This window comes from Nitrosospira sp. Nsp13 (genome assembly GCF_900101945.1).
GTDB lineage: Bacteria > Pseudomonadota > Gammaproteobacteria > Burkholderiales > Nitrosomonadaceae > Nitrosospira > Nitrosospira multiformis_D.
The window spans coordinates 1-230686 of record NZ_FMVD01000002.1; the positions used below are offsets into that span (position 1 = coordinate 1).

The 230686-nt window shown below is 53.3% G+C and carries 201 protein-coding genes, 2 tRNA genes, 1 other RNA gene, 3 pseudogenes and 1 riboswitch (1 of these 208 cut by a window edge); of the genes and pseudogenes, 117 read left to right on the forward strand and 90 right to left on the reverse strand.

All coding sequences use genetic code 11. The features are described from left to right. The 7 genes and pseudogenes from BLO43_RS17215 to BLO43_RS03595 form a co-directional block, all read left to right on the forward strand. Nucleotides 1-94: pseudogene (locus BLO43_RS17215) on the forward strand (methane monooxygenase/ammonia monooxygenase subunit C); the annotation flags it as partial. A 234-nt stretch (nucleotides 95-328) separates the two neighbouring features. Beyond that, nucleotides 329-1153 (forward strand): methane monooxygenase/ammonia monooxygenase subunit A, encoded by an 825-nt coding sequence (locus BLO43_RS03570; protein ID WP_074630673.1) that lies wholly within the window; start codon nucleotides 329-331, stop codon nucleotides 1151-1153. Next, nucleotides 1153-2400, forward strand: coding sequence for a methane monooxygenase/ammonia monooxygenase subunit B (locus tag BLO43_RS03575; protein WP_090905878.1), 1248 nt, complete (start codon nucleotides 1153-1155; stop codon nucleotides 2398-2400). Before BLO43_RS03570 ends, BLO43_RS03575 begins: the two co-directional genes overlap by 1 nt. Nucleotides 2401-2565: 165 nt before the next feature. Then, nucleotides 2566-3141: a hypothetical protein gene (locus tag BLO43_RS03580; RefSeq protein ID WP_090905879.1), complete on the forward strand. Its 576-nt coding sequence runs from the start codon at nucleotides 2566-2568 to the stop codon at nucleotides 3139-3141. Nucleotides 3142-3241: 100 nt separating this feature from the next. Next, on the forward strand, nucleotides 3242-3781 hold the full coding sequence (locus BLO43_RS03585; protein WP_090905880.1) for a hypothetical protein: 540 nt from the start codon (nucleotides 3242-3244) through the stop codon (nucleotides 3779-3781). 103 nt (nucleotides 3782-3884) lie between these two features. Then, complete coding sequence (locus BLO43_RS03590) at nucleotides 3885-4295, forward strand: copper resistance CopC family protein (protein ID WP_074630677.1); 411 nt, start codon at nucleotides 3885-3887, stop codon at nucleotides 4293-4295. Then, entirely contained in the window at nucleotides 4292-6388 is a 2097-nt protein-coding gene (locus BLO43_RS03595; protein ID WP_090905881.1) for a CopD family protein, read from the forward strand. The genes BLO43_RS03590 and BLO43_RS03595 overlap by 4 nt, the downstream gene beginning before the upstream one ends. A gap of 112 nt (nucleotides 6389-6500) precedes the next feature. Here BLO43_RS03595 and BLO43_RS03600 read toward each other — a convergent pair whose 3' ends face one another. The 7 genes from BLO43_RS03600 to BLO43_RS03630 form a co-directional block, all read right to left on the reverse strand. Continuing rightward, a complete protein-coding gene (locus BLO43_RS03600; RefSeq protein WP_368086129.1) occupies nucleotides 6501-7220 on the reverse strand; it encodes an AAA family ATPase in 720 nt (239 codons plus the stop codon). A gap of 21 nt (nucleotides 7221-7241) precedes the next feature. After that, nucleotides 7242-7859: an SMC-Scp complex subunit ScpB gene (gene scpB / locus BLO43_RS03605; protein ID WP_090905883.1), complete on the reverse strand. Its 618-nt coding sequence runs from the start codon at nucleotides 7857-7859 to the stop codon at nucleotides 7242-7244. Next, complete coding sequence (locus BLO43_RS03610) at nucleotides 7825-8631, reverse strand: segregation and condensation protein A (RefSeq protein ID WP_090905884.1); 807 nt, start codon at nucleotides 8629-8631, stop codon at nucleotides 7825-7827. Before BLO43_RS03610 ends, scpB begins: the two co-directional genes overlap by 35 nt. 185 nt (nucleotides 8632-8816) lie before the next feature. Next, nucleotides 8817-10019: a tryptophan--tRNA ligase gene (locus BLO43_RS03615; protein WP_074634038.1), complete on the reverse strand. Its 1203-nt coding sequence runs from the start codon at nucleotides 10017-10019 to the stop codon at nucleotides 8817-8819. A 26-nt stretch (nucleotides 10020-10045) separates the two neighbouring features. Beyond that, nucleotides 10046-10693 carry a site-2 protease family protein gene (locus BLO43_RS03620; RefSeq protein ID WP_074634037.1) on the reverse strand — a complete coding sequence of 216 codons (648 nt, stop codon included), beginning with the start codon at nucleotides 10691-10693 and terminating at the stop codon, nucleotides 10046-10048. After that, nucleotides 10686-11318, reverse strand: a complete 633-nt coding sequence (locus BLO43_RS03625) for an L-threonylcarbamoyladenylate synthase (protein ID WP_074634036.1) — start codon at nucleotides 11316-11318, stop codon at nucleotides 10686-10688. Before BLO43_RS03625 ends, BLO43_RS03620 begins: the two co-directional genes overlap by 8 nt. Before the next feature lie 308 nt (nucleotides 11319-11626). Beyond that, complete coding sequence (locus BLO43_RS03630) at nucleotides 11627-12469, reverse strand: 3',5'-nucleoside bisphosphate phosphatase (protein ID WP_090905885.1); 843 nt, start codon at nucleotides 12467-12469, stop codon at nucleotides 11627-11629. 427 nt (nucleotides 12470-12896) lie between these two features. On the opposite strand from BLO43_RS03630, the gene cysG reads away from it, so the two are divergent. Then, nucleotides 12897-14336: a siroheme synthase CysG gene (gene cysG, locus BLO43_RS03635; protein WP_090905886.1), complete on the forward strand. Its 1440-nt coding sequence runs from the start codon at nucleotides 12897-12899 to the stop codon at nucleotides 14334-14336. Between the two features lie 268 nt (nucleotides 14337-14604). Here cysG and BLO43_RS03640 read toward each other — a convergent pair whose 3' ends face one another. Together BLO43_RS03640 and mltF are read right to left on the reverse strand one after the other, a co-directional pair. Continuing rightward, nucleotides 14605-15243, reverse strand: coding sequence for a peroxiredoxin (locus BLO43_RS03640; protein WP_090905887.1), 639 nt, complete (start codon nucleotides 15241-15243; stop codon nucleotides 14605-14607). Between the two features lie 213 nt (nucleotides 15244-15456). Continuing rightward, the gene (gene mltF, locus BLO43_RS03645) at nucleotides 15457-16881 is read right to left on the reverse strand and encodes a membrane-bound lytic murein transglycosylase MltF (RefSeq protein ID WP_090905888.1); all 1425 of its coding nucleotides are present in this window, start codon (nucleotides 16879-16881) and stop codon (nucleotides 15457-15459) included. Between the two features lie 72 nt (nucleotides 16882-16953). Between mltF and BLO43_RS03650 the strand changes: the two genes are divergently transcribed. The 3 genes from BLO43_RS03650 (at nucleotide 16954) to BLO43_RS03660 (ending at nucleotide 17938) form a co-directional block, all read left to right on the forward strand. Next, a tRNA-Ser gene (locus BLO43_RS03650) sits at nucleotides 16954-17046 on the forward strand. A gap of 52 nt (nucleotides 17047-17098) precedes the next feature. Further along, the gene (locus tag BLO43_RS03655) at nucleotides 17099-17341 is read left to right on the forward strand and encodes a hypothetical protein (protein WP_090905889.1); all 243 of its coding nucleotides are present in this window, start codon (nucleotides 17099-17101) and stop codon (nucleotides 17339-17341) included. A 315-nt stretch (nucleotides 17342-17656) separates the two neighbouring features. Continuing rightward, complete coding sequence (locus BLO43_RS03660) at nucleotides 17657-17938, forward strand: DUF927 domain-containing protein (protein ID WP_302847670.1); 282 nt, start codon at nucleotides 17657-17659, stop codon at nucleotides 17936-17938. A gap of 559 nt (nucleotides 17939-18497) precedes the next feature. Here the strand turns inward: BLO43_RS03660 and BLO43_RS03665 are convergent. Continuing rightward, nucleotides 18498-18734 (reverse strand): helix-turn-helix domain-containing protein, encoded by a 237-nt coding sequence (locus tag BLO43_RS03665; RefSeq protein ID WP_090905891.1) that lies wholly within the window; start codon nucleotides 18732-18734, stop codon nucleotides 18498-18500. An 855-nt stretch (nucleotides 18735-19589) separates the two neighbouring features. On the opposite strand from BLO43_RS03665, the gene BLO43_RS03670 reads away from it, so the two are divergent. The 6 genes from BLO43_RS03670 to BLO43_RS03695 all read left to right on the forward strand — a co-directional run bounded on the left by BLO43_RS03670 (nucleotide 19590) and on the right by BLO43_RS03695 (nucleotide 30036). Further along, nucleotides 19590-21962: a sigma-70 family RNA polymerase sigma factor gene (locus BLO43_RS03670; RefSeq protein WP_090905892.1), complete on the forward strand. Its 2373-nt coding sequence runs from the start codon at nucleotides 19590-19592 to the stop codon at nucleotides 21960-21962. A gap of 107 nt (nucleotides 21963-22069) precedes the next feature. Then, complete coding sequence (locus tag BLO43_RS03675; RefSeq protein ID WP_217628023.1) at nucleotides 22070-23578, forward strand: ATP-binding protein; 1509 nt, start codon at nucleotides 22070-22072, stop codon at nucleotides 23576-23578. Nucleotides 23579-23597: 19 nt separating this feature from the next. Continuing rightward, a complete protein-coding gene (locus tag BLO43_RS03680; protein ID WP_090905894.1) occupies nucleotides 23598-26456 on the forward strand; it encodes a Z1 domain-containing protein in 2859 nt (952 codons plus the stop codon). After that, nucleotides 26440-27444 (forward strand): PD-(D/E)XK motif protein, encoded by a 1005-nt coding sequence (locus BLO43_RS03685; RefSeq protein ID WP_090905895.1) that lies wholly within the window; start codon nucleotides 26440-26442, stop codon nucleotides 27442-27444. Before BLO43_RS03680 ends, BLO43_RS03685 begins: the two co-directional genes overlap by 17 nt. A 53-nt stretch (nucleotides 27445-27497) precedes the next feature. Continuing rightward, complete coding sequence (locus BLO43_RS03690; RefSeq protein ID WP_217628024.1) at nucleotides 27498-29228, forward strand: AIPR family protein; 1731 nt, start codon at nucleotides 27498-27500, stop codon at nucleotides 29226-29228. Nucleotides 29229-29577: 349 nt separating this feature from the next. Then, nucleotides 29578-30036: a very short patch repair endonuclease gene (locus tag BLO43_RS03695; RefSeq protein WP_090905897.1), complete on the forward strand. Its 459-nt coding sequence runs from the start codon at nucleotides 29578-29580 to the stop codon at nucleotides 30034-30036. Here the strand turns inward: BLO43_RS03695 and BLO43_RS03700 are convergent. Further along, nucleotides 30002-31768, reverse strand: a complete 1767-nt coding sequence (locus tag BLO43_RS03700; protein ID WP_217628025.1) for a DNA cytosine methyltransferase — start codon at nucleotides 31766-31768, stop codon at nucleotides 30002-30004. The two genes, BLO43_RS03695 and BLO43_RS03700, sit on opposite strands and share 35 nt — an antisense overlap. A 929-nt stretch (nucleotides 31769-32697) precedes the next feature. Between BLO43_RS03700 and BLO43_RS03705 the strand changes: the two genes are divergently transcribed. After that, on the forward strand, nucleotides 32698-33831 hold the full coding sequence (locus tag BLO43_RS03705) for an exonuclease/endonuclease/phosphatase family protein (protein WP_139149234.1): 1134 nt from the start codon (nucleotides 32698-32700) through the stop codon (nucleotides 33829-33831). 289 nt (nucleotides 33832-34120) lie between these two features. After that, nucleotides 34121-35986: a S9 family peptidase gene (locus BLO43_RS03710; RefSeq protein ID WP_090905900.1), complete on the forward strand. Its 1866-nt coding sequence runs from the start codon at nucleotides 34121-34123 to the stop codon at nucleotides 35984-35986. A gap of 36 nt (nucleotides 35987-36022) precedes the next feature. Here BLO43_RS03710 and BLO43_RS03715 read toward each other — a convergent pair whose 3' ends face one another. From BLO43_RS03715 to BLO43_RS03725, 3 genes are read right to left on the reverse strand one after another with little or no spacing between them, the layout of a single operon-like run. Then, complete coding sequence (locus tag BLO43_RS03715) at nucleotides 36023-36832, reverse strand: hypothetical protein (RefSeq protein ID WP_090905901.1); 810 nt, start codon at nucleotides 36830-36832, stop codon at nucleotides 36023-36025. A 10-nt stretch (nucleotides 36833-36842) separates the two neighbouring features. Further along, complete coding sequence (locus tag BLO43_RS03720; protein ID WP_090905902.1) at nucleotides 36843-37244, reverse strand: ExbD/TolR family protein; 402 nt, start codon at nucleotides 37242-37244, stop codon at nucleotides 36843-36845. Nucleotides 37245-37246: 2 nt separating this feature from the next. Next, nucleotides 37247-37879, reverse strand: a complete 633-nt coding sequence (locus tag BLO43_RS03725) for a MotA/TolQ/ExbB proton channel family protein (protein ID WP_004174284.1) — start codon at nucleotides 37877-37879, stop codon at nucleotides 37247-37249. Between the two features lie 519 nt (nucleotides 37880-38398). Between BLO43_RS03725 and BLO43_RS03730 the strand changes: the two genes are divergently transcribed. From BLO43_RS03730 to BLO43_RS03750, 5 genes are all read left to right on the forward strand, one after another. Further along, nucleotides 38399-40354 carry a PAS domain-containing sensor histidine kinase gene (locus BLO43_RS03730; protein WP_254773314.1) on the forward strand — a complete coding sequence of 652 codons (1956 nt, stop codon included), beginning with the start codon at nucleotides 38399-38401 and terminating at the stop codon, nucleotides 40352-40354. 386 nt (nucleotides 40355-40740) lie between these two features. Continuing rightward, entirely contained in the window at nucleotides 40741-41169 is a 429-nt protein-coding gene (locus tag BLO43_RS03735; RefSeq protein ID WP_090905904.1) for a response regulator, read from the forward strand. Nucleotides 41170-41284: 115 nt separating this feature from the next. After that, nucleotides 41285-44350 carry an EAL domain-containing protein gene (locus BLO43_RS03740; RefSeq protein ID WP_175443849.1) on the forward strand — a complete coding sequence of 1022 codons (3066 nt, stop codon included), beginning with the start codon at nucleotides 41285-41287 and terminating at the stop codon, nucleotides 44348-44350. Nucleotides 44351-44689: 339 nt separating this feature from the next. Then, a complete protein-coding gene (gene pbpG, locus BLO43_RS03745; RefSeq protein ID WP_090905906.1) occupies nucleotides 44690-45520 on the forward strand; it encodes a D-alanyl-D-alanine endopeptidase in 831 nt (276 codons plus the stop codon). A 104-nt stretch (nucleotides 45521-45624) separates the two neighbouring features. Next, a complete protein-coding gene (locus BLO43_RS03750) occupies nucleotides 45625-45927 on the forward strand; it encodes a LapA family protein (protein ID WP_090905907.1) in 303 nt (100 codons plus the stop codon). Between the two features lie 66 nt (nucleotides 45928-45993). On the opposite strand, the gene BLO43_RS03755 is transcribed toward BLO43_RS03750, so the two are convergent. The 3 genes from BLO43_RS03755 to glnA form a co-directional block, all read right to left on the reverse strand. Continuing rightward, nucleotides 45994-47250 carry a putative Na+/H+ antiporter gene (locus tag BLO43_RS03755; protein ID WP_090905908.1) on the reverse strand — a complete coding sequence of 419 codons (1257 nt, stop codon included), beginning with the start codon at nucleotides 47248-47250 and terminating at the stop codon, nucleotides 45994-45996. 215 nt (nucleotides 47251-47465) lie between these two features. After that, a complete protein-coding gene (locus tag BLO43_RS03760; protein ID WP_254773315.1) occupies nucleotides 47466-48215 on the reverse strand; it encodes a tetratricopeptide repeat protein in 750 nt (249 codons plus the stop codon). 102 nt (nucleotides 48216-48317) lie between these two features. Then, nucleotides 48318-49727 carry a type I glutamate--ammonia ligase gene (gene glnA / locus BLO43_RS03765; RefSeq protein WP_090905909.1) on the reverse strand — a complete coding sequence of 470 codons (1410 nt, stop codon included), beginning with the start codon at nucleotides 49725-49727 and terminating at the stop codon, nucleotides 48318-48320. Nucleotides 49728-49993: 266 nt separating this feature from the next. On the opposite strand from glnA, the gene BLO43_RS03770 reads away from it, so the two are divergent. Continuing rightward, complete coding sequence (locus BLO43_RS03770) at nucleotides 49994-50446, forward strand: rhodanese-like domain-containing protein (RefSeq protein ID WP_090905910.1); 453 nt, start codon at nucleotides 49994-49996, stop codon at nucleotides 50444-50446. Between the two features lie 53 nt (nucleotides 50447-50499). Here the strand turns inward: BLO43_RS03770 and BLO43_RS03775 are convergent, their stop codons facing one another. Together BLO43_RS03775 and thiC are read right to left on the reverse strand one after the other, a co-directional pair. Beyond that, complete coding sequence (locus tag BLO43_RS03775; protein WP_090905911.1) at nucleotides 50500-51324, reverse strand: undecaprenyl-diphosphate phosphatase; 825 nt, start codon at nucleotides 51322-51324, stop codon at nucleotides 50500-50502. A gap of 335 nt (nucleotides 51325-51659) precedes the next feature. Beyond that, the gene (thiC, locus tag BLO43_RS03780; RefSeq protein WP_090905912.1) at nucleotides 51660-53567 is read right to left on the reverse strand and encodes a phosphomethylpyrimidine synthase ThiC; all 1908 of its coding nucleotides are present in this window, start codon (nucleotides 53565-53567) and stop codon (nucleotides 51660-51662) included. Between the two features lie 40 nt (nucleotides 53568-53607). Continuing rightward, nucleotides 53608-53714, reverse strand: a riboswitch (TPP riboswitch). A gap of 63 nt (nucleotides 53715-53777) precedes the next feature. Between thiC and BLO43_RS03785 the strand changes: the two genes are divergently transcribed. From BLO43_RS03785 to hpnA, 4 genes are all read left to right on the forward strand, one after another. After that, entirely contained in the window at nucleotides 53778-54443 is a 666-nt protein-coding gene (locus BLO43_RS03785) for a protein-L-isoaspartate O-methyltransferase family protein (RefSeq protein ID WP_090906081.1), read from the forward strand. Between the two features lie 109 nt (nucleotides 54444-54552). Continuing rightward, nucleotides 54553-55974 carry a TolC family outer membrane protein gene (locus BLO43_RS03790; protein WP_175443850.1) on the forward strand — a complete coding sequence of 474 codons (1422 nt, stop codon included), beginning with the start codon at nucleotides 54553-54555 and terminating at the stop codon, nucleotides 55972-55974. 282 nt (nucleotides 55975-56256) lie between these two features. Next, nucleotides 56257-57909, forward strand: coding sequence for a MutS-related protein (locus tag BLO43_RS03795; protein WP_175443851.1), 1653 nt, complete (start codon nucleotides 56257-56259; stop codon nucleotides 57907-57909). Between the two features lie 182 nt (nucleotides 57910-58091). Then, the gene (hpnA, locus tag BLO43_RS03800; protein WP_254773316.1) at nucleotides 58092-59090 is read left to right on the forward strand and encodes a hopanoid-associated sugar epimerase; all 999 of its coding nucleotides are present in this window, start codon (nucleotides 58092-58094) and stop codon (nucleotides 59088-59090) included. A 133-nt stretch (nucleotides 59091-59223) separates the two neighbouring features. On the opposite strand, the gene lysS is transcribed toward hpnA, so the two are convergent. From lysS to BLO43_RS03820, 4 genes are all read right to left on the reverse strand, one after another. Beyond that, nucleotides 59224-60756, reverse strand: a complete 1533-nt coding sequence (gene lysS / locus BLO43_RS03805) for a lysine--tRNA ligase (RefSeq protein WP_090905915.1) — start codon at nucleotides 60754-60756, stop codon at nucleotides 59224-59226. A gap of 8 nt (nucleotides 60757-60764) precedes the next feature. Continuing rightward, a protein-coding gene (gene prfB / locus BLO43_RS03810; RefSeq protein WP_139149235.1) for a peptide chain release factor 2 occupies nucleotides 60765-61869 on the reverse strand; the annotation gives its coding sequence in 2 pieces (ribosomal slippage) (nucleotides 60765-61787 and nucleotides 61789-61869; 1104 coding nt in all). A gap of 149 nt (nucleotides 61870-62018) precedes the next feature. Further along, a complete protein-coding gene (gene fghA, locus BLO43_RS03815; RefSeq protein WP_090905917.1) occupies nucleotides 62019-62885 on the reverse strand; it encodes an S-formylglutathione hydrolase in 867 nt (288 codons plus the stop codon). A gap of 110 nt (nucleotides 62886-62995) precedes the next feature. Continuing rightward, a complete protein-coding gene (locus BLO43_RS03820) occupies nucleotides 62996-64120 on the reverse strand; it encodes an S-(hydroxymethyl)glutathione dehydrogenase/class III alcohol dehydrogenase (protein WP_090905918.1) in 1125 nt (374 codons plus the stop codon). Nucleotides 64121-64354: 234 nt separating this feature from the next. Here BLO43_RS03820 and BLO43_RS03825 point away from each other — a divergent pair, with 234 nt between their 5' ends. After that, nucleotides 64355-64864 (forward strand): DUF1269 domain-containing protein, encoded by a 510-nt coding sequence (locus BLO43_RS03825; RefSeq protein ID WP_090905919.1) that lies wholly within the window; start codon nucleotides 64355-64357, stop codon nucleotides 64862-64864. A 24-nt stretch (nucleotides 64865-64888) separates the two neighbouring features. Here BLO43_RS03825 and BLO43_RS03830 read toward each other — a convergent pair whose 3' ends face one another. Beyond that, nucleotides 64889-66043: an FAD-dependent oxidoreductase gene (locus tag BLO43_RS03830; protein ID WP_090905920.1), complete on the reverse strand. Its 1155-nt coding sequence runs from the start codon at nucleotides 66041-66043 to the stop codon at nucleotides 64889-64891. A gap of 77 nt (nucleotides 66044-66120) precedes the next feature. On the opposite strand from BLO43_RS03830, the gene BLO43_RS03835 reads away from it, so the two are divergent. The 5 genes from BLO43_RS03835 to BLO43_RS03855 all read left to right on the forward strand — a co-directional run bounded on the left by BLO43_RS03835 (nucleotide 66121) and on the right by BLO43_RS03855 (nucleotide 73069). Then, on the forward strand, nucleotides 66121-66537 hold the full coding sequence (locus BLO43_RS03835; protein ID WP_090905921.1) for a gamma-butyrobetaine hydroxylase family protein: 417 nt from the start codon (nucleotides 66121-66123) through the stop codon (nucleotides 66535-66537). 54 nt (nucleotides 66538-66591) lie between these two features. After that, nucleotides 66592-67326 (forward strand): bifunctional demethylmenaquinone methyltransferase/2-methoxy-6-polyprenyl-1,4-benzoquinol methylase UbiE, encoded by a 735-nt coding sequence (ubiE, locus tag BLO43_RS03840; RefSeq protein WP_090905922.1) that lies wholly within the window; start codon nucleotides 66592-66594, stop codon nucleotides 67324-67326. Between the two features lie 295 nt (nucleotides 67327-67621). Beyond that, on the forward strand, nucleotides 67622-68533 hold the full coding sequence (locus BLO43_RS03845; RefSeq protein ID WP_090905923.1) for a carbohydrate kinase family protein: 912 nt from the start codon (nucleotides 67622-67624) through the stop codon (nucleotides 68531-68533). After that, nucleotides 68530-70695 carry an HAD-IIB family hydrolase gene (locus tag BLO43_RS03850; RefSeq protein WP_090905924.1) on the forward strand — a complete coding sequence of 722 codons (2166 nt, stop codon included), beginning with the start codon at nucleotides 68530-68532 and terminating at the stop codon, nucleotides 70693-70695. Before BLO43_RS03845 ends, BLO43_RS03850 begins: the two co-directional genes overlap by 4 nt. Next, entirely contained in the window at nucleotides 70679-73069 is a 2391-nt protein-coding gene (locus tag BLO43_RS03855; RefSeq protein ID WP_090905925.1) for a sucrose synthase, read from the forward strand. The genes BLO43_RS03850 and BLO43_RS03855 overlap by 17 nt, the downstream gene beginning before the upstream one ends. 396 nt (nucleotides 73070-73465) lie before the next feature. Here BLO43_RS03855 and BLO43_RS03860 read toward each other — a convergent pair whose 3' ends face one another. Further along, nucleotides 73466-73888: a hypothetical protein gene (locus BLO43_RS03860; protein ID WP_090905926.1), complete on the reverse strand. Its 423-nt coding sequence runs from the start codon at nucleotides 73886-73888 to the stop codon at nucleotides 73466-73468. A 285-nt stretch (nucleotides 73889-74173) separates the two neighbouring features. Here BLO43_RS03860 and BLO43_RS03865 point away from each other — a divergent pair, with 285 nt between their 5' ends. From BLO43_RS03865 to BLO43_RS03880, 4 genes are all read left to right on the forward strand, one after another. After that, the gene (locus tag BLO43_RS03865; protein ID WP_090905927.1) at nucleotides 74174-76051 is read left to right on the forward strand and encodes a serine hydrolase domain-containing protein; all 1878 of its coding nucleotides are present in this window, start codon (nucleotides 74174-74176) and stop codon (nucleotides 76049-76051) included. Nucleotides 76052-76589: 538 nt separating this feature from the next. After that, nucleotides 76590-77036 carry a hypothetical protein gene (locus BLO43_RS03870; RefSeq protein WP_254773317.1) on the forward strand — a complete coding sequence of 149 codons (447 nt, stop codon included), beginning with the start codon at nucleotides 76590-76592 and terminating at the stop codon, nucleotides 77034-77036. 100 nt (nucleotides 77037-77136) lie between these two features. Beyond that, nucleotides 77137-77526 carry a RidA family protein gene (locus BLO43_RS03875; protein ID WP_090905928.1) on the forward strand — a complete coding sequence of 130 codons (390 nt, stop codon included), beginning with the start codon at nucleotides 77137-77139 and terminating at the stop codon, nucleotides 77524-77526. A gap of 80 nt (nucleotides 77527-77606) precedes the next feature. Continuing rightward, the gene (locus BLO43_RS03880; protein ID WP_074633982.1) at nucleotides 77607-77996 is read left to right on the forward strand and encodes a TIR domain-containing protein; all 390 of its coding nucleotides are present in this window, start codon (nucleotides 77607-77609) and stop codon (nucleotides 77994-77996) included. A 281-nt stretch (nucleotides 77997-78277) separates the two neighbouring features. Here the strand turns inward: BLO43_RS03880 and BLO43_RS17005 are convergent, their stop codons facing one another. The 6 genes from BLO43_RS17005 to BLO43_RS03905 form a co-directional block, all read right to left on the reverse strand. Then, nucleotides 78278-78859 (reverse strand): YfiM family lipoprotein, encoded by a 582-nt coding sequence (locus BLO43_RS17005; protein ID WP_254773318.1) that lies wholly within the window; start codon nucleotides 78857-78859, stop codon nucleotides 78278-78280. 97 nt (nucleotides 78860-78956) lie between these two features. Then, nucleotides 78957-79529: a hypothetical protein gene (locus tag BLO43_RS17010; protein ID WP_254773320.1), complete on the reverse strand. Its 573-nt coding sequence runs from the start codon at nucleotides 79527-79529 to the stop codon at nucleotides 78957-78959. 170 nt (nucleotides 79530-79699) lie between these two features. Beyond that, a complete protein-coding gene (locus BLO43_RS03890; RefSeq protein WP_090905929.1) occupies nucleotides 79700-80266 on the reverse strand; it encodes a Slp family lipoprotein in 567 nt (188 codons plus the stop codon). A 185-nt stretch (nucleotides 80267-80451) separates the two neighbouring features. Beyond that, nucleotides 80452-81318 carry an alpha/beta fold hydrolase gene (locus BLO43_RS03895; protein WP_217628026.1) on the reverse strand — a complete coding sequence of 289 codons (867 nt, stop codon included), beginning with the start codon at nucleotides 81316-81318 and terminating at the stop codon, nucleotides 80452-80454. Nucleotides 81319-81447: 129 nt separating this feature from the next. Continuing rightward, entirely contained in the window at nucleotides 81448-82101 is a 654-nt protein-coding gene (locus tag BLO43_RS03900; protein WP_254773321.1) for a DUF3047 domain-containing protein, read from the reverse strand. Nucleotides 82102-82103: 2 nt separating this feature from the next. Continuing rightward, nucleotides 82104-83492, reverse strand: a complete 1389-nt coding sequence (locus BLO43_RS03905) for a hypothetical protein (protein WP_090905931.1) — start codon at nucleotides 83490-83492, stop codon at nucleotides 82104-82106. A gap of 646 nt (nucleotides 83493-84138) precedes the next feature. On the opposite strand from BLO43_RS03905, the gene ovoA reads away from it, so the two are divergent. The 8 genes from ovoA to BLO43_RS03950 all read left to right on the forward strand — a co-directional run bounded on the left by ovoA (nucleotide 84139) and on the right by BLO43_RS03950 (nucleotide 97777). Next, complete coding sequence (ovoA, locus tag BLO43_RS03915) at nucleotides 84139-86259, forward strand: 5-histidylcysteine sulfoxide synthase (RefSeq protein ID WP_090906085.1); 2121 nt, start codon at nucleotides 84139-84141, stop codon at nucleotides 86257-86259. After that, the gene (locus tag BLO43_RS03920; protein WP_254773322.1) at nucleotides 86256-87485 is read left to right on the forward strand and encodes a MalY/PatB family protein; all 1230 of its coding nucleotides are present in this window, start codon (nucleotides 86256-86258) and stop codon (nucleotides 87483-87485) included. Before ovoA ends, BLO43_RS03920 begins: the two co-directional genes overlap by 4 nt. A gap of 232 nt (nucleotides 87486-87717) precedes the next feature. Then, nucleotides 87718-88605 (forward strand): DMT family transporter, encoded by an 888-nt coding sequence (locus tag BLO43_RS03925; RefSeq protein WP_090905934.1) that lies wholly within the window; start codon nucleotides 87718-87720, stop codon nucleotides 88603-88605. A 174-nt stretch (nucleotides 88606-88779) separates the two neighbouring features. Continuing rightward, nucleotides 88780-91125: a cyanophycin metabolism-associated ABC transporter gene (locus BLO43_RS03930; protein WP_090906086.1), complete on the forward strand. Its 2346-nt coding sequence runs from the start codon at nucleotides 88780-88782 to the stop codon at nucleotides 91123-91125. Next, nucleotides 91122-91595, forward strand: a complete 474-nt coding sequence (locus BLO43_RS03935; RefSeq protein ID WP_090905935.1) for a cyanophycin metabolism-associated DUF1854 family protein — start codon at nucleotides 91122-91124, stop codon at nucleotides 91593-91595. The genes BLO43_RS03930 and BLO43_RS03935 overlap by 4 nt, the downstream gene beginning before the upstream one ends. 708 nt (nucleotides 91596-92303) lie before the next feature. Next, nucleotides 92304-94580 (forward strand): cyanophycin synthetase, encoded by a 2277-nt coding sequence (cphA, locus tag BLO43_RS03940; RefSeq protein ID WP_090906087.1) that lies wholly within the window; start codon nucleotides 92304-92306, stop codon nucleotides 94578-94580. A 138-nt stretch (nucleotides 94581-94718) separates the two neighbouring features. Further along, nucleotides 94719-97289, forward strand: a complete 2571-nt coding sequence (gene cphA / locus BLO43_RS03945; RefSeq protein ID WP_090905936.1) for a cyanophycin synthetase — start codon at nucleotides 94719-94721, stop codon at nucleotides 97287-97289. Nucleotides 97290-97543: 254 nt separating this feature from the next. Beyond that, nucleotides 97544-97777, forward strand: coding sequence for a dodecin family protein (locus BLO43_RS03950; protein ID WP_074633969.1), 234 nt, complete (start codon nucleotides 97544-97546; stop codon nucleotides 97775-97777). 63 nt (nucleotides 97778-97840) lie between these two features. Here the strand turns inward: BLO43_RS03950 and clpA are convergent, their stop codons facing one another. Both clpA and clpS read right to left on the reverse strand, forming a co-directional pair. Beyond that, nucleotides 97841-100099 (reverse strand): ATP-dependent Clp protease ATP-binding subunit ClpA, encoded by a 2259-nt coding sequence (gene clpA, locus BLO43_RS03955; RefSeq protein ID WP_090905937.1) that lies wholly within the window; start codon nucleotides 100097-100099, stop codon nucleotides 97841-97843. A gap of 1 nt (nucleotide 100100) precedes the next feature. Continuing rightward, nucleotides 100101-100409, reverse strand: coding sequence for an ATP-dependent Clp protease adapter ClpS (gene clpS / locus BLO43_RS03960; RefSeq protein ID WP_074633967.1), 309 nt, complete (start codon nucleotides 100407-100409; stop codon nucleotides 100101-100103). 299 nt (nucleotides 100410-100708) lie between these two features. On the opposite strand from clpS, the gene BLO43_RS03965 reads away from it, so the two are divergent. Then, nucleotides 100709-100912 (forward strand): cold-shock protein, encoded by a 204-nt coding sequence (locus tag BLO43_RS03965; protein WP_004174375.1) that lies wholly within the window; start codon nucleotides 100709-100711, stop codon nucleotides 100910-100912. Nucleotides 100913-101029: 117 nt separating this feature from the next. Here the strand turns inward: BLO43_RS03965 and icd are convergent, their stop codons facing one another. Continuing rightward, nucleotides 101030-102280: an NADP-dependent isocitrate dehydrogenase gene (icd, locus tag BLO43_RS03970; RefSeq protein ID WP_090905938.1), complete on the reverse strand. Its 1251-nt coding sequence runs from the start codon at nucleotides 102278-102280 to the stop codon at nucleotides 101030-101032. Between the two features lie 471 nt (nucleotides 102281-102751). Here icd and BLO43_RS03975 point away from each other — a divergent pair, with 471 nt between their 5' ends. Next, nucleotides 102752-103198 carry an NUDIX hydrolase gene (locus tag BLO43_RS03975; protein ID WP_090905939.1) on the forward strand — a complete coding sequence of 149 codons (447 nt, stop codon included), beginning with the start codon at nucleotides 102752-102754 and terminating at the stop codon, nucleotides 103196-103198. 20 nt (nucleotides 103199-103218) lie between these two features. Further along, a complete protein-coding gene (gene mnmA / locus BLO43_RS03980) occupies nucleotides 103219-104301 on the forward strand; it encodes a tRNA 2-thiouridine(34) synthase MnmA (RefSeq protein WP_090905940.1) in 1083 nt (360 codons plus the stop codon). A gap of 33 nt (nucleotides 104302-104334) precedes the next feature. Here the strand turns inward: mnmA and BLO43_RS03985 are convergent, their stop codons facing one another. Then, a complete protein-coding gene (locus tag BLO43_RS03985) occupies nucleotides 104335-104943 on the reverse strand; it encodes a glutathione S-transferase (protein ID WP_090905941.1) in 609 nt (202 codons plus the stop codon). Nucleotides 104944-105121: 178 nt separating this feature from the next. Here BLO43_RS03985 and purB point away from each other — a divergent pair, with 178 nt between their 5' ends. The 5 genes from purB to BLO43_RS04010 all read left to right on the forward strand — a co-directional run bounded on the left by purB (nucleotide 105122) and on the right by BLO43_RS04010 (nucleotide 111412). After that, a complete protein-coding gene (gene purB, locus BLO43_RS03990) occupies nucleotides 105122-106498 on the forward strand; it encodes an adenylosuccinate lyase (protein ID WP_090905942.1) in 1377 nt (458 codons plus the stop codon). Between the two features lie 169 nt (nucleotides 106499-106667). After that, nucleotides 106668-107237, forward strand: a complete 570-nt coding sequence (gene grpE, locus BLO43_RS03995; protein ID WP_074633961.1) for a nucleotide exchange factor GrpE — start codon at nucleotides 106668-106670, stop codon at nucleotides 107235-107237. An 86-nt stretch (nucleotides 107238-107323) separates the two neighbouring features. After that, entirely contained in the window at nucleotides 107324-109258 is a 1935-nt protein-coding gene (gene dnaK / locus BLO43_RS04000; RefSeq protein ID WP_090905943.1) for a molecular chaperone DnaK, read from the forward strand. A 137-nt stretch (nucleotides 109259-109395) separates the two neighbouring features. Beyond that, a complete protein-coding gene (dnaJ, locus tag BLO43_RS04005) occupies nucleotides 109396-110490 on the forward strand; it encodes a molecular chaperone DnaJ (RefSeq protein ID WP_090905944.1) in 1095 nt (364 codons plus the stop codon). A gap of 73 nt (nucleotides 110491-110563) precedes the next feature. Beyond that, nucleotides 110564-111412 (forward strand): peptidoglycan-binding domain-containing protein, encoded by an 849-nt coding sequence (locus tag BLO43_RS04010; RefSeq protein WP_090905945.1) that lies wholly within the window; start codon nucleotides 110564-110566, stop codon nucleotides 111410-111412. A gap of 46 nt (nucleotides 111413-111458) precedes the next feature. Here the strand turns inward: BLO43_RS04010 and BLO43_RS04015 are convergent, their stop codons facing one another. The 5 genes from BLO43_RS04015 to uvrA form a co-directional block, all read right to left on the reverse strand. After that, entirely contained in the window at nucleotides 111459-112016 is a 558-nt protein-coding gene (locus tag BLO43_RS04015; protein WP_090905946.1) for an NUDIX domain-containing protein, read from the reverse strand. Between the two features lie 257 nt (nucleotides 112017-112273). Further along, entirely contained in the window at nucleotides 112274-113596 is a 1323-nt protein-coding gene (gene phoR / locus BLO43_RS04020; protein ID WP_090905947.1) for a phosphate regulon sensor histidine kinase PhoR, read from the reverse strand. 37 nt (nucleotides 113597-113633) lie between these two features. Continuing rightward, on the reverse strand, nucleotides 113634-114344 hold the full coding sequence (gene phoB / locus BLO43_RS04025) for a phosphate regulon transcriptional regulator PhoB (protein ID WP_090905948.1): 711 nt from the start codon (nucleotides 114342-114344) through the stop codon (nucleotides 113634-113636). A 139-nt stretch (nucleotides 114345-114483) separates the two neighbouring features. After that, entirely contained in the window at nucleotides 114484-115806 is a 1323-nt protein-coding gene (locus BLO43_RS04030) for a glycerate kinase type-2 family protein (protein ID WP_090905949.1), read from the reverse strand. A gap of 19 nt (nucleotides 115807-115825) precedes the next feature. Continuing rightward, the gene (gene uvrA / locus BLO43_RS04035; protein ID WP_090906088.1) at nucleotides 115826-118645 is read right to left on the reverse strand and encodes an excinuclease ABC subunit UvrA; all 2820 of its coding nucleotides are present in this window, start codon (nucleotides 118643-118645) and stop codon (nucleotides 115826-115828) included. A 126-nt stretch (nucleotides 118646-118771) separates the two neighbouring features. Here uvrA and BLO43_RS04040 point away from each other — a divergent pair, with 126 nt between their 5' ends. The 9 genes from BLO43_RS04040 (at nucleotide 118772) to rlmD (ending at nucleotide 127098) form a co-directional block, all read left to right on the forward strand. Further along, nucleotides 118772-120130, forward strand: a complete 1359-nt coding sequence (locus BLO43_RS04040) for an MFS transporter (RefSeq protein ID WP_090905950.1) — start codon at nucleotides 118772-118774, stop codon at nucleotides 120128-120130. Beyond that, complete coding sequence (ssb, locus tag BLO43_RS04045) at nucleotides 120131-120592, forward strand: single-stranded DNA-binding protein (protein ID WP_090905951.1); 462 nt, start codon at nucleotides 120131-120133, stop codon at nucleotides 120590-120592. Nucleotides 120593-120621: 29 nt separating this feature from the next. Next, on the forward strand, nucleotides 120622-120918 hold the full coding sequence (locus tag BLO43_RS04050) for a ComEA family DNA-binding protein (RefSeq protein WP_090905952.1): 297 nt from the start codon (nucleotides 120622-120624) through the stop codon (nucleotides 120916-120918). A 214-nt stretch (nucleotides 120919-121132) separates the two neighbouring features. Next, a complete protein-coding gene (gene cysM, locus BLO43_RS04055) occupies nucleotides 121133-122020 on the forward strand; it encodes a cysteine synthase CysM (protein WP_090905953.1) in 888 nt (295 codons plus the stop codon). A gap of 163 nt (nucleotides 122021-122183) precedes the next feature. Continuing rightward, nucleotides 122184-124214, forward strand: a complete 2031-nt coding sequence (locus BLO43_RS04060) for an intermembrane phospholipid transport YdbH family protein (protein WP_090905954.1) — start codon at nucleotides 122184-122186, stop codon at nucleotides 124212-124214. Nucleotides 124215-124221: 7 nt separating this feature from the next. Then, nucleotides 124222-124431 (forward strand): hypothetical protein, encoded by a 210-nt coding sequence (locus BLO43_RS04065; RefSeq protein ID WP_090905955.1) that lies wholly within the window; start codon nucleotides 124222-124224, stop codon nucleotides 124429-124431. 36 nt (nucleotides 124432-124467) lie between these two features. Further along, complete coding sequence (locus BLO43_RS04070) at nucleotides 124468-124890, forward strand: YdbL family probable chaperone protein (RefSeq protein WP_090905956.1); 423 nt, start codon at nucleotides 124468-124470, stop codon at nucleotides 124888-124890. 66 nt (nucleotides 124891-124956) lie between these two features. After that, nucleotides 124957-125730, forward strand: coding sequence for a 3'-5' exonuclease (locus tag BLO43_RS04075; RefSeq protein WP_090905957.1), 774 nt, complete (start codon nucleotides 124957-124959; stop codon nucleotides 125728-125730). Nucleotides 125731-125781: 51 nt separating this feature from the next. Continuing rightward, the gene (gene rlmD / locus BLO43_RS04080) at nucleotides 125782-127098 is read left to right on the forward strand and encodes a 23S rRNA (uracil(1939)-C(5))-methyltransferase RlmD (RefSeq protein WP_090905958.1); all 1317 of its coding nucleotides are present in this window, start codon (nucleotides 125782-125784) and stop codon (nucleotides 127096-127098) included. Between the two features lie 82 nt (nucleotides 127099-127180). Here the strand turns inward: rlmD and BLO43_RS04085 are convergent, their stop codons facing one another. Further along, the gene (locus BLO43_RS04085) at nucleotides 127181-127876 is read right to left on the reverse strand and encodes a Bax inhibitor-1/YccA family protein (RefSeq protein ID WP_090905959.1); all 696 of its coding nucleotides are present in this window, start codon (nucleotides 127874-127876) and stop codon (nucleotides 127181-127183) included. 135 nt (nucleotides 127877-128011) lie between these two features. Here BLO43_RS04085 and BLO43_RS04090 point away from each other — a divergent pair. Continuing rightward, nucleotides 128012-128101, forward strand: a tRNA-Ser gene (locus tag BLO43_RS04090). Nucleotides 128102-128210: 109 nt separating this feature from the next. Here BLO43_RS04090 and BLO43_RS04095 read toward each other — a convergent pair. The 4 genes from BLO43_RS04095 to BLO43_RS04105 form a co-directional block, all read right to left on the reverse strand. Then, nucleotides 128211-128420 carry a hypothetical protein gene (locus tag BLO43_RS04095; protein ID WP_090905960.1) on the reverse strand — a complete coding sequence of 70 codons (210 nt, stop codon included), beginning with the start codon at nucleotides 128418-128420 and terminating at the stop codon, nucleotides 128211-128213. Between the two features lie 519 nt (nucleotides 128421-128939). Further along, nucleotides 128940-129260, reverse strand: a complete 321-nt coding sequence (locus tag BLO43_RS04100; protein WP_090905961.1) for a terminase small subunit-like protein — start codon at nucleotides 129258-129260, stop codon at nucleotides 128940-128942. After that, entirely contained in the window at nucleotides 129175-129435 is a 261-nt protein-coding gene (locus BLO43_RS17220) for a terminase small subunit-like protein (protein WP_368086130.1), read from the reverse strand. Before BLO43_RS17220 ends, BLO43_RS04100 begins: the two co-directional genes overlap by 86 nt. A gap of 401 nt (nucleotides 129436-129836) precedes the next feature. Next, complete coding sequence (locus tag BLO43_RS04105; protein ID WP_175443852.1) at nucleotides 129837-130547, reverse strand: GNAT family N-acetyltransferase; 711 nt, start codon at nucleotides 130545-130547, stop codon at nucleotides 129837-129839. Between the two features lie 24 nt (nucleotides 130548-130571). Here BLO43_RS04105 and BLO43_RS16365 point away from each other — a divergent pair. The 7 genes and pseudogenes from BLO43_RS16365 to glgX all read left to right on the forward strand — a co-directional run. Next, a pseudogene (locus tag BLO43_RS16365) lies at nucleotides 130572-130718 on the forward strand (IS3 family transposase); the annotation flags it as partial. An 86-nt stretch (nucleotides 130719-130804) separates the two neighbouring features. Next, nucleotides 130805-131161 carry a hypothetical protein gene (locus tag BLO43_RS04110; RefSeq protein WP_139149237.1) on the forward strand — a complete coding sequence of 119 codons (357 nt, stop codon included), beginning with the start codon at nucleotides 130805-130807 and terminating at the stop codon, nucleotides 131159-131161. 28 nt (nucleotides 131162-131189) lie between these two features. Beyond that, nucleotides 131190-132467 carry an acetate/propionate family kinase gene (locus tag BLO43_RS04115; RefSeq protein WP_254773323.1) on the forward strand — a complete coding sequence of 426 codons (1278 nt, stop codon included), beginning with the start codon at nucleotides 131190-131192 and terminating at the stop codon, nucleotides 132465-132467. Beyond that, entirely contained in the window at nucleotides 132464-132610 is a 147-nt protein-coding gene (locus BLO43_RS16715; RefSeq protein WP_175443853.1) for a hypothetical protein, read from the forward strand. Before BLO43_RS04115 ends, BLO43_RS16715 begins: the two co-directional genes overlap by 4 nt. 21 nt (nucleotides 132611-132631) lie before the next feature. Then, nucleotides 132632-135016, forward strand: coding sequence for a phosphoketolase family protein (locus BLO43_RS04120; protein ID WP_090905965.1), 2385 nt, complete (start codon nucleotides 132632-132634; stop codon nucleotides 135014-135016). Nucleotides 135017-135052: 36 nt separating this feature from the next. Continuing rightward, complete coding sequence (locus BLO43_RS04125; RefSeq protein WP_090905966.1) at nucleotides 135053-137572, forward strand: glycogen/starch/alpha-glucan phosphorylase; 2520 nt, start codon at nucleotides 135053-135055, stop codon at nucleotides 137570-137572. Nucleotides 137573-137591: 19 nt separating this feature from the next. Beyond that, nucleotides 137592-139673, forward strand: coding sequence for a glycogen debranching protein GlgX (gene glgX, locus BLO43_RS04130; protein WP_090905967.1), 2082 nt, complete (start codon nucleotides 137592-137594; stop codon nucleotides 139671-139673). Between the two features lie 147 nt (nucleotides 139674-139820). Here glgX and BLO43_RS04135 read toward each other — a convergent pair whose 3' ends face one another. Then, nucleotides 139821-140153 (reverse strand): hypothetical protein, encoded by a 333-nt coding sequence (locus tag BLO43_RS04135; protein WP_254773324.1) that lies wholly within the window; start codon nucleotides 140151-140153, stop codon nucleotides 139821-139823. Between the two features lie 163 nt (nucleotides 140154-140316). Here BLO43_RS04135 and BLO43_RS04140 point away from each other — a divergent pair, with 163 nt between their 5' ends. Then, nucleotides 140317-141060 (forward strand): Mut7-C RNAse domain-containing protein, encoded by a 744-nt coding sequence (locus BLO43_RS04140; protein WP_090905968.1) that lies wholly within the window; start codon nucleotides 140317-140319, stop codon nucleotides 141058-141060. Nucleotides 141061-141137: 77 nt separating this feature from the next. Continuing rightward, nucleotides 141138-141425 (forward strand): encapsulin-associated ferritin-like protein, encoded by a 288-nt coding sequence (locus BLO43_RS04145; RefSeq protein ID WP_090905969.1) that lies wholly within the window; start codon nucleotides 141138-141140, stop codon nucleotides 141423-141425. A 64-nt stretch (nucleotides 141426-141489) separates the two neighbouring features. Here the strand turns inward: BLO43_RS04145 and BLO43_RS04150 are convergent, their stop codons facing one another. After that, complete coding sequence (locus tag BLO43_RS04150) at nucleotides 141490-141840, reverse strand: nuclear transport factor 2 family protein (protein ID WP_090905970.1); 351 nt, start codon at nucleotides 141838-141840, stop codon at nucleotides 141490-141492. A 288-nt stretch (nucleotides 141841-142128) separates the two neighbouring features. On the opposite strand from BLO43_RS04150, the gene BLO43_RS04155 reads away from it, so the two are divergent. Further along, nucleotides 142129-142392 carry a hypothetical protein gene (locus BLO43_RS04155; protein ID WP_074633935.1) on the forward strand — a complete coding sequence of 88 codons (264 nt, stop codon included), beginning with the start codon at nucleotides 142129-142131 and terminating at the stop codon, nucleotides 142390-142392. Between the two features lie 240 nt (nucleotides 142393-142632). Here the strand turns inward: BLO43_RS04155 and BLO43_RS04160 are convergent, their stop codons facing one another. From BLO43_RS04160 to gyrA, 7 genes are all read right to left on the reverse strand, one after another. Continuing rightward, entirely contained in the window at nucleotides 142633-143523 is an 891-nt protein-coding gene (locus BLO43_RS04160) for a prephenate dehydrogenase (protein WP_090906090.1), read from the reverse strand. Nucleotides 143524-143742: 219 nt separating this feature from the next. Next, on the reverse strand, nucleotides 143743-144759 hold the full coding sequence (gene aroF, locus BLO43_RS04165) for a 3-deoxy-7-phosphoheptulonate synthase (protein WP_090905971.1): 1017 nt from the start codon (nucleotides 144757-144759) through the stop codon (nucleotides 143743-143745). Further along, nucleotides 144756-145868: a histidinol-phosphate transaminase gene (gene hisC / locus BLO43_RS04170; RefSeq protein ID WP_090905972.1), complete on the reverse strand. Its 1113-nt coding sequence runs from the start codon at nucleotides 145866-145868 to the stop codon at nucleotides 144756-144758. The genes aroF and hisC overlap by 4 nt, the downstream gene beginning before the upstream one ends. Before the next feature lie 115 nt (nucleotides 145869-145983). Next, entirely contained in the window at nucleotides 145984-147051 is a 1068-nt protein-coding gene (gene pheA, locus BLO43_RS04175) for a prephenate dehydratase (protein ID WP_090906091.1), read from the reverse strand. Nucleotides 147052-147187: 136 nt separating this feature from the next. Continuing rightward, a complete protein-coding gene (locus BLO43_RS04180; protein ID WP_090905973.1) occupies nucleotides 147188-148387 on the reverse strand; it encodes a phosphoglycerate dehydrogenase in 1200 nt (399 codons plus the stop codon). Beyond that, nucleotides 148380-149474, reverse strand: a complete 1095-nt coding sequence (serC, locus tag BLO43_RS04185) for a 3-phosphoserine/phosphohydroxythreonine transaminase (protein ID WP_090905974.1) — start codon at nucleotides 149472-149474, stop codon at nucleotides 148380-148382. The genes BLO43_RS04180 and serC overlap by 8 nt, the downstream gene beginning before the upstream one ends. A 198-nt stretch (nucleotides 149475-149672) precedes the next feature. Continuing rightward, nucleotides 149673-152234, reverse strand: coding sequence for a DNA gyrase subunit A (gene gyrA / locus BLO43_RS04190; protein ID WP_090905975.1), 2562 nt, complete (start codon nucleotides 152232-152234; stop codon nucleotides 149673-149675). A gap of 332 nt (nucleotides 152235-152566) precedes the next feature. Between gyrA and BLO43_RS04195 the strand changes: the two genes are divergently transcribed. From BLO43_RS04195 to BLO43_RS04225, 7 genes are all read left to right on the forward strand, one after another. Continuing rightward, the gene (locus BLO43_RS04195) at nucleotides 152567-153238 is read left to right on the forward strand and encodes an OmpA family protein (protein ID WP_090905976.1); all 672 of its coding nucleotides are present in this window, start codon (nucleotides 152567-152569) and stop codon (nucleotides 153236-153238) included. Nucleotides 153239-153311: 73 nt separating this feature from the next. Beyond that, entirely contained in the window at nucleotides 153312-154646 is a 1335-nt protein-coding gene (locus tag BLO43_RS04200; protein WP_090905977.1) for a TRZ/ATZ family hydrolase, read from the forward strand. Continuing rightward, entirely contained in the window at nucleotides 154646-155362 is a 717-nt protein-coding gene (gene ubiG / locus BLO43_RS04205) for a bifunctional 2-polyprenyl-6-hydroxyphenol methylase/3-demethylubiquinol 3-O-methyltransferase UbiG (RefSeq protein ID WP_074633926.1), read from the forward strand. Before BLO43_RS04200 ends, ubiG begins: the two co-directional genes overlap by 1 nt. A 162-nt stretch (nucleotides 155363-155524) precedes the next feature. Continuing rightward, entirely contained in the window at nucleotides 155525-156172 is a 648-nt protein-coding gene (locus tag BLO43_RS04210; protein ID WP_090905978.1) for an HAD-IA family hydrolase, read from the forward strand. A gap of 216 nt (nucleotides 156173-156388) precedes the next feature. Then, nucleotides 156389-156750: a transfer-messenger RNA gene (gene ssrA / locus BLO43_RS04215) on the forward strand. Nucleotides 156751-156913: 163 nt separating this feature from the next. Then, complete coding sequence (locus BLO43_RS04220) at nucleotides 156914-158125, forward strand: tyrosine-type recombinase/integrase (RefSeq protein ID WP_090905979.1); 1212 nt, start codon at nucleotides 156914-156916, stop codon at nucleotides 158123-158125. A gap of 8 nt (nucleotides 158126-158133) precedes the next feature. Then, the gene (locus BLO43_RS04225) at nucleotides 158134-158697 is read left to right on the forward strand and encodes a hypothetical protein (RefSeq protein ID WP_090905980.1); all 564 of its coding nucleotides are present in this window, start codon (nucleotides 158134-158136) and stop codon (nucleotides 158695-158697) included. Nucleotides 158698-158714: 17 nt separating this feature from the next. On the opposite strand, the pseudogene BLO43_RS04230 reads toward BLO43_RS04225, so the two are convergent. Further along, nucleotides 158715-159936, reverse strand: a pseudogene (locus tag BLO43_RS04230) (IS3 family transposase). A gap of 28 nt (nucleotides 159937-159964) precedes the next feature. On the opposite strand from BLO43_RS04230, the gene BLO43_RS04235 reads away from it, so the two are divergent. The 3 genes from BLO43_RS04235 to BLO43_RS04245 all read left to right on the forward strand — a co-directional run bounded on the left by BLO43_RS04235 (nucleotide 159965) and on the right by BLO43_RS04245 (nucleotide 166565). Then, nucleotides 159965-161248, forward strand: a complete 1284-nt coding sequence (locus BLO43_RS04235; RefSeq protein ID WP_090905981.1) for a DUF927 domain-containing protein — start codon at nucleotides 159965-159967, stop codon at nucleotides 161246-161248. A 665-nt stretch (nucleotides 161249-161913) separates the two neighbouring features. Continuing rightward, a complete protein-coding gene (locus BLO43_RS04240) occupies nucleotides 161914-163014 on the forward strand; it encodes a hypothetical protein (protein WP_090905982.1) in 1101 nt (366 codons plus the stop codon). Next, nucleotides 163014-166565: an AAA domain-containing protein gene (locus BLO43_RS04245; RefSeq protein ID WP_090905983.1), complete on the forward strand. Its 3552-nt coding sequence runs from the start codon at nucleotides 163014-163016 to the stop codon at nucleotides 166563-166565. The genes BLO43_RS04240 and BLO43_RS04245 overlap by 1 nt, the downstream gene beginning before the upstream one ends. Nucleotides 166566-167137: 572 nt before the next feature. On the opposite strand, the gene BLO43_RS04250 is transcribed toward BLO43_RS04245, so the two are convergent. After that, entirely contained in the window at nucleotides 167138-167632 is a 495-nt protein-coding gene (locus BLO43_RS04250; RefSeq protein WP_090905984.1) for a hypothetical protein, read from the reverse strand. Nucleotides 167633-167873: 241 nt separating this feature from the next. Between BLO43_RS04250 and BLO43_RS04255 the strand changes: the two genes are divergently transcribed. Both BLO43_RS04255 and BLO43_RS04260 read left to right on the forward strand, forming a co-directional pair. After that, nucleotides 167874-169001 (forward strand): SLC13 family permease, encoded by a 1128-nt coding sequence (locus tag BLO43_RS04255; RefSeq protein WP_090905985.1) that lies wholly within the window; start codon nucleotides 167874-167876, stop codon nucleotides 168999-169001. An 819-nt stretch (nucleotides 169002-169820) separates the two neighbouring features. Then, the gene (locus BLO43_RS04260; protein WP_004179697.1) at nucleotides 169821-170006 is read left to right on the forward strand and encodes a CsbD family protein; all 186 of its coding nucleotides are present in this window, start codon (nucleotides 169821-169823) and stop codon (nucleotides 170004-170006) included. 112 nt (nucleotides 170007-170118) lie between these two features. On the opposite strand, the gene BLO43_RS04265 is transcribed toward BLO43_RS04260, so the two are convergent. Continuing rightward, entirely contained in the window at nucleotides 170119-171099 is a 981-nt protein-coding gene (locus BLO43_RS04265; protein WP_090905986.1) for an isoaspartyl peptidase/L-asparaginase family protein, read from the reverse strand. Between the two features lie 311 nt (nucleotides 171100-171410). Between BLO43_RS04265 and BLO43_RS04270 the strand changes: the two genes are divergently transcribed. Together BLO43_RS04270 and BLO43_RS04275 are read left to right on the forward strand one after the other, a co-directional pair. After that, entirely contained in the window at nucleotides 171411-171674 is a 264-nt protein-coding gene (locus tag BLO43_RS04270) for a hypothetical protein (RefSeq protein WP_090905987.1), read from the forward strand. Nucleotide 171675: 1 nt separating this feature from the next. Further along, a complete protein-coding gene (locus BLO43_RS04275; protein WP_090905988.1) occupies nucleotides 171676-173163 on the forward strand; it encodes a DVUA0089 family protein in 1488 nt (495 codons plus the stop codon). On the opposite strand, the gene BLO43_RS17225 is transcribed toward BLO43_RS04275, so the two are convergent. Beyond that, nucleotides 173153-173359, reverse strand: a complete 207-nt coding sequence (locus BLO43_RS17225) for a YpsA SLOG family protein (RefSeq protein ID WP_090905989.1) — start codon at nucleotides 173357-173359, stop codon at nucleotides 173153-173155. The two genes, BLO43_RS04275 and BLO43_RS17225, sit on opposite strands and share 11 nt — an antisense overlap. Before the next feature lie 192 nt (nucleotides 173360-173551). Between BLO43_RS17225 and BLO43_RS17230 the strand changes: the two genes are divergently transcribed. From BLO43_RS17230 to putA, 3 genes are all read left to right on the forward strand, one after another. Continuing rightward, the gene (locus BLO43_RS17230; RefSeq protein ID WP_368086132.1) at nucleotides 173552-173983 is read left to right on the forward strand and encodes an EndoU domain-containing protein; all 432 of its coding nucleotides are present in this window, start codon (nucleotides 173552-173554) and stop codon (nucleotides 173981-173983) included. After that, the gene (locus BLO43_RS04290) at nucleotides 173980-174300 is read left to right on the forward strand and encodes a YacL family protein (RefSeq protein WP_090905991.1); all 321 of its coding nucleotides are present in this window, start codon (nucleotides 173980-173982) and stop codon (nucleotides 174298-174300) included. The genes BLO43_RS17230 and BLO43_RS04290 overlap by 4 nt, the downstream gene beginning before the upstream one ends. Nucleotides 174301-174458: 158 nt before the next feature. Then, the gene (gene putA, locus BLO43_RS04295) at nucleotides 174459-178124 is read left to right on the forward strand and encodes a trifunctional transcriptional regulator/proline dehydrogenase/L-glutamate gamma-semialdehyde dehydrogenase (protein ID WP_090905992.1); all 3666 of its coding nucleotides are present in this window, start codon (nucleotides 174459-174461) and stop codon (nucleotides 178122-178124) included. A gap of 44 nt (nucleotides 178125-178168) precedes the next feature. Here the strand turns inward: putA and BLO43_RS04300 are convergent, their stop codons facing one another. From BLO43_RS04300 to BLO43_RS16370, 5 genes are all read right to left on the reverse strand, one after another. Further along, nucleotides 178169-179635 (reverse strand): DUF3526 domain-containing protein, encoded by a 1467-nt coding sequence (locus BLO43_RS04300; protein ID WP_175443854.1) that lies wholly within the window; start codon nucleotides 179633-179635, stop codon nucleotides 178169-178171. A gap of 17 nt (nucleotides 179636-179652) precedes the next feature. Further along, the gene (locus BLO43_RS04305; RefSeq protein ID WP_090905994.1) at nucleotides 179653-181134 is read right to left on the reverse strand and encodes a DUF3526 domain-containing protein; all 1482 of its coding nucleotides are present in this window, start codon (nucleotides 181132-181134) and stop codon (nucleotides 179653-179655) included. Further along, nucleotides 181131-181847 carry an ABC transporter ATP-binding protein gene (locus BLO43_RS04310; RefSeq protein WP_090905995.1) on the reverse strand — a complete coding sequence of 239 codons (717 nt, stop codon included), beginning with the start codon at nucleotides 181845-181847 and terminating at the stop codon, nucleotides 181131-181133. The genes BLO43_RS04305 and BLO43_RS04310 overlap by 4 nt, the downstream gene beginning before the upstream one ends. A gap of 28 nt (nucleotides 181848-181875) precedes the next feature. Next, nucleotides 181876-184080, reverse strand: coding sequence for a TonB-dependent receptor (locus tag BLO43_RS04315; RefSeq protein ID WP_090905996.1), 2205 nt, complete (start codon nucleotides 184078-184080; stop codon nucleotides 181876-181878). A gap of 377 nt (nucleotides 184081-184457) precedes the next feature. Next, nucleotides 184458-184658 (reverse strand): hypothetical protein, encoded by a 201-nt coding sequence (locus tag BLO43_RS16370; RefSeq protein WP_139149238.1) that lies wholly within the window; start codon nucleotides 184656-184658, stop codon nucleotides 184458-184460. A gap of 234 nt (nucleotides 184659-184892) precedes the next feature. Between BLO43_RS16370 and BLO43_RS04330 the strand changes: the two genes are divergently transcribed. From BLO43_RS04330 to BLO43_RS04340, 3 genes are all read left to right on the forward strand, one after another. Next, nucleotides 184893-185201 (forward strand): hypothetical protein, encoded by a 309-nt coding sequence (locus tag BLO43_RS04330; protein WP_090905999.1) that lies wholly within the window; start codon nucleotides 184893-184895, stop codon nucleotides 185199-185201. Between the two features lie 418 nt (nucleotides 185202-185619). Then, on the forward strand, nucleotides 185620-185973 hold the full coding sequence (locus tag BLO43_RS04335; RefSeq protein ID WP_090906000.1) for a hypothetical protein: 354 nt from the start codon (nucleotides 185620-185622) through the stop codon (nucleotides 185971-185973). A gap of 371 nt (nucleotides 185974-186344) precedes the next feature. Continuing rightward, complete coding sequence (locus BLO43_RS04340; protein ID WP_090906001.1) at nucleotides 186345-187283, forward strand: YihY/virulence factor BrkB family protein; 939 nt, start codon at nucleotides 186345-186347, stop codon at nucleotides 187281-187283. A 48-nt stretch (nucleotides 187284-187331) separates the two neighbouring features. Here BLO43_RS04340 and BLO43_RS04345 read toward each other — a convergent pair whose 3' ends face one another. Together BLO43_RS04345 and BLO43_RS04350 are read right to left on the reverse strand one after the other, a co-directional pair. Then, nucleotides 187332-187691 carry an EF-hand domain-containing protein gene (locus BLO43_RS04345; protein ID WP_090906002.1) on the reverse strand — a complete coding sequence of 120 codons (360 nt, stop codon included), beginning with the start codon at nucleotides 187689-187691 and terminating at the stop codon, nucleotides 187332-187334. Between the two features lie 197 nt (nucleotides 187692-187888). Continuing rightward, nucleotides 187889-188863 (reverse strand): CHAD domain-containing protein, encoded by a 975-nt coding sequence (locus BLO43_RS04350; protein WP_090906003.1) that lies wholly within the window; start codon nucleotides 188861-188863, stop codon nucleotides 187889-187891. 350 nt (nucleotides 188864-189213) lie between these two features. Here BLO43_RS04350 and BLO43_RS04355 point away from each other — a divergent pair, with 350 nt between their 5' ends. Further along, nucleotides 189214-189510, forward strand: a complete 297-nt coding sequence (locus tag BLO43_RS04355; RefSeq protein WP_090906004.1) for a hypothetical protein — start codon at nucleotides 189214-189216, stop codon at nucleotides 189508-189510. A gap of 213 nt (nucleotides 189511-189723) precedes the next feature. Next, nucleotides 189724-190890, forward strand: coding sequence for a DesA family fatty acid desaturase (locus tag BLO43_RS04360; RefSeq protein ID WP_090906005.1), 1167 nt, complete (start codon nucleotides 189724-189726; stop codon nucleotides 190888-190890). Between the two features lie 125 nt (nucleotides 190891-191015). Here BLO43_RS04360 and rpmG read toward each other — a convergent pair whose 3' ends face one another. The 3 genes from rpmG to radC form a co-directional block, all read right to left on the reverse strand. Then, a complete protein-coding gene (rpmG, locus tag BLO43_RS04365) occupies nucleotides 191016-191171 on the reverse strand; it encodes a 50S ribosomal protein L33 (protein WP_004176237.1) in 156 nt (51 codons plus the stop codon). 47 nt (nucleotides 191172-191218) lie between these two features. Continuing rightward, nucleotides 191219-191455, reverse strand: coding sequence for a 50S ribosomal protein L28 (gene rpmB / locus BLO43_RS04370; protein WP_074633897.1), 237 nt, complete (start codon nucleotides 191453-191455; stop codon nucleotides 191219-191221). A gap of 62 nt (nucleotides 191456-191517) precedes the next feature. Further along, nucleotides 191518-192192: a RadC family protein gene (radC, locus tag BLO43_RS04375; RefSeq protein ID WP_090906006.1), complete on the reverse strand. Its 675-nt coding sequence runs from the start codon at nucleotides 192190-192192 to the stop codon at nucleotides 191518-191520. Between the two features lie 149 nt (nucleotides 192193-192341). Between radC and coaBC the strand changes: the two genes are divergently transcribed. From coaBC to BLO43_RS04390, 3 genes are read left to right on the forward strand one after another with little or no spacing between them, the layout of a single operon-like run. After that, nucleotides 192342-193550, forward strand: a complete 1209-nt coding sequence (gene coaBC, locus BLO43_RS04380; protein WP_090906007.1) for a bifunctional phosphopantothenoylcysteine decarboxylase/phosphopantothenate--cysteine ligase CoaBC — start codon at nucleotides 192342-192344, stop codon at nucleotides 193548-193550. Between the two features lie 16 nt (nucleotides 193551-193566). Continuing rightward, nucleotides 193567-194016 carry a dUTP diphosphatase gene (dut, locus tag BLO43_RS04385; RefSeq protein ID WP_090906008.1) on the forward strand — a complete coding sequence of 150 codons (450 nt, stop codon included), beginning with the start codon at nucleotides 193567-193569 and terminating at the stop codon, nucleotides 194014-194016. A gap of 20 nt (nucleotides 194017-194036) precedes the next feature. After that, on the forward strand, nucleotides 194037-194546 hold the full coding sequence (locus BLO43_RS04390) for a DUF192 domain-containing protein (RefSeq protein ID WP_254773326.1): 510 nt from the start codon (nucleotides 194037-194039) through the stop codon (nucleotides 194544-194546). A gap of 11 nt (nucleotides 194547-194557) precedes the next feature. On the opposite strand, the gene ffh is transcribed toward BLO43_RS04390, so the two are convergent. Continuing rightward, entirely contained in the window at nucleotides 194558-195907 is a 1350-nt protein-coding gene (ffh, locus tag BLO43_RS04395; protein ID WP_090906009.1) for a signal recognition particle protein, read from the reverse strand. 65 nt (nucleotides 195908-195972) lie between these two features. On the opposite strand from ffh, the gene ccsA reads away from it, so the two are divergent. The 8 genes from ccsA (at nucleotide 195973) to thpR (ending at nucleotide 203158) form a co-directional block, all read left to right on the forward strand. Then, nucleotides 195973-196800 (forward strand): cytochrome C assembly family protein, encoded by an 828-nt coding sequence (ccsA, locus tag BLO43_RS04400; RefSeq protein WP_090906010.1) that lies wholly within the window; start codon nucleotides 195973-195975, stop codon nucleotides 196798-196800. A 304-nt stretch (nucleotides 196801-197104) separates the two neighbouring features. Then, nucleotides 197105-198400, forward strand: a complete 1296-nt coding sequence (locus tag BLO43_RS04405) for an HlyC/CorC family transporter (RefSeq protein ID WP_175443866.1) — start codon at nucleotides 197105-197107, stop codon at nucleotides 198398-198400. Nucleotides 198401-198422: 22 nt separating this feature from the next. After that, on the forward strand, nucleotides 198423-199283 hold the full coding sequence (locus BLO43_RS04410) for a prepilin peptidase (RefSeq protein WP_090906011.1): 861 nt from the start codon (nucleotides 198423-198425) through the stop codon (nucleotides 199281-199283). Nucleotides 199284-199527: 244 nt separating this feature from the next. Further along, nucleotides 199528-200133, forward strand: a complete 606-nt coding sequence (gene coaE, locus BLO43_RS04415; RefSeq protein WP_090906012.1) for a dephospho-CoA kinase — start codon at nucleotides 199528-199530, stop codon at nucleotides 200131-200133. 127 nt (nucleotides 200134-200260) lie between these two features. Then, entirely contained in the window at nucleotides 200261-201016 is a 756-nt protein-coding gene (zapD, locus tag BLO43_RS04420; protein WP_074633890.1) for a cell division protein ZapD, read from the forward strand. Between the two features lie 94 nt (nucleotides 201017-201110). Next, nucleotides 201111-201806 (forward strand): 2-C-methyl-D-erythritol 4-phosphate cytidylyltransferase, encoded by a 696-nt coding sequence (gene ispD, locus BLO43_RS04425; protein ID WP_090906013.1) that lies wholly within the window; start codon nucleotides 201111-201113, stop codon nucleotides 201804-201806. A gap of 298 nt (nucleotides 201807-202104) precedes the next feature. Further along, entirely contained in the window at nucleotides 202105-202602 is a 498-nt protein-coding gene (gene ispF, locus BLO43_RS04430; protein ID WP_090906014.1) for a 2-C-methyl-D-erythritol 2,4-cyclodiphosphate synthase, read from the forward strand. Next, nucleotides 202589-203158, forward strand: coding sequence for an RNA 2',3'-cyclic phosphodiesterase (gene thpR / locus BLO43_RS04435; protein WP_090906015.1), 570 nt, complete (start codon nucleotides 202589-202591; stop codon nucleotides 203156-203158). Before ispF ends, thpR begins: the two co-directional genes overlap by 14 nt. Before the next feature lie 12 nt (nucleotides 203159-203170). Here the strand turns inward: thpR and BLO43_RS04440 are convergent, their stop codons facing one another. Beyond that, a complete protein-coding gene (locus BLO43_RS04440; protein WP_090906016.1) occupies nucleotides 203171-203611 on the reverse strand; it encodes a host attachment protein in 441 nt (146 codons plus the stop codon). Nucleotides 203612-203742: 131 nt separating this feature from the next. Between BLO43_RS04440 and tsaB the strand changes: the two genes are divergently transcribed. The 6 genes from tsaB to BLO43_RS04470 all read left to right on the forward strand — a co-directional run bounded on the left by tsaB (nucleotide 203743) and on the right by BLO43_RS04470 (nucleotide 207924). Further along, on the forward strand, nucleotides 203743-204414 hold the full coding sequence (tsaB, locus tag BLO43_RS04445) for a tRNA (adenosine(37)-N6)-threonylcarbamoyltransferase complex dimerization subunit type 1 TsaB (protein WP_090906017.1): 672 nt from the start codon (nucleotides 203743-203745) through the stop codon (nucleotides 204412-204414). Further along, nucleotides 204411-204872, forward strand: a complete 462-nt coding sequence (gene rimI, locus BLO43_RS04450; protein ID WP_074633884.1) for a ribosomal protein S18-alanine N-acetyltransferase — start codon at nucleotides 204411-204413, stop codon at nucleotides 204870-204872. Before tsaB ends, rimI begins: the two co-directional genes overlap by 4 nt. Further along, nucleotides 204869-205615 (forward strand): uracil-DNA glycosylase, encoded by a 747-nt coding sequence (locus BLO43_RS04455; protein WP_090906018.1) that lies wholly within the window; start codon nucleotides 204869-204871, stop codon nucleotides 205613-205615. The genes rimI and BLO43_RS04455 overlap by 4 nt, the downstream gene beginning before the upstream one ends. A gap of 212 nt (nucleotides 205616-205827) precedes the next feature. Continuing rightward, nucleotides 205828-206433 carry a LemA family protein gene (locus BLO43_RS04460; RefSeq protein WP_090906093.1) on the forward strand — a complete coding sequence of 202 codons (606 nt, stop codon included), beginning with the start codon at nucleotides 205828-205830 and terminating at the stop codon, nucleotides 206431-206433. Nucleotides 206434-206514: 81 nt separating this feature from the next. Continuing rightward, nucleotides 206515-207417 (forward strand): TPM domain-containing protein, encoded by a 903-nt coding sequence (locus BLO43_RS04465; RefSeq protein WP_254773327.1) that lies wholly within the window; start codon nucleotides 206515-206517, stop codon nucleotides 207415-207417. Further along, nucleotides 207418-207924 (forward strand): TPM domain-containing protein, encoded by a 507-nt coding sequence (locus tag BLO43_RS04470; protein WP_090906019.1) that lies wholly within the window; start codon nucleotides 207418-207420, stop codon nucleotides 207922-207924. A gap of 19 nt (nucleotides 207925-207943) precedes the next feature. Here the strand turns inward: BLO43_RS04470 and lplT are convergent, their stop codons facing one another. After that, nucleotides 207944-209218 (reverse strand): lysophospholipid transporter LplT, encoded by a 1275-nt coding sequence (gene lplT / locus BLO43_RS04475; RefSeq protein ID WP_090906020.1) that lies wholly within the window; start codon nucleotides 209216-209218, stop codon nucleotides 207944-207946. A gap of 189 nt (nucleotides 209219-209407) precedes the next feature. Between lplT and alr the strand changes: the two genes are divergently transcribed. Further along, complete coding sequence (alr, locus tag BLO43_RS04480; protein ID WP_090906021.1) at nucleotides 209408-210484, forward strand: alanine racemase; 1077 nt, start codon at nucleotides 209408-209410, stop codon at nucleotides 210482-210484. A 174-nt stretch (nucleotides 210485-210658) separates the two neighbouring features. Here the strand turns inward: alr and BLO43_RS04485 are convergent, their stop codons facing one another. From BLO43_RS04485 to BLO43_RS04545, 11 genes are all read right to left on the reverse strand, one after another. Beyond that, nucleotides 210659-211453 carry a peptidyl-prolyl cis-trans isomerase gene (locus BLO43_RS04485; protein WP_175443855.1) on the reverse strand — a complete coding sequence of 265 codons (795 nt, stop codon included), beginning with the start codon at nucleotides 211451-211453 and terminating at the stop codon, nucleotides 210659-210661. Nucleotides 211454-211483: 30 nt separating this feature from the next. Next, a complete protein-coding gene (locus BLO43_RS04490; protein WP_175443856.1) occupies nucleotides 211484-211750 on the reverse strand; it encodes a BolA family protein in 267 nt (88 codons plus the stop codon). Between the two features lie 8 nt (nucleotides 211751-211758). Continuing rightward, nucleotides 211759-212058: a YciI family protein gene (locus tag BLO43_RS04495; RefSeq protein ID WP_074634344.1), complete on the reverse strand. Its 300-nt coding sequence runs from the start codon at nucleotides 212056-212058 to the stop codon at nucleotides 211759-211761. Continuing rightward, entirely contained in the window at nucleotides 212058-212603 is a 546-nt protein-coding gene (locus BLO43_RS04500) for a septation protein A (RefSeq protein WP_074633878.1), read from the reverse strand. Before BLO43_RS04500 ends, BLO43_RS04495 begins: the two co-directional genes overlap by 1 nt. 196 nt (nucleotides 212604-212799) lie before the next feature. Next, the gene (locus BLO43_RS04505) at nucleotides 212800-214017 is read right to left on the reverse strand and encodes a DUF2863 family protein (protein WP_090906022.1); all 1218 of its coding nucleotides are present in this window, start codon (nucleotides 214015-214017) and stop codon (nucleotides 212800-212802) included. A gap of 296 nt (nucleotides 214018-214313) precedes the next feature. Further along, entirely contained in the window at nucleotides 214314-214631 is a 318-nt protein-coding gene (gene smr / locus BLO43_RS04510) for a multidrug efflux SMR transporter Smr (protein WP_090906023.1), read from the reverse strand. Between the two features lie 116 nt (nucleotides 214632-214747). Further along, entirely contained in the window at nucleotides 214748-215170 is a 423-nt protein-coding gene (locus tag BLO43_RS04515) for a hypothetical protein (protein WP_090906024.1), read from the reverse strand. A gap of 286 nt (nucleotides 215171-215456) precedes the next feature. Further along, nucleotides 215457-215678 (reverse strand): hypothetical protein, encoded by a 222-nt coding sequence (locus BLO43_RS04520; RefSeq protein WP_090906025.1) that lies wholly within the window; start codon nucleotides 215676-215678, stop codon nucleotides 215457-215459. Beyond that, the gene (locus BLO43_RS16720) at nucleotides 215647-215820 is read right to left on the reverse strand and encodes a hypothetical protein (protein WP_175443857.1); all 174 of its coding nucleotides are present in this window, start codon (nucleotides 215818-215820) and stop codon (nucleotides 215647-215649) included. The genes BLO43_RS04520 and BLO43_RS16720 overlap by 32 nt, the downstream gene beginning before the upstream one ends. A gap of 192 nt (nucleotides 215821-216012) precedes the next feature. Further along, the gene (locus tag BLO43_RS04530; RefSeq protein ID WP_090906027.1) at nucleotides 216013-216435 is read right to left on the reverse strand and encodes a hypothetical protein; all 423 of its coding nucleotides are present in this window, start codon (nucleotides 216433-216435) and stop codon (nucleotides 216013-216015) included. Nucleotides 216436-217850: 1415 nt separating this feature from the next. Next, nucleotides 217851-218153, reverse strand: coding sequence for a putative quinol monooxygenase (locus BLO43_RS04545; protein ID WP_090906028.1), 303 nt, complete (start codon nucleotides 218151-218153; stop codon nucleotides 217851-217853). Between the two features lie 104 nt (nucleotides 218154-218257). Between BLO43_RS04545 and BLO43_RS04550 the strand changes: the two genes are divergently transcribed. Next, nucleotides 218258-219241, forward strand: a complete 984-nt coding sequence (locus BLO43_RS04550) for a GlxA family transcriptional regulator (RefSeq protein ID WP_090906098.1) — start codon at nucleotides 218258-218260, stop codon at nucleotides 219239-219241. Here the strand turns inward: BLO43_RS04550 and BLO43_RS04555 are convergent. From BLO43_RS04555 to BLO43_RS04585, 8 genes are all read right to left on the reverse strand, one after another. After that, the gene (locus tag BLO43_RS04555; protein ID WP_090906099.1) at nucleotides 219220-222399 is read right to left on the reverse strand and encodes an efflux RND transporter permease subunit; all 3180 of its coding nucleotides are present in this window, start codon (nucleotides 222397-222399) and stop codon (nucleotides 219220-219222) included. The two genes, BLO43_RS04550 and BLO43_RS04555, sit on opposite strands and share 22 nt — an antisense overlap. A gap of 59 nt (nucleotides 222400-222458) precedes the next feature. After that, complete coding sequence (locus BLO43_RS04560) at nucleotides 222459-224060, reverse strand: efflux RND transporter periplasmic adaptor subunit (RefSeq protein ID WP_368086131.1); 1602 nt, start codon at nucleotides 224058-224060, stop codon at nucleotides 222459-222461. Further along, nucleotides 224057-225499: a TolC family protein gene (locus BLO43_RS04565; RefSeq protein ID WP_090906030.1), complete on the reverse strand. Its 1443-nt coding sequence runs from the start codon at nucleotides 225497-225499 to the stop codon at nucleotides 224057-224059. Before BLO43_RS04565 ends, BLO43_RS04560 begins: the two co-directional genes overlap by 4 nt. A 231-nt stretch (nucleotides 225500-225730) precedes the next feature. Beyond that, complete coding sequence (locus tag BLO43_RS04570; protein WP_175443858.1) at nucleotides 225731-226108, reverse strand: hypothetical protein; 378 nt, start codon at nucleotides 226106-226108, stop codon at nucleotides 225731-225733. Between the two features lie 100 nt (nucleotides 226109-226208). After that, nucleotides 226209-226646 (reverse strand): hypothetical protein, encoded by a 438-nt coding sequence (locus BLO43_RS17020; protein WP_254773328.1) that lies wholly within the window; start codon nucleotides 226644-226646, stop codon nucleotides 226209-226211. A 51-nt stretch (nucleotides 226647-226697) separates the two neighbouring features. Further along, the gene (locus BLO43_RS04575; protein ID WP_254773329.1) at nucleotides 226698-228056 is read right to left on the reverse strand and encodes an alpha-amylase family glycosyl hydrolase; all 1359 of its coding nucleotides are present in this window, start codon (nucleotides 228054-228056) and stop codon (nucleotides 226698-226700) included. 74 nt (nucleotides 228057-228130) lie between these two features. Further along, entirely contained in the window at nucleotides 228131-228487 is a 357-nt protein-coding gene (locus tag BLO43_RS04580) for a cupin domain-containing protein (protein ID WP_090906031.1), read from the reverse strand. A 126-nt stretch (nucleotides 228488-228613) separates the two neighbouring features. Continuing rightward, nucleotides 228614-228925 (reverse strand): hypothetical protein, encoded by a 312-nt coding sequence (locus BLO43_RS04585; protein WP_090906032.1) that lies wholly within the window; start codon nucleotides 228923-228925, stop codon nucleotides 228614-228616. Nucleotides 228926-229576: 651 nt separating this feature from the next. Between BLO43_RS04585 and lon the strand changes: the two genes are divergently transcribed. Beyond that, nucleotides 229577-230686, forward strand: partial view of an endopeptidase La gene (lon, locus tag BLO43_RS04590; protein WP_090906033.1) — the 5' portion only. Its footprint extends 1266 nt past the window's final position; 1110 of the gene's 2376 nt are visible here — the first part of the coding sequence; its start codon is at nucleotides 229577-229579; the stop codon falls past the right edge of the window.

The window sequence follows — 230686 nt, forward strand, 5'->3', positions numbered from 1 at the left end:
TGCGGCACAGATCATCACCCGCTACTCCAACCTGACCGACGTCATCTGGAACGGACAGAGCAAAGTCATCCTCAACAACCGGATCGTCCCGTAAGCGGCAGATCCTGACAGACCTGGCCGGGCGGCTGCCCGCTCCCGCAACACCGGAGAGCGGGGGGCGGCACCGGCCAAACACCTTCGAACCTGCGGCGAAGACCGGAAAAGGCACCCGGAAGGCAGAAGGCGGATCACAAACAGCGTGCCACGGCACCTGAGTGGCAACGGGATTGAGCAGCAGCGGCACCCATTTTTCACGTTAAAGATCGTACATATTTGAGGGGAGGGCACGATGAGCAGAACAGACGAAATATTAAAGGCGGCCAAGATGCCGCCGGAAGCGGTAAAGATGTCGAGGATGATAGACGCAGTCTATTTCCCGATTTTATGCATACTGCTGGTAGGCACCTACCACATGCACTTCATGCTGCTGGCGGGCGACTGGGACTTCTGGCTTGACTGGAAAGACCGCCAATGGTGGCCGGTGGTAACCCCGATCGTGGGCATCACCTACTGTGCCACCATCATGTACTACCTGTGGGTCAACTACCGCCTGCCGTTTGGCGCGACACTGTGTATCGTGTGCCTGCTGACCGGCGAATGGCTGACCCGCTTCTGGGGCTTCTACTGGTGGTCGCACTACCCGATCAACTTCGTGCTACCCTCCACCATGATACCGGGCGCTTTGGTCATGGACACCGTCATGCTGCTGACGCGCAACTGGATGATCACGGCACTGGTCGGCGGCGGCGCATTTGGACTATTGTTCTACCCGGGCAACTGGCCGATATTCGGACCGACGCACCTGCCGCTGGTAGCCGAAGGCGTCCTCTTGTCCCTGGCTGACTACACCGGCTTCCTGTATGTCCGCACGGGCACCCCGGAATACGTACGGCTGATCGAACAAGGCTCACTACGCACCTTTGGTGGCCACACCACCGTGATTGCGGCCTTCTTCTCCGCGTTCGTCTCCATGCTCATGTTCTGCGTCTGGTGGTACTTTGGCAAACTCTACTGCACCGCGTTCTACTACGTCAAAGGTCCTCGCGGCCGGGTCACCATGAAAAACGACGTTACCGCCTATGGCGAAGAAGGGTTTCCGGAGGGGATCAAATAATGAACGCAAAAAACCTGTTCAAACTAGGGGTCGTTGGCCTCTACGGCATGGCCACACTGGCGCTGAGCACGCTTGACATCTCGCCGGCGGCAGCGCATGGCGAACGCTCGCAAGAACCGTTCCTGCGCATGCGTACCATCCAATGGTACGACATGAAATGGGGTCCTGACACCACCAAAGTCAACGACTTTGCCACCATGACCGGCAAATTCCACCTGGCCGAAGACTGGCCGCGTGCGGTGGGCAAACCGGGACGCGCGTTCTTCAACGTTGGCAGCCCCAGCCCGGTGTTCGTACGGCTCTCCACCAAGCTGAACGGCGAACCGACCTACATCTCGGGCCCGCTGGAAATTGGCCGCGACTACGCCTTTGAAGTCAAGCTGAAAGCCCGCATCCCGGGTCGCCATCACATGCACGCCATGGTCAACATCAAGGACGCAGGCCCGATTGCCGGCCCTGCCGCCTGGATGAACATCACCGGCAGCTGGGATGACTTCACCAACCCGGTCAAACTGCTGACGGGCGAGACCATTGACACCGAGACCTTCAACTACAACAACGGCGTCTTCTGGCACTTGCTGTGGCTGGGCCTGGGCATCTTCTGGATTGGCTACTACGTTGCGCGGCCCATGTTCTTACCGCGTAGCCGGGTACTGCTGGCCTATGGAGACGAACTGCTGCTGGACCCGATGGACAAGAAGGTTGCCTGGATCGTACTGATCGCCACCTTCGGCATCGTCTGGGGCGGCTACCGCTATACGGAAACCAAACACCCGTACACGGTGCCTATTCAAGCGGGTGAATCGAAAGTGCAACCGATGCCGGTGAAACCCAACCCCATCGCGATCAAAGTGGTGCATGCCAACTATGACGTACCGGGACGGGCGCTGCGCGTGACGATGAACATCACCAACAGTGGCGACACCGCTTATCGCATAGGCGAATTCACCACCGCGGGTGTACGTTTCATCAACAAGGTGGGCCTCAAGCACCTGGACCGCAACTACCCGAAAGAACTGGTAGCCACGGGCCTGTCGATGGACAACGACGCGCCGATCCAGCCTGGCGAGACGCGTGAAGTCAAGATGGAAGCCAAGGACGCACTGTGGGAAGTCCAGCGGCTGATGGCGCTGCTGGGAGATCCGGAAAGCCGTTTTGGCGGATTGCTGATGACATGGAGCGATGCAGGTGATCGCAACATCAACAGCATCGCCGGCGCAGTGATACCGGTCTTCACCAAGCTCTAAGCAACCAAAGCATGACACCGGTCCGCCGCCGTCGCCAGACGGAAGGGTGGATCGGTGTTTTTTAATGTGCCAGTGAAATGAAACCACCCAACCTTCGCATCGGAGTTGTCGGGGGACGAAAGAAAAAAGTGAATCATCGTCATATCCAAACGGGAGGACCCGCTCGTGGTTAGGCAAGTGAGACAGGCGGGTACTGCGGTTCTCATCCTGGTGACGGCGCTTTACGCCGGCGCGGTGGCGGCGCATGGGAAAGTCTCATTGGAAGAGGACAACTGCGTGCGCCGGATCGGCGACAGCATGGTGCATTTAAGCGCCTACCAGCCCCAATTTGAACCGAGCGCGCAATACTGCACGGAAATTCCCAAGAGCGGAGACACCTATCTGGTGGTGGACCTGGTGGACCTGGCGCTGCGCGACATGCCGATCGGCATGCGGGTAATCAAAGGCACCAGCGAGACCGACGATGAAACCGTGACCTACCTGCGCCCGAGCATCCACCCGGATGGCGTCATCAGGGGAGAAACCAGCCTGGACCAGGGACTGTACACGGTCATCATCATCGCGGAAGGGCAGCCCCCGCTACGCTACCAGTATCCCCTGCGGGTACAGATGATCAACTATGCACACATATTCCGCACCGCGGTGGGGCCCTTGATCGCCCTGCTGGTACTGACCCTGCTGGGGTACAAGCTCATGAAATCCAAGCGCATGCAGCGCTGGCGCGCCTCGCGCCGCTCCTAGGCGAACCCAGGCGGACGGCAAGAATACACGATTCAACATTCCTTTATAGGTGATTTTGATAATGTCCTTACAAACTCTGAAACCTGCCCTGATAGGGCTAATGCTCACGATGATCGGCCTGCCATTTTCCACCTCGGTACAGGCGCACGGCGGACTGTCCCTCGCGGACGACATCTGCAAACTCACGATCGGCCCGTTTACCATGCACTTTACCGGCTACCAGCCGGAAGCCACGCAAGAGAAAGAATTCTGCGAAGACATCCCGGCGACGGGACGCACCGTAGTCGCCCTCGACTATATCGAAGAAGCGCTGCGCCCCCTGCCGACGGAAGTGCGCATCATCCGTGATACCGGTGCGCAGGCGGGCGCCGAAGGCAACCTCGACGCCATCACCATCCTGCACATCCCGGCCAAGGTTTACCCCAATGGCTCGATCAACTTTGAATACGACTTCATGCAGCCTGGCAAGTTTGTCGGCCTGGTGACCGTACGCGACAAGGAAGAATATGTCTCGCGCTTCCCCTTCTCGGTGGGTGAGCCCAAAGGCACCTCGCCCTACCTGATCGTCGCCATCGCGGCCCTCATCGGTGCGGCGGCGGTGTTCTTTTTACGCGGCCGGAAAAAATCCGCGCCTGCCTGAGCCCCGGCCGGGCCGGAGGTCAAGCCGAACCATACGCCGGCAATACAGTCAAATGAATACTGTCGCCCCCCTTTGGGGGCGACAGACTGAATGAGGAGTCAGAATGGAATCATGGATGGTTTCCGCCCTCAAGCGGATCATGGCGGGCAGTGTACTGCTGATGGCCATGGCGGCGAGCCTGCACAGCGCGCCCGCCCTGGCGCATGCGATGCTGGTCAAGGCGGAACCGCCGCGCCGGGCGGTACTCACCGTCACGCCGGGGCAAGTGCGGCTCTGGTTCAATGAAGAAGTCGAAAAGGACTACGCGGCGCTGACCGTACTCGACGCCGGCAAGACCCCCGTCACCGACGCCAAGCCCACGATTGCGCCCGATGACCCCCGAGCCATCGTCCTGCCCCTGCCGGAACTGGCTGCTGGCAAGTACACGGTCAAGTTCCGGGTATTATCGGTGGACGGCCACGTGGTTGACTCGTCCTACGACTTTACCGTAAAGAGCAAAGCGCAAGAGAAATGATCGAGGTCATCGCGACGCTCCTGCGCTGGTTACAGCTTGCGTCCAACATGATCCTGGTCGGCAGTTGCATCTTCCTCGCCATCGCCGGATCGTTCCACTCCCCCTGGGTGACCCGGCTGCAACGCGCCCTGCCGTGGCTGGGCCTGCTGCTGCTGCTGGGCCTGCTGGGCATCCTCGCCACCACCACGGCGCAGGCCACCGGCATAACCGAAAATGCCTGGCGGCCGGATGCCTGGCTCGCCCTCCTGCAGAATACCCGCATGGGCCACATCTGGGTGGGCCGCGCGCTCCTGGCCCTCCTGGTTGCCGCTATCGCCCTCTACATCCGCTACACCCCCGCAGCGCGCTGGCGCTACCTCCTGTGCGCGACGGTCGCCTCCCTCACGCTGGTAGTGGGCTCACTCGCGAGCCATGCCGCGGCCGAAGAACTCTCGGTGGTATCGATCCTGCCCTACGCCCTGCACATCATCCTGGCCAGCGTCTGGTTCGGTGCCCTGCCGGCTTTCCTCGTCGTCTGTTTCGCCTGCACCGCCCCGGCGGCCCATGCGGCGGCCGCCCCCTCCGGCCTCCAGAGCGACGCCATCGCCCGCATCCACGAACTGTTCCAATCGCGCGAAGAAGCGGTGCAAGCCGGCGCCCAGGCGCTCAAACGTTTCTCGGTCATGGCGCTGCCGGTCATGCTGGCCGTCATCGCCACCGGCATCCTCATCACCGACCGCATGGTCGACACCACCTACGCCGCCATGGTCTCCACCCAGTACGGCTGGCTGCTCAACGCCAAGATCGGCCTGCTCATCGTGGTACTGCTGATTGCCGCGCGTGCGCGCGCCACCTGGCTGCCGCTGCTCTCCCAGATCTCGCCGCAGAATACGGATAAAGCCCTGGCGGCGGGGCAACGCCTGCGCAAATGGGTCAGCTTCGAATTCATCCTGGCGCTGGGCATCGTGCTCCTGGCCACCATCGTGGCCAATACCGTCCCGGCCAAGCACGCCATCATCCAGAACTGGCCCTACACCTTCCGCTTCTCCCTGGCTGCCACCTGGGGCGAGCAGAGCGTCATGCTGCGCGCCTGGGCCGGGGTCGCCCTGCTGCTCCTGGCCGGCGGAGCGATCGCCCTCGGCCGCGCCCGGCACTGGGACAAGAAGCGGCGCATCGGCCTGCCGGCGCTGGCCGCGGTGCTGGCCCTGGCGGTGGGACTGCCGCCGCTGGCCATCGATGCCTACCCGGAAACCTACCGCAAGACCCCGGTCCCGTTCGACACCATCTCCATTGCCAACGGCTCGACCCTGTTCGCCGAGAACTGCGTGGCCTGCCACGGCCTGCAGGGCAAGGGCAATGGCGTGCTGGCCAAGACCTTTGCCAAGCCGCCGGTGGACATGCTGACCGAACCGCACACCGCCAAGCATACCGCGGGCGACTTCTTCCACTGGCTGACCTTCGGCATTCCCGATACCGGCATGCCGGTATTCGCCGACAAACTCTCGGAAGAAGAGCGCTGGGACGTGGTCAACTTCCTGCACGCCATGTCGCGCGGCTACCAGGCGCGCCTGATGAGCCCGCGCGTCGTGCCCGACCAGCCCCAGCCCTCCCTGGGCCCGCCCAACTTCTCCTACACCGCGCACGACGGCTCCAGCGGCACCCTGAAAGACTTCCGCGGCCAGAAGAACGTGCTGCTGGTCATGTTCTCCTGGCCGGCCTCGCGCGAACGGATGGAGCAGCTGAGCGCGCTCAACGCCCAGCTCAATACCGCCAACACCGTGCTACTGGCGGTGCCGGAGGATGATCCGGATTCGCAGGAAATCGCGCAAATGACCGCCCAGGTTCCCTTCCCGGTGATCACCCAGGGCGCGGCCGAGATCGTGCGCAGCTACACCCTGTTCCGGCGCACGCTGAACAAGCCCGACCTGCTGGGCGAGGGCAGCCTGCCCCCGCACCTGGAATTCCTGGTCGACCGCTTCGGCTACCTGCGCGCGCGCTGGATCCCTGAAGCCGACGGCCCCGGCTGGGACAATACCGGCATGCTCATGCAGCAGCTCGCCCAGCTCAACCGCGAAAAGGAAATCCTCCCCCCGCCCGGCGATCATGTGCATTGAGGCGCTCAATATATACCCGGATCTTAATCCGGAGTGCTATTGCAGCGCCTCTCTTGCGAGTGCATTGTGGATGAATTTCAGGATTTATTAGACGGCGAAGTCCCGCAGGCAGCTAGGCATTTACCCATTCAATAATCGGCTGCCATTGCAACAAGTCGCGCTCAGCCTGATAGGGTGGCAAATCAAAAATACCTTTGCCATTGAAGGCTGCATTGACATACACCATCGTGTCACGTAAATAAGTAAGAATCGGCAGATCATACTGTTCAAGAAATTGTTCCAGGGTAGCTGCGGCGCGAGTGCGGGAGTCCACCCGCATACCAATAATACCAATGAATGCTTTGTGCTTCCGCACGGATTTTTCTTCCATTAGCTGATCCAGAAAATTTCGCGTGGCGGCCATGTCGAATACCGAAGGCTGCACCGGCACCACAACTTTATCTGCAAGCTTCAATGCATGGGCAAGATTCTTGCCGTGCATACCCGCCGGGGAATCCAGCACAAGCCAATCGTAGTTTTCCGGAATATCCGGATGGATCTCATTGCGATCCGCATCTAGGCTGGTAATCGTCGGCAATTCAGCGGGGCGCAATGCGAGCCAGTCCAGTGATGACTTCTGGCGATCCAGATCCCACATGACAACCCGCTGATTTTGTCCGGCCAGATAAGCGGCCAGGTTGGTTGACAGCGTCGTTTTTCCGCACCCCCCCTTGGGGTTTGCCACCAGAATCGTTCGCATCGCTTGCTCCATAAGCTCGCTCTCCTTCGCTCTTTCCCGTCGGTCCCAAGCGCTACCGCCAGCTGCTATCGAAACGCTATGCAAGATTCGCATGGGTGGGATCATTCCCCACCATTATGAAGATGATAGTAATTCCATGCTTCCCATTTTCTCGCTGGGCTCGAGTAGCGTACCCAGTTCCTCCAGCGGAGGCAACTCCTCCAGAGCGCGCAGATTTAGATCATTGAGAAAACTCATGGTCGTCGCATATAAGACCGGTCTGCCGGGAACATCGCGATGTCCGATAGCACTGATCCAACCACGCGACTCAAGCGCTTTAAGTACCGGACCCGAGACTGCGACACCCCGGATTTCCTCAATATCGCCGCGCGTTACCGGTTGACGATAGGCAATAATGGCAAGCGTTTCAAGCACTGCACGTGAATAGCGCGGGGGTTTTTGAGGATTAAGCCGATCCAGGAATTCCTGCATCTCCGGCCTGGCTTGAAAACGCCAGCCGCCGGCAACTGTTACCAGCTCTACTCCTTTTCCCTCCCAGTCCTCGCGCAATTCTTCAAGCAGCCTGCGTAGAATTTCCGCGCTCAGCTCATCGTCAAACAATTTCCTCAATTCCGATAGCGGCAGCGGTTCCTGGTTTGTAAGCAATGCCGTTTCCAGAATTCGTTTTATCTCGCCGGGGCTGAACGCGCCGGTGAAGCTAGACAGCGGCAAGGAAACTGATGGGTCTGACATAAATAATTCCAAAAGCCTGAGATTGTGCTACTTCCACCTGATTCTCCCTGACCAACTCCAGCAACGCAAGAAAAGTTACCACCACTTCCGCTACGCTAGCGGTTGCGCTGAATAATTCATTGAACTCGATAAACTGATGGCCCTGGAGATGGCGCAAGATGCGGCTCATATGTGCACGAACTGAAAGCTCATCCCGGGTGATACGATGCCGGCGGTTCGCTTGCGAGCGAGCCATTAGCGCAAGCCAGGCGTTACGCAGGTCATCCATGTCGATATCCGGCAGACGTTTAACCACGGTCTGATTGATCCATACCTGCGTCAGCGCAAAATCACGTTCAGCCTGCGGCAATTCGTTAAGCTGCTGTGCTGCGACTTTCATCTGCTCATATTCCAGCAAACGGCGTACCAGCTCAGCGCGCGGATCACCCTCTTCCTCAGCTCTATTGACAGGGCGTGGCAGCAACATGCGCGATTTGATTTCGATCAGCACCGCGGCCATCAGGAGATATTCCGCCGCCAACTCCAATTGATTGGCTCGCATCATTTCGACATAGGCCATGTATTGCCGCGTAAGTTCCGCCATGGGTATATCCAGCACGTCCAGATTATGTTTGCGAATAAGATAGAGCAGCAAATCAAGAGGCCCCTGGAAAGTGTCAAGAAACACTTCCAGCGCATCCGGCGGGATGTACAAATCCCGTGGTAACTCCTTGAGTGGTTCACCATGGATCTTCACCACCGGATGGCTTCCGGGATGAAGCGAGTCATTCATCCCGGAAGCCATCTTCCGTCACCCCAAAAACCATTGCAGGCTCGATCGGCATTCGTTTGTCTTCAATCGGTAAATGAGCTGGTAAATGAGTCGATAAGTGAGTTGGCTAGCGAGTCGATAGATGACTGGCATGAGTAGGCAGATGGGCGGGCGAATAAGCCCACGTTGAATTTCCAGGGATCACCCTAAAAATAATTCAAGCCCATCGCCTCCCTGACGTCACGCATCGTCTCTTGAGCCAGTTTGTCTGCTCTCTCACATCCGTCAGCGATGATATTACGTACCAGCGTGGGATCCTCTTCGTACATTCGGGCACGCTCGTGCATGGGTTTCTGTTCCGCCAGTATTGCGTCAATAACGGGTTGCTTGCATTCCAGACAGCCGATACCGGCGGTCGTGCAGCCCTGTTGTACCCATTCCCTGGTCTCCGCATTCGAGTAAACCAGGTGGAATTGCCATAGCGGACACTTGGCGGGATCACCCGGGTCACTGCGCCGGACGCGCGCCGGATCGGTTGGCATCGTGCGGATCTTCTTTATGACGCTGGCCTCATCCTCCCGCAGATTAATGGTGTTATTGTAGGATTTGGACATTTTCTGGCCATCCAGCCCCGGCATCTTCGACGCCGGCGTAAGCATGACCTCAGGTTCGGAGAGTATCATCTTGCCGCCGCCTTCGAGGTAGCCGAATAATCGTTCCTGGTCGCCCATGCTCAAGTTCTGCTGTTCATCAAGCAGCGATTTCGCGGCGGCCAGCGCCCCATCGTCGCCCTGCTCCTGGTAACGATTTCGTAGTTCGCGGTAGACCTTGGATTTTTTAGAGCCGAGTTTTTTTATCGCCAATTCGGCTTTTTCCTGGAAGCCGACTTCCTTGCCGAAAATATGGTTGAAGCGTCGCGTGATCTCGCGGGTAAATTCGATATGCGGGGCCTGATCCTCGCCTACGGGTACACGAGTAGCCCGGTAAATAAGGATATCCGCGCTCTGAAGCAGGGGGTAACCCAGGAAGCCGTAGGTGCTTAGATCCTTTTCAGTCAATTTTTCCTGCTGATCCTTGTAGGTGGGAACGCGTTCCAGCCAGCCCAGCGGGGTAATCATGGAAAGCAGGACATGCAACTCGGCATGGGCCGGCACCCGCGATTGAATGAATAAAGTCGCCTGCGCCGGGTCCACACCGGCGGCAAGCCAATCTATCACCATGTCCCAGACATGTTGTTCGATGACCTCCGGGGTGTCGTAATGCGTGGTGAGAGCGTGCCAGTCGGCAACAAAAAACAGACATTCGAATTGGTGCTGCAGCTCCACCCAGTTTTTTAGCACTCCGTGGTAATGCCCTAAGTGGAGGCCGCCAGTGGGGCGCATCCCCGACAAAACGCGATCAGTGAACATGTTGCTTGCCCTTAGCTAATCCTTGATTAAACTTCCAAACCAAAAAACCATACCACCAATTGTATCGTGATACTAATAAAAGGCCCGATGATGGCGCCGAGTACGCCAGTGATCAACAACAATAGCAGGATCATAAAGCCATAAGGCTCAATTTTCGAAAAACCATATGCCATGTTGTGGGGCAGCAGGCTTACCGCAATGCGTCCGCCATCCAGCGGTGGCAAAGGCAGGAGATTCAGCACCATGAGTATCACATTGATTTTGATGCCTGCTTCACCCATCAGTATCATGGGTCTCGCCAGATCGCTTTCCGGCAAGCTGATCCCCAGCTTGATTACGAACGCCCAAAGCAATGCCATGAAGAGATTCGCGCCCGGTCCGGCCAGCGCCACCCAAAGCATATCCTGTTTCGGATGGCGCAGCGCCGAAAAATTAACCGGCACCGGTTTTGCCCAGCCAAACAGGATGCCGCCCAGCAGCAGCGTTAACAATGGAAGCAGAATCGTACCCACCGGATCGATATGCCGGATTGGATTCAGGCTGACGCGTCCCTGCGCGTAGGCTGTGAGATCGCCGAAATGCTTGGCTACATATCCGTGTGCGGCCTCATGCAGGGTAATGGCAAAAATTACCGGCAGTGCATAAATGGCGATATTCTGGATAACACTATCCATGCACAATTCCGAATGGCGCGAGACTGCCCTTTCCTTGCCGTACAAGTTCCGGCTCGTCACCCGTCAGATCGATCACGGTACTCATCTCCAGACCGCAGGCACCGCCATCCAGTACCAGTTCCACATGGTGTTCGAGGCGATCGCGGATTTCCTCCGCATCATTGAGAGGGAACTCATCTCCCGGAAGCATCAAGGTGGAACTCAGCAGCGGTTCATTCAACTCGGTCAGAAGTGCCTGCACGACCGGATGATCGGGTATTCTCAGGCCGATAGTGTTGCGCTTCGGATGTTGCAAGCGGCGTGGCACCTCGCGCGTGGCCTGAAATATGAAAGTATAGCTACCGGGCGTGCTTGCCTTGAGTAACCGGTATTGGCGATTATCGACTTTTGCGTAATGCGAAATCTCGGCCAGGTTCCGGCACATCAGCGTAAAGTGGTGGTGCTCATCCACTTGCCGTATGGCGCGAATGCGCGTCATGATCGTCTTGTCCCCCAGGTGGCCGCCCAGCGCATAACAGGAGTCGGTTGGATAAGCGAGCACGCCGCCGGCGCGTACGATGGCCGCGGCTTGTCTTATCAAGCGCGACTGCGGATTAGCCGGGTGAATGGAAAAGAATTGAGCCACGCGAGGAACAGTTTCTGATTGTAGTTTTGGTTTTTAGGGTACTTCTAAAATTTCAAGGTATAAGCCAGTTGACTCATCACTCATTTACCGGATGAGGGGACACCATGCAAAACGCGGGTCGATCGCTATTGGATATCCAGCAACCCGTACATCAAAATTGTCAAAATTTGACCTCGCCAGTTACTTTTCCACTCCGCTTCTCAAGTCAGCAGGCTTCCATGGAAATAATTCGTTTGCAACACCACAGTAAAGTGACGGCCTGATAGCCAGGGGATTGGAGATTGTGGAGGTGGGACATACTCCCTCTACTACATCACCTGCTTCCAATCATGCCATACCGGCGTGCAATTGGCCGGTAATTCCGGCATTCGGCCCAAGTCAAAATAGCTCTCACCCGGGCCGTGGAAATCCGAGCCGCGTGAAGCCAGCAAACCCATGCGCTGGCTATGATTTGCGAACAGCAACGATTGCTCCAGCGTGTGACTGGCGGTGACGACCTCGATAGCCTGGCCGCCCAGGGCGCGAAACTCCAGCATCAACTCATCCAGTGCACCTCTGCCCAATTTATAACGTGCTGGATGAGCGATTACGGCTCTGCCACCGCTACCGCATATCCAGTTGACCGCGTCGCTTAACGGCGCCCACTGATGCGGCGCATAACCGGGTTTTCCTTTGACCAGATATTTCTTGAACACGGATCTTACATCCTTGGCGTAACCTTGCTGAACCAGAAAACGGGCAAAATGCGTACGGCCTATCAACCGTCCATTCCCGGCGTGAGCGAGAGCCCCTTCAAAACTGCCACGGATACCAAATTTATCAAGTTGCGCGGCAATATTGCGTGCGCGCATGGTGCGTCCGTCGCGAATGGACTTCAGCCCCCCGGCTAGCTGCGGATGCATGGGGTCTATACCGAGCCCGACAATATGCAAGGTCTGTCCACGCCAGTCAGCGGAAATTTCCACACCGTTGATAAACGTAATATTCTTCTCGGCGGCGACCCGGCGCGCCTCCTCCAGTCCGGCAACGTCGTCGTGATCGGTTAGCGCCAGTACATCCACTCCGCACGCGGCTGCACGTTCCACCAATAGTGTGGGCGTCAGCAAGCCGTCGGAAACTGTCGAATGGCAGTGGAGGTCAATATTGGGCATGAAAGAAGCTGTTTCGCGCTAAGCAAGAGACGCATCATAGCAAATAAGCGGCACCATGAAAAATGAACCGCCTGGACGAAGAGCGAATTTCTTACTTTTCAATACATTGGGTGATGCGCTATCGGGCTAAGGCACAATGCATGCTGCCGGTTTGCCGGGGAGTGATGGCGGTTTCCTCGCCTGCTGCGATCGGATCGGGTGCAGCCTTGGCGTTGGCCAGGGTCATGGTTCGAATTTCGCACCTTTCGTGCCTATTTGACCAATTTGTTCTAATACATTTTCGGGTAAAGTAGTACGAAATGCAAAATCGTTATTACGAATCCAGTAGTTGTAGCGAGCTTGCCAAAATCACCGAAAGAGCGATGGTCAAGCGGTTAAACTGAGTTACAGCTCTTTTTAAATGGAATAAATGGAATAAATGGGATAAATGGATTTTCTGCCAATTTTCGTTAACATTAAACATCGCAATTGCCTGGTGGTTGGTGGCGGGGAAGTCGCCGCGCGCAAGATTGCATTGCTATTGCGCGCAGGTGCTCACATCACAATCATAGCGCCGGAGCTATGTACCGAATTGAGTGAGCAATTGCGTGAACAACTTCCCCGGGGAGCGATTACTCATCGCGCCGAAGCCTTTCGTCCCGATCACATGGGCGATGCTGTTCTGGTTATTGCCGCTACCGGCGACCCAGTGGTCAACCGGGAGGTTTCCGAAGCTGCCGGACAATTGCACATCCCTGTCAATGTCGTGGACAATCCAGCGCTTTGTTCCTTCATCATGCCTTCCATTGTAGACCGCTCCCCTGTTCTGGTCGCGGTTTCGAGTGGCGGCGCATCGCCGGTATTGGCGAGGCTGCTGCGGGCTCGTCTGGAAACCATGATACCGGCGGCGTATGGACGTCTTGCGGCTTATGCCGCAGGTTTCCGTGAGCGGGTGAAATCGCATTTCTCGCATCCGGGGAAACGGCGCATATTCTGGGAAAAGGCATTGCAGGGACCATTTGCCGAGATGGTCTTCGCCGGACGGGACCGGGCGGCACAGGATTACCTGGAGCGTTCGCTGGAAAGCGAAGCGGACGAAGCTGTACAGGGAGAGGTTTATCTCGTGGGGGCCGGGCCGGGAGATCCCGAGTTGCTGACTTTTCGCGCGATGCGCCTGATGCAGCAAGCGGATGTGGTCGTGTATGACCGGCTGGTATCGCCTGAGATCCTCGACATGGTGCGCCGCGATGCATCCCGTATCTATGCCGGCAAGGAGCGCAGCAAGCATGTTATGCCGCAGGAATCCATCAACGAATTACTCGTGCGGTTGGCGAAAGAAGGCAAGCGTGTGCTGCGGCTGAAAGGAGGAGACCCCTTTATATTCGGCCGTGGCGGTGAAGAAATCGAAACGCTGGCCGGCCAGGGTATTCCTTTCCAGGTGGTGCCGGGCATTACAGCCGCATCCGGGGCGGCATCCTATGCCGGTATTCCGCTTACCCATCGCGATTATGCCCAGTCCTGCATCTTCGTGACCGGCCATCTCAAGGACGGCAGCGTCAATCTGGATTGGCTCATGCTGGCACGGCCAAACCAGACCATCGTGATCTATATGGGGCTGCTTGGATTACCTGTACTGTGCCGGCAACTGATCGCGCATGGCCTGTCCGCTACGACGCCAGCGGCCATCGTGCAGCAGGCGAGTACCCGCAATCAGCGGGTACTGACCGGTACGCTGGAAACCCTTCCGGATCTGACCGAAACGGCCCATCTCACGCCCCCCACTCTTATTATCGTTGGCGAGGTTGTTAAGCTGCACCAGAGACTGGCGTGGTTCGAGCCGGAGGGAGATCTGCGCGCTGGCGAACCCGCGGCAAGTAAAAAAGTGTAGGACTTACGCTGATTCACAGCACGCTGGCACCTGCGACAAATAAAAACTGTAGGGTGCTAATAAGCGAAGCGCATTACGCCGTATGAAGTAGTGCCGTCCACTTTATTGGAACATTCGTTGGGATGTAATTTCAGATCATTAAGCCATATGAAAATCTCTCAATGCCATTGCTAGACATGCGGCGCAATGCGCTTCCCTTATTGACGCCCTACTAAAAAAGCGCCCCGGAACCTGGGCGCTTTTGTGTTTCCGAGCGAGTAACAGGCTTCTATTTGTTCGGCTGCGGCGTGATGCGTAGATAGGGGCGCGGCGCCTCATAACCTTTCGGGAATTTTTGCTTGATGACTGCTTCGTCCTGAATTGTCAGCGGGATAATCACGTCATCTCCATCTTTCCAATTGGCCGGTGTGGCCACCGAATAATTATCGGTCAGTTGTAGTGCATCGAGAACGCGCAGTATTTCCTCAAAATTTCGACCGGTGCTCATGGGATACGTGATCATGAGGCGCACTTTCTTTTTTGGATCGATGATGAACAGCGAGCGGACCGTCATGGTTTCAGATTGATTTGGATGAATCATGTCGTAGAGGGTCGCGACCTTTCTATCCACATCCGCAACAATAGGGAAGCCGATGTTGCAATTCTGTGTTTCCTCAATGTCCTTGATCCATCCCGAGTGCTTCTCCACCGGATCAACCGATAAGCCGATCGCCTTAACATTGCGCTTGTCGAATTCGGATTTAAGTTTCGCAGTCATCCCCAGTTCTGTCGTGCAAACTGGCGTGTAATCGGCAGGGTGCGAAAACAGCACGGCCCAGGAATCTCCGATCCATTCGTGAAATTTAATCTTGCCGATTGAGGAATCTTGCTCGAAATCAGGTGCAATATCGCTTAAGCGTAAAGTCATGGCATCCTCCCTAAGTTGAAGTTGGTTAGAAATGGGTTATAAATTGACAGCCTCAATATAGCCCGACTGCTTCAATGACTCAACCATTATTATTTTGCGCATGGATGGATGATGACGCATGATCGTCATATGTGACAGGGCGTCAATAAGCGCAGCATATTGCGCCGTATGTCATCAAATTGGCAAGATCGAGGAGACTTGCTTAGAGGGTTCTCAGGATGGCGAGTCAATTTCATCGGCAACCGGAAATCCCCAGGAATGCGGACGTTCATATTTCAGGAGAATGTTGTGATACGTCCGTACGGATTCTGTCAGGATCACCGCTTCGCCGCCGCGCGCATAGCCGTGTTTCAAATTTTGGAAGTATTGGCTGAGGCTCAATAGCGGCAATGTCTTTTTCAGATCCACCCATGAATCCGGGTTCAACCCCAGGCGTTGTGCCAGAATGCGTGCATCTTCGATATGGCTGGAACCCTGATTGTATGCCGCCAGTGCAATCCAGGTGCGATCGGGTTCCAGAATGCGCGTGGGTAACCTGTCCTTGAGCAATCGCAGGTAACGCGCACCAGCAAGTATATTCTGCCGGGTGTCCAGCCGATCGGTTACTTTCATCCGGTCGGCGGTCGTCTCCGTTAACATCATGATGCCCCGTACATTGGCGGGTGAAACCGCGAAGTGGTTCCAGTGGGATTCCTGATAAGCCAATGCCGCTATCAGGCGCCAGTCGATCCCCGTTATCTCCTCGGCCTCGTAAAAATGCTCGCGCAGATCCGGTAGCAGCGTGCGCCTTTTATTTAGAATGCCACTCACATCTGCCTGTTCAAGCCGCTGGATGTGACCGTAATACCGGTCCAACAGACGCATCAAGGTGCCATCTTGTTCGATCCGGTTAAAAAATTTCTGCGTCTTTTCCAATAACTCCCGCTCCGCGTAGGGTGAAAACGCCCACGCCTTACCGACAGGCTCGCCCAAATCGAAGGCGGCATCCAGATTAGGGTAGAAATTCTTGGCTTGATTTATTTGCGTGGAGTCGGCCACCACATAGTTGATTTTGCCTTCCGCGAGTTTTGCCAGCAGATCTTCACTCGTGATATCCACCTCACTCCATTTCAGGCCCGGGGCCTGCTGTACTGCTTTATTGAGCTGCTCAGCGTAGGTGGTGCCGTTTGCGATCTCGATAGTTCTTCCCACAAGTTGATGGATATTTTTGGGTCTGCGGTAGTCGGTATTGTAGGCCACCTGAGGTTGTATGGTCTGATAGACTGGGCCAAAATGCGCGTGCAGTTCATGCTTGGTGCTAATGCTTAAACCGGCGGCGAAATGCCCCTTATGCTCCTCCAGCTTTGCCAATACCTGATCCATCCTGGGCGCAATCCTGAATTTTACGTTCATGCCCAAGTCTCGCGCGAATTCTGAAGCGAGATCAAACTCCAGTCCAGCATAGCGGCCTTCGGCATCCTCATAATAAGTATCAGGGCTGTTAACGGTAATGACCACCAGTTCATCGGTTTTGTCGAACGGTAACACCGGCTTCTCAAACGAATCGCAGGCGGCAAGCATGAGGCCGCAAACAATAGGAATAGCAAACGGGAGGGGGAAGTCGCGCATGGATGAGAGGCGGGCGGAATACAGGAGCATTCTGCCATGTTTTTGCGCTGAACGAGCGCAAGATAAACGCGGGATAAACTGGTAAAATACCCCCCGCGTAATGGAGAGGTACCGAAGTGGCCATAACGGCGCTGACTCGAAATCAGATGGTCAGGGTAACCTGGCACGTGGGTTCGAATCCCACCCTCTCCGCCAATTTAGCATCCACAACCATTATTCAATAAAGGTGATAAGCGGTTTCTATCCGATGGTTGGGGAGCTGCCACTTCATCATCACGGCAGACCTGACGAGGTGTTGTATATCGCCGAGGGCTTCGCCACCGGCGCGTGCATTCATCAGGCAACAGGCTATGCAATGGCAATTTCAATGCTGGCAATCTTGAGACTGTCACTATTGCCATGCGCAGAAATGAAGATAATCGCGTGTGCGGATGATGAGTGCCGCGCACAGGGTAACAATGACAGCTGGCGGAAAATATGGCGTTATTGAATTGCATGAAGCCGGAACAAAACAAACCGAGTCCGTATTGATAAGTTCTGACGTTTCACATGTTGCAGACGTCTCAGTCAATAACAGCGCCGCTCTCTGCGAAACGCCCGCGAGTACACCGACGTTTCAGACGTTCCAACCCCACCAGAATCAGCAATTCCTGCAGAAAGCGAGCGCCCTACCTTTAAAGTGTTTGATGACTGGACCCCCACGCCTGACGGCAGAAAGTTGAAAACGGGCGTGTGGCTTTTCACAATTAAGCACGGCAAAAGTGACGCGCCATCCGCGCTGATGCAGCAGTGAATATGTTCACTTTTGCGTGTGGAGGCCGTGACTCTGGATGGGCTAGACCACAATTTCGGACGGATGCTGCGATTCAGAACCATTATCGGTACATTGCGGGAATGGGCAATGCCCATGGAGCTATTGTGCGGCGAGGATGATGAATTACGCGGCGAACTGGTGTCGATGGATGTGGAGATTGACCCGCAAGCCAAGCAATCATTTATGCGCTGGGCAACGGACGTGGCAAACAGCGCCAGCCGCATCGGCAATGCGCGGGGCGTGACTCGCTGGTGCAAAATTGTACATCCATAGGGAAAACAAGCTCGCATTCGACTCTGGTCAGTACACCCATTGCAAGGTGGTGCAGCGATGACTGTCGAGAGTTGAATCTGAGGTGCGACTGAAATTGCTGAGTAGCTGGAAAGTGGCGATATTGCCAGTAAAAGAAATTCCAGAGAATAGCAGGGCTGGCGTAAGCTGATCAATACTCAAATCTGGCTAATCAGTCCTGCCGCGGTGCCGGCACAATGGCCTGATTACTAAAACATCAACTTCTACTCGGTTTAACCACAAAATCTGCAATGCTTATTTTGAACAGAAACTTGGCAGCGGTATCCAGGGTTTTGAATTGCCGGGTCTCGCGCTTTGAGTTTTCAGTGAATTACCATCGAGCCACTATCATGTAACCTTCCGCCATGGCGGCATAATTGATTTGAATATGCTTGAGTGCTTGTGTGTTTAGCAGAAGCTTGAGCTCTCGTTCGGTCATTTTTCTCATATTAGTTTATTGTCCAAACAGCAGTGTCTTTTCCATTATTGCGTGCCGGGGATAGCGCGGGGCTTGGCATGGGGCTATTCATAACGCTGTTCGTTATTGAATGTCCACATCACTCTCGAATAATTTGCCTTGCTTAACGATTATGAGCAAATCACCGGGCCTGACTTGAAGAAAGTCGCACAGCTTGGACAGCACTTCCCGGTCGAAACTGTTCACCTTGTCGTAGTAATAGCGATCAATGGTGGCACGTGCGATTCCCGTGCCTCGACATACGTCGGAAACTTTGAGGCGCTTGGTACCTAAGATTGTGGAAAGGCGGCAGCTAATCATAGAGCTTAGTAATCATTGATCGATTCCGATCAATATAAGGTAGATTACGATTAATGTCGAGTAATGTTTTGTAAAGTGTCCTCAAGCCAAAGCATCCATTGGATTTCGAAGTTACGTTGATTCAGGCTGGACCCGTGCTTATCTGATCCGCTTTCCAGTCTTTCTATTCCATTCCAAATTTGTTTTGGAATACCCACACTGATTGTCTGGTGTACCTCAGGACAATAGCTAATACTGCTCGGTTAGCTACAATGGTATTAACAGCCTTATAGCAACTGATTATCAGCCACTGGCGCGCCAAGCAAATAATCAGGCATTTATACCACCAAAAGGATTAACGGCTGGTTCGTATAGTCTTGACTGTGGCAGGGACTAGGATAAATTCTAGAGTAGATATAGCAAGAAACAGAATTGGGGCGCAGCTCCACGATTTGGCGCCGATCCTAATCAATTTAGTGCGAATTCACACCCTTCAGGGGGTGAAGTGAGCTTAAATATGGCACTCAACCGTGCCCCAGTTATGTAATGCGCTGGACAACCGAATATGACGTTCTAGCGGGCAGCTACCCTCGAGCGAAAGTCTATACAAACAAACGGATAAGATCATTTCCTGATAAGGATGAGAGAGGGGCGGTATGAGATGAATTAAGATGAAGGGTACCGATCCTGATCTGACAGTCTCATAAGCGGGCCGCAATAATGCCCTTAGCAGGGGAAAACAGTTGCGCGAATCCGATTGTCTAGGGTACGGCGAACTCTTGCGTAACTAGCATTAACTAGAAGGCAACTTATGAAAAAGCAAAGAGTATCGTTTTTCATTGGATTACTAGGTTGCGTCCCTGCTGGGGAGGATATTTGAACGCAAGGGATCGGATAGTCAACAAGCCCCTCAACCCCTTGTTAAAAATGGCGGTCCTGGGGGGTATAGAAACGGCCGTGCGTCTTCACATCCGCCGTGGCGACGATCTCGATGCACGGGACGGGAACGGGATGACCCCGCTGATGCTCGCCGCCTCCAAAAATAAAGGCGGGATTTGCTCTATCCTGATTTCTTCAGGAGCGGACGCGTCTTTGCTTGATCCGTCGGGCCGCGACGCACTAATGATCGCGACAGCGGTCAAGGCGTCGCTGGCCGTTCTCGCCATACAGGCTTTTACGCCGAAGAAGGAGGAAATCCGGTCCGCTTCGGACGAGCCGGTATTGGAGGCAAAAACCGGAGCAAAGCTAAACAGCCGATTGGAGGCCGACGAGGATTCTCTGACTGTCCTTCCGAGGCAGTATACGGAAGCGCTGAATGGAGAAAAATGCCTCTCCGATTTGTCGGGCTGGGAGGCAGAAGAGGATGGCCCCGCCCCCGAGGAGTACGAGGACTTGGCCGAAGCGGCGGTGCTGATCCATAGAGCCATTTCTAGCCACATGCCAATCGACAGCTTTGAGGGCTGGGCGGATTTTGAGGCTTTCCTTCCGGAACGGGCGACGCTTCTGCCGAGTACAGGCGACGAGGAGCGACGCAAGGAAATCAGGAAACTGTTGTTCAGGGCTTTGCGCGAGGGCAGCGTCCCAGAACGGGACATCGAGAACATCGGCGCAAACGAAGACGGGTCCTTCAATAAGGAAAGGGAAGCTCTTGTGCGCCTAGTACTCGGCGACCTCGGATCGGAAACCGACGAAAGAATGGAAACGGAGATCCCAAACGTCGGAGTCGGAGAAAGCGAAAGCGAGTATGAAGCCGTTTCCGAAGCATTGACTTTCCTGGATGACCTCGGTTCCGGTGCCAACGAGCCGCTGCGGTTCTACTATAAAGACATGCGTGGGAAAACCCTTCTTTCCGCCGAGGAGGAAATATCACTCGGGCGCACGATGGAAGTGGGCAAGGAGTCCGCTCTGGACGCCCTAGCCGCTTGGCCTGACGGTGTGGCGACTGTACTTGCGGCAGCCGATCGAGTGAGGACCGGAGAAGCTGACGTAGAGGCAATCTCGGCAGGGGGCTCCGGAGAGCTGGCGGAAGAGGAAGGCAATGGTTTCCAGACGGCGACGGAGGTTATCGAAGAAGGCGACGAGCCTGAAGGTTTGATTGTCCTCTCCTTTGCGGCGCGTGAGTTTCTCGAACGTGCCGCAACCATACGGAATCTGGCGCATCACGCAGGTACTGGAGCAGGCGAAAAAAATCTGAGGGATGCTCTGGCCTTGGCACGGCTGACTACCCCTTTCCTGTCTCAACTGGCATTGTCAGCCGAAAACGATAGCGGTGGACCTGGCAGCTGTTTGAGGCGGGCGATCGCGTTATATTCGCAGGCGAGAGACCACATGGTCACATCCAATCTCAGGCTCGTCATCTCCTTCGTCAAACGCTACCAAGGTTTTGGGTTGACCCTCGACGATCTGGTGCAGGAAGGCAATATCGGGCTGATAAAAGCTGTGGATAGGTACAACTGGCGCAAAGGTTTTAGGTTCTCCACCTATGCGACGTGGTGGATACGCCAGCAGGTGTGGAGAGCTGTTGCGGATCTTGGCAGGATGATAAGGACGCCGGTGCACGTCCACGACACGATGTTACGGATTTCTCGCGAAGCGGACGAAATGGAGCGTTGGAGCGGCCGCAGACCGTCGACGCACGCGTTGGCCGAATGCCTTTCGTTACCGGCGAAAGGAGTGGCTGCTTTGTTGGCTCGCTCGGAGGAGCCGGTTTCTCTCCATGAGCCCGACAACGCAGGAAGTGCTCTTTCAGATGATTTGATAGATCAAGCGGCGTCTGATCCTTACACGGCTGCGGAGCGGACGAGTCTGATAGAAGCGCTCGCTGCGGTATTAGCAGATCTTGATCAGAGATCTGCGGAAGTCATAAAAATCCGTTTTGGCCTCGACGGACGCGATTCACGCACCTTGGAAGAGACCGGCGCATTTTTCGGCCTAACGAGGGAACGGATTCGGCAAATCGAAGCGAAAGCCTTGCGAAAGCTGGCTCATCCTTCCCGGGCTGAAATCCTCTATGTTTACCTAGATCACCCACCGCGAGCGAAAGCCGAAAAGGCAGTTGAGGAAAAGGGCAACGAGACAGTCGAAGAGAACGAGACAGGAGGCGAATTGGAGCCGAGAGGAAAGTCTTTAAAGCGTTCGGGAAAGGAGGTCGATGGTATTATTCCCGACAGTGTAAATAGAGTCGTCGCTATAGCTCGAGGCATCGACACGCACCGCGAGGCTGGCCGCCGTACCGGCGGTGAAGTCTGATTTCGGCCTTCGAGCCGCAAAGAGTCGAGAAGAGAAAACTCTCAAAACAATGCTGTCATATTGTCAACTGGCTTTGTTTTCTGGCAGGGCATGGAGTTCTGGAGACGATGCAAAAAACGAGAAACGCCCCGCCAAGAGCCAGGGCAATGATGGAGGCACTTCGCGGTCTTGGATACTCAACGGCAGCCGCGTTAGCTGATATCGTTGACAACAGTGTGTCGGCAGGAGCTACAGTGGTCCGTATCGGTTTCGCTTGGGACGGACTGAATAGCCACATTTCCGTGCTCGACGACGGCCGGGGAATGGATGACACAGAACTTGAAAGTGCCATGCGTCTTGGGGAAAAAAGTCCTCTGGAGGAACGCGCCCCAAATGACCTCGGACGCTTCGGCTTGGGACTCAAGACCGCATCGTTATCACAGTGCCGTAGGCTTACCGTGGCTTCGTTCCGGGAGGGCGATTCCATATGCTGCATGCGCTGGGATCTGGATGCCCTTGCGGCGCGGCCGGACGACGGCTGGCTACTTTTCGAAGGTACGGCCGATGGGTCGGATATTTTCTTGGCGCCGCTTTCCGAAATGAGGAGTGGGACACTGGTTCTATGGGAAAGGCTCGACCGCATCGTGGCAGCAGGCTACACCGTCGACGATTTCACTGATCTCATTGATGATGTCGAAAGGGGACTCGCCATGGTTTTTCACCGGCTGCTGCAAGGTCCCCGTCCGACGCTGCGTCTGACGCTTAATGGGCGTCCAGTCGACCCTTGGGATCCGTTCATGTCGGGGCATCCAGCAAAGCCTTGGAATTCCCCGATTGCCAAGAGGTCCACCCCGTCAGGTGCCGTTGAAATCGAGTGTCACGTTCTGCCGCACAGGGACCGACTGACGGAGGAAGAGTGGAAGCAGTCCGAAGGGCCGGAGGGATGGACGGCCCAGCAGGGCTTTTATATTTACCGTAACAGGCGCCTGCTCCTCGCGGGAGGGTGGCTTGGTTTGGGGCGTGGCAAGGCTTGGAACAGAGAAGAGGCACACCGTCTCGCCCGCATCCGTCTTGACATCCCCAATACGGCTGACGCCGATTGGAAAATAGACATCCGAAAATCGACCGCTCGTCTGCCGGCGTCACTGCGTCCATGGCTCACCGCACTGGCTGAGGATACCCGGGACAGGGCGCGAAGGGTGTTTGCCTTCCGCGGAGGGCCTGCTCCGGGGTTGGGAAACGTCCCGGTGGATCAAGCTTGGCGGGCGGATCGATCCAGATCGGGTATGCGCTACCGGATCGATGAAAAGCATCCGGCTGTGGCATCGGTATTGGACGGAGCCGGGCCTCTTCTGCCGCTGGTGAAAGTGATGCTAAGGGTCATCGAGGAGACCGTGCCTGTGCAGCGCATATGGCTTGACACGGCAGAGAACCGGGAGACGCCCCGCACGGGATTTTCGGGTGAGCCGCCGGAAAAAATCAAAGCGGTGCTAACGACGCTCTTCGAAGACATGGTCGGACGGCGGGGCATGTCTCCGAAGGAGGCCAAACGGACGCTAGCCTCTACGGAACCATTCCAGAACCACCCTGCGCTAGTCGCATCTCTGCCTGATGGGTTGGAAGTGGGCGCATTATAAACACCAAAGGAAAAAACCAATGGCAGAAGACGAAGGAAAGAATCTCCAAGGGGTAATCAGCATTGCCCAAACTCTTCTTCTCAAAGAAAAGGACAAGAGTTCCATCACGACGGCTCTAATCGCCGAAAAAGTCGATTTGGCGGTGAGCCTTTTCGCGGCAGACAGCGCGGTGGATAGGGGCGCGGCGATAGGGGAACTGATACGGCGATTCAGCCTCTGGATAGGCCAAGACTCCTCTATGGTCGACGACGAGGGGCATGTTCCGTGGCTCGTCTCGGCCCGCAAGAACGAATGGCGCTACTGGCAGCGCTATCAGGGTTGGTTGGAAAGAAAAATGTCTGCCACCGCAGTCGAAGGTCTCGGAATATCCACGGACAAGATTCTCGGGCTTCTCGAAGACCCACTTCGCGAGGGATCGTGGGATAGGCGCGGGCTGGTGGTGGGACACGTCCAGTCAGGGAAAACTGGGAACTACTCAGGACTCGTCTGCAAGGCCGCCGACGCTGGCTACAAAATCATTATCGTACTCGCCGGGCTGCACAATAACCTGCGCTCACAGACGCAGATCCGCCTTGAAGAAGGTTTCCTCGGATATGAGACCTCGGCGGCGGGCGATTGCGTGAAACTGATCGGCGTTGGCGAGATCGATAGCGACTCTAAAATCCAGCCGAACTGCGCCACAAACCGTTCTAACACCGGTGACTTCAACACGAAAGTGGCTCAACACTATGCGATTTCTCCCGAGCAGAGACCGTGGTTGTTCGTCGTGAAAAAGAATAAGACGGTGCTCGAACGGCTCCTGAAATGGATACGCAACCACGTCGCCGACGCTACGGACGGGACTACTGGACGGCGCTTCGTCTCGAACCTTCCGCTGCTGCTCATCGACGACGAGGCTGACCACGCGTCGGTAGATACCGGTGAGCAGCTATTTAACGCCGACGGCACGCCTGACGAGGAGCATCAGCCTAAAGCGATCAACAGCCGCATCCGGAAAATACTCCACTCATTCGCGAAATCGGGTTACGTGGGCTACACGGCCACGCCGTTCGCCAACATCTTCATCCATCGGCGCAATGAGACCTCCGATGAGGGCCCAGATTTGTTTCCGCAGTCCTTCATCATCAACCTGGCTGCGCCCTCGAATTACGTCGGTCCGGCCAAGGTCTTCGGCTTGCGTTCTCCGGAAGGTCGTTCCGGGGGGCTGCCTCTGACCCGTGACGTTTCCGACCACATCGACAGGGAGGGTCTCGGTGGATGGATGCCGCCCAAACACAACAAGGAGCACGTCCCGCTTTGTGGAGGGCGCGATATAGTTCCTCCTTCGCTCCGGAAAGCCGTGGCAGCTTTCGCTCTCGCATGTGCCGCGCGCGTGGTTCGGGGGCAGGTTTCCGGGCACTCCTCAATGCTAGTGCATGTTACGCGCTTAAACCTTGTCCAAGGCATAGTGCACCGGCAAGTCGACGACATTGTGAAGCACATGCGTCAGAAAATAACGCGCAGCGTGGATCATGAGTCCCTGCTCGCGGAACTCGAAACCCTTTGGCGAGAAGATTTCGAACTGACCTGCGCAGTAATTGCAGAAAGCCAAGTCGAGGACGCTCTTCGGGTGCCATCGTGGGAGGAGATTCTCGCCGCGCTTCCGGACGTCCTTTCCGACATCGAGGTGAGGATGATCAACGGCACGGCTAAAGATGCTCTAGACTACGCTGAACAGGGCAGGTGTTTAAAGGTCATTGCCATCGGCGGCGACAAGCTGGCGCGGGGGCTGACGCTGGAAGGCCTCTGCGTCAGTTACTTCGTCCGGACGTCGAAGATGTATGACACCCTGATGCAGATGGGCCGTTGGTTCGGATATCGGCCGGGCTACATCGATCTTTGTCGGCTTTACACGACAAAGGATCTGGGCGAGTGGTTCGGGCACATTGCCGACGCGTCCGAGGAACTTCGGGAGGAGTTTGACGCGATGGCTGAGAGCGGCGCCACGCCGAGAGAATACGGATTGAAAGTTCAGTCCCATCCGATTCTGATGGTCACCTCCCCGCTCAAAATGCGGTCGGCCAAGAACCTGCAACTCTCATTCAGCGGGGAGCTGCTCGAAACCGTGGCGTTCTACCAAACCCCCGCAATTCTTAAACGTAATCTCGACGCGACGGACAGGCTTGTCAGTGCTATGGGTGCGCCGTCAGAGATAGATCCGAAGCGTGGTAGGGACGGCTCGGAACACGAATGGAAGGGATTTCTCTGGAACGGCGTACCAGCCGAAACGATAGCCGATTTTTTCTCCTTTTATGTGACGCATCCAAAAGCGCGGAAGGTTAACAGCGCGTTATTGACGGACTTCGTCCGCGCGATGGCCGCGGTCGGCGAGCTGACCTCATGGACCGTAATGCTGTTCGGGAGCGGATCGGGGGACAAGCATGTCTTCCGGGGAGGACTAAAAATCGACGCGATGTCGAAACGAAAGAGGGATGAAGACCTCAAAGACCGTTACTCCATCGGCCGTCTGCTTTCCCCGAAGGATGAGGCCGTAGATTTCGACGCAGCTGCATGGAAGGCGGCCATGCTCATGACGACAAGGGCTTGGAAGCCCGATCCTGCACGCCAGAAGGATGGCGTAACACCTACTCCTCCCATGTTGCCGAACGGCCCATCGATCCGGCGCATTCGGGGCGAAGGCGCGGATGGCGTGGCGAAGGCTCCCCAACGTGGACTTCTGCTTTTGTACCCGCTGGATCCGACCGAGGCGGGCCTCGACGACCCGATGACCCCGGTCATGGCCTTCGGGGTTAGTTTTCCAACGAGTGCGTCGGGAACCAAGGTTAAGTACGAAGTCGATCATCTACTTTGGGAGAACGAATATGGTCCGGCCGATTGACGAGTTTGTTTTAGCCTGGAACGCGCTTTCCGGGCAGTCCGACAAGGAAGGGTGGCGAACTATCCCCGTTGCGCAGGTGGGACCGTGCGTCTTTATGGCCGGGAGGCGTTTTCCTGCCAATGAGGAGGCCCTGCTCGTAGGATTCGCGTCGGCCAGCATATCGGCGGCGGAAAAACTCCCCGAGGGACGCGGGTTTGAGGTGTCCCGGGCTGATCCGCATGGTGACGGGAAGACGTGGATCGCCCTGACCCGGAAGGAATCCGGAAGCGTCGAATTGTTCGCAGAGATGGTCGGCGACGTCTTAGGTTCAATGGACTTCGTCGCCGCAGAGGGAGAGGATCGGATTCTGCGGACGCTCCTCGGCCGGGTTAGGTCGTGGCAGGAATTCATGCGACAAGGTCTGCAGGCCCTATCGCCGGAGGCGGAAATTGGTCTAATCGGGGAACTCTCATTTCTTGGAGCATTGCTGGAAGCCGGTGTTCCCGCCTCGCTCGCGGTGGGGGCTTGGGTCGGGCCACTCGACGGCATGCAGGACTTCGTTATCGGAACGGGGGCCATTGAGGTCAAAGCGACGCTGTCCGCTCAGGGATTCCCCGCGAAGATAGGTTCGCTAGAACAACTGGACGACTCTGTCCAAAAGCCCCTTTTCGTTGCGGGAGTGCGCTTCTCCCTACGGGAATCCGGAAAAAATCTTCCCGAGTTCGCCGCGGCCGTAAGAGAGGCATTGTACGGGGAAGTCGAGGCCTCTCGGGTTTTTTCCGACAGGTTGCTCGCCGCCGGTTTTCACGGGACCCACGTCGATCGCTACCCGAGGTGTTTCTCTCTAGAAGAAACTCGCGTTGTCGAGGTAAGGGAAGGTTTCCCCCGCATTGTTCCGGGAAATGTCCCGGATGGCATTAGACGAGTGATTTACGAAATAGACCTTGATCGCACGCCTGGAAGCAATTCCGGCATAGTCGAGGTTTTAAACAGACTTGGAGCGCTTTGAATATGGATTTGGCTGAGTTTTTGATAGAGACGCAGACGGAGGTGAGGCTCCAAATGAACGAAGGAGCCGCTTTCGAGGAGATGGTTTTTTCCGAAGTGGTCATGCAACACATGGCAGACATTGGGATGACATTCGAGCCGGTTGTATGCCACTTTCAGGGCAGGATCGGCAACGCCATCCTGCGTCTGAGTGGTTACGCGATGTCGGACGAAGCCGACCAATTAGATCTGTTCGTCAGCCTTTATGAAGGCGTGGACATCCCAACCCCGGTCCCCAACGGGGAGACCTTTTCGGCGGTCGAGCAGTGCCTGCGTTTCCTGACCCAGTGCGCCCGGGGGACGATGGCGCAAAAACTCGACCCGTCCAGTGACGTACATTCCCTCGCGCTGAACATCCATGGGATTTACGACGATTTGGAGCAGGTGCGCGTTTTCGTCTTAACGGATCGCGTGGCGAAGGCGAAGAGTTTCAAGACTCGAGAACTTGGTGGGAAGACGGTGCGTCTTGAAGTTATGGACATCGAACGCTTGTATCGCCACTGGTCTGAAGGAAAACCGCGTGACGAACTTGTGATCAATTTTGTCGAGGTGTCCGGCTCGCCCCTACCTTGCGTTTTCGTACCAGGCGAAACCGACGAATATGACTACGCCCTGACCGCGATACCGGGAGAAGCCCTTAGGTTCATATACGAAAGATTCGGCGCACGGCTGTTGGAAGCCAACGTGCGCTCGTTCCTGAGCGTCAAGGGTAAAGGTGTCAACGCTGGTATCCAGAATACGCTCCGAACCGCCCCGGGGTACTTCATGGCGTACAACAACGGCATCGTGCTAGTGGCCGACGAGATGCGTCTTGCCAAGACTGTCGAAGGGTCTCTTGGTATAGCTTGGCTCAAAGGCATGCAGATTGTGAATGGTGGGCAGACAACCGCGTCTATTTTCTTTGCCAAGAAGAAATTCCCGGACACGGACCTCGGCCGAGTGCGGGTACCGGCCAAAATTATAGTCATGAAAGAGCAAGATTTCGCGCGGGAAGAAGCTCTCGTCTCCGACATCTCGAGGTTCGCTAACAGCCAGAACGCGGTCAAGCAGTCCGATCTGTCAGCCAACAAACCTTTTCACGTGGACGTTGAACGCTTGTCCCTAAGCGTCTATTGTCCGGACGGAACCGGGCGCTGGTTCTATGAGCGCGCGACGGGTAGCTACAACACGCTCCTTTCTCGGGAGGGGACGACACCGAGCAAGCTGAAAGCATTGAAGGATGCGATTCCAGCTTCGCGAAAAATCACCAAGACGGATCTCGCTAGGTACATCGTCGCGTGGTCTGGACAACCCGACGTGGTCAGTCTCGGATCCCAGAAGAACTTCGATCGGTTTATGTCGGGGATGACCGTCGCCGAGGGAGAGGTTCAGCCTTCGTCCACTGATGTGGCGAGTTACAAGGCCATGGTGGCCAAGGCCATCATATTCAAGGCGACCCAGAAGCTCGTGCGCCCGATGTTTCAAGCTTTTCAGGCGAACGTTGCCGCCTACACGGTGTCTCTCCTGTCGGAAAAGCTCGGCGACAGGTTTGACCTCGATAGCGTGTGGGTGAAGCAGGGCGTTTCCCCGGCACTTCTGGATCACTTGGCTCAGTGGGCGCGGCAGGTAAACGACGTATTGCACCGGACGGCGGGCGGCCGCATGGTCTCGGAATGGGCAAAGAAAGCGGAATGCCGCGAGGCGGTATTCGCGACCACCTACTCGGAACCGGTCGACGGGATACCGGAAATCCGTCCGCCGATCTAGAATCGGGCGTACCATCTATTTTACGAAGGAGATACTTTTAGACGCAGCAGTGGAAATGTTATCGAAAGAGATTGGCGGCCCTGAGCATGCTTCTTTCCCCAGAGACAATGCCCGAAGTTGTCGACATGAATCCAAAGGAGACGAATCCGTGCATCCATCATGCCCACGATGTTTGCGACGCCAACGCCGTTCTCCATGGGGTTCTCCTTTCATGCGGCCATGACCATCGCCGACGGGGCGGGTGAGAGCGTGTGGGGAAGCTTGGGACGAAGTCTGGAACCGGGCCAAAGTGCAGGGATTCGGGCGGTGATGGCTCTGGCCCGCTGCCATTGACGAGGGGCGCAGGACTTTGACCGACGTTGTCGATACGAAAACCCGTAGCAGGATGATGTCCGGTATACGCGGAAAGGACACCAAACCGGAGATGGTGGTTAGGCGCGCCCTATTCGCGGTCGGGTTCCGTTTCAGGTTGCATCGGCGCGATCTACCTGGCATGCCTGACGTGGTGCTGCCCGCGCGCAAGGTGGCGGTGTTCGTCCACGGTTGTTTTTGGCACATGCACAAGGGGTGCCATTACGCGAGACTTCCTTCCACGAGAGTGGAGTTCTGGAAAAATAAGCTGAATGGGAATATGGCGCGGGATCAGCTCGCCGTCGAGGCGCTGATCGCGCGCGGCTGGCGGGTGCTTGTGGTCTGGGAATGCGCGGTCAGGGACAGGGAAACACTGGCGGATCTGCCGGAGAGTCTCGCGGAGTGGATTCGGGGAGCATCGACTACTGGGGAGCTTTGCGGCGGGAAGCCTCGATGAAGTCGAAAACAATAGTTGCTATCTTCTTTGAGAGCCAAGGCGGGACAGCATTCCCTATCTGAGCGTACTGCTCTGTTCGGCTGCCTTCGAAGAAATAGTTGTCAGGGAATGTTTGCAGGCGGGCAGCTTCACGCACGGTGAGGCTGCGGCATTGCGACGGATCGGGATGGATATAGTAGTGGCCGTCTTTGGCGATGTGAGAGACGACGGTGGACGAAGGAATGCCAGCAAGTTGCACGCGAAAGCGATCGACGAATGGAACATCATTGGCGTCGACGTTAACATGGTGGGGTAGCAGTATTGGTGGGAAGTCGGCGAGTTTCGGCGAATACTTGAATGTGTCCGCGTAGCACGAGGCGAAGAGATACCGATGGATGTCCGAGCGCATGTGGCTGCGCGCCTCGTGCTGGATGACGCCGTTCAAGTTCTTATCTAGGAACCACTCCCGAAGTTTTTGGGGCAAATGGTTTTCCCACGTGGGATGCTCGATGAAAGGGGCTCCAACGGACTCTCTGGCCTCCGCAGTTTTTGCCGCAGCGGACATCGCCTCGACAATTTTTCCCCGAAGCGGACTGTCCCAGTCCCACAAGCCGTTGGTGGCTGTTTGGACCGCGTAGAGCCATGCCTCGCGGGAATCGGGTTCTTTTGAAAGCTTACTCCGTAGGGGGGGGAGGCCGGACAGCGCGATGTCTACGTTGACGCTGTTGGGCGACGGGCGGATGTTGAACCTTCGAGAACTCTTGGCGAGTTCTGGAACGGCCTCGGCCAAGTCTGACCGAATTCCGAAAAGGATGACCCGATGCCGATTCTGTGGCACGCCGAAGTGTTCGGTCTTGATGACAAAATCTTGGGGGTGGAGTTCGTCACCTTCTCCTGGTACTACCAAGGAGCGTATCCGGTAAGAAAGGCCGTTCCCCGGAGAAGCAAGATCGGCGAGAATGCGTTCGAATATAGACGATCCTTGGTGCTGGGACGAAAGTATTCCCTTGACATTTTCCATGACGAAGGCGGAGGGGCCGAAACGGCGGAGAATCCGCAAATATTCCTTGTATAGGAAGTGCTTTACGTCCTTCTCGAATTCGGCTGTTGTCTCCTTCGTGCGTCTCGACCTGCCGGCAAGGGAATAAGCTTGGCATGGAGGTCCGCCGATCAGTGCCCATTCCGTCGTGCCGTCCAGAGCGTCCGCGATCCAGCCGTCAATTTCCTCGTGCGGTGTTTTTCCGAGTTCTGCGTTTTTGGCCTCGGCGGCCGCAGCACGGGCTTCCTCCGGCACATCCAGATGCGAAAAAAGTTGTTCCCAGCTGATGTCGCCTCTCACGTAGTCATAATAGCAGTCGGGTACCTCGTTCTTTTTGAAAGATCGGAACAGGGCGCGCAGGGAAAGCGTCCTGTGGGCGACGGCATCCTTCTCTATGGAAACCCTCACCGCAAAGCGGCTGTCGCCGTTATCGTCGATGAGCGATGAGAATCCCTCGCCGAGTCCCCCCGGGCCTGCGAAGAGATCTATTACCGGAATCGGTGTTTTCGCCATGGCTCTTGTAGTTGTGTTCGTAATCGTTTTGGTCTCCAGAGTGTGGCGGATCATAACTCTTTGTCGGGTTCGGTCTGCGGGACCAAAGCTGTCTTCTTTCGTCACGTTACAATGAGACGCTTCGATATCTGCTTGCCAATCTTCATAAGTTTCGATACATTCATTCTTGTTTTCATTTACAAATTTCTCGATTTGCCGCACCGGAACCTAGAGGTTTGATTTCTAGTACGTTTATGGGTGGCAATATTGCCACCTTTTTTAAGTTGTGGCACCGCCTAGTAACAGTTGCGTTGAGGAAGAGTATCAACGCACTGACTGTGGGGTAATTGTGATAACTGTGCAGCATATAAATCATATAATCTAATGATGGTAAGGGTTTCCAGCCTAAATGTGAATCCCACCCTTCCGCCACTTCCATGAAACATGCCAACGCCTGCAACGTAGAAGGTGGTACGCACAATTTTTCATCTTCCGCTCCACTGATTTTGGTCGTTTCGTATGAGGGTATTTACACGCATGCTCATGAAATTATGAAAGTTATCGTAATCGCGTTATTGGCTATCCCATTATTGGCGGGTTGTGCGAGCAAACCCCCGTATGAGCAAACCTCAACGAGATTAAATGATGGGACGACACGATATTTTCTCAAAACTGATTTTAAACCTTGTCAGTCCAGCCGGGATTGGGCAACCCGAACATTGGCGAAACGCGCGAATCAGATTTGTAAGTCAGGATATACACTGATTAACGAGCAAACGCCCGTTCTCCTAGGGCCATTGGGAGAGAGCGCTACAAAGAGGACACTTTCATGGGAAATAAAATGCAAGACTTCGGAACAGTCTAAATCGTAGCCCGGATGTTTCATAAATTGACGCGCGTCCTCGCTGGTCTTTTGTTTCGTATGGAAATTTTGTTCAGTCGGGCGTATGAATAACTGCGCCACTCTTTCTCAAAATCTCCCTACAAAACAAAATCCTGCGCATCATCACGCGAATTTATGAAATATCCGGGCTAGCTTGCTTTTCGTGCTTCTTTCCCGCTTCATTTTCCTTTTAATATTTCTATCGCCTGGTTTGCCGGTTAGTGCGCAGGCCCAGGAAACTGCGCAGGTCGGAATTGCCATCTTCAACATGGCGTGGGCCGGAACCATTGACGACTTCAAACGGCATGTCGAGGTTTGCAGTGCGCCTGAGGTCAACTGGTGCGATAGCCGGATCAAGATCCCCCGTGGCACGCAGCATGCGGCACCGGAAGAGGAGATCCGCGCAAAGCGGTGCCGGGAAGCAACGATTGAGGCAGCCGGTGGCTTTGAAGCGATGATGATGACCGCCCCTTGCAATGCGTATGGGAAAAGAAAGCATCCAGCCAGAGCAGAGACGGTGGAGAATTACGATGCGAAGTTAAGCGGTTTGCGGGCCACCATCGAGAATCTGATTCAGAATGAAAACATCAAGGTCATTGCGTTTCAGGAAGTAAAGTCCCGAGAGGTGATAGAGCAGGTGCTTGGCGAATTTTCCGGGCAATTTAATGTTTGTGTTGCGCCGCATGATGCTTTTCAAACTGTGGCGTTCGCCTGGGATAAATCAATTTCATCAATATCATTTGCCGGGAATAGTTGTGTACCGAACTTGGATTTGGCCATCACGGAACAGTTCGGGGACGAGCCTGCCAGGCACCGCGTCAGGCCCGGACTGGCACTGCGACTGGTAATTAACGGCGTACCAGTGACTTTTCTGAATATTCATCTCAAGTCCGGCTGTGCCAATCTAAAAACGGACAGCGGCTTCATGGGTCACAAATTGACTGATCCGGACCCGGCGTGCGAAGTCCTTAACCGGCAAGTACCCATTCTTGAGGATTGGGTTGCGAATGTAGCTAGAGAAAGTCCTCGCTTCGTCCTCTTCGGTGATTTTAATCGCCGGATAGACGAGGAGGAAAGAGCATTAGTGGCAAAGTCGGACGTCCGTACCGATGGCACGGACCCAGCGGAGCCGAATACAAAAGATGAATGGGGAAGAGTCAAGAGTAGCTATTTATGGCAAGAGATCGCTGACGGGTTTCCCGCGATGCATCAGGTGCCGCTGATTTCGAGCGAGCGAGGATGCAATGGTTTAAAAGGGCTGGATCACATTGTTATCAGCGATGCCATCAAACAATCACAGACTCGCGAGCTTAGTTCGCGCAAGATTACTGTGGTAAAGAAACGCCCGCAACCCATTGTGACCAGCGATCATTGTCCGAGCGTTACGGTTCTTGAGCTGTAGTTGATTGATCTGGCATAAAAATAATACAATGCCATACTACGGAAGCCAGTATGCAATGGCGTGCGAAACACACCATTGCTGGTTTGAATTGGATTCCGGGTCAAGCCCGGAATGGCGAAATGTACGGTATTTTCTCGCAGTATCAAACTGATGAACAGAATTGAAGCTCGCATTGAGGATTCACTCAGTATAATCCGGAGAAATCTCGCGCTGTGTTGATAAAATATCGACCGTCGCTGTAGTCTCGCGAGTGTGCAGGTAAAGCCGTCCATCCAGGATCATTGCTCATATGAAACGCTACACCATAGAACAGTTTATGGCGACGACTTCCATATTGGGAGCGGCGTTCAGTGCCGACGAGAAGCGTATTCTCTTCAGCAGCAATGCGTCCGGCATCTTCAACGCTTACACGTTACCGGTTGAGGGAGGCACGCCAGAGCCACTGACGCGGTCCACAGTCGACAGTACTTTTTCCGTCAGCTTCTTTCCGGGCGATGGCCGGGTTCTTTTCACGCGGGACCACGGAGGGGATGAAAACTATCATCTTTTCCTGCTTGATTACGATGGCACGAAAAAGGACTTGACCCCAGGGGAGAAGCTCAAGGCACAGTTCATGGGGTGGCGCCCGGATGGGAGCGCTTTTTTTGTTTCCAGCAACGAGCGTGATCCTAGATTCTTTGATCTGTATTGCTACGATGCGCAGACCTATGCCCGCACTTTACTTTATAAGAATGAGCAAGGATTCGACTTGGGGCCGATCAGCCGCGACGAGCGGTGGATCGCACTGAACAGGGCCAATACGACTTCCGACAGCGATATCTACCTGTTCGATGTCGGCAAGCAGGAAGTCAAACACCTAACTCCGCACGAGGGCGCCATCAGCTTCCGGGCCGAGACCTTCGATCCGGTCTCTCAAAGGCTGCTCTTTCTCACCAATGAGGGCAGCGAATTCAAGCGTTTGTGCACCTATGATCTAGCCACGGGTGGCATCCAGGATCACGAAATTGCCGATTGGGATGTGATCTATACTTATTTTTCCAGAGATGGGCGTTTCCGGGTGACGGGTATTAACCAGGACGGCAGCATAGTGATCCGGATTGTGGAGATCGATGGAAATGAAGAGAAGCCCGTGCGGCTTCCCAAGCTTCCGGAAGGGGAGATTCGGGGTGTGGTTTTTTCCGGGACCAGTACCCGCATGGCCTTTTACGTGAACAGTGATCGTTCTCCCGATAATCTGTTCGTCTACGATCTCGGGATCGGGCAGTCCAGACGGCCGGAGCAAATCAGGCAGCTTACCCAAAGCCTGAGTCGGGATATCGACCCATTGGATCTGGTGGAAGCGCAAGTAATCCGCTTCCGCTCCTTTGATGGGATGGTGATACCTTCCATCTACTACAAACCGCATGAGGCATCGACGACAAATAAAGTGCCCGCCATCGTGTATGTTCACGGCGGGCCGGGCGGTCAGACCATGCGCGGTTATAACGCCCAGATCCAGTACCTCGTGAATCATGGCTACGCCGTGCTGGGGATCAATAATCGCGGCAGTTCCGGGTATGGCAAGACCTTCTTTACCGCCGCCAATCGTAAACATGGGCGTGAACCGCTATGGGATTGCGTGGAAGCCAAAACCTATCTCGCCAGTCTCGGTTACATCGACCATGAGCGCATCGGCATCATGGGCGCCAGCTATGGCGGTTATATGACACTGGCGGCGTTGGCTTTCCGTCCCGAGGCATTCAAGGTCGGTGTGGATATTTTTGGTGTGAGCAATTGGCTGCGAACGCTGGAAAGCATCCCTCTCTACTGGGAATCGGTGCGCAAAGCCATTTACGATGAGATTGGCGATCCAGTGAAGGACATAGATGCCCTTGTCGCGACCTCGCCGCTTTTTCACGCCAGGGAAATCCGGAAGCCCCTGATGGTTATTCAGGGTGCCAACGATCCTCGCGTCATCAAGGCTGAGAGTGACGGAATCGTGGAAGCTGTCAAGCGGCAGAATGTCCCAGTGGAATATATTGTCTTCGATGATGAGGGCCACAGCTTCACGAAGAAGAAGAACCAGATCGAGGCCAATCGCCGGATACTGGAGTTTCTGGACAAATACCTGAAAGATGACAAGGCGGAAGACGGCTCGGCCGGGCAGCGGGGCTAATGCCGTCAAGCATGGGTATTGCTAATCTGCCATACCCTATCGAAACCCATGTTTCGCGTCAAAAAACTCCCGTATCAGAAAATCCTCCAATGCTTTGCTATCTTCCATGCGCGCGGACATGGTAACCACGCGGTCGAGTCGGTACGATTCCCATTGAAATTCTTCCTTGTGGTACTGGCGAATCAGTTCTATCATTTTTCGAACGAGCGCGAGCTGTATATCGCCATCCGGGCCGGCAGTGACTTCAATGACTTCGCGCCGGGGATTGCTGGCATCCGATTTCCAGGCTCGAAATAAAAACTGGGCGGATCGAACCCCCATTCTGGTAATTTGAAATATTCCACCTACCCCGGGTTCTCGAAGATTACGTTTGACGTTCGCCATTCTGAGCTCTTCTTCAGTAGACTCGCGTTCGACATTTTTAGGTTCCGTGGGCTCATCCTCAAAAATCCCTCCCGCAGTGCGGCGTTCTTTGGCTTCCTTCATGTAATCCGTCAGATCCTTTGGAGGCTCCGGCTTGGGGGCTGGGGTGCGTTCCACCTTTGCTTCCTTCTTGGCGGTTCCTTTTTCACGCGGAACCGGTTTTGCTTTCTGGTCACCCAGACGCGGCTGAGATTTAGGCCGGGGTGGTACCTTGGGAGCCTTCTGAGGGATAGCCGCTGATTTCTGTTCTTTTTTTTCTTCAGGCAATTCTATAAAGCTTGCCTGGACGGGAGCCTGCGATTCGGTTTTCACCTCGGGAGAGGTGAGGAAAAATCCGAATCCCCAGATAATGATCAGCCAGAGGAGGGCCGCCAGTGGCAATGGCCACCAGACTCGAACCTCCTTCGCTCTGGAATACCGCATGCTGAGCGCGTTACTCGTGCTTCACCGCGATCAGAAAGTGTTGCGCGCCGGCAGTGCGGGCGCGCAACATCGCCTGCACGACAATGCCCTGCGGCGCATCGCTGTCAGCGGATACGATCAGCTTCTGTTCTGAATCCTGCAGTAGCGGTTTTAGCGTATCGGCCAGCGTGTCCAATGTGACGGGAGTACGGTTAATAAGAATCTGGCTATCGCTTGTCACCGTCAGCGTCACGGGAGTTTTGGCATTGAGTTTTTCGGCTGCACCCTGAGGAAGATTCACCTGTAAGGAATCGAGATTCTGCATTGACAATGAGGACAACATGAATGTTGCAAGCAGAAAAAACATGACGTCAATCATCGGGATAATTTCAATACGCCCTTTGCGAAACGCTCTGGATTTACGCAGCTTCATTGTTACCGTCCCTCCTGATCGAGACGGATGTGATCAATCAGGCGCGTTCCAAGACGTTCCATCTCATCCATTATTTGTGATTGCAGGCGAGAGAAATAATTGAATCCGAACAAGGCAATCAATGCGATTACCAGACCAACCACGGTCGCGATAAGTGCCTCGGCTACGCCTCCCGTCACCGCGGTGGGATTGACGATTCCCTCGCCGCCGATAATCTGGAAAGCACGCATCATTCCGACGACTGTTCCCACGAGCCCGAGCAATGGCGCGGCGGTGACGATTGTTTCCAATATCCATAGCCGGCTGGCAAGAGATGTTTCGATCAGTTGAGCTTCATCCGCCGCACGAGACTCGGTCCACCACGATGGCCGATGTCTGTTACTGATCACTACCTCGAAGAACCGCTTGTAATAATGGCGCTCGTCCAGCCCCGATAATATTTTTTCAAGGTCGGCCCATGCAAAGCCATAGGTTTCGACGAGGTTCAGCAAATCATGCGACAGGCGTGCATAACGCCAATAGACAAAGGCTTTCTCGAGCATGATGGCCAACGCGATGACCGCCAGCAAAGATAAAGGTACAATAATTAACCCGCCGAGTTTTAACGCGGTCCAGGTTGCTTGTAGTTCTTGCATGTTTATCTCCAAACGGGGTGATACTCAGCCCCTTTTTAGTTTAAAAAGCTCGTCGTTCCCGCGGAACGGTCTGATCCAGGTTATTCAAGTCATAATTTTACCTGTGCCAAGCTGTAAGATCTTACAGCTATCCGTAGTTCTCATTTTAGGGTTTCATAGCGTTATTATGGGCTGGCCGGGCCAGCCTTCGCAGCGTATTCCGGATTCATCGATTGAGGAAGACAAGCGATTGAATTATTACGACTCAAATTTATTGCAGCGCCATCCCAAATAGGATCGCATCCAGCCAAAAGTGGCAAGAATGCCACTCATAGGCGCAAAGTAGATCGTCTTCGCCTGATGCGTTGAGCAGCGCGATAGAAATAAGCTAATCATACGGATTGATTGAATTTAACACCGGGAACGACAAAGCGATATGCATATTTGTTTTTTTGGAAAAAGAAAGATCAATAGCGCCAGGTTTTCGTAATGATATCTCCAATCAAGAACCCTGCAGGAAGGATTACATGTGTTTCCGAGATGAATCAGGAGACCCGCGAGCTTACGCAGATCGAGAATGTGCATGTCGAAGTTGACGGTATTCTTGAACAGAGTTTGAACGAAATTTATCTTTTTGATATCCAGACCTTGCGTTTCGAGTATGTGAGCAGCCGGGCACAGCTTAATCTTGGCTATAGCCTGGATCGGCTGCGGATGATGACACCGCTCGACATCAACCCGGAATTTGATGAAGCGTCGTTCCGAACCATGACCAATCCGCTTCTGCATGGCGAGAAGAAAATACTCATTTTTGAAACCATGCATTTGCGTGCGAATGGTACGCTTTATCCCATCGAAGTTCACTTGCAGCTATTTGTCCAATCAGGATGCACGGTATTTCTGGCAATTATTCTTGATATTACAACCCGCCGCCGTGCGGAATTGGCGCTCCGGGACAGTGAAGAGCGGTTTCGGACTATTGTCAACACCATCCCGCAGCTCGCCTGGATAGCCGAAACCGACGGATCGAGAACCTGGTATAACCAGCGCTGGTATGACTACACGGGCACCACATTGGAAGAAATGGAAGGATTCGGTTGGCAGAAGGTACACGACGCCGTGATGCTGCCTAAAGTAATGGAGCGCTGGATCAGCGCCACCGCTGCCGAGGAGGCATTCGACATGGAGTTTCCATTACGCGGGGCGGATGGGCGGTTTCGTATATTTCTGACCCGGGCGGAGCCGTTAAGGAATGCGGAAGGCCATGTAGTGCAGTGGTTTGGAACCAACACGGATGTAAATGAACAGAGACTGGGGGAGAAGGCCCGACGTGAAATGGAGAGGCGGTTTGAGGTGGTAATGGGAAATATGAGTGAAGGGCTTATCATTTCCGACCTCGCAGGTCAATCACTGCATTGGAACCCGGCGGCGCTGGAGATGCATGACATCGGCAATTCGGAGGAAACGCTGCTTAATCACCATACTTTTGCGCAGCTCTACGAACTTTCGAGTGTCGAGGGAATCACCCTGCCATTCGACCAATGGCCATTGACACGCATCCTCAGGGGTGAGCATTTGCAGGATCTGGAGTTGCGGATTGGACGCGTGGATAGAGATTGGGAGCGTATCTTCAGCTATTCCGGACTACTTTCACATTATGGCGACGGCAAAGAATTGGCATTTCTTATCATTAAAGATATCACCGAGCGAAGGAATGCCGAAGACGCACTACGGGATGCCAAGGTAAACCTGGAGCATAAAGTGGACGAGCGTACCGCCCAGCTCCTGGCCAAGAGTAAGGAGATGGAAAGTTTTTGTTATTCCGTCTCGCATGACCTCAGGGCGCCACTCCGCGGAATCGACGGATATAGCCGTCTTTTATTAGAGGAGTACCATGATCAATTCGATGAGGAAGGCCGGAATTTTCTGACAAACGTGCGGACGGCAACGAAGCATATGACAGATCTGATTGAGGATCTGCTTGCTTATTCAAGGCTTGAGCGGCGAGGGGTATCCAGGACGGCCGTAGAACTTTCCAGCTTCGTATCCAATCTATTGGACCAGTATCGCGCTCGCTCCAAGAATGTACGTCTTACTGTCGAGATCAGCGATTTTCATGTCAGTGTCGACCCGGATGGCCTCGCGATAGCACTGCGCAATCTGATTGACAATGCCTTCAAGTTCTCCGGATATGCGTCTGAACCAGCAATAGAAATTCGTGCGCAGGCTGCGAGCAGTGATTGTGTTCTCTCGGTGCGCGACAATGGGATTGGATTTGACATGCGCTTCTACGACAAAATTTTCGAGATTTTCCAGCGCCTCCATCATGTTGAAGAGTATCCGGGTACTGGCATTGGGCTTGCAATGGTACACAAGGCGATGGAGCGAATAGGAGGACGGGTTTGGGCGGAAAGTCAACCGGGCGCCGGCGCAACTTTTTTTCTGGCATTGCCATTATTCAGCACGGAGCCAGTACCGCTTTCCCGGGATAGCTAGCATTGTGCGCCGGAAATATTGTTGCATAAAAATAATGATGAGTCTCTTTATGGCTTGACTGGCACATAGTCGTTCTTAGCGTCGCCTCCTGGCGCTCTTACTCGAAGCTGTTCCGTAATGATCCTGAACCCGAACCCGGTGGCTGACTGCTCATTTGTTGGTTTTGCTATGATTAATAACGATATTTATTAATCTTCATCTTGTGAGTGAATTCGCTGCAGGTGAATTGCACGGTTTTTGCGGCACAGGGCTACGTTGCAGCTCCTGGAATGGAATGAACCATTTCGCGTCGTTGTGCCTTGCCCTGTATCCAAAAACCGTACACTCCACCTGTCAAACTACCGGGTTTAGGATGATATTTTTGATGCATCATACTACGATTAAATATGACTTCGCCGATACTACTCATTGAAGACAATCCAATGGATGTGGATCTTACCCGACGTGCTTTCATTCGGCACAATCTCAACAACCCACTTCAAGTGGCGCGTGACGGACAGGAGGCGCTCGACTTTATTGAAAAATGGGAAGCGGGTGAAGCCATCCCCGTAGTGATATTGCTTGATCTGAAATTACCGAAAGTTAGCGGACTTGAAGTTTTACGCGTCATCCGGGCACATCCCGATTTTGGAACCATCGCGGTTGTAATTCTTACCTCTTCCGCTGAGGACCGTGACATACATGAAGCCTATTCGCTCGGGGCTAATTCCTACATCGTGAAGCCTGTGGATTTTGATAAATTTATTGAAGTAGCCAGGCAAATCGAGCTTTACTGGACTGTTCTTAATATTGCCGGCCCGCCAAGGCATGAATGATTCCGTATCCGGTGACCGTTCATTCGCTCGGCACCATGATTCATACTGAACCTTTGTCGCATATGAATTGCATCTTGTTTTCTGCGAATTCGACACAACCGCCGGATTTAGGATAATGAAAGTCCTCTATCTTGAGGATAATACCCAAGACGCTGATCTTGTGCGGATCGAGTTACGGAAGCGTGCGCCGGATATCCAGCTGGAAGTCGTTTCTACGCTAACCGAGGCGCTCGCACGGCTCGAACGATTTCGTGAGATTTATGGGACTAGTCTGGAAGCAGTTGGAGTCGCGCCGGCCAACGGGGACGTTCCCGCGCGTTATGACCTGGTCTTGACTGACCTCAATCTTCCTGATGGTAGCGGCAAGACTTTGCTTGCCCAGGTTCGCGATCAGCACCTGCCGCTGCCCGTGGTAGTGCTTACCGGTTCGGACAGCGAAGAGACCCTGGTGGCGTTGCTCCGCGCGGGTGCGGATGATTACGTCATAAAACGGAGCAATTTCCTTGAGACATTGGCGCTTGTGCTCCGCGCGGCACTCGATAGATTCCAGACGGAAACCTTTCGCAGGGCTGCAACGCTAAGAGTTCTGTACGTCGAACCGAATGCTTACGATATCGATTTGACAAAACGAGAACTGGCTTCGATTGCTCCCCACCTCCACATTGAATCCCTTCAGACCGCGGAACAAGTCTTGCATCGCTTTGCAGTGTCTGTACCGAAACTTGCCATTGATGTTCTCCTGCTGGATTATCGTTTGCCTGGAGCTTCCGCCATTGATGTAATAAAGGAGCTTTGTCAGGTTCGGGGGTTTGATTTGCCAATCATTCTCGTGACCGGGCAGGGGGATGAAGAAATTGCGCGGCAGTCTCTCAAACTGGGTGCCGCTGATTATGTGGTAAAAAGTTCTGGCTATCTTCAGCGGCTACCCACAGTCATAGAGAATGTTTGGCTCCGGGCCGAGTCGAATCGCAGAGAGCGGGTTTTGCTGGAAGAAAGAACGCGCCTCGCTCTTGCCACCGGAGCGGCCGCGATAGGCATCTGGGAGTGGAATACCGCTACCGGCGAGATCATCTGGGATGACCACATGTATGAGATCTACGGTGTTCCACGGGAGTGCGCGATGACTTATGAGGTCTGGAAATCCTATGTACATCCGGATGATCTGGCAGAGCAGGAAGTGAAGCTGCGCAGGATCGTTGCGGAGAAAGGGCAGGAGCACCTGGATTTTCGCATCTTGCGCGCACACGAAACTGTGCGTTATCTCCATGTGGCCCAAACAGTGACGTGGGGTACGAGTGATAAGGAATTGAGGGTAATAGGAACCAATATCGACATCACTGAACGCAAGCAGGCGGAATTAGCCATCCGGCAACACGCAAGGCAGCAGAGCCTCATTGCGGCATTTGGGCAACAGGCGCTTGCCAGCACCGATCTTGACGAGTTGTGGAATCAGGTGGCCACAATTGCCTCTCAGGGTTTAAACCTGGATTTCTGCAAGATTCTTTTGATTACTCTGGATGGCCGTTCTTTTATTCTTAAAGCGGGTTTGGGTTGGCAAGAGGGATGGATTGGCCGTCAGATCTGCACCATCGATGAGAATACGCAGAATCGGTTTGCTCTCTTGAGCCATGAGCCTGTCATTGTGGAGGACTTTCGTACCGAGACTCGCTTCACGCCCTCTGAAATCCTCAGAACTCATGACATCCGCAGCGGGGTTGGCGTGCTTATCTCGGGAACCAATGGTCCAAGTGGAGTTTTAGGCGCTTATTCCCGTGACACCCTTCGTTTTACGCCGGCCAGCATCAGTTTTTTGCAGAGCGTTGCCAATGTTCTCGCAACCGCGATTAATCGCAAAAATGCCGAGGAGCGGTTAACCTACCTGGCCCAGTTTGATCCCCTTACGGGGTTGCCCAACCGAAGCCTGTTTCTCGATCGTCTCGGTCAGGCGATGGAACAGGCACAGCGCAGCCACGGGCGAATCGGTGTTGTATTTGCTGATCTTGACCGCTTCAAGATCGTCAACGATACGATGGGCCATAGCACCGGCGACAGGCTACTGGTTCAAGTCGCACAACGGTTGCAACAGTGCGTGCGTTCCGGCGACACGGTCGCGCGTCTGGGTGGGGACGAGTTCGCGTTCATTCTCTCCAGCCTGGCTCATGCAGAGGATGCAACCCTGGTGGCGGAAAAAGTGATTGCCGCGTTGTCACAGTCATTCGAGCTGGAAGGCCAGGAAATCTATATTTCCGCCAGCCTCGGAATTAGTATCTATCCCGGAGATGGTACGGATGCGGATGGCCTGCTCAGGAATGCTGACACCGCGATGTTCCAGGCCAAAGAACAGGGACCCGCGATTTATCAGTTTTACCTGCCACAGATGAACGAGCGCGCGGTCGCGCGCCTCAAATTGGAAACACAACTGCGCGGTGCGCTGGCACGGCGTGAATTCGTGCTTCACTATCAGCCGAAGGTGAGTCTGGTCAGTGGCAAAATTACCGGTTTTGAGGCACTGTTGCGCTGGCGGCATCCGGCGCTGGGGCTGGTGCCGCCGTTCCAGTTTATCTCGGTCCTGGAGGATACCGGATTGATCGTATCCGTTGGTGAGTGGGTAGTCCTGACAGTCTGCGAGCAGATAGGAAAATGGCAGGATCAAGGACTGATTCCGCATCCGGTCTCAGTCAATCTCTCGGCACGGCAGTTTCAGCAGCAAGATCTCGATGCGGTGATTGAAAAAACGCTCAGGATCACCGGAATCGATCCCCGCCTGCTGGAATTTGAGTTGACCGAATCGGTGTTGATGAAGGAAGCCGAGACAGCTGCCAATGCGCTGCAAAACCTGAAAGCTTTTGGTGTGCAAATTTCAATGGATGATTTCGGCACCGGCTACTCAAGTCTCGCCTACCTTAAACGTTTCCCGCTCGACGTGCTCAAGATCGACCGCACATTCATCCGGGATGTTACGACTGATCCTGACGACGCAACCATCGCGGTAGCAATGATCAAGCTTGCGCACAGCCTGGGACTGAGAGTGGTAGCCGAGGGCGTCGAAACCAGAGAGCAGCTGAATTTCCTTATACATCATGGTTGTGATGAGATGCAGGGGTATTATTTCTCACGGCCACTGCCACTCGAGAATGCTTCGCAAGTGATTATGGAAGACCGCCGGTTGCTGATGAACTAATCGGGATATTTCACCAGGCAGGCACGAAAATTATTGTAAGCGGGCATGATAACGACATCTCTCCAACAGGTTTGGCGAGGATACGCGAATCACTTCGCAAACCAATTCGTCATCGTCCCGCGATCCGGTGAAATATCCGGAACGATGAATCGGCTTCTCATTGCCTGAATAATGAGTCGGGGACTTGGTTTGCAACCGACGCTGCCGGGGTTATTTGTTTCAGCAAATTCTTATAAAGTTCTTTCCCTATTCTTCAATATTTGTTAACGTATCCGATGCCGATGCTGATTTTCCGATTCGCGGGTGAGCAGATGAATTCTTCCACTAGATAAAGACAGAATGAGAAAAATTATCTTTGCGGTTTGTGTCATGTTTGCATTTGCCGGTGGCGCGTTCGCCCAGTCGGGCGGGTTGAATCTCAGGTCACAAGCTGCGCTGATTCTGGACACGCAGCATGGACGTATTCTTTACACCAAGAATCCGGACACGGTGATGCCAATCGCTTCCATTACCAAGCTGATGACGGCAATAGTGGTACTTGATGCAAAACTACCACTTGGCGAAGAAATCATGATTGAAGCCGCCGACATCGACGTTCTCAAAAACACCCGCTCACGTTTGCGGGTAGGAGCAAGTCTCACTCGTCAGGAACTATTGCGGTTGGCGCTGATGTCTTCAGAAAATCGAGCTGCCGCTGCATTGGGACGCGCTTACCCGGGGGGAATCCGTGCATTTGTTGTGGCAATGAATGATAAGGCGTTTGAGCTCGGCATGGGCAATAGTTATTTTGTTGACTCAACGGGACTAAACCGGGCCAACGTTTCCACGGCTCGTGATCTGGCAAAACTGGTCGATGCCGCGGAGGATTACCACATCATCCGTGAATTTTCCACTACCACCGCGCACGCGGTGGAATTTGAAGACGACGATCGCAGCTTGCGGTTTACTAACTCCAACCGTCTGGTACATAGCGGAAGTTGGGATATCGGCATATCAAAAACGGGCTTTCTTAGCGAAGCTGGCCGCTGCCTGGTGATGCAGGCAAAAATAACCGGTAGGCCGGTTATTATTGTATTGCTTGATTCCGCAGGAAAGAATACCCGTATCGGCGACGCCAATCGTATCAAGAAATGGATGGAGACCGGCCTCACTCGCAAGGTTCGCGGTTGAATGGTTTTTTCTGGTGCGCCACTGCAACGATTTTCGAGTTTCGGCCTAATCTAATCTGACAACTGCATTAACGCGGGAGGCTGTCATCTGGGAATGGAGCCGTTATGCAATTACAGCTGATTACCGCACTCGTCGTTATTTTCCTGATTGTCATGTTCGCGGTCCAGAATGCCGTGTCCGTCAGCGTCGTGTTTTTTCTATGGCGTGTTGATGCTTCTCTCGCCGTGGTGATTGCGGCATGCTTTGGCCTGGGTGCGCTCATTGGTGCATTGGTGACAGTGCCGACCATGCTGCGTGAGCGAATTTCGATAAGCCGTCTGCGTAAACAGGTCGACATGCTACGCACCGAGAATGATGATTTGCGCGCCACAAAGAAAGATACCCCTCCCGCACCATATGGATTCTAGAATGGAGCAGATTTCACGTACCGCAACCCGCCTCGCCATCCTCTCGCGTTCTAATAATTATCCGGGCTAAAGCAACTGAAAAGCAAGAATGGCAACAAATGTTGGGGGAAGCGCGGCCGCCAGCAAACCTAACGGATGAATCGCCCCATCCTTGAAGGAGCCTTTAAGGATGGAAAAGCCCGCTGGATTGGGTGCATTGGCAATGACCGTCAGGCCGCCACCTGTGACGGCCCCGGCGACGAGCGCGTAACGGAACTCCGCACTCGTCCCCTCCAGCAGAGAACCGAGATAAGTAAGCGCTGCGTTATCGGTGAACGCCGTAAGAAGGGTGGCGCCGAAATAGAGTGTGGTATTGTCCATGTCCGCCAATAGGGGTTGCAGCCACCATTTCTGGTATCCCCCCAACACAACCAGACCAGCCAGAAAAAAACCAACCATCAACCCTTCACGCAGGATCAGTGGATCCTGGTAGCGTTCATAGGCATGGGTAAACCCGATGAAGAAGAGCAACAGTCCCATGAAGACAACCGGGTGATGCGCAAATACCACGACTCCAATCAGAAAGACCAGATGTACAAGCACCACCAGTAAGGGGACTTCAACGTGCGGCGCATTCCCTTCATTCTTTATTTTCGATAATTCGCGTTGAAATAGAAGAGTGGCCGCCAGGGCATTCACCAGCACGGCAAGCGCGGCCTTCCAGCCGAATGTGGTCAACATAAAAGTACTGTCCCATCCCCACTTGCCGGCCACCATGAGTACAGGCGGCGCGGCGAACGATGTCATGGTTCCGCCGATCGAGATGTTGACGAACAGAACGCCGAGGGTGGCGTATTTGAGCCGCGTCGAGATTTCCCTGGAGTAATAACGCTGAAGCAGAATCAAACCGGCCAGTGTCATGGCTGCCGGCTCGGTGATCAATGACCCCAGCAAGGGGACAAATGATAGCGTGACGAAATAAAATGCTTTCCCATCGGACCAGGGAATTCGCTGCGCGATCGTTCTTACGCATAACATGGCGAATTGCAGGATAGGGCGGCTGCCCGCAACTACCATGATTGCGAACACGAACATCGGTTCAGTAAAACTCTGGCCATTGAGATAGGTGGTTGCGGCATCTTTACCTTCAATGATCAGCATCACAATGACCAGAATCATTGCCCAGAAGCCGAAAACTACCTCCACCTCGCCCAGATAATGCCAAATACCTGCGTGGGCCGGGCGAGTGTGCGCCAGCCGCTCGAAGAACCGGGTCGAAAAAGTGTGAACCAGCGCAATGCCAAACAGGATCGCGCCAACAATCTCAATAGAAGTAGGATTCATTCACTGCCTGATGGGCAGTGTTGCGGGGGGAGCATGCTCATGGACGGGCGGGATATGCAGGGAATCTACAGGCCATATGCTCGAAAGGATCTTTGCTACTTGAATCTGACCGGAAGGTTTGCTGGACAAGTTAGGTCAACGCTATATATTGGGTTTGCATTCTCTATCGCGTTACCGCTGACACGGAATTGATAAATAAAGTCACCGCAACAGATTCATTTCATCGCATCGAGATTGGCTTGCGCATCCGCATTGCCCTGCGCGGCGGCTTTTTCAAACCACTCCTTGGCTTTGGCGGCATCTCTTGGTACACCTTCACCGGAGTAATACATCACCCCCAGATTATTTTGCGCATCGACATTTCCCTGATCAGCAGCTTTTTGAAATAATTCTATGGCCTTGGCGGCGTCTTTTGATACCCCCTCACCATTGGCATACATCAAGCCGAGATTGAATTGCGCGTCGGCATACCCCTGCGCAGCAGATCGGTGAAACCACGCCGCGGCTGTCTCGGGATCGTTGCTTAAAATCCTGCCCGATGAGTCCTTGGATATGGCTTCGCCGGTGTAGTACATCACACCGAGACCATTTTGCGCTTTTGGATCTCCAGCATCCGCATCTTTTCTTAATTTCAGAAATTTTTCTTCCGGCGTTGGCTCATTTGGGGATGACGGCATTATCTTGTCCATTAGCGCAGACTTTTCTTCCGGTGTTAACTCTTTCTCCAATATTGACGGAATTTCCTTTTCGGACGTAAACTCATCCGCAAGTTTAGCCGGCGCTTCTGTCTTGGGCGTCTCTACTGGCGCTTTTTCGCCACAACCCGCAAGTGTCAGCGAGAGAGCGGCTAGCAATGAAACAGCCAGAATATTCCTCGAGTATTTTCCTGTAGTCTTGGATTCGCTACGTAGAGAACTTTCCCCTTGAAAGAGAATCAGGTTGCTCAAGATGTTTTTATGGGTCATAGCGTTCAGCTAAAAAAATGTGTGAGAAATGAGCGGTATCTGCCGGATTCCAATACTTGCCGCGTTCGGGAACGGGCGAACGCACACTAAAATTATGGAGCCCTATAGGCTGTAGTACATATCAAATTCTACCGGATGAGTGGTCATGCGAAAGCGCGTGACTTCCTCCATCTTGAGCTCGATGTAGGCATCGATCATATCATTTGAAAACACGCCGCCGCGGGTGAGGAAATTGCGATCCTTGTCCAGGTTGTCCAGCGCTTCATCCAGCGAAACGCAGGGATTCGGAATGCTCGCCGCTTCTTCGGGAGGAAGATCATAAAGATTCTTGTCCATGGGGTCACCCGGATGCGTCTTGTTCTGGATGCCGTCCAGTCCCGCCATCATTAACGCAGTGAAGGCCAAATAGGGATTGGCGGTGGGATCGGGAAAACGCACTTCGATGCGCCTTCCTTTGGGACTGTTGGCATAAGGGATCCGCACCGCGGCGGATCGGTTGCTTACCGAGTAGGCAAGATTGATCGGCGCTTCAAAACCCGGAACCAGGCGCTTGTAGGAATTGGTGCCTGGATTGGTAATGGCATTCAAGGCCTTGGCATGTTTGATAATGCCGCCGATGTAAAATAGCGCCATTTCGGAAAGTCCGGCATAGCCATTTCCCGAAAACAGATTTTGTCCGGCCTTCCAGATTGATTGATGCACATGCATGCCGGAACCGTTGTCTCCGACAATGGGTTTTGGCATGAAGGTTGCCGTTTTGCCGTAAGAGTGGGCCACGTTGTGCACCACATATTTGAATACCTGGGTCCAGTCAGCACGCTTTACCAGGCTGCTGTACTTGGTGCCGATTTCGCACTGCCCGGCAGTTGCGACTTCGTGGTGGTGGACTTCAACCTCCACCCCCATCTCTTCCAGCGCCAGACACATGGCAGAACGAATGTCGTGCAAAGAGTCGATCGGAGGAACGGGGAAATATCCACCTTTTACGGCCGGCCGGTGCCCTGTATTGCCTCCTTCGTATTTTTCCGCGGAATTCCACGCCGCTTCCTCGGATTCTATTTTTACTGAACAACCGGACATGTCCGCATGCCAGGTGACAGAGTCAAAAATGAAGAATTCGGGTTCGGGGCCGAAGTATGCGGTATCGCCGATGCCGGTCGATTTGAGATAGGCTTCGCCACGTTTTGCCAACGAACGCGGATCACGGTCATAACCCTTGCCATCCGAAGGTTCGACCACGTCACAGGTGATGAGCAATGTAGCCTCATCCATGAACGGATCCATATGAGCGGTCTCGGGATCGGGCACCAGCAACATGTCGGAAGCCTGAATACCCTTCCAGCCGGCAATGGAAGAGCCATCGAACGCATGGCCGTCCTCAAGCTTATCCGCATCAAATGCGTGAGCTGGAAGCGTCACATGCTGCTCTTTACCGCGGGTATCGGTAAAACGCAGATCAACGAACTTGATTTCGTTTTCCTGAATCATTTTAAGAACATCAACTACCGCCATATTTTTCTCCAGACCGGAATTCAGTTATTCGATAAAGATACGTCACAAGGCGCACAAAATGGGAATTATATCAGTACGAACGTCGTCATTACTTCAAACGAATCAAACATTGTGCCAAAGGGTGCGATCAAATTATTAAAATGGGGCCGTATAGCGGGTGGGGGACGCCATACTGAATGACGGGCTTGCATCGAAGTGCCTTAGGTTACACGTGCTTCAAAAAGGAATAACATTGCATCTTTCAATCATTGCTATCTGAAGTTCATATGGAAACCATCACTGCAATACTCGAAAGGGCGCAACAACGTGCCAGAGAAATGAATTTGCCCTATGAAGGCGCATTACTCCCTGCTGAAGCACTGACGTTGCTGCAGGAAGCCCCCGGTGCCACGTTGGTGGACGTCCGCTCCCGGGCTGAATGGGATTGGGTGGGACGAATTCCAGGTGCGGTTGAAATCGAATGGCAGTCCTACCCCGGCATGCGTGCCAACCCGGACTTTCTCAACTATCTCTCAAGCCAGGTAGATAAGGAATCCATGGTGATGTTCATCTGCCGCAGTGGCGGCCGCTCGCATCAAGCTGCCGCTATTGCCACCGACTCGGGTTACGCAAATTGTTACAACATTCTAGAAGGCTTTGAAGGCGACAAGGACGCGACCGGTCACCGTGGCACCAGAGGTGGGTGGAAAGCCGCAGGACTGCCGTGGGTACAGGGTTGAGTCAGAAATTGGGAATCAAGAAACCGGTAAATTGTTTCTATCCTGATATAAATCTACGCTGCCGACCATTTGACCAACCCGGAATAAGCGGTAGCCAGCACAATGATCCCGAATCCAATTCGGTACCACGCAAATACGGTGAAGTCATGATGGCTGATAAAACGCAACAAGCCCCGTACTGCCAATAGCGCGCTGATGAACGAAGCCACAAATCCCACTATGAATACGCCAATATCGTCGAAATGCAGTATGTCGCGATGTTTGTAGACATCGTAGAAAGTGGCCGCAAACATGATGGGTATCGCCAGAAAAAAAGAGAACTCGGTCGCCGCCTTGCGTGACAAGCCAAAAAAGAGGCCGCCAATAATGGTTGCGCCCGAGCGTGAAGTACCGGGTATCAGCGCGAGGCACTGCATCAATCCAACCTTCAGCGCATGTTTCCAGTCCATGTCCTCAACCCGGTCGACATCGACTACATGCTTTCTGCGCTCAGCCCAAAGAATCAGAATTCCCCCGATGATAAACGCCATTGCCACCGGAACCGGATGAAACAGATATTGCTTGATCGTTTTGATGAACAGGAGACCGAGAATGGCAGCGGGCAGAAACGCGATGAAAAGATTCAACACAAAGCGGTTCGCGTCCTCGCTTGAGCCAATATTCCTCACTACACCACCAATCTTGACGCGATACTCCCAGCATACCGCCAATATTGCGCCTAGTTGAATCACAATTGCGAATACTTTGCCTTTCTCGTCATTGAAGTCGAGCAAGTCACTTACCAGGATTAGATGGCCGGTCGAGGAAATCGGGAGGAATTCGGTCAAGCCCTCGACAATGCCGAGGATTAAGGCCTTGATGAGCAGAAGCCAATCCATGCGGCGATTATCCGGAGAAAAGCATTTGACCCCGGATAGGCATGCATGAGCACAAGTGAGTCAGGGTGTTACTGGACAATGGGAGTATCCGATAGAGAATGGTTGTCGCGATTCGATCGGGTGATTATATTTTCGGTATTATCGCACCGAACTCCCGCTTCAGGCTAAAGAAGACCTCAAAATATTGAAGTTCCAGTCTCCGGGCAGGCAGTTTCAGGAATTGTTGATCTGTTGTAATTTGGCTTCCCAAAACCATTTCCCTGCACATTAAACCTAAATCCGGCCAACTCCCGGACTTAGGTTAAATTTAGGTTAAATACATGTGCTATGGCAAATTATATCTTGCTATAAATCTCCGCCCCCTTCGTCACGAACTCGATGGCTTTCTCTTCCATGCCCTTTTCGAGAGCCTGATTTTCGCTGACTCCCTGACTGGCGGCGTAATCCCGCACATCCTGGGTTATTTTCATCGAGCAGAAATGGGGCCCGCACATCGAGCAGAAATGCGCGAGTTTGGCGCCTTCCTGCGGTAAGGTTTCGTCGTGGAACTGCTTGGCCTTGTCGGGATCGAGGCCGAGGTTGAACTGGTCGTTCCAGCGGAATTCGAAGCGTGCCTTGGACAGTGCATTATCGCGTATTTGCGCACCCGGGTGCCCTTTTGCCAGGTCTGCCGCGTGAGCGGCAATTTTGTAGGTGATGATGCCGTCCTTTACGTCGTCCTTATCCGGCAGACCAAGGTGCTCCTTGGGCGTGACGTAACATAGCATCGCCGTGCCATACCAACCGATCATGGCGGCGCCGATTGCGGATGTGATGTGATCATAGCCCGGCGCGATGTCGGTAGTGAGCGGGCCCAACGTATAGAAAGGCGCCTCCGCGCAATATTCCAGTTGCAAATCCATGTTTTCCTTGATGAGATGCATGGGTACGTGGCCAGGGCCCTCGATCATTACCTGCACGTCATGTTTCCACGCCACCTGGGTCAGTTCGCCAAGGGTTTTCAGTTCCGCAAACTGGGCTTCATCATTGGCGTCGTAGATAGAGCCTGGACGCAGACCATCACCGAGAGAGAAACTGACGTCATAAGCCTTCATGATTTCGCAGATTTCCTCGAAGCGGGTATACAGAAAACTTTCCTGGTGATGCGCGAGACACCACTTAGCCATGATCGAGCCGCCGCGTGAAACAATGCCGGTCAAGCGCTTTGCCGTCATGGGAACATAGGCAAGCCGCACACCCGCATGGATGGTGAAGTAGTCCACGCCCTGTTCCGCCTGTTCGATCAAGGTATCGCGAAAAATTTCCCAAGTAAGATCTTCCGCCTTGCCATTCACTTTTTCCAATGCCTGATAAATCGGTACCGTGCCAATGGGGACTGGACTGTTACGGATGATCCATTCACGGGTTTCGTGGATATTCTTTCCAGTCGAAAGATCCATAACCGTGTCACCGCCCCAACGGATGGCCCAAGTCATTTTCTCGACTTCCTCCTGGATGCTTGAACCCAGCGCGGAGTTGCCGATATTCGCATTAATCTTCACCAGAAAATTGCGCCCGATAATCATCGGTTCAGATTCGGGATGATTAATGTTGACAGGGATGATGGCGCGGCCCCGGGCCACCTCGTCACGTACGAATTCCGGTGTGATATGCTGTGGCAGGAGCGCGCCAAAATCGTGCCCCGGATGCTGGCGTGTAAGCAATTCCCGGCGCTGGGCACCCAGATGTTCGCAACGCTGATTTTCCCGTATGGCGACGTATTCCATTTCCGGCGTGATAATGCCGCGACGGGCATAGTGCATTTGTGTTACGTTCGCTCCTGTCCGTCCGCAACGTGGCTGGCGCTTAAGATCGAAGCGCATTTCCGCCAACTGGGGATCGGTCAGACGCTGCCTGCCATAGGCGGAAGCGGGGCCGGAGAGAACTTCCGTGTCGTTCCGTGCGTCTATCCACTTCTCGCGTAACGGCGGCAAGCCGGAACGGATATCTATTTTTGCCGCGGGGTCGGTGTAGGGGCCGGAAGTATCATAGACATAAATCGGGGGATTCTCCTCCGTGCCCATATTGGCGGGCGTATCGGATTGGCTGATTTCCCGCATCGGTACCTGAATATCCGGGCGGGACCCTTGCACATAAACTTTGCGGGACTGGGGCAAAGGCTTGACCGCCCCTTCATCAACATGGGCGGTCTTGCTTGAAAACGGAGAGGGGAATTGGGCTGGATTTAAAACTGTTGCATTCATAGTACGCTCCTTTAAGTCTTTAGGTGCCATAAACGAGCGGGACGGCTAATCCCAGCTTCCCTACGGCGGCATTACCCGTATCAGGTGTTAAGGGACTATCTCACCGGTTTACCGGATGATTCCGGAAACGGACCCCTAGCTGCTGCTGTGAAGCTAATGGAAATGTGGAATAATTGCAAGTCTGTGATGACAATTTATATAGGGCTGGACATGGATCTCGAACAAATCCGGTTTAATATGGTGGAACAGCAAATTCGCCCCTGGGATGTGCTGGATCAGGAAGTTCTCAAATTATTGTTTGAGTTGCGACGCGAGGAGTTTGTCCCCCGGGCATACCGCTCCCTTGCGTTTGTCGATATGGAAATCCCGCTGGGATACGGTGAAGTGATGCTTGCTCCCAAGTTTGAGGCGCGCATTTTGCAGGAACTCCAAATTAAAGAGACTGACAGGATTCTGGAGGTCGGTAGCGGTAGCGGCTACCTTTCTGCCTTACTGGCAAAGAAAGGTGAATATGTCTATAGCGTGGAAATCGTGCCGGAACTGAAAGCCATGGCGGAGAAAAATCTTCAGGCTCATGAGATCGGCAATGTGACGGTGGAATTAGGCGATGCAGCCTGTGGCTGGCCCGGGCATGGGCCTTATGACGTTATCGTGCTGACCGGCTCCACGCCGGTTTTACCGGAGGCGTTTCAGCAAAGCCTCAAAACCGGCGGGCGCTTGTTCGCGGTGGTGGGTGATGCGCCGGTGATGCAGGCACTGCTCGTCACTTGTGTAGCACAGGGAGAGAAAACAGGCTCATACAATACAGTGGGTCTGTTCGAGACCTGTATTGCTCCGCTAAAAAATGCAAAGCAGCCGGCGAGATTCACATTTTGATCTTCCAGATCAACTTCGCGAATTGCGTGCCCGCTTGACGGACTTATTAGCTGGGCTCAATCGGGGGATGTTCTTCTTCTCCCGGCAGAATAAGACAATCTGGATCAAAGTGAAGATTTCGCAATATATTTACGCGTTATTAATTGCTGGCGCGGCTTTTCATACCCCGCTTCATGCGAGTGACCTCATGGAAATTTATCGTGAGGCGTTGGAACAGGACGCGCAGTATAGCGCCGCACGTGCCGCGCATCAGGCGGCCCAGGAGAAATTGCCGCAGGGCCGGGCCGGGCTACTGCCTACCATCACCCTTGGGGCTGTGCGTCGGAGACAGTATATCGATGTAGGTACCACGACGGGGGTTGGAGGCATCCAGAACAATCCAGCCCCAGTTACCATTGATCCTTCCAGCGTAACGCTTACGGCAACTCAGCCGCTTTATAGGAAGGAAAATTTCGTAATCTATGAACAATCCAAGATTCAGGTTGCGCAAGCGGATTCCCAGTTCATTATTGCAGCCCAGGAGCTGATCCTGCGTGTGGCGCAGGCTTATTTTGACATTCTATTGGCGCTGATAAATCTGGAAGTGGCGGAAGCCCAGAAGAAAGCCATCGGAGAGCAGCTTGCACAGGCCAAGCGTAACTTTCAGGTGGGAACAGTTACCATTGTCGACACCCACGAAGCCCAGGCGCGGTTTGATTTATCTCTCTCGCAGGAGATTGTCGCCCGGAACGATCTGGAAGTTCGAAAACGCGCATTGCAACAAATTATTGGCCGTTTGCCGGACAACCTGGTGCGTCCAAACGAGAATTCTGCCAATTCTGCCGATCTGTTCAACCTGAAGTATGCAAACATGCAGGATTGGATCAGCGTGGCGGAACAGAATAATCTTGCCATGAAAGTTCAGCAGTCAGTGTATGAAATCGCAAAACAGGAAGTGGAACGAGCCAAGGCAGGACACTATCCGACCGTTGATCTAGTCGCGCTATACAGTGATCAGAAAGGTGTCGGGGGGGCAGTCACCGGCCGGCCAATAGATCTGACAACAAAAGAAATCGGGATTCAGTTGAACTTTCCGATATTCCAGGGTTTTGCAGTGCAATCGCGCGTACGCGAAGCGCTGGCCACTCAGGAAAAGGTATTCCAGGATCTAAACAATACCCGACGCAACAGTGTGCTTCAAGTAAGTCAGCAGTATCTTAATGTTACCAACGGCATTGCGCAGATGAAAGCATTGCGACAGGCGGTAACATCCAGTCAAAGCCAAGTGGATTCCACCAAACTCGGGCAGGAAGTAGGTGTGAGAACCGAAGTGGATGTATTGAATGCGCAGCAATTGCACTATTCCGCGCGACGTGATCTCGCTCAGGCGCGTTACAATTTTCTCATGTCCAGGCTAAGGTTGGAGGCGGAAGCGGGCGAACTGGATGAGGAAGACTTGAGGCAGATAAATGATATCTTGGTAAGTAAAAGTACTGTCGGTGTCTCCTCTTCCAATGGGCGAGATCCAAGTTCAGTGTCTCATGTTCAATAACACTAAATCCGGTAGTTGACCGCTCGTTTAATAGGTTAGTATTATGATCAATAGCAATATCTATATATTGGATGAAGCCAGAGCAAACGCGGCATAATAAGGCAAGCAATTCGAAAAATCCCATCCTCAATGGTGAAGGCTGCAATAAAACGGGAGGTTCGCTCACCACGTTGCCAGCCATTGTGAATGGCGCCACGACCCTTGTGGCGAGTTATTTAGTCACTCTGATTTTGCCTGCAACACGCTCATGGAGGATTTATTCAGAGGTTCTCAAGCCCTACCATGAACGATCCAGCCATCTCTGATCCCTGCTGGAGTCAGCCGCCTATCCTTGCCAGCGGCGAGCGGTTGGCGGGTGTGCGCGACACGCGTCCAAAAGATGCTGACAAAGGTGTTCTGGATGCAAAGACGTTTGACGCAACTGAAATCAATCAATTATTTGATTCTTGCAATCATGCCGTTACGCATGCCGGACAATCGGTACTTTACCGGTCGCTGGCGCGTCCAGCGACCGACCCTGCGCTAGCTCGAAAAAAGCAGGAAGCGTTGCGTGAGCTTGAGTCAAATTCCAGTCTGCGAGAAGCGCTTCATCATTTCTTGAAAGCAGCGGCACCGGAAGAACGCTCGTTGTATCAATTACTTTACGGTACCTTTACCGGTGGTTTCACTATCGATAATTCCAGAAGCGGGAAAGATGAAATGGAATTTAGCGGTTATGGTTACCACCAGTTTGTTGATGGTACCGGCTTTGTTGTCGATCTGGTCGAGGCGATGGACACGCTGCCACAGCCGCAAAGTCCATATCTGCGAGACTTGTTTACGGTCATTCGCGACTTCGGGACCTCTCGTATTTACTCCCTGATGCGGGGACCCGTTTATCCTGTAGAAGGAAAGTTCAAGACGCGGGAGGAGAAACCGCGTTTTTTACCCGTTCCGCGCTTCACACCATCGATTATCAAGCCGCTTCCAATACTGTTAACATTGGCGGTGCTTGGCGTAGCGCTTTATTTCTTCCAGAGTATGCTCGCCAGTTTCGGAATTGCTTATCTGGGATATGGGATACTCGTGCTGGCTGTGCCGGTTCTGCCCGTCCTCCTGCTCGCAATCGCGGCATCCGATCGCGATTCCGTCATCTATCCATTGCGCAAGCTGTTCAAGCAGAGCCCGGAATTGGCGCGCGCACTGGATGCGTTGGGTATGATTGACGAAATCGTATCGTTTCATCGCTACTCGCTTGCCTTTGGCGGAAAGATGGTGCTGCCAGAGATAGTCGAATGCGAGCGGCATTCCCTCAGCGTTACGGAAGCGAGAAATCCGCTACTTGCCGGCACGAATCCGGACTACGTGCCGAACGATATACTGCTTGATGATAAAGGACGGTTGCTGGTTATCACGGGACCTAACAGCGGTGGCAAGACGGCCTATTGTAAAACCGTGGTCCAGATTCAGTTATTGGGCCAGATCGGTTGTTACATCCCCGCAGCTACCGCACAGCTGGTACTCGCGGAGCATATTTTTTACCAGGTGCCGGATCCGGGCCGATTGGATGAAGGGATGGGCCGCTTCGGCCATGAATTGAAGCGTACACGCGAGATATTCTTCAACTCCACTGCGCGCAGTCTCGTTGTACTGGATGAGCTGTCGGAAGGAACAACGTTCGAGGAGAAGATGGAGCTTTCCGAATATGTCCTTGCAGGCTTTCACAAGCTTGGAGCAAGCACATTACTTGTTACTCATAATCACGAGCTGTGCGAGCGCTTGCAGAACAAGGGAATTGGGCGTTACCTGCAGGGTGAATTCTTGTCTCAAGGCCCGACTTATCGTTTGGTTCCAGGTGTGTCCCGGGTCAGCCATGCTGATCGTGTGGCTGCCGCCTTAGGTTTCAGCAAAGAAGATGTGGAGAAGCACCTTGCAACACGCCACGCTGACGGATGAACGTGCTTATTCTGATGCCGGATCGTGGATATCGTCGAGTCTCCCGGTTTAACGGTTTTTGTTTGATATACGCCCTCTTTTGCCGGTTATAGGGTCGAATTGAGTATGTGCGGCATGTGGCATCCAGGCAATCGCGGCTTATAGGCTCTTGGGTCAATTCGAGAGCTGAAGAAAGGTTGAGCATGATGAAATCATTGGTTACGGGCGCAAACGGCTTTGTTGGTTCGGCGGTCGCGCGCTGTTTACTGGACGCCGGCCACGAAGTGCGGTGCCTGGTCAGGCCGGGAAGTGATCGGAGAAATCTTCATAAGTTACCTGTTGAAATTTCCGAAGGTGATTTACGTTCCGCTCCCTCATTGAAGCGCGCGGTTACTGGTTGCGATAGTTTGTTTCATGTTGCCGCGGATTACCGCCTATGGGTGCCGAATCCCGAAACCATGTATGACATCAATGTCAAAGGGACCGAGGCGCTGATACTCGCAGCAGCGGAGGCTGGAATCAAACGCATGATATACACCAGCAGCGTGGCAACGCTGGGAACGCATCAGGATGGGACCTCCGCCACCGAAGACACGCCTTCCAGTCTCGGGTCGATGACCGGGCACTATAAGCGGTCTAAGTTCATGGCGGAACAGATTGTTCAGCGGATTACCGATGAGCATAAGCTACCGCTGGTTATCGTCAATCCGTCCACGCCGATAGGGCCGCGCGACATCAAACCCACGCCGACAGGACGTATCGTGGTTGACACCTTACGTGGCCGGATGCCGGCGTACGTAAATACCGGTTTGAATGTCGCCCATGCCGACGACATCGCATATGGTCATCTGCTGGCTCATACGCATGGAAAATCGGGGGAGCGCTATATCCTGGGCGGTGAAAACATGACTTTACTGCAAATACTACAGGCAATCGATGAGATTAGAGGCAAGCGGACAAAGCGATTCAATATTCCCGTCCAGATGATTTTACCCGCTGCCTGGCTAATGGAAAAAATGGCAATGGTGACGAATGTTGAGCCGCGTGCGACGGTGGATAGTTTGCGCATGGCAAAGAAAATGATGTTTTACTCCAGCGAAAAAGCTGTACGGGTGCTGGGTTATCGTTATCGCCCCGCAGTGGAGGCGCTTGAAGATGCGATGACCTGGTTTCAGGATAATGGTTATTGCGACAGGCATTGATGATCGCCAAAATATTTCCGCTATAGAGCAGGATGCTTGGGAAACGTCAAAAACAGGGTCGATTTGGTAAAAATCCTGGATTATCGAAAAAGTATGTCAACATGCAGGCGGAGCAGGTTCAGGCATGTTGTCTTCAGTCTTCTTGCCGCAATTGCGGGAACAGGATGACGTCTCGAATACTAGGGCTATCGGTGAACAGCATTACCAGGCGGTCTATGCCGATACCTTCGCCCGCGGTAGGGGGCAGGCCATATTCCAGCGCGCGGATGTAATCGGCGTCGTAATGCATTGCTTCGGCATCGCCTGCTTCCTTGGCCCTGGCTTGTTCCTGGAAGCGTGCTGCCTGATCCTCGGAATCATTCAATTCGGAAAAGCCGTTTGCGATTTCGCGTCCAGCGATATAGAGCTCGAACCGGTCAGTTATCTCGGGATTGACATCATTGCGCCGTGCAAGCGGTGAGACTTCCGCCGGGTAATCAACGATAAAAGTTGGCTCGAATAGTAAATGCTCGGTGGTTTCGTCAAATAACGATAGCTGCAGGCCACCGATACCATCCCCTGTTTTGTGAGTAATGCCAAGCGCCCGCAACTTGCTGACCAGGAATGCGCGATCACCGAGTTGTGCATCGGTATATTCCGGGTGAAATTTCCGGATTGCCTGGGTAATGGTAAGGCGTGCGAACGGTTGTGCCAGATCGATTTCCCGTCCCTGATACGTTATATTAGTGGCGCCCAAAACTTTTGCCGCTATTTCCCGCAGCATGGTTTCCGTGAAGTCCATCAGATAGGTGTAATCCCGATAAGCTTCATAAAATTCAAGCATGGTGAATTCGGGATTGTGCCGGGTAGAGATGCCCTCGTTACGAAAATTGCGATTGATCTCAAATACTTTTTCCATTCCACCGACCACCAGACGCTTCAAATATAGCTCCGGCGCGATGCGGAGATACAATTGCATGTCCAGCGTATTGTGGTAAGTGACAAAAGGTCGTGCCGTCGCGCCACCGGGGATAGGATGCATCATCGGTGTTTCCACTTCCAGATAACCATCCGCAGTAAAAAATTCGCGGATGGACTGGATGATTCTGGATCGCGTGATAAAGACCTTGCGGGTATTTTCGTTAGTAATCAGATCGAGATAACGCTGGCGGTATTTCTGTTCCTGGTCGGTCAGACCGTGAAATTTTTCCGGTAAAGGACGCAAGGACTTGGTCAGCAAGCGCAGAGTTGTGACGCGCATCGAAAGCTCGCCAGTCCGGGTTTTGAAGAGCGTGCCTTGAGCACCCAGTATATCGCCGAGGTCATAATGCTTGAAAGCTTCGTGTACCTCCACGCCGGTAATATCATTAGTGATGTAAAGCTGGATGCGCCCGCTCATATCCTGGATAGTGGCGAAGCTTGCTTTGCCCATCACCCGCTTCAATACCATGCGTCCCGCAATGGTCACGAGCCTGGGTGTTGCTTCCAGCGTTTCGTTATCGTGCTCGCCATATTGCCGATAGAGGTCGGATGAGAAATCTTCGCGGCGAAAATCATTGGGAAAGGCGTTACCTGCTTCACGCAGCAAAGTCAGCTTGGTGCGGCGCTCCTCAACGAGTTTCGTCTCCGTCTCTACTCTGCCGAGTGATTCATCCACGCCTTTCTCTGAAATACCGTCCGTCGCCATCACGCCTCCTATACGCCTTGCTTTAAACTTGCTTCGATGAAATCGTCCAGTCCGCCGTCGAGCACCGCCTGGGTATTGCCGGTTTCGATGCTGGTGCGCAAGTCTTTGATGCGTGACTGGTCCAGTACGTAGGAGCGGATCTGGTGTCCCCAGCCGATATCGGTTTTGCTGTCTTCTATCGCTTGCTTTTCGTCATTGCGTTTACGCAATTCCGCTTCGTACAGCCGCGATTTCAGCATGGCCATCGCGTCTGCGCGATTGCGGTGCTGGGAACGGCCGCTCTGGCATTGCACCACGATACCCGTGGGATTGTGGGTGATGCGAATGGCAGAGTCCGTTTTATTGATGTGCTGACCTCCCGCGCCGGATGCGCGAAAAGTGTCGACGCGCAAGTCCGCCGGGTTGATTTCTATTTCGATGGTTTCATCCACCTCGGGATAGACAAACACGCTGGCAAAGGAGGTATGCCGGCGATTGCCGGAATCGAACGGGGATTTCCGCACCAACCGGTGCACGCCGGTCTCGGTGCGAAGATAGCCATAAGCATAATCACCTGATATTTTGATACTTGCGCTCTTGATGCCCGCAACTTCACCGGGCGATTCTTCCATCACTTCCACGCTGTATCCGCGGCGTTCACAAAAGCGCAGATACATGCGTTCCAGCATCGCTGCCCAGTCCTGTGCTTCAGTGCCGCCTGAACCGGCCTGGATGTCCACGAAGCAATTATTAGGGTCCATCGGATTGGAAAACATGCGGCGGAATTCCATTTCCGCCACGATCTTTTCCAGTTGCACGATATCGCTGTCGATGCTCCGCAGCGTGGCATCGTCATCTTCCTCCCTTGCCATCTGGAACAAGTCTCGCGCATCGTGCAGTTGTCGCCCGACTGTTTCCAGGGTGATGACAACGTCTTCCAGCATTTTTTTTTCGCGGCCCAATTCCTGGGCACGTTTATTATCATCCCAGATGGCGGGATCTTCCGTCAGCCGGGTAAGTTCGTTCAGACGTGTCTGCTTGGTATCGAAGTCAAAGATACCTCCGTAATTCTATCGCCCGGTTATCGAGATCGGCGAGTTGATAGGAGAGGGCGTTAAGTTGTTCCGCTTCCATAGGAGAGAGCCGTTTCCAAAAGGACCAATTATACAGGAAGCGGGGAGTGCATTTGCCGTCGGGTTTGAGTTATAAAGCGAGCAGCGGGACGCCTGGTGATTAAAAAATTGAGATGGCAAGTGCAACTGCCAGGCGGACATCCGAATGTTTCATAAATTGAAATCCGGGCCAAGCGCTCTTGCATGAAAACGCAGGTGGCCTTCGATAAATGTGCTGATGAAAAAATAACTGTGATCGTAACCTGCACGCAGGGTGATTTGCGCCGGATAATTGACTGTCTTGCAGACGGCGATAAGACGTTCGGTTTTCAGTTGCTCGATCAGGAATTCATCCGCGTCACCCTGGTCGACCATCATTGGCAAGTGTTCCGATGCCCGTGAAGCCTCAATCAGCAATGATGCATCATAGCCCCGCCAGTTCTCTACATCGTCGCCCAGGTAGTGGCCAAAGGCTTTCTTGCCCCAGGGACTGGTCGTCGGATTGGCGATAGGCGAGAAGGCGGATACCGATTGATAGCGCTGTGGGTTACGCAAGGCAATGACCAGCGCGCCATGCCCGCCCATGGAATGTCCACAAATCGATCGCCGATCGTTTACAGGAAAGTGTTGTTCAATCAGGGCCGGAAGCTCATCGACGACATAATCATACATCCGGTAATGGTGACTCCAGGGCGCCTGGGTTGCGTTCACGTAAAAGCCTGCGCCTAATCCCAAGTCATAGGCAGCGTCCGGAGCGCTTGCAACGCCGTTTCCTCGTGGACTGGTATCCGGAATAACCAGCGCAACGCCAAGTTCTGCCGCGACACGTTGAGCACCGGCTTTGAGGGTGAAATTTTCATCGGTACAGGTTAATCCCGATAGCCAATAAATCGCCGGTACTTTCTTGTTATGGCTTATTCCGGGTGGGAAAAAAATGGAAAAATTCATTTCGCAATTCAGCGATTCTGAACGGTGCCTGTAGCGCTTTTGCGATCCATCGAATAACAGATGGGATGAGAGGAGCTTCAATTCCGGCATATCCTGAATCCTCAATACGTAGTTCAGCCGGGGAAACTTCGGCGAGTCCCCGATTCTGCCAGCAGGGCGCGACCTGGTTTTGTGGGATGAGTCAAACGCGTGCTGATGATTTATCTGTTGAAATGAATCACGGTACGAATGGATTTTCCCTCGTGCATCAGGTCAAATGCTGTATTGATATCGTCGAGCCCCATGGTGTGAGTAATGAAAGTGTCGAGCTCAAATTCTCCATCAAGATAGCGCTGCACGTAGCCTGGAAGTTCAGTGCGGCCCTTTACTCCGCCAAATGCCGAGCCACGCCATACACGTCCTGTTACCAACTGAAATGGACGGGTACAGATTTCCTCACCCGCACCGGCAACACCGATTATCACTGACTCACCCCAACCTTTGTGGCAGCATTCCAGTGCGGAACGCATGACTTTGACGTTACCGATACATTCGAAGGAAAAATCCACGCCGCCGCCAGTCATTTCGATAATGACATCTTGAATCGGCCTGGTAAAATCCTTGGGATTCACTATATCGGTGGCGCCCAGTTGACGTGCTATCTCAAATTTTCCCGAATTGATGTCGATCGCGATAATGCGCCCGGCTTTGGCCATTACCGCCCCTATTATCACGGCCAGACCAATACCGCCGAGCCCAAAAACCGCAACGGTGTCGCCTTCCTTCACTTTCGCGGTTTTGGCAACGGCACCCAAGCCTGTCGTTACACCGCATCCGAGCAGACAGACCTTTTCCAGGGGTGCCTTCTTGTTGATTTTTGCCAGTGAGATCTCGGGTATCACCGTATATTCGGAGAAGGTTGAAGTGCCCATATAGTGATAGATGGGTTTTCCATTCTTAAAAAAACGCGTGGTGCCGTCGGGCATCAGCCCTTGCCCCTGAGTAGCACGTATCGCCTGACAAAGATTGGTCTTGCCCGATTTGCAGAATTTGCACTCGCCGCATTCGGGCGTGTAGAGCGGGATAACATGGTCGCCCACAGCCACGCTGGTTACGCCCTCCCCCAAAGCCTCAACGATGCCTCCTCCTTCATGACCGAGGATAGCGGGGAACTTGCCTTCGGGATCACTTCCCGACAGGGTGAATGCGTCCGTATGACATACCCCCGTGGCCACGATACGCACCAGTGCTTCGCCTTTTCGTGGGGGCATCAGGTCAACTTCTTCGATACTGAGCGGTTGTCCTGGACTCCAGGCAACCGCTGCCCGTGTTTTAATCGTTTCCATATCGTCTGTTCTCCGTTTCTTCTCTCGCTATCATGGCATCGCCGCATGAAATGAGTATCGAACAAAGTATTCGATATTCAGCACTGTTTTGATGGTTCATGTCACGTTATAGCATGTTGTGATTCGCATGAACATTGCTTTTTCAGGTAAGCCGTCCTATGATAAATATGAGGTTGGTTTAAATTTCCATCCTCCCTGAGGGGTGATTATCTTACAAACTTTTAGGAGATCATGATGCGACGAATCTACTTTCTTGTTCCCGATATCGCCATTACCAAACGTATTGTCGACGAGCTGCTTCTGGCACGAATCGACGAGCGGCATATCCATGTGGTCGCAAAGCGCGGTACAGAGCTTGAGGATCTGCCGGAAGCCAATCTCCTTCAGAGAACCGATTTTATTCCCGCCGTGGAACGTGGACTCGCGCTCGGCGGGTCGGCTGGCGCACTCGCCGGATTGGTCGCACTAGCGCTTCCTCCTGCCTCAACGGTCATCGCGGGGGGTGTTCTGCTGGCGAGCGCACTCGCCGGAGCGGGAGTTGGCGCATGGGCAGGCGGCCTGATAGGCGTAAGCACCGCCAGTTCGAGGATCAAGCAGTTCGAAGCGGCGATTGAGGCGGGTCAACTACTGGTTCTGGCCGACGTGCCGAAGGGCAGGGTTGAGGATATTGAGGCCCGTATAAAAGCGCATTTGCCTACTGTGGAGATTGAGGGAACAGAACCGATCATACCGGCGTTCCCCTGATCAGCGGATCAGGGGTTACCAGGGTTATACGGGCAGCTCCTGGAACTGCCGCATAAAGCGGCGATCAATCCGGTCTTTCCATCGCCAGAAATGCGTGGAATGCGCCGCCATGCACCCGTAAGAGGCGACCGCACGCCCGTCTGCGGTGCCGATGAGACTCAGGCTGTAGCGTTGTGGCTGGTAGTCTCCAAGCACACGGCCTGACAGATATGCGCGCAAGTTACCCCCCAGCGTCTTTGCCATGCGTACGGCAAAGACGCCCGACTTTGGCAACTTTTGATGTTCAATGGCCGCTACATCCCCTGCCGCAAAAATCCAGGGATAATTTATTGTCTGCAAGGTGGGTTTGATCCGAAGGAAACCTTCGGGTGTTGTGTCCAGGCCACTCTCAGCGAGCCACGCCGGTGGCGCAGTCTGCGTGGCCCAGAAGATGAAATCCGCGGTCAACAACCGTCCGTCATTAAGACGCACCTTATCCGGCGTCACTTCCACCACTTGGGCATTGATAATTGCGGTCAATTTCCGCTCCCGCAGCAGCCTGGTAAGAATACGCTGTGCACGCAAATTGTGCCCCGGTAACAGATGTGGTCCACGGTGAATAATAACGAATTCAGCCTTGGCCCGAAGCTGTGAATGCATGGCGAGCGCGAGTTCCACTCCGCCTGCGCCGCCACCCACGATAACGATTTGCGGTGGATGCATGCTGTTCCATGCGGCAGCCTTGACGCTTTCCCAGCCTGCCAGCAGGCACGACACGGGTTTGGAGGGAATCACTCGTTGATCTATCCCCGCTATGGTGCTCATGCAGGGTGTGCCGCCCACGTTAATGGAAACCAGATCGGTGGGCAAAGGTGAAGTCCCATCGCCAATCAGCACGTGCTTCCGCCCGAGATCCAGTCCGCACACTCTTGCATGGATGAACCGTGCGCCAGCGAAACTACATAATCGCCGCAAGTCGATGTGCATTTCCGCCCAGCCATAAACGCCGCCTATATGACCGGGCAGCATTCCAGAGTAGGCTGCGTGCTCTATGTCGCTTACCATGGTCAAACGAACATCGCATAGCGGTTCTTCGCCGAACTTTCGCAGTAACAGGACGTGGGCGTGCCCGCCCCCTATGAGCGTCAGTTCGCGGGAGCCAGGAAGGCTATGTGAGGGGGTGGCAACAACAGTTGAAATAGCTTGTTTCCCGCATCAAGGTTTTAGTTTTGCCCATGCTGGTTTATCATACTTGGTTAGACTGGAGGATTATCAAGATGGCAGGGCTAAGCAAAGATACCCCCAATCCCACTGAAATAAAATTACATCGAAAGTCCAGGTTGCTGGAAATTTCTTTTGGAGACGGTAAAACCTTCCGGATTCCCTGTGAATTTCTCCGGGTTTATTCGCCTTCTGCGGAAGTGCGTGGGCATAGCCCGGGGCAGGAGGTGCTGCAAGTGGGCAAGAAGGACGTGAACATCAATCATATCGAACCGGTGGGTAATTACGCAATCCAGCTAACTTTTTCCGATGGTCATAATACGGGTCTGTATTCATGGGATTTACTCTATGACTACGGTCTGCATCAGGATAAAATGTGGCAACGGTATCTAGACCGAATGGAAGAAGCGGGTGTAAGTCGCGAGCCGGTTACGGGTGTGCGAGCATCGAATAAGCTACCCGAATCAAGATAATTTTAATTGTCGCACGATAAAAACGTGTATTTTCTATATAGAAACTGAAAATTTATGACGAAAACTACCCATTTCGGCTTTGCAGCCGTTCCTGAAACAGAAAAGGCGCGCAAGGTCGCAGGTGTATTCGATTCGGTGGCGGAACGCTACAACCTGATGAATGATCTCATGTCAGCGGGTATGCACCGGTTGTGGAAGCGTTTTGCCGTGGAAACAAGTGGGATCAAGAGAGGTGGCCGGGTACTCGACATTGCTGGCGGCACCGCTGACTTGAGCGCGTTGTTCGTGGAGCAAGTCGGCGAAGGTGGCGAAGTCTGGCTCACCGACATCAATAATGCCATGCTCACGATAGGCCGCGACCGCCTGCTGGATGAAGGCGCGGCTGTATCGGTAGCGCAGTGCGATGCGGAAAAACTACCGTTTCCAAACGATTATTTCGATTGCGTGAGCGTAGCCTTCGGTCTCAGAAACATGACCCGCAAAGACGCGGCATTGAAAGAAATGCTGCGTGTACTCCGGCCCGGCGGATGTGTCATCGTGCTTGAGTTCTCCAAGATATGGAAACCGCTGCAACCACTTTACGATATCTACTCATTCAAGGTACTGCCGGCAATGGGTAAGCTCGTTGCCAAAGATCAGGATAGCTATCGCTATCTCGCTGAATCCATTCGTGTACATCCCTCTCAGGAAGAATTGAAACGATTGATGCAGCACGCAGGATTCGAGCGCGTCGAGTATTTTAATCTGGCTGCCAGCGCGGTTGCGCTGCATCGTGGCTACAAATTCTAGTGCAGTGCGTCCGCGCACAAAAAAACACCCCCCAGTATTGATTTGAAAGCACCTCAGTAAGGTTTCATTCCCCGTTATCCTTACGCTTTCTCGCGTTTAGCGTCGAAACTGGCCCTTGCACGCTTCGATATCCTTTTCACAGGGCTATATGTGTGTAAGCGTACATACGAATCTGATCACGATATCTATTATTTATTCCTCGCTTACCTGCTGCTTGAGGCTACGTGAGCTGAGTGCCCGCGCAGGTGTCAATTCTATTTAATCAGATTAAGTCCTTTTCGAGGGCTTCCATGGGATGACTGCCGCCCGTCACGTCGTACTCTTGTTTGGCGAAATTTTGATAGACCGGTTTCCCGGCCAGGAGGCCCTAGGTGGTGCGCCGTTCAATGTGGCCTGGCATTTGCACGCTTTTGGCAGTGTGCCGGTCCTGGTCACCCGGATAGGACAGGATGATGTGGGCGCACGCTTATTGCAGGCCCTGGAAAGCGCCGGGCTTTCGATACATGGCGTCCAGCTTGATTCCATATACCCCACGGGTGTAGTGGATGTAACACTTACCGCTGACGGTCACAGGTTCGATATTCTTCCCGATCGTGCTTATGACCATATTCATCCCCGCTTGGCTCGAATGACCGCTTTGGCCGCAAACCCGGAACTGGTCTATTTTGGGACATTGGCCCAGCGTGCCAACTCACATCGAGCCCTGCGCCACCTGTTGCGCGCGGCAGGGGGGCGGCGCTTTTTTGATGTTAATTTGCGTAATCCCTGGATATCCGCGGAGAAGCTGGACTGGTCACTGCAACATGCGGATTTTGTCAAAGCCAATGATACTGAGCTTGAAAGTATTACGCGGCTACTCGACCTGGAAGCGGCATCCGCCAAAGTCCAGGCAAAAGCGCTGGTTCAGCGATATCAACTGCGGGGACTGCTCATAACCTGTGGTGCGGCAGGTGCCTGGTGGCTGGATGATTCGGCACAAGTGACAGAGATGGCGACTGATCCCATAGCGGGTATTCGTGACACGGTAGGTGCCGGTGACGCATTCTCCGCGGTTTTCATGCTCGGGCTGTTGCATGACTGGACGGTACCGGTCACCTTGCAGCGGGCACATCATTTCGCTGGAGCCATATGCCGGATACGTGGCGCGATTCCAGAGCACAACGATTTCTATAAGCCATTCCTTGAAGAATGGTCGGAGCACGGATGAAAGAATTATATGTGCTGATGCTAAGTCTCCATGGGCTGATTCGGGGGAATGATCTGGAACTTGGGCGCGATGCGGATACCGGCGGTCAAATCTTGTACGTCGTGGAGTTGGCCCGGTCACTTGCTCGTCAACGACAAGTAGGCAAGGTCGATTTGCTGACCCGGCGGATAGAAGATTCTGCCATATCGGCGGACTACGCCTGTCCTGAGGAAATCCTGGGCGATCACGCCCGGATTATTCGCCTTCGATGCGGGCCCCGTCGCTACCTGCGTAAGGAAAGTCTTTGGCCTTATCTCGACCAGCTGGTGGATCGTGTATTGCTTTTTCTGCGTGAGCAGAAGCGCTTACCCGATGTTATCCACAGCCATTATGCCGATGCCGGATATGTTGGAATGCAGCTCTCTCAATTGCTGGGTATTCCGCAGATCCACACCGGTCACTCGCTTGGACGCAGCAAACAGCAGCATCTGCTTGCGCAAGGCCGTAAACCACAGGCGTTGGAACGTCAGTTTAATTTTCACCGGCGCATCGCTGCCGAGGAAGCTGTATTGCAGCAAGCCAGCTTGATCATAACCAGCACGCCTCAGGAGAGTGCTGAGCAATATGGTTTATATACTAATTATCAGCCCGAACGTGCGGTTGTTATCCCGCCCGGGACCGATATATCGCGCTTTGCCCCGCCCAGCCGCCGGATTCCTCTAGAACCGGAGGTCGCCAGACTCATTGACCGCTTCCTGGTGCAGCCGCGAAAGCCTCTGATATTGACGATTTGCCGTCCGGAAATGCGAAAAAATCTCGGCGCTTTAATCGCCGCTTTTGGCAGTTCACCTGCACTGCATGAAAAGGCTAACCTTGCTATTGTGGCCGGCAACCGTGAAGACATCCGCAAACTTGAGGCTGCCCAGACTGAGGTGATGACCAATCTATTGCTCGATATTGATCAATACGATCTGTGGGGTAAGGTTGCCCTGCCAAAGCAGCATAAACCCATCGATGTCGCTGGATTCTACCGGCTTGCAGCCCAACGCCGAGGCGTATTCGTCAACCCGGCGCTCACTGAGCCGTTCGGCCTGACTTTGCTTGAAGCGGCTGCCAGCGGCCTTCCGATCGTGGCTACCGAAGATGGTGGACCACGAGATATCGTTGGCCATTGCAAAAATGGGGTGCTGGTTAATCCCTCGGATATCCCTGCGATAGCGGAAGCCATCGAATATGTACTGGCTGAGCCGCGTCGTTGGCAGCGCTGGGCGCGCAACGGCATCACAGGAGTAAAAAATCACTACACCTGGGATGCGCACGTCAAGAAGTACCTGCACGTTTTATCCCGTTTGCTGCACCACGAGCGAAAGCAAATCCGGCGGGACATGGCCATATACCGGCCGCAACGGCATCCCCTGCCATTGGTCTCGCAGATGCTAATAAGTGATATAGATAATACCCTGCTTGGAGATCGCGCCGCCCTACGCCGCTTTCTTGCCACACTGCGCGCCACGCCGCCAAACCTGGGTTTCGGTATCGCGACCGGCCGTACATTGAAAAGTACATTGAAGATATTAAAGGAATGGGGGGTGCCATTACCAGACATACTGATTACAGCGGTCGGCAGCGAGATAAATTATGGTCTGGAACTCCGGCCTGATATTGGATGGCAGAATCTGATCAGATACTCATGGCGTCGCGATGCGGTGGAAGAGGCGCTGCGCGAAGTACCCGGACTCATCCTGCAATCGCCAGAAAATCAGCGTGAATTCAAGCTCAGTTACAATGTCGACCCCGAGGCGTTGCCGCCAATTTCTAAAATTCGCGCCTTGTTGCGCGAGCAGAAACTGTCTGCCAATTTGATCTACTCTCGTCAGGCTTTTCTGGACATTTTGCCTTTGCGTGCCTCCAAGGGACGAGCAATACGCTATCTTGCTTACAAGTGGGGATTGCCATTACGTGCTTTTCTGGTAGCAGGTGATTCTGGTAACGACCATGAAATGCTGATCGGAGATACACTCGGCGTCGTGGTTGCCAATCACAGCCCTGAACTTGCGAGCCTGAGGGGGAACGAACAGATTTATTTCGCTAATGCCCGTTATGCGGACGGTATTGCAGAGGGCATGTCGTACTATGCATTTGGTATCCCCATCCTGGAGACCGAGAATGATCCAAAAATTTGATGCCTGGGCCGTAGACCATCGTGATGAGTTACATGCACTTTTGCGTAAATGGTTCGAGCTGGAACGTCCGCTTCTTCTGCGCTCGGATTTGCTTGAGGCCTTTGACCTGGTGCGAGATTTTCATCCCCAGCCTCTTGTTAACACTCCCTTGCACGAACTGGTCAAGTACCTGCAGGAAGCGATTTGCCGTCCTCCCATGGTCTACCTGGCGCTACGTGAGGGCGCGGGGCACTGGTCCTACGCGCGCATTCACCAGCAACGACTGATACTCGAGATTATCAGTGTTTCCGATTATCTCGCTTTTAAGGAGTTGCTGGTGCGTCCGGATAGCGCGCATGAACCGGTACTGGAATTGGACTTTACCCCTTTTAACCGCAATTTTCCGAGACTTAAAGAAATCAAGTCGATTGGCCAAGGTGTAAGGTTTCTTAACAGGCAATTGGCTGGCACCCTATTCACTCAATCCGGCACAGGAACAGCCAAATTGTTGCATTTTTTGACAGTGCATTCCATGGATGGCCAGCAACTCATGCTCCATGGCAACTTTGCCGACGTAGCGGCGCTGCGCACGGGTTTGCGTCGCGCGCTTGATTTGCTCGATACCTATACTGAGGATGCTCCCTGGCAGGCGATTGCCGAGCCGCTGAGCGGATTGGGCTTCGCACCCGGTTGGGGCAACTGTGTCATGCGGGTAAGTGAAACCATGGGTTTATTGGTAGACATTCTTGAAGCGGCCTCGCCACAGATACTTGAGAATTTTCTGGCGCGCATTCCAATGGTCTCCAAGTTATTGATTCTGTCACCACATGGCTATTTCGGGCAGGACAATGTACTGGGATTGCCGGACACTGGCGGTCAGGTCGTATATATTCTCGATCAGGTACGTGCGCTGGAACGGGAAATGAGCGAGCGTCTTATTTTGCAAGGGATAGAGGCGCAGCCCAAAATCCTGATATGCACACGTCTGATTCCTGAGGCAGGAGAAACATTGTGCAACCAACCGCTAGAAAAAGTCCACGGTACTCAGAATTCCTGGATCGTACGGGTACCATTCCGAAAGGAAAATGGAGAAATTATTCGACACTGGATATCTCGTTTTGAGATTTGGCCCTACCTTGAGAATTTCGCCCACGACGTTGAACGGGAAGCGCTGGCGCAGCTGAGTGGGAGTCCCGATCTGGTGATAGGCAATTACTCGGATGGTAATCTGGTCGCCTCGCTGATTTCCAAACGAACCGGTGTAACGCAATGCAATATCGCGCATGCATTGGAACAGAGCAAATATCTCCATTCCGCCTTACACTGGCGGGAGAATGAAGCTCAATACCATTTCGATTGCCAGTACACGGCGGATCTCATCGCGATGAACAGCGCGGATTTCATTATTACCAGCACCTATCAGGAAATTGCCGGTACGCCTCATACGGTTGGTCAATATGAGACCTACCAGAACTACACCATGCCCGGCCTATATCGGGTCGTAAACGGTATAGATCTTTTCGATCCCAAATTCAATATTGTTTCCCCAGGTGCCGACGCCGAGGTGTATTTTTCGTATCTTGATCGCGAACACCGTCTGCAATCCCTGTTGCCCGATATTGAACATCTTTTGTACGCCCTTGATCCTGGCGTACCGTGGCGCGGCCATTTCAATGATCCAGCCAAACCTCTGATATTCACGATGGCGCGTCTGGACCTGGTTAAGAATCTGACTTCGCTGGCAGCTTGGTTCGCGCAGTGTCCGCAGTTATCCGATGCTGCCAACCTGTTGATTATCGGCGGGCATATTGATCCGGCTGCTTCCGCTGATAGCGAGGAACGCGCTGAAATCGACCATATGCATGCCATCATGGACGAATATAAGCTGGAAGGACGGATGCGCTGGCTCGGTACTCGCCTGGAAAAGAATCTGGCTGGCGAACTGTATCGCCACGTGGCCGACAGGCGTGGCATTTTTGTACAGCCAGCCCGATTTGAGGCATTCGGTTTGACCATTATCGAGGCGATGGCTTCCGGTCTTCCGGTGTTTGCCACTTGCTATGGCGGTCCGCGAGAGATCATTCAGCATGGGGTTTCAGGCTATCACTTCGACCCCAACGATGGTTTAGCGGCAGCCACCGCCATGGCGGATTTCTTTGCGCGCTCAGCGGCCGATCCGGATTTCTGGAATAAAGTTTCCGAAATGGCTCTGAAACGGGTCGAATCACGTTATACATGGCGTATTTATGCGGAACAGATGATGACTTTGTCGCGTATTTACGGCTTCTGGAAATTTGTCAGCAATCTGGAGCATGAAGAAACCGTACGTTATCTGAACATGTTTTATCATCTGCAGTTTCGACCCATGGCACAGGCGCTGCTCCCAAATCAGTGAGAAACTTGTTTCCCCGGCCTGTGGCTTGCGTGACGGATTGCAGGAAAATCCCCATCCCCTGAAATGTAGTGATTCTAATTTGTACGGAACACCACCTTGATAAGCGGATCATTCGCTTATGTGCTCGACCTGGCTGCAAACGCCGGAGTTGGGGCGCGACCTTCGCATGCGAGAAATTATTCGTCGATTGAATAGTAGCAAATGCTGAGTTCGGCGGGTTTTATTTCTGGCACGGTGACGCGATTCCGGCCAATCTTTCGCTGCCGGCCATGCCGGATGGGGCGACACAACAGGCACGCGAGATTGCGCCGGTGCATAAGAGCACCGGGCAATTGACTTTGTTTTAGGGGATCTCTCTCAGGTCGAGAGCGCGGTCAGGAATTTCTGACGGGATTGTTATAGCCCGGTTGCGGACTCAAGCAGTTGCGTGTTAGCTGCGTGATTTTGATTGAGCTTGGCAGCCATTTGCCGATGCAGGGCTGCTGTTTTTGTGCTTGCTTCCACGCTTTTCTCGAAATCACGGATCAGCGCCGAAGTGCGCGACTGGAGGTCTTGAGCTTGACGACCATAGAGATAGCTCTTGTTTTCATATTGCTCCAGTAGCTCTTTCTGCTCTTTCATCTTTGCCTGCATCTGCGCAGCAGTATTCTCATAGTATTTTGCAAGGAACTCATGGTCGCCGTGAGTGACGGCATTCTGAGCGGCAGCGCGGATTTCCGGGGTGTCGATTGGCTGGGCTGCAACAACCGATGAGCTTGCCGAAACCAGGACACCAATCATGGACAACGCTGCGACGACATTTCCAAATTTTGTTTTCATGGTGGCAAATCCAAATAAAGTAGGGATGATTTCATCCTACCCCAGTCAATGCCCTGAGTATATTGGGGAAACCCTGGTTTTTTACTAAGTGTTTCCCTTAGGAAAAAAACTTTGATCAACCAAGGGGCTGGGATTGACCGCAGTGATTATGCTATGCGTGAACGCCGGATGATGTCCATTTCAAATGCGGGTTGTTGCAGTTATTGATGTCAGATATTGTTTTACCACTTTCCATGTAAGCATATGTCAACTCTTCACCATAGTTAACCATCAGACATTCAGAAGATGAGATTCCTCATCCCTATTCTTTTCCTCTGCCTGTTGTACGCTATTCCCTATATTGCACAGAGCAAAGAAGATACCTCGAGGGCAGCTCGATCCATCAACCAGCTCCAGCAGGAACTTGAAAAGATTCTCGAAGACACACGCACGCCAGGGCTGTCGGTTGCGATCGTACATGGAGACGGTCCGGAGTGGATTGCAGGCCTTGGCAGAGCCGACGTGTCCAATAATCGACCAGCGACACCGGAAACGCTGTTTCGCATTGGTTCCGTCTCCAAAGCATTTGCTTCGCTATCGATCCTCAAGTTAGCCAATGAGAACAGACTTTCCCTGATGGACCCAGTGCATAAGTTGGTTCCCGAGGTGTGGTTCGAAAATCATTGGGAGGCGGACAATCCGGTCAGAGTCGTCGATTTGCTGGAGCACACTACTGGCTGGGACGACCTGCATTTGCACGAATATGCGAAAGACGCCTCAAAGCTTGATTTGCGCGAAGAACTTGATTATGGTCGCCGCTCACGAATCTCCCGTTGGCCGCCGGGAACTCGCATGGCATATAGCAACTCCGGATCCGCCGTTGCTGCTTATATTGTCGAGAAGCTCGCGGGACAACGATTCGAAGATTTTGTCGTGCAAAACTTCTTCGGCCCTATCGGCATGAAAACAGCGACATATTTTCCGCCCACATCGGCGACTCTTACGGCACTCTATCATCTCGATGGTAAAACACCTTATCCCTACCGGAACATTCTCTACCGTCCATCAGGCGCGATAAACGCTTCTGCCAAAGACATGGCAGCTTATCTCTCGTTCTACCTTCACCGTGGCACCGTAAATGGCGTGCAGGTGATGCCAGCCGCCTCCATTGATCGTATGAGGGTTCCAACGCGCACCTGGGCAGCCCGGGAAGGGCTCAAAAATGGATATGGACTCGGCAGTTACTCCAGCGTCCAGGATGGATTCGTTTATCACGGGCACAACGGCGGTGTCGATGGTGGCTTAACAGAGCTGGCCTATTTACCGGACTCTGGTGTGGGCTATTTCTACAGTATCAATACGGGTAATGGTGACGCCGCCATGAAAATCGGTGAGGCTATTCGGGCATACATCACACGGGAATTACAGAAACCAACTTTGCCCACAGTTGCCCCCCTTCCCGCGAATGCCAGTTCCTACGCAGGTTGGTACATCCCAAACTCGCCGCGCGCGAAAATTGATTACTTTGCCGAGCGCCTGATGGGCATGACTCATGTCGGCGTTGAGGATGGCAGACTACTTCTGGCTTCGCTGATAGGACCAAATCTAGTCTTGGTCCCCTCTGCTGGCATGCAATTTCGCCAACTCTCTGACCCGATTGCCACAGCCGGGTTGCTGGCACCGAATGGAGAGGGAGAATTCATTCAGTTGTACGGAGGAATGATGACGATGAAGCGCGTCCCCACCTGGATCGCCATCACCGAAATCGTGCTTGCGGCGTGGATTGCATTAGCCTTGATCTCGGTGCTCATCTATGCGCCTTTCTGGGTGCTGGGATGCATCCGGAAAAATTTCTTTCAGCCGGCGGAGCGCGCTATCCTTGGCTTCCCATTGTTTGCCGTGTTGAGTGCCGTGATTGCGGTTGTCATAGGTTTTTTCGTATTCAACAGCGGTAACGTAATATCGCTTTTAGGAAATTTAACTATCTGGTCTGGCGGCATTTTCCTGGCAACTATTGTATTTGCTATCGCTTCCCTAACCAGCGGCCTTGTCTTGTGGCGTGCGCCAAAGTCAGGAATTCGCAGGGCTGTCCGCTGGTATTCAGCATTTGTTATCTCAGCGATGCTGGTTTCCACCGCATACCTTACCTATTGGGGTGTTATTGGTATGCGCACATGGGCGTGAAGTACCTGTTAAAAAGCATCCACTTTTGGCTCAAATCCGGTGACTTGGGGATGCCTGCCCTCTCGTTCTCAAGGCACCAGGAAATCATGGACACCGTGAAAATATGTTGCCTTGCTGCACCACGAAATGGAAGGATGTGTCGGCAGTCCATGCACACCAGTTTTTTTATTTCCCTTTCCGCTAAATGCGCTGTATGGCAGCCATCTGATGGGTAGACTGTTTCCGATTTGCCCGGACTGATTCTTTATTGATAGAATGAAAGCCCTATGTTTCATCGTTACATCTAACCGGTGCCCTGTTTTTGGGGTGGCATGAGCAACCTTGATGGAGAAGAAAGTAAACCATCGAAATGTTTTATTAGGTGCGTTTCCCGCATGCGTTTCCTTTGTACCCGGATCGCCTTCGCGGATTTGCGGGGATACCTTCTCTTTCCACCCAATTCTCGCTATATCCCCGGTAGAGGAGCGTTGCCAGCTGGCATTCCAGGTTCTGTGGCTGGTAAAAGATTAGCTAAGGAGTATTTGTGAGATTTGTGAGCATGAGAATTATAAGTATTGCAGTAATCACCACGTTCGTTTTCTCGTGGCCGGTTTTTGCCGCATCGCAGCAACCAGAGCCACCACAGTCACAGCAACCATCAGCATCACAATCATCGGATATGCATGGTGATGGCTGGCAGCTTGTTCGCTCGCTTGAGCTCGGAAACTCAGGAAACTACATCCATTTTGTCCTGATTGATAGCAAGCGGGATATGGATACGGCGGTGTATGGCGCCGCACTTAGTAAAATATGCCGGTCAGCATCCGACTTCTGCAGAGTGAGATTCTGGAATGAAAAACGCCTTGTCCCCGATACGGTTTCTTTCACTCCCGCCCAATTTAAAGGATTGAGAGCGGAATACGTATTCAACCGGGCAGGGGGTGTTCAGGAGATGCGATATGCCTGCACCGTTTTGCCAGATAAAAACCAGTGTTTTTCTCATTGATGAATATAGGTCAGTTACGATATTTTTCTTGTCGATTTTCTTGCCAACCATCGTGTAATCACTCAGTGCCAGTGAAGTTCCAGTCAAGGGGAGAAGTTTTATGCCACGCCAGTTAATAAGTTCGGGTTCCACGTTTGAACGGGAGATCGGCTATTCAAGGGCGGTAGTGGATGGCGATTGGATTTTCGTCTCTGGCACGACCGGGTTCGATTATAGCAAAATGATCATTTCAGATGATCTGGCAGAGCAGACCGAGCAATGCTTTAAAAATATTCAGGCAGCGCTGAGCGAAGCGGGATCCCATTTGCGGGATATTGTCCGGGTGACCTATGTATTGCCTGACGCGGCGGACTTCCCAAAATGCTGGCCGACCTTGCGCAAGTATCTTGGAGAGGTTAGGCCGGCGGCCATGATGATCTCAGCCGGTTTGTCCGATCCTCGAATGCGTATCGAGATCCAGGTGACGGCCCGCCGGGGTTCTGGTGCCTGACGTGTAGATTAATGGTGGTTGATGAAGTATTTTTGAGGTTGGGTGTTGCTAACAATAAATTGATTTCCAAGGAGGAATGAATGGCCGCAAAAACGAACAAGGTATTTATTAGCTTCGCACTCAGAGATATCAAATTGCGCGATCAGCTTCTCGAACAACTAAACAAGGAACAAACAGCCTTCTCGTTTGTGGATATGCCGGTCAAGCAGTCGTGGGAACCCGCCTGGAAAGAAGAGTGCCGGGATAAAGTTACCGGCTGTGACGGCGTGATCGCCCTTATTACAAAAAACGTTGTCAGGGCGGACGGGCAGCTGTGGGAGATACGCTGTGCCTATGAGGGTAGAATGCCCGTGCTGTTACTTCATGGTGACGCCGAGAAGCTGCCATCCAAATTACCTGATCCCGTGGGGGAGCGTGAGATCGAAGCGTGGAACTGGCCCGCAATTTCATCCTTCCTAAACAGACTGTAAGCGACTACCATGCAGGCGGCCCAAAGATTTAAGAAAATCGCCCGCAAAAAGTTCCGGCTGGTTCATTTTCGTTGCCTCTTGAACCAGCCGGTAAAGCGCCTTGTCCGCAGAATCTGCGCTTGCGCAGATTACAGTTTTTGCTTCAATTTTATGAATCTGACAGGGCGTCCTCGCTAATCAGAAGCGCTCACACTTTGCCGGCTCGCTTTTCAGGCTGCCCGGAACCTTCGCCAGAAATATGGATGAGACATCGCAATAGATCCATAAACAATGGGATGTATTCAGTGCAGCACACGCAAAGCCGCGACCCTTTGTTCGATCTTCTGCATCATTCCGCGGTAGGCCGGCGCATCAACCCCCCCGAACCGCCGCTTGAACTCGGCCTCGGGCATGAATTCCGGTAAATCCGACCAGACTGGCATCAAATCCGAATCTTTCAATCCTGCCGCAACGCGGCGTTGGAGTTGCTGTGCGGAGGACTCGCTTGCCACGGCCTTTTCACCAAATTTTGTGCCTGCTCGGTCAGCGGCGATATCATTGAATGAGAAGCCGCTCCCAGAGCGGGAATCCTCGACCTCCTTGTACAAACCAATCGCATCGGCTAACGTGGTATCGGCATAGGCTGCAATAGAGGCGGATACCATGAAATGCTTTGCAAAGTCTTCTCGTCCATCGATTGTAACCGTTCGACGCGCCGGACGAGGCCAGCCCGCCGCTTCCGGAAGGATCCGTTCCAAGGAAATGCCAAGCACGTAAAATGTCGTAACTAAAATCAATGCGCGGTTTTCCGCCAGGACTTCCCCATTTACCGAGCGTTCGCCTGCAAGACGCACCAATGGCGGCAGAACTTCCGCGAGTGACACCGCTGCACCATGTCGTCTGCTATTTGCGGCCAACAGGGATTGATAACGGAGCAACCGCTCACGCTCAACTTTGTCGATGACTGACGCTCGGACTTCATCAGAAACCCCCCCCCTCCCAACGATAGAAGATGCTCAATTCGTCTGGTGACATTTTAACCAGCCGGAGCGTGTCGAGTCCGGTGCGGTATTCCGGGCTATCCCGTAGCCAGCGTACAAGCTGGGGTAAAAGCATGTCTGTAAGCGCGTCGGGCAGCGAGAGTTTCCCGATATTCACCGACTGAAGTTGCGGGAGCTCGGTTGTTTCGATCAGGGTTGCTTCAAGATTCAGGTAGCCGTCAAGTGGATATCCATTCAACGGAAGACTCAGACGGATAATGGCATTGCGGTCAGCGAGTGCCAGCTGTGCGCTACCTTTCCCGAAACGGTTGGCTAGATAGTTTGCGGCTAGATCAGCGTCCGCCGGCATTATCCTGGCCGAAGCCAGCATTCCGGGGCGGACCCAGTCACGATGTGCATCGACGATCTGCTTCGCCCGTTCCATGTGTTCCGGGGTAAGGATGACCCGACGGTCGACGCGAGGGTGGTCTTCCACGGCAAGAGTTACCAGCGTCAGCACTGCCAGGGGGAGCGCCAACACCAGGGTGATAATAAAAAGCGACAGTTTTCGCATGACTATCTACAGTGATGTTTTCCGGAGCCAGCATGGTGCAGATGTGCCAAAATAATCATTCCGGGGCCGAACACAGCCTCTCACTGCTTTAACTCTAATTTTTAAAGTATAGGTAGGTATGCGAAATGGCCAGCTAAGAAATAATGGACCTGCAGGTGAAAACTCGTCCCTTACCAATACGGTCTGCCCCAATACGGGCTGCCATAATATCCATATCCAAAATAGGGATTAAAGCCGCCATATCCCCCATATCCCCATCCCCCATATCCTCCATATCCTGGATAACCGTATCCATAATAGGGACTGGCCAGATAGATAGGCCACAAATAAATGCCTTTGGACACCAGTAGCGGCAACCGGACGGTTTTCTTGCCTATAGTCCGTTCGATATCACCTTGCAGCGTTCCCGCAACGGTTATTTCCTTGTCTTTCGCATAAACTGCGGGATCAAGAAACTCGGTGCTTTTAATGACAAAGCGTCCCTCACTGGACTTGTTTAGTTGCGGACGGCCGTAGTAATTGAGAGGATAGGACAATATTTGTACGAGAGTGAAGTCCTGCTCGTTTTCCACATCGATAATTACTCCGCCCCATCTGACAGATGTATCTTTATAACTGTTCAGATTTTGGCTTGCCTGGCTATAAGAAATATCCTTTACAGGGACGTCTTTAACCGCAGACGGCAACCCGGCGCAAGCGCTCAACAACAAACAGACTAATAACGAATACTGTCTCATGTCTTTTTCCCCTCAATTATGAAAATACCGGGGATATCCGCTCCGGTTATTATCGGGTTTATCCGCAATTCCAATGAGCATGACCTGGAACCGGAATACCAACGAATACATACTTCATAAGACAGTTATAGCAGATGATGATTCCGGCATCGGCTAATAAATAGCATGGCATCAGTATGGTTATTTCAATTGCTTAGAAAATCTATCATGATCCTGTTGACTTCGTCAGGTGATTCGTTCTGGATCCAATGGCTCGAATCCCGAATTCTGTGAACACGTAAGCGGGGTGCCACCCGCTCGAGTCCTTCAAGTAGCTGGATTCCGAGCGCCGGATCAAGCTCTCCCCAGATCACAAGCGTTTCCGCATTGATGGGTGTGGAAAATGCAATTTTGCGCATATTGGCTATCGTCAGATTTGCGCGGTAGTAATTGAGTGCCGCGGTGAGCGCGCCTGGCTGCGATAGCGCTTCGATATACGCTTCGATATCCTTGTCGCTGAAGGCTCCTTTCTGGGTCGGACGCAGCTTGAACATGTCGCGTACCGCCTTGAAGTCGTTCGCTGAGAGCGCAAGCTCGGGTAAGCGTGGCAAAAGAAAGAAGAGCATATACCAGCTCTTGAACATTTGACGTGGGTGCCGCACTTCCTGGGCATAAATTTTGAGGTGTGGAGCATTGAGGATGACGAGCCGGTCCACCAGCTCGGGGTGTTTATCCGCAAATGTCCAGGCGATGATACCGCCCCAGTCATGTCCTACGATATGCGCACGGGGGTACCCGGTTGCGCGGACCAGTGCGGCGACATCCGCAACAAGGTGGTCCAATTGATAAGCATTTTGCTCGGAAGGTCTGCCCGAGAGGTTGTATCCGCGCATGTCCGGTACCCATACGGAAAAGCCCGCAGCTGCCAGCGCGGGAATCTGCCGCTGCCAGGAACGCCAATTTTCCGGAAAACCATGGAGCAGGATGACGGGTGGTCCCTCACCGGCCATAACGACGTGCAGGTCTATGCCGTCTCCGGTGACGCGCTCGTGCCGAAGCTCTATTTCTTCCAATGTACTTCCTCGCGCACTGTGATCCTCCATCCGAGGCCGATAAAGATTATCTGAACCCCTAATAGCCGCATGCAATAGGGTACGAAACAGGAGCAAGTGAATGAACCTTGATATCGATCACCGCATCCGTCATTTTGTGGTAAACCAGATATCACCATACCAGGCTGTTGCCGTTGTGCGCGTGTTATCGGTGTCGGTCATGATCGCCACGGCGTCGACGCGGCCAGGCTCTTCACCAAACAGGCGTTTGAAGTCGACGCGGACATCGCGTTTCTCCCTCACCCATTGATTGAGCCGGGCAGGGCCGGATTCCACCGCGATCATACGCGCATTATGGGTAAAAGCGTTAAGCCAGCTGCTGTCGATAGTCTGACTGTTCGACCACACATAATTGATGGCGCGCGTGCGCCAGAACATCAGTCCACCGGAGAACACCACGTAGACGCGCGCAGGGTAATCATCGCCAGCGCGGGTATGCTCATCGGCCCCCGCCAGTATGTTACCGGCTTGCCACGTCCAGTTGAGGATAGGTGTCTTGCCGAGATCGATATTTACCTCGCGATACAGTCCCGACGCGGCGGCCACGCTGTCGGCGCGCAGGGCGGTTCGTCCATCCTTGTTCTGGAATGAATAGCGGGTCTCGCCAGCGAAGGCTTTAGATTGCCAGCCACTCAGATCACCCCGTGAGAAGCGGGCAATATCAACACGATCACTCTCGGCCCACGACAGCACCGGGAAATAGACCATTACCCAGCACAGCAATTTGTAGATGCGTGTATCCATGCTTATGGTGCCCTCTCGAACAGCGATTCAATAAGAAAGGCATCATCGAAGTGCCGGCGTCCGACGAAAGCGGTGGGATGACGCCCCCACTGGCGCATTGCGCCTGGCGACCGGATGCCCATTGGCCACAAAAGAAAACGCTCGGTACGCTCTGTTCCGGCGATCAGGCCATATGCACCGAACAGGCTGCGATAACCTTCATCAGCAGGCAGGGAGCGCAGCACATCATATTCTTCCCACGCCAGCGGTTGTGCTGCTGGCAATAATCCGGGTGGCGATTCATCGTAGTAGAGTCTCTGGATGAAGTGGGTATGGCTGGCGATACGCAGCACCAGCGGTTGCCGTTCACGCGCTGGGGGCGCGGGTTGCGGCAGCATCGGAGGTTCAAAATAAAAAGAGGGAAGATCTTTTCGCAAGCGTAGCCGATGGCTCGGAAAGAATTCGTGATAGCAGCCGCAATTATGGATGGCGTCGTAAAGCCATGGCTCCCCGTCCGGACCCAAGGTTACCCGCCAATTGATACCATCGAGTTGTCCCGCGTAGATATCGTTGCCGGGGCGCGCCGGGAACCAGACAATGTAGTTAAGCTGTAGCAATACCTGATCGCCGAGACGGGTGTGTGAAACCTTGCGGTATAGCGTCGGACGGGTAAGGTCTATTACCGGTCCGTTTTTCCATTGCAGCATGCCGATCTGATCATTCTCATCAACGACATCTACTTCCCATAGCGGGGCATATGTGTCGAAAAGCTGATCAAGAGCAGCATCTGTCGGCAGCGGAATGCCGAGCGGATCAAGCGAGCGGCGTAGAATCTCGGCTGTTTGCCGGGGGTCGAGCGGGACATGGGATGACGTGGCGGACGATATGGCGGATGCAGGCACCCAACGCACCAATCTGCCGACTACCGGCAGAGAGGCCAATTCTGTGGAAAAGGTATTGCGTGTTTTGTTGTGCCAGGCCGAGATGCCGGCCGACATAATCGGTGCAGTGAGCGGATAGAGACCGAGCACCTGCCACCAGGCTACATAGTCATCCTCAACGTGAGCAACATTGCGTAACCGGGCGCGGCGCTCCGGCTGCGCAAGATCGGTGGCTACTAGCCGTTCGCGACAAGTGCTGAGTTCATAGAGCAGAGTATCTGTGGGGTAGCCCGCTATGGGTGCAGATAGATTGCGCAATTCCAGCGTACGTGCCTGGGCGTCAAGCTTGGCCATATGACCGATCCATGCCGGCCAGTGTGCGGGCTCGGTTAGTTCGTCACGCAACGATGCAAGCAGACGGGTTGTGCGCAGGTAAGGAAAACCTCGAACCGGTGATGAGCCGTGGTCGCGTACCGCCCCATGGTCAATGGCTGCATCGATTTCCTGATACAGTACGCGGCAGGTAGCCAAAGTATCCGCTATCGATGCAATGGGCCGATTTTCCGCCGTAATGCAGCCGGTCAGGAGCAGCGTGCCAAACAGCAGAACTAGTTTTGTCGTAGCTGGAATAATGTGCCCCGAATCGCTGAAATGATCCTCGTTTTCCTTCGCTGCGTGTTATCGCTTGCTCCACGTTCTTTCGCCTCCCCCGACTTGAAGATCGATGCGCACTTAGTCAGACTGAAACGATAATCATGTAGAGTAGGGGTGTTGATTATTGTACTGCTGGTACGATAAAGTTTATACAAAGAAAGGGAACACCGCAGTTTTCGACTTTTCATCGACTGTCGTATGCGGGGTGGAAGCGCAGCCAGTGACGGTTGATTGAGGAACTTGTTTTCATTATCACAATCGAATTCGGTAAGCGGCGTCTGCTCGATCTGCCTCAATGCGGTCTGATATCCCGCCATCAACCTGGGTTCCCGGCGGCTATCAGCCCCGTCGGTCTGGTGGCCAACAATTTGAGAAAACCCATTTTTCCGCCACTCCGGCCGGGGTGCTTAGGTTACTTTTTTGTCGGGAAATCTTGTACTCAGGATTGAATATGAATTTGGGCGCACGAAAAGTTATAATGTCTGTTCAACCAGCTTTCAAAAAATCTGAAAAATTAACGTCTATGCGTTCTATGCCAAAATTGCTTTTCCAAAGAAGTCCCAACCTATCCGGCGACGATGTGGCTGCAAAGCGTGAGGAGATACGCGCCTATTTTCATGCCACGCTGGATCGTTACGAGCAGCTTTTTGAGACGCTGCATGGTGATCAAGCCTATTTTAAAAAACCGATATCGTTGCGTCACCCGCTAATTTTCTACCTCGGCCATACGGCAACTTTCTTTGCTAACAAACTGTTGCTTGCGGGACTGGTAGCGGAACGAATCAATCCCAGACTTGAATCCATGTTCGCAGTCGGGGTCGACGAGATGAGCTGGGATGATCTGAATACCACCCATTACGACTGGCCGTCCGTTGAAGAGGTGCAAACCTACCGCAATGCCGTTCGCAGCATTGTCGACCGGCTCATCACCGAAACACCCCTTACCTTGCCGATTGGCTGGGACCATCCCTGGTGGACTATCCTGATGGGGATCGAGCATGAACGTATCCATCTGGAAACTTCTTCAGTGCTCATCCGGCAGCATGCGCTTGAACATGTCAGACCGCATCCCGCATGGGAACCTTGTCGGAAATCCGGCCAGGCGCCACAGAATCAATTAGTCGATGTGCCGGCGGGTCTGGTTTCTGTGGGCAAAAACAAGGCCGATCCTGTCTACGGATGGGACAATGAATATGGCCGTCATAATGCGGAAGTTGCGGCATTCCAGGCTGGCAAATATCTGGTGAGCAATCAGGAATTTCTGGCTTTCGTTGAAGCCAATGGTTATGGCATGGAAAGCTGTTGGGAAGAAGAGGGCCGTGCGTGGCAGCATCATACACGCGCAGGCTACCCTACCTTCTGGATCAGGCATGGTAGCGAGTGGCGGCTACGCTTGATGACCGAAGAAATACCGATGCCCTGGGATTGGCCGGTGGAAGTGAACTATCATGAGGCCAAAGCCTTTTGCAATTGGAAAGCCGCGACAACCGGCCAACCGTTCAGATTGCCAACAGAAGATGAATGGTATCGGCTTTATGACGTAGCCGGGTTGTCGGAGATTCCGCACTCCGAACCAGCAGCTGCCAATATCCATCTCGACCACTCCGCTTCCAGCCATCCCGTCAATGAATTTCCTCAAGGAGAATTCTACGATGTGGCCGGTAACGTCTGGCAATGGACCGAAACGCCGATTTATCCGTTCGAGGGCTTTGATATCCATCCGCATTACGACGATTTCACCACACCCACATTCGATGGACGACATAACCTCATGAAGGGAGGGTCCTGGATCTCGTGCGGCAACGAGTCGCTCAAGAGTGCCCGTTATGCCTTTCGCCGTCATTTCTTTCAGCATACCGGGTTTCGCTACGTGGTGGCCGATGCGCCAGCCGTTCAACACGATTCTCACTACGAAACCGATAAGCTGCTCTCGGAATATGCCGAGTTTCATTATGGCGATGAATATTTTGCCGTTCCCAACTTTCCGAAGGCATTGGCTGAACTGGCGATCGCTGCCATGGGTGACAAACCGGCTCATAAGGCGCTGGATCTTGGCTGTGCTTCCGGACGAGCCACTTTCGAACTGGCACGTCATTTTGACGATGTGACCGGTATTGACTTCTCTGCCCGTTTCATTGGCCAGGGAGTCCAGCTAGCGGGCCAGGGCGCGCTGCGTTATACGCTGACGGATGAGGGTGATCTCGTTTTTTATAAGGAACGTACCCTGACGGGCCTTGGTCTTGATGCCGTCAAACATAAGGTAAAGTTTTACCAGGGCGATGCCTGTAACCTCAAAACCCTGTTCAGCGGCTATGACCTGATCCTTGCCGCCAATCTGATCGATCGTCTTTATGATCCGGCCAAACTTCTCTCAAGCATTCATACACGGCTTAACCTGGGGGGGCTGTTGATGATCGCCTCGCCTTATACATGGTTGGAGGAGCATACTAGGAAGGAAGCATGGATCGGCGGATTCAAGCGGGATGGCGAAAGCTTCGGTACCCTGGATGGTCTGAAAGAAGTTCTGGGTAGTCATTTCAGATTGATTCAAGGCCCGCGAGAAGTGCCATTTGTAATTCGTGAAACCCGGCGGAAATTCCAGCATACGCTTTCAGAAATGACAATTTGGGAGCGAATTGTTTGAGTGGCAATGACGTTCCCGGCCATGATTTCAACCGCGACATCAATCGCTCAAGTACTGCTAGCCTCAAGTATGACGGGCGGCAAAGCATGTTTGGCACAGCGGAGGTCATTCCGCTATGGGTAGCGGACATGGATTTTGCCGCCCCCCCGGCCGTAACCCAGGCGCTTGCGAAACGCGCTATGCATCCGGTGTATGGCTATACCGTCTATCCGGACAGTCTGTATGAGTCGTTGATAGACTGGTTGAGGCGCCGCCATGGCTGGGACGTGCGGCGCGAGTGGATCATGATGTGCCCTGGTGTGGTCCCATCGCTGTATGCCGCTGTGATGGCTTTTGCCGAGGCGGGCGGGACGGTCATCGTGCAGCCGCCAGTGTATTTTCCTTTTTTTTCAGCCGTTACCGGTACCGGCAGACAGCTGGCATATAATTCATTGCGCCTGGCGAACAACCGTTACACCATGGATTTTGATCATCTGGAGCAATGTGCGGCGGGAGCCCGCCTGCTACTGCTATGTTCGCCGCATAATCCGGTCGGCAGGGTATGGAGTACGCGGGAGCTGAAGGACATTCTGCGAATAGCGAAGAAGCACGATCTGGTAATATTTTCAGATGAAATCCATGCCGATCTGATCTACCCCGGAAACAAATATCATGTACTTTCCATGCTGGCGGAGGCATCGGCCGGAAGTAGCGTTAATGTTGTAACCGCCGTTGCACCCAGCAAGACGTTCAATATTCCAGGGCTGAATCTTTCTGCTCTGATCGTGCCTGATCCGGAGAGTCGCAACGCACTGACCCAGGTGTTTGACACCATGCACGTCAGCGCATCCAATCCATTCAGTGTTGTCGCGTTCGAGACGGCCTACCGGGAAGGCGGGGCATGGCTGGATGAGTTGCTGATTTATCTCCAGCGGACGCGGGATTACGTAGCGGAATATCTGGCTACCAATCTTCCGGATATCCGGCTTATTGAATCGGAGGGCACCTACCTGCTATGGCTCGATTGCCGTGCGCTGACTGCTCGATTGGGAATCAATGATGCACAATTGAGGCATTTCTTCGTGCATGAAGCCGGCGTGGGCATGAGTCCCGGTACACTGTTCGGCGAGACAGGCAGCGGTTTCATGCGCATGAATATTGGCGCACCGCGCCATATTATCCAGGTAGCCCTCGAAAATATCAGGGAAGCGGAGCAAAGAACCAGGCAAGGAATGATGCCGGCCTGAGAGGTATCCCTGCCAGTCTACGTTTATTGGCAGCTCCGTCGCTTCCCCTTTATCCCATTTTTCAGAAAATATCTCTTCCCCTTCATCCTGAATCCGACAGCTGGACAGGCGGAGTTTGCGATTTCCGGGGCGCAGCGGAATTTTTGATTTACCTTAACGGCATAGATGGCTTTTCTTGGAACTTTATCCCGGTCATGGTTTGTAAATTTCCGGTCCTGGTTTGCCGGTATACATGAGTACAGCGATCCATTCTCATCGCGGCTGGGTTGCGGTTTTCATCACCATATGCATCTGGACTGGCTTCATTCTTGTCACGCGTCATGGCGGCACAGGCACCCTTACCAGCTGGGATATCACGTCGCTGCGTTTTGGGGTTGGCGCGCTGATTGCGATCTTTTTTCTGCCACGAATAACACTGCCGCCGCTCAAGGTGATCATGCTGTTTTCCTTGTTTGGCGGCATTGGGTATGCAGTTGTCGTTTATGCCGCATTTCGCATGACACCCGCGGCGCATGCCTCGGTGTTGTTGCCTGGTGCATTGCCTTTCGAGACAGCCATCATTGCATGGTTATGGCTTGGGCAAAAACCATTAGGGCGGCAACGTACCGCGCTTGCCATTGTCTTTGCCGGCATCGTACTGACAGCCGCCGATTCATTCTCGCGCGGCCCGCAACTCACTGGTTCGCAAATTCTTGGCGACCTTCTTTTTCTTTGCGGTTCATCCTCATGGGCGGTTTTTACCCTGCTGCTTGGCCGCTATGCGATACAACCGCTTGCCGCGACGGTAGCCACCACGCTGGGTAGCGCCATTGTTTACCTGCCAGTCTGGTGGTTTTTTCTTCCCAGTACACTTGGGCAAGCTCCCGCTGGCGAAATTGCGCTTCAGGCAATCTATCAGGGTGTGCTGGTGGTCTTCATTGCGATGCTGTTCTATACCTTTGCGGTGCATCGTCTTGGCTCCCAAACGGTAGCATTGCTGATGGCTTTTGTGCCTGTCATATCGGCACTCGCCGCCGTGCCTCTTCTGGGCGAACCGCTATCCTTGCTCACGTTGGCGGGGTTGGGAGCCGTGACGGCAGGGGCTGTACTGGGAACACGGACGCCGTTAAGTAAAGATTAGGAACGTGAATGCAAGTAAACTAACATGCTTCGACAAAGGCATACCATGCCAAGTATGTGGTTGCATGAATACCAATCTTAAGGGTCTGAGCTTCGGATTTATGATTAATGCAAGAACCGCGATTGCTTACCGGTTTGCAAGCGCTACCTTTGAGATGAGCAGTCAATGCCAACGATGACAGACATTACGCTTTCTTCTATTTCCTCCGTCAACGCCTTGTCCGGCGTCGCGCCGCTAACCCTGCCTTCCGCATGGGCCGCGCAAGTCGAGTCGCAACTTTTCGCTGAAGAAAAGGTACTTGCCTGGCTGGAAACTGATCTTGATACGCAACTGCATTTTTCTTCCGGGCTGGTGATTGTGACCAATCGCGCCCTGTTGGCTAGTCCAGGGGCGGCTCAGGAAGGCGCGGCCTGGCGGAGGTGGGTTTTCCAGCCAGGGCTGAGACTGATTCATCACGATTATTCCGGCGTTGGCAGTCTCGAACTTGTTGACGCGGATTTACGGCTTGCCTGCTGGCGTTACACCCTCGGCGGCGACATTGCGGTCGCGCATCTGATCGAACATTTTACGGAGCAACTGGATTACCAGCTTACCGGAGAGCCGCCGCAGCCATCCGTGGATATTGTATGCCCCAGGTGCCAGAGAATACCTGACGCGCCGTTATTGCCAGGTGAAGAAGCGTGCGTGGCGTGCAGAAGAGAAATACATGTATCGCCCTCGACCTGGACGCTGTTTCGTTTATGGCGTTTTGCCAAACCTTATCAATGGCGGTTGCTCACGGGTTTTCTGTTGACGCTGGGCAGTACGGCGGCGACGCTGGTACCGCCTTACATGACCATGCCGCTGATGGATAACGTGCTGATTCCCTATCAGAACGGCAAACCGATCGATACCGCTCTCGTCACGTTTTATCTCACCGGTCTGCTCGGCGCCGCCTTCGTGGCGTGGGGATTGGGCTGGACGCGAACTTACATGCTGGCTCGGGTTTCTGAACGTATCGGCGCCGATCTGCGCACCGCAACCTACGAACATCTGCTCAAACTCTCGCATGCCTATTTCGGCGGCAAACGTACTGGCGACCTGATGGCGCGCATCGGCTCGGAAACCGATCGCCTCAACGTTTTTCTATCGCTGCATTTGCTGGATTTCGCTACCGATGTGCTGATGATGGTCATGACGATTATCATCCTGGTTTCGATCGATCCCTGGCTCGCGCTGGTAACCCTGATGCCGCTACCTGTCATCGCCTGGCTGATCCATCTGGTACGCGATAGGTTACGCACCGGGTTCGAAAAGGTTGATCGCGTCTGGGCCGAGGTCACCAGCGTGCTTGCCGATACCATTCCCGGCATACGTGTGGTCAAGGCGTTTGCTCAGGAGAAGCGCGAGGCGGCGCGCTTTCGCGCGGCGAACGACCGTAATCTGGAGGTTAACGACCGGGTCAACAAGGTCTGGTCAGTGTTCACGCCTACCGTGACCCTGCTGACCGAAGTCGGGTTGCTTGTGGTGTGGGTTTTCGGCATCTGGCAGGTATCGAAAGACCAAATTACGGTGGGTGTGCTCACCGCCTTTCTTGCCTATATCAGCCGTTTCTATCTGCGGCTCGATTCGATGAGCCGCATCGTCTCGTTTACGCAGAAAGCGGCGGCCGGCACCAAACGTATCTTCGAAATCCTTGATCACGTTTCCAGTGTTCCGGAGCCCGTACACCCCGTGCATCTGCCTGTCGTCAAAGGCCGTATCGAGTTATGCGGCGTCGGGTTCCGCTACGGCACCCGCAGTGTGACGCGTGACATCAGCATCACCATCGAGCCAGGTGAAATGATCGGCCTGGTAGGGCACAGCGGCTCGGGCAAGAGCACACTTGTCAATCTGATCTGCCGTTTCTACGATGTTACCGAAGGCGCGATTTTGCTGGATGGAGTAGACATTCGCTCGTTGCCGGTCGCCGAATATCGCAAGCACATCGGTCTGGTGCTCCAGGAACCTTTCCTGTTTTTTGGAACGATTGCCGAGAACATTGCATATGGCAAACTGGATGCGAAGCGGGAGGAGGTTGTTGCCGCGGCCCGTGCCGCCCATGCCCATGAGTTTATCCTGCGTCTGCCACACGGTTACGACTCTCTGGTCGGTGAGCGGGGGCAGGCACTCTCGGGAGGTGAGCGGCAGCGCATATCCATTGCTCGCGCACTGCTCATCGATCCCCGCATTCTGATCCTTGATGAAGCCACTTCTTCTGTTGACACAACCACCGAAAAAGAAATCCAGAGAGCGCTAGAAAATCTCGTGCGTGGACGCACAACTATCGCCATTGCTCACCGTCTTTCCACCTTACGCGACGCCAACCGGCTGATCGTGCTCGACCGTGGCAGCGTTATCGAAACCGGCAATCATGCTCAACTGATGGCACAGGAAGGTCATTATTACGGCCTCTATCAGGCGCAGGCGCGCAATGTCGATACCGAGGACGATTTGCGCAGACCGGATATTGATCGCAAAACCGAGGATGGACGAGAATGATTGACAGGCTGAATTACCGGCTGACCCGGAATGCCTTCGGACGGCTGGTGTTTACCGGAACGGATGGCGAAGCGCATGAGGGAGTCATTCCCGTGCGCGCGTTTCCGATCACTGCCCCGGATTATGGTATTGCGCTGATCGGCCAGCATGGTCATGAGCTGGCGTGGATTGACCGACTGTGCGATTTGCCGGATGGGTTGCGTACGCTAGTCGAAACCGAGCTGGCTAGCCGCGAGTTCATTCCCGAAATCAGGCATATTCACGATGTATCGAGTTTTGTCACGCCAAGTACCTGGCAGGTGGAAACGGATCGGGGCAAAACATCCTTTGTCCTCAAAGGTGAGGAAGACATCCGCCGGCTCACCCCGCCAGCCCTGCTGATTGCGGATAGCCACGGCATTCAGTTCCTGATTCGCGACCGTTTTGCGCTCGATTCTCGCAGTCGCAAGATTCTGGACCGATTTCTCTAGCAGCCCGTCGGACTAAAGTAAATCGGCTGCAAAAGCCGGGTGTATAAGCATCGGGCTGGTTCATACTTCACCGCTTTTTTCCGCACATAACAATTATTGGCTTCCAGAATCTGTCGTACCAGTCATCTTTTCGCGTTGATTCTTCCATTCGGGCAGACTGCCGGAATAGACCGCCTGCCCTATTCCTGCTTCATAACCGGCGTTAATTGATAGTAGTCGGATTGTTTGAAACAACCACCGCCTGGTCTTTTTCCTAGCGCCGGCTTGATCGATTATTGCCCTGTCTCCATCTGGAGACGGGAAATATTCATTATGTTTCAATTGGTTGATAATAATCTGATGATTTTTTGTCAAGGAACGACGACAGCTTCACGCTAATTTCATAAAACCATTTCATCCAATCGATTGTTTTATAAGATTAAATTTACCTGGCATGACGTATGCTTAGATTGTGTCGATCTGCTCCCGTATATGGGTCAGCAAACTACAAGAAATCTATCATCAGAAATATTCAAATTTCTCAACAGCGTTTGCGACCTCAAAATAGTGAGTGGGTTTGTCAAAAACGATGTGCGGCAAAAGAGTCGGCTCATGCCTCGTACTGGATGAAATCCGTCGATGTGCTTTCAGAATAAATTTACTAAAGCTGTAAACCATTTGATGCCAACCGCGTTTAACCCAGTTTCAATCCGTGTCTTGCGCAATTTTATGCTGGCTCGTCCAAATACGAATACTGACCATGGGGTTGAAAGGGACATTAAATTTCTTGAGATACGGCATCTGAATGGGCCCAACATCTGGACCTGCCGCCCGGTACTTGAGGCAATCGTCGACATCGGCGAACTCGAAGACTTTCCATCCGACACCATTCCAGGGTTTTATGAGCGTTTATCTTCCTGGCTCCCCTCACTGATCGAACACCGCTGCAGCTATGGAGAACGGGGCGGCTTCCTGCGCCGGCTCAAGGAAGGTACCTGGCCAGGCCACATTCTCGAACACGTTACGCTTGAACTGCAAAACCTGGCTGGTATGTCCGGCGGTTTTGGCAGAGCTCGTGAAACTTCGCGGCGCGGCGTTTACAAGGTTACCGTTAGCGCCTGGCATGAGGGTATTGCGCGCAACGCCTTATTCGCGGCTCGTGAACTGGTACTGGCGGCGATGGAACACCAGCCACCCGGCAAGCCCTATGATGTCAAAGGTACGATTGAGCGCCTGCGCGATATGGTCGATTCGCTCTGGCTGGGGCCATCCACCGCATGCATCGTCGAGGCCGCCACCAGCCGCAACATTCCTTCAATCCGCCTTCTTGCCAAAGGCAATCTGGTACAGCTCGGCTATGGTGCGCGCAGCCAGCGTATCTGGACAGCCGAAACCGACCGCACACCGGCGATTGCGGAAAGCATCTCGCGTGACAAGGATCTGACCAAGTCATTGCTCCGGTCCTGCGGCGTTCCTGTTCCCGAGGGCCGCATTGTCGATAGCGGCGAAGATGCCTGGGAGGCCGCGCAGGATATCGGTTTGCCGGTCGTCATCAAGCCCTGCGACGGGAACCATGGGCGCGGTGTTTTCATTGAACTGACTACGCGCGAAGAGATTGAGCCGGCCTATCACGCAGCATTGGCACAGGGTAGCGGTGTTTTGGTTGAACGCTATGTTCCGGGTACCGAACATCGCTTGCTGGTTGTTGGCGGCCGGCTCATCGCCGCGAACCGGGGTGACTCGGTATCGGTTACCGGCGATGGCAAGTCAACCATCAGTGAGTTGATCGCCCATCAGATCAATTCTGATCCGCGCCGTGGAGCGACCGAAGATCACCCGCTCAACCTGATCAGCATAGATGGTGTAACTATCATGGAGATTGCCCGTCAGGGCTTTACCATCGACTCGGTACCACCGGCTGGGCTCGAAGTCCTGATTCAGCGTAACGGCAATCATGCTTTCGACGTCACTGACGAAGTACATTCGAGTATTGCCGCGGCCGCTTCACTTGCAGCCCGTATTATTGGACTGGATATTGCCGGCATTGATCTTGTTGCCAGAGATATCTCGCGGCCACTCACCGAGCAGGGCGGGGCCATTGTCGAAGTCAATGCCGGCCCCGGCCTGCTGATGCACATTAAGCCCGCTGTAGGTACCCCTCGTCCGGTGGGTAAAGCCATCGTCGATCATCTCTTCCCGGATGACAACGATGGCCGTATTCCTGTCGTGGGAATAACAGGCAGTTACGGTAAAACCACTGTAGCGCATCTTGTCGCACAGTTGCTTGCACTCACCGGCCGGCATACGGGGCTGGCTTGTGGCGACGGATTTTATTTCGACCACAGGCAGGTTTATAAGGGCAACCATGCCAACCGGAAGTCAGCCAATAATATTCTGATGAATCGCTCAATTGAAGCGGCGGTTTTTGAGAATAGCGGCGACGGTATTTTGGGTGAGGGTCTGGCCTACGATTGGTGTCAAGTCGGTATCGTTACCAATGTTGACATCAGCCGACATTATGGCCGCTACGATATCGAGACACCGAAACAGGTTTTCGATGTTCTGCGCACTCAGGTGGACGTAGTGCTGCCGGCGGGCGCAGCGGTACTCAACGCAAGAGAGCCGATGCTTGTCGAGATGGCTGCGCTGTGTAATGGCGAAGTGATTTACTTCAGTCTCGACCCTGAGCTGCCAGTCATCAATGCGCATCGTACAAGTGGTACGGAGAGTGTGGGGCAGGTACACAGCAACCGCGCCGTCATCGCTCGTGACGGAAACATTCTGCTCGTTACCGGCTCCAGTGAAATAACACTGGCCAGATTGGCTGACGTGCCAGTTACGCAAGGAGGGCATGCGACGCTGGAGATCGAGAATGTTCTGGCGGCGGTGGGCGCTACGTGGGCGCTTGGTATCGCGCCCGCTCTCATTCGTAATGGAATTGAGAGTTTCCCGGGCATTCAAGACAGAAAAAACCTTGCCGCCGAATCAATGCTCCCGAATGAATAAACCTGAATCTGGCACTTGAACGCTTACTTGTTAGTATAAATCTCTGATTTATAAAGAATATATTTTTTATTTGATGTCAAATTTTAGTCGAGTCCGTCCAACTACCGGATTCAGGATAAATAAAACAGGAGAGCTGTAATGGAAGTATCACGCATCCGTGCATTGCGCGGTCCCAATTTATGGAGCCGTCATACCGCTATAGAAGCCATTGTTTCTTGCGGAGAAACAGACTGCCATCCTGGCGAACTAGCGGGTTTCCTGGACCGGTTGCGGGAACGGTTTCCGGAAATCGATCTGCTCCGGCCGGCGTATCATCATGGTGCTTTGACTATGGCGCACGCGTTCGAATGCGCCACGCTTGGCCTGCAAGTGCAGGCCGGGTGCCCGGTGACCTTTAGCCACACCATGGAAACGCTGGAAACCGGCATTTATCAGGTTGTTGTTGAGTACAGCGAAGAAGCGGTAGGCAGGCTCGCCACCGAACTCTCACAAACCCTTTGCCGCGCGGCAGCCGAGGATATTGCCTTCGATCTGGCCGATGCAGTGTGCCGTCTGCGTGCATTGAATGAGGAAATACGACTCGGACCGAGCACGGGCGCGATTGTCAGTGCCGCTGTTGCACGCGGTATCCCCTTTCGCCGTCTGACTGACGGGAGTATGGTGCAATTTGGCTGGGGCAGTAAGCAGCGACGTATCCAGGCCGCTGAAACTGGCCTGACGGGGGCTGTCGCCGAGTCGATCGCGCAGGATAAGGAATTGACCCGAGCGTTGCTGGGTGCCGCCGGTATTCCTGTGCCATCAGGCCGGCCGGTAGCAAACGCGGAAGATGCCTGGGCCGCCGCTTGTGAAATCGGCGGGCCGGTGGTCGTCAAGCCGCAGGACGGCAATCAGGGAAAAGGCGTAGCCGTAAATCTTGTCAGCCGGGAGCAGGTGGAAGCGGCTTACGGGATAGCGGTAGAAATTAGCAGCGAAGTGCTGGTGGAGCGTTTCATTCCGGGACATGATTACCGCATGCTCGTTGTCGGCAATAAATTGATTGCGGCCGCGCGACGCGACCCGCCTGAGGTTATGGGTGATGGTACGCATAGCGTTAGACAGTTGGTGGAACAGCTCAATAGTGACCCGCGGCGCGGTGAAGGTCATGCGAACTCGCTGACCAAAATCCATTTCGACGAAATTACGCTTGCTCACCTGGCAACCGAAGGTCTGTCGGCGGAATCCGTACCGCCTGAGGGTACCCGTATTTTTCTCCGGAATAACGCTAACCTTTCGACTGGCGGAACGGCTACTGATGTGACAGACGATGTTCATTCCGAGTTGGCCAAGCGCGTGGAAGCAGCTGCCCAAATGATCGGCCTGGACATCTGCGGCATTGATGTTGTCTGCGATAGCGTGTCGAATCCGCTGGAAGAACAAGGCGCTGTCATCGAGATCAATGCTGCCCCGGGTCTCCGCATGCATTTGCAGCCTTCGTTCGGCAAGGGGCGTGCAGTGGGGGAAGCGATCATCGCCAACATGTTCAAGGATGGCGATGATGCGCGCATCCCGGTTGTTGCCGTGAGTGGTACCAATGGCAAGACCACCACCGTTCGCATGATCGCAAGTATCCTGGATTATCAAGGCCTGCGCGTGGGCATGACCAGCACCGATGGTGTTTACATTGATGGTCAGCGTATCGATACCGGCGATTGCAGCGGCCCGAAGAGCGCAAAAAAAGTGCTTCTCCATCCTGACGTCGACGCTGCGGTGTTCGAAACGGCGCGTGGTGGTTTATTGCGCGAAGGACTGGGTTTTGATCGTTGCAATGTGGCAGTGGTGACCAACATCGGCATGGGCGATCACTTGGGTCTCTCGTATATTAATACGGTGGAGGATTTGACCGCTGTCAAAAGAGTCATTGTGCAAAACGTAACACCAGGCACCGGTGTCGCCGTACTCAACGCAGCCGATCCCCTAGTGGCTGGCATGGCAGCCCATTGCCCTGGCTCAGTGACGTTTTTTGCCCGCAATCCCGAAAATCCGGTAATTGTCAAACACCGTGCACAAGGCAAGCGTGTCATCTATCTCGACGGCGATTCGATTGTTGCTTCGGACGCTGATGCCGAGCACCGCATCCCGCTGGGTGGGGTTCCTGTCACGCAGAATGGTACTATTGCGTTCCAGATCGATAATGCAATGGCTGCCGCGGGGGCGGGTTGGGCGCTTGGTCTGGATTGGGAGATCATCCGTGCCGGTTTGGCCGCTTTTGTCAGCAACATGCAAACCGCGCCAGGCCGTTTCAATCTCTTCAGTCACCGTGGTGCCACACTCATTGCCGACTATGGCCACAATGCCGATGCCATTCGGGCTCTCGTGCACGCCATCGATAGTATGCCAGCCAAGCGGCGCTCGGTTGTCATTAGCGGCGCTGGAGACCGGCGCGACGAGGACATCCGTCAACAAACCGAGATTCTCGGCGATGCTTTCGACGAGGTGGTGCTTTATCAGGACCAATGCCAGCGAGGCCGCGCCGATGGAGAAGTGCTTGGCCTGTTGCGGCAAGGTCTGGAGAACGCGAAACGCACGCGTGACGTCAAGGAAATCCGCGGTGAGTTCGTAGCCATCGATACCGCCTTTGCCAACCTGAAAGCGGGCGAGCTATGTCTTATTCTTGTCGATCAGGTGGAAGAGGCGCTTGGATACATCACGAAGCGGGTTTTCGCGGGTTGAATCTCTTTGGATCATAGGTAAGCTGACGAAGCATGAGTAATACCCGCCTCCTGGAGCGGAGTGGGTTATTTGATATAACAGTAACGCAGTAACCTTGATCCTGAATTCGGTAGTTGACGCAACTCTACCTCCAACTGCCGGATTTAGGTGAATTGCAATTTTCCGGGATTAAACATAAACTTAAAATAGATTGATTGTTGAACTTGCATGTTGTCATACTTGGTGTGATGTGCTAACTGAAAAAGGAGAGGGTCATGGCGGGAGACAGCATTTATCGAATAACAGAGATCGTCGGAACTAGCAAGGTATCCTGGGAGGATGCCGCCAAGAATGCTATCAAGGCTGCGTCAAAAACTTTGAGAGATTTGCGGGTTGCCGAAATAGTCAAACTTGATATGGTCATCGAGAATGGCAAGGTGACCGCGTATCGTGCAAGAGTGAATCTATCTTTCAAGTACGAAGCCAGTAGTAAAAAGTCCGACAAATAGTCCAATTCAATAAAAAAAGGCGCGTAATCCGCGCCTTTTTTATCCATGCTTCATATCTTGTCTTTACACAGCGGTGGCGGTTTCTTCCTCAAACTGAAGTTTCACCTTGTTATCGGCATCTATATCCACCGTCACTCTGCCGCCGTTGGCAAGACGTCCAAACAGCAATTCATCCGCCAGGGCGCTGCGTATGGTGTCCTGGATGAGCCGTGCCATGGGGCGGGCGCCCATGTGAGGATCAACGCCATTCCTGGCAAGATATTCTCTCAGCGCATCGGTGAATATCGCTTCCACCTTCTTTTCATGCAACTGCGTTTCAAGTTGCATCAGGAACTTGTCCACTACGCGCAGAATCACATCTCGATCCAGCGCAGCGAAGGAAATGATTGCATCCAGCCGGTTGCGGAACTCAGGCGTAAACATGCGTTTGATATCCGCCATTTCGTCACCCGCCTGCGCCGACTTGGTGAAGCCTATGGAGGCTTTACTAAGCGATTCCGCCCCGGCGTTGGTGGTCATGACAATGACCACGTTGCGGAAGTCCGCCTTGCGACCATTGTTATCCGTCAAGGTACCGTGATCCATCACTTGCAGCAGGATATTAAAAATATCCGGGTGGGCTTTTTCAATTTCATCCAGCAGCAATACCGAATAGGGTTGCTTGATGATGGCCTCGGTGAGCAGACCGCCCTGGTCAAATCCGACATATCCAGGCGGTGCGCCGATCAGGCGTGACACTGCATGCCGCTCCATGTATTCCGACATGTCGAAACGATGCAGATGAATGCCTAAGGCGTAGGCCAGTTGCCGTGCCACCTCGGTCTTGCCGACGCCGGTGGGGCCGGAGAAAAGGAACGAGCCGACCGGTTTTTGCGGGTTGCCCAGGCCGCTCCGCGCCATTTTGATTGCCGTCGTCAATGCATTAATGGCTTTGTCCTGGCCAAACACGACAGTTTTCAAGTCGCGATCCAGCGTTTTCAGGGTATTGCGGTCGTCGCTGGAGACATTCTGTGCCGGGATGCGCGCAATCCTGGCGATAATATTTTCGATCTCGTGCTTGCTGATCACCTTGCGCTGCTTTGATTTGGGCAGGATACGCTGTGCCGCGCCGGCTTCATCGATTACATCTATTGCCTTGTCCGGCAGGTGCCGGTCATTGATGAAGCGTGCCGCTAATTCCGCAGCGGTAGTGAGCGCGATTGCGGTATATTTGACGCCGTGATGGGCCTCGTAGCGGGCTTTCAGGCCCCGCAGGATGGCTACGGTCTCTTCCACGCTCGGCTCAGGCACGTCGATTTTCTGAAAACGGCGGGACAAGGCGTGATCCTTTTCAAAGATTCCCCGGTATTCGCTGTAAGTGGTGGCGCCGATGCATTTTAGCTGACCCGTATTAAGTATCGGCTTGAGGAGGTTGGAGGCGTCCAGCGTTCCTCCGGAAGCCGCGCCAGCGCCGATCAGGGTGTGAATCTCATCGATGAAAAGAATGGCATTGGAACTATCGAGCAATTGTTTCAACACTGCTTTCAAACGTTGCTCAAAGTCGCCGCGGTATTTGGTACCGGCTAGCAGCGCACCCATATCCAGCGCGTACACCTGATGATGCGCAAGCACATCGGGAACGTCATTTTCTATGATCCGGCGCGCCAGTCCCTCGGCGATAGCGGTTTTACCCACTCCCGCCTCACCCACTAACAGAGGATTGTTCTTGCGACGGCGGCACAGCGTCTGTATCAGGCGCTCCAGTTCCTTCTCGCGTCCGATCAAGGGATCGATTTTTCCCGCAAGAGCCTGGGTATTCAGATTCACGGCGTAACTTTCCAATGCGCCACCCGCGCCTAATTCCTGCTCGGCATCACCTTCAGTTTCGGTTTTGGCGCTACTGCCTTGCGGCACCTTGCTAATGCCATGCGAAATATAATTCACCACGTCGAGCCGCGTCACCCCCTTCTGGTGCAGAAAATAAACCGCGTGAGAATCTTTCTCGCCGAATATGGCCACCAGTACATTGGCGCCGGTGACCTCTTTCTTTCCAGAAGACTGGACATGCAGAATCGCGCGCTGGATGACCCGCTGAAAACCGAGCGTAGGCTGAGTGTCAACTTCACCGCTGCCGCTCACTGTCGGTGTATTCTCGGTAACATGCTCTGCCAGCAGCTTGCGCAAGTCATCGATGTCAACCGAACAAGCGCGCAGCACCTCGGCGGCGGTAGGATTGTCAAGCATGGCCAGCAACAAGTGCTCCACCGTGATGAATTCGTGGCGCTTCTGCCGAGACTCGACAAACGCCATATGTAAACTGACTTCCAGCTCTTGGGCAATCATTTCATGTCTCCTCCATCACGCATCTAAGCGGATGTTGATGCTGCCTTGCAAATGTGACCACCTGCTCAACCTTGGTGATAGCGACATCATTGGGATAAACCCCGCAGACTCCAGCACCGTCTATATGAACTTTGAGCATAATTTGTGTTGCCTGTTCTCGATTCATGGAAAAAAAAGTCTGCAACACAGTTATCACGAAATCCATCGGCGTGAAATCATCATTCAGCAATATTACTTTAAACATGGGTGGCGGCTTGAGTTTACTCTTTTTAGCCTCCAGGACAACATCCCCATGATCTCTCGTTGCCATATCATGACTTCCTATCTCGTTTGCTCATCAGTTAGTGCGTTACTCGTAACTATAACTGAATGTGCCTCCACTAACATATTTGATGATTACATCGAAATATTCAAGTACCTTGAGAAAATTTTTCTATTGCAATTCTATAAAATAAGTGAATGACTACTTGACTTGAACAACAGATTTGCGTAAAACGGCTCTTGGCGTTTGGCTTCAAGCTCTCTGCAGTACCGGTTACAGCCGTTTTGCGGTCTTGAAACTCAAACAGTGTTCGGGTTTCCGGCCCGGTTTTTTTATAGGAAGCAATAATGGCAACAGGTACAGTGAAATGGTTCAACGACTCCAAGGGTTTTGGTTTCATCACCCCGGATGATGGTAGCGAAGATTTATTTGCTCATTTCTCCGCAATCAATATGTCCGGGTTCAAAACTCTCAAGGAAGGTCAAAAAGTGAGTTTCGAAGTCACACAGGGTCCGAAGGGCAAGCAAGCATCAAACATTCAGTCTGCCTAGTGATCCACTGCTGGCGCGGTAAAACGGCGACCAGCTTGTAATTACAGGATTATACAAAACCCCTTGCCGTTAAAGCGGCAAGGGGTTTTTTTCAAGCATGCAATTACGAAGAGGATATCAGGTCATTCTGTTGATCAATGCCTCGCCGAATGCCGAACATGAGACTTTCTGGGCATCGGACATTTGGCGTGCAAAGTCGTAAGTCACCACGCTATCCTGGATGGTTCTCTCCATCGCGCGAACTATCAGATCAGCGGCCTCGCCCCAGCCTATGTGCCGTAGCATCATTTCCGCCGACAGGACGAGCGACCCCGGATTAACCTGATCCTTTCCCGCATATTTTGGCGCGGTGCCATGCGTTGCCTCGAATATCGCAATCGAGTCGCTGAGATTGGCGCCCGGCGCTATGCCGATGCCACCCACCTGCGCCGCCAAAGCATCGGAAACGTAGTCACCGTTCAGATTCAATGTGGCAATCACATCATATTCCTCCGGGCGCAACAAAATCTGTTGCAGAAAAGCGTCCGCGATGACATCTTTGATAACGATCCCGCCCTTGTCTTCGGGCAACTTCATCCATGGTCCACCGTCCAGCGGGATTGCTCCGAACTCCCTCGCTGCCAATGCATAGCCCCAATTCTTGAACGCACCTTCGGTGAATTTCATGATGTTGCCCTTATGCACCAACGTGACCGAGCGGCGCTTGTTATCTATCGCATACTGTATGGCCTTGCGCACCAGACGTTCGGTACCTTCACTGGATACCGGCTTGATGCCGATTCCCGACGTTTGTGGAAAGCGTATCTTGGTGACACCCATATCATTGATCAAAAAATTGATGACCTTTTTCACATCCTCCGACCCGGCTTCCCATTCAATACCCGCGTAAATGTCTTCCGAATTCTCGCGGAAAATCACCATATCGGTTTTTTCGGGATTCTTTAGCGGGCTTGGTACGCCCTGAAAGTAACGCACGGGGCGCAGGCACACATAGAGATCAAGTTGTTGGCGCAGGGCCACGTTAATGGAACGGATGCCGCCACCGACCGGTGTAGTCAGCGGTCCCTTGATGGAAACCACATACTCCCGTGCAGCCTCCAACGTCTCATCGGGCAGCCACACGTTTTCACCGTATACCTGGTTCGATTTCTCGCCGGCATAAATTTCCATCCAGGAAATCTTGCGCTTGCCGCCATAAGCCCGGCTTACCGCCGCATCCACGACTTTTTTCATCACGGGCGTAATATCTACGCCGATCCCGTCACCTTCGATGAACGGAATAACAGGGTTATCCGGCACACTCAAGGAAAAATCTTCATTGACCCGGATTTTTTCGCCTTCGGCCGGCGTCCTGATGTGCTGGTACATGGTGTCTCCCGATAATTAATAAAGAATGGTGCAAGGATTGCGCGAGCAAAAACATGCAAACCAGCCATTTTACTCGTGTTTTGGAGAGAAGCGCTAATGTGTGTTATGCATTGAACCCAGATAATCCATTAGGCGGCTCCGCGAGTCTACCCGAGTGCGATGGGCAGTTTGCGGCCATTTTCGCCGCCGTTTTTGCCACCAGCGCGGCGTCCATAGACCCAGCTATGGACTTCTCTCAACCGGCAAAACTGCCTCGCCAACATCTCGCGTCCTAATGGATTATCTGGGTTGAAATTTACCGCTTGAAAGATTGATATCCTCCATAACCGGGATGCGGCAAAGTGCGCGTGACGGGTACTGAAGTTTTTCGGCGGCTCTTCATCATTATTTCTTTCTGCCGGGTAGTGACGATAGAATACGGGCTGGGCGCCCTTGCTTCTTTTTTAGAATATGGAAGTCACTCAAGAGATTATGATCTGGAAGCCCAATGTCACGGTAGCGGCGGTGGTGGAGCAAGATGGAAAATACTTGCTGGTCGAGGAGCAAACCAGTAGCGGTGTATTGTTCAATCAGCCAGCGGGACACCTTGAGCCGGATGAATCCATCGTTCAGGGAGCGGTTCGGGAAACTCTGGAAGAAACCGGTTATACTTTTGTTCCGCAATGGGTGCTGGGAATTTACCGCTGGCACTCCCATGCCGACAACGTTACCTATCTGCGCTTTGCTTTTGCCGGTTCCGTCACTGACCATGATCCCGATCGTCCGCTGGATGCAGGAATATTGCGCGCAGGATGGTTTTGCGTCGATGAAATCCGCGAAATGACCGATCGTCACCGCAGTCCGCTGGTGATGAAGTGTGTCGAAGATCATTTGGCAGGTAAGCACTACTCTTTGGATATACTTACTCATTACGATTAAATCTGGATTTGCTGGAAGCAATGGGTAAACAACGTGTGGTGGTCGGCATGTCGGGCGGAGTGGATTCATCCGTCGCCGCGCTGTTATTGAAACAGCAAGGTTACGACGTCGTCGGTCTTTTCATGAAGAACTGGGAAGACGATGACACCAGTGAGTATTGTTCATCCCGGCAGGATTTGATCGATGCCGCCTCCGTAGCGGATATCATCGGAATTCCTCTGGAAGCGGTGAATTTCTCGGTGGAATACAAGGAGCGTGTATTCAATCAGTTTCTTGCCGAATACAAAGCCGGGCGAACGCCCAATCCGGATGTTCTGTGTAATGCCGAGATCAAGTTCAAGGCGTTTCTCGACCACGCGGTCGGGCTCGGCGCCGACCATATCGCTACCGGTCATTATGCGCAGGTACGCGAAATAGACGGTCTGTTCCAGTTGCTGAAAGGTGAGGATGGGACGAAGGACCAGAGTTACTTTCTCTATCGTTTGAACCAGCAGCAACTCTCCAGAACGCTATTTCCGATTGGCCATCTTTACAAACGCGATGTACGTAAAATCGCCAGGGATCACGAATTACCGAATTTTTCCAAGAAAGACAGCACTGGAATCTGTTTTATTGGGGAGAGGCCGTTCCGGGAATTTCTCAACCGTTACGTGCCGCATGAACCGGGAGAGATACAAACACCGGATGGCACCGTCATGGGGAAGCACGTCGGGCTGATGTATTACACCATTGGCCAGCGGCAGGGATTGGGCATCGGTGGGACAAGGGACGGCGATGGCGAGCCCTGGTTCGTTTCAGCCAAGGATATGGCACGGAATATCCTGACCGTGATCCAGGGCCATGATCACCCGGATTTATTCCGGCCCGCGCTCAATGCCAGTGACCTGACATGGATAAGCGGCCGCGAGCCGCATTGCAACTGGGTTTATGCCGCCAAGACCCGTTATCGCCAACCGGATGCCCCCTGTGCCATCGCGCATATCGGACAGGATCAATGCAAAATTGAATTTGCCCAGCCTCAATGGGCGGTGACGCCGGGACAATCAGTCGTCGTTTACGAGAGCAAGGTGTGTCTTGGAGGAGGAATCATCACGGATGAGTAATCCGTTTTCAGTTCCTGCTTTTCATTCCGCTTTTCATTCTCTTGGCGCCGTTTCCATGAATGGAGTCCGCTTTTCCAGCCTGCCGGAGAGTTCCGCGAGATTGGGTGACGTATTGCGCCATTCGATTTCGGAAAAGCGAAAAGCCAGATACCCCAGTGTGCAGCCCAGCGCGATGTCGGCCAGCGTGTAGGTATTGCCATCGCACCATTTTTTGTCATCCAGTTCCCGAGCAGCTGCTTCCAGGCCTTGAGTGACCTTTGTCAGCTGGCGCGAGATCCATTCCGCGCTTTGTTCGGTGTCAGGCCGTTTGCGTTCAAGGAATACGGCGGCGGCAGCGTCGCAGATGCCGTCCGCCAGCGCCTCCCAGCGTTTTACCATAATGCGCTGCCGGCTGGGCTCGGGAATCAGACGAGAGACGGGATTGACGCTGTCGAGATATTCGACTATTACACGTGAATCGAATAAAGAGGAGCCATCGTCCAGAATGAGTACCGGTATCTTTCCAAGGGGATTGTGATTCGGCACGTGACTACTCGCGTTCCATGGGCTATCCACTTCAAAATCATAACCAATGCGTTTTTCCGCCAGAACGATGCGCACCTTGCGCACGTAAGGACTGGTAAGTGATCCTATAAGCTTCATGACATCCCTTGGCGGCAATTTTATTCAGGTACGTATTATATCGGCTTTCCATACCGCATGGCGTAGCCGGGGTGCTATGTTAAAATGCGCCGGCAGGTGAAATTCAAGAGACTCATAGCGTTTAGCATTATGGTGCTAAACAGAAAAGTGAGTAGTCAATCGCCGCATTCAGGATAATATGAACTCGTCTTTTCTCACCGCACTTTCCCCCCTAGATGGACGCTATCACGGCAAAGTTGCGGATTTGCGACCTTATTTCAGTGAACTTGCACTGATTCAATACCGCGTTCAGTTGGAAATCGAATGGCTCAAGGCATTAAGCCATGCCTCCGCCATCGCTGAAGTACCGGCTTTTTCTGCCGGCACCATCGCGCAACTTGACAGTCTTGTAGCGAATTTTTCCGACGCCGACGGGGAAGCGGTCAAGCTGATCGAAGCCCGTACCAACCATGACGTAAAAGCCGTCGAATACTGGCTCAGGGAGCGCCTGGCCGAGAATGTCGAAATTGTGCGGGTTGCGGAATTCATCCATTTTGCCTGCACTTCGGAGGACATTAATAATCTCTCTCATGGATTGATGCTGGCGCACAGCCGTGACCGGGTGATGCTTCCGGCCTTGGAAAAGATCATCACCCAGCTTATCCGGATGGCGCATCAACTGTCTGATACGCCCATGCTTTCCCGTACGCATGGTCAGCCCGCCACCCCTACAACAGCAGGCAAAGAACTTGCCAATACCGCTTATCGTTTGCGACGTGGGCATGAACGGCTTGCCAAGGTGGCTATTCTTGGGAAAATTAATGGTGCGGTGGGTAATTACAACGCCCATTTAGCGGCTTATCCGGATTTTGGCTGGGAAAGATTCGCCCGGGATTTTGTGGAAAAACTTGGCCTGGAGTTTAATCCCTACACCACCCAGATTGAACCGCATGATGCCATGACCGAACTGTTTGATGCCTACGCCCGAATTAACACCATACTGCTGGACTTTAACCGTGACGTGTGGGGGTATATTTCATTAGGCTATTTCAAGCAGAAAACCCGGGAAGGCGAAGTGGGCTCATCCACCATGCCGCACAAGGTCAATCCGATCGATTTTGAAAACTCGGAAGGGAACCTGGGTATCGCCAATGCGCTGCTGCGGCATTTAAGCGAGAAGCTGCCCGTGTCTCGCTGGCAGCGCGATCTGACCGACTCCACCGTACTTCGCAACATGGGGGTGGCATTGGGACACACGTTGCTGGCCTATGACTCTTGCGGCAAAGGCCTGGGCAAGCTGGAAGTCAATCCGGAACGCTTGATGAAAGATCTGGAGGATGCCTGGGAGGTATTGGCGGAGCCGATCCAGACAGTGATGCGCCGCCATGGAGTGCGCAATTCTTACGAGCAGTTGAAAGAATTGACGCGTGGCAAGGATGGCATCAACAGGGATACCCTGCATAAATTCATTGATGGTCTTGCCATTCCCGAAGCCGAGAAAAGCCGCCTGCGGGAAATGACGCCGCAGAGCTACATCGGCAACGCAGCCATACTAGCCCGAAGAATCGGGAATTAGAGATTTCTGCCTCGTTGTTTATGTCCCGCAGACTTTTTTCAAGTGTTTCACGCTATCCGTATTGCGCTGGCATTATCGATACGACCAGGGTTGGCTGCCGAGCTGCAATCATGATCTTGAAATTGGAAAAACCATCCCGATATAGTTTAAATTGAAATGAGGAGAAACTATGGCAGATACACAACAACCTAATCCAGACCAGCCCGAATTGACCGTCACCACAGACCCAGTGAGTGCGGGGGCTAATGAAAACACGATAGCGGAACCGGCGGTGGAGACGATGCCGAGTCTGGAACAATTACTGAAGAAAGCCGAACTTGACGCGCAGGAACATCATGATGCGTGGCTGCGTGCCAAGGCGGATGCCGAGAATATACGGAAACGCGCCCAGATCGACGTTACCAATGCCCATAAATACGCCATTGAAAATTTCTCCACTGAGCTGCTGGCGGTAATGGATAGCCTGGAGGCGGCGCTTGCGGTGGAAAATGCGACGGTTGAGAATTTCAAAAGCGGCATGGAATTGACTCTCAAGCAACTCACCGCCATTTTCGATAGATTCAATATCAAGTTGATCAATCCGGCGGGTGAAAAATTTGATCCGCATCTGCATCAGGCCATGTGTATGGTGGATTCCAGCCTTGCTCCCAATACCGTCGTGCAGGTAATGCAAAAAGGCTACGTTTTGAATGACCGCGTAATCCGGCCGGCGCTGGTATCGGTTTCGAAGGCCAAATAGATTTCTGGACTTGAAATTCCGGCCTGAATCCCCATTTCACGCATTAACGATTATTCGGCACAAACTACTACTACAAGGATCAAATCATGGCAAAAATTATCGGCATAGATCTCGGCACCACCAACTCATGTGTGTCTGTCATGGAGAATGGCAAGCCCAAGGTAATAGAGAACTCGGAAGGTGCGCGTACTACGCCTTCAATCGTCGCCTATACGGAAGATGGTGAGATTCTGGTGGGCGCTTCCGCCAAACGTCAGGCGGTCACCAATCCAAAAAACACGTTGTTTGCGGTTAAACGACTGATTGGGCGTCGCTTTAACGAGGACATGGTGCAACGAGACATCAAGATGGTGCCCTACAGCATCATCAAGGCCGACAATAATGATGCCTGGGTGGAAGTGCGTGGCAAGAAGGTTGCACCGCCGGAAATTTCCGCGCAAGTGCTGAAGAAAATGAAAAAAACCGCTGAGGATTATCTGGGTGAGACGGTAAACGAAGCCGTCATCACGGTTCCCGCCTATTTTAACGATTCACAGCGTCAGGCGACCAAGGACGCCGGGCGCATCGCCGGGCTCGAAGTCAAGCGCATCATCAATGAGCCAACCGCGGCAGCCCTGGCTTTCGGGATGGATAAAAAAGAAGGCGACCGTAAAGTGGCGGTATATGATCTGGGCGGCGGCACGTTCGATATTTCCATTATCGAGATCGCGGAAGTGGAGGGCGAGCACCAGTTCGAGGTGCTGGCCACCAATGGTGACACCTTTCTTGGCGGAGAGGACTTCGACTCGCGCATCATTGAATATCTTGTGGATGAATTCAAGAAGGAAAGCGGCATAGATTTGAAAAAAGATATGCTCGCTCTGCAACGCTTAAAAGATTCGGCGGAAAAAGCCAAGATCGAACTCTCATCCAGCCAGCAAACCGAGGTCAACCTGCCCTACATCACGGCGGACGCTTCCGGCCCCAAACATCTGGCGGTGAGAATCACTCGGGCCAAGCTGGAAAGCCTGGTGGAAGAACTGATCGAGCGTACCGTGGAGCCTTGCCGCATCGCTATCAAGGATGCTGGGGTGAAGGTTTCCGACATTGAGGACATCATTCTGGTGGGTGGGCAAACCCGCATGCCCAAGGTGCAGGATAAAGTCAGAGAAATTTTCGGCAAGGAACCGCGCAAGGATGTGAATCCGGATGAAGCGGTTGCCGTAGGCGCGGCCATTCAGGGTGGCGTACTGCAGGGCGAAGTGAAGGATGTGCTGCTGCTGGATGTGACGCCACTGTCGTTGGGTATTGAAACGCTCGGCGGCGTAATGACCAAACTGATTCAGAAAAATACCACTATTCCAACCAAGGCCCAGCAGGTATTTTCAACCGCCGAGGAAAATCAGACCGCGGTAACCATCCATGTGTTGCAGGGTGAGCGGGAACTCGCATCCGGCAATAAGAGTCTGGGACAATTCAATCTGAGTGATATCCCTCCCGCACCGCGCGGTATGCCGCAAATCGAGGTGACATTCGATATTGACTCGAATGGCATACTCCACGTATCGGCCAAAGACAAAGCCACCGGAAAGGAAAACAAAATCAAGATCCAGGCAAGTTCCGGTCTGTCGGATGACGAGGTACAGCGCATGGTCAAGGATGCCGAGGCGCACGCCGCGGATGATCACAAGGCGCTCGAACTCGTTACCGCCCGCAACCAGTGTGACGCGATGATCCACTCAGTGAAAAAGACATTGAAGGAACATGGCGACAAACTGGACGGCGAGGAAAAATCCAAAATAGAAGATGCGCTGAAAGATGCGGAAGAAGCGTTGAAATCCGACAGCAAGGATACCATTGAAGCCAAGACCCAGGCATTGGCCGAAGTCTCGCATAAACTTGCGGAGAAAATGTATTCGCAAGAACAGGCTCAGCAAGCCCAGCCTGGAGCGGAATCAGCGCCCCATGGGGGCGGTGGCGAAAAGCCCGTGGAAGGCGAAGTGGTGGATGCCGAGTTCGAGGAAGTAAAAAACAAGAAGTAAAGAGATACTGATACATCCAGGCGCAGGGGTCGCGGAGAGATGAGTTGTCATTCTTCTGCGCTCCCTGCGCTTGGCATTTTATCGGAAGAAAGCAGTAGAAATGAATCTCCTGCGCTTCCATTTTTAAGAAAATCCATATGAGCAAACGCGACTACTATGAAGTGCTGGGCCTCAACCGTGACTCCAGCGAAGATGAAATAAAGAAAGCTTATCGCAAGCTGGCGATGAAGTACCATCCAGACCGTAATCCGGACAGTCCAAAGTCGGAGGAACACTTCAAGGAAGCCAAAGAGGCTTACGAAATACTTTCCGATCCCCATAAGCGCGCGGCATATGACCAGCATGGTCATGCAGGCGTGGATCCCAATATGGGTGGCGGCGGGGCTCAAGGATTTGCTGATGCATTCGGCGATATCTTCGGTGGACGCGGCGGGCACGCCAACGTCTATCGCGGTGCCGATTTGCGCTACAACCTGGAAATCTCGCTTGAACAGGCAGCGCGCGGAACGGAAACCAAAATCCGTATTCCCACCATGGAAATGTGCGGAAGCTGCCATGGCAACGGTGCCAAGCCTGGCACTTCTCCCACCACGTGCCCGACTTGTAATGGGCATGGTCAGGTAAGAATGCAGCAGGGATTCTTCTCAATCCAGCAAACATGTCCCAAATGCCATGGCAGCGGCAAATTTATTTCGAGTCCTTGCGTGACATGCAATGGCGCGGGACGCGTCAAACAACACAAAACGCTGTCGGTAAAAATCCCGGCCGGGGTGGATGAAGGCGACCGCATTCGTCTATCCGGGGAAGGCGAAGCGGGGGTCAACAATGGTCCGTCCGGAGATTTGTATGTGGTGATTCATTTATCGCAGCATTCCGTTTTTCAGCGCGACCATAACGATTTGCACTGCGAAATGCCGATAAGTTTTACCACCGCTGCCCTGGGTGGAGAAATTGAGATTCCGACACTCGATGGCCATGCCAAAATCAAGGTGCCGGCGGAAACACAGAGCGGAAAAATTTTCCGTCTGCGCGGCAAGGGGATCAAGGGTGTACGCAGCAATGCATTGGGGGATTTGCTATGTCACGTGGTGGTGGAAACCCCTGTCAAGCTCACCGCCCGTCAAAAAGAACTATTGCAGGAACTGGAATCGCTCAATCAGCAAGATGACTCCCGTCACAGTCCCCGTGCGAAATCCTGGATGGACAAGGTGCGCGAGTTCTTTGCGGAGTAAATCCTATTTGGTGGATATATGGCGTTAATATTCCTATACTGCCAGAATAGAAATTGAGAAGACAAAGAATGATATGGGCCTGCTGATATCCCAACTGTTTACAACCCCAACAGTGGATCCCAAGCTCGAAGCATGCTTGGTGAGTGACGCTGCCCATATCACACCCGGTGCCCACGGTGAGCATGTCAAGAAAATTCAAACCGCATTAAACCAGTTAAGCAGAGGTCCGGGTAGAGAAAACTTCAACTTGGATATCGATGGCTTGTATGGTCCAAAGACTGCAGCCGCGGTCAAAGCATACAAAAATCACCCCTCCCGGCGAATCCTTCAGCCATGGCAAACGAGTGCAGACGATATCGTGGGCAAGAGGACAATCAAGAGTCTGGATACGGAAATGGATGTCCTTGAAAATGAGAGTCCTGCAAAAGATAGATTCGTTTCAACAACACTTGCTGGTGCCCCTCATGATCACAGCAAGTGCCCTATCGGCGGATTTCGACAAGGGCCCGGCGGCACGGTGTTTTTCCAGGTGAATCACTTTGGAACTCCAGTCAACCCAAAGGGTGGTGGAAGGAAGATCAACCTCGGTGGCGAGGGTGAAACGAAATACCTTGGATTTGAGGATTTTCTACCCAACTTTTTTCCAGGACCTGTACGGCCGCTAACATCGAGTCTTCCTGACCAATGTGCAAGCGATATCTGTTTGAGAGATGCTCCTATTTCAAAGGATGGTTCTTTGGAGAAAGGTAAGAAAGAGATTATGCGTATTGCTCAGCCGGGATGCCGTCTCACCTTTTGCGGAGATGTGGCCAGGTTTAGGCTAACTCTCTTGTCATTGGGGACGGTAATTGAGCACATTGTTATGGCTGACCCTCGCTTCCCTGGAACCAACTCGGAAGCGCTCGTAATCAGGATGCCATAATCCTGTGGTGGCGGCTTCTCCCGCTATGATTGCATCAGGGAGCCTGCTACCATACTTCGCGTAAGACCTTCTCCGCCCAGAACAAGCCGGAAACGCTTTTGTTATCCGTAATCTTGCCTGTTTTCACCCATTCCAATGCCGTAGCCAGCGTGAGGGTAAATATCTCCAGATGTTCGCCTTCATCAAGGTTTGCGCCTTGGAAACTGAGCTCTTGGGCAAAATAATATATTAACCGCTCATCGGAATAACCGATACAGGGATGCAAAGTGGCGAGATATCGCCAGCTTGCCGCCGTATAGCCCGTTTCTTCCAGTAACTCCCGCTGCGCGCATAACAGTGGATCTTCGCCGGGATCAATTTTTCCAGCAGGCAATTCGTAGAAATCCCGATGCAACGGATAGCGATGCTGACGCTCCAGCACCAGCTCACCATTATCGAGCAGTGGAATGATGACGACCGCGCCGGGATGGGTGATGTATTCGCGTACTTTCACTTTGCCATCAGGCAGGCGAGCCTGGTCCTGATACACGTGCAAAAGTTCGCCATCAAACACCTTCCGGCTATTGATCGGCGTTTCGGTAAGATCCATGGGTAGCTTGGGCATGAGATAAGGAATACTCCGGGATGAATCGTATAAGCGATTCATATTATGCTGGAGGGTGCAAAGAGAAAAGCCGGCTCGTCCAAACACCATCATTGCGCTGTCAGCTTGAGATTATACAACCCCTGATCGGCCCGGCGGAGCAAACAGTATGAGCTTCATAATGCGGGTATCCAGCGGCGTTCCAAGCACGCCAGTACTGGATCAAATTCCGGGTCGAGCCTGGAACGGCAAGATTTACGGCATTTTCCCGCGGGAATTTATACGGACGGTGATTTACTCGCTGTGTGCGCTATCAGCCGTGCCGGGGGGAACCATGCACTGAAACAACTGCCTTTACCCGGTTCGCTGACAATTTCCAGTTTCGCCTGGTGGCAGGTCAGGACGTGCTTGACGATGGCAAGTCCCAGGCCGGTACCGCCGGTTTCACGCGAGCGTCCACGATCCACCCGATAAAAGCGTTCCGTCAAGCGCGGGATATGCTCGGGCTCGATGCCAATGCCGCTGTCCTGCACCGAGAATACACCTTGTCCGTCACGAATCTCCCAGTTCAGCGTGATATCCCCGCCTTCAGCGGTGTAGCGTATGGCATTGCTGACGAGATTACTGAAGGCACTGCGCAAGTCATCCATACTACCCATCAACTTCGTCTTGGTATCGAGATTGAGGCCGATACGGTGATGACCCGCACTCAAGGATTCCGCTTCCTGACAGAGCTCACGCAACATGGCGGGGATGTTGATGTTGTCCTCCCGTACCAGGTTTTCCGAGTCTTCCAGCCGCGACAGCGTCAACAGGTCTTCTACCAGACGCTGCATGCGCCGGGTCTGATCAGTCATCAGCGTGAGTGCCCATTTATTGGTTTCGGGGTCAGAAGCACCTTCTTCCGCGAGTGTTTCAAGGAATCCACCAATGACTGTCAACGGCGTACGTAATTCATGCGAGACATTGGCGACAAAATCCCGCCGCATGGTATGGACTCTTTCAAGACGGGTGACATCACGGCTGACGAGTAATTTTTGCTTATCGCCATAAGGCACAAATTGTAGCGAAAGGGTCAGGCCCGGGTTCCGGGCTTGTTTGATTATCAGCGGCTCGCTGTAGCTGTGTGCGTTCAGGTACTCGGTGAACTGGGTTTGGCGCACTAAATGAGTAACATGCTGACCGGCATCGCGGCTGGTGTCTATGCCCAAATGCTTTTCGGCCACCGGATTGCACCATTCGATACGGTCAACGTCATCCAGAATGACCACGCCTTCCGGCATGGCGGAAGTGGCGCGCCGCAGGCGCTCCAGCGCAAAACCGAGTTGCTGATGATTTTTGCGCTGTTCACGCATGATGCGCGCCAGACGTGCAAATACATCTCCCCATTTCCCGGAGCTATCGGGCAATGCAACAGATGCGAGTTCTTCGGCTTGAAGCCATCTCTCCAGCATTATCAGATGGCGCCAATGATGGACGACTAACAACAGCAGGGCAATGCTGCAAAAGACTAATGCGGTAAGTGCGCCGAGCGTGACCCAGAGTATGCCGGCCACAACAATTATCAGGAGAGGGGTAAGGCGCTCCCAGGAATCGGACACGTAAGCTATTTCGAAGCGTGAAATTGACTCATTATGTTCATACTATCCCAATGCTTGCCGCCGGTCCAGCAGACAGGCGATAGCCCGAGCCTCTCACGGTCTGCACCAGGCCATCCTTGCTGACATGTTCCAGTGCTTTGCGCAATCTGCGAATATGCACGTCCACGGTACGATCCTCCACAAATACATGGTCTCCCCATACCTGATCGAGCAGTTGCGAGCGTGTATGCACTCGCTCGGAGTGCGTCATAAGGAAATGCAACAAACGAAACTCGGTAGGCCCCAGCACCACTTCCTTATCACTCGCGGTTACGCGATGTGTTGCGGAGTCAAGGCGCAGTCCACCGATATCCACGATATCGTCAGCCGCTTCCGGTGAACGCCGTCGCAGCACCGCTTTAATCCGTGCGAGCAATTCACGCGGCGAAAAAGGCTTGGTGATGTAATCGTCGGCGCCGATTTCCAGTCCCGCCACCTTGTCGCTTTCCTCGGCACGAGCGGTAAGCATGATGATGGGAATGGTCTTGGTGCGCGTTACGCGCCGCAACATACGCGCAAACTCGACACCGCTCATCCCCGGCAGCATCCAGTCAAGCAGCACCAGGTCAGGTAACGCGTCATTCACTATCTCCATGGCCTGCTCCGCGCTTCTTGCACCAAAAACGACATGCCGGGCCTGCCTCAGACTATACGTGATCAGTTCCTGAATCGCGGGTTCATCTTCCACCACCAGTATGGTTGCTGCCATATGTTTTCCTTTATCGGTAATTTTCTTCGATATTGCGATGATATGTAAGCAACATTGCGGTTTCGTGACATATTGCTGGGTCAGCAAACGATTTCATGCCTTCTATGCAGTCTTATGGCCCATTTTTGCAATACTAGTTCTACAAAACCAGAATTACCCGGTAATCATTGACATTGGTACGGGTTGGGCCGGTGAGTACCAGATCGTCCAGCTGCTCAAAGAAAGTATACGCGTTATGGCTGGCAAGCAGGGCTTGGGCACTGATGCCCATTTGCTTCACACGGTGTATTGAATCCGAAGCCATGATCGCGCCGGCGTTGCTTTCCGAACCATCTATACCGTCGGTATCGCAGGCGAGGGCGTGGATGCCCGCCACGCCGGTGAGTTCAATGGCAAGCGACAGCAGGAATTCCGTGTTCCGGCCACCTCGCCCACCGGGATTCGTTCCGCTGACGCCGCTCCGTTCACCATGGTCATTTCCGCATAACGCGACTGTTGTTTCTCCTCCCGAGATCAGCGCCACCGGTGGTTTCCATGGCTGGCCATATTGACGGATTTCCCGCACCAGCGCGGCGAAGATCTTAGCCACATCGCGTGACTCGCCGGTTATGGCGTCACCCAGTATTGTGGCGGGTATACCCTGTTCATGAAAGTATTTGGCCGCCGCCAGCAGCGAATCATGGGCCGTGGCGATCACGCGGTTTTCCACATTCCTGAAAACGGCGTCACCCGGTTTGGGTGTCTCGTCGCGCTTGCCGTCGGCGCCCGCCAGCAATATTTCCAGCACTGCGGCGGGCGCATTGATCCGGTAGCGTTCGAGTATCTCCAGTGCGTCCGAATAGGTTGACGGGTCAGGCGCACATGGGCCGGAAGCAACATGAGTTGGATCATCCCCGGTCACGTCCGATATTATCAACGCCAATACCGGTGCACGGCATGAAGCGGCCAGTCTTCCCCCTTGAATAGCGGAGAGATGTTTGCGCACGGTGTTGATTTCCTGAATCGCCGCGCCGCAGCGCAGCAATTCCTGGGTGACGTTTCTGAGATCATTCAGCGATACACCTGCCACCGGCAACGATAATAGACTTGAACCGCCGCCGCTCACCAGGCACAGCAGAAAATCATCCGCACCGAGTTTTTTCACTTCCCCCAGAATATCTCGGGCAGCCTGCTCACCGTGTGCGTCAGGGAGGGGATGCCCGGCTTCGATCACCTTGATTCTTTCAAGCGGCACGCCGTGGCCATAACGGGTAAGGACAATACCATTCATTACCGCGTCTTTTTGCCAATGATTTTCCACCGCCAGCGCCATTGCCGCGGCGGCCTTTCCCACACCGATCACCAGAGTACGTCCTTTGGGCAACTTGAGTGGCGTGGGCAAGTGCCGCGGTACGATACGCAGGGGATCGGCTGCAGCGATCGCGGCATTGAAGCTGTTGAGCAGAAGCTTTCGGTGATCCATTTGCCGCTTGCGAACCCGATCAGGAATCGAGCACGCTTTTCAAATAATGACCGGTAAAGCTGTTCTCGCTCGCCGCAATCTCCTCCGGCGTGCCTTCAGCAATAATTTGCCCGCCGCCTTCGCCTCCCTCGGGGCCGAGGTCGATAATCCAGTCAGCGGTTTTGATCACGTCCAGGTTATGTTCGATTACCACCACGGTATTGCCGTGGTCGCGTAGCCGGTGTAACACTTTCAGCAGCATGTCGATATCCTGGAAATGAAGGCCGGTGGTGGGTTCATCCAGGATGTAGAGCGTGCGGCCGGTATCCCGTTTGGAAAGTTCCAGCGAAAGTTTTACCCGTTGCGCCTCTCCGCCGGAAAGCGTAGTGGCGGATTGACCCAGGGTGATGTAGCCCAGACCCACATCCAGCAGCGTTTGGAGCTTCCGGGCTACCACCGGCACGGCGCTGAAAAATTCGTGTGCATGCTCCACCGTCAGTTGCAGAATTTCGTTGATATTTTTTCCCTTGTATTGAATCTCCAGGGTTTCGCGGTTATAACGTTTGCCGTGGCAGACGTCGCATGACACGTATATATCGGGAAGGAAATGCATTTCAACCTTGATCATGCCGTCGCCCTGACAGGCTTCGCAGCGCCCACCCTTGACGTTGAACGAAAATCGTCCGGGACCGTAGCCGCGTTCGCGCGCCTGGGGTACGCCCGCGAACAGTTCGCGGATAGGCGTGAACAGGCCGGTATAGGTGGCTGGATTGGAGCGCGGCGTGCGCCCGATGGGGCTCTGGTCCATGTTGATGACTTTGTCGAAGAACGCCAGGCCATCCAGGCTCTGATGCGGAGCGGGCTCCGTGCTGCTGCCGTAGAGGTAGCGTGCCGTCGCAAGGTAGAGCGTTTCATTGATGAGGGTAGACTTGCCCGAGCCGGACACCCCGGTGATGCAAACGAACAGTCCCACCGGCAGGTTGAGATCGACGTTTTTCAGATTGTTGCCGGATGCGCCTTCAATCCGCAGCCAGCGATCATTGTTTGGTTGGGTGCGCTTTTCCGGCAGCGCGATGACCAGTTGCCCCGAAAGATACCTGCCAGTCAGGGAACTGGTACTTTTCCGAATGGCTTCCGGTGTGCCTTGTGCGATAATTTCTCCCCCATGCTCGCCTGCACCCGGGCCCATGTCTATTACATGATCGGCGGAGAGTATGGCGTCCTGGTCGTGTTCCACCACAATTACGCTATTGCCAAGATCGCGCAGATTCTTGAGTGTCTCCAGCAGTCGGTTATTGTCGCGCTGGTGCAGACCAATGGAAGGCTCATCCAGCACATACATTACGCCGGTCAGCCCGGAGCCGATCTGGCTGGCAAGTCGAATACGCTGGGATTCCCCACCAGACAAGGTATCGGCGGAGCGATCCAGCGACAAGTAATCGAGGCCCACGTTGTTGAGGAATAACATGCGGCTGGAAATTTCCCTGACAATTCTTTCCGCAATGGCATGCTTTTGCCCGGTCAGCTCCACTTGATCGAAAAAAACCATGGCCTGTTTCAGGGGCAGCGCATTGATTTCGAAAATGGCCCGCCCCCCCACCCGCACATGGCGGGCCTCGCGCCGCAGGCGGGTGCCGGCGCATTCGGGACAGGTCTGCGAATTCAGGTATTTTGCCAGCTCCTCGCGCACGGCCTGCGACTCTGTCTCCTTATAGCGCCGCTCCAGGTTGGGAATAATGCCTTCGAAGGTATGTGTCCGCTGGGTTCGGGCGCCGCTTTCATTCAGGTACGAAAATGCTATTTTCTCCCTGCCTGATCCTTTGAGGATGATGTCCTGAATGTTTTCAGGCAGTTGTTCGAAAGGCATCTCCAAGTCAAAATCATAGTGCTTGGCCAGGCTCGCCAGCAACTGGTAATAAAACTGGTTGCGTCGATCCCAGCCCTTGATTGTGCCGGAAGCCAGCGACAAATGAGGAAAAGCAACGATACGCTTGGGATCGAAGAATGTAATTTTCCCCAGGCCGTCACACTTGGGACAGGCGCCCATCGGGTTATTGAAGGAAAACAAGCGCGGCTCGAGTTCGGGCAGCGAATAGCTGCATACCGGGCAACTGAACTTGGCGGAAAAAAGATGCTCGTGGCCGGAATCCATTTCCACCGCCAAAGCGCGTCCGTCAGCGTGGCGCAGCGCGGTTTCAAATGACTCAGCCAACCGCTGCTTGGCATCGGGAGTGACCTTGAGCCTATCTACCACCACTTCAATCGTGTGTTTTTTATTCTTTTGCAATTTTGGCAGCACATCGATTTCATGTATGTTGCCGTCTATCCGCAGCCGCACGAAACCCTGTGCACGCAGCTCATCGATCAAATCCAGCTGCTCGCCCTTGCGCCCCACCACCAGCGGCGCCAGTATCATTAGCCGGGTATCGGGCGGCAGCTTCAACACATGATCGACCATTTGCGAAACGCTTTGCGCGATCAGCGTGATGCCGTGGTCGGGGCACTGCGGATCGCCCACGCGCGCGAATAGCAGGCGCATGTAATCGTGTATTTCCGTGACGGTGCCCACGGTCGAACGCGGATTATGCGATGTCGCTTTCTGCTCTATGGCGATAGCGGGAGAAAGGCCTTCGATCAGATCGACATCGGGCTTTTCCATCAATTGCAGAAATTGCCGCGCATACGCCGAGAGCGATTCCACATAGCGCCGCTGACCTTCCGCATAAAGCGTGTCAAACGCGAGCGAGGATTTGCCGGAACCGGACAAACCGGTGATGACGATCAGCTTGTTTCGCGGCAGATCAAGATTGATGTTTTTGAGGTTGTGCGTGCGCGCACCGCGAATTTTTATGAGTTCCATCGACGCTTCCATTGGTCACTCATGACAACCTTGGGCTATCTGAGTGCCGGTCAAACCTGTTAATATACTCAACTTCTCCGCATTTTCCCAATCTGATTCATGTCCGTCTCATCACCCCCCGAGAAAATGTCCCCGATTGAGTTGCGCGCTACCGCCGGTCTGGCCGGTATTTATGGGTTGCGCATGTTTGGCATGTTTATCATCCTGCCCGTGTTCGCGTTTTACGCCGAGCATTTGCCCGGCGGGAGCAACTATACGCTGGTCGGCATTGCCCTTGGCGCCTATGGGCTGACCCAGGCGATACTGCAAATACCTTTCGGCTGGTTGTCCGACCGGATAGGGCGCAAGCCTGTTATCTACATAGGCTTGATTCTGTTCGCCGCGGGCAGTTTCGTGGCCGCATCCGCCACGGATATTTATTGGGTAATCTTTGGCCGCGTCATTCAAGGCGCGGGGGCGATTTCCGCCGCGGTAATGGCGCTTGCCGCCGATCTCACCCGCGAGGAGCATCGCACCAAAGCGATGGCCACGATTGGCATGACCATCGGTGCCACCTTTGCGCTCTCACTGATTGTCGCGCCGGCACTCAATCGTTTGATTGGCGTCCCTGGAATTTTCGCCATGACCGGAGTGCTGGCACTGTTGGCGATGGCGGTGGTTTACAAGATCATTCCCAATCCATTGATCAGCCGTTTCCATTCCGATACCGAGGCATCATCAGGACGCTTTGGTAACGTTTTGCATAATCCCGAATTGCTACGTCTGGATTTCGGTGTGTTTGCGTTACATGCAGTGCTGATGGCGCTGTGGCTGGTGGTGCCGTTGTCATTGCGCAAGTCGGGTCTGGCGGTAGATTCCCACTGGCAGGTATATTTTCCGGTATTGCTCTTTTCCATGGTTCTGATTGTTCCGGCGATCATCTATGCGGAAAAGAAAGCAAAACTCAAGCCGGTTTTTACCATTGCCGTGGCTCTATTGCTGGCAAGCCAGGTATTGCTGGCGTATACGTTCGAATCCCTATGGGGGACGGCAGCGGCGCTGCTGGTTTTCTTTGCCGCGTTCAATCTGCTGGAAGCAACCTTGCCCTCGCTTATTTCCAAGATAGCGCCGGTCGGCGCGAAGGGCACAGCCATAGGCGTCTATAGCAGCGTTCAATTTCTCGGCGCATTTGTCGGCGCCACCGCTGGCGGCTATTTATTTGAGCATCATGGCAGTTCCGCGCTGTTTGCGTTTTGTGGCATCCTGCTGATGTTATGGCTGCTGTTTGCCGCCACCATGAAAGCGCCTGCCGCCGTGCGTACCAGAATGTACCATGTGGAGGAAATGGATACGGGCAAGGCCAGCGGGCTATCGCGTCAATTGGCGGCGCTACCCGGTGTGCATGAAGCACTGGTGCTGGCAAGTGAAGGCGTGGCTTACCTGAAAGTGGATATGCGAGGCTTTGACGAAGAAGGGGTTGTTCAACTACTTGGGGGAGAAGCGTAAATGGCATCAGTCAACAAAGTCATACTCATCGGCAATCTCGGTAAAGACCCCGAGACCCGCTACATGCCAAATGGCGACGCGGTGACCAATATCACTTTGGCAACCACGGAAACATGGAAAGACAAAAATGGTGAAAAGCAGGAAAAAACCGAATGGCATCGCGTCACGTTTTACCGCAAACTGGCGGAAATCGCTGGCGAGTACCTAAAGAAAGGCCGCCCGGTATATGTTGAGGGACGACTGGAAACCCGTAAATGGACCGACAAGTCTGGTGCCGAACGCTATACCACCGAGATCATCGCCAGCGACATGAAAATGCTGGGAAGCAAACCGGGCAGCGGCAGCTACGAGGCGGGGGAGCGGGAAGAGAGCAGTTTTGCACCGAGTACATCCGGCAGCAATAAAACTGCTCCAAGAAGCAGCACGGGGTTCGATGATATGGATGACGATATTCCGTTTTGATGTGATGCAATCACGTGCCATATAGAGTTATGAGAAAACTGTTTTTTCTTATTGTCATGTTGTTTGCGCTTACTGGTCCGGTCTACGCGGCTGTCAATATCAATACCGCCACTCAGGGCGAGCTTGAGACCCTTCGGGGAATCGGTCCGGCCAAAGCCAAGGCTATCGTCGATCATCGCAAGAAGAGTGGCCCATTCAAATCGCCGGGCGATCTGGAAAAGGTTAATGGCATTGGTCCCGCCACCATGAAGCAACTGCGCAAGGACATTACGGTTGGCGGCACTTCTGCGGCAGCCAAGGAAAATAAGCCAGCTGTCAGGCAATAAAAACCTGGCATTGGTGGGATGGGTGGAGACATTACGCCGCACCCATCATTGCCGATGGGTTGCGCTTTGCTCCACCCATCCTACGAGAAACAGATACTTCGGGCGTTTACTTGGTAGTTATCCTGTGTTCGTTTTGTAATGGGCCTTCGAACGGCACGTATGCGATAATCCGGCACGATCCATCTTTTACGAATTCTTTGCGAATTAATTGGATATGTTCAGAACCATAGAAGACTTTGTCGGTAACACCCCCCTGGTAAAACTTAAACGCTTGCCGGGGAAAACCAGTAATGTCATTCTCGCCAAGCTGGAAGGGAATAATCCCGCTGGCTCGGTGAAAGATCGTCCGGCGTTATCGATGATCAGGCATGCGCAAGCGCGCGGGGAGATCAAGCCCGGAGATACGCTAATAGAAGCCACCAGCGGCAACACCGGTATTGCTCTGGCGATGGCGGCGGCGATCATGGGCTATCCCATGATACTGGTGATGCCGGAGCATCTGAGTGTGGAGCGGAGGCAATCCATGAAAGCGTTTGGCGCGGAAATCGTGCTGACTTCAAAAGAGGGAAGCATGGAAGAAGCACGGGATGTGGCTGAGCGGATGCGTGACGAGGGGCGCGGAATCATTCTGGATCAGTTTGCCAACCCCGATAATCCACGGGCACATTACGAAGGTACCGCTCCCGAGATCTGGCGCGATACCGGAGGGGAGATTACTCATCTGGTGAGCAGCATGGGGACCACCGGTACGATTATGGGTTGCTCCGAATATTTCAAGGAAAAAAATCCGGAGATTCAGATCATCGGCGTACAGCCGGAAGAAGGTGCGCAGATTCCCGGCATCCGCAAATGGCCGGAAGCCTACCTGCCAAAAATCTACGATGCCAGCCGGGTAGATTGCGTTATCCTGGTTTCCCAGGCTGAAGCCGAGGATATGACCCGGCGGCTGGCGCGCGAGGAAGGAATTTTTGCCGGAATTTCGTCGGGAGGTGCGTTGGCGGCAGCACTCAAGATTTCCGCCGAGTTACACAATGCGGTGATTGTTTCCATTGTTTGCGATCGCGGAGACCGTTACCTTTCCACGGGGGTTTTTCCGGCCTGAGTTATCAGCCCTCAGCAGCGTGGGGTATCCGTCATTTTTCTGGGTCTAGCAGTTGTTGGACATGAAGAATCGAAGCTTTTGCAGCGGGCTTCCTCTAAGTCCTGTAGAGTCCTGCAGGCTGCTTGATCAGGCGCTACGCAGTTCATGTTTGGCCGGGACGATAATGATTAAGCTGCTCGTCAAAATATTGCCAGCATTCTTCATCGCCATTTCTTCCGCATACGCTGCGCCTCTCATTACCCTTTCCGTCGATGATGTTCACAGCCCCCTTTTAAATGCAAAGGGGATACAGGCTAGCCTTGCCGGTCCGCAAGCATCATTGCTGGAGATAACGTTGGGTGAAGTAACGGTGCAGGGAAAGATCTGGCGTAATTTACGTTTTTCCTGCCATACATTTCAGTTCTCCGAGGGTCTGATCAGCTGTGATGATGGAGTATTACGGCTATCCAAATCAGCGTCGATACCCGCAACCTTTCATTATTCTTCCCGCGCTAAAACACTGGATGTAAAAATCCAGATGACTTCCAATGAAGCCAGCGAAGGCTGGCGGCTTTCTGCCCACTGGGGAGGCGCGGCGTGGGAAGGCGTGCTGACCGTGACCAACGGACAGGTAGCACGCATTGCCGAATTACTGCCGGATAAAGAAAGAGAAATGCTTGCGCCTGCCAAGGGGAAAATCAATGGTACGGCCAGGTTGCGCGGTAATGCCGGCGGGCTTGCTAACATGGAGGCCAATTTCGTGGTGGATGGATTGGCGTTTAGCGATGTCAGCGGTTTGCATGCGGGTGAGAATATCAGTGGAGAAATTACCGCCAAAGCTGAACGTCAGAATCCCCAGTCGGGAAATTTATGGGAATGGCAGGCCGATGTGATTTGGCCGCAGGGGGAAGTGTTCTGGCAACCGATTTATTTTACGGGCCAAGGTCATCGTTTGCGTGTCAGCGGCAACCTGGATGACGGCAGCATTCGCCTGCTCAAGGGAAATCTTGTGCTCGCGGGTATCGGCGAGGCGGATTTATCGGGCGTGGCCGATCGATCCACCAACACACTGCGCGATCTTGATTTGCTTGCTGGCGATCTGGAATTGTCCGCGTTGTTCAGTCAAGTGCTGAAACCTTTTCTGGCGGATACCTCCTTTACGGGGTTAAAAGCTGCGGGGCATGCCGGGATTCGATTGCGCTACCGCAATGGTGCCAGCGAGTTGCTCACCCTCAATTTGCGTGACGTTTCGGTGGAAGACGAACACGAGCGCTTTGCATTTCGTGGCGTGAACGCCAACATTCCCTGGCAGGCGCAAGGGGTGTCAATAGCCGATATCAGCATCCAGAGCAGTCAGTTATCGCGAATACCACTAGGAGAATTTCGTGTGCCGCTGGAGATTAACGGACAAGATCTCGCCATCTCGCGGATGACCGTTCCGGTTCTGGACGGCGAGGTTACGCTGGAGAATTTCCGTGCATCGCGCCAGGCTCAGGACTGGCACTGGCAATTCAGCGGCGGGCTTTCGCCTATATCCATGCAGCGGTTGACGGAAGCGCTGGGAAGCCGTCCCATGTACGGTACGCTGTCCGGCACGATCCCCAAAGTGAGCTACACGGGTCACACTCTCAAAATGGATGGTGCCCTGCTTTTTAAGGTATTCGACGGCACAGTGGAATTGAGAAACATGATGGTGCTGGACCCGATGGGTCGGGCACCGTCGCTTGCGGGAGATCTGGATATGCGCAATCTCGATCTCAATCTGCTGACCGGCGTGTTTTCATTCGGTAATATGCAAGGCCGTATTGATGTGGCGGTGCATGGCCTTGAACTTTTTGACTGGAAACCGATAAAGTTTGACGCCAGCATCATGAGCAGCCCTGGCAACTATCCGCGCCGTATCAGCCAGGCCGCCGTGCAGAATATTTCCTCTCTGGGAGGATCGGGGGCGGCAGCCGCGATTCAACGCAGTTTCCTGCATATTTTTGAGGAATTCGGCTATTCAAAGATCGGCTGGAGCTGTTCATTGCGCAACGGTATTTGCCATATGGGCGGGATAGCGTCCGAGCATCCGGCGCAAGGTTATGTCATCGTCAAAGGTGGTGGAATTCCGGCGATCACGGTGATAGGCTATAATCGCAATGTGGACTGGTGGGAACTAATTAACCGCCTGCAGCGGATCACTCAAGCAAACGTTAAACCTATCTTTCAGTAGGGACGATATGAAAAACATTTTTTTTCGCGCGGGCTTGCTGACATTGACGGGTACATTGCTGTCGGGGTGTGTCACCATTAATATTTATTTCCCCGCAGCCGCGGCCGAAAAAGCGGCGGACAAGATCATTGAAGAAGTGTGGCAGCTCAAAAAGCCCGAAGAGGGCGGGCAAGCGACGGATAAGCCCGTTCCATCCCAGCCTCCTGTGCAACCATAGCAACCGCTACAACCGTAACATTAAAAGGTGAATACCATGCGCAATCCAGTTTCCCGTTTGATATTGCTGATGATACTGCTTCCGGCATCGTTCGCTGGCTACACGGCAGCCGATATCGAGATCAATACGCCGGCGATTGCGACCCTCAAGCAAAGCATGCAGCAACGGCACAGCCAATTGGAACCGTACTATGCGAGAGGCGCGGTAGGGCTTACGCGTGACGGGCTTATTGCCATGCGTGACGCTAACGCGCTGCCGTTATCGGCACGCCAGCCGGTCAATGCCTTGATTGCCTCCGAGAATCAGGACAGAAATGCGCTTTATCGCGAAATAGCCCGTGCCAATGGCCATCCCGAATGGGAAGGGGATATCCGTTCCACTTTTGGTCAACGCTGGATCGAATTAGCCAGACCGGGGTGGTGGTACCAGGCGGCGAGCGGTTCGTGGGTCAGAAAATAGAATCCCAAACCATAAATTGGCAAATCCGCAAATTCGCAAATCAAATTCGTTTGAGATCCCCTTAACGTGACGCCGGTACTGGTTTTCGATATCGAGACGGTTCCCGATATCGAGGGATTGCGCAAGCTTCATGATCTTGGCCCGGAGCTTGCTGCCGCCGATATCGCCGACATGGCGTTTCAGTCGCGCCGCCAGGCTGTCGGCAACGATTTCCTGCAATTACACATACAGAAGATCGTCGCAATCTCGTGTGCACTGCGCGACAAGAATGATTTTCGCGTATGGTCACTAGGAAGTGCGGCAGACTCCGAAGCGGAACTCATTCGCCGGTTCTTCGAAGGCATCGATAAATACACCCCGCAATTGGTGTCCTGGAATGGCGGGGGCTTCGATCTGCCAGTACTTCATTACCGCAGCCTGATTCATGGGTTACAGGCACGCCGTTACTGGGAGATGGGCGATGATGACCGCGAGTTCAAATGGAACAACTACCTCAGCCGCTACCATACGCGTCATCTCGATTTAATGGATTTGCTGGCGCTGTATCAGCCGCGCGCCAATGCGCCACTGGACGAATTGGCGAAGCTGATGGGCTTTCCCGGAAAGTTCGGCATGGAGGGTTCCCAAGTCTGGGGCGCCTTCCAGAGTGGGGAAATCGCCGCAATTCGCAACTACTGTGAAACCGATGTAGTGAATACCTATCTGGTCTTTTTGCGTTTCCAGCTCATGCGCGGTATTCTCGACGACGAGCAGTATCAACGCGAATGCGAGCTGGTACGATTCACCTTGGGCAAGTCTTCCGAACCTCACTGGCAGGAATTTCTCGGTCAGTGGCCGTAGCGGCAACGACGACGCCTATTCACTTTGCCCCGCCCAACTCCCGGCTTTAGGATGATTGCCCCCGTCACCATCGAATCCCTGGATCAGGAAGGCCGCGGGGTTGCGCACGCGGAAGGTAAAGTCATCTTCATTGAAGGTGCGCTGCCTGGTGAAGTGGTCACCTACAATCCCTATCGCAAGAAATCAAACTTCGAGATGGCGCAGGTGGGGCAGGTTCTCAGGCCAGGATATGCGCGGGTCACACCCCAATGCAGACACTTCGGGATATGCGGCGGATGCAGCCTGCAGCACATGGACGCTCGCGCTCAGGTGGCGGCAAAACAACGCGTTCTGGAAGACAATCTCAAGCATATCGGCAAGGTCGAGCCCGAATTAATCCTGCCTGCTGTATATGGGGCAGCCTGGGGTTATCGCTACCGCGCGCGGCTGTCGGTGCGCTATGTCGCCAAGAAGGGCGGCGTTCTAGTCGGCTTTCACGAGAAGCGCAGCAGTTTTGTCGCCGATATGCGGGCTTGCGAAGTCATGCCCTCGCGTATTTCCAGGCTCATCCTGCCGTTACGGGAACTGGTGGGAAGCCTATCGATCCGCGACCGTATCCCGCAAATCGAGGTATCGTTGGGCGAGGATGTAGATGTGCTGGTATTGCGTATCCTGGAGCCGCTTACCTCACGGGACGAAGCATTACTCAAGGCTTTCGCCGATCGGCATCACATTCAGTTTTTCCTGCAACCTGAAGGCAGCCCGCAGACGGCTTATCCGTTTTACCCGGAAAACGCGCCGGAGTTGAATTACACCCTGCCGGAATTCGATATTGTCATGCCGTTTCACCCGACCGAGTTTACCCAGGTCAATCCCGCTATGAACCGGATACTGGTGCGACGTGCGCTGAACTTGCTCGATCCGCGACCGGCGGAACGTATTGCGGATTTATTCTGCGGATTGGGAAATTTCACCCTGCCAATCGCGCGGCGTGGCGCGCATGTGGCGGGTTACGAGGGCAGCGTGGCCATGGTCAGGCGAGCGGGGGAGAATGCGAGACGCAATGGGCTCGCGCGTAATACGCAATTCATCGAAGCCAACCTGTTTGAAATAAATGAAGCCTGGATGCAAGGGCAGGGATATTTCGACAAAATGCTGATTGATCCGCCACGCGAGGGTGCAATTGCCGCGGTCAATTCGTTGGGAGAAGGAAGCGCAGCGCCCCCGCGCATTGTGTATGTATCCTGCAATCCGGCTACGCTGGCCCGCGATGCGGGCGTGCTGGTGCATGGGAAGGGATATGTATTGAAGGCAGCAGGGGTGGTGAATATGTTTCCGCACACCGCACATGTCGAATCCATTGCTTTGTTTGAAAAAGCCGCCGTTTAGAGAGATGACTGGAAAAAGGATTGGGAATAAAAAAGGGCGGCTGGTAACAGTCGCCCTTTTTCATCAAAGATTACTCAGACTGTCAGTCTCGTTCACCCGAGAATGCCAACAACAGATGCAGCAGGCTGGTAAACAGATTATAGAGGCTAAGATAAATGCCCATTGTCGCCATGACGTAGTTGGTTTCTCCACCGTTAACGATACGGCTCACGTCAAACAGGATAAAGCCGGAAAACAGCAGCACCGCAACGGCCGAGATGGCGAGCGAAGCTGCCGGCATGGCGAAGAACAGGTTAGCGATGGACGCGATGATGAGCAATACCAGCCCCACGAACAGGAAATTTTGCATGAAGCCAAAATCTTTCTTGGTTACTGTCGCGATTCCTGCCAGGGTGAAGAAGATCATTCCCGTTCCGGCGGCGGCGGTTCCTATCAGCTGCGCGCCATTCTTGAAATGAAGCGCATATTGCAGCATCGGCCCCAGCCACCAGCCCGCAACGAACGTAAACAGGAATAACAGCACAATCCCCATCACGCTATTGCGCGTGGCGCTCACCCCAAACAGCAGGCCCATCATTACGGCCAGCATCACCAGCGGCCCCATGATCGGCGCTTGCGCAAGGAATGCGAAATTGGTGCTCATCCCAATCATTGCGCCGAACATCGTCGGAATCATGGTCAGGCCGAGCATCCAGTAAGTGTTGCGCAGGACCTTGTTGCGAACAACAGCAACCCCGGTTTGCGCGGTTGAGCCGGAATATCTCAGTTCAGGTTGCATGACGTCTCCTTGGTTGACGAACTTCTACATGCATAAGACTACGCATGTTTATGGAAAGTTGCAATATCATTATGGGTATAGAGGCCTTACTGGAAAAATTAGTCCCAAAACGGTATGATTCGTGCGACCCATTTGGGAGGCGTGGCCGAGCGGTTTAAGGCAGCAGTCTTGAAAACTGCCGTAGGGGCAACTCTACCGTGAGTTCGAATCTCACCGCCTCCGCCAGAAATATTGTATATATCTATGTTTCTAAAGTAATATTTATTATATTAACTTTCTATACCCACGTTTCAACCCACGTAACTCCCCGTTTATTTCTCACGCTGTAACGTGATCATCTAATCTCGAAAGTTGCGTCCAGCGGTGCCAGACCCACGGCAGGACCTCTGGCGTTCGCCCAATATACCTTGGATTCAGGCCAGCCCACGAGGGTTTCTTCATAGCGGTAGGGATGCAGCGAATTACCGAGTTGCGTGGTGATGGCATTTGGCAAGCGTTCGATGTTGCCTTCGAGGGTCCGCAAATAAGTAACATGTTTGCCCATTTTCAAGTTCTCCTGTGGTTGCGTTTACGAAAGTACTTAAGAGGTGCTCCGCACCTTACTGGTGTCTCCGTAAGACGATCATGGATAACTTTAGTTCACAAATAACTCACAATTTATTTATATTATCTTGACATCGATGTTCGTAATGCCGACTTCCACAACGGTCCGGTGGCCAAGATGCTCAGTCATTGCTTGGTGGCTTATGCATGAGCTGCACAGTCACATCTATGCGCTCAGCAAGGTGGCCGATTATGTGAATTAGCAGTGATTCGGCCGTAGGGGAGGGCTGTGTTAAGACACGACCTCTCTGCAATGGATGATCATGAGCTAGGGATGCTGCTGGAAGTTCCAAATAGCAACTTATCAGGTACAACCGCTCGCGACCTCCTAGCAGCCTCGCTCAATTGCACACCGCGATGTTGATGGAGCCAAAACACGTGTGGAAAATTCAGCAGCCAACAGCCCCAGTAGGACGATTCTTTGCCGATAAACAAATTTACCTTCAGGGGCGGCATTATTTCATTCTGTGACACATTTCTTCGCTACCCTCTTACGTGCAGCAAGAATTTCCTTAGCGAAGTCCAGCGAGCCACTCAGCTCCACTGAGGATTTATCGCCATATACCTTGGGCATTAATTTTGATAGAAACCATTTTCTCGTCTCTACGCGCAACCTGGAGCGCTGCACGTGCTCCCCATTGAACCGCCAGCCACGGTTTTCGGGGGCGTGTGATTCCATCCAGTCGTTGGATCCATCATCCGCAATGTCCAGTGCATGTTCTGCAACTGCAGTGCAACCTTTTGCCTTCGTGCGCGCGTGTATTGCTCGCGGAATGTTCATCGGATGCGATCCAGCGAAAGGCAGTGGCTTGATGGGGCACTGTCTCATCGCGGCAAATCGAACGTAGTGACTCGCCATTTATCAATCGATCGCAAATCGCGTTAGCCATCTCAGGTGTAAACAGAGCGGGTCGTCCTATTGTCATGGCAAACTCCTTTTTTAAGGATTTGAGCATATCGGCAGTTTTCGCCGATATGCGCACCGCGCGAATGCAAGTGAATATTTGCCGTCCTGACCAACAATCATCCTAACAAGCAACGTTATAGGCTCGAGAATGCGTTTGAAAGTAGCACAGATTCTTTATAGCCTTTTGTTGGCTATTACTTTGATGAGTGCGCTCATTTGCTCCTATTCGCGCCAATTTGGAGTGTAGGTTATTCGCGCAGGGGTGCGCCCAACATGAATTTCTTGTATTGCCCCTGGAATACCGATCTAAGCCGCATAGATATTGGGATCCCAGGAGCTACGAGCGGATATCAAAACGCGCGCTCATGATAATCGCCTAATTCAGCAGTGCCTTCCACTTTAATGCGCGGGTCCAAAACCGGTACATGGGGTTTTACGTTCCATTAGGCACTAAAACCCAGCCCTAAGGGAGCTTAGTTGCGGCTCCCGCCACATTGCTGCGAGAAGGGGCCCACTGGGACCGAATCGAAATTTCTTAATTACCCGAAACCCCTGCTGCTGGTAGAAGGGAATATTGTGAGGACTGGATGCTTCAAGGTAGGCAGGCATCTGTTCGCGGTCGCAACGCTCGAGCATGGCGCGCAGCAGAGCGGTACCCAAGCCATGTGACTGGTGGTCAGGATGTACACCGAGCAAGTAGAGATAATAATGACGTTCAACCGGATGGTTTAATTTCATCGCGTCGAATCCGCGACTGAGACGCATGAAGCGACTGATGCCACAGACGCGCATATACAGTGGAATGAGCGAACACTCTTGCCAGAACGTGAGTTGCCATTGGTCATGACGGGCCCAAAGCGCAGCACCCGCCCCATCGTTTGCGATAAAGGTTAAGCCGTATGGTTGATATAAATCCAGCGCTCGTTTGAAGCCGACTCGCATGGCCCAGTGGCGGCGGGCATCTGTGCGAACACAGAATCTCGTCACTGGATCGTTATCAAATGCTGCTGCCAGTGTAAGCGTGAGAGTCGGATCATCACAACGTTGAGCTGCTCGGATTGCGGGTTTAGAACGGTAAGCTGAGCACTGCATTTGTCCCAGATTCATATTCTGTATCGAAGTGTAGTAATAATCAAAAAATAAACTATAAATAGATTTCATGCGGAGGTGTTTCATGGGATGTGTCGACAGTATCGCATCCGGGCTGAAGCGCGAACAGAAACAGGTGTCTGCAACTGTATCGGACGATTCCATAACCCACGAAAACGAAGATACTGGAAATGCATCAACAATGCTTTAGACTTAGCCAAGCCGTCCGTAGAAATGGGGTAAAACCCGGTGGTACGTTTGGGGTATCACTCATTAATCTTCCGCATAAAGTAGTCAACTCAATAATAAAGGTTGAGATGAAGCTCTTAATGATCACGGCAGCATTAGTTCTTTTTGGCTGCGCAAACCTCACGGAAGTGGAAGAACAGGAGACATTACTTGCCGGTGAGATAAAAGGGGATTACTCAGCCCTCGCTCGTTGCGTCGCCGCTAAGATGCAGACCGATAAACGACAGAACATTAACGCTCTGCAATATAGCGTTCGGGTCTACCCTGATACAAACAAATCAGAAGTCTTGGGTACGTATGCTAATAATACTGCTTCCTATGCATTCCATCTGGAATTGAAGAAAGCTGGGCCGAACGTTTCAGATGTTCTTCTCAAGGGCCTCAAGTATGAGGGTGTCGAGGCACTGAAAGCCTTACAAGTCTGCTCGGCAGCATGAACGATTAAGAATTTTACACTGCAGAGGAATGCCTGTTCCATCTGGAAGTGGCGGGCCTTGTCGCCCAATCTCGGCAGGAAAACACCAGCAGGGTGGTAGTCTGATGAGCAATGCTATTCTGGTTGTTAACGCTGGCTCCTCCAGTATCAAGTTCTCGCTGTTCCTGGAGCACGGCGAATCGCTTGAACTGTTCCTCGGCGGACAGCTGGAGGGGTTGTACAACACGTCCCGGTTCAAGGCCAAGGATGCGGCTGGTGCCATTGTCGGTGAAAAGCAGTGGGTGCCAGGCCAACCGCTTGGCCACGACGGCGCAATCGCCTATTTGGCCGACTTCCTGCGCGAGCATCTCGTGGAACATCATCTGGCCGCCGTTGGCCACCGTATTGTGCATGGTGGTATCGACTACGCCGCCCCGGTGCGCCTGACGGCCGAGATCGTTGGGCACCTGGAACAACTGATTCCGCTGGCACCGTTGCATCAGCCCCATAACCTGATGCCCATCCGCTTGTTGATGACCAACCATCCGGAACTGCCCCAGGTGGCCTGCTTTGATACCGCCTTCCATTGCACTCAACCGGCAGTGGCGCAAGCCTTCGCGTTGCCGTCAGAGATTACCAGGCGGGGAGTACGCCGCTATGGATTCCATGGCCTTTCCTATGAGTACATTGCTTCTGTTTTGCCGGAGTATGACTCCGACGTCGCACAAGGGCGCGTTGTAGTGCTGCACCTGGGCAACGGCGCCAGCATGTGCGCCGTCCAGGGTAGCAAAAGCATCGCCAGCACCATGGGGTTCACCGCCGTTGACGGGCTGCCCATGGGTACACGTTGCGGCAGTCTTGATCCTGGTGTCATCCTCTATTTGATGGATGAACTGAAGATGGATACCCGTGCGGTCGAGAAACTGCTCTACCGGCAGTCCGGGCTGCTCGGTGTTTCGGGCCTATCCAGCGATATGCGCGCCCTGATTGACTCCGCCGACCCGAAGGCGAAATTTGCGGTGGAGTTGTTTGTCTACCGCGTTGGCCGCGAGTTGGGGTCACTCACGGCGGCCCTGGGCGGACTCGATGCATTGGTGTTCACCGCCGGCATCGGCGAGCACTCCGCGCCAATCCGGGAGAGTATTTGCCAGGCCGCCGCCTGGTTGGGGCTGGAGCTGGATCCCGTCGCCAACGCCATTGGCGGTCCCTGCATCAGCAAGGCGGAAAGCCGGATTCCGGTCTGGGTTATCCCGACCAATGAAGAGCTGCTGATCGCACGGCATACCCGGCGCATTCTGAAATCCATCGAATCAGGAGAATCGCCATGACGCTTGAACCCGCCGTCCATTGCTCAAGGGTAAGAACGCTGGCTGTTGGCATCGCCAACGAAAGCTCCATCGCTTACCCATCCCAAGTTTTACTCACTGTCTCACGCACGATGTTTTCTCGCCTGGAAATGGCGATTCATTAACGAGAATGAGGAGGAACTACCATGACTCAATCAGCCCAAATTTCCAATCCGCTTGATGCCGAAGAATTACGCCTGATCAACGCCTGGTGGAGAGCATGCAATTACCTTTCGGTCGGCATGATCTACCTCCGCGACAATCCATTACTCAAGGAACCCCTCAAGGTTGAGCATGTCAAGCATCGGCTGCTCGGCCACTGGGGAGCGAGTCCGGCGTTATCCTTCACCTGGGTGCATCTCAATCGAATCATCAAGCGCGACGATCTGGATGTGATCTTCATGGCCGGTCCTGGTCATGGCGCACCGGGCGTGCTTGGTCCGACCTACCTGGAGGGTACCTATTCCGAGGTCTATCCTGACAAGAGCCAGGATATCGAAGGGCTACAGAAGTTTTTCAAGCAATTCTCTTTTCCGGGACAGATTGGCTCTCACGTTACCCCTGAGACTCCCGGTTCCATTCATGAAGGCGGTGAACTCGGGTACAGCCTTTCGCATGCTTACGGCGCTTGTCTGGATAATCCAGACCTTATCGTTGCCTGCGTGGTGGGAGATGGAGAAGCCGAAACCGGGCCGCTTGCAACTGCCTGGCATTCCAATAAATTCATCAACCCTATCCGTGATGGGGCGGTACTGCCCATATTGAACCTGAATGGCTACAAAATCGCCAATCCGACCATCCTCGCGCGCATCAGCCACGAGGAGCTTGATGCATTGTTCCGCGGCTATGGTTATACCCCTTACTTTGTCGAGGGCGACGATCCCACAGAGATGCATCAGAAAATGGCGGCTACTTTGGAACAAGCCATTGCCGATATTCACGTCATCCAGAAAACGGCCCGGGACAGCGGCAAGGCGGAGCGTCCGCGCTGGCCGATGATCGTGCTGCGTTCACCGAAGGGCTGGACCGGACCCAAAGAGATCAATAGCCACAAGGCGGAAGGAAGCTGGCGTTCCCATCAGGTGCCGTTCTCGGATGTGCGCGAGAATCCAAAGAACTTCAAGATGCTCGAGGATTGGCTGAAGAGCTACAAGCCGGAAGAATTGTTTGATGCCGACGGTCGTTTCCTGCCTGAACTGCGGGAATTGGCGCCCAAGGGTCCATTGCGCATGAGTGCAAACCTGCATGCCAATGGTGGTTTGTTACGCAAGGAGCTCAAACTGCCCAACTTCCGCGACTATGCCGTCGACGTGCCACAAGCAGGCAAGGTGCTTTATGAGAATACCCGGCCGCTGGGTGAATTCCTGCGCGATGTGATGCGTAACAACATGACCAATTTCCGTCTGTTTGGTCCCGACGAGACTGCCTCCAACCGCTTGCAGGCCATGTATGAAGTCTCGAAGAAGGTCTGGATGGCGGATCTGTTGCCGGAAGATGCCGATGGTGGCGAACTGTCACGTGACGGCCGTGTGATGGAAATGCTTTCCGAGCACACCCTGATCGGCTGGCTTGAAGGCTACCTGCTGACGGGCCGCCACGGCTTTTTCCATACCTACGAAGCCTTCGCCCATGTGGTGGACTCCATGTTCAATCAGCACGCCAAGTGGCTGGATATTTCGAAGAACCATGTCCCCTGGCGCGCCTCCGTGGCCTCGCAGAATATTCTTCTATCCTCCACGGTCTGGCGGCAGGACCACAATGGCTTCTCCCATCAAGATCCGGGCTTCATCGACCTGGTGACCAACAAAAGTCCCACCGTTACGCGTATCTATCTACCGCCCGACGCCAACACGCTGCTGGTGGTGGCGGACCAGTGCCTGCGTTCGACCGACTGTATCAATGTCATTGTCGCCGACAAGCAGAAGCACCTGCAGTTCAGTACCATCGATGAAGCCATCGTGCATTGCGCCAAAGGCATCGGTATCTGGAGACGCGCGAGCAACGACCAGGGTGTTGAACCGGATGTGGTGATGGCTTCCTGTGGCGACGTGGCGACCCAGGAGGCACTGGCGGCAACCGCCATCCTGCGCGAATATCTGCCGGACTTGAAGGTACGCTTCGTCAATGTGGTTGACCTGTATAAGATGCAACCGGCGAGCGAGCACCCGCACGGCTCGACAGAGCGAGAATTCGACAGTTTGTTTACTACCTGCAAGCCGGTGATATTCAACTTCCACGGTTATCCGTGGTTAATACACAAGCTGGCCTATCGCTTTGAGAATCATGAAAATCTGCATGTTCGGGGTTACAAGGAGCGAGGGAACATCAATACGCCGTTGGAGCTAGCAATTCTTAATCAGGCTGACCGCTTTACTCTGGTCATCGATGTCATCGATCGTGTGCCTACCCTTGCCGCCAGGGCTGCGCATCTGAAAGAGCAGATGAAGAACGAAATTATCCTGAACCTGGCATATGCCCATGAGCATGGCACTGATAATGAGATGTTCAGCAACTGGGTCTGGCCATATTGAATGAAGTATTTTCTTACTTAATTGGATGCGAATATCATGAAAAGCAAAATATCTCAGGAAATTTCCGGAGTTGGCGAAGATAAAGCCGCGCTGTCAGTCACGGCTTCTGATGTCCGCCTCGGGATGCAGGCATCGGCGCTCACGCAGGCGGTCCTTGATCATTTGCATTATTCCGTCGGCCGCTTGCCATCCGTGGCAGCTACACACGATTACTATCGTGCGCTCGCGCTTGCGATTCGTGATCGAATGCAGCATCGCTGGATCAACACCGCCCAGACTTATTTCGACTTGAATCGCAAGATTGTGTGTTATCTGTCGGCCGAGTTTCTTATGGGCCCGCACCTTGGCAACAATCTGGTGAATCTGCATATCGAACAGGAAGCGAGAAATGCCCTCGCAGCTATCGGCCAGGATCTCGACGCTATACTCACCTGCGAGGCGGAGCCGGGATTAGGGAATGGTGGTCTGGGCCGTCTTGCTGCCTGTTATCTTGATTCGCTGGCAACGCTGCAATGTCCGGCGATCGGTTATGGCATTCGCTATGAGTTTGGCATTTTTGAGCAGGAGATTCGTGACGGATGGCAAGCCGAGATCACCGACAAGTGGCTGCGTCGAGGCAATCCCTGGGAGATCGCCAAGCCCGATGTCTGCTACTACGTCAATTGGGGCGGGCACACCGAGTATTACCCCGATGAGGCGGGCTGCCAGCGCGTGCGCTGGGTACCTCATCGAGTGGTGAGGGGCGTTGCGCACGATACGCCGATCCAGGGTTATGGCGTCAACACCTGCAACACGCTAAGGTTGTGGAGTGCCGAAGCTGTCGAGTCATTCGACTTCCAGGCGTTCAATGTCGGTGATTACTACGAGGCAGTAAACGAAAAACTGATCTCGGAAACGGTGACCAAGGTGCTCTATCCTAACGACGAGCCGGCAAGCGGCAAGCGGCTGCGCCTGGCGCAGCAGTATTTCTTTGTGACCTGCTCGCTGCAGGACATGCTGCATCTGCTCGACTTGATCAATGCGCCGGTCGAAAGTTTTGCCGAGCGCTTTGCCGTGCAACTCAACGACACGCACCCTTCCATCGGCGTGGCCGAACTGATGCGCCTGCTGGTGGATGAGCGGCGACTCGACTGGGATGTGGCTTGGGCCATCACCGTGGCAAGCTTCGGTTACACGAATCATACCTTGTTGCCGGAGGCTTTGGAGACATGGCCGCTTCCCATGTTCGCCGAACTGTTGCCGCGGCACCTGGAAATTATCTACGAGATCAACCGGCGTTTTCTCGACGAGGTGCGTTCACGCTTCCCGGGTGACGAGGCCCGTTTAGCGCGGATGTCCCTGATTGGCGAGGAAGGCGGTAAACGGGTGCGCATGGCCCATCTTGCCGCCGTTGGCAGTCATGCCATCAATGGTGTCGCGGCGCTTCATACCGAGCTGCTCCAGGCCAGTGTACTCAAGGATTTTCACGAGCTTTGGCCGGAGCGTTTCAGCAACAAGACCAACGGCGTCACCCCGCGCCGCTTCCTGGCCCTGTCAAATCCCGGCTTGCGTGAATTGCTTGATGGTACGCTGGGCCAACAATGGCTGACGGAACCGAGTCTGCTGCGCAAGCTCGACGCTCATGCCGATAAAGACGCCTTTCAGCACGACTGGCGCGCCATAAAACTCGGCAACAAGCAGCGCCTCTCCTCATACATCCGTGCGCAAACCGGTATCGAGATCGATCCGGATTGGCTGTTTGACGTCCAGGTGAAGCGTATCCATGAATACAAGCGCCAGCATCTGAACGTCTTGCATATTGTGACCATGTATCGCAGGCTCAAGGAGAATCCGACGCTGGTATTGCCACCGCGTGCCTTCATTTTCGGCGGTAAGGCTGCGCCCGGTTATTTCATGGCCAAGCGCATCATCAAGCTCATCAATGCCGTTGCAGAAACGATAAATGCCGATCCAGATGTGAATACGCGCATGAAGGTCGCTTTCATTCCGAATTTCAACGTCCAGAATGCACATCTCATCTATCCAGCCGCCGATCTGTCAGAACAAATCTCCACGGCCGGCAAAGAAGCGTCGGGTACGGGCAACATGAAGTTCATGCTCAACGGCGCGCTCACCATTGGTACGCTCGACGGAGCCAATGTCGAGATACGCGAAGAGGTCGGGGCAGATAATTTCTTCCTGTTCGGTCTCTCGGCTGCCGAAGTCGAAAGTGTCAAGCGTACCGGTTACCGTCCTCATGATTATGTTGCAGGAAATGATGAATTGCGTGCCGTGCTGGAGCTCATTGGCACAGGACACTTCTCGCAGGGCGATGCCGAAGTATTTCGTCCACTGGTCGACAACCTGATGCATGATGATCCTTTCCTGGTATTGGCCGATTACGCTGCCTATATCGCCTGTCAGGAACAGGTCAATTCGGCCTGGCAGGACGTCCCGAACTGGACACGGATGTCTATTCTCAATACCGCGCGCAGCGGTAAATTCTCATCCGACCGCGCCATTACGGAATACTGCGAGGACATCTGGAATATAAGGCCAGTGACTGTGAAGGCTTAAGGATTCGCAAGGCTCGACTATGACACCTCCCTATCCAACCAGATCCGGCACGCGATTTCCGCCAGGAGCCACCGTCACCGCCGATGGTGTCAACTTCTGTATTTTCAGCCAACATGCAACCGGGGGTGAACTGGTACTGTATGCGGCAGCGGATACTCCCGAGGCATTTCAGACCGTCGTGCTGGATGCGGAGCATAACCGAAGCTTCTTTTTCTGGCATGTATTCGTGGTCGGACTGCCGGCCGGTACGTATTACACCTGGCGAATGGATGGACCAAACGATTGGGTCTCGACCGGCCGGCGTTTTTACCCGCACAAGGAACTGCTCGATCCCTGGGCAAGGGCAGTATCCGATAGTCTTTGGGATCGGCGCCGTGGCATCGACCCCGATACGAAGGATGGCGGATTGCGTGCCATCGTAGTCAATTCGCTTGCACCCCCAGTTCCAGTCAAAACCGGCTTATGTTCGGATTCAGATCTGACCGGCGCGGTTATCTATGAACTTCATGTGGGGGGATTTACCCGGCACCCCTCTGCCGGGGTGTCACGGCCAGGTCTTTTTCCTGGCCTAAAAGAAAAAATCTCCTATCTGAAGGAACTGGGCATTACCCATGTCGAATTCCTGCCGGTCATGGCATATGACACGCAAAGTGTTCCGTGGCCTGTTGCCGAAGAGGGCTTGAGTAACTACTGGGGCTATAACACTTATAGTTTCTGGGCTCCACACCCCGGGTACTGCTTCGATGAGACCCTGGCCAACCAGGAGTTTCGCGACCTGGTGGATGCTTTTCACGCGGCAGGCATCGGTGTTTTACTGGACGTTGTTTTCAATCACACGGCGGAGGGTGGCGAGGATGGACCAGTCATCAGTTTCCGCGGACTTGGCAACGACGCCTTCTACCACCTCGATGCAAGCCAGCGCCAGCGTTACCTTGACTTCACCGGTTGCGGCAATACAGTGAACTGCAACCATCCCCTGGTCAGTAGTTTCATTGTGCATTGCCTCGAATACTGGGTGGAAACTTTCGGCGTGGATGGTTTTCGTTTCGATCTTGCCAGCGTGTTCGCCCGTGGCGAGCAAGGTGTGCCGTTGGCGAACCCACCCTTGCCATGGGCCATCGAAACTTCGAGCATCCTGAGCCATGTGCCGGTCATCGCCGAAGCTTGGGATGCGGCTGGACTCTACCAGGTCGGCGCATTTCCCGGCATGGCCTGGTCTGAATGGAACGGCCACTATCGCGACATCATGCGGCGTTTCGTGCGCGGTGATCCCGGACTGGTTGGGGCGGTGGCGACCAGGCTCGGTGGCAGTGCCGATCTCTACGCCGCCGGTGGTCGCTGCCCGACGAACAGCATCAATTTCATTACCTGCCACGATGGCTTCACGCTGTACGACTTGGTGAGCTATAACGATAAACACAACGAAGCCAATGGCGAAGATAATCGTGACGGAACCAATGACAATTTGAGCTGGAATTGCGGTGCCGAAGGTGACACCGGCGACGCTGCGGTATTGGCCCTTCGTCGCCGCCAGGCAAAGAATCTCATGGCCCTTCTGATGCTGTCGCGCGGGGTACCCATGCTGCTTGCCGGCGATGAGGTATTGCGCAGCCAGCGTGGCAATAATAATGCCTATTGTCAGGATAACGAACTTTCATGGTTCGACTGGGGGTTTGTCGAGCGGAACAACGATATGTTGCGCTACACACGGGAACTGATCGCTTTGCGGCAGCGGCATCCCAGTCTGACCGCCAACAAATTTTTTACGGGCGCTGTGGTGGCCGGGCGCCAGTTGCCCGATATCGCCTGGCATGGAATGCAACTGAACGAACCGCTTTGGCATGATCCTCATTGCCGCGTACTTGCCTGCACGATTGCCGGCCGGGAGGAGGGCGAGGCGGATTTGCACGTGATCATGAACATGTCGGAACAGGCGCTGGATGCGCCATTACCTTTCATCAAGGGGCGACAATGGTATATTGCCCTGGATACGGCATTGGCTTCACCGCAAGATATAAGCCTGCCTGATGGACAAATCGAGCACACAGATGCGCATTACCTCTCGCAGCCCCGTAGTATTGCCGTCTTGGAGGCGCGCTGAAGTCTCTGCCCTTCCAATGCTAGCTGGTCCTGCTTGGCAGTGTTGCTTGATCTCTATTCACGTAGAGATCTGAGCTGTTTCCTGGGCCAGGTTAGCTCAGACCCGATATTCTCCCTTTTCGCTTCGACTCTCTCCAAATTCGGCAGGCTAGAAATTGATCTTGGAGCCGACTACCTCATATACCTTGCTACTAAATTCGGTGGCGTCATGAACAACATTTCCTTCCGCTTCATCGTGTATCTTCCCTGTTTTAGAGACGATTGCTCCGATCTTATGTGCGTTTCTCCATAGAGCGCCACATATGGGATCATTGAGGATATTTCTTTTTTGCGCGAGATGCGTAGCCAGCCCGCTTAGAAACTTATCGTCAGCTCCGGCAAAATAGCCTCCCGCAGTACATATCCTGTAATTTTTCTCAACGGCTATAGCGGGGCTTGAAAAGGCGGCAAAAAATATCAGCGAAAACCATTTCATTCTCATGAGGACTCCGTTAGTGTTTGAAATAACCGGATGGCAAAAGGCGTTTTAATGTCTATCTCCGACGCTATATTAGAGTTGCTGTACGGGGCGTATAGTTCCAGCGTATCAAACTATTCTCGATATTCGCTAAAATATGAGCGGCCAGCTTGCCGGGCTTTGTTCTATGGTTACCGCCACATTTCGCTTCTATGAGGAACTTAACGATTTTCTCGCGCCTGAACGGCGCAGGCGGGAGTTTGCTTGCCCTTGTTCAGAGTCGGCAACTACCAAGCATATGATCGAGGCGCTTGGTGTGCCTCATACCGAGGTCGAATTGGTGCTGGTCAACGGTGAGTCCGCGAACTTCGACCGGCTGCTAAAAGAAGGGGACCGCGTAGCAATCTTTCCCCGATTCGAGATGCTCGATATTACTCCTTTGCTGTGCGTGCGTGCTCAACCTTTGCGGGTGACGCGCTTTGTCGCCGATGCGCATCTGGGCGGGCTTGCGCACTTGCTGCGCATGGCCGGCTTCGACACACTTTACGACAACAACTTTCAGGACAGCGAAATTGAAGCTATCGTCGCGCGGGACGAGCGCATCCTGCTCACGCGCGACAGGGAATTGCTCAAGCGTCGTTCAATCACGCGCGGCTGTTACATACGTGCGTTGAGATCGACACAGCAACTCTACGAGATATTCGATCGGCTGGATCTGGCGCGCAGCGCGCGGCCATTTACCTTATGCCTGACATGTAACGCACCATTGCGCGCCGTCGCCAAGGCGGAAGTGCTGACGCGCCTCCCGCCCGCTGTACGCGATCGATTCGATCACTTCAGCACCTGCAATGTTTGCCAACGCGTATTCTGGGAGGGTTCGCATTGGCGGCGGATGCGCGTCCTACTGGATGGGATTATGCCGCTAAGTTAATTTTTTCCCACAAATCTCCGCATAAGCGGATAGGATATCTATCGTCACATTTATTATCCAAGAAGAAGGAGCAAATCATGTCAAGTGTCGGTTACCACGAGCCCATTGAAGAACTATCCAATGAAACAAGGGACATGCACAGAGCAATCGTCTCGTTGATGGAAGAGCTGGAGGCTGTGGATTGGTACAACCAGCGTGTGGACGCATGCAAAGATGAGGAGCTCAAAGCCATTCTTGCGCACAATCGCGATGAGGAGAAGGAACACGCCTCCATGGTACTGGAGTGGATTCGACGCAAAGATTCAGCCTTTTCCACTCAACTGAAGAACTTCCTGTTCACCGACAAGCCTATTACGCATAAGTAGGCATTGCTGACGGGGTTCACCCATGCGAGCTGGATGGCCATCAGTGACGAGCCATCCCCGGAGGTCAATACATCGCGTAGAACCGGTCACTGATGATCTTTCCATCTTTCCAGTGCTGAACAGCTACCTGGTCGAACTTCTTGTGCCCGAAGTCCTTATGCTTGTATTCATAATGCCACTCGGTCATTGTGACGTCGTCACCCACAGCGGTGGCTTTGATCTCTGACTTAAGCCACGCTTCAACTCCTTCAAAAAGATCCGACTCCCGATCTTTGGCTTCTTTAAGGCCTCTCGCCACCACATCATTCTTTTCAACTACCACGCAATCCGGATGGTAATACTTGTCCATGGATTCCAGAATCTCGCCCTTCAGAATCATGTTGTTCAAGTCGTCCAGCTGTTCTTTTAAAGTCATCGTTTCCTCCGTTCAGGTTGGATTGAAATTTGATCGGGATGAGCCGTCGTGAACTGCTCCATAGTAACTGGCCCATAGTAACTGACCGCCCATGATAGCAGTAGTGCCCCCCGTGAATTTTGTATCCGTTATGTGCCGAGTAATGGATGGTTCATAAGCAGTGGATGTACTAAGGTCCAATTGTTTTCGTTATCCAAATTGATACGATACCAACCTGAAGTTTCAATTTCCCCAGGGTGTTTATATATAAATTTGCGCTAATTATCGAACCGCTATTTATTGTGAGCCATGAAAAAGAATACCGAAGCCCAACGACGCCATAAAACTTATCTTCGTGCCAAAAACGCCCTGCGCGATCAGCATCAGGATGATTATACCTTGATGCTCGAACGCCACGCGCAGGAGCTCGATACGCTATGGGCAGACTATAACCTTGCCGTAAAGAAGCTGGCTGACGCACATAACAAGGCCATTAAATCCAAGATCGTGCCGATGAATAAAGGGCGGGTATTAAGCGTCGAGCCAGAAGAACAGGCCGTTTATTCAACCTGAATCCGGCGGTTGGCCGTTTATTTCTGTTAAGCGGTTGCCGGATTTGAGTTCAACCCAGACAATACATTAGGCGACTCTGCGAGCCTACCCGAGTGCTGGCGGCCAGTTTGCGGCTATTTTCGTCGCCGTTTTTGCCACTGGTGCGGCGTCCATATGACCCGCTATGGATTTCTCCCAACCGGCAAAACTGTCTCGCAACCTGCCTCGCCATCATCTCGCGTTCTAATGGATTATCTGGGTTCAAGACTTGTTCTCAAGCCATCGCCGCCGTGCTTCACGTGCACTGGTAAAAACGCGTTCCAGTGCTTCGCTATCATCACGCGCCAGCATCTCACGCAAAGCGGTCAGCTCCTTCTGATAAGCATCGATTTGCCAGGATAGCGCTTCGCGGTTGGCAAGGCATATATCACGCCACATTTCGGGGGAACTGCCGGCGATGCGGGTAAAATCGCGGAATCCACTACCGGCAAAACGCAGTGGATCGTCCGCGCGCAGCGGCTCATTCGAATCATGCTCGGTGCTGGATGAGACGTGGTTCATTAGTAGGAATGCCAGCACATGGGGAAGATGGCTCACGGCAGCGAGGATGGCATCGTGCTGGGCGGCGTTCATTTCCGAAACGCGTGCGCCGCAGGCCTGCCATAATTCCGTTACCCGTTTTACCGCTTCGGCGCTGGTTTCCTTCAACGGCGTCAACACCAGATTCTTGCCCTGGTATAAACCGGCATCAGCCGCGCTCACTCCGCTCAGCTCGGCTCCCGCGACCGGGTGGGCAGGCACAAAATTTCTCAGATGTCCGGCCAAATGAGAATGTGCCGCGGCGACGACATCCTGTTTGGTGCTGCCGACGTCGGTTACGATTGTATCGGGTTCAAGATAGGGGGAGATTTGCGCCATGATACCGCCGACTTGTCCAACCGGCATAGCGAGCAGCACGACATCCGCGTGTTTCAGCGCTGATGGAAGGTCATCGGCGATTTCGTCGATTGCGCCCCGCTTGAGCGCGCGCTGCATATTTTCCCGGCTGCGGCCCACGCCGACAATATGCTTAACCTTGTCCGCCTTGCGTAGCGCCAGCGCGAATGAGCCGCCGATCAGGCCCACGCCGATAATCACCAGTTTATTGATCATGACGCTGGCCATAATTGAGGCCGGTTATTCTCCGTAGTTGATGACAGGATTCGAATATGCCCATGACCCATTCTCAGTTTGATATCCATGTAGGATGGGTAGGCGCGGCGTAACCCATCAAAATCACCGGCGTGGTTGCGGTTTAGCGAGGTATGGAAACAGCGCAATTGATGGTTGCGCTTCCTTTTACCCATCCTGCTTTGAATCTCTGGAAGAGTCCTACAGGCTACGGCCAATGACGCCCGCTATTCCTTGCAGCGACCCCATGAGAGATTCGAATTCTTGCGGGTTCAATGCCTGGTCGGCATCGCACCAGGCGTCGCACGGATTTGGATGCGTTTCCACCAGCAGGCCGTCGGCACCGGCGGCAATTGCCGCGCGTGCCAGTGCGGGAACCATCCACGCCTTGCCGCCGGCATGGGAAGGATCAACGATAACCGGTAAATGGGTTTCCTTCTTCAGCACCGGAATGCAGGTTACATCCAGTACGTTGCGGTAGGCGGTTTCAAAGGTGCGGATGCCGCGTTCGCAGAAAATGATGTTGTGATTGCCGCCAGCGGCAATGTATTCCGCCGCCATCAGCCACTCGGAAATCGTCGCCGACATGCCGCGCTTGAGTATCACCGGCTTGTTGATGCGTCCCACTTCCTTCAGCAATTCGAAATTCTGCATGCTGCGGGTTCCTATCTGGATCACGTCCACATCGTACTTGAGAAATGTGTCAAGCATGCGCGCATCCATCAGTTCGGTGACGATGCGCAGATTATATTTGTCCGCGGCATTGCGGAACATCTTCAGCCCTTCTTCGCCGCTGCCCTGAAAGGTGTAGGGGCTGGTACGGGGCTTGAAGGCGCCGCCCCGCATCAGCCGGCAGCCAGCCGTATAGACATTCTCCGCAGACAAGTCCATTTGTTCTTGCGTTTCCACCGAGCACGGGCCGCCGATGATCTGCACCTGATTGCCGCCAATAGGTATCCCGCCTACATCGATTACCGAATCATGCTTGTGCGACTCGCGCGATACGATCTTGTACTGCTTGACAATGTGCATGGAATATTCGACCCCGCTCAGGGAATCGAACATTTCCGGATCGAGCTTGCGCTCGTCGCCGATTGCGCCGATCACGGTGCGTTCGGTGCCGCGCGAAACATTCGCATCAAGGCCGAAACCTCGAATTTTATTAACCACCGAATCGATTTGTTCGTCGGTGGCGCCGTTGTTCATGATGATGATCAAGCTGATTCTCCGATTGCTGTCTCAAGTGATTTCAAGAATTTCTGGTTTTCCGATTCGAGGCCGACGGTGACTCGAAGGTGCTCCGGCATTTCGTAAATACCGATGGGGCGCACAATGACGCCCTGTCTGAGGAGACTTTCGTTTATCGCCCGGACATTGCTTTTCGGCAGGCGAAAACTCAGAAAATTACCGTAAGATGGAATGTACTCGATGCCGAGTTGCCGCAGCCCGGTCGTGATTTGCAGCATCCCCGCCTGGTTGAGTGCATAAGTGCGTTTCACAAACTCCACATCTTCCAATGCGGCCACCGCGCCAGCAAGGCCAATGCTGTTTACGTTGAATGGCTGGCGTACACGATTCATCAAGCCGCTTACATCCGGATGAGCCAGTCCGAAGCCAACGCGTATGCCCGCCATGCCATACGCCTTGGAAAAAGTGCGGGTAATGAGTAGATTGGGGAAGCGTTTCAGCCACGCAATGCTATCAGCCTTGATAGTGCCGGGCAAATATTCGTTGTAAGCTTCATCCAGCACTACCAGCACGTCGGAAGATACCCGTTCCAGAAAACGCAATAGCGCTGAGGCAGCCAGTAACGTACCGGTGGGATTATTCGGGTTGGCGATAAATACGATACGTGTCTCGGGCGTGACCGCATCCAGCATGGCATCAAGGTCATGACCGTATTTTATGGCGCGAACCGCTATGCCGCTCGCACCGACCGCCTGTGTCACCAACGGATAGACCGCAAAGGCGTGTTGCGAATAGACCGCGGATGCGCCCGGTTTCAGGAATACTCGAGCCGCCAGCTCCAGGACATCATTGGAACCGTTACCCAGCACAATCTGACCGCTGGTCACCCCATAACATTTCGACAGCGCCGCCTTCAACTCGAAACCGCTGCCATCCGGATAAAGCGCTACCTCACCCAACGCCCTGGTCATTGCCTCCAGGGCCAGCGGACTTGTTCCCAGCGGATTTTCGTTAGACGCAAGCTTGATGATTGTGCGTTCATCCATACCCATCTCTCGCGCCAATTCAGAAATTGGTTTACCAGGTTGATAGGGACTGATAGCGCGGATGTATTCAGGGGCAAGATCGCTGAGATTCATAAAGTCAGATCCGTAAATTGCAGAAGTACAGAAAAATTCCAGAAAGATAATTCAAGGAGGTGCTATCGGCCTTCTATTCGCTATCCGGACAAAGAACAATATATGGAACACGCGATCACATCGCCGGGTACGAGCCGAGTATTTTCAGGAATGCGGCTCTCTCTCGCAGTTCTCGCAACGCTTTTGCGATTGTTGCGTCTTGCTGGTGGCCTTCAATATCTACAAAAAATACATATTCCCATAGACTGGCGCGGGAAGGCCGGGATTCCAGGCGGCTCATGCTTACGCCATGTTCAGCCAATGGAGCCAGCAATTCGTGTATCGCGCCGGGACGGTTTTTGACCGACATGACCAGTGATGTTTTATCCTTGCCGGAGGTGGCAACTTCCTGGGTGCCGATTACCAGAAAGCGTGTCGTGTTGTTGGGATCATCCTCGATGTTTTCAGCACAGATGGTTAATCCGAATACTTCCCCGGCTTTCTTGCCCGCTACCGCCGCGGCCGTTTCGTCTCCCGCGGCCAGTCTTGCCGCGTCCGCGTTGCTCGCCGCGTTGATTCGTGCTACTTCCGGCAAGTGGGGCAGATTGGCGTTAAGCCATTCATGACACTGGGAGAATGACTGGGGGTGCGAGTAAATTTTCTTTATGCGCGCGAGATCGGTTTGCAGCGCAAGCAGATGCTGATGTATTGGCAGCTTTATCTCACCACACACTTTTAACGGAGTATGCAGCAGCAGGTCCAGCGATCTGCCAACCGCGCCTTCGGTGGAATTTTCCACCGGTACGACCCCATAACCGGCCACTCCCGCCTCCACCTTGCGGAATACGTCATCTATCGAATTACATGCCAGGGTCGTTACCACACCGCCGAAGCGCTTCAACGCCGCTTCTTCCGAAAAGGTCCCTTGCGGACCCAGGTATGCAATAGTCATGGGTTCTTCCAGGGACCGGCACAATGACATGATTTCGGTAAATAACCGCACAATATGTTCGTTCGCGAGCGGTCCCGGATTCAATGCGCACAGCCGTGTCAAGACCTGGGCTTCACGCTCGGGACGGTATGCCATGCCGTTCTTGATTTGTCCGATTTCCCGTGCAAGCCCGGCGCGCGCGCTCATCAATTTGAGGAGCTCGCTGTCAATCGCATCGATCTTGTCGCGCAGCTGCTTGAGTTGGTTGATCATCAATCTATTTATTTGGCGACGAAATATTATGAATTCCGGCATGCTGGACTCGACCCGGAATCCGGTTCAAGCCAACCATGGCATGCGTCGAATCCAGAATGGCCGGATTCAGGTTCAAGAATAAACTCTCATCCCGTTATTCAGACAATACCGGCAAATAGCGCACCATTAACACGCCGTGGATTGCCGCGATCTCGTCTATGGTTTTCTGTGGTACCGGACTATCCACATCAACCAGGGTGTAGGCCATCTCACCGCGCGATTTATTGCCCATGTTATGAATGTTAAGACCGGCCTGGGCCATGCTGGTGGAGATCTGTCCCACCATATTGGGTACGTTGGAATTGGCCACGGCCAGACGGTAAGGAGATTCGCGCTCCATGGTGATATTGGGAAAATTGACCGCGTTAGTGATGTTGCCGTTTTCCAGGTAATCCATCGTCTGATCCACTACCATCACCGCGCAATTCTCTTCCGCTTCCAATGTGGAAGCGCCCAGATGCGGCAGGGTAATGACGGCCGGGTGGCGCTGAAATCTTTCGCTGGGAAAGTCGCAAACATAATATTTGATTTTTCCGGACTCGATTCCCATCAGTACCGCATTCTCGTCAATGATTCCGTCGCGGGAGAAATTGAGCAGGATCGCGCCCTTCTTCATGCTTTGCACGACTTCCTGATTAATCAGGCCGCGTGTCGCATCCAGCAAAGGCACATGCAGCGTTATGAAATCGCTATGGCGCAGGAGGTCTTCGATGCTTTGAGCACGCTTGACTTCTGAAGACAGGTTCCAGGCGGCATCCACGGTTATTTCGGGGTCGTAACCCATCACTTTCATGCCCAGACGAAGTGCCGCATCGGCCACCAGCCGTCCTATCGCGCCCAGGCCAATGATGCCCAGCGTACGCCCCGGCAACTCGATTCCGGCGAATTGCTTTTTGCTGTCTTCCGCCAGCTTGTGCAGGGTAGCGTTGTCGCCCTGTAGACTCTCGGTGAAGTGAATTGCCGGGATCAGATTACGCGACGCGATCAGCAAACCGGCCAGCACCAGTTCCTTCACCGCATTGGCGTTTGCGCCGGGTGCGTTGAACACCGGCACGCCGCGTAGATTCATGGCTTTCACGGGAACGTTATTCGTACCCGCGCCTGCCCGGCCTATTGCTTTTACGCTCGATGGAATATCCATTTGCAGCATGTTGTGCGAACGCACCAGGATCGCATCCGGCTGGGCTATATCGTGGCCAACCATGTAGTGGCTGGTGGCAAAATGCTTCAGGCCCAGCGGTGAAATCTGGTTAAGCGTCAGTATCTGGAAAACCTTATGTGCGCGTTCAGGCATGATTGCTCGCAAATTCCTTCATGAATCCCACCAGAGCCGCCACCCCTTCCAGCGGCATGGCGTTGTATATCGAAGCGCGCATTCCTCCCACAGAACGATGTCCCTTCAATTGGATCAGACCCCGTGACTTGGCCTGTTTCAGAAACGTCTCATCCAGTGTGGCATCTTTCAACGTGAAAGGTACATTCATGCGCGAACGATCGGATTTGGCTACGGGGCAGTGATAAAAATCGGTAGTATCGAGCATGTCATACAGCAGCTTGGCCTTGGCGATATTGATCTTCTCCATTGCTGGCAATCCGCCTTTTTTCTTCAGCCACTCAAGCACCAGCCCGGCGATATACATAGGGTAGGTGGGTGGAGTGTTATACATGGAATCATTATCAGCATGGATCTTGTAGTCAAACATGGTCGGGGTGCCGGCCAAGGTTGTACCCAGCAAATCTTCGCGTACGATGACGACAGTCAATCCCGCAGGGCCGAAATTTTTCTGCGCACCGGCATAAATCAACCCGAACCGGGTGATATTCAGCGGGCGTGACATGAAGGTGGACGAAATATCTGCAACCAGCGGCATATCAGCGTTCAGGCACGTCAAGTCCGGAATCCAGTTGAACTCTACTCCGCCGATCGTCTCATTGGGCGTGTAATGCAGATAGGCGGCGTCAGGATCGATATTCCACCTATCCTGTGGCGGCACGTACGTGAAATTCGCATCCTCGGATGACGCTGCAATATTGACAGTGCAATATCGCTTCGCTTCCTTGATGGCTTTCTTGGACCATTCACCGGTATTGACATAACTGGCGCTTTTTTTGCCGCGCAGCAGATTCATGGGCACCATGGCAAACTGACTGGAAGCGCCGCCGGATAGAAAAAGAATCTTGTAGTTGCCGGGAATGCCGATCAATTCGCGCAAATCCGCTTCGACCTTTGCGGCAATGGACATGAATTCCTTGCCGCGATGGCTCATCTCCATTACCGACATGCCGCTGCCGTGCCAGTCGAGCATTTCGTCCCGCGCCTGTTGCAGCACTTCCACCGGCAGTACCGCAGGGCCCGCGCTGAAGTTATATATATGTTCCATGGATCCCTTTCCCTATTGCTACACTTGTAAAACGTTTCAATTCTAAGGCCATCTCTATAAATCCAGGTCTCACATCGGCTTGCTATCAAGTCACTTGTTCACTCAGGACGCGGGAAGAAATTTTAGTGCGCCGTACAGGTTATTTTGATAGGCAAGTATTACAGCAAAGCGCGTTAACAGGCGATCAAAAATCTGGATTTAAAAGAGTGTCCCATTATCCTCGTCTGTTTCAACCACCCTTTCCAATCCGGCCAGCTTCTCTCCATCATCGAGGTTAATCAGTGTGACACCCTGGGTAGCGCGGCTCATTTCGCGAACTTCCTTGACGCGCGTGCGAATCAGCACCCCGCCGGTGGTGATCAGCATAATTTCGTCATCCTGCCTGACCAGTCTTGCCGCCACCACCTTGCCATTACGTTGGCTGGTCTTGATCGCAATCATGCCCTGGCTGCCACGGCCATGGCGGGTATATTCGCTGATCGGCGTACGTTTGCCGTAGCCGTTTTCTGTTGCGGTCAGGACTGCCAGTTCCTCGCTTTCGGCGACCAGCAGGGAGATAACTTTCTGTCCCTTGCCCAGTTTCATCCCGCGCACGCCGCGCGCGCCGCGGCCCATTGCGCGCACGTCGTTTTCATCGAAACGCACCGCTTTCCCGCCGTCGGAAAACAGCATGACATCATGCTTGCCTTCGGTCAGCGCAACACCGATCAGATAATCATCCTCATCCAGGCCTACCGCGATGATGCCGCTGGCACGAGGACGGGAGAATTCCGACAATGGCGTTTTCTTCACGGTGCCGAAGGAGGTCGCCATAAATATATAGCGGTTCTCGTCAAACTCTTTTACCGGCAGGATAGCATTGATTTTCTCGCCTTCCTCCAGTTGCACCAGGTTGACGATGGGTTTGCCGCGCGACGCGCGTCCGCCTTGCGGTACCGTGTAAACCTTGATCCAGTACACCCGTCCCCGACTGGAGAAGCACAGGATATAATCGTGGGTATTGGCAATGAACAGATTGTCGATGAAGTCGTCTTCTTTGGTGCCGGTTGCCTGCTTCCCGCGTCCCCCGCGTTTTTGTGCGCGGTAGTCATCGAGCGGTTGCGACTTGATGTAGCCGCTATGCGACAGCGTTACGACCACATCCGCCGATGCGATCAGGTCTTCCATACTCAAGTCCTGAGTATTGATGACGATTTCACTGCGGCGTTTGTCACCAAACTGTTGCTTCATGGCAACAAGCTCTTCGGTGATGATGGCTGTAATACGTTCGGGCTTGGAGAGGATGTCGAGGAAATCAGCGATCTTCTCCATTACCTCCTTATATTCATTGACAATCTTGTCCTGCTCCAGCCCCGTCAGCCGTTGCAGGCGCAGTTCCAGTATCGCTTGCGCTTGAGCGTCGGAGAGGCGATATCCATCCCCGGATAAGCCGAACTCGGGCGCCAGGCCATCAGGACGGAATGCGTTCATGTCAGCCGAGGCACGGGCAAGCATTTCCTCCACCAATCCGGAACGCCAAAGTTTCGACATTAATGCTTCTTTCGCTACCGCGGGAGTCGGCGCAGCCTTGATCAGAGCGATCACCTCATCCACGTTGGAGAGTGCCACCGCCAAGCCTTCCAGCAGATGGCCGCGCTCCCGTGCCTTCTTCAATTCAAACACCGTGCGTCTTGTCACCACTTCCCGGCGATGACGCAGGAACGCATCCAGCATCTGCTTCAAGTTCAGCAGCCTGGGCTGCCCATCCAGCAAGGCCACCATGTTCATGCCGAAAGTGTCCTGCATCTGTGTTTCTTTATACAGGTTGTTTAGCACCACTTCAGGCACTTCTCCGCGGCGGAGCTCGATTACCACGCGCATGCCGGATTTATCCGATTCGTCACGCAGATCGGAAATACCTTCGATTTTCTTGTCGCGTACCAGTTCGCCGATACGGATCAGCAAATTAGCCTTGTTCACCTGATACGGCAGCTCGTCAATGATGATGCTCTGGCGGCTGCCTTTTTCCATATCCTCGAAGTGAGTGCGCGCACGCATCACGACCCGGCCACGTCCGGTCTGGTAACCCTCTCTTACGCCGGCGACGCCGTAGATGATGCCGGCGGTTGGAAAATCGGGAGCCGGAATGATTTCGATCAATTCTTCGATGGTGGTTTCGGGTTTTTTCAGCAGGGCGAGGCAGGCCTCCACCACCTCATTCAGGTTATGTGGCGGAATGTTGGTCGCCATGCCTACCGCAATGCCGGAAGAGCCGTTAATGAGGAGATTGGGAATCTTCGCGGGCAGAATCAGAGGCTCTTTTTCGGAGCCGTCGTAATTCGGGCCGAAATCCACTGTTTCCTTGTCGAGATCCGCCAGCAACTCATGGGCGATGCGGGACATGCGGATTTCGGTATAACGCATGGCTGCCGCGTTATCGCCATCCACGGAACCGAAATTACCCTGGCCATCCACCAGCATGTAGCGCAGCGAAAAGTTCTGCGCCATGCGCACGATCGTGTCATACACGGCGGTATCGCCATGGGGATGATACTTACCGATCACATCGCCGACGATACGCGCGGATTTTTTATACGGGCGGTTCCAGTCATTAGAGAGTTCGTGCATGGCGAACAGCACCCGCCTGTGTACAGGCTTCAAGCCGTCGCGCACGTCCGGCAATGCCCGCCCCACAATTACGCTCATGGCGTAATCAAGGTAGGAGCGGCGCATCTCCTCTTCGAGGCTAATCGGCAGGGTTTCTTTCGCGAATTGATCCATTATGATATTTCTCTATCAGAGACAATAAGTTATGATACGAATGCTGCCTCGGATAACACTCAGATAACAATGCATAAAAACCATTGATTTTAGCATGCCAGGCGTATTGAAGTCACTGGTGTATTCGAGTATTCATGCCGTCCGCAACAACATGATTTGACAAGGGCAGATATATAACTAGATAATTGAATCGCGAATGTGCAATAATGTGCCATTGTCAAATAATGGCTTTGTTTGTATTTGCATGAATCAGGGATGGATTTGCTGAAATTTGCATGAATTAGGGACGATTTGATTTTGAATTGAAGTTTTTCTGAAAAAGGGGCGATAGCATGAAAAATATAGTAGCGAAAAAACTCTTGCTTGGAGCAGTTGTTCTGCCGGTGCTGTTTTCGGGAACCGCCATGGCGCAAGAGCAACCTGAAGCTTACGCAAGTGATGGCCGTGGTCCGGTGGCCAGGGATTCTTCCGGCGACTGTTGGCGTACAGGCTATTGGACGCCTGCCATGGCGATATACGAATGCGATCCTGATCTGTTTCCAGCACCCGAGAAAAAAGCTGAAGCGCCCGCCCCTGTGGCTCCCGCGCCTGCTCCGGCTCCAGTGACGGAGCCTGAAAAAATATCCTTGTCCGCTGATGAACTATTCGATTTCGATAAGGCCGTCCTGAAACCCGGGGGCAAGCAAGCTCTGGATGACCTTGTAAGCAAACTTGGGGGCATCAAATACGACACGATCGTTGCCATTGGCTATGCTGACCGTATCGGCGCCGATGATTACAACAAGAAACTCTCGCTGCGTCGCGCTGAGGCCGTCAAGGCATACCTGGTGAAAGAAAAAGGTATTCCCGCCGACAAGATCTTTACCGATGGTAAAGGCGAAGCCAATTCGGTAACCGGCGATACATGCAAAGGCACCAAGGCAACCAAAGCTCTGATCCAATGCCTGCAACCTGACCGTCGCGTTGAAGTTGAAGTCGCTGGTACGCGGGCAACAGCGCAATAATCAAAAAGCTTAAGCGTTAAAAATTAAAACCCTGCCGTCGTGCAGGGTTTTTTTTTGCTAAGCTTCTCAATATATGATCTATCCCGTCAAAATCGATACATTGCTGGAAGCGCGCTGGATAATTCCGGTGGAACCCGCCGGCGAGGTTTTACGCGATCATGCGATTGCAATCGACAAAGGGTTGATTCAGGCAATTTTACCGGTTGCCGAGGCGCATTCTCGATTTTCTCCCAGTGAACGGATTGTTCTCGGCAATCATGCGTTGATCCCGGGTCTCGTCAATCTTCACATTCATGCCGCCATGTCGCTGATGCGCGGCATGGCGGACGATTTGCCGTTGATGGAGTGGCTTCACAACCATATATGGCCTGCTGAAGCACGGCACGTTGATGCGGGATTTGTCTTCGATGGAACCCGGCTGGCCTGTGCCGAGATGCTGCGGGGTGGGATCACCTGCTTCAATGACATGTATTTCTTTCCCGAGGCATCGGTTCAGGCGGTGCTGGCCTCCGGCATGCGTGCCGCCGTGGGTATGATCATCATCGACTTTCCCACGGCCTATGCCAGCGACGCCGATGATTATTTGGCCAAAGGCCTGGCGTTGCGTGACGAACACGGCCATCACCCGCTGCTATCATTCTGCTTTGCGCCGCATGCCCCTTACACCGTGAGTGATAAGGTTTTTGCCAATGTCCTGACCTATGCCGAGCAGCTTGATCTGCCCATCCATATTCATCTTCACGAAACTGATGACGAAATCACAAGTAGTCTGAAAACCACCGGCGTACGCCCGATAGAGCGCCTGTACAAACTTGGCTTGCTGGGGCCCAATCTGATCGCCGTGCACATGGTCCATCTCAGCAGCGACGAAATCGGACTGATGGCGCAACAAGGCTGCTCCGTGGCGCATTGCCCTTCTTCCAATCTGAAACTGGCCAGCGGGCTTGCACCCGTCGCTTCGCTGCTGGATAAAGGTGTTAACGTCGGCCTGGGAACGGATGGGGCCGCCAGCAATAATCGCCTCGATATGTTCGAGGAAATGCGCTTCGCCGCGCTGCTCGCGAAGGGCCAGAGCGGCAGGGCGGATACGTTGCCCGCATGGCAGGCGTTGCAAATGGCGACGCTCAACGGTGCCAGGGCGCTAGGGCTAGGTGCGCTCACCGGCTCGCTGATCGCGGGTAAAGCGGCCGACATCACCGCGGTGGATTTTTCCAGCCTCGAACTTGCACCCTGTTACGACCCTGTTTCGCATCTTGTCTATGCCGCCGGACGCGAACATGTGAGCCATGTGTGGGTAAATGGTAAAATGTTGTTGAATGATGGAGAATTGACCACTTTGAACGAGCAGGAACTATTGCTCAGGGCACAATTCTGGCGGGAACAGATGACGGACGGGATGAAGAGCTAATGATTAAGGAAACGGAAGAAAAGAGCGTAAATGTTGATCCGCTGGAATTGGAGAAGTTCAGTCAGCTGGCGCATCGCTGGTGGGACCCCAACAGTGAATTCAAGCCACTGCATGAAATTAATCCGCTGCGGCTGGACTATATTGACCGGTTTGCCGGTTTGTCAGGCAAAACCGTGCTGGATGTGGGCTGTGGCGGCGGCATCCTGTCGGAAAGCATGGCGGGGCGGGGCGCGCATGTCACTGGCATCGATCTGGGTGACAAACCCTTGAAAGTAGCAAAACTGCACCTGCTGGAAACCGGCAAAAAAGTGAATTACCGCAAGATCGCGGTGGAAGATCTCGCCCGGGAGCAGCCGCATCATTACGATGTGATTACCTGCATGGAAATGCTCGAGCATGTGCCCAGTCCGGCGAGTATCGTGCGCGCTTGCGCTGAACTTGCCAAGCCGGGTGGCTGGATCTTCTTCTCGACCATCAACCGCAACCCGAAGTCATACCTGTTCGCCATCATTGGCGCCGAGTACGTATTGAATCTGCTGCCGCGAGGCACGCATGATTACGCAAAATTCATCAAGCCATCGGAACTCGCCCGCATGGCTCGTGAAGCGGGCCTTGAAGTGGAAGATATCATCGGCATGACTTACAACCCCATTACCAAGATCTACGCATTGGAGCCGGATTCTGACGTGAACTACGTCATGGTGTACCGTGCCTGAATTGTGAGTCTGGGGATAAATAAGGCGATAAACCGGGAAACGTAACCCCGTCCAAGCTGCCGGATTTAGGGTGATTTCGTCATTCCGGACTTGATCCGGAATCCAGCCAGAATGATGATGACATGTGCATGCCTTCCATCACTCCCCAAATAACCATGAATCATGATTAGAGCCGTTCTCTTCGATCTCGACGGTACCCTTGCCAACACCGCACCCGATTTGGGGCATGCCCTCAATCGGCAGCGCATCGCACGCGGCCTCTCAGCCTTGCCGATAGCGCTTATCCGTACCGAAGCCTCGGCCGGTGCGCGCGGGCTGCTTGGGCTCGGGTTCAATATCAAACCGGGCGATACGGGCTATGATGCCATGCGCAATGAGTTTCTCGATTTTTATGCTGAACGCCTGTGCGATGAAACCAGTTTGTTTCCGGGCGTAGCCGAGCTGCTTGACCAGATCGAGGCTCGTGGGCTTCCGTGGGGAATCGTGACCAATAAACCTGCGCGCTTTACCCTGCCGTTGATGCGGGAGCTGGGCTTGAACACCCGCGCCGCATGTATTGTCAGCGGTGGCGACACGACTCACTCCAAGCCACACCCGGAGCCGCTGCTGACAGCAAGCAGCATGATGGCCATTGCACCCGCCGAATGCGTTTACCTGGGCGACGACTACCGCGACGTGCAAGCAAGCCTGGCTGCGGGGATGGAGCCGATCATCGCCAAGTACGGCTATCTGGGAAATGGGCACCCCCCTGAATCCTGGGGCGCAAGATATCTCATTGATCATCCCCAGGAGTTGCTTAATTACCTTTAGTTATCCTTAAGCACCTTTCAGATAAATATTGTAGGGTGTAATAAGCGAAGCGCATTACGCCGTATGAGAATTCTTTAACGGCTACACGCCTATTTGGCGGCAAAATCAGAAGAGCCCTCCCTGCTTCTGTTATAGTATGCGTGGCAGCAAGACTTGAAGTTCATCGTTGAACTCTTCCATCTTATCGCCATCTAATAAAATGTAATACAGAATGCCGGGGGCGACCTGGCTTCGACGTGGGTTGCAAAGCAGCGCAGGGCATACCGAGGACCAGTTACCTCGTAAATACATCTGGAAAAGTATAGTCGCAAACGACGAACGTTACGCTCTAGCCGCTTAAATCCGGCTGGACTCCGCACCGGTGGGCCTCAACGCCGGGTCTGGCAACAGACAGCGGAGCCATTAACGAGGATCGCGCTCCGCAGGGTTACTTTACAGAGCGTTAAACAATAGGTGACTCGCCTGTCATCAGCCCGCCGGTTGGCGGATGCCAGGTTAAATTAAATAACATGGCTAAGTATGTAGAACTGTCTGTAGAGGACTTGCGGACGCGGGTTCGATTCCCGCCGCCTCCACCAATGAAGTGTCCTAAGTAGTCCAAAGAAGTCCAGAAAACCCGCATGAATAAACGATTTCGGGTTTTTTGTTGCCCAACCACGTCCTAACATGGTTATTGCAATCCGACGGTAACTGACGGTAAACTTGACGGTAACAGCAACATCATCAGAGGGAGTTACCGTCATGGCACTTACCAACACCGCAATTCGTAACACCAAGCCTGCTGAAAAACCCATCAAGCTAACGGACGAACGTGGGCTTTACCTGCTGCTCAAACCGAATGGCTCCCGCTGGTGGCGGTTTGATTACCGCTATGGGGGCAAACGCAAAACGCTTTCCATGGGCGTCTATCCCGATGTGAGCTTAAAGGATGCCCGCAACCGGCGCGATGAGGCGCGCAAGCTGCTTGCTTCGGATGCCGATCCGGGCGAAAACCGTAAAGCGGTCAAATCTGCCAAGATGGATCAGGCTGCAAACAGTTTCGAGGTAATTACGCGGGAGTGGTATGCCAAGTATTCCGCAACCTGGAATGCCAGCCATGGAGAACGTATCATTCGCCGATTTGAGCGCGACCTATTCCCTTGGATAGGCGGCAAACCCATTGCAGAGATAGCCGCGCCCGACCTGCTGGCAACGGTGCGGCGCATAGAAAATAGGGGAGCATTGGAAACCGCACACCGCGCACTCGGTAACTGTGGGGAGGTATTCCGCTATGCCATCGCAACCGGACGCGCCACGAGGGATATCTCTGCTGATCTAAGGGGCGCTCTTCCCCCAGTGAAAGGGGAACATTTTGCAGCGATTACCGAACCTAAACAGGTAGGGGCATTACTTCGGGCAATGGATGGTTATACTGGCTCCCAGATTGTGCGGTGCGCATTGCGCCTTGCCCCACTCGTATTCGTGCGCCCTGGCGAGCTGCGCAAAGCCGAATGGAAGGATATTGACCTTGATGGGGCGGAATGGCGTTATATCGTCACCAAGACCAATACGCCCCACATTGTTCCACTTTCACGGCAAGCCGTGGAAATACTCACGGAATTGCAAGCACTGACCGGCAGGGCGCGTTTCGTTTTCCTTGGTGCGCGTACCAATGGCCGACCCATGAGCGATAATGCAATCCTTGCCGCTATGCGGCGCATGGGTATCGACAAGGTAGAAATGAGCGGTCACGGCTTCCGCGCTATGGCGCGAACCATACTTGATGAAGTGCTGGGTTTTCGCCCCGATTTTATCGAACACCAACTAGCTCACTCGGTTAGAGACCCCAATGGCCGCGCCTATAATCGCACGGCGCATCTACCCGAACGCCGCAAGATGATGCAACACTGGGCCGACTACCTGGATAAGCTGAAAGCCGGTGCGGAGATTATCCCCCTGAGTAGCGTGGCCTAAAGTAAACCATGAGCGAAGATAACGCTTGGCCTTGGGCACCTCGCAAACCCAATTGGGACGCTTGGAAATCTGTTAAACAGGCAAGACTGTGGCACGCGGTTGCACTGGCTTGCGATCTCGATCCGGGCAACTTCCAGCTTTTCGATAAGCCTCAACTCGCAAGGCTGTTAAAGGAGCCTCCAAGGCAATTTGACGACTTGCTTGGCATGGCTAAGAGCAGCATTGGGATGAGCGTTCTGAAACTGGTTTCCCATAGCGATGAAGGGTTGGAAGAAAGTGAAGTCAAGCTTTCAAATTTCGCCACGTGGCTTAAAAAGATACAGTACAAACCTGCTGCACAGTTCCCCTGGTTGCCCGAACCCGTCACATTCAGGGACATGGATTGGCCATGGGGGAGGCATGAAACGGATTTATTGCGAAAGCTCGCTGCTGCTGCACAGCGTTTCTGGAGTAACTACGACCCCGCAGACCCGACCACCGCGCCCACCAATCAGCAAGTCATCGACTGGCTGAAAGGACAAGGCGTGTCTGAGCGCACCGCCGAAGTTATGGCAACCTGGAGTTGGAGTTGACCCATTTTCATGGACGGTTACGGACTTGATTCCCAAGCGCTCATTGTGGCTTGCTCGGGCTCGTTACATTGGACATCAGATTCAGGAATAGAGGTCGGCGATTTCCTTTCAAAATTTACAGGTGACAGATATTCCAGCGCGCTATGACGCCGTCTGGGGTTATACCAGCCTTCGATCCAGGTAAATACTGCGAGGCGGGCTTCGGTACGGGTTTTGAAGGTTCTACGATCAATGAGTTCACACTCCAGGCTGGCAAAGAAACTCTCCGCCATGGCGTTGTCGTATGCATCACCGACTGTTCCCATAGAAGGTCGCACGCCCATCTGGCGGCAGCGATTGCCAAAGGCCAGGCTGGTGTATTGGCTTCCCTGGTCGCTATGATGAATAACCTGTTCAGGGTAGCGTTGTTGCAAAGCCATATTCAATGCAGCCAGCACTAGGTCAGCGCTCATCTGCTCACCCATGGACCAGCCGACCACGCGGCGGCTCCATGCATCGATGACTACGGCCAGATAGATGAATCCTGACCAGGTGGGCACATAGGTCATGTCGGCCACCCACAGCGCATTGGGAGAATCCGCGTGGAATCGACGCTGCACCAGATCCGGTGCTGGCCGTTGACGCACGTCACGCCGGGTTGTCACGATGTAGGCTCGACGTCGACTGACGCCTTGCAGGCCTGCCTTACGCATCAAGCGGGCCACACGCTGGCGGCTAACTATCACGCCCTGGTCGCGTAGTTCGGCTCGTACACGCGGCATGCCATAGGTCTGGTCCGATTCGGCATGAATCTGCCGGATGCGCTCAGTCAATACAGCGTTATTCATGGCTCGTGCCGAGGGCGGCCGATCACGCCAGGCATAGAAGCCGCTGGCTGATACGCCAAGGACACGGCACAGGGTACCTGGTTTGCCATTACGAGTTCGAAGACGATATGGGTGTCACACCGCTTCTGCCGGCAAACCAGGCCGTAGCCTTTGCCAGGATATCTCGCTCCGTCTGCAATTGCTTGACCTGGCGGCGCAGCCTGGCCAATTCCTCTCGCTCGGCCGCACTCAGGCCTTCCTTGCCGGGCAAGGGGTGACCCATATCGCGGGCGGCTTGCCCTACCCAATTCTGAATGGTTTGCGCCGTGACCTGGAACTCTCTGGAAAGCTCGGCTGGCGTCCTGCCAACGCGAACCAACTCGATTATCTGCTGGCGGAATTCAGCCGGATAGGGGGGATGTGTCTTGGGCATTGTGGACTCCTCAAAATTAAAATATTAAGTGTCCACGAAAAGAAGTCAACTCCATTCACATGCCACTGAACCCGCTTATTCTGAGTTAGGCACGGCAGATGAATGGCGAGATGCTCTCGGAACTTTGGCGATAGGCAATACGCGGCTTGTATTCGCGCTCTCCGTGGCTTTAGCGGGCGTATTGGCTGAAATTGCAGGTGAAGATTCTGGCGGCTTTCATTTTCGCGGCGCTTCATCCTCTGGCAAATCCACCGCATTGAAGCTTGCCGCTTCCGTTTGGGGTAGCCCTTCGGCCTATGTGCGCCTATGGCGCGGTACAGTAAATGGACTGGAAGGATTGGCAACCTTGCACAATGACAGTTTGCTGATACTGGATGAAATTGGTCAGATAGACCCGAATGATGCCGGAGAGGCGGCATATCTTCTGGCGAATGGGCAAGGCAAGGTGAGGGCATCACGCAATGGGCTTGCCCGTTCATCGCAACGCTGGCGGCTCCTATTCCTTAGTGCGGGTGAAGAGTCACTTTCAGCCGTTATGACGCGGGCGGGCAAGCAATCGACTGCTGGGCAGGAAATCCGCCTTGCCGACATCGAAGCTGATGCTGGGGCGGGCATGGGCATATTCGAGACATTGCATGGACTTCCCAATGCGGCTGCCCTGGCGCTAGCAATCAAGGATGCATCCGCCAAGTATCACGGCGCTACCGGTAAGGAATGGTTGCGCTACCTGGTAGCGAACCGGACTAGCCTCAACGACCTCATCCCGGCGCAAATCAAGCGGTTCGTAACTGGAATAATACCGGCGCATGGGGCAGGGCAAGTAGAGCGAGTAGCGCGGCGTTTTGCATTGGTGGCCGTGGCTGGTGAACTTGCGACTCACTGCAAGTTGACAGGTTGGCCCGAAGGGGAAGCTATTCATGCTGCCCGCAAATGCTTTGCCGCCTGGATGGAAGCCTTTGGCGGGTGTGGCAACCGCGAAGAGCGCGTCATACTTGCCCAGGTTCGAGGTTTTTTCGAGACGCATGGCGCAAGTCGTTTTGAAGATATCAGCGCCACAATCGACCAGCGTATCCTTAAACGGGCAGGCTTCTACCGGAATGGGGTAAATGAGGGGCGAGAGTTTCTGGTATTGCCGGAAACATTCCGCCGGGAAATATGCCAAGGGTTTGATGAAAAAACTGTTAAGAAAGTCTTGATTGCCGCTGGATTGTTACTACCTGGCAAAGATAAAAAGCCCTCACAAATTCTGAGGCTCCCTGGATTAGGTTCGTCAAGGGTCTATATTATCCGGTACCGGGATGAGGGAGAGTAAGCGCGATTACCGATGTAACGGCGGTAACACGGTCACAGCCAATACAGGCTTAGTTCTCGACGTTACCTCAGTGTTACCTCGCTACGCCCGCCGGTAACGCGCTATACCGTTACAGGAAATCTCGTTACCGGAAATCTTTCCGCATCGTGTTCCTGTTACCGTTACAGAGAATCTTGACGTATTGCGGCCCTGTTACCGTTACAGGGGCGGCGTTTAATGTATCTTGCTTCTGTTACCGTTACCGTTACCGCTGTTACCGGATATATTCGAACCGGTATCATTTTGCGGTAACGCGAAATACCCTATGAATTGGACGTTGCCCGTGTCTTATGAGAATTGTTACCGCTGATACCGTTGATTTTCTGTAGTGCGTCCCCGATTACGGGCACATACCACTTTAACTCTTATTGGCTGAAACCATATATCCGCGCATAGTTATTGCGGAACTTAATGGCTGAGGGAAAAAGCATTGGGTTATTCATTAACGATAACAAAGATTAGATTTGATCTGGCAGGTATTCGGCGACAAGTTCGTTCCAATGGGGACAGTTGTTGCCTGATTTGTATTAGCTCAGCTGTTCGCGACAAGCGCACAGACAGAGGGGTACAATTACAAGTTGCTCTGGTATTCCATGTGAATTAGAACAAATATAAGGAGTCAATCCATGGGGAGTTTTGAAGCTCATCTCAAGGCACTAGATATACGTAGTCCGATACAAAAAAAAGCAGTAGAAATCCTGTCAGGTCTTCAGGGCTATTCGAAGAGGTTGGACTTGCTTCACGACCAACTTCGCAAGGAACTTGCACGTGAAGGTGTTGGACCATCTCGTATCAGTCCACAACTCTCCGAGCTTATTGAGCTTCGATTGGCAAATGAGAAAACTGGAACAGAAGGTATTCGCTTGTCTCTAAACAAAGATATTTGGGAGTTGGATCCCAAAGTTATTAAATTTGTTTGGCAGGTTACAGAGTACTTTGCCAACAAGATGCGTTCAGATGCCCAGTTCTCGGGCATTCTTCGCGCCGTAAAAACGAAAATCAGAGAATCTAGGAAGCTTCCCGTGGAACTTGGCTACTCAGTATTTGAGATTCTGGTCACTTGTGCATTAAGAAGGCACCACGACTGGGAAATTGTCGATGGTCAAGTGTCGCGTAAATCTGCATTGCAATCGCCCAACGGGGACTCAGAGCAACAAGAATTTCCTGTTAGCGATGTTTGCTCTAGCAAGACGCCGCAGAAAGCGGAGGTACGCCTGGAACCTATGGGCTTTCCCCTTAGAGCCTCATCCTGCTCATCGCCTGTTGCAGGAACGGACTTGGTTTCGCTACCAAAAAATATTGAGTTCGATCCAGCAACGATCGAAGCGGTATTGCCAGCTGGAATCGCCGCAGAATTCGGTAGCCACTCTGTGCGTTTCTTTGGCGCAGTCGCCGTGATCGAAGTGCCGTTGTCTCTTGGGCGTGAGCAAAGGATCTATATAACCCTACGACGCAATACTACGCACGAAAAGGTCTTCTGGTTATTCTCCGTTTGCGGCCCTCTCGATGATGTCCATGGTTCCATCAACGACATCGTTTGGCACAACAACGAATGCAGTGCATTTAAGGTGACTTTCCTTGATATGCCGACAGGCATGCATGTCGGGGTTTGCTATACGTTACTTACTGATAACGGATGGGAGCGGCAAATGCCTAGTGTTGTTCGTAACCTTGCTGCCTTTGGCGATCGTCTTGAGGAGCTGTACTGGAGCCAGGACGAGTTCTGATGGTGCGAGTGAAGAGAAAGCATGTCGCTCAGGAGGCCCCAGAAACCCAGCTAGACGTTGACAGCTCAACATCCATAGGTAAGCTCATTATTGGCCTTATGGATGAGATCAAGGCATCTGAAAAGAGTGCGTCTAGGTTTGTCCTTAAGGATGGAACGTTCTCTAGTCAAGTAGGTGATCTTTTTATCTATGAATTTCCATTGTTGGATGAATTTCCGTTTCAGCAGGAATCCAATTTAGTTATCACTGTTGGCAAAAAAACGGGGATACGTGGCTACATTCAAGCGATTGAAAAAAGTTCGATATCGATTGCAAGCGAAGAGAACGTCGGCACCATTCTGGATCAGATCACGATCACTAACAGCGAAGGCGCATTGCTACGGCGCCTGAAAGACATTCTGTTCGATCTTTCAAAGAATCCGGAATCCATACCCTTCTCTACCAGACATGCCTCATTTGTGCTGGGGGAGGGCAATCCAAGTTCTGCTCCTCTGAGCGTTATTCCAAAAGACGTTAGTCTTTGCTTCGACCGCTGGACATTAAACGTCGACCAAGACAGAGCTGTTCGCGTAGGTATGGGCGGCGAAATGCTGCTGCTCTGGGGGCCGCCTGGAACAGGCAAGACCACGACGATTGCGCCAATGTTGGCTGCCTTGGCCAAGTCTGACGAGTCGATACTTCTAGTCTCGAATACGAACAAAGCCGTAGACGGCGCACTTAAAAAGCTGATTCCTAACCTTGAAAAGCTTGGGATTACGGATGCGGGCGCATGTCTGCGAATGGGACGCGCTACCGAAGACTTCTTGGGAGAATTCGGTTCAAAATGCGACCTAAAGACAGTTACCGCGGAGCGTAACAAAGACCTAATCCAAGAGCAGAGCCAACTCACTGAGCGCCGCAAACCGTTGGCTTCACGTCTTGATAGGGTTCGTGCAAACCTTCAAGAATACGTTGCATTAGAAGCCAGCCAGAAAGACCTAACGGAAAGCAATCAGAATTTGCAGCGTCTTGCCAATGACGCCATCACTGCCGAGCATGGAATTAGTAGGCTAGAAACTGAGGTTCATAGGTTTAATACTGAAAAAGCCAAGGCCCCGGAAAAGCTCGGTTTGCTGGGGGCATTGGGATTAACTCGCACCAAAGCTGAAGTCGAGAAGGAAATTCTAGTTGTTCAGGAACGTATTTCAATTCAGCAATCAGCGCTGCAGGCGGCAAAGAACGCATCGCTAGTGACGCAGGATAAGATTTCACACTTAACGAAAGCAATTCAATCCGCACAAGTCATTGTCGCTGCTCTTGCGACTAAAGCACGATTGGAGGTTGAAGAGGAAGAACTGGATGAACAGGTGTCAGATATTGACTCCAGGTTGGCTGACATTGAGAGGCAAATTTCTGTCACAGAGCAGTCCTTGATCGACAATGCCAGAATTATCGGGACAACCGTCTACAAGGCATTCCTGGACCAACGCCTGTTAAAGAAACAATGGGATGTTGTCTTGATTGATGAGGTGTCGATGCTTCTTCTCCCGATGACGTATTTTGCAGCGGGAAAGGCAACAAAGCGTGTCATTCTGGTGGGCGACTTTCTTCAACTTCCGCCGATCATCGCATCTGATTCGGAGCACGTTGATGAATGGGTCAGGGCGGATCCGTTTCGAAAATGGGAGGCTAATGACCCTAAAAGATGGGAAGAAGACACTCCCACCGTGCGTGTTGGTTTGCGTGAGCAGAATCGGATGCATGAACAGATCTGTAATCTGGTCAGCCGATCTTTTTACAAACAGTGGCTTGTCACAGGGCCTCCTACGAAGTCGCGCACATTTAATGGCGTTTCGCTCGGGAAGACAACCAAGCGAATTCTGTGGATAGAAACCTCAGAGTTAAATGCCTGGTCCTCAAAGCCATATGGCAAGGGTAGCTTGTTCAATATCACGCACGCGGCGCTAGTTGGCGAAATTATAGATTCCTTGACTGCCAAGGGGTACTTCCGAGGCGTAAATTCCGCCAGCGAACAAAACTCGCTTGGCGTTGTAACACCTTATGCGGCTCAACAGAAGTTGATCGCTGCACTCCTCAAACCCATGGAAGAAAGTGTGCCGGTCGATTCCATTGGTACTGCTCATAAGTTTCAGGGCGACGAGAAAGACACGATCATCGTAGACATGGTGGAGTCATCGTTCAAGCCGTCTCCATTTATCAATGCCGAGCGATTTGACGATGACGCAGGTCGACTGTTGAACGTCGCATTAAGCCGTGCGCGCGAATACCTCATCATGATCGTTAATAAGAGCGCGTTCGAAAAAAGTGGTTCTCGTTTTATGCAGCAGCTATTAGGTCGTATCGAGGCTGTGGCAGAAAAAATAGATCCAACGTTATTGTTACGTGATTCGAAATATTTCGACACCGCACGGGAAATTGGTGTTGGTCGAAAAGTTGCCATTAATGCCAAGAACGTTCTCTTTACAGAGCAGAATTTCTACCCTGCAATAACAGAAGATTTATCTTCAGCTACGAGAAGCATTGTGCTCTTTTCTGCGTTTATGACTACAGTGGGTGTCACACGTTGGCTTGCTGTATTGAGCAAGGCTATGGAGCAAGAGGCAAAAGTCAGAATTGTCACCAAGACGCTAGATAGACAACCAGGAGCGAGTGGCAAAAACGGCGAAAAGGTAAGAAAGGAACTAGCAAACCTTGTAAAGCTGATACGCCGATCTGGCATAGCCATCGATCTTCGAAGCGAAACGCATGAAAAAATCATCGTGATTGATGAGCGGGTTGTTTGGAACGGATCACTAAATATGCTTTCCCAGGTGAAAGACTCGACACGTGAACACATGACCCGCACAGACGACGGAAACTACGCAAGCGAAATATTGAGCCTCATGTCACGCCACGATATGCGCGCAGGCAAGACAATTGGTTCCGAACACCCAATATGCCCTTCCTGCGACGCAAAGACCTATCTGGGCACTGGTTTCAATGGTGCAATCAAGCTCAAATGTGAGGATGAGTGTGGGTGGTCAGTGAAGCAGGAGTACTTTAAAAAGCTCACCCAAGGAATTGCTCTTGGAAAAATCATCAAACTATGTCCGGAGCCAGGGTGTAAAGGAAGCCTCCAGCTACGTTACGCGTATGGGCAATATTTTCTTGGTTGTACGAATTACGGCGGAGGCTGCAAACACAAGGAGGATGTGCACGTAAGCCAGTACCTCTATATCCCTTTCCCAGCAGAACAAAAGGGCGATCTGAGTATTTTATCTAACTATAATTGGCCGTTCTGGGAGATTTCATCTAATTGCATAGAATCAGCACAGGTTAAAGCAGAAAAGAAAATAGCGGTTGACGTACCACAGACCGTAATCCAAAAACAGCCTTCTCAAGAGCCAACTGAAAAGCAATTAGCGGATTCAAAGTTTACAAGGAAGAAAGAACGGATAGTGCGAGAAACGAGCGACTCGACAAAGCAGCGGAGGCCTATAAGCAAGCGAGGCAAAGCTGGGAAAACCGACTTGGATTTTATCAGCAGTTTGGCGGACAAACTGCTCAAGTAAGCCCACTAGCTATAGTTGTAATCTTTAACATTGTCGGAAGAAATCTTTATCGGCTTTAGCGGAGATCTGCTAGAGGGCACTTCCTGTCGTTTGTGCTCGCCGCTAGTAGGACGGTAACTTTGACGGTAACTGTGATAATTCCAATCATACAGACCCAGTATTTATAAGAGTTGCATGGCACTATTCGATTGACGCCGCCCCATTTAAGTGTCCAAAGAAGTCCAGAAAACCTGCATGAATAAATACTTGCGGGTTTTCTTGTTGTCCAATTACGTCCAAACATGGTTATTGCAATCTGACGGTAACGGACTGTAACAACAATATCATCAGATGAAGTTACCACCATGATACCGGCCGGTGGATTATGGCAAATAGCAAGACCTGACCCTGCGACCTCTTGACCCCGCTACCTCTGAACCTGAACCGGGTTTGAGGGCTAGCTTTAGATTGTCCCCAAGGAAGTGATTAATGTTATCGATTATTTCCATATTTGGCTTGAGCACTTCGCCACTTTCATACCGCCATCACAGCGCCAAGCCAGAAATTAGACTAGAAATTCTCCCGTCCAATCTTCAAGGCCGAGGATTAGCCAATCCAGAAAGACGTTTGGCATCATCCGGGTTTTGTGAGGAGAACTGAAACCAGTCGGTTCTGGTTCGCCGACTCGTCGCATAGTCTCGTTCGCGTTCTTCCGGGGTTTTTAGCGCATTGAGTTTGTCATACGCTCCCCGCGAAGCATCTACAATAGGCTTCCATTCTTTTAGGGCTCCTGGAACGAGGGTAAAACCTGAAACATTTAAAAAGACTTCGTTATTTTTTGGAAACTTGATATTGGGAAGGATTTCCCATCCGATGGACCAGCAAATGGGCTCCTTGTTCAATATTTTCCCTTCATTCGATTCCATTTTTGCCACAAACCAGGGAAGTTCGCAGACATCGCTATGCGTATTGGTAAGGTAGAAATAATTGGGTTTAGCGTCGCCTTCATTGACAAACAAGGCATACCAAATGTTGGTGGCATGGGCAGAGCCGCATACCAGGGTAAACAAGAGTAGAAGATATTTCATGATAATCTCTTAAGTGGTTCACATGACTGGAAAGATTGGCTCAAATCAATCCTTGCACCAAAAGTTTTTTTGCTGTGCGGCAACGCTCCGATTGCGCGGACAGAGGTTCTATTGTATTCCCATAGAGAATATCAGGATATCCGATTCGACTGAAATCATCCAGCCACGCGAGATCCCGCAAGATTCCAAGAGAGCGAATACATATAGGATCCCGCCTGCTTTTAACGGAGCACGATAAAAAATGGACGACAAGACCCTCGCCGTCCTTTCCCCGCTGCAAGCGCTTCGCAAAGACTATTTTTTCTGGGCACTTCTGGCGCTACTCGTCTCGCTAACCGCAACGAAACCCGAGAAATTCCTCATTTACCCCACGCTGGTGGATTGGCCGACCATCGCTGCACTGACTGGCCTGCTGGTGCTTACCAAAGGCGTGGAGCTATCAGGCTATCTGCACCATCTCGGCAAGCACCTGATCTTGCGAATGCCCACAGATCGAGCCTTAGCCATGTTTCTTGTGCTTACTGCGGCGCTCCTGTCGACCCTGCTCACCAACGATGTCGCGCTATTCATTGTCGTGCCTCTGACCGTGGGTTTGCGCGCGGTGAGTACGGTACCCGTGACGCGGCTTGTCGTTTTCGAAGCATTTGCAGTCAATGCCGGTTCGGCCCTTACGCCGATTGGAAATCCACAGAATCTGTTTCTCTCACAACTCCATCAAATCCCGTTTTATCATTATGTGGGCGCGATGTTGCCGCTTGTCCTGGTTTTTCTTCTTCCGCTTCTTCTGCTTACCGCTTATGCATTTACCAGCCACCGCATCGCCCTCAGAGACGGTACTGATCTGCTTCCCCTGAACAAGAGGCTGTTGTATCTGTCCCTGGCTTTGTATTTTCCGTTTCTAGTATCCATTGATGCCCACCAGGCCGAAGCGGCGGCGATTGTGGTGCTGGCGATCTTCCTCATTACGCATCGGCGGGTGCTGGCAAGGGTCGATTGGGCGCTGATCCTGGTATTCATGCTCATGTTCATTGACATGCGGCTGATTGCGCAGGAATCAACGGTGCGTTCGTTTATCGAGCAGTTGGAATTGAGCGACCCCCAGCATCTCTACTTCACGGGCGTTGCCATTTCTCAGCTTATCAGCAATGTGCCGGCTGCGATCTTGTTGGCCGAGTATTCGAATGATTGGCAATTAATCGCTTATGCAGTAAATGTCGGCGGATTTGGTTTCATATTGGGGTCATTGGCTAACATCATTGCGCTCCGCATGGCTCGTGATAGCAGGGCCTGGCTGACTTTTCATGCGTTCTCCCTGCCATTTTTACTGGTGGTCAGCGGCTTCGTCTACCTATGGCTGTTCTTCTTCTAAGCTTCTCGTCATCCGACGGAACCGCATCACCCGAACGGAAGCGGCAAGTTGTTTGCCCATATGCTTCGGAAGGTGACGGGCATGCCTGTATCGAGTCGCAGACCATCAATCAGCATGAGTGCGAAATAGTCTTGTACATAGTTTCATGGCAGGCTCCGACTTGTTGGCCTGCCTTCCAAAGCATCTTCAAATTGTGGCGCGACAATTTGTCACATTCCTTCGGTGGTAAAAATCGATTATTCTGCTGGCAGATATTCTTCTCGAAGTTGAGAAATCGCTACGATGCAAAAGAGTATCTGTAACTGTGTGTGTAGGTTGCCGTAAATTTTTGTTTCCTCAGTTGTTTCAATGGTTTCCTTTCCTCCATATTTGGGGTTCGTAGCGCCGCCCGGTGTTACGAACCCCTCTCTTTTTCAGATTGAGCCATAGCTCTTCAATGCCTGTTATTTCGCCGCGGCAACAATATTGCATCCTTTGTAATCCGTATTCATCTCGTCCCCAATAGAATTTCATTTAACAGTAATCGATTGCAACGTCTGCTTTGAATTGAGCTCTATGGCTTCGGTTCCCCGATAACGCGCGTCAGTTGAACCCAGCGATAGCTCCCATTCCTGAGATGGGTCATCAGGGGAGATAATGACGAATAACTGTTGTTGGGTCATTGAGATGAGCATCGAACTAACATAGTGTTTTTTTCTGATTTCCTGACCCAATGTGCATTACCGAACGGATGAGTCTTGGGCGATTGTTAAAATACATACTCCTGCGTTCATCAAAATTAAAAGCAGGTCACGTTCCACTTTTTCCAGGAGAATATAAATGAATAAGGATCAAATCAAGGGTACGGCTAAAGACATCAGCGGAAAGATTCAGGAAGAGGCCGGTAAAATAACTGGCAGCAAAGAGGATCAAGCAAAAGGTCTCGCCAAACAGGTTGAAGGAAAGATACAAAAAGGTGTGGGAGATGCCAAGGAAACGATTAAGGATGCAGCCAACAAGCTATAGGAGTTGCTCCGTATAGGTAATTTTCAACCCGCTGCGGCGGGTTTTTTCTATCATTGATCCCGTTGAGCACGCAAAAAGAAGCGAAGAAAGGTGGGCATACGATTCATCCAGTCTATGAAAAAATTTCTACCCGCATGATGCCATTGCTGCCGATAGTGCCGCGGTACATGCCGCTGGTGTTGAACCGCATTGCATAATTGCCTTTTGCATCCAGCACGATCAAACCGCCATCTCCGCCGATGGCAGCGATTTCCGCCAGAGTGTTATCCGCCGCCTCAGTAATTGGAATATGCTGCAACCGGACCTGTGCCGCTGTGTTGAATGCAGCGACAGTGCGGATGAATATCTCTCCGGTGCCGGTCGCGGATACTGCAACCGAACGATTGTCCGCGTAGGTTCCGGCACCGATGACGGGCGAATCTCCTACACGCCCGAAGCGCTTGTTCGTAAGCCCGCCAGTCGATGTGCCGGCAGCGAGATTGCCATGACGATCCAGCGCCACGGCACCCACTGTTCCGCGCTTTTCATCCGCGTCAGGTAGCGGCGTATCGGGACCCGCATCGTGATCGCGCAGTATGCGTTCCTCGGCAATGGCTTTTTGCAATTGATTCCAGCGGAATTGCGTATGGAAATAGGACGGATCGACAATCTCCAGACCCTTCTCGGCAGCAAAAGCATCGGCCCCCTGGCCGATCAGCATTACATGCGCGCTTTGCGTCATCACGGCGTGTGCAGCGCGGATCGGGTTGCGAATCGTTGTAACCCCGGCAACAGCACCTGCCATGCGTGTGGAACCATCCATGATCGATGCGTCCAGCTCGTTGCGGCCGGCATTACTAAACACCGAACCCTTCCCGGCATTGAATAAAGGCGAATCCTCCATCACCATAATTGCCGCGATGACGGCATCGATGCTGCTGCCGCCTGCTTCAAGCACTGCATGGCCAGCGGCCAGCGATTGCGAAAGCACCTGCCTGTAAGCCTGCTCGAGGTCTGCTGTCAGCTTGCGGCGTGCGATAGTGCCAGCGCCACCGTGAATCACCAGCCGGATCGAAGAAGTATCCGCGCTAGCGGTATTCGTTTGTATCGTCATGTGTTGCAAAATCCAAAATAAAGGAAAGTTACTATCTACGGATTGCTGGTCGACCTGTCCCAGGATAACGTTTTAATCGTTTCAAAATACTCGCACCGTGGACTTTTTCCATATTGTGGTCTGCTTTTCGGTAACTTTCAGTAGCGCAACGTTATTTCCTGGAATATTTTCGGGCTATATCTGATTTGGTGCAATTCGGCGCATCAGCTTTCCTGGCATTTTCAATGAGATGATCTATATTAAAAATACCAGTTCATTTGACGTGTTGGTTTCTAATTTGGTTTGAAACTCATATTTGTGAGGGAGGGAAAATGGCGGAGCAACGTGAAACCTATAAGGGCCGGGAGGTTATTCTTCGAACCGGAGCAGACGCTTCTACCGCGAGAGCTACCGCAGGGATCAGCGAAGATGAAGCGGGCGCTGAGGGGGCTGAACTATACATCGATGGGGAGCGAATCTACACGGTACGCGATGCGGGTGGAGGGTATAAGGCATCCGGCTTCGCCTTCGACCCTCAACCTTCCCCAGCCGATTTAGCCAAGAAGATTATCGATTACAGGGAAACGGGGGAATAACATGGGAATCCGAAAAAATCAGTCCACCCTGTCAGCCGCCGAGAAAGCCGCATTTGTCGCTGCGGTGAAGGCGCTGAAGGCAAACGGCGACTACGACATATTCGTTGCTCAACATCGCGCCGCCTTTATGGCCAGCCCCAACGACCCTGCGCACGGGGGTCCGGCTTTTTTGCCGTGGCACCGGGAGTATCTTCGCCGGTTCGAGCTTGCCCTCCAGCAGATCGATTCAAGTGTTTCCATACCCTACTGGGACTGGACAGTCGACAGGACGGCTGGCGCCTCACTTTGGGCCGCGAATTTCATGGGCGGCAATGGAGCGGGTGCCAGCCGGCAGGTGACTACAGGTCCCTTTGCCTTTTCGACCGGAGAATGGACGCTTACGGTCCGTGATCCCGGCGACACGGTCACTTTTCTTACCCGCGCGTTTGGCGCAATGGGGGCCCTGCCGACTCAACAAGGGGTCAGCGCCACCCTGAATGTGGTTCCGTATGATTCCGCACCATGGAACTCCAATAGCAGCACCAGCACGAGTTTCCGGAATCGACTGGAGGGGGTTATTCACAATCCGGGGCACATGTGGGTTGGCGGGTCGATGATGGCCATGTCGTCTCCCAATGATCCCGTATTCTGGCTGCATCATTGCAATATCGATCGTCTATGGGCGGAATGGCAAAGGGAAAATCCTGCGGCGATTTATTTGCCGCCCAGCGGTACCCCCAATGTGGTGGCGGGTCACGGCCGGGATGATCCGATGCCGCCATGGAACAATGAAGCGTCTCCGCCTACGCCTCGAAGCGTTCTCGATCATCATGCGCTCGGTTATACGTATGACGATGAGGGAGTGGTATCACCAGAGGTCGTGCCCCTGACCGTTGGTGCGCCGGCGACCTCGGCCGCAATAGGGCAGGCGGGAGAAATTGATATATACAGTTTTGTCGTGACTACACCCGGAACCCATGTCATTGGGACTCAGGGTTCCACCGACGTGGTGATGGGCCTGTATGGCCCCAACGACATGGCGACAATCATTACTGAAGATGACGACAGCGGGCCCGGCGCGAATTCGCGGATTGAAAGAAATCTGTCAGCGGGTACCTATTATGTGCGGGTGCGGCACTACAGCGGCTCATCAGTCGGGAGCTATAGTATCTCGGTAAGCGGATCGGCACCCCAGCCCGGTAACCCAACCATTCAGGTGAACGGTCCGGCAGTGCAGGGAACGATCGCTGCCGCGAATGAGCGGGATACGTATACATTCACAGTCACTAATCCCGGCACCCATACTATCGAGACCGCTGGCAGCACCGACTGCTTCCTGACATTATTTGGTCCCGGCAATCCGGCCACATTCATCGCCCAGGATGATGATAGCGGTCCCGGAACCAATTCAAGGATTGCCGTCAACCTTGCGCCTGGCGTTTACTATGCCCAGGTCAGGCATTACAGCCCAACCGGCACGGGTTCTTACAGCATCTCGGTTAGAACCTGATCCTGCATGCCGCATTATCCTGGGATAATGCGGCATCGCCATCGCGTGCGTTCCATTTCGTGCGCTGTTGGTAATCACGCTCCGGCGTCTCCTGCGTTGCTCGGGAATTCTTCCATCTTCCGCGCTGTCCAGCCGGACACCAGCGGCCGCAAGGGATATAAGGAATGTTATCGGTTATCGCCCAATCCAGCGGCATTCAAAGCATGCTAATCTACTTATCCGTTGCACCGATATCCATTTTGTCATTGAGGAAGAAACAATGCATAACGCGCGAACGACTGTTTGTATTACATACCTGTTCGCGCTCTTCTTATTTCCGCTACATGCATTGGCTGGGGTGGATTGTTCAACGCTACCTCACTGGACTACCCTTGATAACGGCTTGCAAATGAATCAGAAGCATATCTTTTGCGGGGAATGGACAAACAGCCGTCCAAAAGGTTTTCATTCGCGTCCCGGCGGCGTGAATCCCGCGACGGTCAGGAATTTTACGGTACAAGATTCGCCCAATTCAGCGGGAATATATACCGGCAGATGGTCACATAATAATAATCCCGATAGAAGCAAATTTTCTTCGATGTTTCCCGACAGCTGCTCAACCGGACAGGTTCTCAATTCCATTTCCTATGCATCGGCGCATCCGGATCGCAGTTGCCCGGAAGGCTCCCCAGGCTGGGTGAAATGTGGCAAAAACCGGCCAACCCATGTTACGAAGGAGGAGCTGTCAGGCTATTGCAGCAACAACGAAGAGTTTTTCCTCATTGGCTTTGCCGCGCCTGGAAACAATAAGATCAACACAGCATTTCCCATACGCCAATGAGTGCCGATAGCTTTGCCTGGCCTGGCCGCCTCCGTGACAATTCGGCTCACGATCTCATCATCGCTTACCTTACCATTGACATACAAAAAAATGCCCAATGGGCGGAAGAGCTGTTACAGAAAACCAGAGAAGTTAAATCAGGACAGCTCTCTTCGTGGGAACGGATAGGAAACGCTTATTGGCTCCGCTTGTTTCCAGATCAAGTTGAAATCGAGGAGGATTATGCGGAGGAACCTGGAGAGGCAATCAAGATTTCAATCAATGATTTTGAAGCGGCAGCCGCTGCATGGCAAGAATTTGTGAGGCAGCAAGTATAAAAAAATGATGTGGGGGGTAGCGGTTCCAAGAAATTGTCCCGGCGACATTTCGGGGTAATGACGGATGACTGCGGCCCGGTCTCGTGCAACAGAAAATGGCGGGAAAATGATGAGAAAACCGCTTTCCACGTAGCAACGCAGGCTCCGGCGATTCCTTAATGACTGCCGCTCTCCAATCCGAACTCCGTACTCCGCAACCGCCACTGCGTGCCGCGATCACCGATGCCTACCGGCACGATGAGGCACAAAGTGTTAACGATCTGGCGATGCAGATCGATCTGCCGCGCGCAAGCCGGTACCAGGTGCGAGAACGTGCACGCAAGCTGGTTATCACAGTCCGCGATAAGCGCGCCCGTGCCAGCGGGGTTGACGCGTTGATGAACGAATTTTCACTGTCCAGTCAGGAAGGCATCGCGCTGATGTGTCTGGCTGAGGCACTTCTGCGTATCCCGGACCCGGAAACCGCCGATCGCCTGATACGCGACAAGATCAGCAGGGGTGACTGGAGTTCACACCTTGGGAAGAGTCCGTCGCTGTTCGTGAATGCCGCCGCCTGGGGTCTGCTGATCACTGGCAGGCTGGTGTCCACCCACAGCGAAGACGGGTTGGCGTCCGCGCTGACGCATCTGGCCGCAAAAGGCGGGGAGCCGCTGATTCGCAAGGGCATGGATCTTGCGATGCGCATGCTGGGTCAGCAGTTCGTGGCCGGTGAGACGATCCAGGAGGCGCTTGAGCGCAGTCGCGAACACGAAGCGCGCGGCTATCGCTATTCATACGACATGCTGGGCGAGGCTGCATTAACCGCAGCCGACGCCGGCCGCTATTATGCGTCCTATGAGGCTGCGATCCAAGCCATCGGCGGGGCGAGCGCCGGTGGGGGGATCTACGTGGGACCCGGGATCTCGGTCAAGCTCTCTGCGTTGCATCCGCGTTACATGCGCGCCCAGCGCGAGCGTGTGATGGCCGAGCTCTTGCCGCGGCTGAAATCCCTGTTGCTGCTCGCGAAGCGCTATGACGTCGGGCTGGATATCGACGCCGAGGAAGCGGACCGGCTCGAGCTCTCGCTCGATCTGCTGGAGACACTCGCGTTCGACCCGGAATTGGCTGGCTGGAATGGCATCGGCTTCGTCGTCCAGGCCTATCAGAAGCGTTGTCCATTCGTGATTGATTGGGTCATCGATCTCGCGCGCCGTAGCGGTCACCGGATCATGGTCCGGCTGGTCAAGGGCGCGTATTGGGACATGGAAATCAAGCGTACGCAGGTCGATGGACTGGAAGGCTATCCGGTCTATACGCGCAAAGTGCACACCGATGTCGCCTACCTCGCCTGCGCGCAGCGGTTGCTGCGTGCGCCGGATGCGGTATACCCGCAGTTTGCGACGCATAATGCCTACACGCTGTCGGCGGTTTATCAGATGGCGCAGGATGCGCGGGTTGACGACTACGAGTTCCAATGCCTGCATGGGATGGGTGAGACGTTGTACGATCAGGTGATTGGTGCGGATCAACTCGCCAAGCCGTGCCGGATCTATGCACCCGTCGGCAGCCACGATACATTGCTGGCCTACCTGGTGCGGCGCCTGCTTGAGAATGGCGCAAACTCATCGTTCGTCAATCGCATTCTCGATGAGAACGTGAGTGTGGATGAGCTGATTGCCGATCCGGTCGTCCAGATTGAGCATGAGGGATCAATGCCGCATCCGGCGATTCCGCTGCCGCGCGACCTGTACGGCAGTGGGCGCAGGAATTCATTCGGCATCGATTTCAGCGACGAGCACGCGATCGCCAAATTGGCCGCCGAGTTGACCGTGCTGGAAGGCCGGGACTGGCTGGCTATGCCGATGCTCGCCAGTGGCGATCGCACCGCTGGCGAACGGCTGCCGATTTTCAATCCTGCCGATCATATCGATCGTATTGGCGCCGTGATCGAGGCGAGTGAAGGCGACATCGAAGCGGCGCTCGCAGCTGCGCTAGCGTTTGCGCCCGAATGGCAGGCGGTACCGCTTGAGTTCCGTGCGACGTTGCTTGAGTGTGCGGGAGACGCACTTGAGATGCGCCGTGCGGAGCTAATCGGGCTCGCAGTGCGCGAGGCCGGCAAGTCGCTGCCGAATGCGCTCGCGGAGGTGCGCGAGGCGGTTGACTCATGCCGCTATTACGCACAGCAGATGCGCAGCCAGTTCGCGAACGGCAGCCAGCCGGAAGCACTCGGGCCGGTAGTTTGTATCAGTCCATGGAATTTTCCGCTTGCAATCTTCGTCGGCCAGGTGAGCGCCGCGCTCGCCGCCGGCAACCCGGTGCTCGCGAAGCCAGCCGAGCAGACACCGCTGATTGCAGCAACCGCGGTGAGATTGCTGCATGAGGCCGGTATTCCACGCGCGGCACTGCAGTTCCTGCCGGGACGCGGCGAGACGGTGGGTGCGCGGCTCACCGGTGACTCGCGCGTGTGCGGCGTAATCTTCACCGGCTCGACCGAAGTTGCGCAGGTCATCCACGGCACGCTTGCCAGGCGTTCGCGGGATGAGGAAATCCCGCTGATTGCCGAGACCGGCGGTCAGAACGCCATGGTGGTCGATTCATCCGCGTTGCCCGCACAGGTGGTGCAGGACGTACTGGTGTCCGCGTTCGACAGCGCCGGACAGCGCTGCTCATCGCTGCGCGTGCTGTGCCTGCAGGAAGATATCGCCGGCCGTGTTCTGGAGATGCTGAAGGGTGCGATGCAGGAACTTGCACTCGGCGACCCTGGGCGGCTGGCCACCGACGTCGGTCCGGTGATTGATGCCGACGCGCAGCGCACGTTGCTTGATCACATCGAGAAGATGCGTGGGGCCGGTCATGCGGTGTTCCAGCTGCCGCTGCCGCCCGTTTGTGTGAACGGCACCTTTGTCCCGCCGACCCTGATCGAGATCGGCGACATCAGCCAGCTGGAGCGTGAGGTGTTCGGCCCAGTGCTGCATGTAGTGCGCTTCGCGCGCGACCGGCTGGACGAACTGGTCAGTTGCATCAACGCGACCGGTTACGGGCTCACGTTCGGCGTGCACAGCCGGATAGATGAAACTATAGATTTCGTTGCGGCCCGCGTACATGCCGGCAACATTTACGTGAACCGCAACATGATCGGGGCAGTAGTGGGAGTGCAGCCGTTCGGCGGCGAGGGTAAATCCGGCACCGGTCCCAAGGCTGGCGGACCGCTATATCTCCACCGCCTGCTGCGGCAAGCATCGATGTCGCTCGCGCGCATGGGGAGTGTCCGCAAAAAGGGCGAACAGGGTGAACCGGGCGCACTGGCAGCTCTGCAAGTGCTTATCGGGTGGGCGCGGCAGACCGGCCGCTCCGCATTTGCCCAGCGCTGTACGGACTATGCGGTACGCACCCCCCTAATGCATTACATTCCGCTGCCGGGACCGACGGGGGAGAGCAACACGCTCATGTTTACGCCACGGGGCGAGGTTGCCTGTATTGCGAATGACGAGACCGCGCTGCTCGAGCAAATTGCCGCCGTGCTTGCAACGGGCAACCGCGCGTTGCTCGCGGACGGGCCAATGCCGCGCGCGTTGATCGATACGCTGCCCCCAACGGTGTGCGAACAGTTACGGGTTGAGCGTGGCTGGATGCACGAGGCGATCGCCGCGGTACTCTATGCTGGGCCAGCGGACGATGCGTATCGGCTACGCTGCGAACTCGCTGCACGCGACGGTCCAAGGGTACCGCTGATCGCAACTGATGGTCACGATTTTCCGCTGTACCGGCTGGCCACCGAGCGAGTGGTGAGCGTGAACATGACCGCCGCCGGCGGTAATGCGAGCCTGATGATGCTTGGTGCTTGAGTGCGGCGCGTATCAATGGCATCAGGGAAAAAGCATCGTTGCAATCAGGCTGTGACGGGATAATGGGAAATGCGCCGGGCGCCAAGATAACCCAACAGGATAGTCGGAATGAGCAGCCCGAGAAGAGTGCGCATCAAACGTGAATTCAAATCGGAAAGTGGTTGGGGCTGGTATTGGAAACGAGGAAAATTATTGTAGTCTTCCGGTGTCAACGCAATATTTTTCAATGCCCTGGGTATAAAAAACCCCTGCCAATCAGTGTAAAACCGGTCAACCTGCCCCATGAAGTGCTGGTAACGGCTATTTCCAGTTCCTGCTATATCATTCAAACCTCCCTGCATGATAATCGCGGGAGATGAGAAACCCAGCCAGTCTACGATACGTTGCTGATGCGTCAGTTGATCGTTATGCTGTGTCATGAGCTTCTCAGTCAAGCGGGCTGCAGACTGTTGCACAAGAATTCTCTTGCGAGCAGCACCCAAGTCTTTTTTGTTCAGAACGCCATCACTGCCTGACATGGCGGAATGCTCCTCCTCGTAGCGAGCTACTGAAGCGTCATACTCCTTGCTGACATCTGTCTGTATAGCGCGCAAGCTGTTGATCATCTCTACTCTGGATGGAACTGGATGCGCCACATTTACGGCGACGCTAAGTAACGTTGGCACGATCAGTGAAAACACTACCCATAGGCCTATCAGAACCAGCACATTATGTTCCGAGCTTTTGCCCTGAATGGAAACCACAGCTGTAACGGAAAACCAGAACAAAGCATAAGCGATGGCGAGTCCAACCCACCATGCGAGACGTACCGCAACATCGGTCGAGAATGACTGAAAAGTGTTCTCGAAAGCAACAAATCCGAGGGTTACCGTCGCCAGCGGCAGAATAAGCAACGCGGCCCTGCATGCAAGCTTGGCAAGAAGCACGATGCTGAGCTGAATAGGATTCGCCATGAGTATTGCCAGCGTACCTTGTTCGCGCTCGCCTGAAAGGGCGTTGTAGGACAACGCGATAATGAGCAATGGTAAGAGATAAACCATAAAAAACGCCAGATCGAAATGACCAATGAGGAGGTTGCCTGGATTCTCAATCTCCTCGTTGAAAGTAAACGTTTCCTTGCTGTCGGCGGATATTAAAATGTAGGAAGGATTCAAGTCACTCTGACCGATAGCGGTCGAGGCAAGAGGGCCGGGAGGAAGAACCGCATAGGTAGCTGCATGGCGGCTTCCGATCCACAGGGGATTTGCTGGATTCCGGAAAGCGCTTGAAGCGATATACTCGCCTTTCTGCATCGCAACCAGCTTCTGGAGATTATGGTTTAATCTCAGCTGTTCCTCTTTTTCTGCTGCCTCCGTCGCATATCGCTGCTTCTCAACCGACGTTTTGCCGTTGACGAGGCCATACCCGGCGGCTATTGACAGCATGACCAAAATACTCCCGATCACCCTCTCCGCTTTAAAACTATGCCACTCGTGGCGAAAAACCTCGCGGAATGAAAAGAATGAAGACATGCTGGTTCCCGGCGCGCTCATACCGGTGACAAGCGGCGGGCGGCAAATATTACAATAATTCCCATCACAAATGCCCAAGTTGCCAGTATCAGGAAATTGAAGTTTTGCCGGTCCCACACCCAGCGGGTACCGGGAATTTGATACGTGAATGCCGGTATCTTTGCCCACAGCTCCGGGGCAGCTTTATACTCCTTGTTGCCATACTTCCGGTTCCTTACCAGATCGTCGCTCGTTATGCCCTGGATATGACGGCGGTATGTTTCCGCGGCACGTGCAAAATCGTTATGGTGTTCGATATCCGCCCCCGCCAGTCCCATCGAAATAGGTTGCATGGCCATCAACGGAAACACAAACCCCGCGAACGAACGTATCCTTTCCTGTTGCGCATAACTGTCCCACAACGCACTATAGGCTTTGTCAAAAATACGGTAACCGCGCATATCGTCCTCCTGTAGCGCCAATCCATCAAAATCCACGGGAAGTTCCTCAACTTTCGACACACCATACTGCTTCAATACATCATTGCGAAAACTGAGATAAGCAGGATGAGTATCGTCATGCCCAAAAGTGACTTTGCGTGCCTCGGTCAGAGCGGTCTGAAATTCTACCGCGCTAGGTGTCGGGCTTGCGCCACGCGCCAGGTCGATCATCAGGCGCGGTACGACAAAACTGTTCAGCACCCAGAAAGCGAGCAATAACACCAGAGCCTTGCGGGAGGATTTTGCGAGTGCCGAGATACCAAGCGACAATGCGATGAAACCGGCATGGTAAATCGCATAGCCCGCCATCATGAGGATCACGCGCTCGCGTAGGTTGTCGATGCTGACATGGTGCTCGGATGAGGGAAGCAGCATTATCAAGCTTCCCATTGCTAATGGCAGCATCAATGCACAGAGAGCGAGCGCGCTTGCCAGCGCTTTTCCGGCCAGCAACTGCAATGGGTGTACGCCAACGCTCAGCAATTGGCGCAGCGTACCGCGCTCCCGCTCCCCCGTAAAAGCGGAGAATGTCAGCAGGATGATTATCAGGGGTGCCAATACTTGCAATATGAAGGCAACGGATAGCTCGCCAAACCGCTGTAGTGATGTTGCATCGCGAGCCGGACGGAACTTGAATTCATTCTGCTTGTGGGCCTCCATCCAGACGCTTACGCCCACAAACGGCGTAATACCGGGATCAACAAACAATAGGGGACTGGAAGGCTTGAATGCATACTGCCCAAAATGGGCTGCACTATGCGGGTTCTTTTCGCCTTGACCAAGCCACTGAGCGTACGAAACATTCTGCGCCGCGGTCCGTTCCATCCGTGTGTGCTGCATCTGCTGCCATCCCATCAGAAATGCGCCCAGCATCAGCAGTAAAAATGTTCCCGCCATCCAGGTGAGTCTCCTGTCGCGCAACAGTTCCAGGAACTCTTTCCTGGCCACGACCGCAATGACACCGCCTCGGAGGGCCGTCCCGGAGCTGACCGCAGCATGTGATTGAACTAGGTTACTCATGCCAATTGCCCGCTCCCGGAAATCTCCAGGTATATTCGTTCCAGATCCCTGGAATCCACATCGACTGTGGCAAGTGTTGATATCAGTTTTCCGCTGCGCATGATGCCGACGTGTGTTCCGGTTTGCTTGGCGAGGAAAAGATCGTGCGTGGTCATCAGGATAGCTATATTCTTGTGTTTCAATTTTTGGAGCAGGGAGGCAAATTCGTTTGCCGCCTGGGGATCAAGACCTGATGTGGGTTCATCGAGCAACAGCGCTCTCGCATTCTTGGCCATCGCAATCGCAATTCCCACCTTTTGACGCATTCCCTTGGAATAGCCTCCCACGCGCTTGAATGCCGCTTCTCGCGCTAACCCCGCGTGATCCAGAAGTTCCAGCAACTCATCGTCAGGCCGCTTCACGCCAAGTGCGAGCGTCGTAAAGTAGGAAATATTTTCAAGGCCGGATAAACTGCCATACAACATAACGGTTTCCGGGATGTAGGCGATTTGACGCTTGGCCTCAAGTGGATTCCGGGTGACGTCAATGTTGTCCACTAGCGCTCGTCCGCTGGATGGCGGAACGAAATTTAGAAACAGGTTGATGGTGGTGGTCTTGCCCGCTCCGTTGCCGCCTAGCAGGCAAAAGATTTCCCCACCTGCCACGGTAAGATTCAACCGGTCCAATGCCAGTACGCCGTTATACCGCTTGGTGAGATCCTGAGCGTGAAGCAATGTAGCTCTCCTTTGAAGACGAACTGGATTAAAATTTGAACGAAATTCCACCCAGCACCGTAAGGGGGGCTGCTGGATTATAGGTCCTCGAACCGCTTGTTATGCCGGCGGAAGAGGCATAGCGCGCGTCGGTCAAATTGAATACCTGGACGAAGTAACGCCCCCGCATATTCCACGGTTGCGACCTTGGCTCATAGCTCGCTATTATGTCCACCGTCTCGTACCCGTCATAATATGCCTGGGTTGCCGTGGCCGTTGGCAGGTTGATTGGATAACGCCCAAATATTCTGCCTATAGCGGTAATCGCCATACCAGGAATGGGCCGCACTGTGCCTGTAAACGTTGCCATGAATTTGGGCATCCCCACGACGTCGGCACCGAGCAGGTAAGCCTGATTAGGCAAGGTTTCGGTAATTCTAGAGTTGAAGTTGGAAATCGCCGCGGTGGCCTCAAACCATTGTGCCGGCATGAACCGGATTTCAGCCTCGGTACCGATTCGCTTGGTTTTTCCGACATTGACATAATCGAGCAGGGCAGGATTTGGCAGCGCCACCTCGTTCTTGCTCTCTATCTGGTAATGGGCCACATCGATTATCAACATTGACCCTGGCGTAAGCGTGAAACCCAGCTCGAGCTGTCTGAACGTAGTTGGCTTGACTCCGATGCCAGGCGTGAATTTTGCCGCATCGCTCGGCAGCGCAAAACCGTCGGCCACGCTCAGTCGCGCTTCCAGGAGCCCCGGCCACAGCGTGGAGCGGAAGCCGAACTTGGGCGTGGTAATATCGAAATTCTCCATCTTGCCGCACTGAGCACTGGCACCGGTGCGGGTTTCGAGGCCGCGCCGGTCGCACTCCCCGTCGATAAAATCTCTGCGAATGCCGAAGGAAGGCCTGAAATAGGGGTTGAGTACCCATTCGGTTTGGGCAAACAATGAAATATAATTGGTTTTGAGATTCCGGTTAAGGGTTCCACTTCCGCCATTGACGCCTGCGGTTAGAGTGGTGGGTGTGAACTGACCATTGTTTAGCGCATCGGCATACTTGTACAAGGTTTTCTCTTCATAGCGTTCCGCTCCGAGTACCCAAGTCAGAGGCTTGAACAGAAAGTTGTGTTTGCCGTTGACGTTGAGTCCGAATCCCAGTACATCTCGATCATAATCTTCCTGCCGCTGCTGCCAGGTGGTGGCATTGGTCAGCCGTGTAAAGGACCGGCGAAATGTCTGCGTGGTGGCGTAGCCAAAAAGCGCGGCGGTTATCTGCGGCGTTATCGCATGGGAAAGGTCTCCCCTTATGGTATAGAGATCCTTGTCGGTGCCATCGTTCTGGACATTCGGATTTTTTGCGAAGAAGGCACTGCGGTTGTGGCGATTATCGTATTGATCCTGGGTGATTACGGAGGCGGTATTCGCCTCCCCGGTATGTGCCCGGCCGGCAATAGTGAAGCGCGTCTTGTCGGTAAAGTTGTACCCTGCACTGAGCGATCCGGTCTGGCGATTGGCGTCCGATTGAGGACGAAAGCCGTTGGTGGTGAAGTTTTGCACGGCAGCATTGAAATCCACTCCATAAAATTTCCCGCCGGCAGCCGCCTGCAAATCCACGGTTCCGAACGAACCACCACGCACATCCAGTTCAGCATACTTGCCGGATCGGCGGGTTTCCAACGCCACTACGCCGGCCCGGTTGAAGTTTCCATACAGGGCCGATACCGGGCCCTTGAAAATTCTCATGGCATTGATCTCCAGCGGGATGACTACGCTCATATCAGCGTAGCCGTCAGCATGGCTTGAGGCTTCATTCAATGGAATGCCGTCAATTACGAAGCCTATGTCACCGCCATGCCCGCCACCGGCAAATCCACGCAGGTTGATCGAACTAGCAACGCTGCCATAGCCGAGATACCGGACCTCCATGCCCGCCGTTTCACGGAAGAGTTGCTCCAGGTTGGCAACCTGGCGTTCCGCAATGAAATCCTTGTCGAACACATGCACGCTAAACGGCTGATTCTTGCTGATGGTAAGGTTCTGACCCTTTATGACGAGGGGTTCGAGCCTGACAACCTTCAGATCATTGGCGGCCACCTGGAAAGGAACTGACGGCTGCGTCGAGGTTTCTTGCCCTTTCTCGACGTTCTTTTCAACATCATTTATTTTTTGGGGCTGCTGGGCCAAAGCAGGTAAGGTGGAGACGAATAAGGTTGCCACCATACATCTCAGCAAGATGAATTCCTGTCTCATGGTTTTCCCTCTTTTATCCGGTTGACGGACCCCGTGTTATTGTTATCTTTATATTATTAAGAAGTATGATTATTTAATCATACGTATGAAATTTATCACAAAAACTTCACATGTCTGTCGGATAAAACTGAGATATGAAGTCGGCACAAATGAATGCCTTGTCAGGAATCCCCTACATTCCTGAATTAAATAGAGATTTGAGCGTTACGGTGGACAGCAGCCGAAAGAGCAAATTAATATCTCGGGCTGGCCCGCGATTAAAATTAAATCTCTTTATGTAACACGACACATTCTGGATCAGGAAAAATAGCAATTATCCAATTAAAATGAATGTTAACTTCATCGTGATAACGCAGAGCTTGCCAAACGAATTTGAGCTAGAAAAGCTTCCGACGGAAGGTGTCCAGCATTTTCTGCACCCGGGAACGGCAGGGGAGAACAACCCGTTCATGTTTGTGCCCCGCGGTGAGATTGCCTGCAGGGCGATGACGAAACCGCGCTGCTTTTAGCAGATTGCCGCCATGTTTGTAACGGGCAATCGCCCGCTGCTCGCCGATGGACCGATGCCGCGCTGGCAAATATACTGCCCCCTGCACTGCGGAAACAGTTGCGGATTGAGCGCAGCACGCATCAATGAGTATCAGGGAGAGAAAGGACTGATAACGGAAGTCGCTATAATTCGACTTGGGAAGATCAGTGTTTCACGTATCTTATTTGAGAAATCAGATGCGACAGCAAAACTGACAGCTGCATCGCTGCGGCACTCGATATGGTAAATTGTTCGAACTTTATCAAGGAAGGATATTAAATTTATGAAAAGCGCTTTGTTGATCCTTCCCTTTTTCGCGGGTTGCGGTTCGATGCTGGCTGACGGTACGCCCAATACCGCGGATAACGGTTCAAGGATTTACTCCATTACAAGTTTATATGACGGAGAGTCGGGATCAAGAGAGCAGACCATCAGATCCATGGACATTGATGCCAGAAATCTGTGCATGACGGGATATACGCTTATCTCTGAAGAGGCGCGGCCAATCATGGGGCCCACCGGCGGGGTCACGTCCTCACGCCTTATTTGGGAAATCAAATGCGACAAGAAGCCAGAAGAAACGTCACCCTAGCAGCCTGACGGACTAAAAAGGGAAATTGGTTGCAAAAGCCGAGTGTAAAGCATCGGGTCGGACCCTATCTCGCCATCTTCGCCTCATATAGAACGACTACTGGCTTTTAAAGTCATCAAAATCTGTCCCCCACAGTCATTTTTTTACTTTGATTCTTTAAATCCGGCACGCTGCCAGCCCGGATATTTCACTCCAAGGGTCAACGGTATAAATTGAATTTCAGATCAATTGATCGAATGCATTAGTCATAATAATTTTAGGGTCAGGTGCTGCATGGATTCTCGCCGAACTTCATAAGCTCCAGGTATTCCGTGAATTTGTATTCCCGTCTCGTGCGGTAGCGCACTGAAGGAGTGGGCAAATGCTTTGTATTATTCTTGTACAGCAGCATTGCTAAACAGATGAAAGGAATCTCACCATGAATTATCCTGCAACAACTAAAAATGAAGCGCCGCGATCCTCACAGTTCATTACCCACGCAGGTTTCAGCGCGCTGGGTTTGGCATTGATTCTGTTTATATATGGTTCAGCCCATGCCCAGACCGGGCCAATGGATAGTCCCTCAGCCGGACAATCCGGAGCCGGACAATATAAGCCGGGGAAGACTCCTGCCGGGCAGGAGTATGGCACCATAAAAAAAGGCGAGCCTAAGAAGAAACCGGATAGTTCGAGCGAAAAAAAGGAAACGAAGCCTGGTACCGAGTCCATCATTGACCGTGATAAAAGAGAGAGTCACGAAGGGTCCGGTCCTGATCCACTTGGCCGGTATTAGCCTCGCCGGCTAAATGGCTCCGGGGGTTCTTCCGGGATTCAATCGTGAAGAGTTGGTTGCGGAACGCCTCTGGGTCTTTCGGGACTTATAGGCCTAGAATACGACGTTACTGCAGTTTTACTTAACTGACGAGTTGGCGCAAGAGAGTAGCCAACGACTCCAGCACGCTTCCTTATGAAAAACGGCTGAACAGATCATGGCAACCAGATTCTTCCACACACCATTTGCATTTCTTGAACGGTGGGCGGGAATTAGGTGATAGCCGCATCGCTTGCAGCAAAAAGGCTATTCTAAACTGGAATAAATGCTCGTCCAACGGGCCCCCATCGCTTTCCTTAGTAGGCAAATACGTCTCCTTTCAGGAGCTTCGTATGAAAATCAACCAGATTAACGGCCTGATCAAAGCCGCTTTCTCATCCTGGCTCGACGATTATGCGCCTAGCATGGGCGCCGCGCTGGCTTACTACACAATGTTTTCAATAGCGCCACTTTTATTGATTGTGATTTCGACAGCGGGCTTTGTCTTCGGCGAAGAAGCCGTGCGTGGGGAAATTTTTGGTCAGTTACAGGGCTTGATGGGGGATCAAGGCGCGCAAGCTGTGCAGGGCTTGCTTGAGAGTGTGAGTGAGCCGAAAGAGGGCATTGCGGGCACGGTCATTGGAACCATCTTGCTGCTCATCGGTGCAACGACGGTATTTGCCGAATTGCAGGATGCATTCGACCGTATTTGGCGTGCTCCAGGTAAAGATCTGGATGGAGGATTGTGGCGGCTGATCCGATCCCGGCTACTGTCCTTCGGAATAATACTCGGAATAGGTTTCCTGATGATGGTATCGCTCGTATTCAGCGCTGCGATGGCCGCATTAGGGAAATGGTGGGGACCTTATTTTGCAAGTCTTGAAATATTGGCGACCGTGCTGAATTTTTTGTTCAGCTTTGCCTTAACGACCGTCATGTTCGCGATGCTTTACAAATTTATGCCGCGAGTCAAGATTCATTGGCAGGATGTCTGGGCTGGTGCAACCGTAACCGCATTATTGTTTACGGTGGGAAAACTTCTGATAGGCATCTATATTGGGAAAAGCGCCGTTAGCTCGGGATTTGGTGCAGCAGGTTCGCTCGTGGTAGTACTGGTGTGGGTCTATTATTCGGCTCAGATCTTTTTACTGGGGGCTGAATTCACCTGGGTATATGCTCGTGCGCACGGATCGAGAAAAGAATCGGCGCAATCTGAAATGCCGAGCGCATCACGGCCGGGTAGAACGGAAGTAACAGAAACATGGTGCAGCCGGGGCCAATTGCCGCCATGAGGTGGTCCTGGGCGGATAAACATGGAAAATGGTGTCCTCAGTAGCGGCTTATCGTGACGAGGGTATTCCCGGCATTCTGGCGGCCTCTTCCGGACTAATCCTGCCGTCGCGATCCAGGTCAGCGGCTTCCCGGTTTGCCTGGTTCAGTTTGTCTTTTACGGGATCACTCCCGATCGCTGAACCGGTATTTGGATAATTCGGCTGTATCGGCCTGGTGCCGCTTTGTCCCCCAGGGGGTTGGCCAATAATGGAGCCGTTCTGACCTGATGGAGGCTGACCGATTACGGACCTGTTCTGTCCTTGAGGGGATTGCCCCCCGACGGGCTGGGCATGAGTCAAACCAGTTCCCGTGAAGATCAGTGCGCCAGCAAACGCTAGTGATCGGGCCGATGGTATTGAAAGTTTCATGGCACTTCTCCTTGGCGTGGCAAAATTGCTACAAAATATTTTACGTGAACACATCAAGAATTTCGGTGCGGAAACCCACTAAGGCGGAGATCAAGCCACAATTTCTTTTATTCCGAATCCGGCAGCGAACTCACCAGAAGAGAAAGAGAAGCGTCAAATGATGTCAGATCTCTATGGGCCTTCTTAAAAAGGAGTGGTCAACCGCCGGTTTTTTGTTGTCGGTCATTCGTGGGAGATGACTTTATGACTGAGGGTGCCGCAGCGGTTGGCGATGCTGGAGATATCTGTTTCAATATACGTTGCGTAAATCGTTTAGGTTCCCAGTCATAAAGTTTTTCTCCCAAACTGAACGCTTTTTTCTGTAGTTTTGTCCGGCGCCGGTCAATTAATCCATGCAGCGTTTTTATCACCTCGGAATCAACGGATGCATAAGTTCCCCGCGCAATTTCCTGTGAAAGCATTGCAAGGTCGTGATCGTTTCCCAGACAGTCAGCCAATTGATCAATCCATTTCAAGATTTTTACTACGCTACCCTTCTCGGAAGGATGAAGATCCTCCACCGCATTCAGCAAATATTTCACCTGCTTTCGCCATTCATGGAGCGCTTCCGGTGTTCGAGCCGCCTCAGCCTCAGCACGTGCTTTGAGACCTTTCCGATAGACGCGCCGTAACCCTGTCTCGACGGCTTCGAAATCAATAGACGAAAATTCCTCTTTTTTTGCCAGCGTGATGCAGTCTTTAAGTAGCCGGATGCAGTTCTTCAGCTCGGTTGGCGTGTGTAGAAAATGGCGTCGCGCCTTTGTCAGATTTGCGTGCAATATTTTCTGAAGGGGAGCAAGGTTCACGCCTTGCAGCTTGTCGCCGTACCGGTCATGCAGCGAATCAAAGGCGTCAATTAATGATCTTGCATCACGGAACGGCGACAGGAAGCGACCTGCATCCCTGAGCCTGGAGTTTTCCGTTTCATAAGTGTGCTTGCTCATTCCGTCTTGCAATAGCCGCAGTGCCGCGCGTGCTTTCTTCAGAGACTTGCGTGCGTCGTGAATTGATTCATCCGAAATGGGCGGCGGCGCCTTCAGGTACTTCAATGCTTCACTGATTGCTGTGTGCAGCATTCCGTAAGCGGGATTACCCGATGTAGCGGCGCGAGCGGTCTGCAAGGCACGTTTCATCGCTTGTTATTGGCGGGTGTAGCGCCCGGCGGCACTGTTGGTCAACGCTTCTTCCGCTTCTTTCGGGCTGCCATGCCTGATATTCACTCCAGGTGCTCCTTAAAATTCATTAGATCTATCAATGGTCCCAATTTAACATATCCTGGCAAGAATTTATTGGCTGCCAGCCAGTCGGCTTAAAGGAAGCTGGCTGCAAAAGCCGGATGCGCTTGGACAAATGCGCCGCGGGACACTAAAGCAAATATAACGATATCGATGCAGATAGATTTTGCGCAACTACTAAGATAATAATCTGCTATTTAAGAAGTGCAATCTGAACTATCCAACATTCCCGCGATCTGAGTAAGGACATGACTATCCTGAAAAGTAAGAATCCGCGCCAGCAACAAGCTTACGCTGATGCGAAGAAGAAAGCCGAAGATGTGATAAAGCCTCCTTCTCCAAAACAAGAGAAGAGAGAATTATTATTGCCTCATGATCGAGACGAGACAACCGGCTCGGCAAGTACTGCTTCCGCCACGGCACATCAGGAATCGCGCGATACGGTACAACAGGCCGTAGAAGACATTGAGCGTGGACTGAAGGATACTGAGCGCAGAGGCATCCCATCGGATGTTCCCCCCGGAATTGGTAAGAAGCGGCGGTAGGAGCCGGGATTTCCCCGGGATTTGTGCCAAATTTTGATCGCCAAGTCGTTCTTCCAGGTGTCCGGACAAGTGCTGCATGGCGCCCCGTCTTTTTGTGTCAGAAGTAGATGCACCACACTATATTTTATGAAGTATAATCTCTTGACTAAACGTTAGTTTCCCTTTAAATTGCTGTATCTCTTCTCTCTGGAAATTTTCTAAAAGGATTTCACTGTGACTGGTCTTATTGATTTACCGTGGTGGGGTTATATCGTAGTTATTCTGGCTCTCACTCATATCACTATTGCCAGCATCACAATCTATCTTCATCGCCATCAAGCTCACCGTTCTCTGGAGCTGCATCCGCTGCCCAGCCATTTTTTCCGTTTCTGGCTATGGCTCACTACCGGCATGGTCACCAAGGAATGGACAGCGATACACCGTAAGCATCACGCCAAGTGCGAAACTGCTGACGATCCACATAGTCCCCAAGTATTGGGTATCAATAAAGTACTGAGGGAAGGATCGGAACTCTACCGGAAAGAAGCCAAGAATCTGGAAACACTCGAAAGATATGGTCACGGTACACCGGATGACTGGCTGGAGCGCAATGTCTACTCCGGTCAAAGCCGCAAGGGTGTCGCGCTGATGCTGATCATCAATCTCATTCTGTTCGGAACCATGGGGCTTACGATCTGGGCGATACAGATGGCCTGGGCGCCGATCATGGCTGCCGGCGTCATCAACGGAATTGGACACTTCTGGGGATATCGCACTTTCCAGGCAGAGGATGCCAGCCGCAATATTGTTCCTTGGGGCATCCTCATTGGCGGGGAGGAATTGCATAATAATCATCACGCTTATGCGACTTCCGCGCGATTATCCAATAAATGGTACGAGTTCGACATCGGCTGGATGTACATATGTATTCTGCAATCGATGGGATTGGCCCAGGTGAAGAAAGTGGCCCCCAAACTGCGCCTTGATGCGGCCAAGACAACATGTGATCTCGATACGCTGCAAGCGGTCATTTCTCACCGCTATGAAGTACTTGCAAAGTATGCTCAATCGCTCAAGCAAACACTGGCCAAGGACGTCGATCATCTGAAGGAAGCGGCTACGAATCTTGGTGTGGATCGACCTACGCTTAAACGATGGGTACTTGCCGACTCCAGAACCCTGCAAGAAGACGAGCGCGCCAAGTTGAGTCTGGTGCTGAGCAAAACTATCACCCTCGACAAGGTCTATACAATGCGTGAAGAGCTTATGGCGGTATGGCAACGCTCCACGACATCCAAAGATGAGCTGGTCAAGCAATTAGAGGACTGGTGTCACCGTGCCGAGGAAAGTGGCATCGAGGTGCTGCAAAACTTCTCCCGCAGGTTACGTTGCTACGCCTGAGAAATTAAAAGCAGAGAGGTATGGATCCAAATAAAAAACCCGCTAATAGCGGGTTTTTTATTTGGGACTCCGGGTTTTGCCGGAGATATCATTATAGGCAGCCGGGTCCCGCTGCTATGAAAGTCCTATTTGAGTTTGATTTCCTTGTATTTGACGTGCTTTCGCGCTACCGGATCAAACTTCAGAATCTCTAATTTTTCCGGCGTGGTGCGTTTATTCTTGGTGGTGGTATAGAAATGACCAGTGCCAGCCGAAGATTCAAGTTTTATTTTTTCCCGCATAATGATGTCCTTAGATGCCGAAGCCTGAATAGCGCTTCATGATGTTTTTAAATGCGGTCGCCGCGGGCACGCATATCGGTCAGTACCGCGTCAATACCGTTCTTATCTATTGTCCGCAGCGCCACGTTCGACAGGCGCAGGCTGATCCAGCGATTCTCGCTTTCCACCCAGAATCGGCGACGCTGCAAATTAGGTAGAAAGCGCCGCTTGGTCTTGTTGTTAGCGTGGGAAACATGGTGGCCAGTCATCGGTTTCTTGCCGGTTACTTCACATACGCGTGCCATGATAAGCCACTCCAGAGTTCGAAAAACGCCTATTATATCCCGATTTCAAAGATTTTCTCAAATCAAATCAATCCTCGCTCGGCGAACGACATAGCTGTTCCGCCGCCAATTATAAAATGATCCAGGACCTTTACATCCACCAGCGCAAGCGCTTGCTTGAGCGAGTGGGTCAGGATTTCATCGGCTTGACTCGGTTCCGCTACACCAGAAGGATGATTGTGGGCAAAGATAATAGCGGCGGCGTTATGGTGCAGCGCCCGCTTTACCACCTCTCGCGGGTATACGCTGGTCTGGGTGAGCGTGCCATTGAACAGCTCCTCGGCTGCGATAGTACGATTCTGGGAATCGAGAAAAATGCCGATGAAAATCTCGTGCTTCTTGCCTTCAAGACTCAGGCGCAAATAATCGCGCACTGATTCTGGTGAACTCATGGTGTCACCCGTTTTCAGTTTTTCTTCCAGGGCGCGCCGCGCCATTTCCAGTACTGCCTGTAGCTGGGCGTATTTGGCTGGCCCCATTCCAGGCACCTGGCAAAAAATGACTTGATTCGCGGCAAACAGACCTGTTAAACCGTCAAAATGCTTGAGTAATTCACGCGCCAGATCCACAGCGCTTTTTCCCTTTATACCCGTTCGCAGGAATATCGCCAGGAGTTCGGCATCGGAAAGATTCGTCGCTCCGTTCTTCAGGAGTTTTTCGCGCGGACGTTCGGATTCGGGCCAGTCTGGAATTGCCATAATGTAATGGTAACGGCAAAAGTAAAGCGAAGTTGAATTGGAATACCGGAAAGGCGACCTTCTCGAAGAAAGGCCATTCCCTTTAATAAAGTGCCGTTTTTAGGTTAAACTCCTGTTTCTCTACCGAAATGATTCCATTCCACGTGACTATGATCGACACATCCTTGGCCACTGACAGGCATCTGCTGCTGGGGTTGACCGGTGGTGTGGCCGCATACAAGGCAGCGGAACTCGCACGCCTTCTGATACATGAAGGCATGGATGTGCAAGCGGTAATGACCGAGTCAGCACGGCATTTCTTGGGTACCGCGACGTTACAGGCGTTAACCGGTAAACCGGTATTCACGGATCTTTGGGACACCAGTATTGCCAGCAGCATGGCTCATATTGATCTTTCGCGCAACGTTGATGCCATTCTTGTCGTTCCCGCCAGCGCGGATTTTATTGCCAAGCTTGCCTGTGGACTTGCCGATGATCTACTTTCGACGCTGTGCCTTGCGCGCGATTGTCCGTTGATGATTGCCCCCGCCATGAATCGGCAAATGTGGGAAAATCCCGCGACTCAGCGTAATATTTTTACGCTAAAGCGCGACGGGGTGACGATACTCGGTCCCGCCAGCGGCGTCCAGGCCTGCGGTGAGATCGGCATGGGCCGCATGCTGGAAGCGCCCGAGCTTGCTGAAACAATATGTGCTTTTTTCCAGCCAAAGCTGCTGCAAGGCAAGCGCGTGCTCATTACCGCGGGACCTACCTACGAAGCTATCGACGCGGTCAGAGGCATCACTAACTTAAGTTCGGGAAAAATGGGTTACGCGGTGGCCCGCGCGGCGCTCGAAGCGGGAGCGGAAGTCACGCTTATTTCCGGTCCAGTGTGCCTGGAAGCTCCCGTGGCGGCCAGGCTCGTCAATGTGGTGAGCGCACGGGATATGCTGGCGGCTGTAAAAAAAGAGATCTCCCGCATCGATATTTTTGTGAGCGTCGCGGCGGTGGCGGATTACCGCGCCATCAATACGAATAAACAGAAAACAAAAAAAACGGAGGGCGGCATCACGCTGGAGTTCATACCTAACCCTGATATCCTGGAGTATGTCGCAACTCTGCCCCAACCCCCTTTTTGCGTGGGCTTTGCGGCAGAGACCGAAAATCTGGAAAGAAATGCCGAAGCCAAGCGGCGCAAGAAAAAACTGCCGCTACTCGCCGCCAATCTGGCACAGGATGCCATCGGTTCCGATGAAAGTACGTTGACTTTATTTGATAACGACGGCAAGAATAATCTACCGAAAGCGCCAAAAATTGAGCAAGCGCGACGGTTGATTAAACATATTGCATCGTTGTACGAGAAACAAACCGAAAAATAAATCCGGACAGGCTGACATGACAAAAATTGACATCAAAATTCTCGATCCACGTTTGAAAAATCAATTGCCGGCTTACGCGACCTCCGGTTCCGCGGGTCTGGATTTGCGGGCGTGCATTGATCATGTAATGACCATCGAACCTGGTGAGGCCAATCTTATCCCCACCGGCATCGCCGTCCATCTTGCCGATCCCGGGCTTACCGCGATGGTACTTCCGCGCTCCGGGTTGGGTCACAAGCATGGCATTGTCCTGGGGAATCTGGTCGGTCTTATCGATTCCGATTACCAGGGGCAGATATTCGTGTCCTGCTGGAATCGCGGACATAGCCCTTTTCCGCTGAATCCGCTGGAGCGCATCGCCCAACTTGTAGTGGTGCCGGTGGTGCAGGTGGATTTTAACGTGGTTGATGACTTTGAGCTGAGTCACCGGGGTGCGAATGGTTTCGGCAGTACCGGCAAGCATTGAACCGGCTTCGGTTGCGCGCCATGGTTCGCCAGCACTTCTTGCGCTATTTGACTTTTACTTTCCCGGACAAATTCTCTGCAGCTGCCCGGCTCAGGTTAATACGCATTCTTGCAATTCTTTTTATTTTTCTTTTGCCGGCGGCAGCTCATGCCGAAATGCCGGTAAGCCAACTCAGGATTTCAGGTCATACTGTTTCCGCGGAAGTTGCGCACACCCATGATACCCGTTCGCAAGGACTGATGTTTCGACAGTCGATGGGTGAGAATAACGGGATGCTATTTGTGTTTTCCTATATTGGCCGGCAGAGTATGTGGATGATGAATACCGATATTCCGTTGAGCGTCGCTTTTATCGATGGAAAAGGGGTGATTCTCAACATTGCCGATATGATGCCCAACACTAAAACAGCGCATAGTTCCGCCGGTGCGGCAAAATATGCGCTGGAAATGAATCGTGGCTGGTTCAAGACAAGAAATATTACAGCAGGCGCACGGGTTATGGGGCTAGAAAAGGTACCGGCAGCGGAGTGAGCGAACGTGTCTTACCGCATTCCCGGCAACATTCCCTTCATCCCTCGCAGCATTTTTGCCATCCCACCTTTATTCATCATTTTCATCATCTTCTGCGTTTGTTCGAATTGCGCCAGCAGGCGGTTCACTTCCTGCACCGGGACACCCGCTCCTGTGGCGATGCGACGCTTGCGTGACGCCTTCAGAATTTCCGGTTTGAGTCGCTCTTGCGGCGTCATGGCATTGATGATGCCCTCGGTGCGCCCCATGACCTTGTCGTCCATTTTTACCTTCTGCGCAGCTTGAGTCAATTGTGCGGGTAATTTGTCCATCATGGCGCTCATGCCGCCCATATTTTTCATTTGTTGAAACTGCATTTTAAAATCGTTCAGATCGAAGCTCTTGCCCGATTTTATCTTCTTTGCCAGTTTCTCAGCCTCTTGCTGATCCACGCCGCGCTGGGCTTCCTCAATCAATCCCAGCACATCTCCCATGCCGAGAATGCGTGAGGCCATGCGATCTGGATGAAATGCCTCCAACCCGGTCATTTTTTCAGCTACGCCGGCAAATTTTATGGGCTTGCCGGTGACCTGAAGCACGGACAGCGCGGCTCCACCCCGGGCATCGCCATCAAGCTTGGTGAGGATAACCCCTGTCAAGGGCAACGCCTCGGCAAATGCCTTTGCGGTATTGACCGCGTCCTGCCCTTGCATTGCGTCCACCACGAATAGGGTTTCGATAGGCTTCAGCAGCGTTTCCAGCTCTCTGATTTCCTCCATCATGGCTTCGTCGATAGCCAATCGTCCAGCGGTATCCACAATCATGACATCGTGGAAATGCCGGCGAGCAAAATCCAGGGCGGCGGCGGCAATTTCTTTTGGTTGCTGCCCCGCGTGGACAGGAAAGAAGTCCGTGCCGGTTTGCTTTGCCAGCAGTTCCAGTTGCTGAATGGCGGCGGGCCGATAAGTGTCGCAGGAAACCAGCAATACCTTTTTCTTCTTCTGTTCCATCAACCATTTCGCGAGTTTACCGCTGCTGGTCGTCTTGCCGGCACCCTGCAGTCCCGCCATGAGGATGACTGCCGGCGGTACGGTCGCCAGGTTGATATCGGCCTTTTCTCCTCCCATGATGGCGATAAGTTCCTGATGTACCACACCCACCAGCGCCTGTCCCGGTGAGAGGCTGCTCATGACTTCCTTGCCGACGGCTTTTTCCTTGACGCGTGCAATAAATTCCTTAACCACCGGTAAGGCCACATCGGCCTCCAAGAGCGCCATGCGCACTTCACGCAATGCGTCCTGGATGTTGGCTTCAGTCAGCCGTGCTTCGCCCCGCAGGGTTTTGATAACAACGGAAAGCCGGTTGGTAAGATTGTCGAACATGCTAAATGCCCCTCAAGAAAAATTGGTGTAGACTAGCCGGAATTCCGCTTTAGTCCGCAATGTCAATGTCCGTTATTCTAGCCTATGTTGCCGCTTGTCTGCTTTATGGTCTGATTGGTTGGCATTTCTGGCGCACCAGATGGAATGCCCCCGTACGATCATCAGGCGACATCATTATAGCTGCGGGATGGGAGCGTTATGCCATTCTTGCGCCACTGCTGCTGCATGGCTATACGCTTTATCAGTCCGTATTCTCTGGCGCCGGATTGAATTTTGGCGTGGGCAGCGCGGTTTCGTCCATCGTATGGCTTACCGCCACGATTTACTGGCTGTCCGGTTTCTTCTATCGTCTGGAAGGATTGCAGACCCTGGTGGCGCCGGTGGCAGCGGTGGCGGTGCTGCTGCCCCTGGTGTTTCCATCGCTGCGTCCTTTGGCCAATACGGAATTACCCGCTTTCAAGGCTCACATCTCCATCGCCATGCTGGCATACAGTCTGCTGACCATTGCCGCCCTCCATGCATTGCTGATGGCGGTGGTGGAGCGTCGCCTGCATCATCCGTCAATGCCATCGGTGCTGGCCAATCTGCCCCCGCTTCTTACGATGGAGAAATTGTTGTTCCGTGTCATCTGGGTGGGATTCATACTGCTCACGCTGACGCTCCTCAGTGGCATTATTTTCTCGGAGGAAGTATTCGGTCAGCCGCTCAAATTCACCCACAAGACTCTGTTTGGTATCATATCCTGGGGTGTTTTCGCCGCGCTGCTAACGGGTAGGCAGCTTTACGGCTGGCGCGGACGCATCGCTATCCGCTGGACACTGGCTGGATTCATTATTCTGCTGTTGGCCTATCTCGGCAGTAAATTTGTACTGGAAGTGATACTGCAGCGCTAGCGGCCTGTCGGACTTGAAGAATCGAAGCGAAAAAGTGACTGAGCGAGGACAGGTTTTGACGATTTTGAAGGCCAATAGTTATTCCATCGACTGAAAAGCGGCGAACCATGGGCCGGCCGGATGCTTTAGGACTGCTTTTGCAGTTGATTTCCTTTAAGTCCGATAGGCTGCCAGGTACACAGTGCGCAGGGAAACGGGTTTAGATGGATCTACCGATCGTCAAAAATTTCAGGCAGTCGAATTTTTGATCAGTACCCTCCAATTCTGAATTTTTTCTACTTGCATAGAGGCGTTTTTGGAAGACATGCCGTTGTATGTGCTGCTAGTGGCACTGGTTGTTTTATTGATTCTATCCGCTTTTTTTTCCCTTTCTGAAACCAGCATGATGGCCATCAACCGTTACCGGTTGAAACATCTTGCAAAAGAGGGACACCACGGCGCTCGCCTGACCTCTCAACTATTGCTGAATACCGACAGACTTCTGGGCGTGATTCTGCTTGGCAATAATTTGTTGAATGCCGCGGCCGCGACGCTGGTTGCGGTGATTATCTCAAATTTTTTCGGGCAGAACGATCTGGCCCTGTTTATCGGAACGATATGCGTGACCTTCGCCATCCTGGTGTTCAGCGAAATTACCCCCAAGGTGATCGCCGCTGCCTACCCCGAGCGCATTGCGCTGGCGTCGAGTTACGTCTTGACCCCATTGCTGAAAGTTGTCTACCCCGTGGTATGGTTCGTCAACCTGTTCGTACAGGCGCTGCTCACCATTTTGCGCCTGAAGCCCAGGGAGGATAGCGCCGCGCAAACAGTCAGCCTGGAAGAGCTCAAAACGCTGGTACTGGAAGCGGGACACTTCATTCGTAAAAAGCACCAAAGTATGCTGCTCAATCTGTTCGACCTTGAGACCGTCACCGTTGACGACGTCATGGTACCGCGCGGTCAGATCGAAGCGATAGATCTGGGCGCCGACGATGAAACCATCCACAATCAACTGTTAACCTGCCATCACACCCGTCTGCCGGTATACCGGGGAACGCCGGACAACGTGACCGGCATCATTCATGTGCGCAAAGTACTGAACCAGATGAGAAGCGGCGAGATTACCGCCGCGATACTAGAGAAAATCATGCGCGAGCCCTACTTTATTCCGTCCGGCACGCCCCTGTTTTCGCAACTGCAATTGTTCCAGGAAAACCGCGAGCGCGTTGGCCTCATCGTGGATGAGTATGGCGAATGGATGGGATTGGTGGCGCTGGAGGATATCGTTGAAGAAATTATCGGGGAATTCACTACACACGCACCGACACAAGCACGTATATTGGTGAAACAGGAGGAGAATGGCAGTGTCATAGTGGAAGGCAGCAGCCTGCTGCGCGATCTTAATCGAAAGCTGGGGTTACAGCTGCCTCTCGGCGGCCCTAAGACCCTTAATGGCCTCATTCTGGAACACTTCCAGGATATCCCTGAGGCCGGCACCAGTCTGAAAATCGCGGATTATCCAATGGAAATCCTCCAGACTCAGGATCGGGTGGTCAAGGTAGTCCGAATTTTTCCCAGTCTGACGGCAGCTGCAGGAACTGGGGAGCCGGTCACGGATTAGCAATTCTGACGCCGCGATCTTGATGTCATTTAATTACCTATTGCAATACTCTCCATTTTTTTTTATTTCGCTTTGCTCCATTGCTGGTCTGATGGTGGGCAGTTTTTTGAATGTCGTTATTTACCGTTTGCCGAAAATGATGGAACGGGAATGGCGGCGGCAATGCGCCGAGTTGCGTGGGGAACCGGTTGAGGTGGAGTCCCCATTCAATATCGTTATTCCGCGTTCCGCCTGTCCTCATTGCGGACACAAAATAACCGCCCTCGAGAATATTCCAGTAGTGAGTTATGTATTTTTAGGAGGGCACTGCTCCCAATGCCATGCATCCATTTCCACGCGTTATCCTGTTGTTGAGGTTTTAACCGCCTTTATCAGTGGTTTCATAGCCTGGCATTTCGGCTATGGCTTTGCTGCTTTCGCGGCGCTGGCCTTTGTCTGGGCAATGATGGCGCTGGCATTCATCGACATGGATACGCAGCTACTCCCCAACGACATTACGTTACCTTTGCTGTGGGGAGGATTACTGGTCAATCTGGGCGATGGTTTCACCGACATCCGCTCCGCGGTTATCGGTGCCGTTGCCGGTTATCTTGCGCTGTGGTCGGTATACTGGTGCTTCAAACTTATTACCGGCAGGGAAGGCATGGGGTATGGTGATTTCAAATTGCTTGCCGTGATCGGCGCGTGGCTCGGATGGCAAATGCTGCCACTGGTCATTCTGTTTTCTTCCCTGGTGGGAGCCATAGCAGGTATCGGACTGATAGTGATTGCAAAGCACGGGCGTCACGTTCCCATTCCGTTCGGGCCATATCTGGTTGGCGGCAGCTTCGTTGCCTTGTTCTGGGGAAATCAGATCAATAGCGCCTATCTTGATTTATTTTAACCTAAGTCCGGTAATTAGACGGGTGGAGTGCATGGTTTTTGGGGTACATGACAAGGCGCAACGACGCGGCATGGTCATTCCATTCCAAGGAGTTGCAACGTAGCCATGTGCCGCAAAAACCGTGCAATCCGCCTCGTAGCGGACTTACCCAAAAGGTGAGAATAAAATGGTGCAAAAGTTTTTTACGAATCATAGTTATGGACTGACAAAATAAGCGGTCAACTGCCGGATTTAGGTTTGATTTATGTCTTTGATAATCGGTTTAACTGGAGGAATCGGGAGCGGCAAAACTACCGCCGCGAAATTCTTTGCATCGCTGGGTGCCGACGTGGTTGATACCGATGCGATCGCGCATGAACTTACCCAGCCACAGGGCGCCGCGATTCCGGCCATTCGGAAAATATTTACCGGGAAATTCATTACCGCTGAAGGTGCGCTGAATCGGAAAGAAATGCGGGCTCTGGTTTTCTCCGACGACGGCTGGCGGCGAGAGCTTGAGGCGATTCTCCACCCTCTTATTCGTATTGAAGTGGCTCACCGTGCTGCACTTTTCTCCGCCCCCTACGGAATAGTCGTTGTGCCGTTGCTGCTGGAAACAGGCGGCTACCGTGAAATGATCCAGCGTATCCTGGTAGTGGATTGCAACGAACATGATCAGATCGCTCGTGCCATGGCCCGCACGGGAATGGATGAGCAGACTGTGCATGCCATTATGGCCAACCAGTTCTCACGTCAGGAACGATTGCGGCGAGCGGATGATGTGATTGCCAATGATGCGGATGTGTTGCATCTTCGGCAACAGGTGGATGCGCTGCACAAAAAATATCTCGCTTTGGCGAGCAAAGGTTGATTTTTAAGCGATCATTTCCCTTTCATTACAGAGCAATTTTAATGCCAATTTTGATTGTAAAATTCTGTTTCATAGGGCAATATCACATGTCTTGTCCCGCATCAATCCCGCCCCTTGGCTTACTATCGTGATTTGCTACGAACATCCCCTTAATGAGCGCATTCGCACCTTGCTGCGGCTCGAGGATTTGTTTGACAAGGTAGCCTTCTTTTCGGCCAGGGACGAAGCCATTGAGCACCACTCCGCGCTTGTTACCTTGTTTGAAATACTCGATGTAACGAGCCGCGCCGATATGAAGTCGGAATTATTGCAGGAGCTGGAGCGCCAAAAGCAGGCATTGGAAACCATGCGCAAAAGTCCGGATATTTCCGAAGGTGCGTTGAACGAAGTGCTGAGTAACATCCAGGCAGCATCCCACAGCATGCTCAACATGGCGGGAAAAATCGGGGAACATATGCGTGAAGATGAATGGCTGATGAGTATCAAGCAGCGTATGGGAATACCGGGTGGGGCATGTGAATTCGATCTGCCGTCTTATCACTATTGGCTGCATCTGGATCCCATCCTGCGCCGTAATGATCTCAACGAGTGGGTGGCGCCGATGCTGCCACTGGAGGAAGCCTTCAGTATTGTTTTGAACCTGCTACGGTGCAGCGGCAAGACTTTTCCGCATATCGCCCGCCATGGTGTATTTCAGCAAATGGGATCCGCACGGGTGGCGCATATGCTGTGCCTGAAGGTAGACGAGGGTTTGCCTTGTGTTCCTGAAATCAGTGCCAATAAATATGCGCTTAACATTCGTTTCGTCATCTCCGGTTCCAGGCAAAAAACCAAGATATACGATGATGATGTAAAGTTTGAGCTGACTTATTGTAATTTATAATCTGCCTGGTAATCATGGCAACAATCCCCGCGAGGGTGAAGGCGCTGTTTTTTACCGGATTTGATCGATTGATTCCGCGCTATTTCACGATGCAATGCCTAATTTTTTTGCGCTAATTCCCGCAGCTGGTTCCGGCTCACGTATGGGAGACGAGCTTCCCAAGCAGTATCTGTCATTGGCTGGCAAGCCCATGATTTATCATGCCTTGAGAATCTTGTGTAGTTCATCACGAATCACCTGCGTATTCGTCGTGCTCGCGCCCGGCGATGAGGAATGGTTGCGGCATGACTGGTCAGACTTCTCCGGCAAACTGGAGGTACTTGAATGTGGCGGTGCCACGCGCGCTGAAAGCGTGCTCAATGGCCTGAAGGCGGCACGAGGAGTTTCGTCCATTGGCGATGACGACTGGGTGCTGGTGCATGACGCAGCGCGGCCCTGTTTAGCTGAGATGCAACTCGACAAGTTGCTGGATGAACTGGCCGATGATAAGGTGGGGGGGTTGCTCGCGGTTCCGGTGGCGGATACATTAAAACGCGGCGATGCCAGCAGGCGGGTTGAGCATACCGAGTCCAGGGAAAGTCTATGGCAGGCGCAAACGCCACAGATGTTCCGTTATCAGTTGCTCGTGGAAGCGTTGAGCATGATGGGTGGCGTAACCATGACCGACGATGCCGGGGCGATTGAAGCGCTGGGCTTGCATCCCAAGCTGGTTCTAAGCGATGCACGCAATCTGAAAGTGACCTATCCCCAGGATCTTGCGCTGGCGGAGTTGATACTGAGAAATCCCTGAGCGTGGCCGCAGGAGCGCTATGGTCTGTATCAGTCTTAAGATTTGCTAGCCATCTGGCGAGAAAGTACCTGAATTTTGTCATTGCGGGCTTGACCCGAAATCCAGTCCAAACCAGCAGTGGCGTACCTTGAATGCCGCTGGATTCCAGCTTTCACCGGTATAACGTTTTGTACTGTTGCCTGGCGGACCAATAAGAGATAAACCTAAATCCGGTAGTTTAATATTTTCATGTTATTTGGTCCCCGCCTTCTGGTAAGGGCGTCCAACTACCGGATTCAGGATAAAAAGAGGAGAAAGAGTGAGTAAGGTTAGAATCGGACAGGGTTTTGATGTACATCAATTGGTCGAAGGCCGTAAACTTATCATCGGCGGCGTGGCCATTCCCTATGAAAAAGGTCTGCTCGGGCATTCCGATGCGGACGTGTTACTGCATGCGATCTGCGATGCGTTACTGGGTGCCGCAGCGCTGGGTGATATCGGCAGGCACTTTTCGGATACCGATCCGCGTTACAAGAACATCGACAGTCGCGTGTTATTGCAAAATGTTTCCCGTCTGCTGGCGGAGCATCATTATGAAGTGATGAATATCGATGCTACGATCATCGCTCAGGCACCGAAAATGTCGCCGCATATTCCCGCCATGGTGACCAACATCGCACAGGATCTTCGCATGCGGACAGGGGATGTCAACGTCAAGGCCAAAACCGCCGAGCGCCTGGGTCCGGTTGGCAGGGGTGAGGGGATAGAAGCAGAGGCGGTATGCCTGATTACCCGAATGGACGATGCGGACAACTGAGAGCAATCCGGATATCAGCGAAGGAACAACCCGGGTTTTCTTTGCCATATGGCCGGACGATGCGGCGCGGAAGCAATTGGCAGGGTTGGCGGAACAGTTGCGAGGGGAAGCACTCTGCGTCGGACGGAAAACTAAAGCAGAAAATATTCATCTCACCCTGGTATTTGTGGGGGAAGTGGGTGCCAGCAAGCTGGAAACGCTATGCCTGGCAGCCGACAGAATTAAGGATTCCGGCGTGAGCGCATTTGATTTTGCCGTGGAAGAAATTCGCTACTGGAAACGTAATCGCATCTTATACGCGGCGACAGGCGGGATTCCTCCAAAACTTATCGATCTGGTGAGTGCTCTAGAGAATGCGCTATCCACCGCCGGGTTTACATTGGAGCAACGAGCTTATAAACCCCATATTACGTTGATGAGGGATGCTTCGTGCCAGACCTTGCCTGAATTGGCGGAGCCTATAGCCTGGCAGGTGCGTGAATGGATGCTGGTCAAATCGGAGCAGACCAGCAGCGGACCGGTTTATACGCCCATCCGCCGCTGGCCTTTGGCATGACTACGCCACGTATCAGAGATAAATGCAGCTTTCCAGATGCCTTGTCAGATTTTTTTCGCTGGTTTTGGTGTAATCCTTCTCGAAGGTGTCGCTTACCAGGGTACGCACATGGCTTCCCAAGCTGCCGTTGACGAGTCCCATGAACGGCGCTGATATCACCAGGATAAGACGCTGGTAGCTATTGGTTGTACGCCCCTGCTCGAGTTCCCTGGCTAGCTGAAGGGCAAAATTCTGTGCCTGGTTTTGTTTTGGATCAGTGGCGGGTATGTAGGAGCCACGGCCATTACCGTGACTTTTGTTGTGTCCGGGGCGGTCGGATACCAGATCCTGCCCTTTTTCCCTGCTGGCGTCATGTTTGAATTCTTTGAGTTTCTGTAGTCCTTTTTTGGGCCCGCAATTTGCGTAGAGATAGGCTGCGCTTGCATTTGCAACGAGTATCCACGTGATGCTCATGACTCCTCCCTGAGATGATGTTAAAGTAACATTGCCGTAATAATGGACAATGAATTCTCGACATAAGTTTCCGCCGGAAAGGGTGTTGCTTCAGCCCATTATAATCCTTCCTACTCATTCGATCAGCCTCTTTGAAAATTCTTGCTCTTGATACTTCTACCGAGTACTGCTCGATTGCAGTATGGCTGGATGGCGAAATACTCAGCCGGGAGGTTCTCGCGGAACAGCGGCATTCCGAACTGATTTTGCCGATGCTGCGGCAAATGCTGGGCGAAACCGGACTGACGCTGGCACAATTGGATGGGATTGCCTTTGGCGCTGGGCCAGGCTCTTTCACGGGTTTGCGCATCGCTTGCGGAGTGGCGCAGGGGTTGGCTTTTGGCGCGGATCTGCCGGTAATCGGCATATGCACATTGGAAGCATTGGCGGAAGCAGCGGGGGGCAATAACGTGATTGCGGCGCTCGACGCCCGTATGAGCGAGATTTATCATGCCGCTTATACAAAAACGGTCGACGGGTGGCAACCGGTGAGTGGGCCGACGCTATGCCCGCCACAGCAAGCGCCATTAGTACGTGGAAGGAGCTGGATGGGTTGCGGCAGCGGTTTTTCCATGTATGGCGAAGCATTGCGCACCCGCTACGATGGCTGTATCAAGCACGTCATGGGCGATCTCCGGCCTCATGCACGCGAAATGATTCAACTGGCTGAGCCGAGGTTTGCGAAGGGACTGGGTGTAGACCCCGCTGATGCCACGCCACTTTATGTCCGTAACAAGGTGGCCCTGAAGGAAAAAGAACGATGAGCGCTCAATTGCGGGAAATGCCCCAAATCAGGCGAATGTTGATGACGGACCTGGATGCGGTCGTGGCAATCGAGCGGGAGGTTTTTCTCTTTCCCTGGACGCGCGGCAATTTCAGCGATTCGATCGATTCCGGCTATCATTGCCTGGTGCTGGAGCAGAATGGGCATCTTTTTGGCTACGGTGTGATGATAATCGGACCCGAAGAAGCCCATTTACTAACGCTTAGCGTCGCCGCGGGATCGCAACGGAAGGGTTGGGGCGAGAAATTGTTGCAGTATTTTATTTGCATTGCCAGGGACCAGTGCGCGCGCTCGATGTTTCTGGATGTGCGAGAGTCTAATCGTGCGGCTGCCCGGCTGTATGAGCGGATAGGGTTCAGGCAGATCGGCAAACGCAGGGATTATTATCCCGCGATGGGCGGACGCGAGGACTCCATCGTCATGGAGTTGATATTATGACCGCGGCCGGCCATTCCAGGCGGGCCAGACGTAACGAAATACTCAAGGAGCTGGGTTTGACTCCATTGTGGCGTGCCAGAGTTTCCGGGGAAGATCCTGCCGCACTGGTCGAGTCCAGCGAACAAGTTGTCAGCCACCCGGCTGACGCTGCGGAAGAGCGTCGTTCGAAAATCCTGCGAATGGGCTGGGATGAGCTTAAGATAAGCGTAGAGGGTTGCATTGCGTGTCCGCTCTGCCGATCTCGATCCCGCACGGTACCCGGCGTAGGCGACAAAAATGCCGATTGGCTATGCATAGGCGAAGGGCCGGGTGCCGAGGAGGATGCCAGGGGAGAGCCCTTTGTCGGACCCTCCGGAAAATTGCTGGATAATATGCTGGCGGCAATCAATCTGAAGCGCGGCCGGGATGTTTATATCACCAATATCGTGAAATGCCGCCCACCGGGCAATAGAAATCCCAGTCCCGATGAGGCGAGGCAGTGCGCACCTTATCTTGAGCGGCAAATCGGCTTGATCAAGCCAAAACTCATTATTGCGCTGGGAAAAGTCGCTGCGCAGAACCTGCTGCATACCGATGCCGCTATTGCCAGTCTGCGCGGAAGGCTGCATGAGCATTCCGGTATTCCTGTTATTGTCACCTACCATCCGGCTTATCTGCTGCGTACGCTTGCCGACAAGGCAAAGGTCTGGGAGGATTTGTGTTTTGCCAGAAGTACGATGCAAGGCTTGAGAGCTTCCGGGTAAGCCAATGTGAGCGCATTGCCGACGTTTGTGTGCCGAGGGGACATACGCCGCCGCGCCAACGGAGGCTTATTCCGAGTTCCCTTGCAATCTGCTGTTTAATCCCCATTTACAATCAGTGGATCTCGGAAAAGCCCCTATGGATCATGTTGCTGGAGAGCTCGCTGGAACTTGATCGGAGGTTCCTCAAACCCAATTCTTTCAGGAAGAATGCCATGAATAATTTGCTGTTATCCCTGACGTTGCTTCTTACGCTTACTTTAAGCGGCTGTGGCTACAATACCCTGCAGTCTACCGATGAACAGATCAAGGCGGGTTGGTCGGAAGTTCTGAATCAGTATCAGCGCCGCGCTGATCTGGTTCCCAACCTTGTAAATGTGGTGAAGGGTTTCGCCGCACAGGAAAAAGATGTACTGCTGGGGGTGACGAATGCCCGCTCCAAAGTGGGTAGCATCCAGGCTACCCCGGAGCTGATCAACAATCCGGAAGCATTTGCCAAATTTCAAAGCGCCCAAGGGGAATTGTCGGGTGCCCTATCGCGCTTACTGGTAGTGGCGGAGAATTATCCACAACTTAAATCGGATGCTAATTTCCGTGAATTGCAGGCCCAGCTGGAAGGTACCGAAAACCGTATCACGGTGGCCCGCAATCGTTACATCAAGGCGGTCCAGGAATACAACGTGGTGGTGCGCTCATTCCCCAGCAATCTTACCGCAATGGTGTTTGGTTTTCAGGTGAAGCCAGGCTTCACCGTAGAGAATGAGAAGGAAATTTCCTCCGCTCCCAAGGTGGATTTCAGCACACCATCGCCGGCAAAATAATAGAAATTGTGTCTCAATGGGTTCGCTATCAGAACTTGGCGGTTGACCACCCATGACTCATAAGGGATTTAGGGACCTGGGATGATGATTCAAACTTGGGGAAAGGCCCTCACGTTAATCGTACTGCTTCTTTCTGCTTCCTTATTAGCGGCGGAAGTGGCGGTTCCGCCTCTCAAATCCCATGTTACCGATCTGACCGGAACACTCACCGCGAATCAGGCCGCGCAGCTGGAGCAGAAACTGGCTGCATTCGAGGCAAAAAAAGGCAGTCAGATCGCGGTGTTGGCCGTTCCTACCACGCACCCCGAAACTGCTGAACAGTATTCGATTCGAGTTGCGGAGAACTGGAAACTGGGGCGAAAAGGCGTGGATGACGGCATCCTGCTGGTCATTGCGAAGCAAGACAGGGCATTGCGGATCGAGGTGGGTTATGGATTGGAGGGTGTGCTGCCGGATGCCATGGCGAAGCGTATCATCGAAGAAATAATGGTTCCCAGGCTCCGGCAGGGAGATTTCGCGGGTGGTATCAATGCGGGAATCGAGAAAATAATTGGGGTAATCGAAGGAGAACCATTGCCTCCGCCGCAACCCAAGCGTGGCAATGGCGCTCCGGCAGGGATGGATATTGTTCTGGACAATGTTTTTCTCATTTTTATTGCACTTATCGTAGCCGGCAAAGTACTGCAATCCATGTTTGGGCGTTTCATTGGCGCCACCATAATGAGTGTAGCGGGGGGCTTCATTGGCTGGCTCGTTTTTTCTTCGATAATTGCTGCCTTGATTATCGCTTTTCTCGCGTTCTTTATAAGTCTGTTTGGTAACGCGGGTGGGGGAATTGCCAGAGGCGGGCGGGGTGGCTGGCCTCCCGGTGGGTTTGGCGGGATGGGCGGCAGGAGCGGCGGAGGTGGATTTGGTGGAGGGGGCGGCTTTGGGGGAGGAGGAGGGGGTGGTTTTGGCGGTGGTGGCGCCTCAGGGAGATGGTAAATGAATCTTACACGCATACTGCGGCATTTCCTTACGGGTCGTGCGATGGTGCGGCGCTTGTTTCCCCATGCTTCCCTGGTAGCCATCGAGCAAGCCATCAAGCAGTCGGAAATCAGCCATGAGGGTGAAGTCTGCTTTGCGGTGGAGGCAGCATTGGATACTCTGCCTTTGCTTAGAGATCAGCCGGCGCGGGAGCGGGCGGTAGAGGTATTTTCCCAACTCCGTGTATGGGACACTGAGCATAACAACGGTGTGCTGGTTTACCTGCTGCTCGCGGACCGCGACGTTGAGATCGTTGCAGATCGGGGGATTAACGTCAAAGTCAGCGGTGAGGAATGGGAAAGAATCTGCCGAGAAATGGAAACGGCTTTTCGTCAGGGCCATTTTGAATCAGGGGTAGTCGCTGGAATTAGCGCTGTGGGTAGCCATCTGAAAAAGCATTTCCGGACAGAGGGACAGCCCGAAGACAGAGAGAACGAGCTGCCCGATACCCCGGTTATTTTGTAGCGGTGTCCAGGCTAAACGACTAATGTCCCTTGTGAGCTCCGATCAGATGGAGAGAATCCTCAATGCTCTGATTGTGCAGATGCCACTGACGTATCAGTGCCATAATAACCGCCACGAACAAGCCGAACAGAATGATAACGGTATAAACGTGCACATCGAAGCTTACCAGTACCGCATATATCGCCAGCATGGTGAGGATGCTTAGATTCTCGTTAAAATTCTGCACCGCGATGGAATGTCCCGCCCCCATCAGGATGTGCCCGCGGTGTTGCAGCAGGGCGTTCATTGGCACCACAAAGAATCCCGCCAACCCGCCTATCAGCGTGAGAAGCACAATCGCAATCCACAGGTCGCGCGCCAGAATCATGGCCATCACCACAATACCCATGGCAATGCCAAGCGGGATAACTTTTACGGACTGCCGCAGCGATACCAGCCGTGCCGCGACAACCGCACCTAGCGCAATCCCGACGGCGACCACACCTTGCAACTGGGCGGCTTTGTTTAGCGGGTAGCCGAGTGCCGCGTCGGCCCATTTTAATACGATGAATTGAAGTGTTGCGCCAGCTCCCCAGAACAGTGTGGTGACAGCGAGTGAAATCTGTCCGAGCTTATCCGTCCATAGCAGCTTCATACAGTGAGCGAACTCGTGCACCAGGAATATGGGGTTCTTCTTGAGAATACGGTGATCCACGCCGGTGTTTGGAATGTATAGATTGAAGATGGCGGCGGTACTATAAAAAACGGCGACAAGGAGAATGCCCGCTTCCGGTACGGTATCCACGCCAGTGTCTATGAAGGGGAAGTCGAACCCCAGAAATAGAGCGGAGATTGAGGGGGTTATGAGCAGTCCACCCAATACCGTGCCCAGCACAATGGAGGCTACGGTGAGCCCTTCGATCCAGCCATTGGCGATGACCAGCTTTTCAGGAGGGAGCAGTTCGGTAAGTATTCCGTATTTGGCGGGAGAGTAGGCGGCAGCCCCAAGTCCGACGACCGCATAGGCGGTGAGGGCGAAATACTGATGCGAAGCCAGGAAAAGCAGGCTACAGCCCACAATCTTGATCGTATTGCTGATGAACATTACCCGCCCCTTGGCCATGGAATCGGCAAAAGCACCGACGAAAGGAGCGAGAATCACATAGAATAAAACGAATACAAACTTGAGCATCGGGGTGAGATACGCAGGCGCATGCAGTTCTATCAGAAGTGCAATGGCAATGACAAGCAGCGCATTGTCCGCGAGCGAAGAGAAAAACTGCGCTGCCATGATGGTATAGAATCCGCGTTTCACCCTACTTTCCCTCCAAAAACTTTCTCATCATTAGGTGTCAGATTATACAATGGTCATCCCGGCTTATTTTGGCGAAAAAGTTTATACCATGAAACCGTTTACGCCACCAATTGAAACCCGCTGTTTCAGGATCAATAATTCTGAATCCGGATCTGGAATGATCAAAATTTCCTCACGCCCTGAACGCTAATGTCACGTCCCATTCAGGCGCTGATTGATCTGTCCGCGCTCGAACATAATCTATCCGTCGTTCGCCGTTATGCTCCCCGTTCGCGTGTCATGGCGGTGATCAAAGCCGATGCTTACGGTCACGGGCTGCTGCGCGCGGCTGAAGCACTGAAGCGCACGGAGGGTTTTGCCATGCTAGAAATTGACGCCGCCGTTCGGTTGCGGGAAGCAGGTTATCGCCAGGCCATTCTACTGCTCGAAGGTTTTTTTGCCATGGAGGAATTGGCGTGGATCGAAAAGTACCATTTAAGCACCGTGGTCCACCATCACGAACAACTGGCAATGTTATCGGCATACAGGCCACGCGGCGGCAGGCTCGATGTGTTTCTGAAGCTTAATACCGGTATGAACCGCTTGGGCTTCACGCTTGAGCAATTCTCTGCCGCGCTGGAAACGCTGAAAGCTAATCCCGCTATCGGCCAGATTACGCTGATGACTCATTTTTCCCGCGCCGATGAGTCCGATGGAAATGAAAGCATTGCCGCGCAGCTGCAACGCTTCAATGCTGTTGCCAAAGGGCGGAACCTGCCATGCTCGTTGGCCAACTCCGCCGCTATCCTGCGCTATCCTGAAACACATGCGGATTGGGTGCGGCCCGGTATCATGCTTTATGGCGCTTCGCCGCTTCCTGACAAAACCGCTGACGAACTGGATTTGCATCCCGCCATGACAATATCGAGCAGAATTATCGCGGTGCAAGCGCTTAAGTCCGGAGACGGGGTGGGATATGGCCACATGTTTCGCGCCGACCGGCCAATGCGTGCCGGTATTGTGGCGGGCGGCTACGCCGACGGCTACCCCCGTCACGCACCCGCCGGCACCCCTGTGCTGGTGAATGGCAGGCGTACCCGGCTCATCGGGCGCGTATCCATGGATATGCTGCATGTGGATTTGAGCGGAATTGAGGATGCGGACGTAGGCAGTCCGGTAACACTCTGGGGGAAGGGGTTGCCTGTGGATGAGGTAGCGCAGTCGGCCGGCACGGTAAGCTATGAGTTGTTATGCGCTCTGGCGCCGCGCATGCCGATAGTGACGTAATGAGCCTGAATCCGGCGGTTGATCGCTGATATCTCATTTCAGTGTGATGATCTACAACGACTTTTTTCGTCACGCAGTCTTCATTTCTTGGGTGAGCTCGCTACAGGCCGGATTTAGAATAAAAAAGGCGGTCAATCCGACCGCCTTTTTTCTGATGAAACTTTGAATTCCGGGTTATTCGATTTTTGCCTTGGCGCGGAGGTCACCGACAAAGGTTGCAAATTGCCGTTGTAATACGCGTTGTGCCAGATTCTGCTTTATTTCTTCAAATGGCGGAATCTTCAGGGGCCGTATGTCATCCAGTCGGATGACGTGCCAGCCAAAAGGAGTTTTCACTGGCTGCTCGGTAAGCTGACCCTTGGTCATTTTCATCAGGGCTTCGGCAAAGGGTTGGACATAGCTGGCCGCGGGACTCCAGTCGAGTTCACCGCCTTTACTTTTGCTGCCAGCATCAATGGATTTTTCTTGCGCAAGCTTATCAAACTTGCCACCCTTCTTGATACGCGCGATGATGTCTTTTGCTTCCGCCTCGGTAGCGACCAGGATGTGATGTGCCTTGTATTCCTTATCGCCCATCTGGGTTTTCAGTGAGTCATATTCTTTCTTCAGTTCTTCATCGCTGACCGGGTGGCTCTTCACATAATCGATTTGATATGCTCTGACCAATGCTGTCAGGCGAGCAATTTCAAGCTGGGATACGAAATCCGGATCCTTATCAAGTCCTTTTTTCAGGGCTTCCTGCGCGATGACTTCCTCGGTTATGAGATCCTCACGCAAGGTTTTTCTGGTTTCGGGACTATCGGCCTGACCTTGGGCGGCACGTGCTTTTACAATAAATTCAAGGCGCGACTGAGGAATTGACACTCCATTCACCTTGGCCATGGGTGTGGATTGGGCCTGAACAGTCGTTACGGCGATCAAGCCGGAAATACCGAGTACCGTCAATTGAGAAAGTTTCATAAAACGCATAGGTTTTCCTTGTCAGTGGATTGAATCGAATCAAATTTCTTCGGGAGTATACGCTTTTACACTCAGCGCGTGAATATCCTTATGCATCATCTCTTTCAACACGGTATAGACGAGGCGGTGCCGGACCAGAGCGGATTTGCCGGAAAATTCGCGTGAGACAATTGTGAGCAAGTAATGTCCGCCACCACTTTTAGCACCCTCATGCCCTGCATGCCTGGTGCTTTCATCCACGATATGAATCTGTTCCGGATCAAGAACAGCGAGCTTCTGCCTGATCAATTCGATTGTACTCACCATTCTTATTTTTATGGCAAAACTTTCTTGAATGGCTTGACTGTCAGTCTTGCATATACGCCCGATGTGGCATAGGGATCGGTTTCCGCCCAACTGCGCGCCGCTTCGAGCGATTCAAACTCCGCCACGATGAGGCTGCCGGAGAACCCGGCGGGGCCAGGATCGGGACTATCAATCGCCGGATAGGGTCCCGCCAGAATAAGGCGCCCCTCTCGCCGCAACTCATTGAGACGTTCCAGGTGAGCCGCTCGGACCGCCAACCGTTTTTCCAGGCTCTCCGGAATGTCTTCGCCGCTTATCGCATAGAGCATCATGCTTCTTTATCCTCCTTGTCTTCCATATACTTTCCCAGTATCAGCCCTTGAGCCACGATAAATACCAGCATCAGTCCCATGAACCCGAACAGCTTGAAATTGACCCAGGTTTCAGTGGAATAATTAAAGGCCACATAGAGATTGGCGCCACCCATCAATGCGAAAAATGCTGCCCAACTAGCGTTGAGGCGAGCCCATATGGGTTCTGGAAGTGCAATCTGCTCCTTCATCATGACACGAATCAAATTCTTCTTGAAAATCGCGTGGGCCAGGAGCAGCGCACCGGCGAACAACCAGTAGAGCACGGACGGTTTCCACTTGATGAAAGTTTCATCCTGCAGTATCAGCGTCGCGCTGCCGAAGATGACGATGATAACGAGGCTTACCCAAAGCATGGTTTCAACCTTGCGGTGGCGATACCATACCCAGCCGATTTGCGCAAAAGTTGCCACAATGGCTACAGCGGTGGCGGCGTAGATTCCATAGATCTTGAAAGCAATGAAAAACAGAATAACCGGAAAGAGATCAAAAAGAAACTTCATAAATGTCGATACGGTTTTCGGTTAATTGATGGAGCGATTATGTCGGTTAAGTCTGCAAAAGGCTATTTAATTTCATGAATAGCCAAGGATATAACAGATTAAAACGATTGTAATTTTCTATATTCCGTGACCGATGCGAACACCGCCGTCGGGGAAGCCGATCAACGCGCTGACTAACGCTATTTCAGCGCGTGCTTCAATGCAAATGTACCGGCGCAACTTCGCCTTCGTCGGGAAATTCAGCATGTACTACTTCACCCTCCGGATTTGGAAATAGCGGTGCGCCGCACTCTTCGCAATATTCCAGAAGGAAACGATTTTCCAGCACTGTCGTATGCGTGATACCGCATTCTCGCAGCGTCGTTTCGATTTGCGTCACGGTGTCGCTGTTTTCGTCTTCGTCACCTACCAGCGCCCAGACGATGCCATAGAGGACTTCGTCGCGATCCTTGAGAGTAAAGCTTACCCGGTATTCCTCCAGCCACTGGTCGTAAAAGGGCGCGATCACCGCACGCAGCCTGTTTGCGGAAATATTCAGCGTTGATTGCAGAAAATCAATGGTGGCATGGGTGGAATAGGGCCGGGCAAGGCGATCCGCCATGCGCCATGCCGAAAAAAAACCATCGGGTATCAACAATTCGAATGCGCAACCCTGAAATAGCGGCCGAAGTGCTTCGGCGCCATGGGCCTGCCATGCGAGCAGTGTCTCCTGCTTGGAAAATTTTACGCCAGGCGGAGTGGCGTTCTTGTCTGTGCTGGCTCCGTCAGCTTCCTGCCATCGGAACATGGATTTCCCCTGTGGAACTGCAATCGCACCGAGGAGGTAGCGGGTATCGGACAGAAAACGCCCGGTTTCAGCCAGTTGGCGTGGATTTATGTGCAGGTCCCGTTCTCCCGCCACCGCGGCTGTCCACAATTTGTTGGCAAGTTCATGCGTGAGGTGATAACCACGTGGAAGCTGGTCGGGACTGAACAGGCAATCCGCCAGTACGAATTGGACATCTTCCGCCAGCACATGTGCCTGCAACTGCGCCCGGAGAGCGGCAAGTACCGGTTCGGATATCAGGCCGGAAGGAATTGAGAAACGCGACCAGGTCAACATAGGCGCCGCGAACATCAGTACATCATGACCAATGCCTTCCCGTATCAGTACGCCGCATTCGATCGCCGCTTCAATGGCGTAAATGAATTCACCGTAACCCACAGAATCGGTGTCATAGAGTTGATCCAGCGCCGCTTCAAGGTTTTGATCGTCGCCGGTACGCAATTGGGCATGTATCTTTGCCGCAAGCCGGTTCTCCCAGAAAGCATCCTCGATACGGCTGCCGGAAGCCGCAAGCCCCGCTGCCAGCCTGGAGAGCTCTTGAACCACGCGTGGGGATTTGGTGCGATGCGGGACGCGGGGTTTTTTCATGTAAAGGTATACGTAACAAGTTAAGAAGACATTTTAACTCAAATCCTGGGATTGGAAGGGGTAGAGTCCGTATTGAGGAAGGAGATGCGATGGGTTTGCACGCCAACGAGGCGCTCTGGCGGATATCGAAGCACAGCAGGCCGCGGTTGCCGTGCAGACCAGGACGGGTACGTTCAGGAAAAGGATGCTATGTGAGTGGTAGGGGAGGGGAGAATGAAAGCAAATCGTACAAGAATATAGGGCTCATGGGCGCGCAGCCCGGTCTTCATCGCCGCTGAATCCACTTCCTATGGTAACTAATGCGCCAGTTTGAGTGTTACGACGCCCCCGATAATCAGCGCGACACCCATGTACCTGGCAAATGATGTTGGGTCGCCGTAATACAGTACACCAACCAGGAACGTTCCTGCAGCACCAATACCCGTCCAAACTGCATAGGCGGTTCCAATCGGTATGTGGCGCTGCGCGAGCCACAGCAAGAAGCCACTGACACACATGAACGCAACAGCCACGGCGATCCCCGTCCAACGCGTCTGCGGCTCTTGGGCCATTTTCAGGCCAACTGGCCAGCCAATCTCAAAAAGGCCGGCGAGAACGAGGTACACCCAACTCATCTGTTCTTATCCTATCTGTGAATGGTTAGTGGTCAAGGCGACTTTATCAGGTGCTTCGTGAGGAATCCTATTCCTCTATCATGTCGATACAACAATTTGTGCGGTTCGATTTGTTCTCATGGAAGAGTGCAATGGGCATCACCCCGATGCTTACCCGGTAAATTAACACTCTGCGACATTTGACAATGAGCGATAGCTTCCTTCATATATAACCGAGCACCTTTCTCATACATGCGTATCAGCGCTGAAGTGTGTGATTGCAAGTCTTGCGCCCGTTTGCCATAAAGGTAGCTTTTATTCTCGTAGTGCTCCAGTAGTATTTTCTGCTTATCCGCCTTTACCTGCATTTCCTTGGCGACCTTCTCAAAACGCCTCGCCAAAACGCTATGCTCACTTGGAGATACTGTAGTCTGAATAGCCGATTGATCAGGAAGATTGTCTGCTTTTACGCTGCTTATGGACGCACCTACAGTCAATAAACCAAGCAGGGACAAAACCGCAAAAGTATCTTTTGCCTTTTTGCCGAGTGTCGTTACCATTTTGATTCTCTTGTTCCACTTGATTAGATCAATATGGGACGGATGGTCAGAGTCCCTTTTTCTGCCGGACGAATGGTCAGAGTCCTCACATTGGACGGGTGGTCAGAGTCCTAGATGACAGCCAACTGGGAAAAGTTGGCATATTCAGAACGATTTATTAATTACCATTATAATTACTTCACAAAAAAATGACAATCCAGATGGATCAAATAGCTTATATCATGGCCAATCAGTATTGCATTATCTGTGGAGTGATAATTTATTGATGATTGGATAAGAATTTGCGTCATCTGGCGATAAGCGTCGTTTCTTTCATTTTTTGACTCCACGCAGCTTGCTCATACTTGCGTATCAATGCTGAAGTGTGCGATTGCAAGTCTTGTGCTCGCTTGCCATAAAGGTAGCTTTTATCCTCGTAGTGCTCCAATAACCTTTTCTGCTCGTCCGCCTTTACCTGCATTTCTTTGGCAGTATCTTTAGGGGTTTTTCGCCAAAACGCTGTGCTCATTTGAGGATGACACAGCCTGAGTTGCTGATTCAAGAAGATTTTCTGCTTTTATGGTGCTCATGGGCGCACCCATAGCCAATAAGCCAAGCAGGGATAAAACCGCAAAAGTATCTTTTGCTTTTGTGCCGAGTGTCGTTGCCATTTTGATTCTCCTGTTCCATTTGATTAAAAATCAATATTGGACGGATGGTCAGAGTTCCTTTTGCTGCCGGACGAATGGTCAGCGTCCTGATTAAACCGGCATTGCGCCGATGGACGGGTAGTCAGAGTCCTAAGATGCCAGGCAAACTACTACGGGAGCCTCGGAGTTTGTTCTGACATGCCAAGTACGGCATCAGTTACGTCCTGTTTGCGGCATTTCGCCGCCATGAATCGCGTAACCTGGCTGAGATGGTTGTGCCATTTGGCGATGAGCCATGGCTTCCTTCATGTTGGCCCACGCCGCTTGCTCATACTTGCGTATCAAAGCTGCGGTATGCGATTTCAAATTACGAGATTGCCAGCCATACAGATTTGTCTGCTCGTACTGTTCAAGTAGCGTCTTCTGCTCATCTGCCTTTGCTTGCATTTCCCGGGCGGCATCTTCAAAACGCTTCGCCAGAATGCTGTGCTCGTTTGAGGATGGTGCAGCCTGAATAGTTGATTCAGGAAGATTTTCTGCTTTTACGGTGCTTATGGGTGCACCCACAGCCAATAAACCAAGCAGGGATAAAACTGCAAAAGTATCTTTTGCTTTTGTGCCGAGTGTGGTTGCCATTTTGATTCTCCTGTTCCATTTGATTAAAAATCAATTTGGACGGATGGTCAGAGTCCCTTTTTGCTGCCGGACGAATGGTCAGAGTCCTGATTAAACCGGCATTGCGCCGATGGACGGGTGGTCAGAGTCCCAAATACGGCTACATATTAATTTCCTCACAATAAAAATGGTATTAGGGAAACCCTTATTTTGCTCTAAGGGAAACCCTTAGATAGAGTGCATATTGATTCACCTCAATGGAAGGCTTTCGATTCTGTCAGGAAATTGGAGCTGCATGTATTCGATGTCCTGCCCGATGAAAAACAGATGTGAGCATCTTGTTCTAGAGCCTAGACAAAACATCCCTGCCTTAATCGTTTCTTGGCAAAACAGGCGAAGTGCGGAGCTCAGATCTGTTAGCTACCGTGGGTTTGATAGTGAGCGTTGGGGCAAAGAGCGTACCTGACAACATATTCCGCAATGCTTCCCAAAGTGAAATGGTTTCACCCTGAATAGCCATGCGTGCCGCGGATCAAGATCGGCTTCCTGTTCAGCAGCCACCCTACGATTTCTTTACTAGGGTCGCCTTCGATAAAAATGGTTTCAGTGCGGGTGCCAAACGATTCCGCGAGTGTTCGCACCAGTTTTGCTGATTAAACGCGGATTAATATGGATGTGTCGTGCTTTCCATGAAAATCTCCTAGTTGAATCGTTAAAAGCGAATGATCGGAGGGGAAGCAATGGAAGGTCGGTGCAAGACCGACCAATCCGTTGATACTCGTCGGGCAGAAGGAAGGTCGTCACGCTGCGACCAACTTCTGTGGTGATCCACAATGTGTTGTCGCCATAACCCTTGTCGGACTTCTCCGTGTCTTGATCTGAGAAAAATCCACCGGCCCGAAATACCAGCCATCGGAAGACGTAGTACGCCCATCCGACATGAGCAGCAATTCGAATTTTCCCAGGGTACAAGTACTCGACGGATAACGTGGCATCGCTCTGTCTCGCCGTTCCCGACCGGACAGCCTGAGCCTTTTCGGCATCGGCCTACTTGGTTTTTTTGCCTTTGCCTGGCGATATCGTCACTCCGCCACGCCGAGAGTGGAGATAATCCTAAATCCGGTAGTTGACCACTCATTTAATAGATCAGAGTTATGATTAATAACAATATTTCTTATTATATTTGACTCTCACCTTCTGGGTGAGGCCCGCTACGGGGTGAATTGCACCGTTTTTGCGGCACATGGCTGCGTTGCAACTTCTTGGAATGGAACAACCATTCCGCGTCGTTGCGCCTTGCCCTGCACCCCAAAAACTGCACACTTCACCTCGTCCAACTACCGGATTTAGGATAATCTAAATTACTTTAGAGCACCTCAAAGAAACCCGATTCTCATTCGTGCAATAGACCATCCGGCACTCGCAGCCAATAAATTCTAGCTGGCAAGTTTTGCGCCAAGTACATCCACATGCTCGATTTGCGGGGCTTCGGCGAGTAGATCGGACGCATTGGCCATCAGTGCCGCGGCAATAGGACCTGTCAAATGCGCTGATCGCCCCGCCTCGTCGGTGAATGCGTCGAAAATGCCAAAAGTCGAAGGGCCCAGCTGTAGCGCGAACCAGACTGGCGTGGTGGTTTCCGCATTTGCCAGGGCAAGTCCCTGCTCGAGAAAACGGATGACATCGGCTTCTTTTCCAGGCTTGGCTTGTAATCGCACCAACAATGCAACTTTTATCATGAAAATTTCCTCTCTTTTGAAGTTGGACAACGAGAGGCTGACTCTAGAGAGTTCATCAGGTCTTGCCAAGTGGCAAGATTGACAAATTTGATATAATTCTTGCCATGCGTATCCACATTCTCGCACTTGATGAAGTTTTTGACACCGGGTTGTCAACTATTCTCGATACCCTGAGTGTTGCGAATGATCTCGCGGGCGCCAACAATGATTTTTCAACCCATTTCGAGATAACCATTATTGGTACACGCCGCCATGTGCGTACCAATCAGGGATTATCGGTGCCAGTGGTGCCGGCCACCCGATGCGCATACCCGGATGTCGTATTGATTCCCGCACTCGGGGCAAAAATGCCTGAAACGCTGCGAGCGGCGCTTGAACGCCGCGATGTAGCGGACGCCGGCAAGCTTTTGCGGCAATGGTCTGATAGCGGTGTTCTGGTGGGAGCCGCATGCACTGGAACATTTGTTCTTGCAAACACTTTGCTTCTCAATGGGCAGAGCGCTACCACCTCATGGTGGCTTGCCCCCCTGTTTCGAGAGCTTTATCCCCTTGTGACGCTGGAAGAGTCCCGCATGGTAGTAAACTCGTCTCGTTTTGTCACCGCCGGGGCCGCGCTTGCGCATATCGATCTCGCGCTATGGCTTGTGAGGCGCAGCAGTCCGGCGCTCGCGGCATTAACGGCCCGTTTTCTCGTCATCGAACCCCGCCCATCGCAGGCAATTTTTGCGATTCCCGATCATCTTGCGCATGAGGACCCCCTGGTCGAACGGTTTGAGCAGTGGGCACGACTGAGATTAGCCGCTGGCTTCTCACTTAGCGATGCAGCCAGCGCGGCAGGGACGAGCGAGAGAACGCTTTCCCGCCGCCTGCGGGCCGTACTGGGTAAAACTCCACTTTCCTATTTTCAGGATCTTCGTGTCGAGCGCGCACTACATCTTTTGAGAACGAGCAGCGACAGTGTTGATCTGATTGCAACTCAGGTCGGTTATGCTGATGGCACGACATTGCGTACGCTCCTGCGACGCAAGATGGGCCGCGCCGTGAGTGAGCTGCGCATATCTGCTGATCATTCCAGCAAAGAGTGCTGAGGCGAGGGTCCCGTGGTTAAATTATCTTTGCCATGAACCAACCGGTACAGTACCGGTAATACAAGCAGCGTCAGCGCGGTGGATGACAGGATACCGCCAATCACCACTGTCGCCAGCGGACGTTGCACTTCCGCACCAGTGCTCGTGGCAAGGGCCATGGGAATAAATCCAATGGCTGCCACCAGCGCCGTCATCAACACCGGCCGCAGCCGGGTGAGAGTGCCGGTTTGTATGGCATCATCCAGCGTGAATCCTTTCTCCCGCAGGTCACGGATAAAGGCCAGCATCACCAGGCCGTTCAACACCGCCACCCCGGACAGTGCGATAAATCCAACGCCAGCGGAAATCGATAAGGGGATGTCGCGCAACCACAGTGCCAGGATCCCGCCGCTGAGGGCAAACGGAACACCGGTAAACATCAGCAGCCCGTCCCGGAAATTGCCGAACATCGTATAAAGCAGAACGAGAATCAGGCCCAGAGCAAGTGGAATAACGATCTGGAGGCGTTGCGCGGCGGAAATCAATTGCTCGAATTGCCCTCCCCATGTTACCCAGTAGCCGGACGGGATCTGCACCTTCTCAGCGATGAGGGCTTGCGCTTCGTTGACAAACGAACCGAGATCCCGGCCACGTATGTTTGCGGTGACCACCACCCTGCGTTTGCCATTTTCGCGGCTCACCTGATTGGGGCCCTGGACAATTTCCAGATTGGCCACCTCGCTTAACAGGACATAACCAGAAACGTTATTTTGAGCAGCCGCGCCGGCGTTCGCATCAGGTAGTTTGATCGGTAAGCGACTGAGTGTTTCAATGTCACTGCGCAGTGACTCGGGTAGCCGGACCTGCAATTCGAAACGGCGATCGCCCTCATAAATAGTGCCAGCGATTCTTCCACCAATACCGATGGTGACAGCGTCTTGAACATCTACTCCGTTCAAGCCGTAGCGCGCCATCCTGGCGCGATCCATTTGTATGGAAAGTACCGGCAGCCCCGTAATCTGTTCGATCCGCACATCCGCCGCCCCCGGGACGGTATCGAGAACCTTCTCGACCTGCTCCGCTGTGGCGAGCAGTGTATCCATATCATCACCGAACACCTTTACCGCGACGTCCGCGCGCACCCCCGACAGCAGTTCGTTGAAACGCATCTGTATGGGCTGGGTGAACTCGTAATTGTTGCCGGGTATTTGCCGCACGGCCTGTTCCATTGCGGCCACCAGTTCCGGCTTGGTATGGTGCGGGCCTGGCCATTCCGATTCTGGTTTAAGAATGACGAAGATGTCCGCAACACTCGGGGGCATCGGGTCGGTTGCAATCTGGGCGACTCCGACCTTGGAGAAGATCCTCTCCACCTCGGGGAATGCCTTGATTTTTTTCTCCACCTCGTTTTGCATCTCGATGGACGTGGTCAGGCTTGTGCCGACAATGCGTATCGCATGGAGCGCGATATCCCCCTCGTTGAGGCTGGGTATAAACTCGCTGCCCATGCGAGTTGTCAGCAGGCCGGAAAGCACCATGATCACCACGGCAAGCGTGACGGTAAGCGCCTTATTATGCATGGCGGCGGCAAGTGTGGGCACGTAAGCCTTCTTGGCCCATGTCATGGCGGGACTCTCTTTTTCCGCGACCTTGCCGGACAGAAAGAGTGCGATCGCGGCCGGAACAAAAGTCACGGACAGAATCATCGCGCCCAGGAGTGCGATCACCACGGTGAAAGCCATGGGATGGAACATTTTTCCTTCCACTCCCGAGAGCGCGAAGATGGGGAGGTAGACCACCATGATAATCAGTTCCCCATAAATCAATACCCGCCGCGCTTCCCTGGATGCGTCGAAGACCACTGAGAAGCGCTCTGTGGGGGTTAATTCCCGCCCCAGCCGTTCCTGCTCATGGGCCAGCCGCCGGATGCTATTTTCGATAATGACGATGGCACCGTCCACGATGATGCCAAAATCGAGCGCCCCCAGGCTCATCAGGTTGGCGCTGACGTGATGGGCGACCATGCCACTGAAGGTAAACAGCATGGAAAGCGGGATGACAAGCGCGGCAATGAGCGCCGCGCGCAAGTTGCCTAGAAACAGGAACAACACCACGATTACCAGCGTGGCGCCCTCGAATAGATTGGTGGCAACGGTGCGAATGGTTTTGTCCACCAGGTTGGTGCGATCATATACGGCGGTGGCAACCACCCCTTCAGGCAGAGTACGATTAATCCCGGTTAGTTTCTCAGCTACGGCTCTGGATACGGCGCGGCTGTTTTCGCCGATCAGCATATGAGCGGTGCCCAGCACCACTTCTCCGCCGTTCTGCGTGGCGGCGCCGTTGCGCAGTTCCTTACCGATAATCACATCAGCGACATCCTTGACGCGTATCGGCACTCCCTGGCGGCTTCCCAGAATGATGTTGGCGATCTCGTCCAGGTTCGTTACTTGTCCGGGTGCCCGGACCAGATACTGCTCGCCGCTTTTTTCGATATAACCGGCGCCGACATTGAGATTGTTGCGTTCCAGAGCCAGGACGACATCTTGTAGCGTCAGACCGAACGAGAGCAGTTTTTCCGGATAAGGCGTCACGTGATATTGCTTGACGTAACCGCCGATCGCGTTGATTTCGGTGACGCCCTTCACCATGCGTAACTGGGGCCGGATGATCCAGTCCTGGATTTCACGCAAATCCGTGATGTTATACGCTGTGCCATCCGGTTTTTTCACGCCTTCCCCAGCGTGGACGGTCCACATGAAGATTTCCCCCAAGCCGGTGGAGATTGGCCCCATCACGGGTACGATCCCCGCAGGCAGGCTGCCCTGTGCTTCCTGAATACGCTGATTCACCAATTGCCGGGCGAAGTAGATATCCGTGCCGTCGTCAAAAATAACGGTAACCTGGGATAGTCCGTAGCGCGAGATGGAGCGGGTATGGTGGAGATGGGGAAGTCCGGCCATCACGGTCTCGATTGGGAAAGTCACCCGTTGCTCGGCTTCCACCGGCGAATAACCGGGTGCCTGTGTATTGATTTGCACCTGTACATTGGTAATATCCGGAACTGCGTCAATGGGCAGCCTGTGGTAACTGTAAACCCCCAATCCAGCCATCGCCAGCACCGCGCCCAGGACGAATCCGCGCCGCTGTATGGATATGCGTAAAATACGTTCTATCATGGTCTTATCTTCGATGGACGTTTCATTGAGGGGGGCTTTCCGGGCGGCCAATATGATTTTCAATGATCATGGGATGCGCCGGCCTTGCCGAGTTCGGCTTTGATGGCGAAGCTATTCCCCGCCGCATATTGCTCTCCGGCGGAAAACCCGTTAAGTACTTCGACCATCCTGCCATCACTGCGACCCAGTTTCAGTGGACGCGCTTCGAAGTATTGGCCGTAGCGGCCGAATACCACTGACCAATCATGTAATGTCTGAATCGCATCCACGGAGACGGCGACCGGAACCTCAATTTCTTCCGTCACCAGCTCCGCGGTAACGAACATGCCGGGGAGCCAATGGCCATCCTTGTTATCCAGCACAACCCGTGCTGTGGCGCTGCGGGTTTGGACGCCAATAAGTGCGCTGATAAAGGAAATGACGCCCGCCCCTTCGACATCGATCGCGGTTGATCTGATGACAGCTTTCTCTCCCAGTCTAAGTACCTCCAGGTCTTTCGCATAAACCGTGACCTGAGCCCATACTGTCGACACGTCCGCTATGGTAAAGATGGCCGTATCCTCCTTGAGCGTCTGACCCTGGGCTATGGCTTTAGCTGTGATGAGCCCCGGATTTGGGGCGCGGATCTCGTAGCGGGCCAGATCACCTCGTTGGTGAATTGCCTCGGGCGGTACTCCAAGCGTACGCAATTTGGCCAAGGCAAGATCCGAGGCGATCTCGGCTTCAGTCAAAGCCTGCTGCGCAGCCAAATAATCCTGCTTGGCGGAGATCTTTTCTTCCCACAATTGCTTCTCACGCTCAAACGTCACTCGCGCCAAGCCGAATCGTTTTCGCGCGGCGAGGAATTGTGCACGCATTTCAGCCAGTATTTGACTTTCGATGACTGCAAGCACCTCACCTTTCTTCACCTGTTGACCGTGATGGCGATAGACCGCGGTGACTATGCCTGGTAGACGCGGCACGACTTGTACAATAGTGTGTTCGTCGAATACGATTTCGCCGGGCAGCTTGAGTGTGGGCCTGATCGTAGCCGGTCCGGCAGTGCGTATTTCCACGCCGATACTCTTTAGTACTTCATCCGGCATTTCCACTCGTGCCTCGATCTGGTTGTAACCCCAGCGAAAGGTTCTACCCTTGTGTTCGGCGGCAATTGCCATATCGAAAGAGTGAGGCTCTTCCACCACTTGGTCGCCGAGCAGATAGCCGGCCTCAGGCTTGAAATTAAATACCTGCGCCGGTGCACCGAGACGCGATAGTGTGACGGTGACTCTGGCGGCTGCGGGAGGAAGTGGCTTGCCGTTTTCATAGAGGTAGAGCCGCAACTGGGGTGGCACCCCTTTCTCGAAGATAGTAATCTCCACGCCGAAGCCCTCGGTAGTGAATAGCTTCCCACCTTTAGGGCCTTTGCCTGGCCCGCGCTCTATATTTTTATCCGCTGTCGGCGCGTCCCCGGTTTCGGAATACTTGTGCGCGTGGCTGGATGAATGAGCTTCGTCATGATCATCATGATCGTCATGCGGGGCATGGGACGAGTCAGTCTTGCCATGGTTACTGTGCGTAGCCTCGGGTACCGCAGCTTTGTCCCAGGTAAGAATGAGTCCCCCCAACACAATTCCAATTGCGATAACGATGACTATTAAGATGGTTTGCCGTTTACTCACAATCCACTCCTTGAAGCTGTATTCGCGTTCATGCCATTGCTGGCCGAAGGGCTCAATCTGACTTCTGCGACGCCATCAATCGGTGCTGCAATCAAACGTTCTATTTCATTGACCAGCCGCTGATAATTCGCTAGCGCGCGTACATACAAAGTCTGGTTCTGAAATAAGGTGCGCTGCGCGTCCAGCACTTCGAGATAGCCGAATTTTCCCAATTCGTAGCCTTTGTTGGTAACTTCAAAGGCGCTCTTGGCGGCGGGAAGTATCTCGTCGCGTAAAATGCCGGTTTCTCTTTGCGCGGCCGACAATGCCTCATAGGCCTGCGCAAGCTCGGTTTTAAGCCGCAACTCGAGGGCTGCCTGCTCGTCAATGGCTTTATTCACGCGTTGATGGGCTTCCCGGATATTGCCCTGATTGCGATTAAATAATGGCAGCGGTAATGTCACGGCGGCGATAGGCGTATTGCCTCCGAGCTGCGCGTGGTGCACGACACCAGCATTAATGGTGAGGTTTGGTATGCGCCGTGTTTCCTCCACTTCGAGCAGCGCTTTACGCTGTTCTATGTTTTTCATGGCGCGCAGCGCCATGGGGCTGGCGAGCGCACGTTCCGCAAGTGCCTCAAAATTTGGCAGAACGACTGATGATTCAAGGTTTCCCAGGACTTTGTTAAATTTTGGGAAAGCGTTGCCCCATAGCAGAGTCAGCCGCTTGCGTGCCGCAGCCAGATCGCGTTGTGCCTGTTCCAGCTCAATTCGAGTAGTGGAAAATGCGACTCCCGCTCGGGTTTCCTCGATGGGTGGCACCTTGCCGGCCTGAACGCGCTTTGCTACTGCGTTCACCACCCTCTGCGCCAGTTGCTGGCTCTCCTCTGCAAGTCGTAGACGCTCTTGCCCCGCAAGGACCTCGGTAAACACATTTGCCACCCGTGCAATAAGTTCCACACGTCTGGTTTCAAAGTCTTGAGCGGCCAGTTCCTGGTTGAGTGAGGCAGCCATCACACGCGCAGCACGTTTTCCGCCAAGCTCGATCAGTTGACTGATCCGAATCGTGGTGAGTTGTTGTACAACTTCTTTTGCGACGGACTCGGCGGAATTAACATTGCTTGTAAGTGGCTGGGTATTTCCAATATTCTCGACGTTCACCAATAGCTCAGGATTCGGCAACAGTCCGGCTTGAAGTGTGGCCCCTTCAAGGGCACGCATTTCCTTGGTGAAAGCCGCCAGTTCAGGATTACGCTGCAATGTAAGGCGTGCGGCATCACGCAAAGTAAGGTCATTCTTTTCCCCGGGCAAAGAGGGAGTGGAGTCATCCACGTTTCCACCCGGCAATGTGCCAGAAAAAGTATTTCCGGCAATGGCCGCGGATGTGCAACTGAGCGTCAGAATAAGCAATCCGGTCGATACCCGGCGTCGTGGCACCGTGAACGATGCTTTAAAGTTCATGGGAATTTCTCCGCAAGTGTTATGCGTCAATAACCCGCTGCGTAATCAATTGCGCAATCGACATCGCTATGAGCGAAGCGGTTATAACGCCGATACAAGGCGGCAGGTCCGCGTGGCGGGTCGTTTGACATTGCTTCAGGCGGCTTTAGCTGCCCTTGGTTGCCTTAGTCGCCTTTAGTTGACTTGGGGCAAACCAGGCAAATGTCAGGAGTTAACCTGTGGACTGCCGATCTAGCTTGCGAAGTGACTTTTGGGAGGATGAAGCGGGGAATCCGGAATGGATTCGGGAACGGTGACAGAAACAAATACCATCAAGGCTTCCACACCGGCGGAAGCAGGTACGAGCGGAGGTGATGTAAAGAAAAAGGGCTGATATTGCCCGGCTGCATGGAGGCACAGATGCGTAGCGGCATCCATATGGCCTTCATCCTTGAAAACACTATTCTGATGAGCCTCAAGATGCGCCGCCGGATCGAGCGAGAGAACATGATGCTCATGATCCAGTTCGTGGGCAAATACCTCGCCATTAAACGCCCAGCCAAATGCGTTCGTCAGCATGCTGACAAATAATACAAATATGACAGAATAGATGTGGTGGCGTTTACTCATGACGCTCAGATTGTATACCCCTGTAAACGGTACTGCCAAATTTGTTTTTCATGTGATTTCCCAGTGTCGTCGGGTGATTGCCTGGATAACCGAAAAATACTCAAATGCTCCGCCATATGCGGCCGTAATTGGACGGGACAGTTAGCCAGCGCTCCTGCCCCGCATCGGTAGAAAAGTTATCCAGGCCGTGCAGTTGCTCGGTGTAGCTGCCGGCGCGCATGAAAATGAACGGGACACTCTGATCAACATCAGTGAAATTCACTGCTACCAGACTCGTCGCGGCGGCGGTCTCACGCTGGAACAGCAGGATGCCACGCGATAGGTAACGCTCGTAATCGTTGTAAAAATAATGGCTGCCACGACGCAACTCGGCGCAACTCTTACGCAGGTTCATTAGCCCGCGGGTCAGCTTGACCAGGCTTTTACCCGCCGTGTCGTAGAAATAATCCCAGCGCAGCGGCCGCAGCAATAGGACCCGGCCGAGACCCGAATCGGGCAAGAAGTAGTTTTCGCCAAATTCCTGGCCCTGCCATAGCATGGGAATGCCTTTGGCCGCGAGCAGCGCAATCAGATAGGGTTGGAGCCGATACTATTGCGTACGGTCGCCTTCCGCAAATAACAGATTCCAGTCGCGATGACGCAGGCTGAATTCACATAGAAAGCGGCTGTGGTCATGGTTCTCGATGTATTGTAGCGGAGCCTTGACCATTGTTTCGCCATTGTGGGTTGCCTGTTCGACGTATCCAAGCGCGCCAAGCCGCTGGCCGAGATTCCCGATCGCACCCGCCGCGCCGCGAGCGCAAGCCACTGCGGCTCCATAAGTGGCATTCTGCCAGGTGGCATTGCTGTAGCTTTGCTCGAGGATCTGTTCCGGGGCTTCCAGTTGTTCAGCGATCTGGATCAGCCGTGGGCCTTCCGGTGCATCGAACCGGCTTAGGCTGGTGAGGCTGGCGATCGAGGTTCTGACGTATTCGTAGGTATGGAAGACCAGATTGGCATAACCCATACCCAGCGCGCCATCCCAGTAGTTCGGCACGCAATCATAGCGGAAGCCGTCGATATGATAGGTATTCAACCAGTGCAGGTTAACACTGAAGAAGAAATCGCGGGTCAGAGTGCGGTTGAAATCAGTGCTGACACCGAAATAGTTCTGAGCAAACAACCCCATGAACGGATTTTCCTGGTACTGGAGCCGCCGGTAGAGATCAGCGTAGGGGAAGTCCTCGCCGGTATGACCATAAACCGCGTCAACAATTACCGCTAGTCCGCGCTGGTGTGCCGCATCGACGAATCGCTGGAAATCGTCGCGTCGCCCAAAGCGTTCATCGACTCCAAAATAGCCCAGTGGCAGATAACCCCAGTCAACCTCCAGCGAAACATTGTTGACGGGCATTACCGACAGCGCATTCACGCCGAGATCGGCAAGGTAGTCGAGCCGGTCGATAGCACCTTGCAAGCCGGTACCGAATTCGGCGAGGTTCAGCTCATACAGAATCAAGTCGTTTAGCGCGGGTGTTCTCCAACCCGTCTCGCCAGCGCTCCAGGAGTAAGGGGTGTAGCCGAGCGTGAAGGCCGAAAGTTTGCCGGTGGCATACTCGCGCGCGTAAGGATCGACGATCCAATCCAGTGCACCGGCGTTTGGATTGTGCAGCTCGAAACGGTACACATGCCGGTCAGGCGCACCGAAATGCGAGCCTGGCTGCGAGTCGCGAGTCGTGTTGAAATCGACGGCTGCCGACCAGATATCGCCATAATCGGCATTGACATCATGCCGCAGTTCGAACGCAAGCGGTTGAATCGCCTGGATGAACTGGTCGCGCTCGTGAATGATTTTCACAAATAGGCGATTGCCATCTGCTGCCGAAATCCATGGCAACAATATGCCGAAATTTACCACGCCAGGCGTGGATTCGTGGGGGCCGAGCCGATTCAGAGGAAGATTTTTCATGACTTGATACTCATGGTTCCCCGACTAATAGAGTGGGTGTTTCCGACTGTTAACAGATTATCCGCGATAGGTGATCAGGGACTTTCGTCACTTTCGCCACCCTTCGGTCCCCAGAATACCACCCACGTTCCAAAATCACTGGAGAAATTCTCGAACCGATGCTCAACATTGGCCGCCACAAAAAGACAATCACCCGCTTTGAATGGATGGGAATTCCCGCGAATAACGAGTTCACCCGTTCCCCTATGGATAAAATAGGCTTCATCCTGTTCATGCGGGGTTTGCGGGTCATAGCCGGTGGGGGTATAGTACTCAACCGACATGGTCCCGTGGGCAAGAGCGACGGCGAATGGCTCACCCATAGGCCACTCCGCCGTGACGGGACCAGGGATGCGGGAGAGTACTTCTTCAACGGTTACTTTGGTTTTCAATGGACCCTCCTGACGGAACAAATTGCTAACGGCCTGCCTGGCTTGAAGAATCTAGGCAAAATAGGATCGGCCAGATAGGATCGGCCAGACATCTTGCAGCGGATCTCCTTTAAGTTGGACAAGTTGTTAGTCATCGGTAACAGGCTCATCGATGGAGCTGTCCGGTAATTTCTGGAAACTGCCTGAAAGCGCCGCAAGAAACTGGCTACGGGCAGTCAGGAACTTATAAAGCGGGAAGGCGAGGACGCCAAAGAATAGTCCCAGAAGCAGGCCAGCAAACGGCGCCAAAAGGAGAACAAGAAATGCTTTGCTGATACCGCTGCTCTGAAAGGTATAAAAGGCATTGAAAGGTGAAAATAGCGTATTGGCGCAACAGAATGCCAATGAATTGAATTTGATAAAGGAAATGAAGTCCAGTTGTACGAGGTATTTGCTCATTTTTAGCCTTCATCCTTCACCGCATAATTAAGCGCTTCCACCAAAGCGCGGTTGCGTGAGTTTTGATTGTATGAAATCTGCGCCCGGCACACAATGGCATGTACGCTGCCTGCGAAGTGCGATTGTTCACTGCTTTGCGAATCGGCATGATGAACCTTTCAATCTGATCCCGGTAGTTGTATCGAAGGTACCAGAAAATTGCGTTAAACCCAGATAATCCATTAGGCGGCTCTCCGAGCCTACCGAGTGCTGGCGGCCGGTTTGCGACCATCTTCGCCACGTGGCCGGCGTCCATAGACCCAGTGATGGACTTTTCCCAACCGGCAAAAACTGTCTCGCAACCTGCCTCGCCATCACCTCGCACCCTAATGGATTATCTGGTTCGAACCAGGAAAACGAACGGCTTGCCGGAATCAGGGTTGTATGGTTTGTGCTTCATGGTTCCAAAAACAGTCGTATTGTTCAGGGAAGATCCGATCAAGTTGATGTTTAGGTGACCCATGCTAGACTGATACAAAGAATGCGAGATTCCTGTCTTCCAATGCAATGTTTCACGCTGCCATTTTTGAAGAATGATACTTTCGGTATAGCGCACAGCTGGGCTCACTGATCTGTGCAACAGGAACTGTTTTTTTGCCAAGAGAGGATGCCATGGAACAGCCTGCCGCAACCGGGTTCAACCTGCCCGACGGGGTGATTGCGCTGGTGCCAATGCGCAATGTCGTATTGTTTCCGCATGTCCTGATGCCCATCACCGTTGGCCGCGTGAAGTCGATCGCCGCTGTTGAGCACGCGCTTCAATCCAATACCCCGGTCGGTATCGTGTTGCAGAAGGACGCCGCTATCGATGACCCGGGCATTGATGCGCTATGCCCCATCGGTACGGTGGCCAACATCATGCGACACATTACCTCGGCCGATGGGTTACGCCATGCCGTATGCCAAGGGATTGAGCGTTTCCGCATCGAGGAACTGGTGGAGGGTTACCCATTCCTGGCAGCTCGTGTGCAGCGTATTGATGAATCGGAACTGGTTTCTACCCAGGCTGAAGCGCTTGCCATGCAATTGCGTGAACGTGCGGTCGAGGTCCTGTCGCTGCTGCCCGGCGTGCCCGCGGAGCTTGCGCATGCACTGCAGGCAACGCGTGCACCATCGCACCTGGCGGATATTACCGCCAGTCTGCTCGATACGGAAGTAAATGAGAAGCAGATGCTGCTTGAAACCATGCGTACCGAGGAAAGGCTGCAAAAGGTGTTGCAGATCCTGTCGCGCCGCATCGAAGTACTCAGGCTGTCGCAGGAAATCGGTGAGCGAACGAAGGAACAATTGGAGGATCGTGAACGCAAGTTTCTTTTGCGTGAACAATTGAAGACCATCCAGAAGGAACTCGGAGAAAGCGATGGCAATGATCAGGAAATCGAGCAGCTGGGTGAGGCGATCACCAACGCCGGCATGCCAGAGGAGGTAGAAGCCCAGGCGCGCAAAGAATTGCAGCGGTTGCAGCGGATGCCAGGTGCGTCGAGTGAATATTCAATGCTTCATACTTATCTGGAATGGATGACTGAATTGCCTTGGCGGCTGCCGGCCGATCCACCCATCGATTTGAATGCCGCACGCCAGATTCTTGAGGCCGACCACTTCGGACTTGATCGTGTCAAGCGGCGTATTATCGAATTCCTGGCGGTACAAAAGCTCAAGCCTCAGGGCCGCGCGCCAATTCTATGTTTCGTCGGGCCGCCAGGGGTGGGCAAGACTTCCCTC

Bases quoted from the DNA above. Each gene is read 5' to 3' on its own strand.
- BLO43_RS03725 (WP_004174284.1), bottom strand. From the start codon at position 37,879: ATGCAAGAACTACAAGCAACCTGGACCGCGTTAAAACTCGGCGGGTTA.
- ubiG (WP_074633926.1), top strand. From the start codon at position 154,646: ATGATTAAGGAAACGGAAGAAAAGAGCGTAAATGTTGATCCGCTGGAA.
- dnaJ (WP_090905944.1), top strand. From the start codon at position 109,396: ATGAGCAAACGCGACTACTATGAAGTGCTGGGCCTCAACCGTGACTCC.
- BLO43_RS03585 (WP_090905880.1), top strand. From the start codon at position 3,242: ATGCTCACGATGATCGGCCTGCCATTTTCCACCTCGGTACAGGCGCAC.
- BLO43_RS04105 (WP_175443852.1), bottom strand. From the start codon at position 130,547: ATGAAATCTATTTATAGTTTATTTTTTGATTATTACTACACTTCGATA.
- BLO43_RS03595 (WP_090905881.1), top strand. From the start codon at position 4,292: ATGATCGAGGTCATCGCGACGCTCCTGCGCTGGTTACAGCTTGCGTCC.
- BLO43_RS04260 (WP_004179697.1), top strand. From the start codon at position 169,821: ATGAATAAGGATCAAATCAAGGGTACGGCTAAAGACATCAGCGGAAAG.
- BLO43_RS04155 (WP_074633935.1), top strand. From the start codon at position 142,129: ATGAAAAAGAATACCGAAGCCCAACGACGCCATAAAACTTATCTTCGT.
- BLO43_RS03735 (WP_090905904.1), top strand. From the start codon at position 40,741: ATGACTTCGCCGATACTACTCATTGAAGACAATCCAATGGATGTGGAT.
- BLO43_RS03925 (WP_090905934.1), top strand. From the start codon at position 87,718: ATGAGTACAGCGATCCATTCTCATCGCGGCTGGGTTGCGGTTTTCATC.
- uvrA (WP_090906088.1), bottom strand. From the start codon at position 118,645: ATGGAACTCATAAAAATTCGCGGTGCGCGCACGCACAACCTCAAAAAC.
- clpA (WP_090905937.1), bottom strand. From the start codon at position 100,099: ATGATTGCCCAAGAGCTGGAAGTCAGTTTACATATGGCGTTTGTCGAG.
- cysG (WP_090905886.1), top strand. From the start codon at position 12,897: ATGGATTTTCTGCCAATTTTCGTTAACATTAAACATCGCAATTGCCTG.
- BLO43_RS04210 (WP_090905978.1), top strand. From the start codon at position 155,525: ATGATTAGAGCCGTTCTCTTCGATCTCGACGGTACCCTTGCCAACACC.
- radC (WP_090906006.1), bottom strand. From the start codon at position 192,192: ATGGCAATTCCAGACTGGCCCGAATCCGAACGTCCGCGCGAAAAACTC.
- mnmA (WP_090905940.1), top strand. From the start codon at position 103,219: ATGGGTAAACAACGTGTGGTGGTCGGCATGTCGGGCGGAGTGGATTCA.
- glgX (WP_090905967.1), top strand. From the start codon at position 137,592: ATGACACCTCCCTATCCAACCAGATCCGGCACGCGATTTCCGCCAGGA.
- BLO43_RS03975 (WP_090905939.1), top strand. From the start codon at position 102,752: ATGATCTGGAAGCCCAATGTCACGGTAGCGGCGGTGGTGGAGCAAGAT.
- serC (WP_090905974.1), bottom strand. From the start codon at position 149,474: ATGGAACATATATATAACTTCAGCGCGGGCCCTGCGGTACTGCCGGTG.
- lysS (WP_090905915.1), bottom strand. From the start codon at position 60,756: ATGGCGACGGACGGTATTTCAGAGAAAGGCGTGGATGAATCACTCGGC.
- gyrA (WP_090905975.1), bottom strand. From the start codon at position 152,234: ATGGATCAATTCGCGAAAGAAACCCTGCCGATTAGCCTCGAAGAGGAG.
- BLO43_RS04200 (WP_090905977.1), top strand. From the start codon at position 153,312: ATGATCTATCCCGTCAAAATCGATACATTGCTGGAAGCGCGCTGGATA.
- ffh (WP_090906009.1), bottom strand. From the start codon at position 195,907: ATGTTCGACAATCTTACCAACCGGCTTTCCGTTGTTATCAAAACCCTG.
- BLO43_RS03965 (WP_004174375.1), top strand. From the start codon at position 100,709: ATGGCAACAGGTACAGTGAAATGGTTCAACGACTCCAAGGGTTTTGGT.
- BLO43_RS04575 (WP_254773329.1), bottom strand. From the start codon at position 228,056: ATGAAAAATCTTCCTCTGAATCGGCTCGGCCCCCACGAATCCACGCCT.
- BLO43_RS03570 (WP_074630673.1), top strand. From the start codon at position 329: ATGAGCAGAACAGACGAAATATTAAAGGCGGCCAAGATGCCGCCGGAA.
- thpR (WP_090906015.1), top strand. From the start codon at position 202,589: ATGCGGACAACTGAGAGCAATCCGGATATCAGCGAAGGAACAACCCGG.
- BLO43_RS04335 (WP_090906000.1), top strand. From the start codon at position 185,620: ATGAATTATCCTGCAACAACTAAAAATGAAGCGCCGCGATCCTCACAG.
- BLO43_RS03890 (WP_090905929.1), bottom strand. From the start codon at position 80,266: ATGAGACAGTATTCGTTATTAGTCTGTTTGTTGTTGAGCGCTTGCGCC.
- BLO43_RS04530 (WP_090906027.1), bottom strand. From the start codon at position 216,435: ATGGCAACCACACTCGGCACAAAAGCAAAAGATACTTTTGCAGTTTTA.
- BLO43_RS17010 (WP_254773320.1), bottom strand. From the start codon at position 79,529: ATGCGAAAACTGTCGCTTTTTATTATCACCCTGGTGTTGGCGCTCCCC.
- BLO43_RS04515 (WP_090906024.1), bottom strand. From the start codon at position 215,170: ATGGTAACGACACTCGGCAAAAAGGCAAAAGATACTTTTGCGGTTTTG.
- BLO43_RS04500 (WP_074633878.1), bottom strand. From the start codon at position 212,603: ATGAAGTTTCTTTTTGATCTCTTTCCGGTTATTCTGTTTTTCATTGCT.
- BLO43_RS04340 (WP_090906001.1), top strand. From the start codon at position 186,345: ATGAAAATCAACCAGATTAACGGCCTGATCAAAGCCGCTTTCTCATCC.
- BLO43_RS03935 (WP_090905935.1), top strand. From the start codon at position 91,122: ATGATTGACAGGCTGAATTACCGGCTGACCCGGAATGCCTTCGGACGG.
- BLO43_RS04060 (WP_090905954.1), top strand. From the start codon at position 122,184: ATGATTAAGCTGCTCGTCAAAATATTGCCAGCATTCTTCATCGCCATT.
- BLO43_RS04290 (WP_090905991.1), top strand. From the start codon at position 173,980: ATGAGTGCCGATAGCTTTGCCTGGCCTGGCCGCCTCCGTGACAATTCG.
- BLO43_RS03685 (WP_090905895.1), top strand. From the start codon at position 26,440: ATGGTCCGGCCGATTGACGAGTTTGTTTTAGCCTGGAACGCGCTTTCC.
- BLO43_RS03775 (WP_090905911.1), bottom strand. From the start codon at position 51,324: ATGGATTGGCTTCTGCTCATCAAGGCCTTAATCCTCGGCATTGTCGAG.
- grpE (WP_074633961.1), top strand. From the start codon at position 106,668: ATGGCAGATACACAACAACCTAATCCAGACCAGCCCGAATTGACCGTC.
- BLO43_RS04520 (WP_090906025.1), bottom strand. From the start codon at position 215,678: ATGAGCACAGCGTTTTGGCGAAAAACCCCTAAAGATACTGCCAAAGAA.
- BLO43_RS04330 (WP_090905999.1), top strand. From the start codon at position 184,893: ATGAAAAGCGCTTTGTTGATCCTTCCCTTTTTCGCGGGTTGCGGTTCG.
- BLO43_RS03715 (WP_090905901.1), bottom strand. From the start codon at position 36,832: ATGCGGTATTCCAGAGCGAAGGAGGTTCGAGTCTGGTGGCCATTGCCA.
- BLO43_RS04250 (WP_090905984.1), bottom strand. From the start codon at position 167,632: ATGAAATATCTTCTACTCTTGTTTACCCTGGTATGCGGCTCTGCCCAT.
- hisC (WP_090905972.1), bottom strand. From the start codon at position 145,868: ATGAATCTCAGCGATCTTGCCCCTGAATACATCCGCGCTATCAGTCCC.
- BLO43_RS04355 (WP_090906004.1), top strand. From the start codon at position 189,214: ATGACTATCCTGAAAAGTAAGAATCCGCGCCAGCAACAAGCTTACGCT.
- BLO43_RS04050 (WP_090905952.1), top strand. From the start codon at position 120,622: ATGAGAAAACTGTTTTTTCTTATTGTCATGTTGTTTGCGCTTACTGGT.
- BLO43_RS03705 (WP_139149234.1), top strand. From the start codon at position 32,698: ATGGCGTGGGCCGGAACCATTGACGACTTCAAACGGCATGTCGAGGTT.
- BLO43_RS04470 (WP_090906019.1), top strand. From the start codon at position 207,418: ATGAATCTTACACGCATACTGCGGCATTTCCTTACGGGTCGTGCGATG.
- BLO43_RS04300 (WP_175443854.1), bottom strand. From the start codon at position 179,635: ATGTCTTCATTCTTTTCATTCCGCGAGGTTTTTCGCCACGAGTGGCAT.
- BLO43_RS04085 (WP_090905959.1), bottom strand. From the start codon at position 127,876: ATGCAACCTGAACTGAGATATTCCGGCTCAACCGCGCAAACCGGGGTT.
- BLO43_RS03690 (WP_217628024.1), top strand. From the start codon at position 27,498: ATGAACGAAGGAGCCGCTTTCGAGGAGATGGTTTTTTCCGAAGTGGTC.
- ubiE (WP_090905922.1), top strand. From the start codon at position 66,592: ATGACGAAAACTACCCATTTCGGCTTTGCAGCCGTTCCTGAAACAGAA.
- cysM (WP_090905953.1), top strand. From the start codon at position 121,133: ATGTTCAGAACCATAGAAGACTTTGTCGGTAACACCCCCCTGGTAAAA.
- BLO43_RS04220 (WP_090905979.1), top strand. From the start codon at position 156,914: ATGGCACTTACCAACACCGCAATTCGTAACACCAAGCCTGCTGAAAAA.
- BLO43_RS03820 (WP_090905918.1), bottom strand. From the start codon at position 64,120: ATGGAAACGATTAAAACACGGGCAGCGGTTGCCTGGAGTCCAGGACAA.
- BLO43_RS04245 (WP_090905983.1), top strand. From the start codon at position 163,014: ATGGTGCGAGTGAAGAGAAAGCATGTCGCTCAGGAGGCCCCAGAAACC.
- BLO43_RS04095 (WP_090905960.1), bottom strand. From the start codon at position 128,420: ATGGGCAAACATGTTACTTATTTGCGGACCCTCGAAGGCAACATCGAA.
- cphA (WP_090906087.1), top strand. From the start codon at position 92,304: ATGCTGGCTCGTCCAAATACGAATACTGACCATGGGGTTGAAAGGGAC.
- BLO43_RS04195 (WP_090905976.1), top strand. From the start codon at position 152,567: ATGAAAAATATAGTAGCGAAAAAACTCTTGCTTGGAGCAGTTGTTCTG.
- BLO43_RS03985 (WP_090905941.1), bottom strand. From the start codon at position 104,943: ATGAAGCTTATAGGATCACTTACCAGTCCTTACGTGCGCAAGGTGCGC.
- BLO43_RS03785 (WP_090906081.1), top strand. From the start codon at position 53,778: ATGGATCTCGAACAAATCCGGTTTAATATGGTGGAACAGCAAATTCGC.
- BLO43_RS03770 (WP_090905910.1), top strand. From the start codon at position 49,994: ATGGAAACCATCACTGCAATACTCGAAAGGGCGCAACAACGTGCCAGA.
- cphA (WP_090905936.1), top strand. From the start codon at position 94,719: ATGGAAGTATCACGCATCCGTGCATTGCGCGGTCCCAATTTATGGAGC.
- BLO43_RS04110 (WP_139149237.1), top strand. From the start codon at position 130,805: ATGATCACGGCAGCATTAGTTCTTTTTGGCTGCGCAAACCTCACGGAA.
- BLO43_RS03610 (WP_090905884.1), bottom strand. From the start codon at position 8,631: ATGAATGACTCGCTTCATCCCGGAAGCCATCCGGTGGTGAAGATCCAT.
- ssb (WP_090905951.1), top strand. From the start codon at position 120,131: ATGGCATCAGTCAACAAAGTCATACTCATCGGCAATCTCGGTAAAGAC.
- BLO43_RS04265 (WP_090905986.1), bottom strand. From the start codon at position 171,099: ATGACGATACAAACGAATACCGCTAGCGCGGATACTTCTTCGATCCGG.
- BLO43_RS04495 (WP_074634344.1), bottom strand. From the start codon at position 212,058: ATGCTCTATGCGATAAGCGGCGAAGACATTCCGGAGAGCCTGGAAAAA.
- BLO43_RS03860 (WP_090905926.1), bottom strand. From the start codon at position 73,888: ATGAAAACAAAATTTGGAAATGTCGTCGCAGCGTTGTCCATGATTGGT.
- BLO43_RS04115 (WP_254773323.1), top strand. From the start codon at position 131,190: ATGCCTGTTCCATCTGGAAGTGGCGGGCCTTGTCGCCCAATCTCGGCA.
- BLO43_RS03845 (WP_090905923.1), top strand. From the start codon at position 67,622: ATGACTGCCGCCCGTCACGTCGTACTCTTGTTTGGCGAAATTTTGATA.
- BLO43_RS03850 (WP_090905924.1), top strand. From the start codon at position 68,530: ATGAAAGAATTATATGTGCTGATGCTAAGTCTCCATGGGCTGATTCGG.
- BLO43_RS03680 (WP_090905894.1), top strand. From the start codon at position 23,598: ATGGCAGAAGACGAAGGAAAGAATCTCCAAGGGGTAATCAGCATTGCC.
- BLO43_RS03795 (WP_175443851.1), top strand. From the start codon at position 56,257: ATGAACGATCCAGCCATCTCTGATCCCTGCTGGAGTCAGCCGCCTATC.
- BLO43_RS04305 (WP_090905994.1), bottom strand. From the start codon at position 181,134: ATGAGTAACCTAGTTCAATCACATGCTGCGGTCAGCTCCGGGACGGCC.
- BLO43_RS04410 (WP_090906011.1), top strand. From the start codon at position 198,423: ATGTCATTTAATTACCTATTGCAATACTCTCCATTTTTTTTTATTTCG.
- BLO43_RS04345 (WP_090906002.1), bottom strand. From the start codon at position 187,691: ATGAAACTTTCAATACCATCGGCCCGATCACTAGCGTTTGCTGGCGCA.
- BLO43_RS16715 (WP_175443853.1), top strand. From the start codon at position 132,464: ATGACGCTTGAACCCGCCGTCCATTGCTCAAGGGTAAGAACGCTGGCT.
- BLO43_RS04565 (WP_090906030.1), bottom strand. From the start codon at position 225,499: ATGAACTTTAAAGCATCGTTCACGGTGCCACGACGCCGGGTATCGACC.
- BLO43_RS03855 (WP_090905925.1), top strand. From the start codon at position 70,679: ATGATCCAAAAATTTGATGCCTGGGCCGTAGACCATCGTGATGAGTTA.
- BLO43_RS04545 (WP_090906028.1), bottom strand. From the start codon at position 218,153: ATGATAAAAGTTGCATTGTTGGTGCGATTACAAGCCAAGCCTGGAAAA.
- glnA (WP_090905909.1), bottom strand. From the start codon at position 49,727: ATGGCGGTAGTTGATGTTCTTAAAATGATTCAGGAAAACGAAATCAAG.
- BLO43_RS17225 (WP_090905989.1), bottom strand. From the start codon at position 173,359: ATGCCGCTGGATTGGGCGATAACCGATAACATTCCTTATATCCCTTGC.
- BLO43_RS03870 (WP_254773317.1), top strand. From the start codon at position 76,590: ATGAGAATTATAAGTATTGCAGTAATCACCACGTTCGTTTTCTCGTGG.
- BLO43_RS17230 (WP_368086132.1), top strand. From the start codon at position 173,552: ATGAATCAGAAGCATATCTTTTGCGGGGAATGGACAAACAGCCGTCCA.
- BLO43_RS04160 (WP_090906090.1), bottom strand. From the start codon at position 143,523: ATGATCAATAAACTGGTGATTATCGGCGTGGGCCTGATCGGCGGCTCA.
- BLO43_RS04015 (WP_090905946.1), bottom strand. From the start codon at position 112,016: ATGCCCAAGCTACCCATGGATCTTACCGAAACGCCGATCAATAGCCGG.
- BLO43_RS03640 (WP_090905887.1), bottom strand. From the start codon at position 15,243: ATGACTTTACGCTTAAGCGATATTGCACCTGATTTCGAGCAAGATTCC.
- scpB (WP_090905883.1), bottom strand. From the start codon at position 7,859: ATGTCAGACCCATCAGTTTCCTTGCCGCTGTCTAGCTTCACCGGCGCG.
- BLO43_RS04270 (WP_090905987.1), top strand. From the start codon at position 171,411: ATGGCGGAGCAACGTGAAACCTATAAGGGCCGGGAGGTTATTCTTCGA.
- fghA (WP_090905917.1), bottom strand. From the start codon at position 62,885: ATGCCGGAATTGAAGCTCCTCTCATCCCATCTGTTATTCGATGGATCG.
- BLO43_RS03655 (WP_090905889.1), top strand. From the start codon at position 17,099: ATGGTTGGGGAGCTGCCACTTCATCATCACGGCAGACCTGACGAGGTG.
- BLO43_RS04275 (WP_090905988.1), top strand. From the start codon at position 171,676: ATGGGAATCCGAAAAAATCAGTCCACCCTGTCAGCCGCCGAGAAAGCC.
- putA (WP_090905992.1), top strand. From the start codon at position 174,459: ATGACTGCCGCTCTCCAATCCGAACTCCGTACTCCGCAACCGCCACTG.
- BLO43_RS17020 (WP_254773328.1), bottom strand. From the start codon at position 226,646: ATGCTATGGCAGGGCCAGGAATTTGGCGAAAACTACTTCTTGCCCGAT.
- BLO43_RS04570 (WP_175443858.1), bottom strand. From the start codon at position 226,108: ATGAGTAAACGCCACCACATCTATTCTGTCATATTTGTATTATTTGTC.
- BLO43_RS03930 (WP_090906086.1), top strand. From the start codon at position 88,780: ATGACAGACATTACGCTTTCTTCTATTTCCTCCGTCAACGCCTTGTCC.
- BLO43_RS03600 (WP_368086129.1), bottom strand. From the start codon at position 7,220: ATGCGAATCTTGCATAGCGTTTCGATAGCAGCTGGCGGTAGCGCTTGG.
- BLO43_RS03665 (WP_090905891.1), bottom strand. From the start codon at position 18,734: ATGATTAGCTGCCGCCTTTCCACAATCTTAGGTACCAAGCGCCTCAAA.
- BLO43_RS04255 (WP_090905985.1), top strand. From the start codon at position 167,874: ATGGACGACAAGACCCTCGCCGTCCTTTCCCCGCTGCAAGCGCTTCGC.
- BLO43_RS03865 (WP_090905927.1), top strand. From the start codon at position 74,174: ATGAGATTCCTCATCCCTATTCTTTTCCTCTGCCTGTTGTACGCTATT.
- BLO43_RS03755 (WP_090905908.1), bottom strand. From the start codon at position 47,250: ATGAATCCTACTTCTATTGAGATTGTTGGCGCGATCCTGTTTGGCATT.
- alr (WP_090906021.1), top strand. From the start codon at position 209,408: ATGTCACGTCCCATTCAGGCGCTGATTGATCTGTCCGCGCTCGAACAT.
- dut (WP_090906008.1), top strand. From the start codon at position 193,567: ATGACAAAAATTGACATCAAAATTCTCGATCCACGTTTGAAAAATCAA.
- BLO43_RS03675 (WP_217628023.1), top strand. From the start codon at position 22,070: ATGCAAAAAACGAGAAACGCCCCGCCAAGAGCCAGGGCAATGATGGAG.
- purB (WP_090905942.1), top strand. From the start codon at position 105,122: ATGAACTCGTCTTTTCTCACCGCACTTTCCCCCCTAGATGGACGCTAT.
- BLO43_RS03590 (WP_074630677.1), top strand. From the start codon at position 3,885: ATGGAATCATGGATGGTTTCCGCCCTCAAGCGGATCATGGCGGGCAGT.
- BLO43_RS03630 (WP_090905885.1), bottom strand. From the start codon at position 12,469: ATGCCCAATATTGACCTCCACTGCCATTCGACAGTTTCCGACGGCTTG.
- BLO43_RS04225 (WP_090905980.1), top strand. From the start codon at position 158,134: ATGAGCGAAGATAACGCTTGGCCTTGGGCACCTCGCAAACCCAATTGG.
- BLO43_RS04180 (WP_090905973.1), bottom strand. From the start codon at position 148,387: ATGCCTGAACGCGCACATAAGGTTTTCCAGATACTGACGCTTAACCAG.
- dnaK (WP_090905943.1), top strand. From the start codon at position 107,324: ATGGCAAAAATTATCGGCATAGATCTCGGCACCACCAACTCATGTGTG.
- BLO43_RS03740 (WP_175443849.1), top strand. From the start codon at position 41,285: ATGAAAGTCCTCTATCTTGAGGATAATACCCAAGACGCTGATCTTGTG.
- BLO43_RS03615 (WP_074634038.1), bottom strand. From the start codon at position 10,019: ATGTTCACTGATCGCGTTTTGTCGGGGATGCGCCCCACTGGCGGCCTC.
- BLO43_RS04010 (WP_090905945.1), top strand. From the start codon at position 110,564: ATGGGCCTGCTGATATCCCAACTGTTTACAACCCCAACAGTGGATCCC.
- BLO43_RS04135 (WP_254773324.1), bottom strand. From the start codon at position 140,153: ATGAGAATGAAATGGTTTTCGCTGATATTTTTTGCCGCCTTTTCAAGC.
- coaE (WP_090906012.1), top strand. From the start codon at position 199,528: ATGTCTTTGATAATCGGTTTAACTGGAGGAATCGGGAGCGGCAAAACT.
- BLO43_RS03575 (WP_090905878.1), top strand. From the start codon at position 1,153: ATGAACGCAAAAAACCTGTTCAAACTAGGGGTCGTTGGCCTCTACGGC.
- ovoA (WP_090906085.1), top strand. From the start codon at position 84,139: ATGCGTTCTATGCCAAAATTGCTTTTCCAAAGAAGTCCCAACCTATCC.
- pheA (WP_090906091.1), bottom strand. From the start codon at position 147,051: ATGATCAACCAACTCAAGCAGCTGCGCGACAAGATCGATGCGATTGAC.
- icd (WP_090905938.1), bottom strand. From the start codon at position 102,280: ATGTACCAGCACATCAGGACGCCGGCCGAAGGCGAAAAAATCCGGGTC.
- coaBC (WP_090906007.1), top strand. From the start codon at position 192,342: ATGATCGACACATCCTTGGCCACTGACAGGCATCTGCTGCTGGGGTTG.
- BLO43_RS04440 (WP_090906016.1), bottom strand. From the start codon at position 203,611: ATGAGCATCACGTGGATACTCGTTGCAAATGCAAGCGCAGCCTATCTC.
- BLO43_RS04150 (WP_090905970.1), bottom strand. From the start codon at position 141,840: ATGACTTTAAAAGAACAGCTGGACGACTTGAACAACATGATTCTGAAG.
- BLO43_RS03760 (WP_254773315.1), bottom strand. From the start codon at position 48,215: ATGACCCATAAAAACATCTTGAGCAACCTGATTCTCTTTCAAGGGGAA.
- mltF (WP_090905888.1), bottom strand. From the start codon at position 16,881: ATGCTCCTGTATTCCGCCCGCCTCTCATCCATGCGCGACTTCCCCCTC.
- ispD (WP_090906013.1), top strand. From the start codon at position 201,111: ATGCCTAATTTTTTTGCGCTAATTCCCGCAGCTGGTTCCGGCTCACGT.
- BLO43_RS04585 (WP_090906032.1), bottom strand. From the start codon at position 228,925: ATGAGCAAATACCTCGTACAACTGGACTTCATTTCCTTTATCAAATTC.
- BLO43_RS04040 (WP_090905950.1), top strand. From the start codon at position 118,772: ATGTCCCCGATTGAGTTGCGCGCTACCGCCGGTCTGGCCGGTATTTAT.
- BLO43_RS04120 (WP_090905965.1), top strand. From the start codon at position 132,632: ATGACTCAATCAGCCCAAATTTCCAATCCGCTTGATGCCGAAGAATTA.
- clpS (WP_074633967.1), bottom strand. From the start codon at position 100,409: ATGGCAACGAGAGATCATGGGGATGTTGTCCTGGAGGCTAAAAAGAGT.
- BLO43_RS04390 (WP_254773326.1), top strand. From the start codon at position 194,037: ATGGTTCGCCAGCACTTCTTGCGCTATTTGACTTTTACTTTCCCGGAC.
- rpmB (WP_074633897.1), bottom strand. From the start codon at position 191,455: ATGGCACGCGTATGTGAAGTAACCGGCAAGAAACCGATGACTGGCCAC.
- BLO43_RS04485 (WP_175443855.1), bottom strand. From the start codon at position 211,453: ATGCGTTTTATGAAACTTTCTCAATTGACGGTACTCGGTATTTCCGGC.
- BLO43_RS03620 (WP_074634037.1), bottom strand. From the start codon at position 10,693: ATGGATAGTGTTATCCAGAATATCGCCATTTATGCACTGCCGGTAATT.
- BLO43_RS04070 (WP_090905956.1), top strand. From the start codon at position 124,468: ATGCGCAATCCAGTTTCCCGTTTGATATTGCTGATGATACTGCTTCCG.
- BLO43_RS04140 (WP_090905968.1), top strand. From the start codon at position 140,317: ATGGTTACCGCCACATTTCGCTTCTATGAGGAACTTAACGATTTTCTC.
- BLO43_RS03750 (WP_090905907.1), top strand. From the start codon at position 45,625: ATGCAATTACAGCTGATTACCGCACTCGTCGTTATTTTCCTGATTGTC.
- BLO43_RS03710 (WP_090905900.1), top strand. From the start codon at position 34,121: ATGAAACGCTACACCATAGAACAGTTTATGGCGACGACTTCCATATTG.
- BLO43_RS03730 (WP_254773314.1), top strand. From the start codon at position 38,399: ATGAATCAGGAGACCCGCGAGCTTACGCAGATCGAGAATGTGCATGTC.
- BLO43_RS17220 (WP_368086130.1), bottom strand. From the start codon at position 129,435: ATGCTCAAATCCTTAAAAAAGGAGTTTGCCATGACAATAGGACGACCC.
- BLO43_RS04240 (WP_090905982.1), top strand. From the start codon at position 161,914: ATGGGGAGTTTTGAAGCTCATCTCAAGGCACTAGATATACGTAGTCCG.
- BLO43_RS04145 (WP_090905969.1), top strand. From the start codon at position 141,138: ATGTCAAGTGTCGGTTACCACGAGCCCATTGAAGAACTATCCAATGAA.
- BLO43_RS03900 (WP_254773321.1), bottom strand. From the start codon at position 82,101: ATGGATACACGCATCTACAAATTGCTGTGCTGGGTAATGGTCTATTTC.
- pbpG (WP_090905906.1), top strand. From the start codon at position 44,690: ATGAGAAAAATTATCTTTGCGGTTTGTGTCATGTTTGCATTTGCCGGT.
- BLO43_RS04460 (WP_090906093.1), top strand. From the start codon at position 205,828: ATGAATAATTTGCTGTTATCCCTGACGTTGCTTCTTACGCTTACTTTA.
- rpmG (WP_004176237.1), bottom strand. From the start codon at position 191,171: ATGCGGGAAAAAATAAAACTTGAATCTTCGGCTGGCACTGGTCATTTC.
- BLO43_RS04030 (WP_090905949.1), bottom strand. From the start codon at position 115,806: ATGGATCACCGAAAGCTTCTGCTCAACAGCTTCAATGCCGCGATCGCT.
- BLO43_RS03825 (WP_090905919.1), top strand. From the start codon at position 64,355: ATGCGACGAATCTACTTTCTTGTTCCCGATATCGCCATTACCAAACGT.
- smr (WP_090906023.1), bottom strand. From the start codon at position 214,631: ATGAGTTGGGTGTACCTCGTTCTCGCCGGCCTTTTTGAGATTGGCTGG.
- BLO43_RS04465 (WP_254773327.1), top strand. From the start codon at position 206,515: ATGATGATTCAAACTTGGGGAAAGGCCCTCACGTTAATCGTACTGCTT.
- BLO43_RS03875 (WP_090905928.1), top strand. From the start codon at position 77,137: ATGCCACGCCAGTTAATAAGTTCGGGTTCCACGTTTGAACGGGAGATC.
- BLO43_RS04125 (WP_090905966.1), top strand. From the start codon at position 135,053: ATGAAAAGCAAAATATCTCAGGAAATTTCCGGAGTTGGCGAAGATAAA.
- BLO43_RS03880 (WP_074633982.1), top strand. From the start codon at position 77,607: ATGGCCGCAAAAACGAACAAGGTATTTATTAGCTTCGCACTCAGAGAT.
- BLO43_RS03950 (WP_074633969.1), top strand. From the start codon at position 97,544: ATGGCGGGAGACAGCATTTATCGAATAACAGAGATCGTCGGAACTAGC.
- BLO43_RS16720 (WP_175443857.1), bottom strand. From the start codon at position 215,820: ATGGCAACGACACTCGGCACAAAAGCAAAAGATACTTTTGCGGTTTTA.
- BLO43_RS04550 (WP_090906098.1), top strand. From the start codon at position 218,258: ATGCGTATCCACATTCTCGCACTTGATGAAGTTTTTGACACCGGGTTG.
- BLO43_RS04490 (WP_175443856.1), bottom strand. From the start codon at position 211,750: ATGGTGAGTACAATCGAATTGATCAGGCAGAAGCTCGCTGTTCTTGAT.
- BLO43_RS04065 (WP_090905955.1), top strand. From the start codon at position 124,222: ATGAAAAACATTTTTTTTCGCGCGGGCTTGCTGACATTGACGGGTACA.
- ccsA (WP_090906010.1), top strand. From the start codon at position 195,973: ATGTCCGTTATTCTAGCCTATGTTGCCGCTTGTCTGCTTTATGGTCTG.
- BLO43_RS04315 (WP_090905996.1), bottom strand. From the start codon at position 184,080: ATGAGACAGGAATTCATCTTGCTGAGATGTATGGTGGCAACCTTATTC.
- BLO43_RS04455 (WP_090906018.1), top strand. From the start codon at position 204,869: ATGACCGCGGCCGGCCATTCCAGGCGGGCCAGACGTAACGAAATACTC.
- phoB (WP_090905948.1), bottom strand. From the start codon at position 114,344: ATGGCAGCAACCATACTGGTGGTGGAAGATGAACCCGCGATTCAGGAA.
- BLO43_RS03720 (WP_090905902.1), bottom strand. From the start codon at position 37,244: ATGAAGCTGCGTAAATCCAGAGCGTTTCGCAAAGGGCGTATTGAAATT.
- BLO43_RS04405 (WP_175443866.1), top strand. From the start codon at position 197,105: ATGCCGTTGTATGTGCTGCTAGTGGCACTGGTTGTTTTATTGATTCTA.
- BLO43_RS04555 (WP_090906099.1), bottom strand. From the start codon at position 222,399: ATGATAGAACGTATTTTACGCATATCCATACAGCGGCGCGGATTCGTC.
- BLO43_RS04505 (WP_090906022.1), bottom strand. From the start codon at position 214,017: ATGAAAAAACCCCGCGTCCCGCATCGCACCAAATCCCCACGCGTGGTT.
- thiC (WP_090905912.1), bottom strand. From the start codon at position 53,567: ATGAATGCAACAGTTTTAAATCCAGCCCAATTCCCCTCTCCGTTTTCA.
- rimI (WP_074633884.1), top strand. From the start codon at position 204,411: ATGAGCGCTCAATTGCGGGAAATGCCCCAAATCAGGCGAATGTTGATG.
- rlmD (WP_090905958.1), top strand. From the start codon at position 125,782: ATGATTGCCCCCGTCACCATCGAATCCCTGGATCAGGAAGGCCGCGGG.
- BLO43_RS04350 (WP_090906003.1), bottom strand. From the start codon at position 188,863: ATGAAACGTGCCTTGCAGACCGCTCGCGCCGCTACATCGGGTAATCCC.
- BLO43_RS04100 (WP_090905961.1), bottom strand. From the start codon at position 129,260: ATGAACATTCCGCGAGCAATACACGCGCGCACGAAGGCAAAAGGTTGC.
- BLO43_RS03835 (WP_090905921.1), top strand. From the start codon at position 66,121: ATGGCAGGGCTAAGCAAAGATACCCCCAATCCCACTGAAATAAAATTA.
- hpnA (WP_254773316.1), top strand. From the start codon at position 58,092: ATGATGAAATCATTGGTTACGGGCGCAAACGGCTTTGTTGGTTCGGCG.